Genomic DNA, 227,907 nt, shown 5'->3' with positions numbered 1-227,907 from the left:
ATCCTCACCGAGCCCGCCCTGACCAACATCGGCATCGTGCTGCCCGAACCGGGCTTCCTGGACGGGCTGCGGGAGCTGGCGACCAGGTACGGCGCGCTGCTGATGATCGACGAGACGCACACGGTCTCGGCCGGTCCGGGCGGCATGACCGCCCGCGACGGGCTGCGCCCGGACGTGTTCGTGATCGGCAAGTCGCTCGGCGGCGGCATCCCGTGCGGGGCGTACGGCCTAACCGCAGAGATCGCCGACCGGGTGCACCGGATCACCGCCACGGGCGGCGCGGACATCGTCGACGTCGGCGGCGTGGGCGGCACCCTGGCCGGCAACGCGCTGTCGCTGGCCGCGATGCGGGCCACGCTCGACGAGGTGCTCACCGACGAGGCGTTCGCGCACATGATCCGGCTCGCCGGCGACTACACCGAGGACGTGCGGCGCATCCTGGAGACCGCTGCCGTGCCGTGGTCGGTCACGCAGCTCGGGGCGCGCGCGGAGTACCGGTTCACCAGCCCCGCGCCGCGTACCGGCGGGCAGTCCGCGGCGGCCGCCGACGACCTGCTCGACGAGTACATGCACCTGTACACGCTCAACCGCGGCATTCTCATGACGCCGTTCCACAACATGGCGCTGATGTGCCCCGACACCTCCGACGCCGACGTCGCCCGGCACTCCGAGGTGTTCGAGCAGGCCGTCGCGGAGCTGGTCGGCTGATGGAGCTCGACGCGACCGACAAGGCGCTGATCCGGCGGCTGCAGGTGGACGGGCGGGCGTCGTACACCGACCTGGGGCAGGAGGTCGGGCTGAGCGGTCCGGCCGTACGTCAGCGCATCCAGCGGCTCACCGACGCGGGGGTCATGCAGATCGCCGCGGTCACCGACCCGCTGAAGACCGGCCGGCCGGTGATGGCGCTGCTGGGCATCCGCGTCGACGATGACGCCGCGGCCGTGGCCGCCGCGCTCGGCGAGCTGGACGCCGTGGTCTACCTGGTCGCCACCGCCGGCTCGTTCGATCTGTTCGCCGAGGTCGTCTGCGCCACCATGGCCGACCTGTCCACCCTGATCAACGACCGCATCCGCCCGGTCCCCGGCGTGGCCGCGATCGAGTCCTTCCCGTACTTCGGCATCCACGTCCACCGCTTCACCTGGGGCGTCCCGGACTGACCGCTCGGTCCCGCCCCGCCCTGCCGCCCCGCCGCCGCCGCGGTGATCATGAAGTTGTGGCAGGGACACGCCGTCGAGCCGTGCCATAAGTTCATGATCAACCCGAAAGCGCTCACCCCGGGGAGCGGGCGGGGCGGGTTTTGGTGAGGGTGGCGAAGACGACGATGTTGTTGAGGTAGTTGCGGTCGGTGCGGTCGTAGGGCGGGCCGCAGGTGACCAGGCGCAGGCCCATGTCGTCGGTGGAGCCGTAGACGCGGTGGGCGGGGAAGTCCTCCTTGGGGAAGGATTTGACGACGTCGACGGTGAAGGTGGCGAGTGAGCCGTCCAGGCGCTGGACCTCGATCTTCGTGCCGGGTTTGAGGGAGCCCAGTTGGAAGAACACGGCAGGGCCGCTGGTGCGGGTGTCGACGTGGCCGACGATGACGGCGTTGCCGCGCTCGCCCGGGCTGGGGCCGTAGCGGTACCAGCCGGTGAGGTCGGGGTGTTTGAGCTCGGGCACCTGCAGGCTGCCGTCGAGGTTGGTGCCGACGGTGACCACGACCGCGTCCACCTTGATCGACGGGATCTTCACCCGTACCGGCGCGGACCGGTCCAGCGGCCGAATGCCGCGCGCGTCGGGCCGCCGGTCGGTGTCGACGAGCTGGTAGCGCCCCGAGGCGTCGTCGGCGGGTTGCGGCGGCCCGGCGGGGGTGATCAGGAACGCGGCGGCGATCAGCCCGATTCCGGCCAGCGCCGCGCCGGCCAGCAGCAGGACCGTCCTGCGCCCGGTGCGTCGCGCGCCGCGGTGGCGGCCGCGGCCCGGCAGGAGTTCGGCCGCGGACAGGACCTCGGGTTCGGGAGCGGCCTGGGGTGCCGGGTCAGGCGCAGTGGTGGCCACGGTACCTCCGGCTCCGGACCAGCATCACCAGACCGCCCAGGGCGGACACGGCCAGCAGGCCGGAGCCCGCGCCGAGCAGAGCCCGGCTGGGGCCGTCGGAGGTGGACCCGCCGCCGCCCGCCGGCGCGCCGGTCGGCGAGACGACCAGCGTGCCGGCGCCGGTCTCGCCGTCGCTGCAGGTGACGTTGAGCTGGTACGTGCCCGGCAGGGTCGTCGACGGCACGGTGAGCTCGGCGTTGAACGCACCCGGCCCACCCTCGGTGTACGGGTTGAGCGTGATCTCGGACGGCCCGCCGATCGTGGTGCCGCTGACCGACGCGGAGGACGCGCCCGCGCCGCAGTACGCGGCGAGCGTGAACGCGCCGCCCGGGGCGACCGCGGACGGGTTGACCGTGACGTCGGCCGCGGCGAGCGCCACCGACGGCGAGACCAGCGTCGCGGCGGCGACGCCGATGGCTGCGGACAGGGCCGCACGCCGAAGAGACGTACCCATGGCTGCTTTTCCTTCCCCGAGATCCGAAGATCTTCTGGGTATTACCAAAGCACCCTTTGCCGGACGCAGCTCACGTTTTGCCTGAAGTCATGATTATCGGGATGGCCTCGATCCAGGATGGAGGCTGGGGCGCGTCCGCGCCGACCAGACCGGCGATGATCCGGGTGCGCGACAGGGCCGCCTCCGGCCACGGCGTGTACCCGTCGGTCAGCACGATCACGAAGTGCGGCGGCTCCGGCACGGCCAGCGCCGCGCTGATGCCGACCCGCATGTCGGTGCCCCCGCCGCCGGCCAGCACCACCTCGCCGACCGTGGACACCCGCCGCGCGGCGTGCACGTCGGCGTCGCAGGCCAGCACGGCGACGCGGTTGCCGCGTACGCCTACCGCCCGCAGCACCCCGCCGACCTCGGCCAGCACCGCGGCCAGGTCGTCGTCGGACATCGAGCCGGAGGTATCGATCACGATCGCCACCCGCGGCAGCGGCCGCCGCAGGCTCGGCAGCACGATGCCCGGCAGCGCCGCACCGCGCCGCGACGGCCGCCGATAGGTGTAGTCGACCGCGCCGCCCGCCCAGGCCGCCGCCTCGCGCACCGCCCCGGCCAGGGCCTGCCGCCAGTCGATCGTGGGTTCGAGGACCTGCTCGGCCCAGCGCTGCCAGCCCGCGGGCACCGTGCCGCGGCCCCGCGCGTGGGCCCGCACCGCCTGGGCTGTCTGTCGCCGGATCGCGTCGGCCTCCACCCCGCGCACCGCCGAGGCGCCCGCCTCGGGCAGGTCCCACGGGGACTGGTGGCCGTGCGCGCCCGAGCCGCACTCGACGGGCGGGCAGTCGCAGGCATCACCCGCGTCGCCGACCGCGCCACCGGCCCCCGCGGCGGCGCCGGTGGCGGCTGCGGCGCAGCGGCCGCGGCAGCGGGGGGAGGCGGGTAGTGCGGGCAGGTACTGCTCGAACAGCCGGCCGGTGGGCAGGCCGTACAGCGACGGGTGGATGCGCCCCTCGGGCAGCGGCAGCCCGTCGGCGACCAGGTCGTCGTTGATCTCGCAGTCCTGGGCGAGGTTGACCCGGTAATGGTCGGCGCGCTGGTCGGCGGTCAGCCGGTCGGCTCGGCCGTGGTGGTCGCGCAGCAGGTGCGCCACCTCGTGGATCCACACCCCGGCGAGCTGCTCGACCGGCGTGTCGTCGACGAACGCGGGGGAGACGTAGCAGCGCCAGTGCCGGTCCACGCCCATCGTCGGAACCCGGTCGCTGGGCACCACGGTCAGGCTGTACAGCGCGGTGGCCAGGTAGGGCCGGTCCCCGGCGGCCCGGAACCGGGCAGCCAGCAGCTTCGCCCGGTCGAGTGGCCGCCGTGCCCGCACGGGCGGGTCCCCTGCCGCGGGCACGCCCGGCTCCGGCGGCCGACCGGCATCCGCCGAGGAAGGGTCCTCCGCCGCGGGCACAACCGGTTCCGGCCGTCGGCCCGGGCCCGCCGCGGGCGGGTCCGCCGGAGGGACGGTGGTCATCGTGCGGCCGGGAGCATGCCGGACAGGCTCAGCACCTCGACGAAGGCGTCGATGGCGGGCGGCACCGGCCAGTCGGTGTCGCGCAGCGCGGCCAGGTCCAGCGCGGCCCGCGCGGCGACGTCGGGCACCCCGGCGTCGACCGCCTTGGCCAGCACCACCCAGCCCGCGTCCCAGCGCTGGTGGGTGGTGCGAGCCTGCACCGCCGACACCACCGCGGTGAGGAACGCCAGCTGCCGGTCGCCCCGCTCGGGCAGCGCGAACGCCTTCGGGTCGGCCAGCACCCGCTCCGGATCGGGCAGGTCCAGCTCCTCCAGGTACGTGCTGAACTCCAGGCCCGCGCCGTCGCCCACCGCGCCGACCAGCGCGGTGGTCAGCGCGTCCCGGCCGGTGTCGGTGGCCAGGTGGAACGCCAGCAGCCGCAGCGCCATCTCCCAGCTGCGCGGCGACGGCCACGCCCCGCCGCGGCTGTCGGCGTCGCCGGGCAGGTGGTGCACCAGGCCCGGCCGGGCGGTCAGGAAACCCGCGACCGTGCCCCGGGCGCGGGCCACCGCGCCCGCCATCCGTCCGGAATGGACCACGGGCACCGTGATCGCGGGCCAGGTGCCGGCCAGGCCGCGGGCCACCACCCGCGGGTCGTGCGTCCAGTGCAGGTGCACGAACCGGTTGGCCAGCGGCGGGCTCAGGTGCCAGCCGTCGGCGGCGCTGGCCGGCGGGTTCGCCGCGGCGACGATGCGGATCGACGCGGGCAGCTCCAGGCTGCCGACCCGGCGCTCCAGCACCACCCGCAGCAGCGCCGCCTGCACCGCGGGCGGCGCCGACGACAGCTCGTCGAAGAAAAGCAGGCCCTGCCCGCTGCGGGCGAGCCGCACCGCCCAGTCCGGCGGGGCCATCGGCACCCCGTCGGCCGCCGGATCGTCGCCGACGATGGGCAGGCCGGAGAAGTCCGAGGGTTCGTGCACGCTGGCGATCACCGTCTCCAGCGGCACGCCCAGCCCGGCCGCGAGCTGCTGCAGCGACGCGGACTTGCCGATGCCCGGCTCACCCCACAGCAGCACCGGCAGGTTCGCCGACACCGCCAGCGCCAGCGCCTCCACCCGAGGGTCGGCGACCGGCTCGCTGCGCCATGCCCGCGTCGCCGCGATCAGCTCGTCCGCCGTCCGCAAAGCCTCGCTCACGCGTGCTCCTCGCTTCGCTCGTCACGCGCGGCCACGCCGCCCGTGGTTGTCCGGCTGCGCTCGCTCACGTGCGCTCCTGGATGTACTGCGAGATCAGCTTGAGGTCGCCGTGACCCTCGCCGCTCTCCTGCTCGTAGTACTCGAAGCCCTTGTACTCGACCAGGTCCGTGACCGAGGTGCCGTTGTCGTCCTCGGCCTTCGGGTCCGCACCCGCCTGCAGCAGCGCCAGCACCAGCGCGGGTGTGCCCACCCAGCCCACCGCGACGTGCAGCGGGGTTCGCCGGCGGTGGTCGCGGGCGTCGACGGGCAGGCCCGCGGCCAGCAGCCTGGGCAGCAGCACCTCGTGGTCCAGGCAGCGCAGCAGGTGCAGCAGCGTCGACCCGCGGCCGTCGCGCACATGCGGGTCCAGGCCCGCGTCGAGCAGCGCCAGCAGCGCGTCCGTGTCGCCGTGCAGGATGGTCTGCATCAGCTCGCGCCGCTGCTGCCGCAGCGCCCGGGGCAGCGGAGTCCTACCGTCGGTCCAGCCCTGCTGGGCGGCGAAGCAGCCGGCCACCTTGCCGCCGAGGGCCCGCAGCGCCTGCTCGCGCTGCACCTCCTGCGGCGTGTGGTCGAGCGGGACGAGCCGCCCGCCGGCGTTGTCGATCCGGTGCCACTGCCCCCGGCAGCGCACCCGCACCGGCCCGAACGCCGGGCCGCGCGCCGCCGCGACGCCGCCCGGCGCGTCCGGGAACAGCGCCGCGCGCACCAGCGGGTGCAGGTCCGCGGGCGCGATCAGGCCGCGGTACAGCAGTTCCAGATCCGGGGGTACGCGGTACACCGGCTCGGCCAGCACCGGCAGGTCGCTGCGGCGCTCGTCCTCGCCGAGCATCCGGACCCGCACCGTGTCGCCGTCCGGGGTGAGCAGGAAACGCAGCCGCCAGTCCGCGTTGAGCACCACGCCCTCGGCGGCGTACCGCCGGGCGAGCAGGCGGACCGCGGGGGCGAGCGCGACCAGGTGCATCCGGTGCCCGGTCACCTGCTCGCGGGTCACCTTGTAGTGGCTGTACCGGGAGGCGGGCAGCGTCTCGTCGAGCGCCAGCCCGGCCTCGTGCCAGGCCTCGACGAGCTGGTCGGCGGCGAGCCGGGCGGCGGAGCGCTCGGCCCGTGACGGCGCGCCGTCGCCGGTGGCCGTGGCGAAGTCGGCGAACGGCACCGGCACGCCGTCGGGGGTGAGGAAGGGCAGCCGGGACGCGTCGCCGCCGTACGCCTGCCGCAGCCCCGCGGCCTCGTCGGCCTGCCACAGGTAGCCGGGCAGTTCCGGGCCGGGCGCCTTGCCCAGCGGCGCCGCGGTGAGCCGCAGCCGCTGCGAGCCGTCGACGGTCTTGGGCAGCTCGACCTGCAGCGCCACGGTGTCCTGGCCGACCTTGCCCAGGTCGGGCGCGAGGGTGAAGGTGAGGCCGGTGGCCAGGCTGGTGCGCCCGCCCAGCGCCCGCGGCAGGTGCCAGCGCAGCAGATCGGGCGCGAACCTGGTCAGGTCGGCTTCGATCCGCTCGGCGGCCTCGGCCCCGTGGGCGCGGGCCAGCTCGGCGAGGTCGACGTCGGTGTCGACCCGACCCGCGGCACAGGCTGCCCGCCAGTCGCCGGCGAGCCGCCGGTCCGTGCATTCGGCGATCATGCTGGGTGGCACCGCGTAGCGGCGCACCCGCTGCCAGACGGTCAGTTCGGGGTCGGTCACCGGTACACGCTCGCGATCGCGCTGATGTCGGGGTGGGGCTGCTCGGCCGGGCCCAGGGTCGCCGCGGCCAGCCGCCGCAGCCGGCGCGGCACGCCGTGGTTGATGCCCAGGTAGCGCAGCGGCATGTCGTCGTTCAGGGCGGCCAGCAGCAGCTTCGCGCCGCGCCCGGTGATACCGGTGAAGCGCAGGTCCAGCCGCCGTAGCCGGCTTGCGGGCAGCGCCGCGGCCAGGGCCGCTGCCCCGGCGTCGCCGACCGTGTTGGGCTGCGCGCCCAGCGCCCGCTCCGACGGCGGCCGGGCCAGGTCCAGCGCGGTCCACGCGCCCAGCCGCGCCGCCAGCGCGCCGACCCCGGCCGGGGTGAGGCCGTTGCCGCCCAGGCCCAGCGTCATCGGCAGGCCCTCGACGGCCTCGCCCAGCGCGGCCGCGCCCTCGTCGCCGAGATGGTTCGCGGCCAGGTAGAGCTCGCGTACCCGGCCGTCGCGCACGATCGCCGACAGTGCGGGCACGGCGTCGCGGGCCAGCCCGTTGCCGCCGAGGAACAGCCGCTCCAGCGGGATGGACCGGTGCGCCAGCACCTCGGCCAGGGCCTGCAGCCCGCGCCGGGTGAGGCCGGTGTTGACCAGGTCCAGGGTGCGCAGCGTGGTGTTGGCGGCCAGGGCCGCGCACAGCCGGGCCACGCCGCCGTCGCCGATCGGGTTGCGCTTGAGCCACAGCGCCCGCACCGTCGTGTCGTCGGCGAGCCGGTCGGCGAGCGCGCCCGCGCCGTCCGCGTCGATGCGGTTGCAGCCCAGGTAGACGGTCTGCACGTGGTGGCCGGGCGCGAGCGCGTCGGCGACCGCGCGGGCCCCGTCGCTGCCCAGGCCGTTGGTGCCCAGCAGCAGGTGGGTGGCGTGCGGGAAGCGCACGGCGGCCTGCACCACCCGGGCCGCGACCTGCGGGCCGAGCCCTTGCTTGCACAGGTCCAGGCGGCCGTCGGGTTGCAGCGTGCCGCGTGGGAAGTCCTCCGCCGCGGCGACCCCGGCCGGGTCGGCGAGCCGGGTCAGCAGGGCGTCGAAGTCCGCCGGGTCGGCCAGCCCCGCCTCCGGGCGGCTGATCGCCGGGCAGCGCACCGGGTTCGCGGGGGTCTCGTGCTCGGTCACCATGCCACCTGCCGGTAGTCCTTGAGGAACGCTCCGTGCACCGGGTCGCCGGCCTCGGCGCGCACGATCGGGTCGTACACCCGGGCCGCGCCGTCGATCACGTCCAGCGGCGGCCGGAAGCCGGCCTCGCGCTGGGCCTGCTTGTCCGGGTGCGGCCGCTCGTCGGTCACCCAGCCGGTGTCCACGCTGTTCATCAGGATGCCGGCGCGGTGGTAGTCGTCGGCCAGCGTCCGGGTCAGCATGTTCAGCGACGCCTTGGCCATGTTGGTGTGCGGGTGGCGCTGGGTCTTGTTCTCCCGGGAGAAACTGCCCTCCATCGCCGACACCTGCACCACGTGCCGCACCGGGTGGGGTGCGGCGGCCAGCAGTGGGCGCAGCCGGGAGGTCAGCAGGAAGGGCACGAAGGCGTTGACGACGTGCACCTCCAGCCATTCGCGCGGGCTGACGTCGTGGGCGTGCAGCGTCCAGCTGTTGACCTCGCGCAGGTCCAGCGGCTGGCCGGTCTCGTCGGTGTGCCCGGCCGGGAACAGCGCCTGGGCCAGTTCGGGCAGCACCACGGCGGTGTCCGGCCGGTGGCGGGCCGCCGTCGTGCCGATCCCGGCGGCCGGGCCGGTCAGCGGGAGCAGCTCGGCCGCCCGCACCTCGCGGTGGTACGCCGCGGGCCGGTGCAGGGTCTGCGCGGCGTTGTTGACCAGGATGTCGAGGTGGTCCCAGCGAGCCGTGACCGCGTCGACCAGGCCGAGCACCCCGGCCAGGTCGAGGAAGTCGGCCCCGTGCACGTGCAGCCGGTGCGACCAGTCGGCGGCGTCGGGCAGCGCGGCGAAGCGGCGGGCCGCGTCCCGCGGGAACCGGGTGGTGACCAGCACGTCCGCGCCGTCGCGCAGCAGCTTCAGCGCGATGTGAAACCCGATCTTGACGCGGCCGCCGGTGACCACGGCGCGGCGGCCGGTGAGGTCGCAGCGGGCGTCGCGGCGCGCGCGGTTGTGCTCGGCGCACGCCGGGCACAGCTGGTGGTAGTCGCCGTCGACCTGCCGGAACGGCTCCTTGCACACGTAGCAGCGGCGTGGGCGGTGCAGCAGCGCCCGCGCGGGTTCGGGGTGGGTGCTCCCGCCGCCGTGGGGCAGCGGGCGGTGCGCCGCCGCGGCGTGCGGGATCTCCTCGCGGTAGCGGCTGGCCGTGGCCAGCAGTTCCCGGTCGATCTGCTCACGCTGGGCCGACCGGTCGGCCTTGCGGCGCTTCTTGCCGCCGCGGTGGGCCTCGGCGACCGCCCGCTCGACGGCCAGCGCCGCGGGCCCGTCCAGGTCGCCGCGCCTGGCGGCGGCCAGTACCCGCAGGCAGATGTCGAGATCGGACGGTGTGACCGGCTCGGGCGGCGCCGTCGCATCGGGCGTCGGCGCCGGGCCGGGTGGGGCTGCCGCGGGCACGCGTGCCGCCGGCACGTCCGTGCTGCTGTGCGGCATGCACCCTCCCCAGGTCCGGTAGGGGCGAGACTGGTCGGATTCGAACCGACGTCCTCCAGCTTGCAGTCAAGGCGCGACGACCTCTGCGCTACAGCCTCGCCGCGCGGGACGATACCCGACCCGACCGACACGCGAGCGACCCGGCCGCCGCAGCCCACCGGGGGTAACCGGTTAACAAGGGCGCCTTCCTCGACGTATGGCGATGTGAAGGTGCCCTTCCGTTCCTTTGTGGAGGGTGAGGGAAGGGGGTCTGGGCAAAGAAAAACGCCCGTCTTGGCAACCACGGGGGAAGTCGCCAAGACGGGCGTCACGGTCGAGCATAGCGCTACCGGAAAGCTTTGGCCACTCCGGGCCCGCGTCGGGCGCAGAGAGCGGCGTCACGAGATGTTTTGGCTGATCAGCGTCCTGTGGCAGTGATCGGCGTGCGCGTTGCTCGGAGGATGCTGGGGGCATCCTCAACGGACGGTCGGCGTCGCGTCAGCACCAGACCGCGGCGACCTGGGTGACGACCTGCGCGGACTGGGCGCGTCCGGCGCGGGCCGACGCGGCCCGGTGGGACGGGTCGAGCATGTTGCGGCCGATCGCGGTCCGGGAGTTCCGGTTCGGGCTGATGACGGTCACCCGCGCGCCGGCCGCCGTCAGCTCGGCGACGTGCCGGGCGGTGCTGGTGACCAGGCCGCCGCCGACGGTCACCGGGGCGATGATGACCACCTGCTCGTGCCCGCGGGCCAGGTCGGCGTTGGTCGCCGAGCGCATCCCGCCGTCGATGTAGCGGTGGCCGTTGACCGCCGCGGGCGGCCACACGCCCGGCACCGCGCAGCTCGCGGCGACGGCGTCGATCAGCTCCACGCCGCTGTCGCGGTCGAAGACGGTGAACTCGCCGGTGTGCGCGTCCGACGCGGTGATCTTCAGCGGCTGCTCCGGCCAGTCGACCACGGGCAGCCGGGACGCGATGACCGCCTTGCGCTCCTCGGGCGTCATCGACGCGGCGGCCAGCGCCAGCGCGCCGAGCCGGGCCCGGTACTGCTCCGGGGCGCGGCTGCGCACCATCGCCCACCCGTACGCCAGCAGCGTGCGCATGCCGAGGCGGGCGGCGACCTCGTCCTTCGGGTCCTCCAGCTGGGTCTGGTAGCGCTCCTCCAGGCTGGGCTCGGTGGCCATCAGCGAGGCGACCACCGAGCCGGCCGACGTGCCGACGAGCAGGTCGGCGGTGCTCAGGTCGACGCCGGCCTCGGCGAGTCCGGCCAGGATTCCCAGCTCCCACGCGATACCGGTGACCCCGCCGCCACCGAGCACGAGCGCTCTGCGCTTCACCGCCGCCTCCTTCGTCACCGCTGACGCCCCGCCCAGCAGCCCGGGACCGCCCCGCTCCGCCGCGGCTGCGGCCGGTCGGTGACGCACTCGGCGCTGGACCTTCGACGGTACTCCCGCCGTGTGCGGTCCTGCCCGCAATACCCGCGGACATGGCCGTGCGCACGTCATCGCGCCGCCCGGGCGTGACCCGGGACCCGGCCGCGCGCCGCCGACAGCGGTGTGGCCGAATGGTTCCCGGTCGGTATGCCGCGGACGGGGCGGGGCCGCGACCAGCCGTTTGCCGGACTGTCGGCGCGGTGGTTTAGCGTCCGGTGTCTTCGACAGGAAGGTGGCCGTCCACATGGGATGGTTGGTGGCATCCGGTGGCTATGAAGTCACCCTGCGCGGGAGCGACCTGGTCGCCCGCAACGCCAAGGGCAAGGAGCTGAAGTCGGTGCCGTCGGCGCTGCGCGACGACCCGGTGGTGACCGGGCTCCGGCAGCTCACCGAGTGGCTGGGCCGGCACGAGGGGCAGTGCCGCGCCGACATCGAGCGCTGGATGGTCCGCTCGCTGCCGGTGCCTGTCGCCGTGCTGGCCGACGTCTGGCCCGACGAGACCTGGCGCGCGGCGCTGACCGACCTGGTGGTCGGGGTGCTCGACGACGACGGCGCGTTCGACCCGGACGAGGTGGGCTTCCTGCGCGACGCGTCCGCCGGGCAGATCGGCATCGTGAACCTCGACGGCGACACGGTGCGGCTGCCCGCGCAGCGGGTGGTGATCCCGCACCCGGTGACCCTGCCCGACCTCGACGACCTGCGCGAGTTCGCCGCCGACCTGGGCGTGTCCCAGTCCGTGGACCAGCTGTTCCGGCAGATCTTCAGCCGACCGGCCGACGTGGATCCGTCCGCACGGCGGGTCGGGGAGTACTCCGGGGGCAAGTACGCCGAGCTGCGCCACCTGACCGCCCGCGCGACCAAGCTCGGCTACCCGGTGCGCGGCGGCAACGCGGTCTGCCGCGTGTTCGAGGGCGGCGTCACCGTCGAGGCCCGCTCCTGGGTCGGCTCCGACGACCCGTACTACGAGACCGAGACCGGGGACCTCGTCTTCACCGACCGCAACGGCACCGCGCTCACGCTGGCCGAGGTCGGCCCGGTCGCCTGGTCCGAGGGCACCCGCATGGCGGCGGCCCTGTACGCCGGGCGCGTCGTCGAGAAGGACGAGGACGAGGACGCCGCAGAGGATCAGGTCGCGGACGCCGACGAGGACGACGAGGACGAGGACGAGGACTGACATGAGCGAGCAGAACCTGACGCTGCTGGAGGCGGGGGCGGTGCTGCCCGCCGGAACGCCGGTGGCCAAGGACGACACCGTCGACGCGCTGACCTCGCGCGCCTACCGGCACCCGGTGCTGGGCGAGCGGACCGTGGTGCGGCTGGTGCCGGCGACCATCGGCGCGGCCGAGGACCTGAGCATGGAGTTCCTCGGCTTCGACAAGCCTGTGCCGGTCAACGAGGTGGGCCTGGTCCGGCAGCAGGCGCTGGGCTTCCCCGCCTGGGCGCTGGTCCACGACCCGGCCAACGGCCACCACGCGCTGGCGCTGGTCAAGGAGATCGAGCGGCTGGCCCGGCAGGCCAAGTCGCGCATCGGCCCGGCCAAGGACGGCTTCAACGCCCTCGGCGAGCGCCTGGCCCGCGCCGTGCCGCACTTCCTGCCCACCTACTACGAGGAGGCGGGCCGGGCGTTCCTGGCCGCCGACAGCACCACGTACGCGGCGACCATGTTCGGCAAGGCGCGCGATGCCGAGCGGGCGTACGCGCTGCGCATCGACGAGGAGCGCCAGCACGCGGTGTTCCTGGAGTTCGCGCTGGCCGGTGCGCTGACCGCGAAGGCGCTGTCGCAGCACGCCCGCGAGCTGTCCGCGCGCAGCACGCCCGCCGACGCCTACGACCGCTTCCTGCGCCTGTGCGTGGAGCGGACCCTGGGCGGGCTGCCGCCGTACGCGCAGATGCACACCGACCTGCGCCGCCTGGCCAAGGCTGCCAAGCTCGACCAGGCCGAGGCCGACCGGCAGGTGCTCGCCCAACTGCTGTCCGCGCCGTCGCTGTCGCGCGCGCCGGAGGGCTTCTGGGCCGCGTACGCCGGATCCCTGTCCGAACTCGCCGCCGCCGACCCGGCCCTGCGGGGCCGCCTGCTGAGCATGTTCCCGCAGCACGTCGCCGACGACGTCTGGCTGGAGGTGCTGGAGCGGGCCGGGGCGACCGCCGCGCTGACCGAGCCGCAGGGCACCGTGCCGTTCGCGGCCGAGTCCCCCGACGGCCCCGCGGGCTGGCTGGGCCGCTTCGACGTGCACCGCCAGCGCCGGGGCTGGCGGCAGAACGGCCGCTCGGCCCGCCTGCTGGCACTGCTGGAGCGCATGTCCGGACGGCTGAAGGCCGACGGGCTGCCCGTCGTGCTGTGCCGCCGGCACAGCGGCGTCGACCTCGACCTGCTCGACGCCTGCCTGGCGCTCGGCGTGCCGGTGGCCGACCCCGAGAACGCCCGCTACCAGGTGACGCGATGGCTGTCCGACGAGAACGAGGGCCGCCGCGACCTCGTCGCCGTCGCCGGCGACGGCCGCTTCCTGACCGCGCTCGCCGAGGCGGTCGAGCAGCACCTGCGCCCGAACTACCGGGAGACCGCGGGCGACCCGGAGCGGGTGCGCGCCGTCACGGCCGTGCCGGGCCTGCGCACCGCGGCCCACGCCCTGCTGGACCTGCTGGCCGCGGACACCGCACGGCACGGCCTGCCGACGCTCGCCACGCACCTGGACCGGCTGGCCCTGCTGGGCTGCCCCGACGGCGTCGCCGTCAACCCGGAGGCCGCCGAGCGGGTGCTCGGCCACGACGTCGCCGCGCTGCTGGGCCGTACGCTGCGCGCCGGTGTGCTCGACGAGCTCGGCTGGCCCGCGCTGGAGGAGGCCGTCGCCCGGCTGGGCCTGAGCCCCGCCGACGACGAGGACAACCTCGCCGTCGTCAGCCAGTGGCCGTACCTGGTGCTGCGCCGCGGCGACGTGGTGCTGGTGGTCGGCGAGAACGGCGTGGAGCTGGAGCACCTGCTGCGCATCCCCGCCGACCAGCGCCACTACCTGTGGCGGCTGGTGCTGCGCTACGTCGACCGGCAGCTGCTGGTGTGCTGGGACATCGGCCGGGAACGCTCCGGCTACTGGAGCGGCGCGCCCGACGACGTGTTCACGGTGCCCGACGAGGCCTTCGACATGTCGGACGCGGTCTCGCTGCCGCTGCCCGGCGGAGGCCGCACCGCTGGCGGCCGCCCACTGCACGTCGGCGATCGCAGCGAGCGCCGCATCGGGCGGGTGCTCACCGACGGCGTCTCGCACTGGGTGATCCGCAACAACGGCACCACCCTGGTGTGCCAGGAACTCGACCCGGTCACCGGCGAGCGCGGCCGGGCCAGTCTGCCCGCGTTCCTGGAGGACGGCGCGGCCGACGGCGAGTCGCTGCTGCTGAACGCGTCCCGGCTCGCGCCGCGTGACCCGGCCGCACCCGGCGACAAGGGCCCGCTGGTCGGCTGGCGGGTGCGCCGCCGCGCCGACGGCAGCCTCGCCGGGCAGTCGACCGACGGCACGGTGTACACCCTGCCCGCCGCGGCCGCCAAGGGCGAGTTGTCCGGGGCGGTGCGCCTGCCCGGCTCGGACGTGGTCTGCGGCGTGCTCACCGCACGCCACTGGCGCAACAACACGATGACCCTGGTCGACCCCGAGGGTGTGCTGCTCGGCGAGTACACGGTGCCGCAGGGCCCGTCGGCGTACGCCCGCGGCACCCGGCTGGTGCCCGGGGCCGGTTACTGGCACCTGCTGCGCCCGCGCGACGAGGCCGGTTCGGCGGCGCTGCGCGCGGCCACCGACGAATGGTGCGCCGGGCTGCTGCGCGAGGCCGTCGAGGCCGTCGCCGCCGCGGAGGACGACGCCGCCGCGCAGGAGGCGCTGGTCGCGCTGGTCGCACAGCACCTGCCCGAGGTCACCGATCCGTCGCTGCGGGCCGGGGTCGCCGGGCTCGTAGAGCGGGCCGCCGTGCAGGTCACCCGGCTCGCCGGGCTGCGCGACCGGTGCGAGGGACACGCCGCCGACACGGCCGCCGAGCCGGCCGCGGAGTGGACCGGAGGCGTGCAGGACCACGTGCTCGCCGCCGCCCTGTCCGGTCTCATGCCGTACTGCTACAGCCGCGGTGACAGCGCGGTGCGCCTGCTCACCGGCACCGGTGCGGCGTTCACCGCCGCCGAGGCGCCTGCCGGGAAGCTGGACCTGCAGGCCGACGACGACTGGTTCGACGTGCTCGGCGTGCTGCCCGCGGCGATGTACCGCGCCGCGAGCCCGGTGACCAGCCCGGAGTACCGGGTCGCGCTGCTGGAACTGCTCGACGTGTGCGCCCGCAGCGGGCTGCTCACGCCGGGGTCCCGGCTGCGGCTGCTCACGCTGAAGTCCGACCGGGCCGTCGACGAGGACGCGCTGCCCGGCATGGTGCTGACCTTCGGCGCGCGCCGGCTGCTGGTGCTGTCGGCAGACGCCGACGACCGCGAGGTGAAGGGGCTGGAGTTCGCCCCGGACGGGGTGTTCGGGGCGCTGCCCGGATACGCCATCACCAGCCAGAAGGCGCTGGACACCGGCATCGCCACGCCGGAGGCGATCGCGGAGTTCGCCGGCCTGCTGGCCGGGCACGGGCCGACGGTATGGCAGCAGGAGCGGGTCGCCGCGCTGTCCGACGCCGCCGGGATCAGCCTCGCCGAGGCCACCATGGTGCTGGCGGGCCTGCCGCAGCACCCGTGGCACAAGGCCGAGTCGGAGCCGGTGCGCGAGCAGCTCGGCGGGATCGACGGCGCGGCCGCGGCCGCCGCCGCGAGCCGGATGCGGATGGGCCACGTGACCGCGACCGCGCGCACGCTCGCCCAGCTGCTGCCCGCGGACCTCGCCACGTTGTGGACGGCCGGCCCGGCGGTCGGCGCGTTCGCCGCCGCCTGGACCGAGCGCCACGGCGTACGCCGCCCGGTGCGCGACGACCTGATCGTCGCCATCGACAAGGCCGATGTGGACGGCTCGATGAACGCGTCCGAGCTGATTCACGGCATCGCCAACCCCGACTCCTGCCACTGGCTGCAGGGCTCGGTCCAGGGCATCGACGACGAGGACATGCTGGTCGCGTTCGCCAAGTGTGTGCCGTGGCTGGTCTACCACCTGCCCGCCGACGACCCGATCCGGGCCGCGCTGCCCCGGGCGGTCGAGCTGGCCCAGGCCAGGCTGGCCGACCCGGCGCTGTCCCTGCCGGTCGGCTACATCATGGAGAAGAAGGCCGACGCGATGCTCGCGGCGACCGGCGCCACCCCGGTGACCGGCCCTGACGGCGTCTCGGCCGGTGCGGTGCTGCTGCCGCCGGACAGCGGCTGGCGCGTGGTGCACCTGCGCCCGGCGCTGCTGACCGGCGCCGACGACCCGGTGCTGCACGTGCTGCGGGCCAAGCTGGAAAGCCACGACGAGGGCACCTTCGCCGCGCTGCACGCGCTGGCCGGGGGGCAGCTCGCGCGGCTGGTCGGCTACCCGGTGCCGGCCGGGATCGACGGGTTCGCCCAGGACCCGACCCGTTCCATGCCCGACCTGGTGGCACGGGTCGCGCAGGAGCGTGGCCTGACCGCCGACGCCGCGACGCTGTACCTGCAGCTGCTCGCGCTGCCCGACCCGACCGACCGCAACACCGCGCTGTGGACGGGCTGGAAGCCGGCCCGGCTGAAGGCGGCCCGCGCCGCGCTGGCCGCCACGGACCTCGTGGTCGAGGCCAAGCGGCCGCGGGCCGGGCGCAGCCTGTTCCTGCCCGGCGGCTGGCTCGCGCTCAAGGCCCCGCACCTGCCGCTGGAGCGGTGGAAGCTGCCGCTGCTCATCGGCGGCGAGAACGGCGTGTCCGGCTTGGACATCGTGCTGCCGGTCGCGCCCGCGCCGCAGCTGTTCGCGCTGGCCTGGGACAGGATCACCGCGGGCGACGGACCCCGATTCGACGAGCTGGTAACCGAGAGGCGCCGATGACCACCACCACGACAGCCCGGCAGGTCGACCCTGCCGAGCACGCGTACGACGGCGAGCTGGCATTCCTGGCCGCGTACGACGGCGGGCCGCGCCCGCCCGGCTGGCGGCTCACCCCGCGGGCCGTGGTCACCTTCATCACCGGCAGCGAAGGCCGCGAGCTGGAGCTGGCCAAGGAGGACCGCCGCGAGGGCCTGCCGCACAAGCTGACCGTGCCGGCGAAGTTCGTCGGCGAGCGCGCCCTGGTCGAGCGGTGCGTGGTCACCCTGGCCGGGGAGCGCGGCCTGCTGCTGGTCGGCGAGCCGGGCACGGCCAAGTCGATGCTGTCGGAGCTGCTGTCCGCGGCCGTCTGCGGCACCAGTGAACTGGTCGTGCAGGGCACCGCGGGCACCACCGAGGACCAGCTGCGCTACGGCTGGAACTACGCGCTGCTGCTGGCCCACGGCCCGAGCAGCGAGGCGCTGGTGCCCTCGCCGATCCTGTCGGCGATGCGCACCGGCGCGGTGGCCCGGGTCGAGGAGATCACCCGCTGCCTGCCCGAGGTGCAGGACGCGCTGGTGTCGCTGCTGTCCGACCGCCGCATCGCGGTGCCGGAGCTGGCGGGCACCGACGGCGCGACCGTGCACGCCGCACCCGGCTTCACCCTGATCGCCACCGCCAACCTGCGCGACCGCGGGGTGTCGGAGATGTCGGCGGCGCTCAAGCGCCGCTTCAACTTCGAGACCGTCGGCCCGATCGGCGACCTCGCGGCCGAGACGGCCCTGGTCGGCAAGCAGGCCCGCGCCGCCCTGGAACGGGTGCAGGCCCCGTTCGCGGTCGACGACGCGGTGCTGGAGGCGCTGGTCACCGCGTTCCGTGACCTGCGTGAGGGCCGCTCGGTCGAGGGCTGGGACGTGGAACGGCCCTCTACGGTGATGAGCACCGCCGAGGCCGTCGCCGTGGCGACCTCGCTGGCGCTGGCCCAGGCATACTTCCCCGGCGACCGGGACGTGCTGTCGCTGCTGCCCGGCCACCTGCTCGGTGTGGTGCGCAAGGACGACCCGGCCGACGGCGCGAAGCTGCTCGGTTACTGGGACGGCGCGGTGCGTCGCCGGGCCGAGGACGGCGCGCGGCTGTGGCGGCGGCTCTGGGAGCTGCGCGATGTCCTCGGTGGCTGAGTCCTCGGTGGCGGAGACGGCGGCGCTCGACGGCGACCCGGCGGTCGCCGTCGCCGAGCTGGCCGGGCAGCGCGACCCGTTCCTGATCGGCGTACGGCACCACTCGCCCGCGCTGTCGGTGGTGCTGCCCGAGCTGCTCGACCGGTACGCGCCCGAGGTGCTGCTGCTGGAGCTGCCCCCGGAGCTGGGGGAGTGGCTGCCGTGGCTGGCCGACGAGGCCGCCACCGCGCCGCTGGCCCTGGCCGGGGCGGTCGGCGACGCCGGACTGGCGTTCTACCCGTTCGCGGACTTCTCACCGGAGCTGGTCGCGGTGCGCTGGGCCGCGCGGCACGGCGTGCCCGTGGTGCCGTGCGACCTGCCGCTGGCCGACCGGGTCTGGCACGAGCCGGAGACGTCCGCGCCCGGCCCGGCCGGGCCGCGGCTGTCGCTGGCGGGCGCGCTCAAGGGCGCCGCCACCGGCCGCGCCGACGAGGACATGTGGGACCGCACGGTCGAGGCCCGCGCGCCGGGCGCCGACCCCGAGGCGGTACGCCGGGCGGCGTTGCTGGTCGGCTGGGCGCTGCGCCGCGACGCCGAGACCGGCGACGGGGTGTCCACCCTGGACCTGCGCCGCGAGGCGCACATGCGCGGCTGCCTGGCCGAGCACGCCGGCAAGCGGGTCGCGATGCTGGTCGGCGCGTTCCACGCCCCGGCGCTGCGCGAGGCGGGACCGGCGAACCCGGCCCCGCCGGCCGCGAAGGTGGTCACCTCGCTGGTGCCGTACACCTTCGGGCTGCTCGACGCCCGGTCCGGTTACCCGGCCGGGATCCGCGACCCGCAGTGGCAGCAGTTCGTGCTGGCCGCCGCGGGCGACCCGGCGCAGGTCGAGGCGGCGGCGCTGGGCGCCGTCGTGGCGGTGTGCGCCGGGGTGCGCGCCGCCGGGCACCCGGCCGGTCCGGCCGAGGCGCGCGAGGCGGTGCGGCTGGCCGTCGACCTGGCCCGGCTGCGCGGGCTGCCCGCCCCGGGCCGCGGCGAACTCGTCGAGGCGCTGCAGAGCGTGCTCGCGCACGGCGAGGTGCTCGGCCGCGGCCGGGTCGTCGCCACCGCGATGGAGCACGTGCTGGTGGGGGACCGTCGCGGGCGGCTCGCCCCCGGCACCCCGCGCTCCGGTCTCGGCCCCGCGGTCCGCGAACTGCTGGCGTCGCTGCGGCTGCCCGGGCCGGGTGACGCCGTCAAGGACACCCGGCTCGACCCGCTGCGCTCCGACCTGGACCGCCGCCGCGAGGTCACCCTGCAGCGGCTGGCCGCCTGCGGGGTCGGGTACGCCGAACCGGTCGCCGGCGACGGCGGCGCGGGCGGCGTCGACGCGATCACCAGCCGCTGGCGGCTGCAGTGGACCCCGCACACCGAGGCCGGCATCGAGGTCGCCGGGCTGCGCGGAGTCACCCTGGAACAGGCCACCGAGGGCGCGCTGGCCGAGCGCCGCCGCCGCGAGACCGCCGCGGGCGGCCCGTCGGCGGCAGAGGTCGTCGAGGGCCTGCACGCCGCGGCGGCGTGCGGGCTGCCCGAACTGGCCGCGCGGCGGCTCGCCGAGGTCGCCACGCTGGTGCCCGCGCAGGGTTCGCTCGCCGAGGCGATGACGGCACTGGCCCTGCTCGACCGGCTGCGCCACGGCCACGTGCCCGGCCTGCCCGAACCGGACCAGTCCGCCGTCGCCGAGGCCGCCGACGCGGTGGAGACCGCCGCCGTACGGCAGGTCGACGGGCTCGCCGGCTCCGAGGACGTCGCCGACGCGCGGGCGCTGGCCGCGCTCGCCCAGCGCACCGAGGCGTCCGGGTCGGCGCTGCGGCTGACGGACGCGCTGGCCAGGCTGGCCGCCCGGGGCACACCTCTGATGGCCGCCGCCGCGGGTGCGGTACGCGTGCTGCTCGGGCACGTCCCGGCGGAGGACTTCGGGGTGCGCGTGGCGTCCTGGGTGGACACCGCGGGCACGGACGAGGCCCGGCGCGCCCTGCAGGGACACGTCAGCGGCCTGCTGGCCGTCGCCGAACCGCTGCTGCAGGCCGCCGAGGGCGTGCTGACCGGGCTGCTCGACCGTGTCGAGAACCTGCTGGACGAGGCGTTCCTGGCCCGGCTGCCCGCGCTGCGCGGCGGCTTCCACACGGCCAGCCCTGCCGGGCGTGACCGCCTGCTGGCCGTCGTCGACGAACGGCTCGGCGGCCGTGTCGCCGACCTCGGTGACGTCGACGACCCGGACGCGCTGCTGGTCCGGCTGCTCGCCGACCGCGCCGGCCGGGCGGCCCTGGAACGGCTGGGACTGCTCGCGGGCGACGGGCCGGAACTCGACGCCACCGGTGGGATCGCCGCCGCCGGTGGATCCGACGCCACCGCGAACCCGGATGCGACCGGCAACCCGGATGCGACCGGCAACCCGGATGCGACCGGCAACCCGGATGCCACCGGCAACCCGGAGGTCATCGGCGGCCCGCATGCTCCGGATGGCGGGGTGACGGCACGGGCCGGCCGCGAATCCACCCGGCGGCCGCCGTCGGGCGAGCTGACACCCGCCGACCGCTGGCGGCTCATCCTGGGCCGCGACCGTGCCGGCATGGGCGGCAAGGCCAGGCGGTACGCCACCGCGCTCGACGAGCTCTACGGCATGGGCCGGGGTGAGGGCGCACGGGAGGACCGCGGCGCGGGAGCCGGACGCGAGCCGTCCTTCCCCGGGGTGCGGGAGTGGTCGGAGGAGCTGTCCGCGCTGTTCGGGCCGGGCGTGCGCGAGGAGGTGCTAGCCGCCGCCGTGGAGTCCGGCCGCCTCGACGCCGCGCTGGAGCTCGACCCCGACGCGGTGCGCCCCTCCATGGACCTGCTGCGCGACGTGCTGTCGCTGGCCGGCGGCCTGCCCGAGGCGACCGTGGCCCGGCTGCGCCCGCTGGTGGCCCGCATCATCGCGGAGCTGACCAAGGAGCTGGCCAGCACGCTGCGCCCGGCGCTCAACGGCCTCACCACCCCCCGGCCCACGTCCCGCCCCGGCGGGCGGCTGGACCTGGCCCGCACGCTGCGGGCGAACCTGGCCGCCAGCCGCCGCGGCGAGGACGGCCGGGTCGTCGTGGTGCCCGAGCGCCCCGTGTTCCGCACCCGCGCCCGCCGCGGCGTCGACTGGCGGCTGGTGCTGGTCGTCGACGTGTCCGGCTCCATGGAGGAGTCGGTGATCTGGTCCGCGCTGACCGCGTCGGTGCTGGCCGGGGTGCCCGCGCTGACGACGCACTTCGTCGCGTTCTCCACCGAGGTGGTGGACCTGACCGACCGCGTCGGCGACCCGCTGAGCCTGCTGCTGGAGGTGAAGGTCGGCGGCGGCACGCACATCGCCGCCGGGCTGCGCCACGCCCGGTCGCTGGTCACCGTGCCCACCCGGACGCTGGTGGTGCTGGTGAGCGACTTCGAGGAGGGGTACTCCATGGGCGGCCTGCTGGCCGAGGTGCGCGCGCTGGTGGAGTCCGGCGCGACCGTGCTGGGCTGCGCCAGCCTCGACGACGCGGGCCGGCCGAGGTACTCGGTCGCCGCGGCGGGGCAGCTGGTCGCCGCCGGTATGCCGATCGCGGCACTGAGCCCGCTCGAGCTGGCCCGCTGGGTCGGGGAGCAGGTGCGCCGGTGAACCCGCGACCCGCTCCGGCCCTGCCCGCCCGTGACCGTACCGAGGAGACCCGATGAGCGACCTGCCTGCCGTCACCGCCCCGGCGCTGGCGGAGACGCTCGACGCGCTGCCGGGACGGCTGCGCAAGAAGGTCGACGAGGCGGTGACCCGGGCCGCCGCCTGGCCGGTGTCCACCGCGGACGGCCACGTCACGATCACCGTCGACGACAGCACCACGGTCACCCTGGTGCTGACCGGCGGCGTGGTGCGCACCGGCGCCGACGCCCGCTGCAGCTGCCTGCTCGCGCCCAACTGCCTGCACCGGGTCGCGGTGCTGGCACTGGCCCCGGTCCACGACGGCCTGGACGACGAGCCCGAGCTTGACGCGCAGGCGGCCGAGACCGGCCCGCCCGGCGCGGACCCCGTGTCGGCAATGGACGGCCGGGAATCGCCCGCCGCGCCCGCCGACCCGGACCTGGCGTCGGCAGCGGATGGTCGGGCCGCGCCCGGTGCATCCATCACGGCCGTGGGCGGCGAACCGCAGCCCCTGTCCACCCGGCAGCGCGCGGCGGCGGACGGCTTGTGGCGGGCGGGGGCGGCGGTGCTGGCCGCGGGGACGTCGGGCAGCGGGCTGGTGCTGCGTACCGCGCTGCTGCGGGCGGTGCACGAGGCCCGCGCCAACGGGCTGCACCGCGCGGCCGCGGCGGGCACGCGAGTCGCCGCAGGGCTGCAGGCGATGCGCGAGGCCCAGCCCCAGTTCCGCCTCGCGGAGCTGACCGACGACCTGCGTGACCTGCTGAGCGTGGCACACCGGCTGCGCGACCCGGCCCTGCCGGACGAACAGGCGGCCGAGCTGCTGGGCGTGGCCCGGCGCGGCTACGACCCGCAGGCCGGGCTGCGCCTTTACGGGCTGTGCACGGTCCCCGTCGTCGCCGAGTCCGGGTACGCCGGGACGGCGACCTACGTCGTGGACCGCGACGGCCGGCTGTGGACCGTCACCGACGTCGCCCCCGGCGGCGCGGACCGGGCCGCCCGCTCCGGCGACACCGTGGTGGCCCTGGGCGAGGCCGGGCTGACCCATCGCGAGCTCACCCGCGCCGGAATGATCGTCTCCGGCGGCACCGCCAGCAGCTCGGGCCGGTTGGGTGCGGGCCGCGCGGTGCGGGCGGTGCGCGCCGTGGGCGCGGGCTGGTCCGAGCAGCCGCTGCGCGGCCTGTGGGAGCAGCCCCTGGACGAGCAGGTGAGCCGCGCCTTCGCCGCGCTCGGCGAGCCGGCCGGGGACCGCACCGCCGGGGCCGACCTGCTGTTCCTGACGGTGGTGGTGCGCGGCAAGGCGGCCGGGGACGCGGTGCTGGCCGAGACCGCCGGCGGGGCGGCCGTGCTGCTCACCGTCGCCGACGACCATCCCGAGCTGGCATACCGGGACAACCTGCGGCTGCTCGGCACGGCGGCGGGCCTCGAACTGCTGGTGGTGGGCCGACCCGAGCCGGGCCGGCGGGCCAGCGTCGCGGCCCTGTCGATCGGGCTCGCGCCCGGCACCGGGGACGGGCTGCGCCTGCCGCCGAGCTGGTCCGGCCACGCCGACCTGGGTTTCGACCGGCTGCACCGCAGCCAGTTGCGGTCCGGGGACGGCGCGGCGTCCACGGCGCGCCCGCCGGCGACCGGTGACCCGGCGCTGCAACTGCTGCGCCGCCACGTGGAGCGGATGGTCGCCGGCGGCCGTGCCGTGCACGCGCTCGCCGACACGCAGGAACGCAGCCTGCGCCGGGCCCGGCTGGACCTCGGGGCCTACCTGCTGGCCTCGGTGACGGCCGCCGCCCGGCACCGGTCCCGCAACGTCTTCGGCCGGGTGACCTCCGACGACGGCGAGGGATTCGCCCGCGCCTGGCTGGCCGCCGCCGTGTACGAGGCAGCCGCGACGCAGACCCTCATCGAGGCCTCGTGGCGGCCGTGAGAGCAGGCCGCCGCCGGGCGGTTCACTGCGGCAGCTGCTCGCGCAGCCGCTCGAGGGTGCGCTTCAGCAGCCGGGACACGTGCATCTGGGACAGCCCGACCTCCTCGGCGATCTCCGACTGACTCATCCGGGCGTACACGCGCAACGCGAGAATGCGGCGATCCCGCGGCGGGATCGCCGCCAGCACCGGTCGCAGGCACATGCGATCCTCGACCGCGGTGTAGCGCCGGTCGACCTCGCCGATGCTGTCGATGAGGTCGACTCCGGCGCTGCCCGCCGGCGACGTGTTCAGCGAGAGCACGCGGTACGCGTGCCAGGCCTCCATCGCGGTCAGCACGTCCGCCAGCGCGACGTGCAGGTGTTCGGCGATCTCGGCGGCGGTGGGCAGGTGACCGCGCTGCTGGCTGAGTTCGTGGGCGGCGGTGGCCACCTGCGGGCCGAGTTCCTTGACCGCGCGCGGCACCCGCATACCCCAGGCGGCGTCACGGAAGTGCCGCTTGAGAGCGCCGAGAATGAACGGCACCGCGTATCCGGTGAAAGGCACCTGCTGGCCGGGGTCGTATCCGTCGACTGCCTTGATCAGTGCAAGCGCGGCGACCTGGGCCAGATCTTCGATGAGTTCCCCGCGTCCGGCGAAGCGACGGGCGAGCCGCCCTGCCATCGGCAGGTGCTCCTCGATGACGCGGGAGCGGATCCGGGCCCGGTCGGGATGGTCGGGTGGCAGCCCGTCGCGCAGGCTCAGTAGTTGCTCCGCGGAGAGCGGGGTGCGCTCGGCGAGGATGGTCATATCGATCAGCGCCCTAGACGGCTGGAGGCAGCGGTGTGCCGGCTGAGCCGGCAGCCTCTGCTGAGGAGCCGGTGTTGCCTGGTCACGACCGCGGGGTCTGGGCGGCGTGTACGACTATGTCGGCACTGGTCAGGAGTGTCGACCGGATCGGGCGTTCCCGATGCTTCCGCTCAGCCTACGCTGCCGTCCGAGCGGCGCAAGGGGATCGGCGCGCGCTCGGGGGCAGCCGGCGCCGGCTGTGTGAGCCACAGCGCGTCTGACCCGTCCACCACCGCGCGGGCCAGCTCGGACAGCCGCTGGTTCCTGCGCCGGGCGCTGTCGCGGAGCAGCTCGAAGGCCTCGTCCATGTCGACGCGGCGACGTTCGGCGATGACGCCCTTCGCCTGCTCGATGATGATGCGGCTGTTCAGCGCGGTCTGCAGCTGTTCGGCCAGCGTCTCGTGGTGGCGGATGGCGCGCGCCTGCAGCAGCCCGATCGTGGCCACGTCGGCGAGCGCCTGTCCCAGCTGGATGGTGCGTTCGTCGAGCGCGCCCGGCTGGCCGCCGAAGAGGTTCAGCGCGCCGATGAGGTCCGTGCGCAGCCGCATCGGCAGAGCGTGGACCGAGGCGAATCCGCTCTCGCGGGCCTGGGCGACGAAGCGCGGCCAGCGATCGGCGGCCGTGGACAGGTCCGCGACCTCGACCGGCCGGCCGGAGTGGAAGCACTCCGGACAGGGCCCCTCATCCGTCTGCAACTGGAGCAGTTCCAGCAGCCGGGTCTGCTCGGTGGAGGCGGCCGCGACCCGCAGGGCGCCGCGCTGGTCGGTCAGCAGCACACCGGCCGCCGCCACGCCGAGAACCTGTGCGCAGCGCACCGTGACCTGATGGAGGAAGTCCATCAGGTCGAAGTCGTCGACCAGCGTGTCGGCCAGCTCGACGAAGGCCTCGGCCAGCTCCCGCTCACTCATGCGCGCTCCCCCTGCAACGATAATCCGCTACGCGCGCGTACCGGTCCTGGGCGGTCATGCCGTCTCCTCGTCACTGTCATGGCTTTCCCGCGCGAGGTCGGGCTCGAACCGCAGCCGGCGCTCGACCACGTCGCGGGCCACGTCGCCGAGCCTGCGGTCGTGGGCGTAGGCGTAGGCGCGCAGGCGGGCGAAAGCCGCCTCGGCGCTGGTCCCGAGCTGTGCCACGATCATTCCGGTGGCCTGGTGCACCTGCACCTGGTGCGCGGTCGGGTCGTCGCGCTGCCAGGCCAGTTCGGCGGTGTCCGGTTGCAGCCCGGCTGCGTCGTCGATCACCATCAGCGCGGTGGCTTCGGCGAACGCCAGTGCGTCGGCGAGTTCGTACGAGCTCATGGCGCCGGGCCGGGCGCGGTACAGGTCGAGCACGCCGAGCCGGATCGCGCCGATCTGCAGGGGCAGGGCGAACACGGCCCGCGCCCCGCTGTCCAGGGCGGCCGGGGTGAACACCGGCCAGCGGGTCAGGCTCTCCAGCGAGCGCAGGTCCAGCGCCATCACCGGGCCGCCCCTGGCGAACGCGTCGACACACGGACCCTGCCCGTAGGTAAGCTGCCACTCCTCAAGATCGGCGGCCACCCGGTCCGAGGTGTGCACGACGTCCCGGGCCGTGGAACTGGTCATGATCGTCACGCCGGCTCCGTCCACGTTGACGCCTGCCACCGTCGCGGCGCAGACGTGCGCCAGCGTCGCCGGAGCACCCTGTGAATGCTTGCCGATCTGCGCCCAGACCCGCATGACCCGTTCATTGATCATGTCGCACCACGCGGGGCGGGTGTCCTGTTCGCGGCCCGCCCAACCGACGGCCGACGCACGACGGCGCAGGTGGAGATCTTCGTGCTCACGAGACCTCCCAGAGTCGACGTTCGTGGACGTCGCCGAGGTCCGGAGCCAACGTATACCACCGATCCTACGCCGATGCGCAGCCGATGAACGGACCGCCGAGGGCAGTGCGGTCAGCCGGCTGCGCGCTCCTGCGAGCGGATGATCTCGGCCTGGGCCGCCGCCCTGCCCGCCCACCTGCCCGCCTGTTCGTCGACTGACTTGCCCGGTTCGAGATCCCGGTACACCGCGAAGAAGTGCTCGATCTCGAGCCGGAAGAAGTGCTCGAGGTCCGCGACGTCGGTCAGGTGGGTCAGCCGCGGGTCGGCCGCGGGCACGCACACGACCTTCGGGTCGGGTCCCTTCTCGTCCCGCAGGCGGAACATCCCGATGGCCCGGCACCGGATCAGGCAGCCGGGAAAGGTCGGCTCCCGCACGAGCACGAGGGCGTCGAGGGGGTCGGTGTCCTCACCCAGGGTCTGTTCGATGAATCCGTAGTCGGCCGGATACTGCGTTGCGGTGAACAGGGTGCGGTCGAACCGGATGCGACCGGTGCGCAGGTCCATCACGTACTTGTTGCGCGTGCCCTTCGGAATCTCGATGGTGACGTCGAATTCCAGGCCGGCACCGCGCGGGTCCTCGCTCACACCGGACCGGCGTCGGCAGTGGCAGCGGCAGTGGCAGCGGCCTGCCCGGCGGTACTGCCGCCCTCGTTCTCCCACGTCGCGCGGCGGCCGTTGCCGTCGACCGCGTTCGCAGGCGCTGCCGTCGCGGCCGGCAGCGCCGCGAGGACGGCGGCGGCGTGCCTGCTGTCGCCAGGATCGGCCGCGGCGGCCATCGCCTGGTGGGCCGCGGCGGGGGTGGTGGCGGGCGGCACGACGAGCAGGTCGATCTGGTCGTCCTTATCGGTGATCGCGATCGCCAGGGCGCTGTCCTGTGAGGCGAACCAGCCCATGCGGACGGTGCGCTCGCCGACCGCCAGCCGGCGGACGCCGCCGTCCCAGGTGGCGCTGCTGAGCATCACGTGCCGGATCGGGCCGTAGCGCTCGGCCAGTGCGACGACGAGGCCGGGGACCTCCGCGGCGGCGTCCCAGGAGCGCGGCCACCAGCCGCCGTCGAGGACGGTCTGATCGGCCCTGGTCGGAGCCAATTCCAGCCTGGCCGCGTCGGGAGGCGGTGAACCGGCCGTGTCGGTGTCCGGAGCGGCGATGGTGTGCGAAGTGTCGACAAGCATGACCGACCGTCCTTGGTCCGGGCCGGCCGCTTCGATCATGCGGCTCAGGTCCCGGTCGGAGTGGGGGTGCGGGCTGGCTGCCACCGAGGTCCTGAGCGACACGCCCAGTCTACGCCGGACCGGCTCAGCCGAGGCGCAGCAGCTCCTCGAGGTTCACCGCGGGCGCACCGGTCAACCGCTCCACGGCGCCGGTGGTGGCGGCCAGCTCCCCTGCGGCGATGGCGAGGTACGTGCTGACCCACGCCTCGACCTGCCAGTCCGGTGCTCCGTAACCGGCCCGGGAGGCGTACGCCTCCGCGACGGTCTCCTCGTGGTAGCTCGTCTGCCGTCCGGTCACGAACGTGATGATCTCGGCGACCTGCTCCAGGGTCAGCGCCTGCGGCCCGCTCAGCTCGTACGTCTGCCCGTCATGGCGGCCCGGTTCGCGCAGCACCAGCGCGGCCACGCTCGCGACGTCGCCGATGGACACCCCGGCCACGCGGCCGCCGCCCGCGGGTCCGCGCAGCACCCCGTCCCGCCCGGCGAACAGCGGCAACATCTCCAGGTAGAGGTTGTTGCGCAGGAACGTCCAGGCCAGTGGCGTGCCGCGCAGGTGCTGCTCGGTGGCCCAGTGGTCGCGGGCGAGCGTGAACGTCGCCTCCGGTCCCGCCCCGAAGAACGAGGTGTACACCAGCCGGCACACCCCGGCGGCGACCGCGGCGTCGATGAATGTGCGGTGGTCGTCGACGCGTTCGGCGGACTCCGCAGCCGACACCATGAACACCGTCTCGATCCCGGTCAGCGCGTCGCGCACCGCCGCGCCGTCGCCGTACGCGGCCCGGCGCACGTCCGCGCCGGGCAGGTCGGGGGCGCGCGCGGGATCGCGCACCAGGAGGCGCAGTGGCTGCCCGGCCTCGGCGAGGCGGCGGGCCACCTGCCCGCCGAGCCGTCCGGTGGCGCCGGTGACGGCGGTCGTCGCATCGGACACGGGACGCTCCTGCCTGATCGGGTGTTTTCTCATGGTATGCGGCCGGAAGCGGGCTGGCGGCGCGGCGGCCGGGCCAGCAGGATGTGACCGTGACCTGGTCCACCGCAACCGACGTCCATGCCCTGCTCGCCGCCGGCGGCGACTTCCTGCGCTCGCGTCCGGTCGAGCACACGGTGCTGCTGACCGAGGCCGCCTACCTGCAGGCCCGGCCCAGCAGCGCGCCGGATCAGGCCTATGGCTGGTGGCGCGACGCGCACGGCGAGGTCGCAGGCGCCTTCCTGCGCGCGCCGGGGCACCCGCCGATCCTGTCGGCGATGCCCCGCGCGGCGGTCGCAGCCCTACCCGAGGTGCTCGGCGAGGCGGAGGCGGTAGGCGTCGACGGCGCGCTGCTGGAGCAGGTGAGCGCGGCCTGGCGGGCGGCTCGCGGCGTGACGCCCGTCGAGCGGTCGCGTATCACGCTGTACCGGCTGGAACGGTTCACCCCACCGGCCCTGCCGGCGGGTCGAGCCCGGGTGGCCGGGTCCGCGGACCGGGAACTGCTCCTGTCGTGGTTCCACGACCTGATGGCCGCGTTTCCGGACGACCCCAGTGAGGCCGCCTACGTGATCGACGACCCGCTCGGCTTCGGCGGCATCACCCTGTGGGAGGTCGCGGGTCGGCCGGTGGCGATGGCGGGCCGCAGCAGGCTGGTCGCCGGGATGGTCCGCCTGGGCGCGGTGCACGCGCCGGGCGGCGACGAGGCCCACGCCGCCGCGGCGTTCACCGCGGCCTGCGCCGCAGCGTCGGAGATCGCCGACCACGTGCTGGTCTTCGCCGGGGCCGACGCCGAAGCGGCCGCAACCGGATACCGGGAGCTGGGTTTCCGCCCGGTCCTGGACCGGGTGATGCTGGGCGTCCCGTCGGCCTGATCGGCCATCCGTTTCGTCCGGGTTCAGGACTAGAATGGCGGCGAGGGGACACGATGACACGACAGCGGCCGGACGGCACCCACGACCACCCGTACAGCGCGCTCAACCTCCGTTTGGCGCTGGCCGGGTTCGGGCTGGTGTTCGCGGGCGTGCTGGCGGTCATCTCGTTCGCCTTCGGACTGACCTGGCTGGGCTGGTTCAGCGTGCTGCTGATGGCGGTCACGGTCGTCGACCTGATCGTGATCGTCCGGCGGCGGCGGCAGCGCCGCCGCGCGGACCACGGCGCCTCGCACTCGCTTTTCGAGTGAGCCCACCGTGCGAACCGGACCGCCGTGAAGAGTTCTGCTGCGCAGGTCAGGCGGCATATCATCAAGACATGATCAACGGTATGCATGCTCTGATCTACAGCACGAACGCCGATGCCGACCGCGCCTTCTTCCGCGACGTGCTCGGCTTCCCGCACGTGGACACCGGCGAAGGCTGGCTGATCTTCAAGGCGCCGCCCGCGGAGATCGCTTTCCACCCGGCCGAGCAGCACACCCGCTGCGAGCTGTACCTGACCGTGGACGACGTGGAATCCACGGTGGCGCAGTGGGGCGAGCGCGGCCTGGAGATCATCGTCGCACCGGCCAAGCGCGACTGGGGCACCGAAGCCGTGGTGCGCCTGCCCGGCGGCGCGACCCTGGGCGTCTACCAGCCGACCCACGCCACCGCCTTCAGCGCCGCCTGATCCGCCGCGTGCGTCCGGTCCAGGGCTGCGGTCAGTCCGGAGCCCACGAGGGGTCGCGGCCGAAGGCGGCCAGCAGGCGGTCCTGAGCGTCGGCCCCGTCGGGCAGGTCGACCCGGGGGCCGACGATCCCGGCCCCGCGGTAGGCGTTCTCCTCGGTGTCGAACCAGTCCGCCACCACCTTCACCGCCTGCGGGTCCAGGGCCGGGTCGACGCCGAGCGCCACGGCCAGGTCCCAGGCGTGAATGAGATGGTCGGCGGTGAGCTGGTAGGCGTATTCGCTGGCCGCGGTGTCGCCGAAGGACAGATGCACGATCCGGTCCATCGCCCCGGGGGCTGTCACCGCCGCCTCGGCCTCGCGGGCCGCGTCGGCCGCCGCCGTGGCGGGATCGGCTCCGAGCAGATCGCCGGCGAACCGGTCCCCGACGTCGTCCACGGTGGCTCCCGCGAAGATCGGCACCGTCCAGCGGTCCTCGCCCACCAGATGGTTGACCAGCGTACGGACGTCCCACTCCCGGCACGGCGTGGGAGAGGTCCACTGCTGCGGCCGCACCTGCGCGACGCGGTCGGTGAACTCGGCCAGACTGGCCCGGTAGCCGTTGAGCAGGTCCATGGCATCCACCCCGCCAAGCAGTATATGCAGGCGGCAGGCGCTGAGATCCGGCTTCGGCGACCCGGGCGGCCGGGTGGGACGTACCGTCGGGAGGAGGGGAGGTCCACCATGTTCGTTCAGGTCATTCGCGGGCGCGTGTCCGATCCTGAGGCGGTGCGCGGGGCTTTCGAGAGCTGGGCACGCGAGCTCTCCCCGGGCGCGGACGGTTGGCTGGGCAGTACCGGCGGGGTCACCGCCGACGGCCGGCTGGTGGTGCTCGCGCGATTCGCCTCGGCCGAGGCCGCCCGCGCCAACAGCAGACGTCCCGAACAGGACCGGTGGTGGCAGCAGACGGTGTCGCTGATCGACGACCCGAGTTTCGCCGACAGCGCCGACGTGCGCGGCTACCTCGCCACGGGTTCCGACAAAGCCGGGTTCGTGCAGGTGATCACGGGGGAGACCACCGATCCGGACCGGATGATGGAAAGTGTCGTGCGGCTGTCGGCCAGCCTGCACCCGTTCCGCCCCGAGCTGATCGGCGGCACGGTGGCCCTGCACGACGGCGGCGCGTTCACCGAGGCCGTGTACTTCACCTCGCTGGAGCAGGCGCGGGCAGGCGAGCAGCGCCAGTTGCCGCCGGAGCTGCAGGGCGCCATCGACCGGGCCGAGGAGCTGACCTCCATGCTGTCCTACCACGACCTGACCGAGCCCTGGCTGCTGTCGCCGCCGCGCTGAGGGTCGCGCCCGCGCAGCCGGGCGCTTAGCATGGGCCGGTGATTTTCGAGCAGGGTCAGCGCATCGTGTTCATCGGCGACAGCATCACCGACTGCGGCCGGCGCGACAGCGCCGCACCGTACGGCAACGGTTACATGAGCCTGGTGCAGGCCTTCGTCACCGCCGGCCGTCCCGAACTCGGCCTGAGCTGGGTCAACCGCGGCGTCAGCGGTGACACGGTGCGCGACCTCGCCGCCCGGTGGCAGGAGGACGTGGTCGAGCAGCGGCCCGACTGGCTGAGCGTGAAGATCGGCATCAACGACGTCTGGCGCTTCTTCGAGAACCGGCACGGCGAAGCGGTGCCGATCGACGAGTACGAGACCACCCTGCGCGGGCTGCTGGCCATCGCGATCGAGCAGACCGGCTGCCGCTTGATTTTGGCCGACCCGTACCTGATCGAGTCCGACCGCGACGACCCGCAGTACGCGATGACCGCCGACTACGCCGCCGTGGTCGCCCGGCTGGCCAAGGACTTCGGCGGGCTGCACGTGCCCGTGCAGGCGGCGTTCGACCGGGCGCTGGCCTCGACCACGCCCGCCGACTGGGCCGACGACCGCATCCACCCGAACCTGGCCGGGCACGCCGTCATCGCGCGCGCCTTCCTGGACGTCATCGGCTGACGGCCGCCACCGCATCCCGTCCGGCGGCCTCCGGCGTGCCCCCGGGGCCGTCGGCCGCGGGCAGGGTGACCGTCACGACCAGGCCGCCGCCCTCGCCCGGCACGGCCCGCACGTCCCCGCCGTGCGCGCGGGCCACCGCCCGCACGATGGACAGGCCCAGCCCCGCGCCGGGCGCGGCGATCCGGTCGCCGCCGTAGCGGTGGAACGGCTCGAACAGGCCAGGCACCTCGTAGCGGGGGATGACCGGCCCGGTGTTGGCGACCCGCAGCTCGACCGTGCCGTCCGCCCGGGACGCGGTCGACACCAGCAGCCGCCCGCCCGCGGGCACGTTGTGCCGGACCCCGTTGTCGACCAGGTTCTGCACCAGCCGTTCCAGCAGCGCCGGGTTCCCGGTGGTCGGAGCCTCGCCGGCCTGTGCCGTAACGCTCACCGTGCCGGGGTCGGTGGTGTCGGTGACGTGCTCGACGATGTCGGCCAGGTCGACGTACGCCCGGTCGGTGACCTCGCGCTCGGAGCGGGCGAGCAGCAGCAGGCCGTCGAGCAGCCGCTCCTGCCGGGTGTTCATCTCCAGCAGGTGCCGGCCCAGGTGCGCCAGCTGCGGCGTGACCTCCCCGCGGTACAGCGCCACCTCCAGCAGTGAGCGGTTCACCGTCAGCGGGGTGCGCAGCTCGTGGGAGGCGTTGGCGATGAACCTTCGCTGCCCGTCGAACGCCTGGTCGAGCCGGGCCAGCATCACGTCGAACGTGTCGGCGAGCTGCTTGACCTCGTCGGGCGGCCCGGCCAGCGCGATGCGCTCGTGCAGCCCGCGGTCGGCGGCGGGGGACTCGGCGATGCGCCGCGCGGTCTCGGTGACCCGGTGCAGCGGCTGCAGCATCCGCCCGGCCAGCAGCCAGCCCAGCGCGATCGTCAGCGCCCCGACCGCGGCCAGCGCGATCGCGCCCCGGGTGAGCAGCGCGTCGAGCGCGTCGTCCCAGGTGTCCTCGGCTACCTGATACGAGGTCGTCAGCACGCCGCCGTCGGCGGGCGCGGCGGTGGGCGGGATCGGCTGCGGGCCGGGGTCGCCGACGCCGGCCTGCGGGCCGGAGACGGTGTGGCCGACCTGGCCCCCGGGCCGCTGCGCGACCATGGCGTAGGTGGCCGCCAGCAGCAGCACCCCGGCCAGCAGGAACAGGCCGCCGTAGACGAGGGTGAGGCGGGCGCGGATGGTCAGGCGCGTCACGGGATGCGGTACCCCACTCCCGGCTCGGTCTGCACCACGGGCGGGTCGCCGAGCTTGCGGCGCAGCTTGAGGATCGTCATCCGGATCGCATGGGTGAACGGATCGGTGTGCTCGTCCCACGCCTTCTCCAGCAGCCGCTCGGCCGAGACCGCGGCACCGTCCGCGCGCAGCAGCTCGGCGAGCACCGCGAACTCCTTGCGCGACAGCGGCACGTACCGGCCGTCGCGGAAGACCTCCCGGCGGTGCGGGTCGAGCCGGATGCCGGCCCGCTGCAGCACCGGCGGGGCGGCCGGGCGGGCGCGGCGGCCCAGCGCGGCCACCCGCGCCGACAGCTCCGCGAACGCGAACGGCTTGGGCAGGTAGTCGTCGGCGCCCAGGACCAGCCCGGCGACCCGGTCGTCGAGTTCGGCGGCGGCGGTGAGCATCAGCACCCGGGCGTCGGCGGCCCCGGCGGCCAGGCTGCGGCAGACGTCGTCGCCGTGCACCACGGGCAGGTCGCGGTCGAGCACCACCACGTCGTACTCGTTGACGCCGATGCGTTCGAGTGCCGCGCCGCCGTCGTGCACCACGTCCACCGCGTGCGCGTCGCCCCGCAGCCACCGCGCCACCGCGTCGGCGACCAGGGGTTCGTCCTCCACCACCAGGATCCGCATCCGCCCAGGGTGGCACGCGGGCCTGTTTCCTCGCCGTCATCACCGGCGGTGACGGCAGGGAGATGCGTCACCCGCTCTACTGCTGACCGCGGCCGAAACGGTGTGGCCGCGGACAGGAGAGCACCATGCGTATCAGGATCGTGCCGATCGTCGCACTGGCGGCGGCGCTGGCGGGCTGCGCCGGACCGGCCGCCGACCCGCAGGTGGCCACGGCCGCCGGGACTGGGGCCCCGCCCGGCGCGAGCGCTCCGGCGCAGCCGCTGAGCGAGAAGGAGCAGGGACTGAAGTTCAGCCAGTGCATCCGCGACAACGGCGTGCCGAACTTCCCCGATCCGGAGTTCCACGACGGCGGCGGGGTGAGCCTCGGCGCGCCGGAGGGCATCAGCAAGGAGAAGCTCGACGCGGCGATGCAGGCCTGCCGCCAGTACGCCCCCGGGGGCGGCGGCAAGCAGAAGCTCGACCCGGCCCGGCTGGAGCAGCTGCGCAAACTGGCCCAGTGCATGCGCGCCGAGGGCGTGGAGAACTTCCCCGACCCCACCGACGAGGGCATCCAGGCCGACGGCAACGCCCCCGGCATGAGCCTCGACGACCCCAAGTTCCAGGCCGCCATGAAGACCTGCGACAAATACGCCCCCGCCCCACCCGGCGAGGGCCCCTCCACCCACCGCGAAGGCTGACCGCCCGCCCGCCCGCCCCGCCCCGCCCGCCCCGCCCGCCCCACCTGGCGCAACTCTTAAAGAGTCGCGGCATCGACACCGCCCTGAGGCCGCGACGCTTTAAGAGTTGTGGCACGGGCGCAGGTGGTGGGGGGTGGGTAGGGTGCGGGCATAGGGGCGTATGGGGTGGGGGCGCTGTCGGCGCTCGTGCAGGTCGCGGCGGGTGCTGTGGCGGGATCGCTGCTGGGTGCGGGCGGGGCGGTGGTCGCGGCGGGGGTGGTCGCGATCGTGGCGGTGCCGTACGGGTGGGCGGTCGGGCGGGTGCGGGCGTATCCGCCCAGCCTGCGCGGGGCCGCGCTGTTCGCGGTCGACCACAGCTGGAGCCTGGTCAACACGATCGCCGGGGCGGGCTTCCTGGCCGTCAACCTGGCCCGCGGGCATCACCTGGACCCGCCACGCTGCTGCGGGCGCGGCCGGATCGACATTCACGAGCAGGCCATGCGGGGGTACGCCACCACGCTGGGCAACGTCATCGCCGGGGGAACGGCGGCCAACGAGCGCCACGAGGACCTGCACGTGCGGCAGGCACGCCTGCTGGGGCCGCTCTACCTGCCGCTGGTCGGGCTGAACTACGCCCTGTTCAGCGTGCTGCCGGTGTGGTGGCTCTACCACGACCACGACGGCTATCCGATCACCGGACCGGGCCGCTACTTCACCCGAGGCGTCTACCTGCACGTCTGGCACGAGGCCTGGGCGTACCGCCGGGACGTGCGGGACCGCTACGGCGATGCCCGGGTGCCGCGGCCCGGCCGCCGCCTGCCCCGCCGCCGTGACCGCGATCACTATACGACTGACAAAACTTGAAATCTGTCATCTGTCAGTCGTAACGTCGATGGCATGGCTACCGACACCGTCAAACCTCGCACCCTCGGCACCTCCGGCCCGCGTGTCTCCGCGCTGGGGCTCGGCCTGATGGGCATGTCCGACCTGTACGGCCCCGCCGACGAGGCGGAGAGCATCGCCACCATCCACGCCGCCCTGGACGCCGGGATCACCCTGCTGGACACCGGTGACTTCTACGGCATGGGCCACAACGAGCTGCTGCTGCGCGACGCCCTCAAGGGCCGTAACCGGGAAAACGCCGTCATCAGCGTCAAGTTCGGCGCGCTGCGCGACGCCGCGGGCGGCTGGAACGGCGTCGACACCCGGCCGGTCGCGATCAAGAACTTCCTCGCGTACACCCTCAAGCGCCTCGGCACCGACCACGTCGACGTCTACCGCCCGGCCCGGCTCGACCCGAACGTGCCCATCGAGGAGACCGTCGGCGCGCTCGCCGACCTGGTCAAGGCGGGCTACGTCCGGCACATCGGGCTCTCCGAGGTCGGCGCGTCGACGCTGCGCCGGGCCGCCGCCGTGCACCCGATCGCCGACCTGCAGATCGAGTACTCGCTGATCTCCCGTGGCATCGAGCAGGACATCCTGCCCGCCGCCCGCGAGCTCGGCATCGGCATCACCGCGTACGGCGTGCTGTCCCGCGGCCTGCTGTCGGGCCACTGGTCCCGCGAGCGCGCCACCGTGCCCGGCGACTTCCGCGGCCACCTGCCCCGCTTCGCCGGTGACAACCTGGACCGCAACCTGGCCCTGGTCGACGCGCTGCGCGAGGTCGGACAGGACAAGGGCGCCAGCGTCGCGCAGATCGCCGTGGCCTGGGCCCTGGCCCAGGGCGACGACATCATTCCGCTGGTCGGGGCACGCACCCGGGCCCGGCTGAAGGAGTCGCTGGGCGCGCTGCCGGTGGTGCTGACCGAGATCGACCTGGCCCGGATCACCTCGGCCGTGCCGGCCGGAGCGGTGTCCGGAGACCGCTATGACCCGCATTCGATGTCGGCGCTCGACAGCGAGCGGTAAGGTCTGCCTCGTTATGGCAGATGCTCCGCTAACACCCGATCGGATCCTCGAAGCGGCGGAGGAGGCCCTCCGCCGCTTCGGACCGGCGAAGGCCAACGTCGTCGATGTCGCGCGCGCGCTCAACGTCAGCCACGGCACCGTGTACCGGCACTTCCCCAGCAAGGCCGCGCTGCGCAACGCGGTCGCCGAGCGCTGGCTGGCGCGGCTGTCCGAGCCGCTGGCCGAGATCGCCGCCGAGCGCGGCCCGGCCCAGCCGCGGCTGCGCCGATGGCTGGACGCCCTGTGCGACTCCAAGCAGAGCCGCGCGCGCGACGAGCCGGAGCTGTTCACCACGTACTACCACCTGGCGCTGGAGGCCGACGAGGTGGTCCGGGCGCACATCAACGCGCTGGCCTCCCAGCTCGGCGAGATCATCGCCGACGGGGTGGGACGCGGCGACTTCACGGTCGCCGACCCGTTCCGGATGGGCCGGGCCGTGTTCGACGCGACCAGCCGCTTCCACAACCCGGCCCACCTCGCCGAGTGGAACGACCCCGACATGAAGACGGAGTACGAGGGCGTGTGGCAGTTGATCCTGCACGGCCTCGGCGTGCCGCGGCCGTGAGTCAGCCCTTCGCCGGGCCGCGCAGCTCCCACACCCGGGTGTGCTTGACCGTCACGCTCTCCAGCGCGAACGGCACCGGCACGTCGTAGGCGGCCACCTCGGCGAACAGCGGTTTGGGCAGGAACGCCCGGTCGGGGTCGCCGACCAGCACCCGCGTGCCGTTCTTGACCGCCCGGCGCAGGAAACCGATCATGCGGTCGGCCATCGCCTGGCTGTAGAACACGTCCCCGGCCAGCACGATCTCCGCGTCGCCCGCGTCGCCGCCCAGGATGTCGGCCTGGTCCACCGACACGTCCACCCCGTTGGCGGCGGCGTTGAGGCCGATCGCGGCGCACGACAGCGGGTCGATGTCCACCGCGCGCACCGACGCCGCCCCGGTCAGCGCCGCGGTGACCGCGACCAGGCCGGAGCCCGCCGCCAGGTCCAGCACCCGCTTGCCCGCCGTCGTCTCCGGGTGGTCGAACACGTACCGGGCCAGCGCCTGCCCGCCGGCCCAGGCGAAGGCCCAGAACGGCGGCGGCTGCTCGCTGCGGTACTCGCCCTCGGTCAGCTCCCACAGGCCGATCGGCTCGTCGGCCTGGTGCAGCTTGATCTCCGGCAGGAAGGGCACCGGGGCGAGCGCGGCGTACGAGCGGACGAAGTCAACAGCGGAGTCGGTCACCCCCGAAGTGTGCCGCCTGCCCGCCCACGCCACGCACGGCAGGTCGGGTGAGCCTGCCCACGGTGCTCACCAGGTGGTGATCCCCGCCTGCTCCTCGATGATGATCGGGATCTGGGTGCCGTAGCGCTCGGGCAGCTCGGCGCGGGCGCGTTCCAGGTCGGCCTTCGCCACGCCGACGGTGATCCCAGAGCCGTCGTGGGCGGCCCCGGTCATGTTGATCGTGATGCCCTGCTTGCGCCAGTGTGCCGCGTCGTCGATCACCCGGTCCGCCAGGGCGCGCAGGGTGGCCTGGTCGAACGCGGCGTCACGCAGGTAGATGCACTCGTCGCCGGCCTGCTGCGTGACGAACTCGTCGAACTCGGCCGAGGGGACCCGGTACACGATGGCGTAGCCCTTCTCCGGCACGACCTCGGTGCCGGCGAACTGCTTGCCGAACCGGCCTTCGCCGGCCTGCATGATGCGGCCCAGCGCCTCGTCGAGGGTGACGCTGGTCGGCCACATGGTCGCCCCGGCGGTCTCGATGGCGCTGGGGGTGGGCCGGGGCAGGCCGCAACCCGGCGTGCCGGGTCCGTCCAGGGTCGGCGGGGAGCCGACGCCTACCTGCTGCCCGGCACAGGCGGACAGGGTGGCGGCGAGCAGCAGGGCCGCCGCCGTGGCGGTGATTCGAGTGCTGGTCATGAATGTCTAGACGCCGCGGCCGGTCCACCGGTTGCGCCGGGGCGGGTTGCCCCGTTAGCAGGGTATGACCCGAGTGGTGATCTTCGCAGCGGCCGTGCTGGTGACGGCCGTGGCGCTGCTGTCGGCGACCGAGCCGGACAGCCGCCCGTGGCCCGGCAGGCCGGATCCGGCAGCCGTGGGCGTGGCCGACCCCGCTGCGACGGACGGGTCGGGGGAGACCGCCGTGTCACCCGCCGCGCAGACCGCCGCGCCTGCGCCGTCGGCGGACAACCCGTTCGCGCTGCCGGGCGCGGCGGCCAAGGCCGGGCAGCCGATCGCCATCCGCACGGCCGACCTGCCCGCCAGCGAGGCCTCGGGGCTGGCGGCCAGCCGCCGCCATCCCGGGGTCTTCTACTGGCTGCGCGACGGCGGCGGGGCCACCACGCAGCGGCCGCGTGCCGCGCTGTGGACGATCCGGCTGGGCGAGGACGCCCAGTCCCATCCGGTGCGCCGCGGCGAGAACTTTCCGTTCGCGCAGGTCTTCGAAGCGCCGAACACCGACTGGGAGGACGTCGTCATCGACGACGACGACAACCTGTGGATCGGCGACATCGGGGCCAACGACTGCGTGAGCAGGCAGTACCTCTACCGCACGCTGGAGCCCGAGCCGGACACCGACGACCCGTTCATGGTGACCGCGAGGTATCCGCTGGCCTTCCCCGACCCGGCCCCGGGCTGCAAGACGCGCAACGCCGAGGCGATGCTCTGGCTCGACGGCGAGCTCTACGTGTTCGCCAAGACCACCAACTCCCCGGTGTACCGGGCGGTGCTGCCCCCCGAGCGCAACATGCCGGTGACCCTGCTGCCGGTGGCGAAGTTCGATCACGCCGTGAACAAGATCTCGGTCAGCACGCTGTCCGACGACCGGACCCGGCTGACCCTGGCCGGCCACGCCCGGTACTGGGTGTTCGCCGCCGACCCGGCGCTGACCGGAGACGCGTTCCTGCGCAAGGCGATGAGCGGCAGGCCGGTGCACACGGCCACCTTCGAATCGGCGGCGGGCAACGCCTCGGTGGAGGGTGGCAGCTACGTGCCCGGCACCCACGACCTGCTCTTCGTCGCCGAGAACAAGGAGATCTTCCTGGTCCCCGACGCCCCCACTCCCGCCGACGCCCGCTGACCCGACGCCCGCCGTACCATGATCAGCCGACTTGCCTGGCACCTGTGCGTATCGTGCGATCGCATTCGCCCATGTGCCAGGCAAGTTCAACGATCATGAAGGTGGTGGCGGCGGTCAGCAGCCGCCGCAGTTGTAGAACAGGATGTCCCAGTGGTTGCCCTCGTCGGTGTAGAGGTTGCCGGCGCCGGAGCGGTACTGGTAGCCCCAGCCGGAGATGTAGCCGACGTAGGTGAAGTGGCCGGTGATGTAGTTGCCGATACACGAGTACTTGCTGATGTCGAGCTTGTAGCCGTTCCAGTGGCTGTACGTGCCGGAGGAGTGGCCGGTCTCGGTGCCCGCGGTGATGTTGATGGCGCAGCCGCTGGCGCTCTTGAGCGTCTTGATGCCGCTGATGGTGACCTGGCGGACGTCGGTGAACGAGGTGCAGCTCGCGTTGTTGCGGTTGCTGCAGTTGCCGCTCGACGACCAGGTGATCCCGGACGCGCTGAGTTGTGAGGCCGCCTGCGCGTGGGTGAGGAAGGTCGCGGCGTGCGCGGGGCTGGCGAAGGCCAGCACGGACGCGATCACACCGGCCACGATGACGGTGACGGCCCGGGGTACGAAGCGGGACATGGGGGCTCCTGAGGGGTGTTGGAGTTATTTGCCGTCCGCTGCGCAGCGATGGGAAGATTTTTACCACACATAGAAGTGTGACGCTAGACGGCAAAGTGTCACGCACCCGGTCACGGTCTCGTGTGGACGGGCGCCGCGGCGATCCTCCGATCAGGCCACTCACCTAGCAGCCTAGGATGGCGTAGCGATGGTGCCGCGCACCACGAGGCGCGAACGCGCCGGGGCACGGCAGTGGTGTGAGGAGAGCGGTCAGGCGGCGGCGGTCGGCGGCCACAGGCCGCGGACCTGCGCGTACGCGTACGCGGCGAGGGTGAACGCGTCGCCCAGCCGGCCGTCGCGGATCATCTGCGTGAACTCGTCGGCGGTGACCGCGCGGAACTCGTCGATGCCTTCCTCGGCCGCGCCGGCCGGGTGCTCCTCGGGCACGCGCGCCAGCCGGGCCAGGTAGATCTCGTCCCCGCCGACCTCGGCGCCGGTGTCGACGTCGAGCGCGCCGAGGAAGATCACCTCGTCGGCGGGCACGCCGACCTCCTCCTCGATCTCGCGGGCGGCCGTGGCCGCGCCGTCGGCGCCGGGCTCGGCGAAGCCGCGGGGGGTCTCCCAGTGCCAGCGCCGGGTGGCGTGGCGGAAGTGCCGGACCAGCAGGATGCGGCCGTCGGGCAGCACCGGCAGGATCGCCGCGCCGACGCCGTCGTGCGGATGGCAGCGACACCGCCACGGAGGAGACCGCCTGAGCGGGGCGGGCGCGGATCAGCCGGTCCGCGCCCGCATCGCCCGGTCCAGGCCGCGCATCCGGGCCGTGACCAGGTCGACCACGACGCGGCTGGCGGGGGAGAGCTCGCCCTCGCGGTGCACCACGGCGAACGTCTCGTACATCGCCGGGCGCAGCGGGGCCCAGCCGAGCCCGGCGGGCAGCCGGTCGGCCAGGCCGTGCAGCACGCCGCGCCAGGTGACGGTGTCGGCCAGGCCGCGGGCCGCGATCTCCAGGGCCGTCTCGGTGTCCTCGACCTCGATCCGGGGGCGCAGCGGGTGGCCGGTGCGCTGCACGGCCTGGGCGAGCTGGCGGCGGGTGGTGTCGGTCTCCCGCCAGCTCGCGTCGGGCAGCACGAGCTGGGCCGCGGCCAGGTCGGCGGGGGTGATCCGGGCGTGCAGCCGGGCCGGGTCGGCGCTGACGTACACCAGTTCGTCGCGCAGCACCGGGGTGACGACCATGTTCTCGTCCTCGACCGGCAGTGCGATCACCGCCGCTTCGAGGCGGCCCTTGCGCAGGTGCTCCAGGACCTCGGCGGAGTTCTGCCCGACCAGCTCGACCCGCACGCCGGGGTGGCGCTGCAGCACGTCGGCGACGAGGTCGGCGGCGAGGTAGAAGCGGGCGGTGCGGAACACCCCGAAGCGCACCGTGCCGGTGAGCAGCTCGCGCACCGAGGCGACGGCCCGGCCGGCCTCGGCGACGGCGGCCAGCGCGGCGGAGGCGTGCGGCTGCAGGGCGCGGGCCGCCTCGGTGGGCACCAGGCCGCGGCCGACCCGCCGGAACAGGGTCGTGTCGAGCTGCTGCTCCAGCAGCCGGACCTGCTCGGAGATCGACGGTTGGGCGTAGCCGAGCGCGCCGGCGGCGGCGGTGAAGGAGCCGTGTTCCAGGGTGGCGAGGAAGCAGCGGAGCTGGTGCAGCGAGAGCACGTGGTGGCCTTCGACCGATCTATAGGAGATTCCTGTGGACAGCGCTGGAAACCAAGGCTACCTCGATGGCTTGCGGCGGCCTAACGTTCTGTTCCGTGACCGCCACCTTCTCCGCGCCCTCCGCCGTGAGCACGCCGATCGCCCGCTCCGCCCGGCGCGGCACCGTGCTGGTGCTCGTCTCCGCGACGGGGTTCGGCATGTCGGCGGTGTTCGCCAAGCAGGCGTACGCGGCCGGGTTCAACGTGCCGACCATGCTGTCCGGCCGGTTCGTGCTCGCCGCCGTGCTGCTGTGGGCCGTGGTGGCCTGGCGGCGCGCGCCGCTGCCCCGCGGGCGGGCCCTGGCCGTCTGCGTCGGGCTGGGCGCGCTCGGCTACGCGCTGCAGGCCGGGTTCTACTTCGGGGCACTGGCCCAGATCGACGCCTCGCTGACCGCGCTGCTGCTGTACGCCTACCCGGCGCTGGTCACCGTGCTCGCGATCGCGCTGCGCCGGGAGCGGCCGGACCGCCGCCGGCTGGCCGCGCTGGGCTGCTCGGCCGTGGGCATGCTGCTGATGCTCGGGGCGGGCGGCGTCGGCGGTGCGGCCGCCACCGGGGGAGTGCTGCTGGCGCTGGGCGCCGCGGTCGCGTACGCCCTCTACCTGACCGTCTCCGCGGGCCTGCCCGCCGGACTGGACATCTTCGCGGTGACCGCGGTGGTCTGCACCTCCGCCGCGGCCAGCCTGGCCGCCGCGGGCCTGGCCACGGGCACCCTGCACGCGCCCCACCAGGCGTCGGGCTGGGTGTGGATCGCCCTACTCGCCGTGGTCTCCACCGTCGTCCCCATCGCCGGCATGTTCGTCGGCGTACGCGACGTCGGCGCCTCCGCCGCCGCGATCCTGTCCTGCGCCGAGCCCGCCGTGACGGTGGCCACCACCGCCCTGGTCTACGGCGAGCGCCTCAGTCCCATGCAGGCTCTCGGCGGCCTGGCCGTCGTGTCCTCGGTCGCCGTCCTGCAACTCCGCCGCCGCGCCACCCGCCCGCACCCCGCGCTCCAGACACCCGAGCCCGCCACGGTCGCGGCCACCGCCCCGGCCGACGCCCCTGCCGAGGCCGTGGCCGCGCCCGGCCACCCCGCCGACCTGGCCGACGCCCCGGCCGAGGTCGTAGCCGCGCCCGGCCGCGGTGTGCGCCGCCGTCTCGCCCGCCTTTCCCGCCGCGCCCGCTCGGCCCCCGCCGCCGGCACCCGCCCGCCCACCGACCCGGCACCCAACCGCCGCGACCAGCGCGCCCCCCACCACCCCGCCCAGAGGTAAGGAAGGGCACCTTCACCTCGCCATACGTGGTGGAAGGGCACCTTCTTAACGCGTCGGGGGCCGTGACCAGCGATGTCGCCGCCTGCCGGCGCGTGGCGGCTGAGGCGGCCCGGGGGACGGCGTGGCGGTCGCGGGCAGCGGTATCGTGCGGCGTTCCCTCATCTGAGCGCAGGAGCCAGACCTTGAGACGCCTCGCACCGCTCGCCGTCGTCGCCGTGTTGCTCGCGGGCGGCTGCGGCCCGGCCGACCCGGCCACACCGTCGGGCGCGCCGTCACCGCCGGCGGCCTCCGCCGCGCCGCCCGCACCGGCCTCCCCGTCGCCCGCCCCCGTGCTCACTGCCGCGAAGCTGCTGGACACGGTGCTGATCGGCGACGACCTGCTGGCGTCGATGCTGAGCGGCGGCACGGCGGAGGTCGACCGCACCTACGACGGCGACCACTCGCCGGGGTACCCGGCCGGGGTCGTCACCGCGTGCGGTAAGCGTTCTGCCTCGTCCACCGGGGACGCCAAGCAGGTCAAGGGTCACGCGCGAGCCTGGACAGCGAACGGCTGGGTGGTGGTCCAGGAGGCGTTCGTGCTGCCCAGGCAGCACGGAAAGGACGTCGTGGCCAAGGTGGCGAGCCTGTTGAAGGGCTGCAAGAGCTACTCGGACGGCGACACCTACCGCAAGACGGCGCGTAACACCGTCGCCGTGCAGTCGGGCCTGTACCGCGGCGCGGCGGCCTGCTTCGCCGTCGCCGGGGTCGTGGAGTGCCACGCGTACCTGGGCCGCGGCCGGGTGGTGACCATGCTGTCCGCGCTGGGGGCGGATCAGGAGATGGCCGAGTTCCTGCTGACACAGGTGAAGACGGCGGCCGAGGCTCAGCTCGCCAAGGTGCCCGCCTGACCGGCACGCCCGCGGCGTGACCCGCCACTCGCCGCATCCGCGGGGTGGTGCGTCGCGCACCGTGCGCCGCCGCGCCCGGACAGCCGACGGCCCCGATCACCTGGTGGTGACCGGGGCCGCGGTGTCAAGAAGGCGCCCCTCTACAACGCATGGCGATGTGCAGAGCTGTCGCTCGTCTCGCTGACGCGAGCCGACGATGCCTTCGTTTCCTAGACCAGGAAGTTGGCGAAGGCCCAGGGCTCGGAGTCGTCGCCGGTCTTCGGGCGGAAGTTGGCGAACGGCTCGTAGTAGGAGCTGCGCGGGGTCCAGTCGGTGTGGACCGACGGGACCGGGCCCAGGTACGGGTTGGCGACGTCGAGGACGGCCTCGGGGTCGAGGTCGTCGGGGACGCACAGGCCCCGGTTCGGGTTGTTGACCATCCAGTGGACGGCGCCCAGGACCGACGCCGCGACCTGCAGCGTGGTGGCATTCTGGTGCGGGACCAGGGCCCGGGACTCGTCGATGCCGAGCTGCGAGCCGACCCACCAGCCGTTGAGCTCGTGGCCGAGCAGGAGCACGCCGAGCTCGTCGATGCCGCTGACGATCTCGTCGTTCATGATGCGCTGGTCGGTCTGCAGCGTGTACCCGGTCATCTGGCACTCGTGCAGGCTGTTCAGCGCGGCGTCGGACGGCTGGTACGCGTAGTGCACGGTGGGGCGGTAGACCGCCTTGCCGTCCTCCCACACGGTCAGGTGGTCGCTGATGGTGAACGCCTCGCCGTGGCGCACGACCATGCCGATGATGGGGCCGCCGAGCGGCACCCAGGAGCGGACCTTGGTGGTGATGCCGGTCTGGGCGAGGCAGATCTGGTTCTGCGGACCCGACTCGTGGGTGTACGCGTTGTCGGGCAGCGTGGGCTCGTGGGTGCCCCAGCCCATCTCGGCGGGCGCGATGCCCTCCTCGTAGAAGCCCTCCACGGACCAGGTGTTGACGAACTCGCCGACCTGCTTGGGCTTGTCGCTGACCTGGGTGTCGCGCTCGGAGATGTGGATGACCTTGGTGCCGGTGAGCATGCCCAGGGCCGCGAAGTCGCGGTTGGCCAGGGCCTCTTCGAGCTTGGCCTTGCGGGCCGGGTCGAGCGGCTTGGGCAGGCGCTCGGGCTCCTTGAGCATCGCGGTGGCGATGTCCATCAGAGCGATCTTGGCCCAGTGGCTGACCAGGCCGGGGTTCGCGCCGTGCTCGACGATCGCGGTGGGGCCGTCTTTCTTCCAGCCCTTGGCCCGCTCGCGCAGCTTCATGTGCCGGGCGTACAGCGTGCGCGACTGCGGGGTCGCGTTGAGCTGGTCGGCGTAGGGGTCCCACTCCTCGACCGAGGTGTCGACGTAGAGGGTGCCGTGGCGCTGGCACCAGTCGATGATCACGCCGGTGTCGATGTTCCACGCCAGGTTGATCAGCACATCGCCCTCGCCGACGTACTCGGCGAGCTTGGTCTCGATGTTCTCCGGGGTGATGCGCTCACGCACGTAGGTCGCGCCGGCGGCGGTGATCTCCGCGGCGGTGTGGGCGAGGTCCTCGAAGTCCATCACGGTCAGACGCGTGAAGTCCATGTCGACGTGGCGCAGCAGCAGGGGCTGCAGGCACTGCGACACCGAGCCGCTGCCGAGCAGGAGGATGCGGCCGGCGAAGGCCAGCTTGGGGATCGTGGTCACGCGTTGTCTCCGATACAAAACGTTGCTAAAGGTGCAAAACCGTTGAATCCAACGGAAGAATACGTGGTCGTATAGGCGCCGGTGCCGAGGATGTCGACGTAGTCGCCCGGTCTCAGGTCCAGGGGCAGCCGGTAGGGCGCCTTCTCGTAGAGGATGTCCACGCTGTCGCAGGTCGGCCCGGCCAGCACGACCGGACCGGTCGGCTCCCCGTCGCGCGCGGTGACCAGGCGGTACTGGATCGCCTCGCCCTCGGTCTCGGCCAGCCCGCCGAAGCGCCCGATGTCCAGGTAGACCCATCGGTGGTCATCGTCGTAGGACTTCTGGGACACCAGCACGACCTGTGCCCGCAGCACTCCCGAGTCGGCCGCGATGAAGCGGCCCGGCTCGATCGCCAGCGACGGCCGCCACGGGCCGAAATGTCGCTCGACCGCGGTGTTGATCGCATCGGCGTACGCCTGGATCGGCGCGACCGGCTCCTGGTAGCCAGTGGCGAAGCCGCCACCGCAGTTGAGCAGCGTCAGCTGGACGCCGCGCTCGCCCAGCTCGCGGAACACCCGCGCGGCCTGGGCGATGCTCGGATCCCACCGGGACGGGTCCAGCTGCTGCGACCCGACGTGGAACGACACCCCGATCGGTTTCAGCCCGAGGGTGCGGGCGGAGTCCAGCAGCTCCACCGCCATGTCCGGGGAGCACCCGAACTTGCGGCTCAGCGGCCACTGGGCGCCGGCGCTTCCGGCCAGCAGGCGGCAGAAGACGGCGGAACCGGGGGCGTGCTCGGCCAGCTTGTGCAGCTCGGCCTCGCTGTCGAAGACGAACATGCGTACGCCGCGATCGTAGGCGTAGCGGATGTCCGCGGCCTTCTTGATCGTGTTGCCGTACGACAGCCTGCTCGGATCGGCGCCTTCGGAGAGGCAGAGGTCGATCTCGGCGGGGCTCGCCACGTCGAAGGAAGATCCCAGCCGGGCCAGAAGCCTGATCAGTATCGGCTGGGGGTTCGCCTTGACCGCGTAGAAGACCTGGGTCTCGCGGAAGGCGTCGGTCAGGCGGCGGTACTGCAACGCCGCGACCTTGGGATCAATGACCAGGTAGGGAGTCTCGCGCTGGTCTGAGTCGAGGAAGTCCTGGATCTCGCGGTTTCCTGCCGCGATCATGGTGACCAGGGTCTTGCCGTTGGTCATCGCCATCGTCTCGCTAATCCTCCAGTGAAAATGGTGAATGCGGCCCGTTTGATTGCCGACGGTGGAGTCTAGGGCCAAATGGTGAACGGACCGCCTTCGGGATGCCGCGACGCAGTGTGTCGATACTCATACTCCGTGTGGGTGACGCTCGGCCCCTGACGTGATCAGAGCCCCACCCGCGCGGCCGAGCAGCGCGGGTGGGGCTCAGACGATCGACAGGCGTCAGGAAACCGTGATCTTGACGTCGTCCACGCCGGCCTCGACGAGGCTCGCCGTGGAGGCGTCGGCGGCGGTGATCAGGATCCGCACCGACTGGCCCGCGTACGCCGAGATGTTCCAGGTGCCCAGCGCCCACGAGCCGTTGCGGTTACTGGCCGCGCCCGCCTGGGTGAACAGCACGGCAGTGCCGGTGTTGTGCACGATGGACACGCGGAAGTAGTCGGCGCTGGACGAGTTCGTGCCGTGCGCCAGGTACCAGTTCAGGCTCAGGTTGATCGTTCCGCTGGCCGGCAGGGTCACCGCCGGCGAGCGCACGCTGGTCACGCCGCCGTCGAGGTCGTAGTCGCCCGCGGCCGTGCCCGCCAGCCGCCCGGTGACCAGGTCGTTGGACCCGGAGACGGTGGTGCCGAGCTGCTTGGCACCGCTGGAGTTGGTGTCGCCCGGGTCGCCGCGCTCCCACGCGCCGGTCGTGGCGGTGTCGGTCGCGCTCGGGTTGGTCGTCCAGCCGGTCGCCGTCTCGAAGGTGTCCGTCCACACCGTGGTCGCCGGGGTGCCGGTGGCCAGCGTCCACAGCGCGTACGCGGCGGCGTCGCCGGCCCGGTTCAGCACCGTGTCGTTGATGTTGGCCGGGTACGTGTCGCAGGACGAGTGGTAGCAGGGGTCGTAGTCCCCGGTGGTGCCGCCCCACTTGGCGACCTGCGCCGAGGTCTTGTTCGCGCTCGCGCCGGCGGCCACGCCCGAGGTCTGGATGCCGACCGCGTTGAACGACGCGTCGTCGGAGCGGCCCGCGCCCTCGACGTTCTCCTCCGGGTTCAGGCCCGGGAAGTTCGTGTCGTAGTACGCCTTCAGGACCTGCCCGACGCCGGAGGTGATCCGGTTGATGAAGTAGCCGCCGTTGGTGGAGCCGACCATGTCGAAGTTGAAGTAGCCCTTGATCTTGGTGCGCTCGGCGGCGGGCAGGCTGTTGGCGTAGAACTCCGAGCCGTTGAGGCCCTGCTCCTCGTCGGTCCACCAGCCGAACCGCACGTGGTTGAGCATCGACGGGTTGGTCGCGGCGAGGGTGAGCGCGATCTCCAGCAGCGTCGACGAGCCCGACGCGTTGTCGTTGATACCGGGACCGGCGGCGACGCCGTCGAGGTGCGCGCCGAACATGTAGACCGTGTTGGCGTCGCCGCCAGGCCAGTCCGCGATCACGTTCGGGCCCGCGCCGCTGGTGCAGCCGGAGGTGCAGTTCTGCTTGACCACGGAGAAGCCCGCCGCGACCAGCTTGTTGTAGACGTAGTTCACCGACGCCGTGTAGCCCGCGGTGTTGGAGCGCCGGTTGCCGCCGTTGCTGGTGGCAATGGTCTGGAACTGCTGCAGGTGCGCCTTCACGTTCGTCAGCGAGATGTCCGGCGCGGCCAGGGCCAGGGACGCTGCCCGCGCGGCGACGGGCGCCGGGGCGGCGGTGGCGGCCGCCGGAGCGGCCAGCGCGGTGCCCGCCAGGGCTAGGGCGAGCAGGGCGCGTGTTGCTGCGTAGGGTCGCAAGGCCTGACTCCTCAGGGGATCACGGGGTGTGCCGGGGGTTACCGGCAGGCGCAGACTAGCCATCGAAATGATTAATGCGAATAGATGCACGTAGCGGTTGACCGTACCGTGACCTGTGTTCCGCGCCTGCCCTAGTGAGCGTTCAGGGGCGCTGGACCGCGCATGATCGTCATGCGGCACGCAGGCAAGGTCGACGGGGCGACGTGGCGCCTGTTCAGCACGGTGGGCAGTACGCCGGACCACCTCGGGTCGTCCGCGCGCGGCATGGTCGCGGTGGAGCAGCACATCACGTACCAACGCGAAGTCTTCGCCGGCGACACGGTCACCGAACACTCTGAGCTGCGGGAAGTCCGCGCCCAGGTGGTCCGCTCGCTAGCTCGGGGCGGGCGGGACGGCGGTGGTCAGGCGGTCCAGCGGGCGCGGGCGTCGGTGACGACGTCGGTGACGAGTCGCATGGAGGCCAGGCCGTCGGCGGCGGTGAACGACACGTCGTCGCCGGCGCGCGAGCGCTCCACCCGCGCACACAGCTCGGCCCACTGCGGCAGCACCTCGGCGGTGTGCCGCGCGCCGCCCGTCTTCGTGGTCACCTCACCCGTCGCCAGCGTGAAGTGCAGCCGCCCCGGCCCGGTCACCGCCCACAGCACCGGGTCCGGCGGGATCGCCATGTCCGGCGGCAACGCCGCGAACTGCGGGGTCGCCCGCTTGGCGAAGTCCGCCCAGTACCCGGACAGGTTGTCCAGCAGCCACCGGCGCAGCACACCCTCGTCGAGCGCGACCTCGGGCCGCTCGCCCAGGATGGGCAGGCCGTGGCGGGCCAGCTCCAGCCAGGTCACCGGGTTGAGCTGCCCGCCGGCCTTCGCGGGCTGGAAGTCTCCGGCCAGGATCTGCGGTGCGGTGTCGCCGTCGGCCGGGGGCGCGGCGAGCTGTGCGCGGGTCAGGTAGATGCCGTCGTAGACCGGGCCGTCCTCCGGCAGCGACAGGTGCGCCTTCGCCAGCCTGCCCAGTTCCCCGGTGGTCGGGGCACGGTCCATGACCGCGACGAAGTCGATGTCGCTGCGGCCCGGCCAGTAGTCGCCCAGCGGCACCGAACCGGTCACGAACAGCCCCGTCACCAGCCCCCGCACCCGCTCGTCGAGCGCCCGCACATGCGCGGCCGTCACCCAAAGCTCCTCGAACACCCGCCGATTATGCCCGCGCCCGCGGCCCGGTCGCCGCCCCGGCGGCCGCTGCCGCGTGCAGTTTCGGGGAGCCGCGTGCAGTTTCGGGGAAAGTGGCGCACTGGCCCCGGGCATTCGTGCAGTTTCCCCGAAACCGCACGCGGCTCGCGCCCGCCCGGTGAACCCGGCGGCGGGGGGAGCGCGGGTGGGGGTGACGGGAGGGCGTCAGCCGCCTACGCTGTCGCGAATGGCAGACGACGAGCGTCGATCGGTGCGCCGGTTCTCCCGGCTGCTCAGCCCGGCCGGGCTGGTGCTGGCGGGCCTGCTGTTCCTGGCCCCGTTCCTGACCGTGTCCTGCGAGGCGCCCGGCGGCTACGGCCGCGCCGCGCCGGGCGGCACGACCACCTACACCGGCTGGGACCTGGCCGTCGGCGGCACCCCCGACGTCACCGCGGACAAGCTGCTGCCGCCCGAGCAGCGGCGCAGCGACGTGCTCGCCCCGCAGCCGCTGGCGGGCGCGGTGCTGGTGGTGCTCGTCGTCGGCGTGCTCGTCGCGATCGGGGTCGGCCGGGCCCGCACCCGCCGCGGCGTGGTGGCCGCGCTCGCCGCGATCGCGGCACTGTTCCTGCTGGTCAACCAGGCCACCGTACGGGTGCTGGTGGAGGAGCGGCTGCGCGAGCAGCTCACCGGACCGCTGCCGGCGGGCAAGGAGGTCGGCGACTTCGTGCAGGACCAGGGCGGGTTCGGGTTCGCGCTGCTGGCGCTGGTGCTGGTGGCGCTGGGCAACCTGGCCGGGTGGATACGGCTGGTCCGCGGACCGGATGCGACGACGGCCGCGGCGGGCGGCGAGGCCGTGACGACACCCGAGCAGGGCGGGCCTGCCGCGACGGCGACGCTCCCGGAGGGCTAACGCTCGTTCAGCCGGTAGGGCAGGATGTGGGGATGGCCGCCACCCACGAGGTCTTCAACCAGGCGCCGCCGCTGGCCGGGCACGACGTCGCCGCCGACCCGGCGCTGCTGGAGGCGGTGGCCCGCGAGGGCGCGGCCTGGCACCTCGACGACCTGCACCGGCTCGGCCGGCTCGCGGGCACCGAGCAGGCCCAGGCCTGGGGGGACCAGGCGAACCGGCACACCCCGGTGCTGCGCACCCACGACCGCTACGGCAACCGCGTCGACGAGGTCGACTTCCACCCGTCCTGGCACGAGCTGATGCGGGTCGCCGTCACCGAAGGGCTCGCCGGTGCCCCGTGGGCCGACCCGCGGCCCGGCGCGCACGTGGCCCGCGCCGCGGGGCTGCTGGTGTGGAGCACCGTCGAGCAGGGCCACACGTGCCCGATCTCGATGACGTACGCCGCGGTGCCCGCGCTGCGCGCCCAGCCCGACCTGGCCGCGCGCTTCGAGCCGCTGCTCACCGGCCGGGTGTACGACCCCGGCCTGCGCGCCCCGCAGACCAAGGGGGGCCTGCTCGCGGGCATGGGCATGACCGAGAAGCAGGGCGGCTCGGACGTACGGACCAACACCACCACGGCCACTCCGGCCGGGGACGGAGCCTGGCTGCTGCGCGGGCACAAGTGGTTCACCAGCGCGCCCATGAACGACCTGTTCCTCGTGCTGGCCCAGGCGCCCGGTGGGCTGTCCTGCTTCCTGGTGCCCCGGGTGCTGCCCGACGGGACCCGCAACACGTTCCGCATCCAGCGGCTCAAGGACAAGCTCGGCAACCGCAGCAACGCCAGCAGCGAACCCGAGTTCGACGACACCGTCGCCTGGCTCGTCGGCGAGCAGGGCCGGGGCGTGGCCGTCATCATCGAGATGGTGTCGCTGACCCGGCTCGATTCCAGCCTCGGCTCGGCCGCCGGCATGCGGGCCGCGCTGACGCAGGCCGTGCACCACGCCCGGCACCGGCACGCGTTCGGCGGCCCGCTGCTGGACAAGCCGCTGATGCGCAACGTCCTCGCCGACCTGGCGATCGAGTCCGAGGCCGCGACGACACTGGTCATGCGGGTCGCGGGCGCCGTCGACCGGGCGGCCCGCGACGATCGCGGCGAGCAGGAGTTCGCGCGGCTGGGCACCGCGCTGGCCAAGTACTGGGTGTGCAAGCGGCAGCCGGCGATGGTCGCCGAGGCGCTGGAATGCCTTGGCGGCAACGGCTACACCGAGGACTCCGGCCTGCCGCGGCTGTATCGCGAGGCGCCGCTCAACGGCATCTGGGAGGGCTCCGGCAACGTCAACGCCCTCGACGTGCAACGCGCGCTGACCCGCGAACCGCAGAGCCTCGCCGCGTACGAGCGGGAGGTCGTGGCCGGCCTGGGCGGCGACGCCCGGCTCGACCAGGCCTGGCAGGAGCTGCGCAAGGAACTGGCCGACCCGGCCGACGCCGAGCTGCGGGCCCGGCGCATCGTCGAGCGGATGGCGCTGGTGCTGCAGGGTTCGCTGCTGGTCCGGCACGCCCCGGCCGCCGTCGCGGACGCGTTCTGCGCCTCCCGGCTGGCCGGCGACCGGGGTCTGGCCTTCGGCACCCTGCCGGCCGGCCTCGACCTGGCCGCGATCCTGGACCGGGTGCCCCCGGCCTGACCGAGGCGCTGAGCCGTTCGGCCGCCGGCCGCGCCGCCCCGTCGCGGCAGACCTCCGGCGCTCCGCTCAGGCCCGCCCGATGCCGGTCCTCAGGACGAGGCGCCGACCGCGGCGACGCTGAACATGCCGAACGCGCCGAACATGGAGACGGCCATGACGCACCACACCAGGAAGAAGGCGACGAACAGGCCGGTCAGGACCCAGCCGACGATGACCCCGGCGTTGGCCAGCTCGATGCCGCGCTCGCCGGAGGCCGCGATCTGCTCCTTGGCCTTGATGCCGAAGTAGATGCCCAGCGGGGGCAGGACGAAGATGCCCAGCGCCAGCGACAGGATCGCGTAGGTGTTGTACGGCGGCTGCGGCGGGTAGTGGCCGTACGGGTACGGCGGCTGCTGCGGTGGCGGCGGGTTCTGCGGCTGCTGCGCGTCGGTCATGACTGCCCTCCTCGGATGTCTGCCGTGCACGCTAGGCCACGCACGCCACCGGCCGTCGTGGCAGCACGACGGCCGGTGGGCGTTAAGAAGGTGCCCTTCCTCTACGCATAGCGATAAGAAGGTGCCCTTCCTTCTTATAGGGCTTGCCAGTCCTGGTGGTAGCCCTGGTAGAGCCAGGTGCGGGTGGGGCCGTTGCGGCGGGCGATCCAGGCGACGCCGTTGCGGCCGCCGGTGACCAGGACGTCGGCGTTGTTCGCGGGGGACGGGACGGCGTTGTACTCGGTGTCGACGCCGACGCGGGTCTGGTTGTTGGGGGCGCTGATCGGCGCGGAGTTGATGTGCACCCAGCCGAGCTGCGGGTTGGGCTCCATGCGCGGGATCGTCTGCTCGTTCCACATGACCCGCGACGAGTCGGCGGTGAACGCCGGCACGGTGGCGAAGCCGCTGAGCAGCGAGCCGCCCCCGCCGAAACCGGTGAACCAGATCTCGGTCCAGTCGGTGGTGTCCAGCAGGGACAGGCACTCGTCGTACACCGCGAAGCACTCGCCGTTCGGGTAGGCGATGTACCTGCCGTCGGGCGACCAGGCCACGGCCAGCGAGTTCTTGGTCGGGTGCCAGGCGGGCGCAGCGGCGGCGGCCACGGCGGGACGCTGGGCCTTCTTCGGCAGGCGGTCGGCCTCGGCCTGCGCGGCCGGGCTGAGCCGGGAGTCCACCTTCGTCGTCGTCACCGTGGCCGCGCCCTTGGCCAGGGCCGGGGACGAGCCGAGCTCGGCGATGTAGATCGTCGGGGAGTAGGGCAGCGTGCCGTACGCGTACGCCAGCCGGTTCCCGTCGGGCGACCAGGCGCCGGCTCCGATGCTGCCGCTGGAGGTGATCTGCAGCGTGGTGGCGAAGCTGTGGCTGGACGCCGTGTAGTGCCCCAGGAACAGGTTGCCGTTCTTGATGACGGCGAGGTCGTCGGTGTTCGGACGCCAGCGCGGCCACTCGTAGCCGCCGCCGGTGGTCACCTGCCAGACGGTGCCGCCGGCCTCGGCCACGAACAGGTTCCCGCCCCGGATGAAGGCGACCTTGCCCGGGACACCCGGGTCGACGGCGGCGGCCGGCGAGACCGGGACTGCAACGGTGGCGGCGACCAGGCACAGCCCGACCGCGAACTTGCGCATTCTCCGCATAGCTTCCCCTTACTATCGGAACGGCATGTGGCGTCGATCCTAGAAACAAAGTCGCGTTCGGACTGTCCCTGATACGATCCGTGTTCTATTCCGGACAGAACATCGACATCACGACCTGCGCCGAGGCGTTGTGGCATGATCACCTGATGGGCCGCCCACCGCAGATCTTCGCCGCATCCGGACTGCTGCGCCCGCCGCCGGGTGTCGCGCCGCGCAAGCGCAGCCTGCTGATGGAGCACGTGGTATCGCTGACCGGGGTGCGCCGGGCCCGGATCTGCTACGTGCCGACCGCCGTGGGCGACGACCCCGCCGCGATCGCCGCCTTCGGCCAGGCATTCGACGACACCGACCACACGGTCACCCACCTGCGGCTGTTTCCGCAGCCCAACCATGCCGACGTGCGGGCGCACCTGCTGGCGCAGGACCTGATCTGGGTCGGCGGCGGCAGCGTGGTCAACCTGCTGGCGGTGTGGCGGGCGCACCGGCTCGACGCGGTCATGCGCGAGGCGTGGGAGGCGGGCGTGGTGCTCGGCGGCGGCAGCGCGGGCAGCATCTGCTGGCACGTGGGCGGCAGCACCGACTCGTTCTCCGACGACCTGGACCCGGTCACCGACGCGCTGGCCTTCCTGCCGTACAGCAACGGCGTGCACCACGACTTTCCCGACCAGCCCCGCCGCGAACGGTTCCACGGGTACGTCGGCAGCGGCCTGCTGCCCGCCGGCTACGCCACCGACGACGGCACCGGTCTGCACTACGTCGGCACCGAGCTGGTCGAAGCGGTCACCAGCGCCGAGGGCGCGGACGCGTACCGCGTCGAGGCCGACGCCGCCGGTGCGGTCACCGAAAGCCCGCTCGGAGCGCGACTGCTGGCCTGACCCGTTCACCGGGAGCGGCCGTCAAGCGGCCGCACGGTGTCGCGTGCCCGCCGGGTGTTGAAAGGAATTTCAGGCTGCCGCTGGAGCAGGGGCGGCGGGTCAGGCGCATGCCATAGATGTGTACGGCTCTTTACACGCCTGAAATCTGTTGCTAGCTTTCAGAAACTTTCAATCGCCTTGCGCAAGAACGGTGTCCGCATCCACACAGGATGAACCGGCCTCCGTCGATGCCGCACGGCCCCGTGTGAGGAGCTGTCGTGAGCGCACAACGTCGTGCTCGCGCCCGGTGGGGAGCAATGGCGCTCGCCCTGACCGGTCTCGTCGCGAGCCTGGTACCGCTGCTGACGCAGCCCGCGTCGGCCGCCAACACCGTCACCGTGTTCTACCGCCCGAACACCGCCTGGACCACCGTCAACATCCACTACGCGCCCACCGGCGGCTCGTGGACCACGGTGCCGGGCGTGGCCATGGACGCCGCCTGCACCGGGTGGCGCAAGAAGACCATCGACCTGGGTACGGCGACCGGGTTGCAGGTGGTGTTCAACAACGGCTCCGGCACCTGGGACAACAACGGCGGGGCCAACTACAGCCTGGGCACCGGCAACGTGACCGTATCCGGCGGGGTCAAGGGCGCCGGCGACCCGTGCGCCACCGCCTCACCGTCGCCGACGCCGTCACCGGGCGCGGGCAACACCGCGACCGTGTTCTACCAGCCGAACGCGGCCTGGACCACGGTGAACATCCACTACGCGCCGACCGGCGGGTCCTGGACGACAGCGCCCGGTGTGGCGATGGACGCCGCCTGCACCGGGTGGCGCAAGAAGACCATCAGCCTGGGTACGGCGACCGGGTTGCAGGTGGTGTTCAACAACGGCTCCGGCACCTGGGACAACAACGGCGGGGCCAACTACAGCCTGGGCACCGGCAACGTGACCGTGTCCGGCGGGGTCAAGGGCGCCGGCGACCCGTGCGCCACCGCCTCACCCTCGCCGTCGGCGTCGAGCTCGCCCCCGGCCTCGCCGTCGCCGACGCCGTCCACCTCGCCGAGCACGCCGCCGCCGACCACGACCGGCACCATGCTCGGCGGCGACCCGCGCAAGGACGCCATCTACTTCGTGATGACCGCCCGGTTCTACGACGGCGACGCCGCCAACAACCGCGGCGGCAGCCAGCACACCAAGTCCGGCAACGCCGCCAACAACGACCCGATGTTCCGCGGCGACTTCTCCGGCCTGATCCAGAAGCTGGATTACATCAAGGGCCTGGGCTTCTCCGCCGTCTGGATCACGCCGGTGGTGCTCAACCGCTCCGACTACGACTACCACGGCTACCACGGGTACGACTTCTTCCGCATCGACGCCCGCCTGGAGTCGCCCGGCGCGAGCTACCAGGCGCTCATCGACACCGCCCACGCCAAGGGCCTGAAGATCTACCAGGACGTGGTGTACAACCACAGCTCCCGCTGGGGCGCCAAGGGCCTGTTCACGCCGACCGTGTACGGCGTGCGCGACAGCCAGTGGAGCTGGTACTACGACGTGCCCAACCCGTCGTTCACCTACGACGGCCTGTCCGTCGAGCCGGGCTCGGGCAAGAGCCACTACACCGGCGACCTGTGGTCGACGCCCGAACCGGCGGGCAACACCTGCCGCAACTGGGGTGTGTTCAGCGGCTTCTACAGCGCCGAGGGCTACAAGGTGTACAACTGCCAGTGGCCCAGCCCCACCTCCGGCATGTTCCCGAGCAACCTGTTCCACCAGTGCTGGATCGGCAACTGGGAGGGCGAGGACGCGCGCAGCTGCTGGCTGCACGAGGACCTGGCCGACTTCAACACCGAGAACCCGGCGGTGCAGCAGTACCTGATCGACGCGTACAACCGGTTCATCGACATGGGCGTCGACGGGTTCCGCATCGACACCGCGGTGCACATCCCGCGCGTCACCTGGAACCGCCGCTTCCTGCCCGCCCTGGAGCAGAAGCTGATCAGCAAGTACGGTGCCGCCAAGGCCAAGGACTTCTACGTCTTCGGCGAGGTCGCCGCGTTCGTCAACGACAAGTGGAACCGCGGCTCGGTCAACCACTCCGCCCAGTTCTTCACCTGGAAGGAGCGGGCCACCTACAGCGCGAACGACGTGACCGCGGCGATCGAGCAGTTCAACTACGAGAACAACCTCGGCCCCGGCAACCAACCCACCAGCACCAACGCGTTCCTGCAGGGCAACGTCTACCACGCGCCCGACCGCACGCAGTTCTCCGGCATGAACATCATCGACATGCGCATGCACATGAACTTCGGGGACGCGCCCAACGCCTTCAACAACGGCAAGGACAGCGACGACAGCGTCAACGACGCCACCTACAACGTGGTGTACGTCGACTCGCACGACTACGGCCCGAACAAGTCCAGCACCCGCTACGCCGGGGGAACCGACGCCTGGGCTGAGAACATGTCGCTGATGTGGACGTTCCGTGGCGTGCCCACGCTGTACTACGGCTCGGAGATCGAATTCCAGGCCGGCAAGCAGATCGACTGCGGGCCCACCTGCCCGCTGGCCGGCACCGGCCGGGCCTACTACGGCGCCAACGTCGAGGGCAGCGTCACCGCCCCCGACTTCGGCGTGGTCTCCAGCGCCTCCGGGGCCGTCGCGACGACCCTGAACAAGCCGCTGGTCAAGCACCTGCAGCGGCTCAACCAGATCCGCCGGGCTGTGCCCGCGCTGCAGATGGGCCAGTACTCGACCGAGGGCGTGACCGGCCAGATGGCCTACAAACGCCGCTACACCAGGGGATCGGTGGACAGCTTCGCGCTGGTCACCGTCTCCGGCAGCGCCACCTTCACCGGCATCCCCAACGGCGTCTACACCGACGCCGTCACCGGCACGTCGATCACCGTCAGCAACGGCACCCTGTCCGCCACCGCCTCCGGCAAGGGCAACCTGCGGGTGTACGTGCTCGCGCTGCCCAACAACCCCGCCCCCGGCAAGATCGGCGCCGACACCACCTGGCTCCACCCGTAGTTCGAGCGAAGGAAGGGCACCTTCACATCGGTTTTCGATGTAGAAGGTGCCCTTCCCAACGGTTCGCGGGCCCGGGCGGCGCGGCCGCGCAAACTGTACGGTCGGATTGCCGACCGCCGCAGCGGTGCCCTGACCAGCCCGAACCCTGAAAGGCAAGCGTCAGACGCGGACGACTGCCGTGAAGGCACTAGCTCACGGTGGCGTGTACGTCGCACAATGCGGATCATGCGTTGGTTCGGTCCCCGGTGTCCCGTCAGTCCCGAGGAGGACGCCTGGGTGGCGTCGTCCCTGACGTGGCTCGTGGGCGAGTTCGGCCGCGGGCCGCTGGAACTGCCGCCGGTGCGCCCGGCGGACCTGGTGCCCGCCGGATACTCCGGCGGCGTGCAGGAGGCACGCACCCTGCTCGACGCGATCTGCCTGCGGATGGGCGTCGACCCGGTACGGGTGGAGCTGGAGCTGCACTCGCGCGAGGTGCCGGACGGGCACCTGCGGCTGCGCGACGGTCACCCCGTGATCGCGGTCGCGTTCGGCCACGCCGCCGACCCGGTGCCGCTGGTCGCCACGATCGCGCACGAGCTGGGCCACGTGCTGCTCGTCGGCGACGGGCGGATCAAACCCGACCAGCCCGACGCCGAACGGCTCGCCGACCTGGTCAGCGTCTACTTCGGGCTGGGCGTGTTCGGCTCCCGGGTGGCGGCGCGGTGCGCGCGCCGCCGGCCCGGGATGGCCCTGCCGCTGTACGCGTACGCGCTGGCGAACTATGCCTGGCAGCGCGGCGAGAGCACCCCCGACTGGGCCGGCGACCTGCGCTTCGGCTCGCGCGTGCAGCTGCGGCGCGGGCTGCGGCACCTGGCCTACCGGGCAGCGGACCCGGCCTCGGCCCACTCGCTGTAGGCGGTGCCGTCCCGCAGCCGGGCCAGCGCCGCCCCGGCGTAGCCGACCAGCGGTGTCGGCAGCTTGCGCAGCGAGAACCAGTGCAGGTCGGCGCACTTGTCCGGCTCGGCGTTGACCGGGCTGCCGGACCACTGCCGGACCTGGAAGAACAGGTTCAGCCGCGGTGTGGACCCGGGCAGGTGCAACAGGTGCACCAGCTCGGCGTGCGCGGGGTCGAGGGCGAGGCCGAGCTCCTCCGCCGACTCGCGCACCAGCGCGTCCAGCGGGGACTCGCCCGCCTCGACGTGCCCGGCCGGCAGGTGCCAGCACCCGTCGGACCAACCCGTGTTGAGGCGCAGACCCAGCAGCACGTCGTCGCCGCGCCGGAGGATCAGGTGTACCGCGACGATCGCCTGTGCCCTGTGCTTCACCTGCGCATTCTCGAACGCCTGTACGATCGCCGTCAAGCGGCGCGCCGCATCGGGTCCGCCCGCACGAGCGAGCGGATCTTTTGTCCGGTGCGGACGGCGCGTTTAGGATGCCGCCATGACCACCCCTGTCACCACCTCGGCCGACTCCAGCGTCAAGCCGCTGCGGCTGCTGTTCACGCTCGCGCTGCTCGGCTACGTCGCGCTGTACCTGGGCTTCCAGTTCCTGCACTGGATCATCCCGTCGGAGAACTCCACCCTGATCTCCCGGTCGCAGTCGTCGGGTTTCCTGGACCTGTTCGTGATGGCGTTCCCGCTGTTGGCCGTCCTGATCGCCACGCACCTGTCGCCGCAGCTGACCGGTTCGAAGATCTTCGCGCTGGTGGCGCTGGTCGAGTACGCCGTGGCGGTCCTGTTCGGAGGGATCACCTTCCTGATCGGCCTGGGCGGCCTGGGCTGGGTCGACACCTTCCCGGAGACGATCGACGCGCTCGGCCACGTGGTGCTGACCATCGCCCGCCTCGGCCTGGTCGCCCTGGCCGGATACGCCGTGCTGCGCGTGTTCCTGGCCCTGGGTGGCCGGGTCACGCTGCCCTCGGCGCTCAACCCGCCCGCCTGATCGAAGGAGTGCCCATGGGCAGCCGGGTCCTGCTGCTGGCCACCAAGGACACCATCGCGTACCGGCGGCGTGCCGGTCGGGAGTCCGTCGCGTCGGGCGCGCAGCTGCTGGCCGCGGCGGGACCGGTCGGCGCGGAGGTCACCGTCGTGGACGTGACCTCCGAGCCGGGCTGGGACATCTCGCCGACGACGATGCTGGCGCTGGGCCGCCGGGTGCGGCAGGCGGCGGGGGAGTACGACGGCGTGGTGCTCACCCACGGCGTCGACACCGTCGAGGAGACCGCGTACCTGGTGGACCTGATGGCCGGCCCGGCCGCCGAGCGGGCCGCGATCGTGCTGACCGGCGCGTTCCGGGCGCTGGACGACGCGGACACCGACGGCCCGGCGAACCTGGCCGCGGCGCTCGCCGCCGCGGCCGACCCGGCGGCACGCGGCCTGGGCGCGCTCGTCTGCGCCGCCGGCGAGCTGCACGCCGCGCGCTGGGCCACCCTGGTGGACGCGTCCGGGCCGGGGTTCAGCTCGGCTCCGTCCGGTCCGCTCGCCCGGATCGTCGACGGCCGGGTCGAGCGGCTGGCCGCGCCTCCGCCGCGCCCACCGTACGGCGGCGGTGAACCCGAGTGGGACGTCGTGCTGTTCAAGACCCACCCCGGCATGGACCCCGAACTGCTCGCCGGGCTGCCCGACCGTGGCGTGCAGGGCGTCGTGCTGGAGGGCACGGGGCAGGGCAACGTCCCGGCGAGCCTGTTCGCCGCGATCAGCGACCTGATCGACGACGACGTCCCGGTGGTGATCGCCTCCCGCAGCCACCACCCGGCCGGATCTGGTGACCTGCCGCGCGACATCGGCATGGCCGAGCGCCTCGGCGCGATCCCGGCCCGCGGCCTGCGGGCGGACAAGGCCCGCATCGCCCTGATGGCCGCCCTCGGCGACGGCTACGGCGTGGACGCCGTACGAGCCTGGTTCGCCCGCCTCTGACCGGCGCCCCCGTCAAGAGCAAGGATGGGCGCCTTCACGTCGCATGGCGATGTGAAGGCGCCCTTCGTGTCGTCCGGCCCGGGATCGCTGCTGCTCACGGCCGTCGCTCGACCGGGTAGGCCGTTCACCCGCGGGGTGGTGGGTCCACCTGTCCGGACTACCGTGTCGCACACCCGGTCCGTCCAGGTGTAAGACAGTTGACTGTCAATGGCACGGATTTGCCCTAGTGTGCGGCTTGAATACCGTTGCCGCGCCGTGGGCGCGAGATCTGGGGAGCGCCATGGACGTCAGGACCGTCGGCGGGACGACGCGTCTGCAGCCGGACTTCACCAGGGTCAACGAGCTGGCGGTGCGGACAGAACGGCTGCCGCGGCGGGAACGCGACGGCGTGCTGCCGTTCCCCGGCGCGATGTGGCTGTGGGTGGGGCCGGCGACGCTGCTCCGCCTGGTGGTGTGGGCGGCCGGGGCGCTGCTGCTGGTGAGTGTCGTCGCGGCGGCCGCGGTGCTGCCCGGCGTGCCGGGACCGGTGCTGTTCGCCATGGCCGCGACGGCTCTGGCGGCGCTGCTGGTCCGGTTCGCACGCGGCCTGCGCCGGCGCAGCCAGGCGAGCCGGCAGGCGGCGGTGGCCCGGGAGTACTGGTCCTGGCGGCGGCCGCCGGCCCGCTTCGAGCACGAACCCGCCCCCGTCGACCTGCCGTCGTGGCTGGCCGACCCGATGCACCGGCGGCTGCTGCGGCTGGTGCGCCCGCGGCGGACGGCCCCGCACGCCGACCGGGTGCGCTGGGCCCACCGCTGGGCGTACAGCCGTGAGCTGCGTATGGTCGTGCCCCGGCTGACCGGGGTGACCGCGCTCGCCGCGGTGCTCACCGTGGCCGCGTGGCGGGCCGGCTGGCTGAGCGCGCAGGCCCCGGCGGCGGTGCCCGCGGACGCGGAGCTGGGCGGCCGGGTGCCCAACCCGGACGTGCTGCCCGCGCTGGACGTCGCGGTTGCCGCGGTCGCCGACTACGCCTGGCACCTGGTGGACATGGTGCCGCTGCTCGGGCTGGCCGACGTGCTCGGCTGGGCGCGCCCGGCGGCGCTGGCGTCCGGCGGGCTGCAGGACGGCCTGGCCGTGGTGTACCGGCTCGCCGTGCTGCTGATCCTGGCGGTGGCCGTGGCCGCCCTGCTGGGCCGACGGGTCGAGGTCGACGCCAAGCCGCCGCTGCTGGCCGGGCAGGTCGAGCGGGCGCTGGTGGAGGAGCTGGTGAAGGCGCGGCGGCTGCTGGAGGGCGGTTCCGGGCGCCACGATCAGCGGCTGCTCGACGCCGCCTGCCGCCGGCTGCGCGCCGACGCGGTGACCCTGCCCGCGCCGTACGAGCAGTGGACCGCCGAGGCGCTGTGCCACGCGCTGGCCCTGGAACAGTCCTGGATGAACGACTGGCGGGTGCCGGAGCAGCGCTCGGTGCTGTCCTGACACACCGCGCCGCCCCACCCGGGCGGGTGGGGCGGCGATCCGGAGGGCCTCAGTTGAGGATGTCCGACGACGGCGGGTTGAAGTCACGCACCGGCTTGTCCTTCAGCGCGAACTTCAGCGAGTTGGTCACCGCGTCCAGCGGCATGTTGTAGTTGCCGTCACCGGCCACGTTCTTGACGTAGTCGGGGTCGGCGATGAAGCTGGCCGCGGCCAGTTCGGGCGTGAACCCGACGAACCAGGCGGCCCGGGTGTCGTCGGTGGTGCCCGTCTTGCCCGCGATCGGGCGTTCCATCATGCCGTACACCCGCGAACCGGTGGACCAGTCGCCGCAGCTGCCACGGGCGGCCTTGTACCCGGTGACGCAGCGCGCGGCGTCGGTGGCGGCGCGGGCGACGTCCTGGCTGAACACCCGGCTGCACTGCGGGGCGGCGGCCTCGACCTGCTTGCCGTCCACGGTCGCGGTCAGCTCCTGCCCGTCGGGCTTCTTGATGGACAGCACCGGGCTGGGCTTGCAGTACATGCCCTCGGCGGCGACGGTCGCGTACGCGTTGGCCATCTCCAGCGGAGTGGTGTCGGCGACGCCGAGCGTGAAAGCGCCCCACTTGTCGGCGTGCTTGGGCGAGGCGTGCAGCCGGTCCACGTCGGTGTGCCAGACCAGGCCCATCTTCTCGGCCATGCGGACCGCCTTGTCCGAGCCCACGGCCTGCTCCAGCTGCACGAAGTAGGTGTTCACCGACTTGCCGAAGCCGGAGTACATGTTCTGCTTGCCGGTCATGCTGGCGCTGGCGTTGGACGGGCACCAGCGGTTGCCGCAGGCGGCCGGCCCGCCCGGCTCCACCACGTAGATCGAGGTGTAGCGCTGCGGGGAGTAGAACGACTTGGACATCTTCATGCCCGAGTCCAGCGCGGCGACCATGGTGAACATCTTGAACGTCGATCCGGCCTGGTAACCCGGGATGTCACCGCCGCCCAGCAGCGGCGCGACCGTGTTCGGGTAGCTGCCCTTGACGTTGAAGGACCGCTTGATCGGGTCGGAGTTCGGGCCGTTCTTGCTCTGGTCCATGGAGTAGATCCGGTTGACGGCCATGCTGAGCACGCGACCGGTGCCGGGCTGGACCACCACGTTGCCGTACGCCAGGCGCATGTCGGTCTTGGACCGGCTCAGCAGGTCCTTCATCCCGTACGCCTGCAGCTTCGGGTCGAGGCTGGTCACCACCTTGTATCCGCCGGTGCGCAGGTTGTCCAGGCGGGCCACCGGGTTGGGCCCGAACGCCGGCTGCTGCATCCACCAGTTCTTGAAGAAGTCGCAGAAGAAGCCCCAGTCGCGGGTGCTCGCGGGCACCGAGCCGCAGTCGCGCGGCGGGCTGCTGAGCTTCAGCTTGATCGGCTCGGCGGCGGCCTTGTTGGCCTGGTCGGTGGTGATGAAGTTGAGCTCGGCCATCCGGCGGATCACGTAGTTGCGCCGGTCGAGTGCCGGGGTGGTCTGGTTCGCCGGGTCGAACGACGAGGGCGCCTTGACCAGGCCCGCCAGGGTGGCGGCCTCGACCAGGGTCAGGTCCTTGGGCTCCTTGGAGAAGAAGATCTGGGAGGCGGCATAGATCCCGTACGCGCGATGGCCGAAGTAGGCCATGTTGAGGTAGCCCTCCATGATCTGATCCTTGGTCCACTGGCCTTCCAGCTTGATCGCAAGGCGGATCTCGGTGAGCTTGCGCTGCGGGGTCTGCTCGGTGGCCGCGACGGCCTCCTGTGCGGTGGTGGCGCTGTCACGCAGCGCCATCCGGACGTACTGCATGGTCAGCGTCGAGGCGCCCTGGGAGACCTCGCCCTGCTGCCGGTTGGCCACGAAGGCGCGGGCGATGGACTGGAAGTCGACGCCCATGTGGGAGTAGAACCGGGCGTCCTCGGCGGCGATCACCGCGTTGACGATGTTCGGGTTCAGCGACGCCAGCGGCACGAACTTGCGGTGCTCGTCGTAGAACATCGTCATCAGGGTCTTGCCGTCGCTGGCGTAGACGTACGTGGTCTGCCCGACCTGATGCTCCTTGAGCTGGGTCGGCAGGCTGTCGAGGATGGCCGCGCCCTTCATGGCTCCGATGCCCGCCGGTACGGCCAGCGGTAGCGAGGCGAGGGCCAGGACGACCCCGCCCAGGACGCCGGCGCGGAGCATTCCGCTGTACCGGCTGAAAGCGCTGATTAACCGCTGCACCATAGCCCCGAATATAGGCAGGTCAGCATACCGAGGTGAGGAAGATTCACTAATGCTTATACGCGGCGGTCCCGTGTGGAGAAAGCTCAGCCCCGGAAGCAGTCCGCGGGGCGTCCCACCACGTCCACCGGCTGGTGGGCGTAGACCAGGCCGGCGTGCGGATCATCGGGCCGGCCCACCGAGGCCGTCGTGATCACCAGCGTGTCCAGCCGCGGTCCGGCGAACGTACAGCTGGTCACCAGCGGGGTCGGCAGCGTGACCACCCGGTCCAGCCGCCCGTCCGGGGTGTAGCGGCGCACCGCGCCCCCCGCCCACAGCGCCACCCACACCCCGCCCTCGGCATCCACGCACATGCCGTCGGGATGGCCCTGCTCGATCTCGGCGAACGTGCGCCGCGCCGTCGGCTGCCCGGTGTCGGAGTCGTAGTCGTAGGCGTCGACCCGGCCGGTCGGGGTGTCGATGTGGTACATCGTCGCGCCGTCGGGCGACCAGCCCAGCCCGTTGCTGATGGTCAGCCCGGTGAACACGGTGGCCAGCGCGTCGGCGCCCGGGTCGAGCCGGTAGAGGGCGCCCGCGCCCGGCCGCTCGTCGTAGGCCATCGTGCCCAGCCACAGCCGTCCGGCCGGGTCGGCCTTCGCGTCGTTGGAGCGCAGCCCGTCGGTGTCGCCGGGGTACCCGGGCAGCCGCTGCTCGCCGCCGCCTGGCAGCATTCGCACCGGCCCGCCGGGCAGGCAGGCGACGAAGCCGCCGCCGCACACCGGCACCGCCGCGCCGACGTGTGCCGAGATGCTCAGCTCGCCCTGCTCGCCGCCGTGGTCGGAGCGCCACAGTACGCGGCGGCCCAGGATGTCCACCCACCAGACGCGACCCTCGCGATGGCCGTAGACCGGCCCCTCACCCAGCTCGCAGCGCCGGGAGTCGAAGACCTCCACGTCCGACATCGGGTCACCCCTCCGGTCGCACGAGACCCGCCGACCTGGCGGCGGCCCGCACGCTCCACGATAGGGCGTGCCGGGGCCGCGCAGGCCCGGCTCGGCCATAACGGGTCGGGTTCACCAGCGCCACATGGAGACGTTCTTGAAGCGCACCCGCCACGGCGCGACGCCCTCGTGGCCCACGGTCGACACTCCCAGGATCACCCGGCCCTCGAGGAACAGGTCGTTCACCACCGGCACCTGGGTGATCTCCTGGCCGCCGAGGAACAGCCGGAACTCCGAGCCTGTCGCCAAGATCGCGATCCGGGTGCTGCGGCCCAGCGCCAGCGGCTTCAGCGGCGCCGTCAGCGCGGTGTCGAGCAGGGAGCGTCCGTTGCCGGGATCGTCGACGTCGTGGCGCATGAAGCGCACCTTGTCCTGGCACACCCGCATCTCGTAGCCCAGCTGGTTGCGATACCGGAACCAGACCGCCGCGCAGGCCCCTTCGTCGACCAGCGTCACATCCGCCTCGAACCGGAAGTCGTCCAGTGTGTCGTCCGGCCCGCTGCACTGGTAGCTCCAGTCCTTCAGGGTCGTCACCTCGAAGGACTTGTTCACGTACTGGCAGGTGGCGCCGTTGGGGTCGTCGTTGCGTTCCGGCCAGTTACCCGGCTTGGCCATCTTGTCGACCCGGTAGGGCCGCAACGAGGGTGACGGACTCGGCGAAGGCGAGGCAGACGGGGACGGCGAGGGCGATGCCGACGCGCTCGGCGATGCCGACGGCGACGCGGCCGCGGAGGCGGAGGCGCTCGGCGAGGCGGACGGTGCGCTGCCTGCCGCGAACCCGGCCGGCAGCGCACCGGTCAGCAGCGCCACCGTCAAGCCGCCCAGCAGCAGCGTGGTCACGCCGAGCCCGGCAGCGGCCGGCTTGGCCCACCTCGAGTCGCGCAGCCGCGGTTCGGCGGCACCCGGCTGAAGGCTGGTCGGGTCCGCGTCGACCACGGCGAACTTGCTGCCCGCCTCGGCCGCCGCGGCTGCCTGCCGGGGCAGCTCGCCGGAGCTCAGCGCCCGGTCCGGTCCCCGGGTGAGCAGCCGGTCCAGCAGGTCGCGGGCCGTCGGGCGGTCGGCGGGGTCCTTGGACAGGGCCGCCTCGACCAGCTCGCGCAGCGGCCCGGTCAGGCCGTCGAGGTCGGGTTCGGCGGTCATGATGCGCACCGCGACCGCGGGCATCGAGTCGGCGGTGAAGGTGACCCGGCCGGTGCCCGCGAACGCGACCACGGCACCCCAGGCGAACACGTCCGCCGCCGGGGTCAGCGCCTTGCGCGCCTTCGTGTCCAGCCGCTCCGGGGCCATGTACGCGACCGTGCCGATGAGCTGGTCGGTGCGGGTGTTGCCGGGCTGCCCCTCGACCGCGCGGGCGATGCCGAAGTCGATGACCTTCGGGGTGCCCGGCGCCAGCAGCACGTTGCTGGGCTTGAGGTCGCGGTGGATGACGCCCGCGCCGTGGATCGCGGTCAGCGCGGTGGCCACGCCGATGGCCAGGCCGTGCAGGTTGGCCGGGGTCAGCGGGCCCCGCTGCTGGACGACGCTGGACAGGCTGGGGCCGTCGACGTACTCGACCACCAGGTAGGGGGAGTCGTGGTCGGGGTCGGCGTCGAGCACCTCGGCGGTGCAGAACGGCGGCACCTGCTTGGCCCGCTCCACCTCGCTGCGGAAACGCTGCCGGAACTCCGGCTCGCCGGCCAGATCGGCCCGGATCACCTTGACCGCGACCAGGCTGTCCTGGGGATCGCGGGCCAGGTAGACGCTGCCCATGCCGCCCTCGCCGAGGCGGCCCAGCAGCGTGTAACCGCCCAGCTCACGTGGGTCCGTGGGCCGCAGCGGCCGCGATGCGTCGGCGCCGACCATGATGGACTCGATCTCCCGTTCTCGATGCCCGTCGAGGCCGCGGCTCAATGCGCCGCGGCCTTACGGACTGTCCCCGCTGAGTCACGCGACATCCTGCCATTCGCAGGCCGTCGCCGTAACCCTGCCGCGTCACCAGACGCGCGACGGGGGCCGGGAGGTTGCTCAACTCGTGATGCGGTGCAGGATCAGATCGTGGACATGGTGCGACTTCTCATCACCGCGGAACTCCATCTCGTACACGTGCGTGCCCACGTTGATGGCGATGGCCCCGGTCGAGAAGAACTGCCCGGCCCAGGACTTGTTGCTCACCACGCTCACGCTGGTGATCTTCGTATAGGGAATGCTGGTGATCGCGGTCTTCTTGCCCACAAAGGACTTGTCCTGAATGATCACGCGGCGATCGGTCAGCCCGATGAAACCCGTGCCTGCCCCGATGGCGTCGTACACGGCGATCACCTGCTCGCCGGGCAGCAGCCCGCTCTGGATCTGCTGGAGCTGTTCCTTGCGGTCGTACACGATGCTCGCTGTCATGCCCCGACGCTAACCGCGCACCGCAACCTCAATCCTGTCCGCACCAGTCGGCCAGGACCTCCGCGGTGTGCTCGCCCGGCAGCGCCGGGGGCATGTCCAGTCCGGCCGGGGTGTCCGAGAAGCGCGGCGCGGGCGCCGGCTGGGTCACGCCGTCGTGCACGACGTAGGTGCTGCGGGCGGCGAGCTGCGGATCGGTAGGAGCCTGCCCCATCGACAGCACCGGGGCCACGCACCCGTCGGAGTCGGCGAACAGCTGCGCCCAGTGTGCCTGCGGCTGCGCCGCGAACCGTGCCGTCAGCAGCTTGCGCAGCTCGGGCCAGGCCGTCCGGTCGTACTGCGGGGTGTCGGCGGGCAGGTCCAGCCGGGCCAGCAGCTCGGCGAAGAACTGCGGCTCCAGCGCGGCCACCGCGACGTGGCGGCCGTCGGCGGTGGCGTACACGTCGTAGAACGGCGTGCCGCCGTCGAACAGGTTCACGCCGCGCTCGTCGAGCCAGGTGCCGCCCGCGTACATGCCCCACTGCATCGCCATCAGGTGCGCCGCCCCGTCCACGATGGCCGCGTCGACGACCTGGCCCGGCCCGCCGCCGCGCACCCGCCACAGCGCGGCGAGCAGGCCCGACACCAGGTACATCGCCCCGCCCGCGAAGTCGCCGAGCAGGTTGAGCGGGATCTGCGGCGGGCCGCCCGTCCGGCCGATCGCGTGCAGCGCGCCCGTGACCGCGAGATAGGTGAGGTCGTGCCCGGCGGTCTGCGCCCGCGGCCCGTCCTGGCCCCAGCCGGTGATCCGGCCGTACACCAGCTGCGGGCGGCGGTGCAGGCACACGTCGGGTCCGAAGCCCAGCCGCTCGGCCACGCCCGGCCGGAAGCCCTCGACGAGCACGTCGGCCCGGTCGACCAGGCGCAGCAGCAGGGCCACGCCGTCGGGGTCCTTCAGGTCGACGGCGATCGCGCGCTTACCGCGGTGCAGCAGGTCGAACCGCGGGTCCACGGCCGTGACGCCGCCGCCCGGACGGTCCACCCGCACCACGTCCGCGCCCAGGTCGGCCAGGTACATGCCGCAGAACGGACCGGGGCCGATCCCCCCGACCTCGAGCACCTTCAAGCCGTCCAGCGGACCCATGGCGGTGATGGTACGCAGCTTATTCGCGGCTGAAGGTCCACACCCCGTTGGTGTCGATCACGACCACGACCGTGCCGCGGGGCAGCATCGTCTCGCCGGTGAAGTCGCCCTCCTGGCTGATCAGCGTGGCGCTGTCCGAGCCGATGGCCTGCACGGTGAACTTGCCGGAGCCGCGGTGGTCGAACGCGACCTTGACCGACTCCGCCGCGGTGCGCGGGATCAGCAGCACGTCCGCGCCCACCCCGGACGCGGTGCCGCTGAACGTCTGCGCGGACGCCAGCGGGCGCACCACCATCCGCCAGCCGCCCTCGGCCTGGATGCTCACCGCGTCCGGCCGGATCTCACCCAGATCCAGCGGCCGTACCCCTTCGTAGCTCTCCGCGGCGCTCACCAGTGTCTGGATCTCCCGGCCGTCGGTCTTCACGGTGCGCACCACGAACGGGCCCGTGCCGGAGTAGGTCAGCGCGACGGTGTGGAACGTGCTGCCCAGCTCCACCGGCACCACCTGCGGCCCGGTGCCCTCGAAGACCTGGTCCTGCGGCTGCGCCTGGGTGGTTTCCCGGCTCGGGGCCGGGATGGGACGGTCCTGCGCCTGCCGGGTGGGCTCGGTGGCGGGCTGCTCGCCGACCTCGGTCGCGCCCGGCTCCGCGACGGCGCCGGGTGAGCCGCCGAGCCGGGTGGCGAGGAAGCCGCCCACGCCCAGCACGGTGCACAGCAGCAACCCGGCCGCACCGGCCAGCCCCCATACCCACCAGGGCTTGCGCCGCGCCGGGGCAGCGTGCGCGGGCACGTGTCCCGCCGCGTGCGCCGGCACGTGCGCGGCTTCGGGCGGCGGCGCGACCCCGGCCGGCTCCGCCGCGAACGCCATGGTCGGCGCGCCTGCGGCGGGCATGCCCGCGAGCGGCACGCCTGCGATGGGCACGCCGGTCACGGGCATGGCCGGTGTCGCCTCGTGAGCCGGATCCGCTGCCGGCCAGGCGATGCCGGAGGTCAGTGGCGTGGCGGCGACCGGCCCGTACACCGGCCCGACCGGCACGAGCACGACCGGCTCGATTCCGGGCGTATGGGCAGCATCGTGGGGTTCGGATCCCGATGTCACGGCCATGGTCACCGGCTCGGGTCCGGCCGTGAAGGCCGCGCCCACCGGCTCGGCGGTGAACGCCATGCCCGCCGGTTCGAGTTCGGGAGCCGCGGCGGGCTCGACCGGCTCGGGTTCGCCCGCCGCGGTCGAGGCTGCTGCGGGTTCCGGGTCCGGCGACGGTGCGGGCTCGGCCGCCGCCGCGGCGGGCGCCGGTTCCGCGGGTGGGCCGTCCACCGCCGCGCCCTCCTGGGCGGCAGCATCCGCCCAGGCTGGTACGGCAGACGCGGCGGGCTCGGCGTCCCAGGCCGGTGCGGCGTGCGCATCGGTCCAGGCCGGGGGCGGCTCGTCGGACAGGGCCGGTTCGGGCGCGGGCTCGGCGATCCAGCCGGGCTCGGCCGACAGGGCGGGATCGACCGGCCAGGCCGGCTGCGGCCGCTCGTGGGACCACACCGTGTTCGTGGCCGCGTCCATCGCCAGGGCCGTCTCCGCGGCCAGGACCGGTGCGGGCGGCGGCGGGCCGGTCTGCGCCGGCTGCCCGAGCAGGGTGGCGGCCGCAGTCACGGGTGCGGCGTCCGCCGGTGGCACCAGGTCTGCGGCCGGTGCCGACTCGGCCGTCTCCATCGCCGTGACCAGGGCAGACTCCGGCTGCGGGGACGGGTCCAGGTCGGTTGCGGCGGGCACGGCGACGGCGTCGTCCGTCGCGCGGTCCGGCACCGGGTCGGTCGGCGGCTCACCGGCGACAGGGTCGGCGCGATGGCCGATGAGCTCGTCGAGGCTGGTGAAAGGCCCGTCGTCAGGCAGTTCGAACATCAGCGTGGGGTCGTCGGCGCCGTCGGCGACCCAGAACTGCCAGTCGTCGGGCGCGGCCGGCCAGGCGGGGTCGGGCCGCCAGCCCGCAGGAGGGGTCCAGTCCTCCGGCGGCGTCGGCCATCCCGGTGGTGAGTGGTACTTCCAGCCCATCGCCCTACCCCCGTCGTGCTTGCCGCAGCACACTGAGGTGCGCTGCCGTCACCGGGGGTGACCTGATAATACGTGCCGGGCAGGGTCCGCGTGCGTGATCCACTGACGACGCTGTGCCCGCCCGGAGGTTGTAGTGTGCCGTTCACCTCTGGTGTCATACCGGGGTATCGATCGTTCGGTGGAAGAGGCAGCGGTGGCGCGTACGAGGGAACCGGGCCGGGCACACCGGGAGCGGCTGCTGCACATCCTTGCCCGCGGCCCGGAGCGGCCGTCGCAGCTCGGCTTCCGGGCCTGGCTGGGCGTGATCCGCCGCACCGTGGTCGAGCTGCTCAACGACGAACTGGCCGACCGCGCGGCGGCGCTGACCTACTACAGCGTGACGTCGATCCTGCCGGGCATGCTGGTGCTGGTCGCCGGAGTGGGCCTGTTCGGCCGCGCGACCAGCGACGCGGTCGCGGAGAACCTGAGCGAGCTGACGCCGGCGCCGGCCCGGCACGCCGTGCTGGAGATCATCGACAACCTGCGCTACGACCAGCGGGCGGCAGGGGTGGCCCTGGCGGTCGGTCTCGGCATCGCGTTCTGGTCGGCCACCAGTTACATCGGCGGGTTCATGCGCGCCGCGAACGTGATCTACGACGTGCCGGAGGGCCGGCCGATGTGGAAGACGATCCCGGTGCAGCTGTTCGTCACCGCGGTCACCGGCGTGTCGCTGGCCGCGAGCGCGCTGGCGGTGGTGCTCAGCGGCCGGGTCGCCACCAGCGTGGGGCGCGCGTTCGGCGTCGAGGACACCACCGTCAAGGTGCTCGACGTGGTGAAGTGGCCGGTCCTGGTGGTGGTGATAAACCTGCTGCTGGCGCTGCTCTACTGGGCCGCGCCGAACGCCCGGCTCGGCGGCTTCCGGTGGATCACCCCGGGGACCATGGTGGCGATGGGCACCTGGATCACCGTGTCGGGTGGCTTCGCGTACTACATCGCGACCTTCGACTCGTACAACCGGACCTACGGCGCGCTCGGCGGGATCATCGCGTTCCTGGTCTGGCTCTGGCTGACCAACGTCGCGGTGCTGCTCGGGGCGAAGTTCGACGCCGAACTGGGCCGGGCGAGGGCCATCGCGGCGGGCATGCCGCCCGACGCCGAGCCGTACCTTCCCCTGCGCGACGTGCCCAAGCAGGAGCCCCGCAACGGGCTGCCCGCGCTGGAGGCGGGACCCGAAGCGCTGCCCGCAGAGCCGGAGACGTCCGAGGAGCCCGCAGCGCCCGTGGCCGAGCCGTCGGCGGAGGAGGAGGCACGGCCCGACGAGGGCCGGTCCTGATCAGGCCAGCGCGCGCTCGACGGCGCCGACCAGCTCGGGCGACTCCGGGGTGACCTGCGGGCGCAGCCGGGCGACGACCGCCCCGGACCGGTCGACCACGAACTTCTCGAAGTTCCACTTGACGTCGCCGGACTCGCCGTCGGTGTCGGCGGTCTGCGTGAGCAGGTCGTACAGCGGGTGCCGGGCGGGACCGTTGACGTCGACCTTCTCGGTCAGCGGGAAGGTGACGCCGTAGTTCACGTCGCAGAACTCGGCGATCTCCTCGGCGCTGCCCGGCTCCTGCCCGGCGAACTGGTTGCACGGCACGCCGAGCACGACCAGCCCCTGGCCGGCGTACTCCTCGGCGAGCTTCTGCAGGCCGGTGTACTGCGGGGTCAGCCCGCACCGGGAGGCGACGTTGACGACGAGCACGGCTTTGCCGCGGTACTGGGCGAGGTCGGCGTCGCCGCCCTGCAGGGTCTTGATCGTTACGTCGTAAAGGCTCATGGGGGCCAACCATAGCGCCGGTGCCCGGAGCCCGGACGGTCTGTCACGATGTCGGTCATGACGAGCATCGAGCCCGATCCCGGTGTGACCCCGGTGGCCCGCGCCGCCCGCGCCGCGGGATGCGCCTTCGTGTCCTTGGCCGTCTGGATGGGTTTGGCCTACGCGCTCATCCAGCTGCAGGGCTGCACGGCCGAGGGCATGAAGTGCCTCGGCGACGCGATCGGGATCATGTTCCTGTGCCTGCTCGGCGCGGCGCTGTCGATGTGGGGACTGCTGCGGCTGGCCCGGGTGCGCCCGGCGTGGCTGGTCGCGATCACCGGTCCGCTGGTCTTCCTGCTGCTGGCGTTCGGCCTGCTGGGACGCTATTTCCTCGGTACTCCCACGCTGTGGGTCGTCGCCATCATGGCCTCCTACTCGCTCGCCGCCGTGCTGGCCGATCCGCGGGTGTCGGCGCGGGTGCGCTGGCTCACGGTCGGCGTGTTGGTCGCGCTGCTGGTGGCGGGGCTGGCCCGGTTCTGATCGCGGACCCCCGCGGACCTGAGTGACCGTTCAGGTTACTTCGCAGTAGGCTGCTGTCATGCGTGATGCGGTGATCATCGGAGCGGTCCGTACCCCCGTCGGCCGGCGCAACGGCGGCCTGGCCGGCGTGCACCCCGTCGACCTGGCCGGGCAGATCCTGCAGGACCTCGGCGACCGCACCGGGTTCGACCCGGCCGACGTCGAGGACGTCATCCTCGGCTGCGTCTCGCAGACCGGCGAGCAGTCCTGGAACATCGGCCGCAACGCGGTGCTCGCCGCGGGCTGGCCGGAGACCGTGCCCGGCACCACCCTGGACCGCCAGTGCGGCTCCAGCCAGCAGGCCGTGCACTTCGCCGCGGCGACCGTGCTGTCCGGGCAGGCCGACTTCGTGGTGGCCGCGGGCGTGGAGTCGATGAGCCGGGTGCCGATGGGCTCGTCGGTCGGCGAGCTGGGCTTCCCGTACGGGCCCGAGGTGCGCACGCGTTACGCCGGGGTCGAGGGCTTCGCCGGGGACGCCCCGGTGCCGTTCAACCAGGGCGTCGGCGCGGAGATGATCGCCGCGCGGTGGGGCTTCAGCCGCGCCCGGCTCGACGAGTACGCGCTGGCCAGCCACGCCAAGGCCGCGGCCGCCAGCGACGGCGGGCTGTTCGCCGCGGAGATCGCCCCGGTCGGCGACGTGTACGCCGACGAGGGCATCCGGCGCGAGACGTCGCTGGCGAAGCTGGGCCAGCTGGCGACCCCGTTCAAGGCCGACGGCGTGGTCACCGCGGGCACCGCGTCGCAGATCTCCGACGGTGCCGCCGCCATCGCGGTCACCACCTCGGTCTGGGCCGCCGAGCACGGCTTCGCCCCGATCGCCCGCATCCACACCGCCGTGGTCGCCGCCGACGACCCGGTGATCATGCTCACCGCGCCGATCCCGGCCACCGCGAAGGCGCTCAAGCGGGCCGGGCTGTCCATCGCCGACATCGGCGCGTACGAGGTCAACGAGGCGTTCGCACCGGTGCCGCTGGCCTGGCTGGCCGAGACCGGGGCCGACCCGGACCGGCTCAACCCGCGCGGCGGCGCGATCGCGCTCGGGCACCCGCTGGGCGCGAGCGGCGCGCGGCTGATGACCACGCTGGTGCACCACATGCGCGACAACGGCATCCGCTACGGGCTGCAGACGATGTGCGAGGGCGGCGGCATGGCCAACGCCACCGTCATCGAGCTGCTGTGACCGCCAGACCGGCAGCGCGCAGCTTCTCGCGCAGCTCGGCGGCCTCGGCCCGGCCCAGGTCCTCGTAGACGTCCAGGGCCCGCCGCCACCACAACGCGGCGGCCGCCGGGTCGCCCAGGGCCTGGTGGCTGTCACCGAGGTGGGTGTGCGTCGCCGCCTCGCCGACGAGGTCGCCGAAGTCGCGGTACAGCGCCACGGCCTGCTCGTAGCGCGCCAGCGCCGCGATGTGCTCGCCCAGGTGGGCGTGGGCGTAGCCGAGACTGTCCAGGGTGTGCGCCTGCCCCTGCCGGTCGCCCAGCTCGGTGAACAGCTCCAGCGCCTGGCCGCAGTGCTCCAGCGCGGCCCGGTGCTCGCCGGACAGCGTGCGGTACCAGCCGATGCCGTTGAGCGCCCGCGCCTGCCCCGGCACGTAACCGGCGGTGGTGTACAGGACCAGTGCCTGTTCGGTGTGGTGCAGCGCCTGCTCGATGCGGCCCTGCATCTCCAGCGCGACGCCGAGGTTGTGGTGGGTGTGGCCCTGCCCGGCGTGGTCGTCCACCGCCCGGTACAGCTCCAGCGCCGCGTGGAAACTCGCCAACGCCTCCTCGTGCCGGCCCAGCCGCACCTGGGTACGGGCCACATGCCGGTGCAGGTGGGCCTGGGCTGACCGGTCGCCGAGCCGGTCCGTCGCGCCGAGCGCGGCCGCCAGCACGGTGAGCAGGTCGGACCAGTGGCCGCGCCGGTCCAGGTAGGTCGTCAGCTGCCAGGACAGCTGCCAGGCCCGCCGGTCCCAGCCGGCCGCCGCGGCCCGGTTCAGCGCGGCCACCAGGCAGGCGTGCTCGGCGGTGAACCAGGCCAGCGCGCCCGGACCGTCGGCTGGTTCCTCGACCAGCGTGCCGTCGGCGGGCGGGTCGACCTCCAGCGGCTTGCGCACGCTCTCCAGCCGCCGGTCGGCCCACTGGGCCGTGTGCAGGTAGTGGTCGAACAGCCTGCCCAGCGCGGCGGTCCGGTCGGCCTCGGGTTCGCCGGTCTCGGCCAGCTCAGCGGCGTACAGCTGCAGCAGGTCGTGGCACTGGTAGCGCCCCGGGGCGTGCTCGGCGACCAGGTGCGCCCGCACCAGCTCATCGAGTGCGGCCTGCGCCTGCGCGAGCGGCGTCCCGGCCAGGCTCGCCGCGGCCGGCACCGCCAGATCCGGGCCCGGGTGCAGGCCGAGAAGGCGGAACATGCGCGCGGCGGGGGCGCTCAGCGCGCGGTACGACCAGGAGAACACGGCCCGCACGTCGGTCGCGGCGTCCCAGCCGGTGAACGCGTCCAGGCCCGCGCCCTCGGCCTGCAGCCGGTCGGCCAGCTCGGCCAGCGGCACCTCGGCCGAGATCGCGGCGCGGGCGGCGACGATCGCCAGGGCCAGCGGCAGGCCGCCGCACATCCGCAGGATCCGTGCGACGGCCTCCGGCTCGGCGGTGGCACGGTCGGCTCCGATCCGGCGGCTGAGCAGCTCGGCCGCTTCGGTGTCGGCCAGCAGGTCCAGTGTCAGCGGGCGGGCGCCCTCGGTGGCGACCAGCGCGGGCAGCTGGTTGCGGCTGGTGATCAGCACCAGGCAGGTCGGCGAGCCGGGCAGCAGCGGGCGTACATGCTCGGCGTCGCGCACGTTGTCGAGCACCACCAGCACCCGCTTGCCCGCCAGCAGGCTGCGGTACAGACCGAGGCTGCCGTCCAGGGTGGCCGGTATCCGGTCCGGCGGCACCGCGAACGCGTCGAGCAGGCTGCGCACCGCCTCGGCCGGGCCCATCGCGGTGCCGTCCGGGTCGAAGCCGCGCAGATTGAGGTAGAGCTGGCCGTCGGGGAAACGCTCGGCTATCCGGTGTGCCCAGTGCACGGCCAGGGTCGTCTTGCCGACCCCGGCGGTGCCCGAGATCGCCGAGATCACCACGGTGGTCAGCCCGGTCGTCCGGTCCCCGGGCAGCAGCCCTGCCAGCCGGTCCAGCTCGGCCGCCCGGCCACTGAAGACGGGCGTGTCCGCGGGCAGCTGCGCGGGCACGGTGCCCGCGGGGCCGGTCGCGGCAGGCTCGGTGAGGGTGTCCAGGTCGGACACGGCGACGCGGTCCAGCCGGTCGTCGTCGCGCAGCACCGCGGCGTGCACCCGGCGCAGCGCCGCCCCGGCGTCGATGCCCAGCTCGTCGGCGAGACGGGCGCGGGCCGCCCGGTACACCTCCAGCGTGTCGGCCCGCCGCCCGGACCGGTACAGGGCCAGCATCAGCAGCGCCGCCAGGCTCTCCCGGTAGGGGTGGGCGGCGGCCAGCGCGGCCAGCTCCGGTCCCGCCTCGGCGTGGCCGCCCAGGTCCAGGCGCAGGCCGAGACTCTCCTCGCGCGCCCGCAGGTGCTCCTCGGACAGCCGCTGCACCTCGTCGGCCAGCAGGGCGTCCGGCGGCAGGTCGGCGTAGGGCTCGGCGCGCCACAGCCGCAGCGCCTGCTCGAACAGGTCCGCGGCCGCGGAGTCGTCACCGGCGCGTCGCGCGGCGCGGGCCTGGCCGAGCAGGTCGGCGAAGGCGAGGCTGTCCAGCTCGTCGGCCGTGGCGGCGATCAGGTAGCCGCCCGGACCGTGCGAGACCCGGGCCGGGTCGCCGAGGGCGGTGCGCAGGCGGTGCACGTACACCTGCAGGGTCTTGCGGGCGGTGGCGGGCGGGCTGCCGTCCCACAGCGTGTCGGCCAGCCGGTCCGCGGAGACCGGGTGATTGGCCCGGCTGAGCAGCGCGGCGAGCAGGCGGCGCGGCATCGCGGCCGGAAGTTCCACCGGCTGCCCGTCACGGTGCACCGCCAGCGGTCCCAGCACCCCGAATGTGATCACGCTTGCTCCCCTGTCCCGCCCAGGGTGTCCGACACCGTGACGACGGTCAAGTCAGCGTGCAACCGCCGCGCAACCGGCCGCACGGAGGATGGCGACGCACACAGTGGGGCATGGCGATCCGGCCTGTCGGTCTGTCAACGGGGGCGGGCCGCCGGGCCGCCCTTCACCATGCCGCAAAGCCGCTGGCGCGAGCCGGGTCCGGCGCGCTACAACACCGGGTATGACTGTGACGCCGTTCGATCCGCGGCTGGGCCTGCGCGAGCAGCTGGCGTGCTGGCACGAGGTGGCCGCGGCTGCGAGCGCCCACGACGACCCGAGACACGCGTCACTGCCCCCGGCGGCGCGCGCCGCGGCGCTGCTCGCACCCCGCCCCGACGGCCGGGTGCGGCGCTGGCTGGGCTGTGCCGACGGCGCGGTGGTGGGGCTGGCCGAGTTGTTCCTGTCCGATCGGGAGAACCTCGGCTGGGGTTTCGCCGAGGTCACGGTGCACCCGCGGCACCGCCGGTCGGGCCACGGCACCGCACTGCTGGCCGCGATGCGCGCGGCGGCGTCCGACGCGGGCCGGGACACGCTGGTGCTGAGCGCGATGCGGGGCACGCCGGGGCCGGCCTGGGCGGCGGCGCTGGGCGCGCGCAGAGCACAGGAGCTGTGGGAGTCCGAGGCGGACCTGGGCGCGCTCGACCCGGCGGCGCTCGGGGACCGGCCCGCGCCGGGTTACCGGCTGGTGAGCTGGTCCGACGAGGCGCCCGAGGAGCTGCTGGCGTCGTACGCCGCGGCCGTGGACGCGATGGCCGACTCACCCGACGGCGGGCTCGGCTACGAATCCGCGCCGAACACGCCGGAGCTGGTACGGGCCAGGGAACGCTGCGCGCGCGAAGCCGGGTTGCAGCGCCGGGTCGTGGCCGCGGTGCACGAGGCCAGCGGGGCGGTGGCCGGGCTGACGGTGCTGGAGATCCCGTTGCTCGCGCCGGAGCTGGCGCATCAGGACGACACCGTGGTGGTCCCGGCGCACCGGGGGCGGGGGATCGGGCTGTGGGTGAAGGCGGAGATGGTGCGCCGGCTGGCCGCCGACGGCGGGGTGGTGCGCCGCCTGCACACCACCACCGACCCGTCGAACAGTCACATGCTGGCGATCAACGACCGGCTGGGGTTCCGCCTGGTCGGCGTGCGGGAGCAGTGGAAACTGCCGGTCTGATCACTGCACGCAGAACTCGTTGCCCTCGGGGTCGGCCGGCACCACGTGGTGGGTGCCCGGCTCCTGCACCTCCGCAGGACGGTGGCGCCGAGGGCTTCCTTGCGCTCGCCCTCGCCGTCGCGGCGGTCCGGGCCGGCGTGCAGGTCCAGGTGCACACGGGCACGACACCCGCCCTCGGTACAGCATCGCCGTCGACGACCTCGACGAATCCACAGCCTCGCTGCATTGAAGGTGACCTGAATGTGACGGCCCATCAGTTCCCACTCCGACATCGAGTTGAGCAACCTGCCGCGCATGCCAGCGGTCGCCCGCTACCGCTATCGGGGCGACACGATCCCCAGCCCCTGGAACAAGATCCGAACCACCAATGCCGCACGCGACACCATGGAGAGCCGCTGCGAGAGGGGCAAGTTGATCTTGGTGGCGGGGGGACAGCGAAGGCTGACTATTGATGTTACGGTCTCGCCAAGATGGTTCAGGGCCCGCGATTCCTGCCGGACCCTGAACCAAGACTGCAGCCCCGTCTTCCACAACTGGCTGCAGTCACCGACGCGTCACCCTCGAAGGAGAACTTGTGCGGCAGACCACCAGAGTACTCGCGGTGAGCTTGATGCTTATCGCCGGGTCGGTTGCAGTCCCCAGCATCAGTCAGGCGGCTCCGAGCGCACCTCTATGCCTCGTGAGCTCGTTTGATTCGTCCACCAGCCTGTCACGCGCCGATGAAATCAACCTTGAGACGAGCGGCTGGCGCCAGCGCGGAGCGACGCAAGCCGAGGTCGACCGCCGACTTGCCAAGCAGGGGATCGTCAGGATCGGCGCATCGCCGGATGTCGAACCCCTCAGCATCAAGGGCGACCTCAATCTACCGGCGCCGACGTTGTACCACGATACGAGTTGCGGACAGAACCGCTGGTACGTGATCGGGAACTTCAACTGGCGGAACCGTGCATGGGAGTCGGAGGCGAACTGCTACCCCTACCGCTGTGTTCTCGGTGCGGATGACGTCGCAGGAATTGCCTTGTCTCGCCCGGTGGCTTCCTACGGTGGTTGGTCGTTCGTTCACTATGACACGAAGGGCGCCTCTTACCTCGCGTCGTACGCGGAGGACGCGAACACGTCTGGCGTCGTCTACGCCGAACCCGACTATGTTCAATGGATGGGCACCAGCAATGGTGGCTGGAAATACGACTGGGCAAGTGGCCAGATCGTTTACAGTATCGCCGATCCGGGCTGTGGTCCGCTGCGAGCGTTGACCGTCGTGTCCCACAACTGGAGTACGACTTCCATCAATGGTGTCGGCGTCGGACCATGGTCGATCTCGGTTAGCTGGTCACCGAGCGCCTACGGCTGGAAGGCCGTGAGTTCCGGATCCAACACCCTGACTCCCTGCTAGGAGCCTGACATGGCGGCGAAGTTCGTGACTGTGCCAATGCGACACAAGAAGCAGACAGCCGTGATAGTCGCGCTGGCAATCATCGCGGGCTTCGCCGCCTGGTTCGTGTTCGTCGAATATCGGCGGTGGACGCCACCTCAGCTCAATATGACCGCACACGCTTACATCACCGATGGGCACATGCTCTCCGAGGACGCTCTGGTGCGCCGCTTTCGGGAAATGGCGGCATCGGACAACTTCGGAGCGAATGTCGGTGGGCAGGTCGCCGTCACCGAAGTCGAGTGGTCCACCTCAGAAGGATCATCCATCCACGATGGTTGTGAGCTCAATGCGGTGATCTTCGCGCCAGCCGGATGGCAATGGCTGAGTTGGGCGGGTGACGAAACCGTCGGCAACGGCATCAGCGACAGCTATTATCACTTCTTCGACGACGACAAACCCGCCTGGCGCAACCCCGCGTCGTTGTTCACTCGTACCCGCAGCGCCGGGAGACTCGTCGTCATGGCTCAGATACCCGATGATGCCCAGGCTGGAACCTACCAGGAACAAACGTATCTGACGCTCTTCTGCGAAGGTCTGAATCCACCCGGAGTGCTGGTCCCAGGGCCGAATTTGACGCTGACAATCCGGTGAGGCATGGCCCATTGCCGCCCTGGTGACGGGTTTTCCGCCAGTCATCTCCGCTGCCAGGTGCGGATCAAGCGTCGCCCTGGGTCCATAGCTTCGTCGAGATCGGCGGGCCGACGTCCATTCTGCTGGCCCAGGCCGCATGGCGAACAGCGCAGCATGTCCACCACTGGAGCGTACGACGTCAGGGCGAAGGCGGTCGTGTCGTGTCGGTGTAGTCCATTGGCAGAGAGCTGCTCGGCATCCTGTGGATGCACGGTGACCCTTAGTCGAGGCAGAATTCGTTGCCTTCGGGGTCGGTCAGGACGATCCATCCGAGGCTCATCGGCGGCTCGGGCTCGAAGCGGCGCACCCGGGTCGCTCCCAGCGCCACGAGCCGTTCGCACTCGGCTTCGAGGGCTGCCATCCGTTCGTCACCCTGCAACCCGGGAGCCACGCGTACGTCGAGATGCACACGATTCTTAGCGATCTTGTCTTCTGGAACCTGCTGGAAGAAGATCCGCGGGCCGTTCCCGTCCGGGTCCTCGATGGCCGACCTCGAGTTGCGCTGCTCCTGCGGCACGCCGGCCCGCTCGAGGAAGTCGTCCCACGCGGCCAGGGGGTCGGCGCCCTCGGGCAGCTCGACTCCAGGTGGCCCGGGATGGACGTAGCCGAGCGCATCGCGCCAGAACGAGGACAGCGCGCCCGGGTCATGGGCGTCAAAGGTGACTTGGATGTGACGGCTCATCAGTTCCCACTCCACTCGTATCCACTCATGCCTGAGAATCGTCCACGTCCGTCAGGCCACGTGACCGGATCGTTCCGTACCCGACTGGTTCTTGGTTCGTCACGTTTCCCTCGGACACCCGCTGGAACAGCAGGCGGCGGCCGAGCCCGACATCGGTGACCAACTGCACCGGGTCGTCCGGGTGGCGCACCGCGACCAGGTCGCGGAAGGCCTTGCGGCCGTCGACCTCCAGGTGGAGGTCCTCGGTGAGCGCGCCTGTCCGATCAGCTGGTCAATCAGGGCGGAGTTGTCCTCGACCTGGTATCCCAAGGCCTGTGCCAGAACGCGGTCTGCGCGTGCGGGTCGGCGCAGTCGATGAACGACCTTCCACTCCAGTGCCACGAGGTTCCCCTCTCGTCCGGTCTGCACTCCAGCCATGTAACCACATATAGTGGTTACATGGAAGCGGGCATGGTGCTGCGACCGCCGTCGGGCGGGATGTTCCGGTTCGATCCCGGCACGCTCTGGCTGGACCTGCTGGTCTCCGGCGGCCCCGGTGAGCTGGCGGTGTTCGAGACGCTGCACACGCCGGCCGACCTGGCCGACTGGACCGCGCTGAGCCGGCTCCGGCTCGACCCCGCGCAGGTGCACGTCACCGATGTCGAGCTGCTGGCCGGGAAAGGGCTGCGCGACGGGCTGTGGGAGCTGGCCCGGTCGCTGACACGCGCCCGCCCGGTGCGGCCCGAGCTGGCCGCCCTGGTCGACGCTGCGGCCGCACCGCCGCCGCTGGCTCCCCGGGTGCGCGTCACGGGGTCGGGCTTCCGTCGGGAGTGGACGCTGCCCGCCACCGGCACGCAACTGCTGTCGACGGTCGCGCGCGACGTGGTCGACGTGCTGACCGGCCCGTACGCCGACCGGGTGCGCGAGTGCGGCGGGGACCGGTGCGGGCTGGTGTTCCTGGACACCTCGCGGCCGGGCAGCCGCCGCTGGTGCTCGATGGAACGCTGCGGCAACCGCAGCAAGGTGCGCGCCCTGCGGGAGCGGCGCGCACCTTGAGGCTCGTCAGGTCAGCTCTTGTCGCCGCCGCCCTTGTTCTGCTTCCAGGACCAGGGGCCGGGGAGATCCACCCGGTGCGCCCGGGTGCGGGAGTTCCACGACCAGCGGCCGATGCGGAGACTCCATGAGGACAGGCCGCCCTGGGTGAAGTTCAGGCGCAGGGGGCCGAGTTTCCAGGTCTTGCGGAACAGCAGGCTCATGGACCCCATGTAACCGCACGCGCACCACTCAAAACGTGTCCGCGCGTGCCAGAAGCGCGGCGCGGCCGAGTGGGTCCACTTCGGTCGCCGCGACCGTGCACGCATGAGCCCCGGTGATCGCCCCGTAACGTGCGCAGACGTCCGGTGGCAGGCCCTGCGACCGACCGTACAGGAAGCCGGCGGCGAACGCGTCGCCCGCGCCGTTGGAGTCCACCACCGGCCGCGGCGGCGCCACCGCGGCGAACCGGCGCACCGTGTCGTCGTCGCTGGTCAGCAGGTAGCCGCCGCGCGCGCCGTCGGTGGCGACCGCGATCTGCGCCCGGCCCAGCGCCAGCACCCGGCGCAGCGCGGCCGCCGGGTCGCCCAGCGCGGCGGCCGAGACGAAGACCACATCTGCGGCCGCGGCGAACTGCTCGTGGTACGGGTTCTCGCCGTCCCAGTTGTGCAGATCCGTGGAGACGGTCACGTCCAGCTGCGCCAGCTGCGCCAGGGCGAAGGCGCCCGGATGGGTGATGCACACGTGCACGTGCCGGCAACCCGCGGCCAGCTCCGCCAGCAGCGGCTCGGGGAACCGGTCGTGCTCGCCGCCGCGGCTGATGTCGTACAGCGACAGCCGCCGCCCCTCCGGGCCGACCAGGTTGACCGCCCGCTTGGTGCCGGTGCTGCTCGTCAGCTCCGTGAACCCGAGGCCCGCGTCGGCGTGCAGGGCCCGCACCAGCGCGCCCTCCGGGTCGTCGCCGAGGATGTCGACGTGGTGCGTACGCAGGCCGAGCGCCGCCAGCCCGAGCGCGAGGAAGTCCCCGGTCTGCCCGGCCCGCGTCGTGATCGCCGGAACCAGGTAGCTGTCCGCATAGGGCAGTGGCAGCTGCGGGACCTCGACGATGGTGTCCACGCCGGCGCCGCCGAGCACCAGGACGTCGAGGGCAGGGTGATGAGGAACACGCATGGTGTGTCGCCTTCCGTCGATGGGTAGTCGACGTTTCAGCCCGTACGGTCCGCAGTCGGATCATGCGGTGTCCGCCGAGGTCGCGACATGTCGTTGTCGATGATCACGGACGGGGCAGGTGACGTCAAGGCGTCACCCGCTCGACAGGCGAGGTTGGCGAACGCTGATTACGCTGCTGAAGCTGTGCCCCCGGGCAACTGCCGGGGATTCGAAGGGGAGGGACACATGTACGTGAGGACACGACGTCTCGGGGTGGCGGCGGTCGGACTGATCGCGGCAGCGGCGCTCGTCGCGGGTTGCCAGGCGACTCCGAAGACCGAGGCGGGCGCGACGCCGTCCGCTGCGGCCTCGTCGCAGGCGCCGACGCAGGCCTCGGCCGCCGACGCGCTGTCGGCGGCGACGACCAAGCTGAAGACCACCACCGCGAAGATCACCATGACCATGGGCGGCACGGCCTCGATGAAGGCCACCGGCAGCCTGGACGGCCCGAACAAGAAGGCCGCCATGAACATGGTCATCGGGGCCATGGGGCAGAACCTGACCATGGACACCGTGCAGATCGGTGATGAGGTCTGGCTGAAGTACGCCGGTGTCCCGGGCCTGCCGAAGGACTGGATGCACGTCGACATCACCAAGCTCGGCCCGAACAGCACCGTGCGCAAGTCGCTGGAGGACCCGTCCTTCAGCGAGAACCTGCTGCGCAGCGCTGCCCAGGTCAGCTGGGACGGCACCAACAAGGTCAAGGGCACCCTCGACATGACCAAGTCGCCGACGATGAACCCGGCCGCGGCGGCCGCGCTGGGCGACAAGGCCACCGCGGTGCCGTTCACGGCCGCCTTCGACGACCAGGGCCGCCTGGTCAACATGACCGTCGCCGTGGGCGAGGCCGTGCCGCAGGCCGGCATCACCGACATGGTCGTGGCCTACTCGGGCTTCGGCGAGCCGGTGACGGTCGAGAAGCCGGCCGGCAAGGTCATCGAGGCTCCGGTCGAGCTGCTGGCCAACCTCTGACGCACGCTCCGGCCGGGTCGCGGATCTTCTCCGCGGCCCGGCCGCCACGCCGCCTCTGCCAGGGCCGACTGCCCGGCAAAGGCGGCGTTTCGCGTTCAGGGGCGCGGGTAGGGATGAGAACGTGATCTCGTACCCCGCCGCCGGAGAAGGTGACACTGTGACGCCGACCAGCACCGGTCGCCGCTGATGGACGCCGAGCAGCTGATGCGATCGGCGATCGTGGTGACCGTGGCGGTCCTCGCCGCGGTCGTCGTCGGCTGGCTGTCCCGGCTCGTGGTGCGGCTGGTCGCCCGCCGCCGCTACCGGCGGTTCCTGGAGCAGCTCAGCCAGGCGTGCCGGTGGGCGTGGCGGGCCGTGCTGCTGGTGGTGGCGCTGATGGTGGCGCTGCCGTTCACCCAGCTGACCGGTGCGGCCCGCGAGGTCGTGCACCACGCCCTGATCATCGCGCTCATCGGGGCGTCGGCGTGGCTCGCGGTGCGGGTGCTGTTCGTGCTGGAGGACGCCGCGTTCCGGCGGCTGCCGGTGGACGTCGCCGACAACCGGCGCTACCGGCGGGCGCGTACCCGGATCGGCATGGTGCGCCGGCTCACCGCGGTCACCGTCACCCTGCTGGCCATCGCCTCGATCCTGATGACCTTCGCGCCGCTGCGCACCCTGGGCGCGTCCCTGCTGGCCTCGGCCGGCCTGGCCGGTGTGGTCGCCGCGCTGGCAGCCCACGCCACCCTCGCGCACATCTTCGCCGGGCTGCAGCTGGCCTTCACCGACGAGCTGCGCCTCGACGACGTGGTCGTGGTCGAGGGGGAGTGGGGCCGCGTCGAGGAGCTGCGGCTGACCTACGTCGTGGTGCGCCTGTGGGACGAGCGGCGGCTGGTCCTGCCCACCACGTACTTCACCACCACGCCGTTCCAGCACTGGACCCGCAACGACTCCCGGGTGCTCGGCGCGTCGGTCCTCTACCTGGACCACCGCATGCCGGTCGACGCGCTGCGCACCGAGGCGCAGCGCGTCGTCGAGGCGTCGCCGCTGTGGGACCGCCGGGACTGGGTGCTTCAGGTCGTCGACACCACCGAGACCGCGATGGTGGTCCGCGTGCTGGCCTCGGCCGACGACGCGGCGAAGGCCTACGACCTGCGCTGCGAGATCCGCGAGAAGCTCATCGCGTACGTGCGCGAGCATCACCCCGAAGGCCTGCCCCAGACCCGGGTCGTGTTCTCGCCGCCCGAGCCCTGATCAGTAGCGCACGCTGATGCGCCGCGCCACCCCGTCGACCCGCACGTCCCCGCCGATCGGCAGGACCAGCTGCGGGTCGGTGTGGCCGATGTCCAGGTCGAACACGAGCACTGCGTCCGGCGCGTACGCCGCCACGGCCCGGCGGACCGCGTCGCGCTGCTCGGCCCGGTACGCGGCCTTCTGCCCGGCCGTGTTGCGCCGGTCGAAGTGCCACGCCTTGGGCCGCCCGGCCAGCACTGCGCCGAAGCGGCCCAGCATGCCGCGCTCGCCCATGTTGCGCAGCGTCCGGAAGACCTCGTCGGCGCTCGGCATCTCCTCGGAGGTCTCCAGGACCAGCACGTGCCCGTCGAAGCGCTCCGGTGGCGCGACGAAGCCCGCCTGCAGCAGCCAGGACAGGATCTCCAGGCAGCCGCCCCACAGCGGCCCTTCCACGACCCGCTGCGGCCCCTCCCACGCCCAGCCGTCCGCAGGCCGCATCCGCGGCGGCACGTCGCGCAGGGAGGCGTCCGCCCAGTCGTTCGGCTCGTCGGTGTAGTCGGCCGAGGCGGTCAGCTCGTGCCAGCCCGGCGTGAACAGGGCCGCGCGCAGGCTGCTCGCCGACAGCGGGTGCATCGCGCCGCCGCGGGCCAGGCAGGCCATCACCGTCGCGCCGTGAAAGCCGACCACGCCGAGGCCGAACAGGTGATTGAGCAGGTTGGTGTTGTCGGAGAAGCCGAAAAAGGGCTTGGGGTTGGCCCGGATCACCTCGTCGTCGAGGTGGCGCAGCACGGTGATCTGGTCGTCGCCGCCGATGCTGGCCATGACCGCGGCGATGGACGGGTCGGCGAAGGCCGCGTTGATGTCGCGGGCCCGCTCCCGCGGGGTGGCGGCCACCGCGCGGGTGGTCGGGAACTCCACCGGGACCAGCCCGAACTCGTCGCGCAGCCGGGACAGGCCCAGCTCGTACACGTCAGGGAAGACCGCGGGCAGCCCCGCGCTCGGAGACAGGACCGCGATGCGGTCACCGGGGCGGGGCTTGGGCGGGTAGGTCAGGTCGGCCATGGGCGGAAACTAGCCGATCCGCCCGATCGCGGCACCCGATATCAGTCGAGCAGGCCCTGTTCCTCGGCGCGGGTGATGGCGTCGGCCAGCACGTCGAGGTCGACGACCGCCTCGCGGATGGTGGCGGCCACCTCCGCCAGCGGCTCGATGTCGCCGGCGCGCACCGAGAACAGGTCCGCCTCGGAGTCGAACTCGATCTGGTCGAGCACCTCCGGCGCGCGTTCGGCCAGCAGCACCTGCACCACGCCCTCCCAGGCGTAGCCGTTGCCGAGCCAGCCCTGCTCGTCGAAGATGTCCACATAGTCGTCGAAGTCGTCGAAGGTCAGGCTGAACTCACCGGAGTCGTGCTCGACCAGCTTGCCGGGGTCGAAGTCGGGGTCACGTGCCATGACCGCGAGCATAGGCGGTGGCATATGTCATTGCGGTTTCGTCTAAAGGGTGACTTCACCTCCCCCGAACCGGTGAAATCGTGCGGTCAACCTGCTGTTCGCGGCGCGTCCACCCGGCGGCGCACCCGCGCCGGGGGAGTCCGCCGCCGTCCGCGTGCCGCTCGTGGGGGCGTGGTGATCGCTGTTTCCGGTCAGGAAATGCGGGCAGGCCACACTTTCCGACCGGAAACCGCGATCAAGCCCGCCCAGATGTGGCAGGTGTGAGCTGGGAGAAGCGCTCTGCGTGGCGAATCAGCGGTTCGACCATCTGTGCGACCGCGCGAGAACATGGCAGGCTTTCTCAACGTGACGATGGTCAGGCAGTGGCAGCGGGTCTCGGCGTACGGGTTGGCGCGCGAGGGTGACACCGTGCTGCTCGTGCAGATCGGCCGCAGCGCCCACGGGGACCTCGGCAAGTGGATGCCGCCCGGCGGCACCATCGAGCACGGCGAGCACCCGGCCGAGACGGTGGTGCGCGAGTTCGCCGAGACCACGGGCCTGGAGGTGCGCGTCGACGCGCTGCTGGAGGTCGGCTCCGACCACCGTCAGCTGAACGGTGGCATCGACTTCCACGGCGTGTTCATGCTCTACGGCGTGACGGTGCTCGGCGGCGACCTGCGCCCGCAGCCCGACGGCATCATGGTCGAACCCAGCTGGCACTCGTCGGCCGAACTGGACCAGATCCCGATGCTCGACGCGGTGCGCGACGTGCTGCGCACCGCCGTCAAGAAGTAGCGCCGCCCTCGATCGTCTCGCGGCGGACCTGGCGCAGCGTCTCGGTGATGCGCGGCCCGCGGCGGGCGAAGCCCAGCTCCGTGGTGGCTTCGGCGACGACCTCGTCCTCGGTGCGGTTGAGGCCGTCGCTCTCGATCCAGCGGACCAGGTCCACCAGCGTCTGCCGCGGCACCTCGGTGATCTGCGTGGCCGGCGGCAGCTCGGGTTTGGGCAGGCTGCGCGGGGTCGCCGAGGGCAGCCGCAGGGTCACGCCCTCGGCGACGGTGTCCATCGGCAGCCCCGCCGACTCCGACACCGCGAGGTCGTACACGGCCCGTGCCTTGGCGATCTCGACCTCGCGCTGGCGCATCCAGTCGGTGGACCAGATCCGGTGGAAGCGCCAGCCCAGCCGTTCCAGGTGCTGCTGGCGCAGCCGGTCGCGGTCGCGCACCGTCGGCGAGGCGTGATAGGACGCCCCGTCGGCCTCGATCGCCAGCACCAGCCGCTCCGGGTCGTCGGGGTGGGTGGCCGCGAAGTCGATGCGGTGCCCGCCCACGCCGTGCTGCACCACCAGCGGGATGCCCGCCGCGGTGAGCTTGGCCAGCACGTCGGCCTCGAACGGGTTCAGCGCCGGGGAGGTCGTCGTAGCCAGGGTCTCGCGGCGGCCGCCGGAGGAGGCGTACGCGAGGAAGTCGCGCAGCATGACCGCGCCCTCGGCGCGCAGCCGCTGCGGATCCATGTCCAGGTGGGTGAACGAGCTGACCACGGTCATCCGGCGGCGGGCCCGGGTGATGGCCACGTTGAGCCGCCGGTGCCCGCCCTTGGTGTTCAACGGCCCGAAGCGGTAGAGCATCCGCCCGTCCAGGCCCTTCGGGTAGCCGATGGTCAGGATCACCGCGTCGCGCTCGTCGCCTTGCACCCGCTCGATGTTCTTGACGAAGAACGGCTCGTGCCCGTGCTCGGAGAAGTACGGCTCCAGCTCCGGGCGGGTGGCCAGGGCGCGGCGCAGCGCGGCGTCGACGCGCTCGGCGTGGGTGATGCCCATGGTGATGACGCCCAGCGACTCGGCGGGCCGCCCTGCTGCGTGCGCGAGGATCAGCTCCACCACCCGGCGCACCTCGGCGCTGCCGCTCTCGGCGGAGGCGTCCGGGTCGGCCTCGCCGGTGACCAGCACGTGGCTGATGCAGTCCCCGGCGTCCGCGCCCGGGAACGTGGTCAGCGCGTTGCCGTTCGGGGCGTACACGTGCCGGTCCGAGAACGCGATGAGCCGCTCGTCGCGGCTGCGGTAGTGCCAGGCCAGGTGCCGCACCTGCGGCAGTGGCAGGGTGTGCGCGAACGCCTGCAGCAGCGACTCGACGTCGTCGCCGAGCGCGGTGCCGTCGTCGGGGGTGTCGCTGTCGCCGTCGGCGCGCTGGAAGAAGTTCGTCGGCGGCAGCTGGTGCTCGTCGCCGGCCACCACGACCTGGCGGCCGCGCATGATCGCGGGCACCCCGTCGACCGGCTCGACCTGGCTGGCCTCGTCGAAGATGACCACGTCGAACAGCACCCGGGCCGGCAGCACCTGGCTGACCAGCAGCGGGCTCATCGCCCAGCACGGCTTGAGCGCGGTGAGCGCGTCCGGGGCCTGCTCGAACAGCCGCCGCACCGGCAGGTGCCGGGCCTTCTTGGCGGCCTCCCGGCGGACCAGTTGCTGCTGCTCGGGGAACTCGTCGAGCACCGCCATCAGGTTTCGGGCGGCCAGGTGCCGCACCCGCTGCGCGGCCGCGGTGATGTGCGCGGCGTCGGCGGTGTGGAACTCGGTCACCGCCGCGTGCAGGGCAGCCCCGTGGAACGCCGACAGGTGCTCGTCGGTGAAGCGCACGTGCTCCAGCACCGAACTGAGCCATGCGTGGTCGAACGCGGCCCCGGCACGGGCCGTGTCACCGCCGACGCCGCGGGCCGCCAGCTCGTCCAGCAGCCGCCGGGCGCGCCAGTCCACCAGGCCTGCGGCCAGCTCGTTGCGCCGGGCGGTGCGCAGCAGGTCGGCCTGGTCGCCGGCGAGCCGGTCCAGCTCCGGCTGCAGCAGGGTCAGGTCGTCGTTGTCGATCGGCACGTAGCCGCGCAGCGACTCCAGCGCGCCGGTGAACTCGGCGAACACCGCCAGCGAGGCGGCGGCCGACGGGCTGGTGCGCGGCGGCTGCCCGTCGCGGCTCACCACGCGCCAGCGGGCCAGCTCGTCGGCCGCGGCGACGGCGGCCTCGTGCAGCTCGGCGGTGCTGGGGCGGCCGGGCGCGATCCAGTGCGCCCGGATCTGCTTGAGCATCTTGCGCCGCTGCCAGAAGCCCATGCTGCCGCGCTCCGGGCCGGTCGCCGACGCGGTGATCCAGGCGGCGAGGTCGGCGGTGTAAGCCTCCGGCCGCAGCCGCCGCAGCGTGGTGTCCACCTCGGACAGCAGGGCGGCCATCTTCTGCGCCGAACTCAACGTGCCCGGCACGGACAGGCCCAGCTGCGCGGCCAGCGCGGTGAGCTGCTGACGGGCCGGAGCCAGCGTCGTCGCGGCCTGCCCGGCCAGCGTGTACGCCAGCTGCGCGGTGGTCCGGTCAGGCACGGTCGAGCGGACCCACGGTCCCGGGCCGGGCTCGGGGTCGAACGCGCCGAGCTGCGCCAGCTCCGTCACCGAGGCGCGCAGCCGCGCCGCGGTCGGGGCGTCGAGGCGGACCAGGTCGTCGCCGGACCAGCGCTGCGGAGTCATGTCCGCGGGGCTGACGCCCAGCAGCCGCGACTGCAGCTCGAACATGGACAGGCCCCACGGGTCGTGCCGGTGGTGCAGCGCCGCGTGGTGGCGCGACAGCGCGGCGCGCGTGTCGACCAGGCTGCGGTCGGTGTCCTCGGTGGTCGGCCGGGTCTCGTGCCGGGCCCGCTGCAGCCGCGAGTCCAGCGCGCGGGCCAGCTCGCGGCGGCTGCTCTGGTCGCCGTGCAGGTTCTGCACCAGGTCGTCGAGACCGACCTGGTTCAGCCGGTCGAGCACCGCGTCGATGGCGGCGCGCTTCTCCGCGACGAACAGGGCCGTGCGGCCCCGGGCCGCCAACGCCATGATCATGTTGGCGATGGTCTGGCTCTTGCCCGTCCCCGGCGGCCCCTTGACCACCAGGTGGTGCCCGGCGACCGCGGCGTTGACCGCGTAGCTCTGCGACGAGTCGGCGTCCAGCACCAGGAACTCGTCGCCCGGCAGCAGCCGGTCCGGCGCGTCGGGTTCGACCGGGGCGGTGGCGTACAGCTCGCTCAGCGCCCGCGGGTCGCCCGCCAGCGCGGCGATCACCTCGCTGCTCTCCAGCAGCTCGCTGTGCTCGGTGATGTCGGCGACCATGGGCAGCTTCTCGTACAGGAACGTGCCCACCAGCAGCTCCGGGCTGACCGTGAAGCCGCGCACGTCCTGCGCCGCCTTGGCCAGCTGCTCGAACAGCGGCAGCGGATCGTAGGGGCCCTCCGGCAGCGCGTCGAGCAGCGTCTCCGGGTCGAGGTCGAGGCGGTGCTCCTTGAACAGCTTGAACAGCAGCACCGGGTTGACCGTCGGCTCCGGATCGAGCGTCAGCGCGAAGTCGGTCTCGGCCGCCGACGTGGTCCGCACCGTCAGCCGGTGCAGCAGCACCGGCGAGCGCGGCGTGCGATCCGACTCCCACCAGCTCGCGATCCCGCTGGCCAGGTAGCCGACGTCGACGCCGCGCTCCTCGGCGAGCGTGCGCATCCGGGTCCGGATGGTCCGCGCCCGGCGCATCGCATCGGCATGCGCGACGTCGTCCGGAAACAGCTGACGCAGCGTCACGGTGCGCCCGGCCGTCAGCGCCGTCACCGCCACCGGTTGCGCGGTGTCCAACCGCAGCGTGCCGGCCCGCAGATCGCGGTAGTACGCCAGCTGGTTGCGCCCGGAGTCGTCCACCAGCGCATCCGCCCACCGCCTGGTGGCGAGCGCGACATGGGACGGCTGCGGTTGCTGCGGGACGCTCTCCGACACGGTCACGGCCCAACGATGGCAGACTCGCGCACCCCCGCCAAGCACCCTTGGGAAAGGAGGGGCACCTTCATATCGCTATTCGTAGAGGAAGGGCACCTTCCTAACGCTCGGTGAGCTGGAACGGCGTGTCAGTGGTTGGACAGTCGACGAGCGGATTCCGCCGACGGGACGTGGCCCGTGATGACGTGCATCAGGTCGTCGAGGCCTGCGGCGAACTCGGCATCCCAGTCGGGGGGCTGTGCCAGTACCCCCGAAAGCTCTTGATGTGCGGGCGCCGCGCCACCGGCGGCCGTGGCCCGTGCGTGCCGGCGTGGATCGGCCGGCGCGAAGCGGCCGGTGATCTCGCCGATCGCGTAGCCGAGCACGTAGGTCGAGACCAGCCGCTCCAGCCGGGGCACCTGCGCCGCGGGCACGCCCGCGTCCAGCAGCGCCCGGTAGAGCGCGTCCACCAGGCGCACCGCGTCCGGTGTGACGGCGGGGCGCGACAGCAGCAGGGGATAGGCGGCGGGGTGCCGGTGGGCGAGTGCGCGGCCCGCGTGGGCGATGGCGCGCAACCGCTCGTGCCACGGCCCGGCCGTGCGCGCGGCGGGCAGCAGTTCGGCCAGCAGCAGGTCGACCAGGCCGTCGAGCAGCGCGTCCTTGTTGCCGACGTGGGGATACAGCGCCATCGGCGTCACGCCGACCCTTGCCGCGACCGCGCGCATGGACAGCGCGTCCAGGCCGCGTTCGTCGGCCAGCGCCAGCGCGGCGGTCAGGATCTCCCGCCGCCGGGCCTCGACACCCTGTTCCGCCATGCTCTACAGTGTAGATCTATACAGCGTAGATCACAAAGGAGGCGCGGGGTGCTGCACGCGTCGGGGGTGCGCAAGGCGTACGGCCCGGTCACCGCCCTCGACGGCTTCGACCTCACCCTCGCGCCCGGCGAGATCTGCGGCCTGATCGGCCACAACGGCGCGGGCAAGAGCACCTTCGTGGAGATCGTCACGGGGCTGACCCGCCCGGACGAGGGCACGGTGACCGTGGGCGGCCTGCCGCCGGCCCGCGCCCGCCACCTGATCGGCGTCGCCCCGCAGGAGATCGCGCTGTACCTGTCCGTGACCGTCGAACGCAACCTGCGCCTGTTCGGGGCGCTCGCCGGGCTGCGCGGCCGCGCCCTGCGGCAGGCGGTCGACGACACCACGCAGGCGCTCGGCCTCACCGACGTGCTGCGCCGGCCCGTCGGGCTGCTCTCCGGCGGACAGCGCCGGCGCGCCCAGGCCGCGACCGCGATGCTGCACCGCCCCGCGCTGCTGCTGCTCGACGAGCCCACCACCGGCGCCGACCCCGGCACCCGCGCCGCACTGCTCCAACTCGTACGCGCCCACGCCGCCGACGGCGCGGCCGTGCTGTACACGACCCACTACCTGCCCGAGCTGGCCGACCTCGGGGCCACGCTCGCGGTCTGCCGGGCCGGGCGGGTCATCAGCCGCGGCAGCCAGGGCGAGCTGCTCGCCGGGCACGAGACCCTCGACGACCTCTACCACGCCCTGGCGGCCGACCATGCGTAGCCTCGCCCTCGTCCGGATCAACCTGGCCCTGCTGGCGGCCGAGCCCGGCGCGGTGATCAGCCGCATCGGCATGCCGCTCGTGATGATCACCGTGCTGCGCCCGCTCTACCGCGCCGCCATCGGCGACCAGGGCACCACCCACGCGGTCACCGGCATGCTGGTGCTGTTCTCGCTGCTGGGGCTGTCCATCGTCGGCGGCTCGCTGCTCACCGAGCGCTCCTGGCACACCCTGGACCGGCTGCGGGCCACGCCCGCGTCGGCGTGGCAGATCCTGGCCGGAAAGGCGGTCGCGCTCGGCGGGGTGCTGCTGGCGCAGCAGGCGGTGGTGCTCGGGTACGGCGTCGTCGCGCTCGGCCTGCGGGTGGCCCGCCCGGACCTGCTCGCGCTGGCGGGGCTGGCCTGGGCGGTCACGCTGCTGCTGCTCGGCGCCGCCGCGGCGGTGACGGTACGCAGCCACAGCGAGCTCGGCGCGGTCAACGACCTCGGCGCGCTGCTGCTGTCCACGCTCGGCGGCGCGATGGTGCCACTGTCGCTGCTGCCCGGCTGGGCGCGGACGATCGCGCCCGCGTCGCCGGGATACTGGGCGCTGCGGGCGCTGTCCGGCGCGACGGCCGGTGACACGGGCGCCGTGCTGCGCGGCGTCGGTGTGCTGCTGCTCGTCGCGCTCGCCGCAGGCCTGTACGCCGCCTGGCGCATGAACCGCGGCTGGGGCCGCAGCCGCCTGCTCTGAACCCGGCCCCACGCGGCGGCCGGCGTCTATGCAGGGCGCGGCTCGTGACACCCCTGGATCACAGGTAGCAGCCGGTGGAGGGTTCGGGCGTGAGCTGGACCAGGTCGCGGTCGCCGCGCTGGATGGCGAACAGCTCCGCCAGCGTGGCGCCGGACGAGCTGAGGCCCACCGTGCTGCCCAGCCAGGCGCTCGCCTGCGCGAAGGGCAGCGGACCCACCTCGATCTGGGCCAGGCAGCGGCCGGGGCGGACCACGGCGGGGTGCAGCTTGTTGAGCGGTTCGTTGGTGGTCAGGCCCACGAGCACGTCCCGCCCCTGGGCGAGCAGGCCGTCGGTCAGATTGAGCAGGCGTGACAGCGCCTGGCCGCTGGACGCCTTCGCCGCTGACGAGATCAGCTCGTCGCAGTCCTCGACCAGCAGCAGCCGCCAGCGGCGCTCCTCCTGCTCGTCGTCGCCGATGGCCACCTCCATCAGGTAGCTGGAGTCGTGGAACAGGTGCTCCGGGTCGAGCACGCAGTCGACCTGGCACCACGACGACCATGCGCGCGCGAGCGCGCGCAGCGCGGTGGTCTTGCCGGTGCCGGGCACGCCGTGCAGCAGCAGCAGGCGGCCGCTGATCGAGTCCGGGGTGAGCGTCATCAGGCGCTCCAGCGAGCCGGCGACGTCGGCGGAGTAGTTGTCCCGGATCGCGTCCCACGACGGTGTGGTGATCGGCCGGGTGCTGCGCTGCGCGCCGCGCTTGGCCGAGTGGTGCCAGAAGCCCATCGGCACCGTGTCGGCGCGCTCGACGTGGTCCTCCCGCGCGTTGCGCGTGGCGGCGTCGAGGATGCGCAGCGCCAGCTCCTCGGTGGTCGCGGTGACGGTGACCTCGGCGACGCCGCCGCGCCAGCGCGCGGCGCGCAGCGTCCAGCCGTCGCCTGCGGCGAGGTGGCTGCGCAGGCCGTCGTCCGTGGCCACGCGCAGCACTCGCCCCTCCTGTGGCAGCAGGTCGGCGTCCTTGCGGACGCGGGGCAGGCGGGCGGTGTGGGCGTACGGCTGCTCGCCCGTGCTGAACGGGGCGAGGATCATCGCGTCGACGACGTCCCGAGGAGTGTCGGAGTCATCAAGGGTGAGGTTGGTCGACAGCTGTGGCAGAGTGCCCATACGTCGATGATCTCGCAATTGGACCTGCGCACATAGCAGTTTTCCAGCCCTGCCGCCGGGGCTGAGCGTGCGCCGCGCTCAGATTCCGAGTTTCGCCCACGGCCCCCAGATCGCGAAGGTCATCCCGTGGATCGCCAGCACGTTCACGAACAGCGTGTGGCCGTCCGGGCTGAACGCGCAGCCGGCGAACTCGTCGGCCTCGCGGGACACTCCGGCGCGGTTGGTCAGGCGGTTGAGCGCGATGTCCAGCACCTGCCCGTGCCGGGTGAGCCCGCGTACGTAGTTGTTGTTCGCGCCGTCCTCGCACAGGATGAGCGTGCCGTTGGGGCTGGTGGTGATGTTGTCCGGGAAGTCCAGTCCGTCGACCGCCGGCGCCTGGTACACCAGCCGCAGCACCTCCTCCGCGCAGTGGTACGCCCAGATCTGCCCGTGGCCGTTGCCGTAGCCGCTGTCGAAGGGCCCCTCGTCCTTCTCCGGCCGGCCGCCGCCCTGCGTGGAGGTGAAGAACACGACGCCCTGCCGGAACGTCGAGCCCTCCAGGCGCGAGAACAGCGCAGCCCCGCCGTCGCGGCCCTGGTCGCCCACGTGGCGCAGCGCCTTGTGCTCGCTGGTCGGCGCGGGCACGCCCGCGGTGTACGCGAAGCGCGGCGCCGGGTCGTCGATGTCGACCCAGGTCACCGGGAAGACCGCGCCGGGCTCCTGGGCGGCCGCGAGGTCCAGGCGCGGGCGGCCCTTCACCGCGAGCGCCTGCAGCCTGCCGCCGTCGGCGATGCCCCGCCCGTCCGCGCGTTGCGGGTCCGGCGCACGCGGCGGCAGGTAGCGGTAGAAGCAGCTGGCGAAGGCGAAGTTGTCCTCGGTGAGGTAGAGCGCGCCGCCGCCGGGGTCGTACGCCACCGACTCGTGCGCGAAGCGGCCCGCCGAAGTGATCGGCTCCGGGTCCACCGCGCCCTGGGCGGGCACCTCGAAGATGAAGCCGTGCCGCTCCTTGAGCAGGTAGTTGCCCAGGCCCGCCACGTCCGGGCCGTGCACGGTCTCCTCGCAGCTGATCCACGTGCCCCACGGCATCCGCCCGCCGCAGCAGTTGGTGTGCGTGCCGCTCAGGCTCGTGTGCGAGCGCACCACCTCGCCGTACCGGGTGACCTCGATAGTCGTGGCGCCGCCGCAGGCCGCCGGGTCGTAGGTGACGTTGCCGGGCCCGAACGCCTGTCCGGTGATCTTGACTTCGTGGTTGCGTACCAGGATGGTGTTGCCGCCGGGGGCCTGGAACGCGCCCATGCCGTCGTGGCTGCCCGGCAGCCTGCTGCCGTCGTCGAGCACGACGGGCCACTCGGTGTCGTGAAAGGAGCGGTAGGCGAAGCCGTCCGGCACCCACAGGCGCGGCACCCCGTCCCGCAGGTCGGCCACGGGTGCGAGCTTGATCCGGGTGGGCGGCTGCGGGGCGCTCTGGCGGGCCAGGAACCCGCTGAAGGGACCGGCGGCGAACAGCCCGCCCGCCACGGCCGCGCCGCCGAGCAGCGAACGCCGTTTGATCACCATCATCGGGCTCACTTCCGTGCGTCGAGGGAGCTACGGAGGTGCAACGAGCGAACCGCCCGCATGATCACGCATCGACGGTGGGCGGCGGTCCTTACGTGGCCTGGGCGGTGCGCTGCTGGTGGGCGGCCATCCGGTCGAGCACCGTCGCCGCCTTGGCCGACAGCACCTCGGCCGGGTCGAAGCCCAGGCTGCGGATCGCGACGAAGGACGCCAGCGCGACGTCGGCCAGCTCGTCGGCGACGTCGCGGGGGGAGTGCGTGACACCCTTGCGCGGGTTCTGCCCCTGCACGCCGATCCAGGCGCTGGCGGCCTCGCCCGCCTCCTCGGTCACCTTGAGGATGCGCATGGTCTGCTGCTGCGGTCCGCTGCCGTGGTGCGCGTCCAGCCACCCCACCGCCGCGTCCACCGCCCGCCGGGTCGTCTCGTCCACCGGCGCACCCTACCCGCCCGACCGTGTCGTACCCCGTGGTTAGCGTGCGGGGCATGTCGTTGGATGTGAGTGTCGGGGCGGGGTCGCTGGCCGAGGCGGCGGCGCAGTTGCTGCGGCTGCTGCCGGTGCGGGCGCACCAGCCCGGGCTGGCCGGGGTGCTGCTGAGGGCTGACGCCGAAGGTCTGGAGCTGGCCGCGTCTGACGGTGAGGCGTGGGCCCAGGTGCGGGTGCCCGCCACCGCGCACACCGACGGTGAGGCGGTGGTGTCGCGGCGCGCGCTGGCCGACACGGTGGCCACGCTGGACGCCCCGCAGCTGCGCCTGTGCACCGAGGGCGCGCGCCTGGCGGTGCGCACCGACCGGGCCCGCTTCGCGCTGCCCCGGCTCGACCTCGACACGTTCCCGCGGCCGCCGCACGTGCCCGCGGCGCTGGGCACCCTCAGCGGCGCGGACTGGCGGGCCGCCGCCGCGGTCGCCGGCGCCGCCTCCCGCGAGGACGCGCTGCCGCTGTTCACCGCGGTGCGCATGCGCTCGGCCGGCGCGGTGGTCTCCATGCTGGCCACGGACCGCTTCCGGCTGGCCGCGGCGCGTCCGGCCTGGCAGCCGGAGCCGGGCGCGGAGCTGGACGTGCTGATCCCGGCCGCGCTGGTGACCGAGCTGGGCCGGCAGGCGGGCAGATCAGCCGAGGTGACCCTGCATGCGCAGGAGGGCCGGTTCGCGCTGTCCTGGCCCGGCTGGACCGTCGGCACCGCCTCCCTCGCGGTGGCCTTCCCCGACCGGCAGCTGGATCAGCTGCTGGCCGCGCAGCCGGAGGCGACGGTGCGGGTGGACGCCGACGAGCTGGCCGCCGCCGTCGCCCGCGCGGCGCACTACGCCGGGCCGCGCGGCGCGGTCACCCTGGAACTCGGCGACGGCGAGCTGTGCGTGCGCAGCAGCGACCCGCTGGCGGGGGAGTCGTCCGAAACGCTCAAGGCCGACCTGCTGGGCGACCGGCTGACCCGGCAGTACCAGGCCCGCTACCTGCTCGACGCGCTGCGCCCGTTCGCGGGCCGGCAGGCGCGCCTGGAGATCCAGTCGGCGCTGCGGCCCACCGCGTTCACCGCGGTGTCGCCCGAACCGGGCGTCGACCTGCGCTACCTCGTCGTGCCCCTGCGCCCGTCGGACGCCGCCGACCGCGCCTGACCCAGCTCCTCCCACCACCACCCCGCCCGAGCCCACGCATCACCGCCCCGTCCGGCCCGCAGTTTCGGGGAAACCGCGGGCAATGAGGTGCTGTCACGTGCACTTTCACCGAAACTGGCAGCGCCGGGACAGGTCACAGCGGCGTCGCGGTGCCCGCGGCGCGCTGTTCGGTGGCGAGGGTGACGAGCTCGGGATACCAGGGGCCGTCGGTGAGGAGCAGGCGGCGGGCCTCGTCGAAGGAGTGGGCGCGTACCTCCAGCACGGTCTCGCCGTCGTCGGGGTTGTCCGGCGCGCCCTCGATGCTCACCTCGGCGAAGCACCACAGCCAGGCCATCTCGGGATGCGGCTGATGCGGGCGGTACGGCGCGGCCCGGTCGGACACCGCATGGTGCGCGCCGATCACGTGCAGCGGGCCGCGCAGCACCGCCCCGGCCTCCTCGCGCAGCTCGCGGGCGGCGCACTCGGTGACGGTCTCGTCGGGCTCGCGGGTGCCGCCGGGCAGGAACCACACGTCCCGCCCGTCGCGGCAGAGCACGATCCGGTCGCCGTCGAAGCCGACGACGTGCACGTTGGTGACGAGGTGGTCCGCGGGCGCGGTGGTCGAGAACCGGCAGTCGACGCCGGCCCACTCCCAGCGCTGCGGGGCGAACAGCAACGGAAAACGGTCATGAGGGGACGCCACGGCCCGGATCGTAGCGCACCCAGCCATCTCGGCGACCCGGCCGGACTGGCCGGCGGCCGGTCAGGACAGCGGCCCTTGCGGCGGTCAAGACAGCGGCCCCCTGGCAGCCGTTCGGACAGCGGCCCCGGCGGCCCGTCAGGACAGCGGATTGGCGGCGGGCACGGTGAGCAGGTCGAGGAAGGCATGCTGGGTGTTGCCGGTGTCGCGCAGCAGTTCACGGGCCTTGGCGACGGGGATGAAGCGGCAGGTGACGACCAGTCCGGTGTCCCAGACGCCGGGGTCGCCGATGACGGTGTGCGGCCACTGGTCGCGCTCGTCGTCGGCGCGCAGGTGGAAGTAGACGTTCAGGTAGGGCCGGCGGGTGTCGGCGAAGCGGCCGCTCTGCACACCCACGACGCTGAGCACGGCCAGCGGGCCGGTCACCCCGGTCTCCTCGAAGGTCTCCCGGATCATGGCGTCGTTGAGCAGCTCGCCGCGTTCGACGCCGCCGCCGGGCAGGTGCGTGCCGGGGGTGCTCGGATACTCGAAGACCAGCAGTTCCAGCGCGTCGTTCGCACCGCGGGTGACGTAGCCGGTGACGCGCACCCGGGTGGGCCGGTGCGCGCCGACGCCGCTGACCGCGACGAACAGCCCGACCTGCACCAGCGTGACGAGCACCGCGCCGACCGCCCACCACAGGGGGAAGTCGCCGAACACCGACGCGAGGACCAGGCCCAGCCCGAGGCCGCCCGCGATCGGCGCGGTCACCTGCCACCACAGCGGCGTGGCGGCCAGCCGGCGGCGGTCGCGCCAGATCCACCACCAGGCCAGCGCGGACCCGGCCAGGGCCAGCACCGCGCCGACGGTGTCGAGCAGGCCGGGGCCGTGCGCGTCGCTGAACGAGAACATGCGGGGGCCGTCGTCGGGCAGGGCCAGCAGCAGACCGCCCAGCAGGGTGCAGATCGCCCAGGCGGCGATGACGTGAGCACGGCGCACCTTGGGCTGCTCCTCCACTGACGACGGTGGTTGCACCATATCGGCCCGCCTCACCGTTGTGGGGGAGCGTCGTGGCGTCCGGCCAGCAGGTCCTGGAACCAGATCTTCGCCTTGATCACGGGACGCCGCAGCTGCACCTCCCGCCAGGTCGACCTGGTCAGCTTCGCGGCGGCCTTCGGGGTGGGCCTGGTGTAGCGCCAGCGGGCCCAGGGGGAGTGCGGGCGGGCCAGCCGGATCGCGCCGACGATCAGCAGCACCGGGATGAACAGGCCGATCAGCCCGGTCCAGATCTTGCCCTTGACCAGGGTGAGCAGCACCAGCCCGAGGTGGGTGGAGGCGATCGCGGCGGCGATGGCCCAGCCGATGCCGCCCGCCGCGGCGGCGGCCAGGATCAGCGTGTCGATCCCGGCCGGGCGTATGCCGAGCACCAGCAGCCCGGTCACGGCGACCGCGACGAACACCGCGTCGATCGAGGTGCGGCCCTTCTCCGACCAGTACACGTCCTCCAGGTGCAGGATCAGCGCGAACTCGTCCAGCACCAGGGCCGAGCCGATGCCGAACAGCGCGGCGAGGACCGACCGCCAGAACACGTAGTCGTCCGGCACGATCAGCGCCGCCACCCCGGCCACCAGCATGAACACCACGCCGAAGACGACGTGGTGGATGTGTAGCCCACCGCCGGGGGTGACGTTGCCGGGCCACCACTTCACCTGCGCCCGGATCATGCGCACCGAGAACCGGATGAAGGCGAACCCGAAGATCACCCCGGCGAAGAAGCAGAACAGCGGCAGCCGGCCGGTCTCCACGACCGTGCGGTGGAACCAGTCGGACACCGTCCCACCCCCGCCCCTATACCTGAGCTTTCATCGTATTTGCTGCGTTAAGTCTAGTGAGTGCCATATGTTCGTGTTGACGGCCTGGATCTTTCGTCGACGCGAGACGAGGTGGCACGTGGCTCCAGCTGCTGCGGACGCGGCGACCCGCGCGAAACGCGACTGGCGGGAATCGGTGCCCCGCGTCCTCGCCATCCTGATCGCCTGCATCGCGCTGATCAGCGCGCTGGCCGCGATCGGCGGCGCGATCGGGCACAGCACCCAGCCGGTGCGCCGCGTCCTGGACGACGTGCTGATCCCGGTCCCGGCGAACCTCGCGTACGCGGCGTTCATGGCGGTTCTCGCCGCGGCGACCGCACGGCGCAAGCGGATCGCCTGGTGGACCATGATCGTCTACCTGGTCATCGACGTCGGGTCGAGCGTGCTCGCGCTCGGCGTCATCACGCTGGTGCCCGAGGGCGAGCTGGTCGACGACGCCGGAGTGCCGTTGTTCAGCGGCTGGGGCCGGGTGGCCACCAGCATCGCCGTGCTCGTCGGCGTCGCGGCGCTGGTCATCCTGTTCCTGGCCCGCAAGCAGTTCTACGCCCGGATCCGCAAGGGCGCGGTGTGGAAGGCCCTGGCCGTCTTCGCGGGCGTCGCCGCGGTCGGCATCGGCCTGGGTTACAGCCTGGTCGCCGCGTTCCCCGGCACGCTCGGCGCGGACGCCGGAGAGCAGCTCGCGTACGCGGCGGAGAAGGTGCTCGGCGGCGCGTTCGAGTTCGACGTGACCCGCGACGGGGCGGCGCCCGGCTGGGTCAACTTCGTGCTCGGGCTGTTCGGCGCGATCGCGGTGTTCGCGGCACTGTTCACGCTGCTGCGCTCGCAGCAGGTCAACTCGGTGCTGGCGCCCGCCGACGAGGTGAAGGTGCGCGGCCTGCTGGACCACTACGGCGAGCGCGACTCGCTGGGCTACTTCGCCACCCGCCGGGACAAGCTGGCGACCTTCTCGCCGAGCGGCAAGGCGGCCGTCACCTACCGCCCGGTCAACGGGGTCAGCCTGGCCAGTGGCGATCCGATCGGCGACCCGGAGGCCTGGGGCCAGGCCATCGAGGCGTGGCTGGTGGAGGCGCGCAGCTACGCCTGGACCCCGGCGGCCATGGGCGCGAGCGAGGAGGGCGCGACCGCGTACCACAAGGCCGGGTTGAAGGTCCTGGAGCTGGGCGACGAGGCGATCCTGCTGACCGACCGGTACTCCCTGGAAGGCCGGGAGATGCGCCAGGTGCGCCAGGCCGTCAACCGGGTCGAGCGGGCCGGTTACACCTCGACGGTGCGCCGGCACGCCGAGATCCCGCCCGACGAGATGAAGGAGATCGCCGAGCTGGCCACCCGGTGGCGCGACACCGACAGCGAACGCGGCTTCTCCATGGCGCTGGGCCGCATCGGCGACCCCAACGACGGGCAGTGCGTGCTGGTCGAGGCCCGCGACCGCGACGGCGTCGTGCGCTCGATGCTGTCGTTCTCCCCGTGGGGCCGCCGCGGTCTGTCGCTGGACCTGATGCGCCGCGACCACGAGGCCGAGAACGGCGTCATGGAGTTCATGGTCACCGCGCTCATGAACGCCGCGCCCAAGCTGGGCGTGGAGCGGGTCTCGCTGAACTTCGCGGTGTTCCGGGCCGTGTTCGAGGAGGGCGGCCGCATCGGCGCGGGGCCGGTCCTGCGGCTGTGGCGGCGGGTGCTGATGTTCTTCTCCAAGTGGTGGCAGCTGGAGCAGCTGTACCGGTCGAACATCAAGTACCAGCCCGAGTGGGTGCCGCGCTACCTGTGCTTCGGTGAGCGGCGCGACCTGGCCAAGGTCGGCCTGGCCTCGGCGATCGCCGAGGGCTTCCTGACCGTGCCGGGCACCCCGGTCGCCGCGCTGGACGCGACCGCCGCGCCCGTGCTGGAGGGCCTGCCCGCGCCCGTGGAACCGGCCGCGCTGGCCGCCGCAGCGGCCGACGAGAGCGTCAACGAGCAGATGGCGGTACGCCTGGCCAAGCTCGAACGGCTGCGCGCCGACGGTGTCGACCCGTACCCGGTGGGCTTCCATCCGACCGCGACCTGCGGGCAGATCCGCGAGCGGCACCGCGCGACGCCCGCCGACACGCGCACCGGGGACCAGGTGAAGGTCGCCGGCCGGGTGATGCTGCAGCGCGACCACGGCCACCTCGCGTTCGCGACCATCCGGGACTGGAGCGGCGACCTGCAGCTCATGCTCGACCGCGACGTAGCGGCGTGGACCGAGACCGTCGACATCGGCGACCACGTCGGCGTCACCGGCGAGGTCGTCACCACCAGGCGCGGCGAGCTGTCGGTGCACGTGGACACCTGGGAGATCACCGGCAAGTGCCTGCGCCCGCTGCCGGACAAGCACAGCGGCCTGAGCGACCCGGAGGCCAAGGTCCGCCAGCGCTACCTCGATCTGATCACCAGCAGCACGGCCCGCGACCTGCTGCGGGCGCGCAGCGCGGCGGTGCACAGCCTGCGCCAGTCGTTCAGCGACCGCGGCTTCATCGAGGTGGAGACACCGATCCTGCAGCGTATCCACGGCGGCGCCAACGCCCGCCCGTTCACCACCCACATCAACGCCTACGACCTGCGCCTCTACCTGCGCATCGCGCCCGAGCTGTATCTGAAGCGGCTGGCCGTCGGGGGCGTGGAGAAGGTGTTCGAGCTGGGCCGCACCTTCCGCAACGAGGGCGTGGACTACAAGCACAATCCCGAGTTCTCCATGCTGGAGGCGTATCAGGCCTATGCCGACTACGACTCGATGCTGACGCTGACCCGCGAGGTCGTGCAGTCCGCGGCACGGGCCGCCAACGGCGAATGCGTGATCATGCATGACGGCCAGCCGCACGACGTGTCGGGGGACTGGACGGTGCGCACCGTCGACGAGGCGATCTCGTCCGCGCTCGGCGAGGAGATCACCGCCGACACCGACGTGGAGAAGCTGCGCAAACTCTGCGACGACGCGAAGATCCCGTACGACCCGAAGTGGGGCCGCGGCGCGGTGGTGCTGGAGATGTACGAGCGCCTGGTCGAGGAGAAGACCGTCCTGCCGACGTTCTACAAGGACTTCCCGACCGACGTGTCCCCGCTGACTAGGCAGAGCCGCGTGGACGCGCGGCTGGCCGAGCGCTGGGACCTGGTCGCCTTCGGCACCGAGCTGGGCACCGCGTACTCCGAGCTGACCGACCCGATCGAGCAGCGCCGCCGGCTCACCGAGCAGTCGCTGCTGGCGGCGGGCGGCGACCCGGAGGCGATGGAGCTGGACGAGGACTTCCTGCAGGCGCTCGAGTACGCCATGCCGCCCACCGGCGGTCTCGGCATCGGCGTCGACCGGCTGGTCATGCTGCTCACCGGACGGTCCATCCGGGAGACGCTGCCGTTCCCGCTGGTCCGCGGAGCACGCTGAAGACCATACGACCTAATTGGGCATTTTGGTATGGTGCTGGTACACAGGCCGCAGGAGGAACCATGCGGGCCGGACCGGCACCCGGGAACCGAAGACGCGCGATCGTCACCGCGCTGGTGCTGGTCGTCGTCATCCTCGTCGGCGGATTCCTGCTCGGACACCTCGCCGGCAGCCGCTCCCGGACCGGCCTGGGCGACCGGTCGGACGAGCCGAAGACATCCCGTGACCGGGTCGGGTCCAAAGCCCGGCTGGCGCTGCCGCCGCTGCCGCCCCGGCCCCAGCCGATCACCGGGCCCGACCGCCCGCCGCTGCCCGTCGAGCACGGCGGCCCGTTCGGCAGCCGGCTGACCACCGGCACCCCCGAGATCGCGCTGACCTTCGACGACGGCCCGGACGAGATCTGGACGCCGCAGGTGCTGGCGCTGCTGCGCGACTACGGCGTCAAGGCCACCTTCTGCATGATCGGCGCCAAGGCCGCGAAACATCCCCAGCTCGTACGCGATGTCGTGGCGGACGGGCACACGCTGTGCAACCACAGCTGGAGCCACGACGTCTGGCTCGGCATGCGCGACGAGCAGACCGTGCTCGAAGACCTGCGCCGCACCAACGAGGCGCTGACCAGGGCGGCCCCGTCGGCGCGCATCTCCTACTACCGCCAGCCCGGCGGGAACTGGACGCCGCTCGTGGTGGCCGCCGCGCGGCGGCTGGGCATGACCGCGCTGCACTGGCGGGTCGACCCGCACGACTGGCAGCTCGGGCCGTCGCACCGCATCGCGGCCGACGTGACCTCGCAGGCCGTCCCGGGTGCGATCGTGCTGCTGCACGACGGCGGCGGCGACCGCGGCCGCACCCTGTCCGCGCTGCGCACCATCCTGGCGAACCTGATCACGCGGTTCCACCTGGCCCCGCTGCCGCCGGGCATGGAAGAGCCCCGGCCGTCCGGAACCGATTGGTTCGGACAGCCGGGGCGGTGACTTACCGACGCGGTGGCGTGCGGTTTATCGGGTCAGTGCGTCCACGACCTGCTGGGCACGGGTCTCGTGCTTGGCGTAGTGGTACGGGAAGGCCGACACCTGGACCTCCTGGATGGCCAGCGTCAGCGGCATGTCCTGCCAGCCCTGGACGTTGTCGAGGGCCTTGTAGAACTGCGTCGCCGCGTACTTGGGCTGCATCAGGTCGCGCACGGTGCCCCAACCGGAGGTCGGGCGCTGCTGGAACAGGCCGACCGAGTCGTGGTCGGAGCCCTCACCCTGGTTGGTGTAGTTGTACGACTCCGCGTACACGGTGCTGGCCAGGTTGTAGAGCTGGCTCTCCTGCATCGCGCAGGCGACGGCCGCCACGTAGGCGCGCTTGGGCAGCCCCAGCTTCTGGCCGGCCTGCACGATCGCCTGGGCGTTGCGCATCTGGGTCATGTCCAGCCCGGCGACGGGGCGCAGGACGGGCTGGGGGGCGGCCTTCGGCTTCGCGGCGGCCTTGGGCTTCGCGGCCTTGGGCGCCACCTTCGGGGCGGCCTTCGGGGCGGCCTTGGGCGCTGCCTTGGGGGCTGCGGCCTTCGGCTGGGCCTGCGGCACGGCCTTCGGGGCCGCCGCCGCGACGGGCGGGACCGCGCTGATCGCGGCGCGGTCCAGCGAGCGCGTCGCGGCCTGCGCCGCCTCGGCCCGGCTCGCGCTCTGCAGGGTGACCTGGTTGTCGGGTGCGCCGGCGCTGGCCGCCACTCCGCCGACCGTGGCGGCGCCCAGGGCGCCGACGAGGCCGGTCACTGCCATCAGCTTGCGCGAGTCGGCCGACTTGAGCCGGCTGATCGCCTCCGCGAGGGACTTGAGGGGACTGGACAGGGGATTCTGGCGAGCGGCCGCTCGGTGACGGCCGACTTCGCGCTGCTCGTGTGCTCCGTTGCCACGCATTCGCCGATCCTAGGAAGGCGATCGACCGCTGCCCACCTGCGATCAGTGGTCGGGGCCACTGCTGAGCGCTAAGGAGCCGCATTCCGCAGCCCTAGTCCATGCTTTCGGAGATTGTTGATGTAGTACTTTCGGCTGATGGCAATACGGACATTTCACGCGGGCTTGATGCCATACCAATCGGCCTGAAACGGGCCGAAACCGGATAACCCGAGTGCCGGACTCAGGCAGGAGCGCTATGGACTGGAACCTGCTGGCCTGCGCCCGGCGCCACCTCACCTACGCCCCGGACGAGCCCGAACTGCGCGAACACCTGCGGGTGGACACCGTCGAAGGAGCGGCCTGGCGCTGCCTGCGCTGCGGGGACTACGTGCCCGGCCCGCCGCGCGCCGCAGGCCCCGCCGACGAGGCTCCCGTGCCGCTGCGCGGCCAGCTACTGCGCGACGCCGTGGTGCTGCGAGCGCTGGCGGTCGAGCGCGCGGTCCGCGGCGCGCTGCTGCTGCTGGGGGCGTACGCCGTCTGGCGCTTCCGCGGCGAGCAGCCCGCCGTGCGGGCCGAGTTCGACCAGGACCTGCCCCTGCTCCAGCCGCTGGCCGACCGGCTGCACTGGAACCTCGCCGACTCGCCGCTGGTGCACCTGGCGCGCACCGCCCTGGCCACCCGGCCGCAGACGCTGCTCTGGATCACCGCCGCGCTGGCCTGCTACGGCCTGCTCCAGCTCGCCGAGGCCACCGGTCTGTGGCTGCTGCGCCGCTGGGGCGAGTATCTGGCCGCGGTCGCCACCGCGGCGTTCATCCCGCTGGAGGTGTACGAACTGATCGAGCGGGTCACCTGGGTCCGGGTCACCGCACTGCTGATCAACATCGGCGCGGTGGTCTACCTCGTCTACCGCAAGCGGCTGTTCGGCGTGCGCGGCGGCAAGGCCGCATACGACGCCGAGCGTCACCACGAGAGCCTGCTCCAGATCGCCCGCGCCGCCACCGGCGCCTGACCACCACCCCACCCCGGGCCCACCCCACCCCGGGCCGCAACTCTTGAAGAGTTGCGGTGTCAGCGGGTCAGGGAGGCCGCGACTGGTTAAGAGTTGCGGCGGGTGCGGCGGGTGCGGCGGGTGCGGCGGGTGCGGCGGGTGCCGCCGGGCGGGGGACGGAGTGCGCCCGCTCGGCGAGGCCGAGCGGGCGCGGGTAGAGAAGGCCGCGGGAGCGCGGCTCGGTGTCACTGACCGAAGAGCTTGCCCATCATCTGCTGGAGCTGCTGCGGGTCAGGCATCTGGCCCTGCGGCGTCGCCTGGTTGACGATCTCCGGCAGCACCTTGGCGAGGTCGTCGGCGGCCTGGCGCGGCGTGGTGCCGGCCTCCTCGGCCACGTGCTCGAGCGTGCCGCCGCCCAGCGCCTGCTGCAGCTGTGCGCCGGTGACGTCCTCGTTCTTACCCGTGCCGACCCAGGACTGCACCTGGGGGCCTAGGCCCGACTTGCTCAGCTGATCCACCAGACCGCTGAGGTTCGCCTGACCGCCACCGCCACCGCCGCCACCGCTCATCTGGCTGAACAGTCCCTTGAGCAGGCTCTGGATCTGCGGGTCGCTCATCAGCTTCATGATCTGGTTGAGGTCGACTGCCATTTCCCGTTACCCCCGTACTCGGTGCTGGACACTCTTCCTCGACCCTAGAAGGTCGGCCGAACGGCTGAGGCAAAAGCGGTGAAATGCCCTCAGGCATGGGTCGTCTTCGTCCAGAATGTGCCGCATGACGGAATACACCGATCAAGAGCGCCAGACCCTGCGCACCGCGGCCTTCGGCGCCGTGTTCCTCGTGTCCCATGCGGACCCCGGCTTCTTCGCGAGCTTCAAGGAGAGCATCGCCGGCGCCAAGGTGCTCGCCGGCGCGTCGCCCGAGCTGCAGAGCGTGTTCAAGTCCGGCGGCCTGCCCGAGATCCCGAAGGGCTCGCCGGCCGAATTGGAATCCGGCGTCATCACCGCACTCCAGCAGTCCGCGGGCATCCTGCAGGCCAAGTCACCACAGGACCTGACCGAGTTCCGCAACGTGATCACCGCCGCCTGCGACCAGGTCGCCAACGCCTCCGGCGGCGTCAAGGACACCGAGACCGCCGCCATCGCCAAGGTCAAGTCCGCCGTCGGCGCCTGACCCTCCTCGACCGTCCTCAACATCCTTGATCGTTCGACTTGCCTGGCGCGTGTGTGTACGAGGTCAAGATACGCACAGGTGCCAGGCAGGTCCGTCAATCGTGGGGTGGGTCGCGGCCTAGGGCAGGAGGTGGGCGGCGGCGCGGAGTTGGGTGGCGTGGCGGTGCAGGTCGGCGGCGATCTCGGCCACCGTGTTGTCGCGCAGGCGGGCCAGGGGGATGGAGACGCTGATCGCGTCGACGGCGGGGGAGCGCAGCGGCACAGCCACCGCCAGGCACATGATGCCCTCGGTGTTCTCCTCGCGGTCCTCGGCGTGCCCGGCCTCGCGGATCCGGGCCAGTTCGGCGTGCAGGGCGTCCGGCGTGGTCAGGGTGTACGGGGTGAGCGCGGCCAGGGGCCAGTCGAGCAGCCGGTCGACCTCGGCGTCGTCGCGCGCGGCCAGCAGCGCCTTGCCCAGCGCGGTGGCGTGGGCGGGCAGGCGGCGGCCGATCGCGCTGAACAGTCGCAGCGGATGTGCGGACTCGCGTTTCGATATGTAAACGACGTTCGGCCCGTCGAGCCGGCCCAGATGCACGGTCTCGCCGAACCGGGCCGACAGCGCGTCCAGAGTGGCGTTGAGCAGCCCGATCTCGTCGTCATTGTCCAGATAGGCCGCCCCGACCTGCAGCGCGCGTACGCCGAGGCCGAAGCGCGTGCCGGTCGTGTCGCTCTCGACCCAGCCGCGCTTGCTCATCGTCCGCAGCAGGCCGTGCAGGCTGCTCTTGGGGATGTCCAGCTCCCGGGACAGCTCGACGAGCCCGCGCGGGCCCCCGGCGGCGAGCGCCTCGAGCAGTTCGAGGGTGCGGTCGGCGGACTTCACCGGCGGGCGGTCGGCCCCCTGCTGGTTCATTGCCAATCCCTTCGTCCGCCATTAGGGTCACATACGTGACCGCCGTTTATCAACATGAACGCTCATCCGACATCGACCGGCTGCTCGCCGGAGACCGGCTGCTGCCGGTCGTCATCCTCCCCGACGCGTCCGCGGCCGAGCCGCTGGCCGCCGCCCTCACCGCGGGCGGCCTCCACTCCATAGAGGTCACCCTGCGTACACCCGCCGCGCTCGACGCGATCAAGCGGCTCGCGGCCTCCTCCGACCTGGTGGTCGGCGCGGGCACCGTGCTGAGCCCGGAGCAGGCCGAGCGAGCCGTCGAAGCCGGCGCCCGCTACGTGGTCTGCCCCGGCTTCAGCGCCGCGGTGGTACGCCGCTGCCAGGAACTCGGCGTGCCCGTCTTCCCCGGCGTGGCCACCCCCACCGAGATCCAGATGGCACTGGAAGCGGGCCTGGAGACGGTGAAGTTCTTCCCGGCCGAGCAGCTCGGCGGGGCCCCGATGGTCAAGGCGCTGTCGGCCCCGTTCCCGGGGGTGCGCTTCGTGCCGACCGGCGGGGTCACCACCGCCAACCTGGCCGCATACCTGGCCCTGCCGTCCGTGCTCGCGGTCGGCGGCACCTGGATGGTCGCCCCGGACCTGCTGGCCGCCGGGGACTACGCCGAGATCACCCGGCGCACCGCCGCGGCCGTCGCAGCCACGCGCCCGGCGGGGACCGACCCGAACGGAGAGTCCGATGCCCGTTGAGGTCCGTCCCGCCGAGGACTGCCGCTACGACCTGGTCTCGCTCGGCGAGGTGATGCTGCGGCTGGACCCGGGCGAGGGCCGGGTGCGCACAGCCCGCTCGTTCCGCGCCTGGGAGGGCGGCGGGGAGTACAACGTCGCGCGCGGGCTGCGCCGGTGCTTCGGCATGCGCACCGCGCTGGTCAGCGCGTTCGCCGACAACGAGGTGGGCCGCCTGCTGGAGGACATGATCCTCACCGGTGGCGTGGACACCTCGCTGGTGAAGTGGCTGCCGTACGACGGCATCGGCCGCACGGTGCGCAACGGGCTCAACTTCACCGAGCGCGGCTTCGGCGTACGCGGCGCGGTCGGCGTCTCCGACCGCGGCCACACCGCCGCCGGGCAGCTTCGCCCGGAGGACGTCGACTGGGAGCACCTGTTCGGCACGCTGGGCGTGCGCTGGTTCCACACCGGAGGCATCTACGCGGCCCTGTCGGACACCACGCCCGACGTGATCGAGGCGGCGATGGCGGCCGCCCGCCGGCACGGCACGGTCATCTCGTACGACCTCAACTACCGCCCCAGCCTGTGGAAGGCGATCGGCGGCAAGGCGCGGGCGCAGGAGGTCAACCGGCGGTTGGCCCGCTACGTCGACGTGATGATCGGCAACGAGGAGGACTTCACCGCCAGCCTCGGCTTCGAGGTGCCCGGCACCGCCGAGGACCTGTCCGAGTTGGAGGCCGAGAACTTCGAGAAGATGATCGGCCAGGTCGTGCAGGAGTACGACAACTTCAAGGTCGTCGCCACGACGCTGCGTACCGTGCGCAGCGCGACGGTCAACGACTGGGGCGCGGTGGCCTGGAGCCGCGACGGCTTCGCGCACGCCACGCACCGCCCCGCGCTGGAGATCATGGACCGCGTCGGCGGTGGCGACAGCTTCGCCAGCGGGCTGATCTACGGCCTGCTCACCACCGGCGACCTGGGCCGCGCGGTCGAGTACGGCGCGGCGCACGGCGCACTGGCGATGACCACCCCCGGTGACACCTCGATGGCGACCCGCGCCGAGGTGGAGGCCTTGATGGCCGGCACCGGCGCCCGCGTCCAGCGCTGACGCGGTCGAGTGTTGGGAAGGGCACCTTCTACATCGAAAAGCGATAAGAAGGTGCCCTTCCTTCGTGCCTCAGCGGGTGGGGAGGGGGTGGTAGAGGTCGCGGGCGTGGTCGGCGACGGCCGCGCCGACGATGGTCGCCTCCAGGGGCAGCATGTCCAGGCACAGCCGGATGGCGTCGGTCATCTTGACCAGCGGCACCCGCATGGACAGCGTGCAGTGCGGCACCCAGGCCCCGGGCTGGTAGAACGAGCCGGTCTCGATACCCGCCGCGGTCAGCCGCCCGTGCACGGCCGCGTGGTGGGCCAGCAGCTCAGCGGTCGGCACCGGCCCGAGCCAGAGCACCCGGCCCAGGAACTGCCCGATGTGGTCGAACGTCAACTTGATCGGCGGCGCGATCGCCAGCCCCTGCAACGCCGCCTCCACCGCGGGCCCGTCGAGCACGTCCGCGCTGGTGATGGACAGGTGCGGTCGATGCTTGCGGTGGGTGAGGTCGCGCAGGGTGGGCACGCCCTCGGCCTCCAGGGCGTTCCAGAGGGTACGCAGGCGCGCGGTGGCGACGGGGTCGAGATAGAGCTCCAGGGCGGCGGCCATGGTGGGAGACAGTACCGCCATGATCGTCGTCGGACGACCGAGTATTGGCGGCACAAAAGGTACATTTCGCCGTACCATCGGACACCGTGAACCTGGACCCGTTCTACGCCGCGGTCGCCGCGATCAACTTCACCCTGCTGGGCCTGTGGCTGGTGGTGGTGACCGACCGCAAGGAGCTCAGCCGCCACGACGCCGCCTCGCGCCGCATGGCGTACCTGGTCTCCCTGCAGTTCGCCATCCCCGGCACGCTGTCCCTGCTGGCCCAGGTCGCCCCGACCGTGGTCCTGCTCTGGCGCACCGCCTTCACCCTGGCCGGCATCGCCGGCGGCATCGGCGCGATCATGCTCGCCCGCCAGATCCAGCGCCAAACCGGCGCCCACGGCATCGCCAACCTGCTCCGCTACGTGGCCGTCCCCGCCTACGCCCTCGTCACCCTGATCGCCATACTCCCGCCCAGCGCCGTAAAAGCACTGGGCATCGGCCTGACCCCACTCCAACTCGAGGCCGTCCTCCTGTCCATCCTGGTCTTCCTCGGCGTCCAGGAAGCCTGGGCCGTAGCCATGTCCCCCCGCCCCACCGACGCCCCCCAACCCGCCGACGCCAACCGCTGATCACGACGATCTTGCGCGGACTGCGGGTGCGACACGCTTATAACGGGCGTATCGGCAACAGTTCGCGCAAGATCGTCGCGATCTTCAGGACGGGTGGGCGGCGATGAGGGCGGCGACCATGCGGGGGAGGGCCTCGCCGATGGGGTCCCGGATCACCTCGTCGGCGACGACGTCGTAGGGGGTCGGCTGGGCGTTGACGATGGTGGTCTTCGCGCCCTCCGTCATGGCGATGGCGCACAGCGAGGCAGCGGGCTGGACCTGGAGGGAGGTGCCCACGGCCCAGAAGATCCGGCAGGCCTTGGCGATCGCGCCGGCCTGGTTCAGGGTGTCGCCGTCCAGGTTCTCGCCGAACATGATCGTGCCGGCTTTGAGGATGCCTCCGCAGGACAGGCAGGCCGGATCCGGGTCGCCGGCCTCGACGCGGTCCAGTGCGTCGCGCATGGTCCCCTTTTCACCGCAGCCCATGCAGCGCACCGTGAACATGGTGCCGTGCAACTCCAGCACCTTGCGCGGGGTCGAGCCCGCCTTCTGGTGCAGGCCGTCGATGTTCTGCGTGATGATCCGCACCGGGAAGCCGGCCCGCTCCAGCTCGACCAGCGCGAGGTGACCCGGGTTGGGCTGGGCGGTCCACGCCGCGTTGTCGGCGCGCGCCCGCCACGAAGCGCGGCGCACGGCCGGGTCGGCCATGTAGTACTCGTAGGTGAACATCTTCTCCGCGGCCGGATCCAGGGTCCACACACCCTGCGGTCCACGGAAGTCGGGGATGCCGGAGTCGGTGGAGATACCCGCGCCGGTCAGTACGGCGATTATCGGTTTGTCGCTCACCGTCTGATGGTTTCAGAACGGGCAAGCCGAAATCCACGACGGAGCGCGTCGATCAGGTCAGCCCGCATCGTGTGCCGCAGCGGGGGTAGATCGCCCGCTGCGCGCTGGACGTCACCGTGCTGCCGCAGCCTGCGCACGTTTCTTCCTCACAGAGTCCCTGATAGACGCCGAGACCGCCGCCGTAGTGGTCACGATCCGGCCATGCCACCACACGTTCTACGGCGTCGTCGTCGTCCGGTCGGTCAAGACTTCGACAATGATCAGGTCGTTGAGGAAAGCGGGGTCGGCGTTGTTGGCGGCCTGCACCGGCAGCGCCTGCCGCATGACGTCGAGAAACTCGGCCATCGGCAGCGCGACGAGGGCCGCCGCGAGCTCAGCCCGATAGGCCTCGCCGGACCGGTGTTCCTGCTCACGAACCTCGTTCAAGGCACTGTCCCATCAACAGGCGGTCGGTCGTCGTTCCATCGTCGCAGTGCTCGCCAGCCGGTTATCAACTTGCAGCCGGTGCGATGCTCGCGGCGTGGACCGCAGCGTCACACTCCGGGTTCAGCCGCGACGGGCTGGCCCGCCTCGTCCTGTCCGATCTCGCGGCGAGCCTGGCCGGCAACGTCGCCGCGCTGGTCAGCACCCGCAACGACCCGGATTGCGCGAACGGCGGGCGCGCCAGCGAGGCGAACGCCCTCTGGGAGTGCGCGCAGCGGGCGCTCGCTGCGGCGGTGGTGTTCGAACGTGAACGCGGTTGCTGGGAAGACCTCGCCCACTACCTCGGGACCACGGCCGATGAGGCGGAGCACCGGTTCGTTCCGGTCCTGGCCGAGTGGGAGGACGTGCTGGAGCGCAGCGCGGCGGACAGGCCGGTGCGCGGGATTCCGCAAGCCGTCCAGAAACCGGAGTATGTCGGCTCCTGCCTCGACAGATGGGCGTTCCACCGCATCACGCTCACCAAGGACCAGCACGAGGTGACAGGGAGCCTGCTCGGCAGACCTGGTTCCGGCGAAGGCGGCTAGTCCGCATACCGGATGAGACTCAGGAAGGCCGAGGCCGGGTATCGTGACCGGACCGGAGAACAGAGACCGCTGCTTGTTCGGCGGAGGACGCACCCATGAATGCCGGTGGCTGGAGCTGTAGCCAATCACGTCGTCGATGTGTTGACGAGGTTCTGTAGTTGGCCACCCGGCTGTCGAGAACCTGACCGGGAATCGTATGGACTGCATCAGTGGTGCGAGCCTGTTGCAACCACGAGGGCCATTGCTTTTTATGTCGCAATGTACTTAGGTGGGTGCGTTGGTAATGGTGGGTATCTCTGGAGAGCGAAATGCCAACTAGCGCAGATCAGATCGTCGTGAACTCGTTGTTCAAGCAGTTTCACGACTCCGAGTATCCTGGAGAAAACGTCGACGAAGTTTTCGAGCGATATGCGGTGACGCAGGTACTGAAGCCCAACGAAGTGTCGGCCGACGAGTTGAATGAAGGCATTGTCGATGGCGATAAGGATGGCGGCGTCGACAGCTTCTTCGTGTTCCTTGACGGGACTTTGATAAGCCCTGACGACCCGCGCCTTAATCCAGGCGATCCGTCCCTGACGGCAATTCGCCAGAATCCCCATCTCGAAATCTTCCTCGTTCAGTCAAAAAATACGGAAAGCTGGGAGGAGGCAGCGTGGGAGCATCTATTGTCGTCTTTGCCCAACCTACTCGATGTGACCATCGATGATTTGTTCTTGCAAACGCTATACAGGCCGTCGGTAATCGAAAGAACCGGAATAGTGCGAAAAGCGATCAAGTCGCTGGGGCCCAAATTTCCGCAGGTGACCTTTAATGTCGCCTACGTAACTCGCGCACTCGAATCGAACATAACCCCGACGATAGTTGCACGCGGCGACCAGGTTGTGAAGGCCGTCGAATCCAGGTTGACCTTCGGGGCAAAAGTTAATGCTCTACACGTTGGCGCTCGCGAGCTCTATCGACTTGCCGCAATTGACCCGAGCAAACCCGGCGTACTTAAGTTTCGATCACTAGTCCGCGAGAACGACTCCTATCTCGGGGTAGTCGCGATCAAGGATTATCTAACGTTCATTCGCAGTGATGACGGAAATTTGCGGGAGGAACTTTTCGAAGCCAATGTCCGCGACTTCGAAGGCGACAACTCCGTGAACGATGCCATATTAAAGACGCTGGCCGGCGCGGACGACATCGAGTTCTGGTGGCTCAACAACGGCGTTACGGTCATTTGCGATCGAGCCGACAGCCCCCAGAACACAGTTACGGTTTCGGGGCCACTCATTGTAAACGGGTTGCAAACTTCGCATGTACTAGACCGAGCGGAGAAGGAAGGCAAGCTGGCGTCCCCGCGCCTCGACAATGGAATAGTCGTACGGGTTGTGGTGTCGACCGACGAAGACATCAGGGATCGAATAATCGCTGGCACAAATCGGCAGACACAAGTGCCTGGCCCCGCCTTGTTCGCAACGCAGCCACTTCAGAGCGAGATCGAACGATTTCTCGCAGTGCATGAATGGTATTACGAGCGCCGAAAGAATAGATATAAGAACCAGAGAATGCCTGCCAAGCGCCGAATCAGTATGCGGCTACTCGCGCAAGCTCTGATTACGCTCAATCTCGGACAGCCGGACGTAGCTCGCGCTCGTCCATTTACCTTGCTGGCTGATGAGCAAGGGTATAGCAAGGTGTTCCCGGATGATCTTGATATTTCTGCATATCTCGTGGCTGTTCATGTCGTCAAGGGAGTAGATGAATTCTTGGCCTCGGAGGAGGCTAAGAACATCTTCGATGGCTATACGAATGCGCGCTTCTATGTGGCCGCTGGATATTCGATGATATCGCTCAAACTTAAGAAGATCGAGGATCTTCGGTTCGGGCTCAATTTCCGACGCCTAAAGTACCCTCTATCGCAAGTCGGATTGATCAACGCTATTCAAATCTTGGCAGATACAGCAGCAAGTTATCAAAAATCAAACCCCAAAGTTGCCGTGGACGGCATGTTTAAGAGTTCCGACTTTCGATCGAAGTACTTTGCGGCGATCGCGGACCACAACCTGACCTGAGTGAGGCCCGGTTTTCGCCTGGTGGAGGTGGTGACGAGGGGTGTGACGACCGCGGGCAGACTGTCGGCCGGATGCCGTTCCGGGTCGGCGCAGTGGGCGAGCCGTTACCTGCCCCAGGTGCGCCAGGCGTCGGCCCTGCACACCGCGCGCCGACCGTCCGCCTTCTCCGCGAGACGCCGGGCGGAGTACGCCGACTGCTCGGCCGTCCACGGCCTACGCGCCTCGAACAACTGGTCCACCGCCCGGACCAGTGCGTCGGGGCCGTCCCCGAGCTGTCGCGGCATGTCCGCGCTGAGCAGGAGGTGGTACCACGTCGCGCGGAAGCCTCAGACCAGGAATCTGGCCACGCCACGAAGCATGTGCATCCGCCGCAGCAGGTCAAGGTCCGTATCTCGCACCCTGCGTGCTGCGGCAGGGAAGCTGGTCACGGCCACGACAGTAGCGATCGGGCAGCCCGCGTGCCGCGGACTTTTCGCCGGCCGGTGGACCGTGCTCCGGCGGCGTTTGCCAGAGTGCGGGTCAGTCGGTGCTTCAGCCGGGGCCGTCTCCCGCGGGCGGCGGTGGTAGCCGGGGCCGCCCGGCTCGTTCATCTCGCCGCGGTAGACGCCGTGCAGGATCTCCGACTCGTATCCCGCGTACTCGGGCATGCCCATCTCCCGGGCCACGGCCAGCTCGGCCTGCACGTCGTACGGCACCCGGACGAACTGGATCGAGAACGGCGCCTCGGCCTCGGAGCCGTACACCCCCTCCAGGATCACGTACACGGGGGTGGGGTCGTCCATGGAGTTGCCGACGCTGCCGGTGTTGAACAGGGTGCGCCGGTCGCGATCCACCTCGTAGTACGCGTCGTGGGTGTCGCCGTACCCGACGACGGTGGGTTCGGGCCCGTCGCCGGTCGCCGGGGTGTTGGCGAACATCGACAGGAACTCCGCCTCGTCGTGGTCGAACCGCACGCGGTGGTGCACCGTGCCCGACGAGGCGTGGTACAGCCGCACCCGCCGCCCGCTCAGCAGGAAATCGTGGCTGAACGGCAGCGCCCGCAGCCATGCGCCCTGCCCCGGTGACAGCTGCTCCAGCCACCACGCGAATGCCTTCGTGGGGGTGTCGAAGGTCCGGTCGGGGTCGGGCAGGAAGTCGTCCCAGTTGCCGAGGATGTTGACCTCGCACCGTTCCCGGCAAACCTCGATGACCTCGCGTCCGCGCGGTCCCTTGCCGACGTAGTCGCCGAGGTTGAATATGCGCGTGATGCCGCGGGCTTCGATGTCGTCGAGCACCGCTTCCAGCGCGGTCAGGTTGCCGTGCACGTCGGAGATCAGGGCGATGCGGTCGAGAGGCGGGCGCATCGCATGATCCTATTTCGGGCCCGGGCAGAACGCTGTCCCGCGCGGGGCAGCTCGGCCACCGCTCAGCGGGCGGTCAGCGGCTTGACCCAGCGGGACCACTGCGGCTGCGGCCGGTATCCGGCGGCGGTCCACGCGTCGGCGGCGAGGTCGTTGTCGTCGAGCACCATCGCGTCGGCCCGGCGCCCGCCCAGCGCCGTGAAGCGCTGTTCGGCGGCGTCCAGCAGGGCGCGCCCGATGCCCTGACGGCGGCGGTCCGGGTGCACGGCGTACCGGTAGAGGTGGCAGCGCCATCCGTCCCAGCCGGCGATCAGCGAGCCGACGATCTCGTCGCCGTCCACGGCCAGCAGCAGCGCTGCTGGGTCGCGGGCCAGCAGCGCGGCCACCGCCGCGGCGGCGTCGTCGCGGTCGGTGTTCTCGGCGGCGGTCTTCCAGAAGGCGAGCAGCGGCTCGATGTCGGCGGTGTCGGCGGTGCGCAGGAGGAGGGCCATGGCTCCGGATTCTCTCAGCCGGTGCAGCCGGGTCAGGCGGTCGCCACCGCGAACAGCACCGCCGCGAACGCGGACAGCAGCGCCGCCACGACGAGCATCGCGGACCAGATGCTGCTCAGCGCCGTCGGCGCCGGGTGCCTGGCCAGGAACGGCTGGTGGACCGCGGTACGCTCCTCGGCCGGCAGGACGTGGTCGAGCCAGCCTTCGGATTCGGCGTGGTAGTACCGCGCCCACTGCCGCGCGAGGTTGACTCCCGCCGCACCCAGCGAACTCACCAGCGCCGCCAGCAGCGACAGGAACGCCGGACTGGCGGCCAGGGCGAACGTGGAGAACCAGAGCAGCAGGACGCTCCCGAGGGCGAACGCGGCGATGCCGTTGGCGGTGCGCTGGTACTGCTGCACCCGGCCGACGGCGACGTGCGCCAGGCGCAGGTGGGTGTCAGGGGTCGAGATCACGGCACTTTCTAGCACGGGCCGGCAATACCAGGTGGTCCCTGCGGCGACCGGTGTGTGGTGCGAAGACGGGGGACGGGATGGAGCGGAGGCGGACCGCGTTGCGGGTACGCGTGCACGCGGTGACCGGGCGGTCGGGTTCAGCGCCGGGTGTACGCCGTCAGGAACGCCAGCTCGTCCGCGCACAGGTCCAGGGTCCGCGACACGGAGCGGTTGCCGTGCCCGACGTCGCCCTCGCGGCGCAGCAGCACCGGGCGGGCGCCCGTGGTGGCGTGCTGCAGCGCGGCGGCGAGCTTGCGAGCGTGCAGCGGGTCCACCCGGCTGTCGCCGTCGAACACGGTGAACAGCACCGCCGGATACTCGACGCCCTCGTGCACGTGGTGGTACGGCGAGTAGGACAGCAGCCAGCCGAGCTGCTCCGGGTCGGCGGCGGTGCCGTACTCCCCGGCCCAGGTCGAGCCGAGGCCGAACAGCTCGTAGCGGACCATGTCCAGCAGCGGGGCTGAGCAGACCACGGCGGCGTAAGCCTGCGGCCGCTGGGTCAGCGCCGCGCCGACCAGCAGGCCGCCGTTGGAGCCGCCCATGACCGCGAGCTGCTCCGGGGTGGTCGTGCCGGACGCGACCAGCCAGTCGGCGGCGGCGTGGAAGTCGTCGAAGACGTTCTGTTTGCGGGCGAGCATGCCGTCGCGGTGCCACTGCTCGCCCTCCTCGCCGCCGCCGCGCAGGTTGGCCACCGCCCACACCCCGCCGGCCTCCGCCCAGGCGATGGCCATCGGCGAGTACCAGGGGGTCAGCGAGATGTTGAAGCCGCCGTACCCGTACAGCAGCGTGGGCCGCGGACCGGCGGCGGGACCGGCGGGCGCGACCACGAACATGCGCACGTCGGTGCCGTCGGCCGAGGTGTAGGTGACCTGCTCGGTCACCACGTCGCCGACCACGACCGCGCCGGGCGGCCGGGCCCACAGGCCGACCGTGTTGTCCCGGGCGTCGAAGCGGTGCACGGTGCCGGGCGTGGTGTGGTCGCCGTAGCTGAACCAGGCCTCGTGGCCGCCGTCGCGGCGCGAGGTCAGCGGGCCGAGGCTGCCCACGCCGGGCAGCGCCACCTTGGCGATCTCCTCGCCGGTGGCCAGGCCGTGCACGGTCAGCTCGCTCAGCGCGTGCCGGGTGGTGGCGACCAGCAGCACGGGTGTGTCCAGCTCGGGGCCGTCGAGGATGGCGTAGTCGTCGAGCACCGCCCCGGCGTCCTCGGCGATCAGCTCGCGCCAGTTCGGGTACGCCGGATCGGCGGGGTCGGCCACGCACAGCCGCCACCGGGGCGCGTCGCGGTTGGTCTGCAGGTAGACCAGCCCGCCGTGGAAGTGCGGGTAGGTCATCGCGTCGATGCCCTGCTGCACGGCCCGCAGCGCGGGCGCGTCCGGCGGGCTCGCCGACAGGTCGGCCAGCCACAGGTCGTTGCGCGGGTCGGTGCCCTGGGTCTCGCTGATGGTCAGCCAGCGCCCGTCCCGAGACACCCGCGGCATGAAGTAGCGGCCGCGGGGCGAGCCGTCGCCGAGGATCAGCGGGTCGGTGTCCGGGTCGGTGCCGAGCCGGTGCAGGTACACCCGGCGGTGCAGTTTCGGGTCGTCGCCTTCGACCGCGCCGGGCGGCAGGAAGCGCGAGTAGTAGAACGCCTCGCCGCCGGGCAGCCACGCGATCGCGGTGTGCCGCATCCGGTCGATCGGCCCGTCCACGACCGCGCCGGTGGCCACCTCCATGACCCGCAGCAGCGGCTCCTCGGTGCCGCCCACCGACATCGCGTACGCCAGCAGCGTGCCCTCCGGCGACGGGTAGTACCAGTCCAGCGTCGTCGCGCCGGTCGGGTCGACGGCGTTCGGGTCGAGCAGCACCCGCTCGCTCCCGTCCGGTTCGATCACCAGCAGCACCGCGTGGTCCTGCGCGGCGGCGCGCCGCTGGAAGAAGCCGTGCTCGCCGTACCAGACGGGGGCGGTCACCGCGCCGACGGCGAGCAGCTGGGCCAGCCGGTCTCGCAGCGCCTGGCGCTCGGACCAGCCTGCCCGGTGCTCGGCCAGCAGCTCGTCCTGCGCCTGCGACCAGGCCACGGTGTCGAGGTCGGCGGGGTCCTCCAGCCAGCGGTACGGGTCGGCGATCCGGCGCCCGTGGATCTGCTCCACGAGGTTCAGCCGGTCGGCGGGCGGGTAGGCGAAGGGGGCGCGGTCCGTGGACATGCCGTAAAGGATGCACTACACGGGGTGTTGCCGCACGTGCGAGCAGCGGCATCTGCCGCTGGCCGATAGACCGGACAAGTCGGGCATCGGGGACACCGGCCGGGTCGGCGGGCGAATGTCCGCCGCAGCGACAGCAACGAGCTTAGGGTGACGGCTATGCGTGGTTTGATCGTCGAGGCGGGACGCCCGAACTCGGCCCAGTACGTCGACGACCTGCCCGAACCGGACGAGTCCGAGGGGCAGGTGCTGGTGGCCGCGCTCGCGGTGGGCGTGTGCGGCACCGACCGCGAGATCGTCGCGGGGGAATACGGCACCGCCCCCGGCCCCGGCGACCGGCTGGTCATCGGGCACGAGTCGCTGGGCCGGGTCATCTCCGACGACTCCGGCCGCTGGCAGCCCGGTGATCTGGTGGCGGGCATCGTGCGCCGGCCCGACCCGGTGCCCTGCGTCAACTGCCTGGTCGGCGAGTGGGACATGTGCCGCAACGGCCAGTACGTCGAGTGCGGCATCAAGGAGCGGCACGGCTTCGCCCGGGAGCGCTGGCGCGTGGAGCCCGACTTCGCGGTCGGCCTGGACGCCTCGCTGCTGGAAGTGGGCATGCTGCTCGAACCGACCAGCGTCGTGGCCAAGGCCTGGGAGCACATCGAACGCATCGGTCTGCGCGCCCGCTACGATCCGCAGACCGTACTGGTCACCGGTGCCGGCCCGATCGGCCTTCTGGCCGCCCTGCTGGGCCGACAGCGCGACCTCGACGTGCACGTGCTCGACCGGGCCACCGAAGGCCCCAAGCTCGACCTCGTCGCCGGGCTCGGCGCGACCTACCACTCCGGCCAGGTCTGCGACCTCGGCTTCGAACCCGACCTGGTCCTGGAGTGCACCGGCGCGCCGCCGGTCATCGCCCAGGTCATCGACCAGGTCGGCCCGAACGGCACGGTCTGCCTGACCGGCGTCTCCAGCGGCGGCCGCAAGCTCGCCCTGGACCTCGGCGGCCTCAACCGCGACATGGTCCTGGAGAACAACGTCGTCTTCGGCTCGGTCAACGCCAATCTGCGCCACTGGCAGGAGGCCGCCCACGCCCTCCAGTCCGCCGATCAGGCCTGGCTGGCCGCCCTCATCACCCGCCGCGTCCCCGCCGCCGACTACGCGGTGGCGCTGGAGAACCAACCCGACGACATCAAAGTCGTCCTCGACTTCTGACGGCCCGCCGCAGCGCCCTGACCAGCCCCGCCCGCGCCCCGAAGCGGAGGAAGGGCGCCTTCACATCGCTAGGCGATGTAGAAGGCGCCCTTCCTTGCTCCTTGCTGTTGCCGGTCAGGCGGTTCGGGCGGTCGTGGTGAGGATGACCTCGGCGAGCAGGGCCGGGTCGTCGCTCATCGGGACGTGGCCGCAGCCGGGCAGGGTCACGTGGCGGGCCTGTGGCAGCCGCTGCCGGGCGATGCCGGCCTGGCGCGGCAGCAGGATGCGGTCGCGGTCGCCCCAGGCCACGGTCACCGGCACGGACGGCTCGCCCCGGAACTCGTACCCGCGCGCGGCGATCCGGGCCACCGGCCCGAATCCGGGGCCGGTCCGCAGCGCGAGGGCGTCGGCGACCGCACGCTCGGCGTCGAGGCGGCCCGGATGGCGCATCAGCATCGCGAACGCCAGGGCCCGGGTGCGGGAGGGCCGCATGTTGGCGCGCACCATCGGCTGCGGCAGCAGCGTGCCCCAGCGCAGCGCGGTCAGCACGGTCAGCGCGTAGCGCATCTGCCAGCGCTTCCAGAAGCCGGCCGGGGCGATCGCGGTCGCGGAGGCGACCAGCCCGGCCGCCGCCAGTTCCAGCGCGATCGCGCCGCCGAGGCTGTTGCCCGCCACGTGCGGCCGGTGCAGGCCCTGCTCGTCGAACCACGACGCGACCGCGGCGACGGTCTGCGCCATGTCGCCGGGCATGCCATCGGGCGGCACCGGCGAACGCCCGAACCCGGGCAGGTCGATCGCGATCACGTCGTGGCACTCGGCCAGCCGGTCCAGCACCGGCTCCCAGGCCCGCCAGTGATGGCCGATGCCGTGGATCAGCACCAGCGGCTCGCCCGAGCCGCGCCGCTCGTACGCCACCTCGATCGTCACGCCGACCCCCGCCTGCCGCGGCCGGCGTGCTGAGCTCGCGACGCGGCGTGCCCGCTCATCGGATCTCCCCGCGGACGGACTCGGCGCTGTGCGCGCCGAACGACCGGCCCAGCGCGGCCACCTCCCGCTCCAGCTGCGGCACCAGCGACCGCGAGCTCCGCCGCACCAGCCGGTCGCTGAACGCGCTGTTCACCACGGTGCGCAGCAGCTGTACGCCACCGATGGCGCGCGGCACGTAGACCCGCCTGCGCCGCTGCTCGACGCCGCGCACGAACGCGCTCGCGCACTGCCCGACGGAGCTGGTCGAGCCGACCGGCCAGGGCAGGCTGCCGAACGCGGCCCGGAACGACGGCAGGTCGTCCTTGGCGTCGCGGACCAGGTCGGTGTCGATCCAGCCCGGATGGGCGGTGCCGACGGCGACGCCGTGGTGGGCCAGCTCCAGCCGCAGCGCGTTGCCGAAGTGCTCGACCCCGGCCTTGGCCGCGCAGTACGCCGACATGCCCGGCAGCGCGGTGAACGCCGCGGTCGACGACACCAGCAGGTAGTAGCCGCGGGCGGCGATGACCGGCGCGGCCGTGGCGGCGGCCGTGCGCATCACGCCGATCAGGTTCACCTCGACGGTGCGGGCCAGCGCCTCGATGTCGCCGGTCGCGACGGTGCCGAGGCCGGCGACGCCGGCGTTGGCGATCACGCAGTCGATGCGCCCGAACGCCTGCAGCGTCCCGGCGACGGCCTGCTCCAGCGCGGCCGAGTCGGTGACGTCGGCCTCGAACCAGGCCACCTCGCCGACGGTGCTCAGCTCCTGCGCCAGCGCGCGCAGCCGGTCCGGCTCCAGGCCGACCAGCGACAGCCGGGCCCCGCGGGCCACGGCCAGGCGGGCGGTGTGCTCGCCGATGCCCCGGGCCGCCCCGGTGATCAGCACGACCTGGTCGCGCAGCGGATGCTTCATCGTGCCTCCTGGGCGGCGGGGGAGCGGGCCGGCACGGGCCGGTAGGCGGCGGCGTCGAAGCGGCGCGTACGCAGCCAGTACGACCAGGTGTAGCCAGGCCACAGGGTGGAGTTGCGGCCGTTGGCGTCGAGATACCAGCTGCGGCAGCCGCCGCTGGTCCAGACCGTGCCGTCCATGGCGCGGTCCAGCTCGGCGTTGTAGGCGCGCTGCGCGTCCGGCCGGGGCTCGATGGCGGCGACACCCGCGGTGTCGAGGTGGCGCAGTGCGCCCAGCAGGTACCTGATCTGACACTCGATCATGAAGACGACGGAGTTGTGACCCAGCCCGGTGTTCGGGCCGAGCAGCAGGAACAGGTTCGGGAAACCGGTGACCGAGGTGCCGCGGAAGGCGTACATGCTGCCCGCCCAGTGCTCGGCCAGGGTGCGCCCGTCCGCGCCCCGGATCGCCTGCGCCATCGGCAGGTCGGTGACGTGGAACCCGGTGCCGAACACGAGCGTGTCGGCCGGATGCTCGCGCCCGTCGGCGGTGACCACGCCGTCGGCGGTGACCCGGGTGATCGGCTCGGTGACCACGTCCACATTGGCGCGGTCGAGCGCCGGATAGAAGTCGTTCGACAGCAGCACCCGCTTGCAACCCATCGTGTACGAGGGCGTGAGCCGCTCGCGCAGCGCCGGGTCGGCGACCGACCGGTGCAGGTGGCGGCGGGCCATCCGCTGCCCCAGCCGCATCAGCGCAGGGCGCAGGAACGCGGTGGCCTGGAACTCCCGGCCCCAGTAGACCCCCGCCCGCACCAGCCAGTGGGTGAACGGCGCGGAGCGGAACAGCCGCCGCTCCAGTGCGCCGATGTTCCGGTCGCGGCGCGGCAGCACCCACGCCGGGGTGCGCTGGAACAGGGTCAGCGCGCCGACCTGCGGCGCGATCTGCGGCACGAACTGGATCGCCGACGCCCCGGTGCCGATCACGGCGACCCGCCGCCCGGTGAGGTCGAGGTCATGCCGCCAGCGCGCGGAGTGGAACGTGTCGCCGCGGAACTCCGCGAGGCCGGGCAGGTCCGGGATGGACGGCTCGGTCAGCGGCCCGCCCGCCGCGACCAGGATCTGTGCGGTGTACGCCCCCTGCGAGGTGTCAAGCCGCCACAACTGGGCATCGGCGTCCCAGGCGGCGGCATGCACCTCGTGCCCGAGCCGCAGGTGCGGGCGTACGCCGTGCTCGTCGGCGCAGCGGCGCAGGTAGGCCCAGATCTCGGGCTGCGGCGAGAAGCTGCGGCTCCAGCCGGGGTTGCGGGCGAAGGAGAAGGAGTACATGTGCGAGGGCACGTCGCAGGCGCAGCCGGGATAGGAGTTGTCCCGCCAGGTCCCGCCGACCTCGTCGCCGCGGTCGAAGACCAGGAAGTCCCGGTGGCCCGCGCCGCGCAGCCGGATCGCGGTGCCGATGCCGCCGAACCCGGCGCCGATGACCGCGATGCGGGTGTGGCGATTCGTGTCGCTGCTGCTCACCGGCGACCTCCTATGTGGTACCAGGCGGTACCAGCCCGTCCCCGAGAAATTACCATCGGGTAACCGGGCGGGGAAGGCCCGAAACCGTCACGAGCCACCGGTACAGTCTGCACCCAATCGACCCCTGATGCGCCCGACCAGCGGAGGAGCCTTGGCCGCCCCCAACCGGACGCCCGAGTCGGTCCGCCGTGACCTGACCACGGCGCTCGCCGCCTGCGTGGCCGAGAAGGGCTACGCATCGACCACCATCGCCGACATCGTGGCGCTGGCCAGGGTGTCCAAGCGCACCTTCTACGAGCACTTCGCCGCGAAGGAAGAGTGCCTGATGGCGCTCTACGAGCACGTCTGCGACCGGCTCATGCTGATGATCCGCGCGGCGGCCTCCGGCGACCAGCCCTGGCCGCAGCGCATCAGCGACGGGGCGGCGGCCTATCTCGGCGCGCTGGAGACGATGCCCGCGTTCACCCGGACCATGCTGATCGAGGTGCAGGCGGCCGGGCACCGGGCGTTCATGCTGCGCCAGCTGACCCTGCAGCGATTCGCGGGCACGCTGGTGGACCTCGTCGAGGTGGGCCGGCTCAGCGATCCGGACCTGCGGCCGCTGTCGCAGGCGCAGGCGCTGGCCATCGTCGGGGGCATCAACGAGCTGCTGCTGCACGCCATCGACCCGTACACCGGGTCGGCCGGCGAGGACGTCGAGGGCCGGTTCGCGGCGCTGCACGGCGACGTGGTCCGGTTGATCTCGGCGGTGCTCAACCACCGCGCCTGAAACTTTCATCCGCTGGTCAACGCATAGATGTCCGGTGTTGTGTCGGGCTTGTTTCGTGTGCGACGATGACCGCATTCGCGTTGGGAGCACACGCGATTTCATCGCCGAGGGCACCCGGTGTCACACCGGGACGGCGTTGTCACGGACCGCGTTCCGGTCGTCTGCGTTCACCTCAGTTCCGCCCGCCGGGCCGGGCAACCCGCACCACCTCCGTGGCGCCTGCGCGCGGCCCTCCTGTCGGCCGTGTTTGGGCGTCCACACCGGACCCCTGCCCGGGGATCCGGACACGGCCCAAGGAGAAGGCAATGAGATTCCCGATCAGGCTGTCCGGAAGGCGCAAGATCGTCGCGCTGACCGGTGCGAGCGCCCTCGTGGTCGCCGGCCTTGTCACGCTCCCCGCGGCGATCGCGCACGCCGCGCCCGGTTGTGACATCACGTACACCACCAACGACTGGACCGAGGCCCCCGGCAGCGGCGGCTTCACCGCGTCCATCATCGTCAAGAACACCGGCGACCCGATCACCAGCTGGTCGCTGAAGTTCGCGTTCCCGTCCGGGCAGACGTACACCCAGGGCTGGTCGGCGAACTGGACCGCGTCCGGCGCCAACGTGACCGGCACCAGCCTGTCCCACAACGGCAGCCTCGGCACCGGCGCGTCGACCAACATCGGCTTCAACGGCCGCTGGAGCGGCAGCAACCCGAAGCCGACCTCGTTCACGCTGAACAACACCACCTGCACCACGGGTGGGGTGACCCCGTCGCCGAGCACCAGCGCGAGCGCCAGCCCGAGCCCGAGCCCGAGCACCAGCGCGAGCCCGCAGCCCAAGTCGATCATCATCACCCCGTCGTCGGTGAGCGTCGCCGAGGGTGGCAGCTCGTCGGTCACCGTGAAGCTCAGCGCCGCGCCGACCGCCAACGTGACGGTCGCCCTGGCCCGCAGCGGCGACACCAGCATCACCGCCCCGGCGTCGGTCACGCTGACCCCGTCGAACGCGGTCGCCGGCGTGAGCGTCGCCATCGCCGCCGCCGAGGACAGCGACCAGACCCACGGCACCGCGACCGTGGCGGCGTCCGCCTCGGGCTACACCGGCGCGTCGCTGGCCGTGACCGAGATCGACAACGACGTCACGCAGAGCGGCAAGGCCGACAACCCGTACGCGGGCGCACGCGGCTACGTCAACCCGGAGTGGTCCGCGAAGGCGGCCTCCGTGTCCGGTGGCAACCGGGTCTCCAACCTGTCCACCGCCGTCTGGCTGGACCGCATCGCGGCCATCGCGGGCACGTCGGGCAGCAGCTCGAACGGCTCGATGGGCCTGGCCGCCCACCTCGACGAGGCGCTGCGGCAGTACAACGCGGGCAGCGGCCCGCTGACCGTGCAGTTCGTGATCTACAACCTGCCGGGTCGTGACTGCTCGGCGCTGGCCTCCAACGGCGAGCTGGGCGTGGACGAGCTGCCCCGCTACAAGTCGGAGTACATCGACCCGATCGCGGCGATCATGGGCCAGAGCAAGTACGCGGCGCTGCGCATCGTGGCGATCATCGAGATCGACTCGCTGCCGAACCTGGTGACGAACACGAACATCGCCAAGTGCGCGACGATGAACTCCAACGGCGGCTACGTCAAGGGTGTCGGGTACGCGCTGAACAAGCTGGGCGCGATCCCGAACGTGTACAACTACATCGACTCGGCCCACCACGGCTGGATCGGCTGGGACACCAACTTCGGCCCGACCGCGCTCAAGCTCAAGGAAGCGGCCGTCGCCGAGGGCAGCACCGTCAACAACGTGCACGGCTTCATCACCAACACCGCCAACTACTCGGCGCTGGTCGAGCCGTTCTTCACCATCAACACCTCGGTCGGGGGCACCACGGTGCGCCAGTCGAAGTGGGTGGACTGGAACTACTACGTCGACGAGCAGTCGTTCGCGCAGGCGTTCCGCACGCGGCTGGTGTCGGAGGGCTTCAACTCCAACATCGGCATGCTGATCGACACGTCCCGCAACGGCTGGGGCGGTTCGGCGCGGCCGACCGCGGCGAGCACCTCGACCAGCGTGGACACGTTCGTCAACCAGTCGCGTATCGACCGCCGTATCCACGCCGGCAACTGGTGCAACCAGTCCGGCGCGGGCCTGGGCGAGCGTCCGCGCTCGGCTCCGGCGACCGGCATCGACGCGTACGTGTGGGTGAAGCCCCCGGGCGAGTCCGACGGCTCCTCCTCCCTCATCCCGAACAACGAGGGCAAGGGCTTCGACCGCATGTGCGACCCGACCTACACCGGTAACCAGCTCAACGGCAACAACCTGACCGGCGCCCTGCCCAACGCCCCGATCTCCGGTGCGTGGTTCCCGGCCCAGTTCGCCGAGCTGATGGCCAACGCCTACCCGCCGCTCTCCTAACCGGCTGAGCCCAAAGGAAGGGCACCTTCTTTAACGCGGAGCGTTAAAGAAGGTGCCCTTCTTAACTCTGTGCGCAGGGTGCTGCCGGTCAGCCGCCCTGTCCGGTCAGTGAACCGCTTACCGGTGATCGCCGCGGCCCGGCCGCCCATCGCCGTTGCCGCTGGACCCGTTGTCACCTGATTCGCTGTCGCCGGTGCCGTTGTCACCACCGGAGCCGTTGTCGCTCCCGTTGTCACCGTCACCGTTGCCGTTGTCGCTCCCGTTGTCGTCGCCGCGGCCGCCACCGCCGTCGCCGTGGTCGTCGCCGCCGTCGTGGGAGTTGTCGCCGTCGTGGGACTGCTCGTCAGGCCTGGCCTGCTCGGTGGGCTCGGGCTGGGGCGAGAACGCCGACTCGCGCTGCGGGGCGGGGAAGTCCTTGACCTCCAGCCCCTCCGACCCGGTCGCCAGGGTCGAGGCGACGGCCCGGTACACCTTCGACAGCACCGCCGCGCCGACCGCGTCGGTGGGGGTGTCGGGGTTGGCCGCGATGGCGGCCGCGGCCAGCTGCGGGGTGTACGCCACGAACGACTCGGTCATGTTGCCGGTCGAGCTGCCCGTCTTGCCGGCCACCGCACGCCTGCCGAGCAGGCCCGACACCGCTGTGGCGGTGCCGCCGTCACACCGGCCGAACGCGCCTTCCTGCCCGACCGGGCAGCGGGCCGCGTCGGTGGCCGCTCGTGCGATCTCCGGGCTGATCGCCGGCGCGCACGAGGTGTCGGCCACGGCCAGCTGCTTGCCGGTGCCGTCGGTGACCGCGGTGACGGGCAGCGGCGAGCAGTAGACGCCGTCGGCGGCCAATGTCGCGTACGCGTTCGCGAGGTCCAGCGGTGTGGTCAGCGAGACGCCCAGCACGAACGAGCCCCAGCCGGCCGCGTCGGAGGCCGCGTGCGAGGCGTTGTCCGGGTGCCGGAACCTCACGCCGAGCCGCTGCGCCATCTCGATCGTCTTGTCCGCGCCGACCTGCTGCTCCAGCCAGACGAAGTAGGTGTTCACCGACCGGCCGAAGCCGGTCCACATGTCGCGCTCGCCGTCCATCCACGCGGGGGTGGCGTTGCGCGGGCACCAGTATCCGTCGCAGCTGGCTGGGCCGGCCGCCTCGCGCCAGGTGGTGGTGAGCTTGGTCGGCGCGTCGAACCGGGTGTCCAGCGTCTTACCGGCCTCCAGGGCGGCCAGCATGGTGAACATCTTGAACGTCGAACCGGCCTGGTAGCCGTGGATGCCGTTGCCGCCCGCGACGAGCTGGTTCATGGTGTTGCCCGCGCCGGTCGCGGCGCTGTAGCGCCGGTTCACCGCGAGCGCCAGCACCTTGCCGGTGCCGGGCTCGACGACGGCCATCGGCAGGGCGCGCTTGTTCGCGTACCCGTAGACCTTGGTCACCTGGGCCTGCGCCGCGTTCTGGATCTTCGGGTCGAGCGTGGTGACGATGCGGTAGCCGCCCTGGCGCAGCGCCTGCTCGCGGTCCTCCGCGGTGTCGCCGAACGTGTCCTGGTCGCGCCACCAGCTGCGGAAGTAGTCGCAGAAGAAGCCCCAGCCCTGCCGCGAGGCGGTGCAGTCGTTGGGGTTCGCGCCGCGCTTGACCACCGGCGTGCTCGCCTTGGCGGCCGCGGCCTGCGCGGCGGTGATCGCGCCGGTGCCGGTCATCGCGGTGAGCACGTAGTCGCGGCGGGCCAGGGCGCGCTCGATGCCGCCGTTGAGCGGGCTGTCGGCCTCGGGGGACTGGAGCAGCCCGGCCAGCAGCGACGCCTCGCTGAGGGTCAGCTGGGCCGGGTCCTTGGAGAAGTACGTGTGCGAGGCGGCGAAGATGCCGTACGCGCCGGAGCCGAAGTAGGCGATGTTCAGGTAGCGCTCCAGGATCTGCGCCTTGCTGAGCTCCTTCTCCACCGCCAGGGCGTACCGGGCCTCGCGGATCTTGCGGGTCGGGGTCTGCTCGGTGGCCGAGGCGCGTTCCTCGGTCGACAGCGACGGGTCGCTCTTGAGCACGTTGCGCACGTACTGCATGGTCAGCGTCGACGCGCCCTGGGAAACGCCGCCGCTGGTCCCGTTGGCCACCACGGCGCGCAGCACGCCCTTGAGGTCCACCCCGTGGTGGGTGTAGAAGCGGGCGTCCTCGGCGGCGACCACGGCCTGCGGGACGACCGGGGCCACCTCGGCGAGTGTCACGTCCCGGCGGTTCTCGTCGTAGAAGGTGGTGACGACCGTGGTGCCGTCGTTGGCGTACAGGTAGCTGGCCTGGGCTGTGGTGGGGTGCTTGAGCACCTCGGGCAGCGTCTCGTAGGCGGGTGCGGACTTCTCCACCGCCCAGTTGGCCAGCGCGGCGGCGGGCATCGCACCGGCGGCGACCACGGCTCCCGCGACCACGGCGAGCAGCGTGAGTCGGGTCTTCCGGTTGAGCGGCGGCATCGCAGCACCTTCGGGGGAGAGGGCGGGGGATGCTCAAGACTGCCCGCAGATCTCCGATGTGCCAGGATTTGTGGCGTGCATCTCATCTGAAATGGGCATATGTCGACCGGATAAGCAGTCATCCAGTTCATGAGGCTCGGGTGACCCGGAAAACAGCGCGTCGTTGCCGGAAATATCGTTGCGATGCGTATAGTTGAACCGTCACGTAAACAGCTCCACGCTTCTTCTCTCGGAAGGCACTGACATGACCACGCTGAACACCCGCACCTGGAACGGCCTGACCATCCCCGCAGCCGGCACCTACGCCATCGACGCCGCACACACGCGCGTCGGCTTCGTCATCAGGCACATGGTGGTGAGCAAGGTCCGCGGTTCGTTCAAGGACGTCGCCGGTGAGATCGTCGTGGCCGAGGACCCGCTGGCCTCGTCGGTCAACGCCGTCATCCAGGCCGCCAGCATCGACACCGGCGTCGCCGACCGCGACACCCACCTGCGCACCGGCGACTTCCTCGAGGCCGAGAAGTACCCGGAGCTGAGCTTCCGCAGCACCAGCCTGAAGGCCGTCTCGGGCGAGGACTTCACCCTCGTCGGCGAGCTGACCATCAAGGACGTCACCAAGACGGTCGAGCTCGCGCTCGAGTTCGGCGGCGTGAACAAGAACCCGTGGGGCCAGGAGATCATCGGCTTCACCGCCACCACCGAGATCGACCGCGAGGACTTCAACGTGACCTGGAACCAGCAGCTGGAGACCGGCGGCGTCCTGCTCGGCAAGACCCTCAAGATCGAGATTGAGGGCGAGGCCACCCGCCAGGCCTGAGCCTGACGGGCTCCGCGCGGCCGCGACCGACGGCCCGTCGACGTCCCGCCCCGGTGGTGCTTGGGGGAGCGCCCCGGGACACGTGGGAGACGTCCGGGCCGGTCGCGGCCGCGGCGTGCCGGGCGTGCGCGTGGCCGCGTCGCGCCCGGCCGATCGGGGGACCCGCCGCCTTTCTCTCCTCAAGGCGGCTGGGTCCCCCGACTACGCGTGGCGGGTCCTCGAACCACGCGTGGCGGGTCCTCGAACCACGCGCTGCCGCTTCGCGGACGGCGCGACACGGTCTCCGATCGCGCGCGGCACGTTCTCGGCCCGCCGGCCCGCCGGCCCGCCGGCCCGCCGGCCCGCCGGCCCTGGACGGCTGGACGGCTGGACGGCTGGACGGCTGGACGCGGGCCGATCGTCGCGTCGGGGTGGCCCGACCGCGCCGCCATCGCAGATGCCAGGCGTAGATTCGCGGCATGACCGCATTTCGGATCGGTGAAGCGGCGGAGCTGCTCGGCGTCAGCGCGGACACGGTACGGCGGCTGGTCGACTCGGGCCGGCTGCGGGCGCACCGCGACGAGCACGACCACCGGATGGTGGCCGGGGCGGACCTGGCGGCGTACGCCCGCACCCAGGCCGACGACCCCGACGGCCGCGCCGACCGGTCCTCGGCCCGCAACCGGATGCGCGGCATCGTCACCGCCATCGTCAAGGACACCGTGATGGCTCAGGTCGACATCCAGGCCGGCCCCTACCGGGTGGTGTCGCTGATGAGCCGGGAGGCCGTCGAGGAACTCGGCCTCGACGTGGGCAGCGTCGCCGTAGCCGTGATCAAGTCCACCAACGTCGTGGTCGAACGTGACTGAGTGGTCCAACGTGACCGACCCCCGGACCGCGGCCGGCGGTCCGGCCTCGACGGCAGGCCCGAGCTCGATGGTCGGCGGATGGCCCGCGGGGCGGGCGCTGCTGGCCGCGCACCTGGTCGTGGTGCGGCCTGGGTTCCAACTCGACGTGGCGCTGTCCGTGGCCGCCGGTGAGGTCGTGGCGCTGCTCGGCCCCAACGGCGCGGGCAAGACCACGGCGCTGCGCGCGCTGGCCGGGCTGCTGCCGCTGCACGCCGGGCGGCTGCGGCTGGGCGAGGTGGTCCTCGACGACCCCGCCGCCGGGATCTTCATCCCGCCCGAGCACCGCCGGGTCGGCGTGGTGTTCCAGGACTACCTGCTCTTTCCGCACCTGTCCGCGCTCGACAACGTCGCGTTCGGCCCGCAGGCGCGGGGGGCGTCGCGCCGGGTCGCCCGCGAGACGGCGGCCCGCTGGCTGGAGCGCGTCGAGCTGAGCGCGCTGGCCCGGCAGCGGCCCCGGCAGCTGTCGGGCGGGCAGGCCCAGCGGGTGGCACTGGCCCGCGCCATGGCGGTCGGCCCCGACCTGCTGCTGCTCGACGAACCGCTGGCCGCGCTGGACGCGCGGACCCGGATGGAGACCCGGGCTCGGCTGCACCACGACCTGCGCGCGCACGAAGGCGCGACGCTGCTGGTCACCCACGATCCGCTGGACGCACTGGTGCTCGCCGACCGGCTCGTCATCGTCGAGGACGGCCGCATCGTGCAGGAGGGCGACGCCGCCGAGGTCACCGCCCGGCCGCGTACCGAGTACGTCGCCCGGCTGGTCGGGCTCAACCTGTACCGCGGCCGGGCCGACGGCCACGCGGTCACCCTGGCCGGCGGGTTCACCATGGTCGCCGACGACGAGGTGCACGGCGACGCGTTCCTGGCCTTCCCGCCGTCCGCGGTCGCGCTGCACCCGCGGCAGCCCGCGGGCAGCCCCCGTAACACCTGGGCGGCCACCGTCGTCGGTGTGCTGCCGCACGGCGACCACCTGCGGGTGGAGCTGGGCGGCCCGATCCGCGCCGCCGCCGAGATCACCCCGGCCTCCGCCGCCCACCTCGGCCTGCTCCCCGGCAGCGAGGTATGGGCCGCCGTGAAGGCCACCGAAACCCGCGCCTACCCGTACTGACCCGCCGACCGCCGACCCGCTGACCGCCGACCCGCTGACCGCCGACCCGCTGACCGCCGACCGCCGACCCGCGCGGGCCCCGCGGCTCTCGGCCGGGTCCGGCCGATGGCGGAAGATCGCTGTTTGCGGTCATAAAGTAAGGCCGGACCTCACTTTCTGACCGCAAACAGCGATCTTCGCCGCTGCGCTTCCGCGACCATCGTTAAGAAGGGCGCCTTCCACTACGTATAGCGATGTGAAGGTGCCCTTCCTTCGGCTCAGAGGCGGGCGAGGTAGGCGGGGGACGCGTGGCGGGTGATGGAGTCGATCACCCCGGCGTCGCGGACGTCCCGCTCGATGAGGGAGAAGGCGTCGTCCTCGGGGACGGTCAGGGCGCGCAGGGGTGTGCGCATGGACACCTTGGCCTCGGACTTCGCCCGGCGCACCGCCTCGATCGCGGCTGTAGCGGCGGCGAGCGGGGCCGGGTCGCCCGCGAGGCCGTCCAGTTCGGCGAGCGTGGGCCAGGCGGCTTGGTGGATCGAGCCGGGCTGCCACCACGACCAGGCTTCCTCGGTCACGAACGGGAGCACCGGGGCGAGCAGGCGCAGCAGCGCCGACAGCGCGGTGCGCAGGGCGAGCCGGGCCGAGTCCGCGGCGGCCGGCCCGTGCTGGCCGTACGCGCGCACCTTCACCAGCTCCAGGTAGTCGTCGCAGAACAGCCAGAAGAAACGCTCGGCGGCGTCCAGGGCCCGGCTGGCGTCGTAGGCGTCCAGTGCGGCGGTCGCCTCGGTGAGCACCGGCTGGAGCGCGGCCAGCAGGGCCCGGTCGAGCGGCTCGGTGATCGTGGCGTCGGGGGCGGGGTCGCCGAGGCCGAGCACGAAGCGCGTCGCGTTGAGGATCTTCATGGCGAGCCGCCGGCCGACCCGCATCTGGCCGGTGTCGAAGGCAGTGTCGGCGCCGGGCCGGGCCGCCGCGGCCCAGTAGCGCACCGCGTCCGAACCGTGCTCGGCGAGCAGGCCCAGCGGGGTCACCACGTTGCCCACCGACTTCGACATCTTCTTGCGGTCCGGGTCGAGGATCCAGCCCGCGATCGACGCGGTGCGCCAGGGCAGCGTGTCGTGTTCGGTGTGGCCGCGCAGCACCGTGGCGAACAGCCAGGTGCGGATGATCTCGTGCGACTGCGGGCGAAGGTCCATCGGGAACACCCGGGCGAACAGGTCGTCGTCGAAGCCCCAGCCGCCCGCGATCTGCGGCGTCAGCGACGAGGTGGCCCAGGTGTCCATCACGTCGGGGTCGGCCGTGAAACCGCCGGGGCGGCCGCGCTGATCCTCGGTGTACCCGGGCGGGGTGTCCGAGCTGGGGTCGATCGGCAGCGCTTGCTCGGCGGGCGTGATCGGCTTGTCGTGCTCGGGCAGACCCTCGGCGTCCAGCGGGTACCACACCGGGATCGGCACGCCGAAGAAGCGCTGGCGGCTGATCAGCCAGTCCCCGGCCAGCCCGTTCACCCAGTGCTCGTACCGGGTGCGCATGTGCGGGGGCTGCCAGGTCAGCTCCTGGCCGCGCTCGCGCAGCCGGTCGCGTAGCGCGTCGTCGCGCCCGCCGTTGCGGATGTACCACTGCCGGGTGGACACGATCTCCAGCGGTTTGTCGCCGCGCTCGTAGAACTTCACCGGGTGCGTGATCGGCTCCGGCGCGCCGAGCAGTTCGCCGCGCTCGCGCAGCAGCGCGGTGATCCGCTCCCGTCCGGTGTGCACGGTCGTCCCGGCCAGCGACGCGTACGCCGCCCGGCCGTCGGAGGACAGCCCGTCGGGGGCGTCGGCCAGGAACCGGCCGTCGAAGCCGAGCACGGGCCGGGTGGGCAGGTCCAGCTCGCGCCACCAGATCACGTCGGTGGTGTCGCCGAAGGTGCACACCATCGCGATGCCGGTGCCCTTGGCCGGGTCGGCCAGCCGGTGCGCGAGCACCGGCACCCGTGCGCCGAACAGCGGCGAGCGCACCGTGGCGCCGAACAGCGGCCGGTAGCGCTCGTCGTCCGGGTGCGCCACCAGAGCCACGCAGGCGGGCAGCAGTTCCGGCCGCGTCGTCGCCACGGTGATCGGCCCGGTTCCGGCCGCGTCGGGGTGGAAGGTCAGCCGGTGGTACGCCCCCGGTCGGTCGCGGTCCTCCAGTTCGGCCTGTGCCACCGCGGTGCGGAAGGTGGTGTCCCACAGCGTCGGGGCCTGCGCCGGATAGGCGTCCCCGCGGTCCAGCGCGCGCAGGAAGGCCCGCTGGGACACGGCCCGTGCCCGGGCGCCGATCGTGGTGTAGAGCAGTGACCAGTCCACGGACAGGCCCACCAGCCGCCACACCTGCTCGAACGCCTCCTCGTCCCGGGCCGTGAGCCGCTCGCACAGCTCGATGAAGTTGCGCCGCGACACCGGCACCTGGTTCCTGCCCGGTTTCTCCGGTGGGTCGAACCCCGGGTCGTACGGCAGCGACGGGTCGCAGCGCACGCCGAAGAACTGCTGCACCCGGCGTTCGGTGGGCAGGCCGTTGTCGTCCCAGCCCATCGGGTAGAACACCGCCTTGCCGCGCATGCGCTGGTAACGCGCGATGACGTCGGTCTGGGTGTACGAGAACACATGTCCCACGTGCAGCTCGCCGCTGGCGGTCGGGGGCGGGGTGTCGATGGCGAACACGCGCTCACGCGGCGCGGCACGGTCGAAGCGGTACACGCGCTCGGATTCCCAGCGCTGTGCCCACTTGTCGGGCAGACCGTCGATGGTCGGCTTGTCCGGAAGGTTCATGACCTCACCTCGGTGGGGAAGAGCGTCCCGAACGCGAGAGAGGTTGGGTGACCACCGCGCGCCCTGGGGCGCGGCGATCGAAGAGACTACGCGCGGCCCGAGTCGGCTACGCGTACGACGAACGATGCGAAGAGCGTGTGGGTCATGGCTCCTCCTCCGGCATCGTTCGGTTGCCGATGATGGTAGCCGGTCGGACACCGCGGGCGCATCCGCTGAGCGCGGGCACGCCACTGAACGGTCTTCATCACTGCAGTGAATCGGATGATTGCGTTCAGTGACCATCGCTTTGGATAGTGGCCAGGTGACGAATCCTGTCTCCTCGCGCCCGGTCATCCCTTATGTCGGGATCGCGCTCGTCGCCGTCTGCGCGGCGTACTTCGGTTTCCAGGCGTTGGGCATCCCCGGCATCGTCGCCGTGGTCCTCATCGGCTCGCTGGCCGTGGTGGTCGGCCACCTGTGGACTGCCCGCGCCGGCCGCCGCCGCGTGCCGCAGCAGGCTGACCCGGACGCCGACCGCCGTACCGCGCTGCGGGTCGCCTGGCTCGGCGCGGCGGCCGCGGTGCTCGCCGCGGTCGTGACCACCGTGGGCCCGCCCGTCGTCGCCGCCGTATGGCCGACGGCGCAGGGCGGCAAGCCGTCCGGCGACACCACCACGCCGCCGTCGATCCCGGTGTCGGCCACACCGTCGACGACGCCGTCGGCCAGTGCGGTGGTGCGGCCGATCCTGGACAAGGCCGCCTGCGACGCGCTCGACATCGACGTCGACACCCTGCACGACGCGGTCCCGCCCGTCGACGTCGGCTACGCGGTCAACGCCCGGGGCCTGTGGCGCGCGGAGTACGAGACCGGCCGACTGCGGCTGTTCGTGACCGGCGGCGGGACCACCACGCACTTCCCCTACGTCGGCGAGATCGTCCGGGACGGCGACTACTGGATCGCCTGGGGCCTGCCGATCGGGCGCAAGGGCGTCACCGCCGACACCAGGATGGGCGTACGCGTGCTGGAGGTGGTCGTGCTGTCCGAAGCCGACGACAAGGCGCTGCGCGCGCAGACCGACGCCCCGGACTTCTGGTCCAAGGGCGGCAGCGTCAACCGGCTGCCCGCCTCGGCCCGGTCCGTCGCCCGGGTGCCGCTGCAGCGTGTGTGCTGATGACCTGCGGCGTTGCCCTAACGGTGGGGACCGCGCTCCCCGCGCGGATGATCCATAGGTCGACCATGTGGTCGTTGTGTCCTGATGGGGCGGTTGTTACGGTCCGTTTTCGCTGATCGCGGCTCGGCGATCGGCCCACCCTGACACGAAGGACACTTCTGTGACCACGACGACGGCGACGACCAGCAAGTCCTGGCTCGTCACCCTGCTGCTCTGCTTCTTCCTCGGCGCCCTGGGCGTGCACCGCTTCTACGTCGGCAAGATCGGCACGGGCATCCTGATGCTGATCACGTTCGGCGGCCTGGGCCTGTGGGTGCTGATCGACTTCATCATGATCATCATCGGCAAGTTCTCCGACAAGCAGGGCCAGGCGCTCGCCAAGTGAGCTGATTCCCCGCCCGCGCGGTGACGCGGGCGAGCGGCGGCCCCTCGTGCCCGACGGCACGGGGGGCCGCCGCTGTATCCTGACTGTCTTGTGACCACCTCTGACCTGGCCGGAGCCCTCGACGGCGAGCGCCACATGACGCGCATCACCACGTTCTATCCCCGCCGCGGGCGGGTGAGCGGGCGGCACGAGGACGCGCTGACCAGGCTGTGGCCCGCCTACGGTGTCGACATCGCCCACCCGACCGAGCCGCCCACGGATCTGCCGCTGGACACCGCGGCGCTGTTCGGCCGCCGGGCCCCGCTGGTGCTGGAGATCGGCTCCGGGATGGGCGACGCCACCGTCGCCATGGCCGCCGCCGACCCGGGCCGCGACTACCTGGCCGTCGAGGTGTTCCCGCCCGGCCTGGGCAACCTGCTGGCCGTCGTCGAGGAGCGCGGGCTGGCCAACGTGCGGGTCGCCCAGGGTGACGCGCTGCACCTGCTGCGGCACATGCTCGCGCCGGACAGCCTGGCCGCGGTCCATGTGTACTTCCCCGACCCGTGGCCCAAGCTGAAGCACCACAAGCGGCGGCTGATCCAGCCGGACAACGTGGCGCTGCTGCGCTCGCGGCTGGCCGTCGGCGGCGTGCTGCACTGCGCCACCGACTGGGCCGACTACGCCGAGCAGATGGCCGAGGTCCTCGACGCCACCGACGGCCTGGCCAACCTGCACGACGGCTTCGCCCCCCGCCCCGAACACCGCCCCGTCACCAAGTTCGAGCGCCGCGGCATAGCCGCCGGCCGCCAGATCTTCGACCTCCTCTACCGCCGCACCTCCTGACCCTTCACCTGCGACAACTCTTAAAGACTTGCGGCCACCGACACGCGCGGTGGCCGCAAGTCTTTAAGAGTTGCGGCCGGGTTGGGGTGGGCGACGGCCGGAGGTTAGTTTCGTCGTTGAGTTGTTACTTGTAGGTTATCGACGGGATCTATGTATCTTCATTAATGTTTGGCCACCAGATCCTCTTCCCCTGGGAGGCCTCGAATGGTGGCTACCGCCACACCTCTGCTGCGCCGTGCGACGGCGTTCGCGGGCGGCGTCGCGCTGACCCTCGGCGCGCTGCTGTCCGTGCCCACCGCCGCGCAGGCGAGCACCGACTACGGCCCGGCGGCCTGGGTGCCCGCGAGCACCAGCAACTACACCAACGCCAGCCGCGAGTCCGACTACAACATCAACTACGTGGTCATCCACACCGTCCAGGGCTCCTACACCAGCGCCATCAACTGGTTCCAGAACCCGGCCGCGCAGGTCAGCGCCCACTATGTGGTGTCCAAGGGCGGGGCGGTGACGCAGATGGTGCGCGAGGCCGACGTGGCCTGGCACGCCGGCAACTGGACCTACAACACGCAGTCCATCGGCATCGAGCACGAGGGCTACGTGGAGCAGGACGGCTGGTACACCGAGGCCATGTACCAGGCCTCGGCGGCCATCGTGCGCAGCGTGACCAGCAAGTACGGCATCCCGCGCGACCGCGCCCACATCATCGGGCACAACGAGGTCCCCGGCGCGACCCACACCGACCCGGGCAACCGCTGGAACTGGTCGTACTTCATGCAGCTGGTCAACGGCACGACGCCGCCGCCGTCGTGGACGTCGACCGTGGACAACACCACCGCGGGCCGGTTCACCGCCTCGGCCAACTGGGGCACCTCGTCGTACTCGGCGCAGCGCTACGGGGCGGACTACCGGTACGCCAACCCGGCGGCCGTCTCGGACGCCGCCTGGTACAAGTTCAACATCCCGGCGACCGCCAGCTACCGGGTCGAGGTCTGGTATCCGGCCGTCGCCGGCTACAACACGACCACGCCGTACGTCATCGCGACGACCGGCGGCAACCAGACGGTGCAGGTCAACCAGCAGAGCGGCGGCGGCGCCTGGGTGAACCTGGGCACCTTCAGCCTCGCCGCCGGTGACTACAACGCCGTCGGGGTCAGCCGCTGGAGCGGCGGAGCCGGCTACGTCATCGCCGACGCGGTGAAGCTCACCCGCGTCTGATCCGCGCCGCGGACCGCAGCTCCGCCCGTGCCGCCGAGGTGGCACGGGCGGAGCCGCAAGCGCGCACGCCCCGTTGCGCGGGTGCGGATCATCGTGCGGCCTGCTAGGCTCCTGCGCATGTACAGCTGAGCGTGATCCCACGCCCGTGCCGGCATTCCGGCGCGGCGAGCGTGCCGCGCCGGCCCACGGGCCCGCGCCGTCTGATCCGTCTTTCCCCACGCCCCTGCCCGTTCCGGCAGGCGTCGGCGTGCCCGCATCCGTAGGAGACATTCATGCGTGAAGATCACAGCTCGGAGACCCCCGCCGCGGACGAGACCGCGGAAGAGGTCGAGCAGCAGCCCATGAACCGCGCCGAGCGCCGGGCCAAGGGCAAGAAGACCCAGCAGCAGGCGTACGGCAAGCAGGCGGTCACGCCCAAGTCGAGCCAGGGCCACGGCCCGCGGCTGTGGGCCAACCGCCGCGCCGGCTGAACGCCGTCACCACGATCCGCCGAACCCGGCCGCACCAGCGGTCCCGGGGTCGGCGGATCTTCTTTGTCGGTGGTCATGCCTACACTCCCGCGGCATGACGATGCAGACCATTGTGGACCGTGTCGCCGGGGCGGGTGGCGGATGTCCGGCCTGGTGACGTACACCGAACTGCTCGACCGGGTCGAGCGCCTGACCGGTGGTGGCGAGTTCGACGAGGCCGCGTCGGCGCTGGTCGCGCTGCGGCGCTCGGGGGGCGCGGCGGGGGTGGACGGCATGCGGCCGCTGCTGGATCTGGCCGCCGGGCTGCCCGCGGCACAGCTGACAGCGCTGCTGCAGGCGCTGCTGCGGCATCGGCGCGACGACCGCGGCTGGCACGTCGACAGCGTGATCGGGGCGCTGTGCCCGCTGCTGCCCGGCGAACTGCCCCCGGACCTGGTCGCCGAGCTGCTGACGTTCGCCGAGGACAGCTCTTACGACATACCGGTGATGACACTGGCCAAGCTGGTCGCGCTGCACCTGCGGCACGCCCCGCTGCCGCCCGCGGTGCTGGCCACCATGGAGCGGCGCAAGCGGGAGAGCCTCTGGCTGCGGGAGCTGGCCGCCACCGCGGCGGCCCGCTCGGTGCGGTGACTCCGGTGGCTCGTCCCGGCGATCCGCCTGGACGGCGAACCGCCGGCGACTGCCCACCCGCGGTGATCAGGGGCGGGCCGCGGGGGACCGCCGCCGATCGGTGCACACCGGGGGCGCCATCACGGTCACGTCGGCGCTGTACGCCAGCGTGACCGTGACGCAGTAGTCCTTGTCCTTGTCGAAGCCGGGCAGGGTGACCGTCTCGGTCCCGGCGGGCAGCGACTGCAGCGCGCGCATCGGCTGCCCGGCGGGCGCGGCCGACAGCACCACCGCCGCGGTCGCGCCATCGGGGTAGGACCAGCTGATGCGCAGGCGGGTGCCCAGGTCGGCGACGGCCAGCCCGGTCACCGGCGGCGGCGCCGACGGGGCCGGTCCGCTCGGGCTCGCGGCGGGCGACGGCGTCGCCTCACCCTTGCCGCGGTCGGCGGCCAGGATGAACGTGCCCACCAGCGCCACGATCGCGACCACGGCCGCGACCACGGCCAGCGCGGCGGCCCCGCCGCCGAGCCGCCGCCGCGGCGGTGCGGGCGGAGCGTCGCGGTGCGGCACGAGCAGCCCTGGCGGCGGTGTCGTGGCGATCGGGTACGCCGGGTCGACGGGCACGTAGGGCCGGCCGGGCGCGAGATACCTCGCGGGGATCGACTCCCCGCGACCGGTGTGTTCCGGGGCGGCCGCTGAGCGGTCGCGGGCGCTCGGGCCGGTCTCCCGCGCGGGCGTGCCGAAGGCGGTCGGGTCGGACTCCTGGTCGGGGTCGCCGTAACCCAGCAGGTCGTCGAGGCCGCTGTCGGCGCTGTCGGCGTGATCCCGGCGACGTGACGGCGCGGCGGCCGGGCCGGACGGACCTGTCGGGCCGGCCGGACCCGTCGGGCCGGAGCGCCGGGCGCGTGCCTGCCGGGCCGGGTCGTCGTAGCGTTCGAAGATCTCGTCGTCCGGCCATTCGTCCGGTCCCGCGCTGCGCGGCACAGCCTGGTGCGGGCCCGGGATCAGGTCTTCGGCGTGCGGGATCAGCACCGGCAGCACGCCCGGCCCCGGATCCTCCGCCCGCCCGGCCTCGTCCTCGGACGGGGCTGTGCCGCAGCGGTGATCGGTCTGCGCTCTCGCCCGCACCGCCGCCTGCAGCAGCCGGTGCACGTCGTCGTCGGCGGGCAGCGCGCCGGCCTGCTCGCGCGCCCTGGCCAGCAGGTCGTGTGCCTGGTCGAAGTCGCCGCAGTCGCGCCACATGCCGGCCAGCCGGATGGTCATGCGCAGGTTCACCGGGTGCCCCGGGCCGTGCCGGGACACGTGCGCCGTCAGCACTTCGGCCAGCTGGCGGCGGCCGTCGGCGCAGCTGCCGCGGGCGTGCTCCACCACCGCCGCGTCGGCGCGGGCGGACAGGGTGCGGTCGGCGTCGGGCCCGTCGGCGACGGACAGGTCGCGGATCAGGTCCCGGTAGAGGTCCGCGGCGCGGTCCAGCGCGCCGGTGCGGTGCATGCAGACGGCCAGCACGCCGAGCGCGTGCAGGGTGCGCCGGTCCAGGTCGCCGTGCAGGGCCTGCGCGGCGGCGTGGGCGTACGCCGCCCAGCTGCGCGCCGCGTGCGGCTCGCCCAGGTGCAGCAGCACACCCGCGTACAGCGCGGCGGTGTCCGCCTCGGCCGCGTCGGCGTGCCGCGGATCCTGGTGGGCGAGCGCGAGCTGGTCGCGCAGCAGTTGCTGGGCAGCCGGGAAGTCGAGCCGGCTCACCAGCTCGCGGGCACGCGCCAGCCGTCCCCCCTCAGGCATGGGACTCATCGTGCCCGCTACCACACGATCTGTGAAGCCCTGAAGGTCAACACCTCTGCCCGGCCGGTCACCCGCGCCCCCGCGGGCCCCCAAGGTCATCCGAGTTGCCGGGCACCTGTGCGTATCTTGATCCCGCATTCGCCCATGTGCCAGGCAAGTCGAGTGATCAAGGTGTGCTCCGCGCCCCGCCGGGGGCGAGCGGGGCGGGCGGGGTGCGGCGGGGGGCGTGTGCGGGCAGGGGCGGTCGGGTGGGGGAGGCGAGCGGGGCTCGTGCGGCGTTAGGGTGTGCCACCCGCGCGTGCGGGAGCGGTGATCGGGGTGCGGGATGGGGCGGGACGTCGCGGGGCTGACGGTGGCGGTTACCGGCGCGGCCCGGGGGATCGGCGCAGCGGTGGCCGCGCGGCTGGCCGGGGCCGGTGCGAACGTCGTGCTCGGCGACCGTGACCTGCCCGCGCTGACGGAGGCCGCCGCGGCGCTGCCCGGCACGCTGGCGGTCGAGCTGGACGTCACCGACCGGGCGAGCATGGACGCGTTCCTGGACCTGGCGGAGGCGGCGTTCGGGCCGGTGGACGTGCTGGTGAACAACGCGGGCCTGATGTGGGTCGGCCCGTTCGCCGAGGAGCCGGAGCAGGCCGCGCGGCGGCAGTTCGACGTCAACGTGCACGGGGTGCGGCACGGGTTCCTGGCCGCCGCGCCGCGCATGCGGGCCCGCGGCCGGGGCCAGATCGTCACCGTCGCCTCGGCGGCGAGCCGGATCAGCCCGCCCGGCGAGGCCACCTACGCGGCGACCAAGCACGCGGTGTACGGCTATGCCGCCGGGGTCCGCCAGGAGCTGCGCGGCACGGGTGTGCAGGTCAGCCTGGTGATGCCGACGGTGGTGGAGACGGCACTGGCCGCCGGGACCAGCCACGGCGGCGTGCCGCGGCTGCGCCCCGAGGCCGTCGCCGCGGCGGTGGAGCGGGTGATCCGGCGACCGAGGTTCGAGGTCTTCGTGCCGGGACGGCTCGGCCCGCTGACCCGGCTGCTGGCGCTGCTGCCGCAGTCCGGCCGGGACCTGGCCTACCGGGCACTGGTGCCGGACCAGGTGGCGCTGGGGGACGGGGCGGCACGGGCCGCGTACCAGCGGGACGCGGGACTGTCCGAAGCGGACGGCCAATAGGGATTCCGGGTCTTGTGACCTAGGCCACACGGACATTACCCTTCGGTAACCGCGTGCCCGCGCGGCGGTTCGTACCCCCTTATCCGCGTTTTCCGTACCCCCCGGAAGGCAGGCTCCCATGCGTCTCGCGCGTCCGTCCCTCGCGCTCGCCGCTGCCCTGGCCGCGGTCATCCTGTCGGCGAACCCGGCAGCAGCCGCAGGTCCCATCCCCAACTCGATGGCCAGCATGGGTGACTCGATCACCCGAGGCTTCAACGCCTGCGGCTGGTACTCCGACTGCACCGCCCGCTCGTTCAGCACCGGCAGCTACGCCTCGGTGAACAGCCACTACCGCCGCATCCTGGCCAAGAACACGGCCATCAACGGTCGCAACTACAACGACGCGAAGAGCGGCGCGAAGGCCGCCGACATGCCCGGCCAGGCCAACACCGTGGCCGGCCGCAACGTCGACTACGTGACCATCCTGATCGGCGCCAACGACGCCTGCACCGGCTCCGAGTCGAGCATGACCTCGGTGGCCTCGTTCCGGGCGTCCATCGACACCGCGCTGAACACCCTCAAGACCCGCCTGCCCGGCGCGCGGGTCGCGCTGATCTCGATCCCGGACGTCAAACGGCTGTGGGAGGTCGGCAAGGGCTCGTCGTCGGCCCGCAACACCTGGTCGTTGTTCGGCATCTGCCAGTCGCTGCTGGCCAACCCGACCTCGACGGCCCAGGCCGACGTGGACCGCCGCGACCGGGTGCGCCAGCGGGTCGTCGACTTCAACGCCCAGCTCGCGCAGGCGTGCGCGGCGTACGGGTCCAACTGCGACTTCGACGACAACGCGGTGTTCAACTACCCGTTCGCGCTGTCGCAGGTGAGCACCTGGGACTACTTCCACCCCAACACGGCCGGGCAGACGGTGCTGGCCCAGATCTCGTACGCCGCCGGCCACAACTGGTGAGCTGTGCGAAGGGCGTCCCGTATGAACGGGGCGCCCTTCTTTGCGTGCCAGAATCGACAACACTCTTTACTGTTAACCGTCTTTAACTTAATGTGGCATCCAAGCTCATGAGCGTCCGACCGTCCCCACAGCTCGCCGTCGGGCGACGTGCTCCTCGAAGCCGTCGCCCGCCGCGCGCTACCTCGAAAGGACCACCGCCTCATGAGAAGGTCCCTGCGGGCCGGGCTCGCCACGCTCGGCGTGGCGCTGCTGGCCGGCGCACTGTCCCTCGTCGCGTCGTCGCCGGCCCACGCCGCGACCGCGACGTTCACCAAGGTCTCCAGCTGGGGCACCGGCTACGAGGGCAAGTTCGTCGTCACCAACAACACCTCGTCGACCATCACCAGCTGGAACGTGCAGTTCGACCTGCCCGCCGGCACCACCATGGGCGTGTTCTGGGACGCCGCGGTGACCACTTCGGGCCAGCACGTGACGGCGAACAACGTGGGCTGGAACGGCACTCTCGCCGCGGGCGCCTCGACCAGCTTCGGCTTCAACGCCGCCGGCTCGGGCAACCCCACCAACTGCACCGTCAACGGCGCGAGCTGCGGCGGCGGCACGCCGCCGAGCTCCTCGCCGCCGCCCGCGGGCGTGCCGGGTAAGCCGGGCAACCCGTCGGTCACCTCGGCCACCAACACCGCCATCTCGCTGAGCTGGGGCGCGTCGACCGGCACGGTCACCGGCTACCGGGTGTACGAGGGCAGCACCGTGCGCGCCACCGTCACCGGCACCTCCGCCACGCACAGCGGCCTGGGCGCCTGCACGTCGCACACCTACACCGTGAAGGCGTACAACAACAGCGGCGAGTCCGTGGCCAGCAACGCCGTCACCGGAACCACGACCGGCTGCCCGGCCTCGACCTTCAAGGGCGCGGCCCCGTACTACTACGTCGGCTGGGGCAACCCGCCCGCGCCCGCCACGGTCATGAGCGCCACCGGCATCAAGTGGTTCACCATGGCGTTCATCCTGTCCGGCGGCGGCTGCTCGCCGGCCTGGGACGGCAGCCGTCCGCTGACCGGCGGGGCCGACCAGTCCACCATCAACGCGATCCGGGCCGCGGGCGGCGAGATCGTGCCGTCGATCGGCGGCTGGAGCGGCAACAAGCTCGGCCCGAACTGCTCGTCGGCGTCCGCGCTGGCCGGGGCCTACCAGCAGGTCATCAACGCGTACAACCTCAAGGCGATCGACGTCGACATCGAGAACACCGACGAGTTCGAGAGCGAGGTCGTGCAGGACCGCATCCTCGGCGCGCTGAAGATCGTCAAGCAGAACAACCCCGGCATCAAGACGATCCTGACGTTCGGCACCTCTACCACCGGCCCGAGCTACTGGGGCACCCGCCTGATCAACCAGGCGGCGGCGACGGGCGCGAACATCGACATCTTCACGATCATGCCGTTCGACTTCGGCGGCGGCGCGAACATGTACCAGAACACGGTCAACGCGACGGTCGGCCTGAAGAACGCGCTGAAGACGGCGTTCGGCTGGAGCGACGCCACGGCGTACGCCCACGTCGGCATCTCCGGCATGAACGGCCTGTCCGACCAGCAGGAGCTGACCAGCACCGCGACCTGGACCCAGATCAAGGACTGGGCCAACGCCAACGCCATCGCGCGCCTGGCGTTCTGGTCGGTCAACCGCGACCGCGGTTGCGCCGGCGGCGGCGTCCAGGCCGCCTGCAGCGGCATCGCCCAGCCCGACTGGGAGTTCACCCGCATCACCGCCGGCTTCACCCGCTAACCCCCCCAAACCCCCGGCCCGCGGCCATCCCCCGATGCGCGGGCCGGGCCCTCGGGGCGCCCTCGCCCCACCCCACCCCTGCCGCAACTCTTAAAGACCTGCGCCTTCGCGAGTATGCCGAGGCAGCAGGTCTTTAAGAGTTGCGGAGCGGGAGGAACGGGGCTTGTGGGAGGAAGGCGGCATTTAGGGTTGGGGGATGGATCGCAGTGGCGAGCTGAGCTCGGTGCGGCGTAACGCCGTGTTCGGGACGGTGGCGCTCGGGCTGCTGCTGGCGGCGCTGGACCAGACCATCGTGGGGACGGCGCTGCCGACCATCGTGGGGGATCTGGGCGGGGCCACCCACCTGTCCTGGGTGGTGACGGCGTACCTGCTGGCCGAGACGATCGCGACCGCGCTGGCCGGTAAGCTGGGCGACCTGTTCGGGCGCAAACTGCTCTTCCAGGTCAGTGTCGCGGTCTTCATCGTGGCCTCGTTCTTCTGCGGGTTCGCCCACAACATGGCCTGGCTGGTGGCCTGGCGCGGTGTGCAGGGGGCGGGTGCGGGCGGCATCCTGGTCACCGCGATGGCCCTGATCGCCGACTACATCCCGCTGCGCGAGCGCGGCAAGTACCAGGGCGCGCTGGGCGGGGTCTTCGGCGTGGTGACGGTGCTCGGCCCGCTGCTGGGCGGCCTGTTCACCGACCACCTGTCCTGGCGGTGGGCGTTCTACATCAACATTCCGCTCGGCCTGCTGGTCATGCTCATCTGCGCGTCGACCATGCCGAAGCTGCCCACCGCCGCCCGCCCGATCATCGACTACCTCGGGATCGGCATGATCGCCGTCGCCTCCACCTGCTTGATCCTGATGACCAGCTGGGGCGGCACCGAGTTCCCGTGGCTGTCCCCGGAGATCATCGGGCTGGGTGTCGGGGGCCTGGTCGCGCTGCTGCTGTTCGTGGTGGTGGAGCTGCGGGCGCGGGAGCCGATGCTGCCGATGCGGTTGTTCCGCAACCCGGTGTTCACCATCTGCGGGCTGCTCAGCTTCATCGTCGGCTTCTCCATGTTCGGGGCGCTGACCTTCCTGCCCACGTTCATGCAGTACGTGCAGGGCGCCTCGGCGACCGCGTCCGGGCTGCGCATGCTGCCGCTGGTGTTCGGCCTGCTGATCACGTCGATCACCAGCGGCACGGTCGTCGGGCGCACCGGCCGCTACAAGTGGTTCCCGGTCGCCGGCGGCCTGATAACGGCATTGGGCATGTGGCTGCTGTCGCAGATGACGGCGCTGACCACGCTGTGGGTCGAGTCGGCGTTCCTGTTCGTGCTCGGCCTCGGGCTGGGCATGAGCATGCAGACGCTCACCATCGTCGTGCAGAACACCGTCAGCTACCACGACCTGGGCGTGGCCACCTCCGGCGTGACATTTTTGCGCACGCTGGGCAGCGCGTTCGGGGTGGCGCTGTTCGGCACCGTGTACACGCACTCGCTGAACGCGCAGCTGGAGCGGTTCGGGCCGCTGCTGGGGGCGCTCGACCCGCGCCGGCTGGAGAGCCCGGCCGGGGTGCACAGCCTGCCCGCCCCGATCAGGCTGCTGGTGGTCGGCGGCTACACGCAGGCGCTGCAGACGGTGTTCCTGGCCGCGGTGCCGGTGGGCCTGCTGGCCGCCGTCATCGCGCTGTTCCTCAAGCAGGTGCCGCTGCGCGACACGGCCCGCGCCGCGGCCCGGGACCTCGGCGAGGGCTTCGGCATGCCCGAATCCCCGGACCGCACCGAGCAGCTGGAACGGGCCGTCGCCACGGTATGGCGGCAGAAGGGCAACGCCGTCGCACCGCACGTGCTGGCCTCCGCCGGGGTCGACGGCGGCGTCGGGTTGGCCTGGTGCCTGTCCCGGGTGGTGCTGTTCGACGAGCACTACGGGCAGGCCCGGGTGGCCGACGTCGCCGAGCACTACCACGTGCCGCCGCAGGTGCTGTGGCCCGCGTTCCGCAGCTGCGTCGAGGACGGCTACCTGGCCACCGTCGACGGCGCGGTCGAGCTGACCCCGCGCGGCACCGCCGAGTACGACCGCATCGCGACCGCCTGGCGGCAGTGGCTGGCCGGTGAGCTGTCGGACTGGCACGACACCTCCGACGAGGAGTTCGAGCAGGCGGTCCGGCAGGCAGGGCGCGAACTCGTGTTCGAGGACGAGGCCGCGCCCGCCCCGGCCGAGCCGGTTCCGGAACTCGCGGCGGCCCCCGGCCGGGCCGGTCCCGGTCGCCACCGGGCGTAGGCGCGGTGCCCCTGCGGGATCGCCGCGTCGCCACTGGGCGTAGGCGGTGTCCCGTGCGAGGGCGCCGTCCTGAGGGCAGCCGGGCGGCTCGGACCGGCACCGCAGCCGGGCGGGCCCGACCCGGCGCGGGTGAATTCGGTGTGGCAGAAGTGTGAACCGCGTCCGACCCTCGGGATGATCATCGCCAGATCGGGTGATCTCGTGTCACGCTGGCGACCATGGACACGACCGGGCTGCTCGTCGGGGGCGTCGCGCTGCTCGCGGCCACCGCCTACGGCCTGGTCCACCGCCGCCGGACGGGTAGGGTTCGCGCCGTGCCCGCCTCCGCCGAACCCGCGTCTCCGGTGCTGGCCGACCTCGGCGTGCCGCCGGGCGAGGTCACCCTGCTCCAGTTCTCGTCGGCGTTCTGCGCCCCGTGCCGCGCCACCCGGGTGGTCTGCGCCGAGGTCGCCCGCAACACGCCCGGTGTGGCCCACGTCGAGGTCGACGCGGAGAGCCGGCTGGACGCCGTGCGCGCCCTCGACATCTGGAAGACCCCCACCGTGCTGATCGTCGACGCGCAGGGGCGCATCGCGGGCCGGGCCCAGGGCGCGCCCACCCGCGCCCAGGTGCTCGCCGCCGTCGCGCCGCTGCTGCCCGCCGCGGCCGAACCGACCGAGGAGAAGGCATGACCGACCCCCGTGGCCCCCGGTTCGCGGCGGCCGTGACCACCGTGGTGATGGTGGCCGTGCTGCTCACCGGCTCCGGCTTGCTGGCCCTGGCGCAGGCGGCGGTGTTCGCGCTGACCGCGGCCCAGCCCCGCCTCGGCCCGTACGGGCTGATCTACCGCACCCTGCTCGCCCCGCGCCTGGGCAAGCCCGCCGAACTGGAGCCGCTGGCCCCGGTGCGCTTCGCGCAGGCGGTCGGGTTCGTCTTCGCCGCCGTGGCGACCCTGGGCTACCTGCTCGGCTCGCCGCTGACCGGGGCGATCGCCGCGTCCTTCGCGCTCGCGGCGGCATTCCTCAACGCCGCCTTCGGGCTGTGCCTGGGCTGCGAGCTGTTCCTGGCGTACCGCCGCCTCACCGGCCGCCCCCTGGCCGCCCGCGTCCCCGTCTCCTGATTCCACCCGTACGCGTCGGACCCGTCTGTTAGAACGGCGTGGTTGATCCGGCACGACGAAGGAGTGGGCAGATGGCTACACGGATCCAGGTGACGATCGACTGCGCGGACCCGGGGCGCTTGGTGGAGTTCTGGGCGCTCGCGCTGCACTACCGGCCGCAGCAGCCGCCGGACGGGCACCCCACCTGGCGCTCGTACTGGCTCACCAAGGGCATCCCGGAGGAGGAGCTGGAGGGCGCCGACGGCCTCGACTCGGTCGAGGACCCGGACGGCGTCGGCCCGCGCTTCTGGTTCCAGCAGGTCCCGGAGCCGAAGGCGGGCAAGAACCGCCTGCACCTGGACCTGTCGGTCAGCGGCGGCCGCAGCGTGCCGCTCGAAGTCCGTCGTGAGCGCGTCGCAGCCGAGGCCGAACGTCTCATCGCCGCCGGCGCGACCCGCCTGCGTGTCCTGCACACCGAGGGCGCCGACCACTACGGCGAGGTCATGCAGGACCCGGAGGGCAACGAGTTCTGCCTCCACTGACCAGAAGGAAGGGCACCTTCTTAACGCTAGGCGTTGTAGAAGGTGCCCTTCTTAACGTGCGACCAGGTTTGAGCCCGTGCATGTAGCGGTCAGGAGCGGCCGGGTTCGTGGCGGCGCAGGGCCAGGCGGGTCAGGAAGATCAGCACCACCATCTGCACGCCGAGCAGGACCATGCACTTGATCCAGTTCTCCGCGGTGTGCGTCCACAGCGGGTCCTGGAAGTTCTTGGGCAGCATCGTGCCGACGTCGACCGTGGCCGCCGCCGCCCCGAAACCCCAGCGGGTCGGGAAGATCCAGGAGATGATCTCCATGATCTGCTGTCCGGCCAGCACGAACAGGCCGCCGGAGAACACCAGCTGCGCCATCACCAGGACCACCATGATCGGGGTGGTCTGCTCCGTGGTGCGGGCCAGCGCGCTGACCAGCAGGCCGAACACCGTGGACACCAGGGAGATCCCGACCATGGCGACGATGATCTCCGCGGTCTGGCTCGGGATGACCAGCGACTTCGTCGGCGGGCCCTCGAACAGGGTCAGGTAGACGAACAGCGCCACCTGAGCGGTGTTGATGATGAAGAAGACCGTCAGCTTCGAGGCCAGGTATGCCGCCGCCGACACCCCGACCGCCCGTTCCCGGGCGTAGATCGGTGCTTCGGCGACGATCTCCCGGACCGAGGCGGCGGTGCCCAGGAAGGCCGCGCCGGTCACCAGCACCACCAGGAGCTGCTGCGCCTGCAGGCTGAACGGGGGAAGCTTGGCCAGGCCGTCCGAACCCGGCACCGTGTACGCGAGCACCGCCAGGATCAGCGGCATGGCCAGCAGGAACGCGCTGAAGCCCCGGTCGGACAGGATCACGTTGATCATTCGCATGCACAGCGTGAAGTACTGCCGGATGGGCGCGCTGGGGTTGCGGGCGAACAGCCCCCACGTCTTGCGGTCGATGTTGGCCCGGCCCGGTTTGGTCGCGGCCACGTTGGGACGTACCCGGGCCAGGGCGTCGTCGACGCTGACCGACGCGGGTTCGGCGTCGTCGACTGCGGCGTCGGGCACCGGCAAGGGCGCGATCGCCTCGGTGAGGTCGGGCTCGTCGGTGCGCTGCGTCGGCACCAGCGGCTGCTGGGTCGTGACCGGGTCGAACACCACGTCGGCCGGCGCGGGCGGCACCGGCAGCACGGCGGGCTCGGCGCGGTTGGTCGGGGTGACCGCGCTGACGTAGCGGGCGTACAGCGGGGAGTTGCGGAAGGCCCGGGTCCACCGCTCCGGCTCTTCGGTGATCTTCGTGAAGACGTCGGCGTAGTCCTCCGCGCCGAAGAAGCCGAGCAGCTGGTCCGGCGGGCCGAAGTAGCCCATCGTGCCGCCCAGGCACATCACCAGCACCCGGTCGCAGATGTCGAGGTGCAGCACGCTGTGGGTGACCACGACGACGGTCTTTCCCTTGTCGGCCAGCTCCCGCAGCTCGCCCATCACCTCCTTGTCCAGCGCCGGGTCCAGGCCCGAGGTGGGCTCGTCCAGGCACAGCAGCGACGGCTCGGTGAGCAGCTCCATCGCCACCGAGGCGCGCTTGCGCTGGCCGCCGGACAGGACGTCGATGCGGGCCTTGGCGCGCGGGGTGAGCCGCATGGTGTCCATGACCTCGTCGACCTTCGCCCAGCGCACCTTGCGCGGCACGTCGTCGGCGAAGCGCAGGGCGGCCGCGAAGCGCAGCGCGGTGCGCACCTTGAGCTGCTTGTGCAGCACGTCGTCCTGGGGCACCATGCCGATGCGGTAGCGCAGCTGGGCGTAGTCGGCGTACAGGTCGCGCCCGCCGTACCAGAGGCGGCCCTGGGTCGCGGGACGCAGCCCGGTCAGCGCCTTGAGCAGCGTGGACTTGCCGCAGCCGCTGGGGCCGATCAGGGCGAGCAGGCTGCCCTCGGGCAGGGCGAAGCTGACGTCGTCGATGAGCACCTTGTTGCCCAGGCGCACCGTCAGGTCGTCGGCGATGATCGAGGCGGGGCCGGTGTCGACGTGGTCGTGCAGCTGTACACCGTCGAAGAGCAGCTCGTGCCGCCCGATCGAGACGATGTCGCCGGCGTGCATGAGGGTGGCCTTCTGCACCTGGCGTCCGTTGAGGAAGGTGCCGTTGCGGCTGCCCAGGTCGACGATGTTGAACGCGTCGCCGAGGCGGCGCATCTCGGCGTGGTGGCGTGAGGCCTGCAGGTCGGCCAGCACGATGTCGTTGTCGGCGTCGCGCCCGAGCCGGGTGCGGATCGAGCCGTCGGCGGCGGTCGTCTGTCCGGAGGCGACCGCTGAGGCGGCGCTCTTGCGGCGTCGAGGCGTGCGGGAAGTGGAGGGGTCAGTTGACACTCGCACATCCTTGCGGCAAGACCAGTGCAGATCAAGCGCCATCCGGTCGGATCCGGCCGCCGTCGGGAACCCGATCGAGCCACGGCGGGCCTGGCGCGTCCGGGTGATATTCCCGCCCCATCGTGAAGATCGTCACGGCGGCGGTGTTCGGCGGCCGCGATTTTCGGAGCTATGGTGGTCGAGGTCGGTGCGTGGACAGTGTCCCCGGGCCTCACTTACAAAAGCCTTCACGGAATACCGTTCGGCTGGAGCCGTGTCGCGCCACTCGCCGCGAGGCGACCGCACGCACCGACCATGACTTGCAGTTGCCCGCCCGCTCCGGTGCCCGATCATCACCGGAGCGGGCGGTGCTCTCTGCCCGCGGCAGCGAGGCTGCCGTCGTTACTTCGGCGAGACTACCAACAAACTCTCGCGAAATCCATCGCCGTCTCTTGATCGTGTCGTGCCGTGGATAACGCCGGATCATGGCGTGCAATGGGCGGTATGGACCAACGCACCGTCATCCTCGTGCTGCTGGTGCTCGGCCTGCTCTGCGTGCCGGTCGGCGCACGCCTGCGGCTGCCCGCGCCCGTGGTGGCCACCCTGTTCGGCGCCGCGCTCGGCCTGCTGCCCGGCCACTCCCTGTCGCTGCACCCCGAAGTCATCCTGCCCGTGCTGCTGCCGCCGCTGCTCTACGCCGCCGTGCAGCGCAGCTCGTGGCGGCGCTTCGCGCGCGGCTGGAAGCCCATCCTGCTGCTTGCCGTCGCCCTGGTCTTCGTGACCACGGCCGTGGTCGCCGCCGTCGCGGCGAGCATCCACCCCGCCCTGCCGCTGGGCGCGGCCGTCGTGCTCGGCGCGATCACCTCCCCGCCCGACCCGGCCGCGGTCTCCGCGATGGCCGGCCGGCTGGGCCTGCCCCGGCGCACGGTGACCCTGCTCGAAGGGGAAGGGCTGTTCAACGACGTCACCGCGCTCACCATCTACCAGGTCGCCGTGGCCGGGGTGCTCACCGGCACGCTGTCGGTGTGGGGCGCGGTCGCGTCGTTCGGCTACACGGCCGCGGTCGGCGCGGGCATCGGCCTGGTCGCCGGGATCGTCTTCGGCTGGCTGTTCGACCGGCTGCCCACCGCCGAGCTGCGGGCCGGGCTGAGCCTGCTCACTCCGTACACCGCCTACCTGGCCGCCGACTCCGCGCACGCCAGCGGGGTGCTGGCGGTGCTCGCGGCCGGGTTCTGGCTGGGGGCCACCCGGGCCGACCCCGACGACGTCGCCGGGCGGCTGTCCGGGCGCAACTTCTGGGACGTGGTCGAGGAGCTGGTCACCGGCTTCACCTTCGGGCTGATCGGGCTGGAGTTCATCGAGGCGCTCGACGACCTCGACGCGGGCGTGTGGCCGTACACCCGCTTCGCGATCGTGATCTGCGTGACCCTGGTGGCGGTGCGCTTCGCATGGATGTTCGGCGTCAGCGGGCTGGTCAAGCAGCTGCGCTCGCGCGACCCGGCGGACGTGCCGGTCGGCTGGGGCGAGACCCTGATCGTGGCGTGGGCGGGCATGCGCGGGGTGGTCACCATCGCCACCGCGCTGGCGCTGCCGCGCGACTTCCCGGCCCGCTCGCAGATCGTGTTCGTGGCGGCGGTCGTCGCCGTGGTCACCCTGCTGCTGCCCGGTGTGACGCTGCCCTGGCTCGTCAAGCGGCTCGGGCTGAGCACCGGCGCGAAGCGCCGTCAGGAGGCCGAACAGGAGGTCATCGCCCTGGCCCAGGACGCCGGGCTGCGCCGGCTGGAGCAGCTGCGGGCCGACGGCACGGTGAGCGCGGAGACCGCACGCCGGCTGGGGGAGTGGCAGCGCGCCATCCTGATCGACGAGGAGGCCGAGGACGACGACTGGGTACGCCAGCGCCGGCGCCTCGGCGAGGTGCGGTCGGAGGTGCTGGCGGCCTCCCGGGCCGCGGTGCTCGAACACCGCGAGCGCGAGCCCGAGGCCGTGGACGACGTGCTGCGCCGCCTGGACCTGCACAGCGCCCTCAACTAAGCCGTCCGGCGACCTCCCGGGTCGCCCGACGGCGTGTCCAGCCGGTCGCCGGGCTGCCTGAGGTGATGCTGTCCTAGCCGCTTGACCTGCGGTTATGCATCCATCTCGACATGGAAGGCGGTCTCGATGAGACCTTGGCGAATGTTCGCCGCACTCGCCGGCCTCGCGCTGGCGACGGCCCTGACCGGCGGCGCCGCGCAGGCCGCTCCGCCGGCCGCGCACGACTGCATCACGCCCGGGGGCGCGAACCTCAACCAGATCTACGGCATCGAAGAGCGCATCGTCAGCCCGCCGATCTGCCTGGAGGTGCTCGCCGGCGAGCGGTGGGTGGTGCTGGCGAACTCGTGGACCACGGCGGCCGGCCCCGACGGAGCCGTCTACCCGGCCGGGTACACCCCCGAACTGCCCGCCCCGATCGACGACTTCGACGCGAAGTTCCGCAGCGCGAAGTACGTGATCGACGGCGGCACCGACCGGGAGCGCGTCGTCACCGCGGGCCCCGAGGTGCTGCAGACTCTCGTGGGCGCGGACGGCCTGCCGTTCTCGACCTTCCCGTCGCCTGCCCTCAAGCCGCTGCGCCCCGGCACGCACACGTTCGCCGTGTACATCGTGCTGTCGGCACAGCACTGCGACGGCCTCGGCGACGTCGTCGCGCTGAACTGCCTGCCCGCGGGGGAGAGCGAGTGGTTCCCGCAGACGCCGTTCGAGGTCGTCAAGGCGTACGGGACACCGGGGCGGCCCTGACCCGTGCCGCCGGGTGGCACCCCCGCGGACGGGGGCGCCACCGGTCATCGAGACGTCACGGACTCGTGCAGGTCAACGTCGGCGGGTTGTTGGTCCCGCTGTGGTTGGCCAGGAATCCGAACGTGGTGCTGCCGCCGGAGCCGAGGCTGCCGTTCCAGGCCACGTTCTTGAACGTGGTGGAGCCGGTGGCGTTCGTGTAGGTGCTGCTCCAGCTCTGGTTCACGGACTGGCCGTTGGCCCAGGTGGCCTTCACCGTCCAGCCGTTGATCGCGGTGCCGCCCGCGGTCACCTTGATCTCCCCCTGGAACCCGTTGCTCCAGCTGGTGCCGATCTGGGTGTAGGTCGCCGAACACGCGCCCGGCGGGACGGACGGCGTCGCGGGTCCGGGCGTCGACGGCGCCGGGCTGCTCGGCCGCGGTGAGGCGGCACTGGGCGACGGCGACGCGCTCCGCGACGGCGAAGCCGACGGCGACGCCGGGTTGGACGGGATCGGCGACGGGGTGGTCGGCGGGTTGTTGATGCCGGTCACCTGGCCGTTGCCGCCGTCGAAGATGACGTCCGAGCAGCCGTAGAAGGTCTCCTGGCTGTCCGAGCGCTTCCAGACGGAGTAGATGACGTGCCGGCCGGACTTGCCCGAGGGCAGGTTGCCGTTCCAGTAGTAGTAGCCGTCCGGGGCCGGGCCCGACATCGGCGGGTGGTCGATGCTCAGGAACGGCTGCTCCTCCATGTCCGCCCAGGTGAGCGCCTGGTTGGGGTTGTAGCCGTCCTTGGTGATGTACAGGTAGAACCAGCCCGGGTGGGCGGCCCAGTTGCTGTAGCGCCAGCTGTGGCTGGCGCCGGTGGTGAGGTGGGTCAGCGGCCAGTCGCTGCGCGGCGCGTCGAAGCCCGCGTACTTGGTGAAGCCGCCGCTGCACAGCGCGCCGTCGGGGATGAAGCCGCGGGTGCGGCCCTGCCCGTCGGAGCGCAGCACGCCGAACCAGTCGTAGAACGGCTGGGTGCCGCCGACGGCGGCGGCGTTCTGGCAGGCGCCGTTGGTCGGCTTGACCTCACCGGTGCTGGACTTGCCGTCCAGGTAGCACAGGTAGGTGCGGCTGCCCGGGGTGAGCAGCGCGCCGTGCGCCGCCGCCGTGCCGGGGTTGATCATCGTAAGGGCGAGGCCGGCGGCGAGCGTGGCGGCCGCCGCCAGAGCGGCGGCCTTCAGCTTGTTCATGTGCTGTCCTTTCCAGCACGGACGCGCGTCGCCGCTCCGATGGAGGATCCCGGCGGTACGCCGTGGCGGCGCACTGCGGGAAGACGGAGTGGACGGGACGAGCCGTGCCGCGGATGCGGGATCACCCCTGCCGCGACCACGGTGGGCCGGGGACAGGGGTCAGGGACGGTCCGTCGCGCGCGGCTCACGCACTGGCCGCGGTGCGCTCCACGTATGCCCTCGCAGCACCACGGCATCGATATTCCACCATGTGATCAACCGCGTCGGCAATGGTTGCGCCGTGCCATCGCGGGTGCGAGCATGTGCCCGTGTCGATGACCGCGGTACGCCGAAACGCCTGGTGGCTGCTGCCCGAGCTGCTGGCGCTGGGGCTGGTGGCCGGGCTGTTCGCCGTGGCGGCACCCGCGGATCTGACGGACACCCTCGCCGACCGCGTCGCGGTGATCCTGTCGCAGTCGTCCCCGGCCGAGCACCACCAGCACGGCCACGACGTCGCCGCCGCGGACACCGTGCTGTGCACCGCCGAGACCATGGGCATGGAACCCGCCGACGCCAGGCGGGTCGAGGACGTGCGGGTGGTGTACGCCTACTTCTTCTGCGCCGCCGGGGAACCGGGCCAGCCGTGGGACTTCGCGGCCCGCATCTCCGGCCCGGTCGTCGTCGAGCTGGCCGACCCGCCGAAGGTGCGCATCGCCGAAGCGGGTCTCGGTTATCCCGACCGGGTCAAGGCGATGCTGCCCGACCAGTACGAAGCCTGGGCGTTCGGCGGCTTCCACGATCCGAGCCTGCCGACCGCGCTGCAGCAGCGATACCTGGACGAGGTCGCCAAAGCCTGAGCCGGGGCCGGGTCGCCGTGGGGTGCGCCCCGGGCCGCGACCACGTCGGACCGCCCGGCGACTAGGCTGATCATCATGCGATTCGGATTGTTCGGCACGGGCTACTGGGCGGAGCAGACCCAGGGCGCGGCACTGGTGGCCCACCCCGAGGCCGAGCTCGTCGGCGTATGGGGCCGTGACCCGGCCAAGGCCGCCGCGCTCGCCTCGCGCCTGGGCGCCCGGCCCTACGCCGACGTCGACGCGCTGATCGCCGACGTGGACGCGATCGCGGTGGCGCTGCCGCCCGACGTGCAGGCGCCGATCGCCGAGCGGGCCGCCCGCGCGGGCCGCCACCTGCTGCTGGACAAGCCGCTGGCGTTGAGCACCGCCGACGCCGACCGGGTCGTCGCCGCCGCCGCGGACACCGGTGTGGCCAGCGTCGTCTTCTTCACGTCCCGCTTCGACCCGGACGTAACGCAGGCACTGGAGCAGGCTTCCGCCGCCGGCGGCTGGAGTTCGGCCCGGGTCACCATGTACGCCTCGATCTTCGCCGAGGGCGGCCCGTACAGCGGCTCGACCTGGCGCAAGGTGCACGGCGGGCTGTGGGACATCGGCCCGCACGCGCTGTCACGGCTGCTGCCCGTGCTGGGCCCGGTGACCGAGGTGACCTCGCTGGCCGGCGCGCACGCCACCAGCCACGTGCTGGCCCGCCACGACAGCGGCGCGGTCAGCGTGCTGATGCTCACGCTGGACGCCCCGCCGACGGCGCTGCTGTTCGAGTACCAGCTGCACGGCGAGGCCGGGGTGCTGGACCTGCCCGGCGGCTCCGGCGACCCGGTGGCCAACTTCGGCCGGGCGATCGACGAGCTGCTCGCGCAGGCCCGGCACCCGGGCGAGGGCGGCCCGGCGCATCCGTGCGACGTGCGCTTCGCCCGCGAGGTGGTGTCGGTGCTGGAAGCGGCGCAACTGTCCCAACAGGAGGGACGTGCGGTCGCCGTGCGGTAACCGGTGCCGCGGGGTTCCCGCGCAGGTGGGAGCTGGATCGTTCAAGTGATCTGGAATCGTGTCCGGGTAACCGTTGACACCACAGCGGATCATGCAGCAACGTGCCGTTCATGACCGAGTACGCCTACCCGCTGCGCGCCGGCGACCTGATGGTCGAGCGGTACCGACTGATCGACAGGATCGGCGTCGGCGGCATGGCGGTCATCTGGCGGGCCCGCGACGAGACGCTCGACCGCCTCGTCGCGCTGAAGGTCCTCGACCCGCGCCTGTCCGGCGACGAGCGGCTGCGCGAGCTGGCCCGGCGCGAGGCGTGGGCGGTGGCCCGCCTCAACCACCCGGACGTGGCCGGGGTGCACGACTTCGTGCGCACCAGCACCCCGGACGGTCAGGAGATCGCGGTCATCGTGCTCCAGCTGGTCGCGGGCGAGCCGCTCGCGGACCGGATCGCGCTGGGCGCGCTGGGCTGGCGGGAGGCGGTGCGCATCGGCGCGCGCATCGCCGCCGTGCTGGAGGTGGCGCACCGCCGGGGCGTGGTGCACCGCGACATCACGCCGGACAACGTGATGGTGCACGGCGAGCAGGTCACCGTGCTCGACTTCGGCATCGCGGCCCGCATCGGCGAGCCCGACGACGACAGCACCGGCGCCAGCTTCGGCACCCCGGCCTACGTCGCCCCCGAACGCCTCGACGGCATGCCCGCCGAGTCCGCCACCGACGTGTACGCGCTGGGCGTGGTGCTGTACGAGATGCTCACCGGCCGTCCGCCGTTCCGGGTGCGCGGCTGGGACGACGTCGCCGCCGACCACGGCCCGGTGGTGCCGCCGGACGTGCCCGACCTGCCCCGGTCCGTGGCGACGCTGGTGACGTCCGCGCTGAGCCGCGAACCCGCCGCGCGTCCGACGGCCGCCGAGGCCACCCGGGTGCTGCGGGCGGCGCTCGCGCGCTCGCCGCGGCGGCTGCTGCCGCTGGCGGCGGTGGCCGCCGGTGTCGCGGTGCTGGGTGTGCTGGCCTGGACGCTGCCCACCCGCGAGTCGCCGGACGACCCGGGCCAGGCGGTGGGCACACCACCGGCGAGCACACCCGGCTTCGGCACGCAGTCCGCGGCGACGGCCCCGTCCGGGGTCGCCACGCCGACCGCCGCGTCGCCGGCCGCCACCGGGACCCGGCCTGCGCCGAGCAGGTCCGTGCCGGGGGCGACCAGCGGCCCCTCGACGGTTCCCGTACTCACCGTCAAGCAGGCGCAGGACGCCGCGCTCAAGACGGTCGACGACGCCGCCCGCGACGGCAAGGTGCGCGTCGACGTCGCGACCGACCTGCGCAACACCGTCAACAACCTGGTCCAGGCCAGGCCGAAGGGCGCGCAGCTGGCCGCGCAGGCGCAGGCGGCCCACGTGAAGATCGACCAGCGGGTCGGCGAGGGCACGCTGGCCTATGAGGTCGGCGAGCAGCTGCACGCGGACATCGCCGCGCTCGCCCGAGCCCTGGAGGCCTGAGGCGGGAAAAGCTACGGGCCGGGCGACCGTATGGTCACCCGGCCCAGTCACCCGGCGGCGTGGACGCGAGGGTCTCCCACCACCGAGGAGGCTCTACAGGCCGTTGTCGCGGATCACGGTGCTGTACCAGCGCGCACTGGCCTTGGGGGTGCGCTGCTGGGAGGCGTAGTCGACGTAGACCAGGCCCCACCGCTCGTCGTAGCCTTCCTGCCACTCGAAGTTGTCCATCAGCGACCACACGTGGTAGCTCTCCAGGTTCACCCCGTCGGTGACGGCCCGGTGCGTGGCGGCGAAGTGGTCGCGCAGGAAGGCGATGCGGCCCGTGTCCTGCACGGTCCCGTCGGGACCCATCACGTCCGGGCACGGCAGCCCGTTCTCGGTGATGGTCAGGGCGATGTCGCCGTAGTCCTTCTTGATGCGGGTCAGGATGTCGTACATGCCCTCGGGGTAGATCTGCTGCCAGAACGCCTCGCTGGTGGGGTGTTTCTGGACCGTCTGACCGGCGCCGTCGACGTAGATCGGGCAGTAGTACTGCACGGCCAGCAGTTCCACCGGCGACGAGATGACCTCGAGGTCGCCGTCCTTGATGTGTTTCTGCATGGGGGAGAACCGGGCCAGGTCGTCCAGCACGTCCTGCGGGTAGGAGCCCTTCAGGACGGGGTCGAGGTACAGGCGGTTCTCGTAGCCGTCGAAGAGCACGGTGGCCTGCTGGGCCTCGGGGCTGTCGTCGGCGGGGTAACAGGGGTGCAGGTTCAGCGCGGGGCCGATCCGGGTCTGCGGGCCCAGATGCGGGCGCATCGCCTGCACCGCGAGGCCGTGGGCCAGCAGCTGGTGGTGGGCCACCACGTAGGCCGCGGCCTCGTCGCGCTTGCCGGGGGCGTGCGACCCGTACAGGTAGCCGTTCTGCACGACGGTCTTCGGCTCGTTGAGGGTGAGCCAGTTGGGCACGTTGTCACCGAGCGCCTCGGCCAGCACTGCGGCGTACTCGGCGAAGCGGTAGGCGGTGTCGCGGTTCTCCCAGCCGCCGATGTCCTGCAGCTCCTGCGGGGTGTCCCAGTGGTAGAGGGTCACCATCGGGGTGACGCCTCGCTCGTGCAGGCCGTCCACCAGCCGGCGGTAGAAGTCCAGGCCCTTGCGGTTGACAGGGCCGCTGCCACCGGGGACGACCCGGGGCCAGGAGATGGAGAAGCGGTACGACCGCAGGCCCAGCTCCTTGATGAGGTCGAGGTCGGTGGACCAGCGGTGGTAGTGGTCGGCGGCGACGTCGCCGTGCTCACCGTTGCGCACGCGCCCCGGAGTCTTGGCGAACGTGTCCCATACCGACGGTCCGCGGCCGTCGATGGCGGCGGCACCCTCGATCTGGTAGGCCGACGTCGCGGCGCCCCAGATGAAGCCCTCGGGGAACTGGAGCCCCATCGAGGTGGGCGACGGATGACCTGGCATGTGGTGCTCCTCAAATACTGGGATAAGGACTGATCATGGATGGGAACGCTCCCATGATCAGGTACAGTTGTCCTCATCCCGGTGACGGGTGGAGATGTGGTGTTAAGACTTTCGCATATGTGGCGCAAGTCTGGTGCTGCTGGGCGCTGAGGCGGAGAATGCCGTTTGGTATGGGAGCGGGGAAGGGCAGTCCCCGCCCCCATCGGGTGCTCACGCCCTGTGTCTGCCTTTCGGCAGGGTCACGAGGCAGCGTGACGCGCGGGAGCCGTTGGCACGCGACGTAGTCGCGAGCTTCACCTCCTCTCCGGCACCCGGAGGGAGGTCGGTCGCCGGTCGTAGGGAGATCGGCGACCGACCGCCTCTGGGAGCGGCCGGCGATGGCGTCCGGGCGGGCCATCGACGGGACGAATTCTTACATTGATGAACATCCGTGGAAGCGTTCCCATGGACGTTTGTTGGAACGATAGCGACATCTGAGCCGGAGGGGAAGACCCTTCATCGCCCCAGAATCTGTAGGCAACCACCAGGAAATCCTTGGCTGCTAGCGGAATCGGCCCCTACCTGCGGAAGCGCTCCCACGGGCCGCGCGTCGATGTGTCGGGCGTGTTTCCACATTGACACGAACCGACGGCCGGAGGCCCCTCGGACGGGTGCCTACGGACCCCGTCCGAGGCGGATCCGGGGCTCAGGCGGCCGCGTGCGGCGGGCGGGTCCGGCGGGCGGTTGAGGGTGCTCAGGTGGCGGGATCGCGCCACAGCGTCCACTGTGGCGGGCCGGAGCGCATGGGCGGCTTCCCGGTCACGGTGAAGCCGTGGCGCCGGTAGAAGCTGAGATTGCGCTCATTGGACGACTCCAGGTAGACCGGCAGCCCGGCGGCGTCGAAGCGGGCCAGCGCATCGGTCAGCAGTGCCGAACCCAGCCCGGCGCCGCGCGCCGCGGTCGTGGTGCCGATGAACTCCAGGTACCAGTGCTCGGCCGGCTGCTGCTCGTGCAGGCGGTCGATCTCGCCCATCCGGCCCAGCAGCCGGGGCAGCCGCGTGCCGGTGGCCCGCAGCAGCGGCAGGGCCGCCCGGACGACCGCGGGGGTGGGCAGCTTCCACTCATGCGGTGGGGCCCACATGGTGACCGCCTGCCGGTCCGGGGTGGTGTAGACGTGGCCGCGCGGGATCGCGTACCGCAGCAATGCTCCGAAGATGCGCTCCAGCCGGCCGTGGCGGCCGTCCGGCGGGACCATCCAGCACCACACCGGGTCGTCGCCGAACGCCTCCGCCAGGGTGGTGGCAAGGCCCGGCAGATCAGCGGGTACAGCTACGCGAACAGAATTCACGTCTGGCATCCTGCCGCACTTCCCGCCCCGGCACGAGCCCCTTCCGGCCGACCTCCACCCCACCGACCGCGAATCCCGCGCGCCCGCACGGTCACCGGCTCGCGCCGATGCGCGTGATCATTTGCAGTTCCGGGGAAACTGCGGCAATCACGGCCGCGATTGCTGCACTTTCCTCGAAACTGCACGCGGCGGGTGGGCGTCAGGGCGGGCGAGCGGAGGCGGGCCGGCTGGGAGGGGGCGGGAGGGCTGTGGGTGGGGCGTGTCGGCGATAGGGTCGGCGGGTGAGCGATCATGGGAACAGGCCGCTGGCGGTGATCAGCGGGGCGGGCACCGGTATCGGCGCGGCCACGGCGCTGGCGCTGGCCGAACGGGGATACGACATCGTCGCGATAGGACGGCGGGCGGACGTGCTCGAACACGCCGCCGAGGGCGTCCGTGCGGCGACCGGGGCCGTGGTGACGACGATCGCCGCCGACCTCAGCGCGCCCGCGGGCGCCGAACGTGTCGCCGCGGCGCTGGCGGGGCGGGCGGTGGACGTGCTGGTGAACAACGCGGGCGGGTACGTGGGCCGGGACGGCGACGGGCTGACCGCGGTGGCCGACCAGTGGCGGGCCACCTTCGAGACCAACGTGCTCACCGCCGTGCTGCTCACCGAGGCGCTGCTGCCGCTGCTGCGCCGTCCGGGCGGCCGGGTGGTGCTGCTGAGCTCGATCGCGGCGCAGCGCGGCGGGGGCGGCCCCTACTCGGCGGCCAAGGCGGCCCTGCACGGCTGGGTCATGGACCTGGCGGCACAGCTCGGCCCGGACGGCGCCACCGCCAACGTCATCTCGCCCGGGTACATCGCCGGGACGGAGTTCTTCGACGGCCGGATGACACCGCAGGGGCACGCCTCACGTGTCGCGCAGACGCTGGTCGGACGGGCAGGCCGCCCGCAGGACATCGCGGACGCGGTGTGCTGGCTGGCGGGGGCGTCCGGCGGCTACGTGACCGGCCAGATCATCAACGTCAACGGCGGCTCGGTGCTCGGCCGCTAGGCACAGACGTGAGGAAGGGCGCCTTCTGCATCGCACAGCGATGAGAAGGCGCCCTTCCTTCGGCTTGGTCAGCCCTTGACGCTGCCGGCGAGCAGGCCGCGGACGAAGTAGCGCTGCAGGGACAGGAACACCGTCAACGGCACGATGATCGAGACAAACGCGGCCGCGGTGAGGCGTTGCCACTCGTTGCCGCGGTTTCCGGCCAGTTCGGCCAGGCGCACCGTGAGTGGGGCGTTCTTCGGGCCGCCCGCGAAGATCAGGGCCACCAGCAGGTCGTTCCAGACCCAGAGGAACTGGAAGATGGCGAAGGACGCCAGCGCCGGCACGATCAGCGGGAGGATGACCGAGCGGAAGATCTTGGCGTGGCTCGCGCCGTCCACCCGGGCCGCCTCGACCAGGTCGCCGGGCAGCTCCGCCATGAAGTTGTGCAGCAGGAAGATGCCCAGCGGCAGGGCGAAGCAGGTGTGCGCGAACCAGACCGTGATGAACTTCGCCGGGCCGTCCAGGTCCCAGGCGGGCAGCAGCTGCACCCCGCCCAGCGAGACGCCGTAGTTGAAGAACGACAGCAGCGGGATCAGCGCCATCTGCAGCGGAACGATCTGCAGCGCGAAGATGCCGATGTAGACCCAGTCGCGGCCCCGGAAGCGGGTCCACGCCAGCGCGTACGCGGCCAGCGCGCAGAAGGCCAGCGGGAACAGCACCGACGGGATCGTGATGACCAGCGAGTTGATGAAGTAGCCGGCCAGCCCGCCCGAGGCGGAGCGCGACCCGAACAGCACCTGCTCGTAGTTCTCCAGGGTGAACTGCGGGTGGGAGAAGAAGTTCCACCAGCCGTTGGACTTGATCTCGTCCTCCGGCCGGATCGACGAGATCAGCACACCGAGCGTGGGCACGGTCCACAGCAGTGCGATGACCAGCGAGACGGCGCTCGCGGTGCGGCTGGTCAGCTTCTTGCGCACCCGCCCGCCCACGGTGGGCGGCACCTCCGCATCGGGTGCAGCGACGATGGTCTCAGTGCCTGTGCTCATCGGGCTCCCTCCAGCCGGCGGCGGCGCATCAGCCGGACCTGGTAAATCACGATGGGGATGACGAACAGGAACAGCAGCACCGCCAGCGCGGCGCCCTTGCCCTTCTCGTCGGCCCGGAACGAGTACGTGTACATCTCGTTGGCCACCACGCTGGTGCCGAACTGGCCGCCGGTCATGGTGCGCACGATGTCGAAGACCTTCAGGGTGCCGATGGAGATGGTGACCAGCACGACGACCAGGGCCGGGCGGATGCTCGGGATGGTTACGCGCCAGAACATCTGCCATGCCGTCACGCCGTCGATGCGGGCGGCCTCGACGATGTCGGCGGGGATCGCCTTGATCGCCGCGGAGAGCACCACCATGGCGAAGCCCGCCTGGATCCAGACCAGCACCACGATCAGGTACAGCGTGTTCCACGGGCCGTCCAGCAGCCACTGCTGCGGCGTGCCCCCGAGCCAGACGATCAGCTGGTTCAGCAGGCCGATCTGGTCGGCGCCCTCCTGGCGGTACTCGTAGACGAACTTCCAGATGATGCCCGCGCCGACGAACGAGATGGCCATCGGCATGAAGACCAGCGACTTGGCGAACGACTCGAACCGGGAGCGGTCCACCATCACGGCGTAGACCAGGCCGACGGCGGTGGAGGCGGTGGGCACCAGCAGCACCCAGAGCAGGGTGCTCAGTAGTACGCCGTACTGCACGGTGTCGCCGCTGAAATCGGGCAGCATGCCGGAGTTCTTGTCGGTGAAGATCCAGCGGAAGTTCTCCAGGCCCACGAACTCGCTGGAGTCGGCGTTCATGAAGGCCAGGACCATCGTGCGGACGGCCGGCACGATCAGGCCCACCACCAGCAGCAGACCGGCCGGCGCGAGCAGCCCCAGCGCGATCCACCGGTCCTTGCGTGCCGGCAGCACGTCCAGCACCAGCAGCAACAGGCCCACCACAGCGGCGAAGGCGATGACGCCGTACAGCAGCATCATCAACTTCGGGGCTTCGGCGGTGAAGTCGAAGTTCACGCGTGTCTCCTCGGGGACCGGACGGGAGGAAGACTACGCCGTGTGGACCCCGGACCGGGACCCACACGGCGTAGAAAGATCAACTAGTGGCTCACTTGGGCCAGGTGCCCTCGATGAAGTCGAGGGTGGCCTTGGTGTCGGTGCCGTTGATCCAGTTGGTCATGCCCTTCCAGAAGGAGTTCGCGCCGACGGCGGCGGGCATCAGGTCCGAGCCGTCGAAGCGGAACACCGCGCCGCTGTCCTGCAGGATGCCGACCGCCACCTTGTCGATCGGGTTGGACACGTTCGCCACGTCCAGGCCCTTGTTGGCGGAGATCCAGTTGTTCAGCTTGGCCCGGCTGTTGGCGAAGTCGGGGCTGGCCAGGTAGGTCTGCACCGCCTGCACGGCCGGGGTGTCGGTGAACGCGCCGACGAACTCGCCGCCGCCCAGCACCGGCTTGCCCTTGGCCGGGTCGATCGCCGGCAGGTAGAAGGCGAACGCGTCGCCGTCCTCGGCCACCTTGGTGCCCTTGGGCCACTGGTTGGCGTAGAAGGACGCCTGGCGGTGCATGCCGCACTTCTTCTGGACGACCGGCAGGCCGCCGTCCTGGAAGGTGGTGGTGGCGATGGACTTCACGCCGCCGAGGCCGCCGTTGACGTACTTCTCGTTCTTCAGGATCGAGCCCACCCGGTCGGTCGCCGAGACGATCCGCGGGTCGTTGAACGGGATCGCGTGCGTGACCCACTGGTCGTACACGTCCGGGCCCTGCTCGCGCAGCAGCACGTCCTCGATCCAGTCGGTGGCCGGCCAGCCGGTCGCGTCCTGCGAGCCGATGCCCGCGCACCACGGCTTGATGCCCGCGGTCACCATCTTCTCGCTGAGCGCGATCATCTCGTCCCAGGTCCCCGGGACGGTCCAGCCCTTCTCCTTGAACAGGGACGGGGAGTACCACACGAACGACTTCACGTTGGCGCCCAGCGGGGCGCCGTACAGGGTGCCGTTGACGGTGCCGTACTTCAGCCAGTCGGGGGAGAAGTTCTGCGTGGCCATGGCCTTGGTCTTCTCGCCGGCGGCCTTGAGCTTGCCGCCCTTGGCGAAGAACTCCAGCAGGCCCGGCTGCGGGATGAAGGCGAGGTCAGGTGCGTCGCCGCCTTCCACGCGGACCTTCAGCTGCGCCTCGAACTCGCCACTGCCCTCGTACTCGATCTTCACGCCGGTGCAGTCGGCGAACTTCTTCCAGGCGTCCTCCAGCAGCCCCGCCTCAGCGTCGCGGATGGGGGAGTAGATGGTGACGGTCTCGCCGGAGATGCCCGTGTAGTCCTTGTAGGCGGCGCACTCGGGGGTGTCGAGCTTGCCCTCGGAGGTGGGGTCGGACTTCCCGCCGCATGCCGCGACGGTGAGAGCCAGAACGACCGCACCGGAGAAGGCGAGCAGACGCCGCTGTCTGTTGGATGCCATGGAGTTTCCTCCTCGTAGAGCTTGTCGGAGCGCAGCCCCCTGGAACCGGACTACCGCAAGGTGACGCAAGCCATGCAAGCGCTTTCGGTCTCGAACTGTCCAGCGCTGACAACAGTAAGGTTGGTAACGATTCGGAAACCACCCCGGAACCTGTAATGACGATCATCCGGGTTCCCCACGGCCTCGTGTTGTGGGCTACACTGGCACTCGGTTTTTGATGTACGTGGTCTGCTCGCGTTGCCCTCCCTGAGAAGTGAGGACCGCCGGTTGCCGCTACTCAGTGGCCAGCCCCCGCACGAGGTGTGCGGCGCGGTTCAGTTTGTGCAAGGAAATGGTGAAAATGGCTCAGGGAACCGTTAAGTGGTTCAACGCCGACAAGGGCTTCGGCTTCATCTCCGTCGACGGTGGTGGCGCTGACGTCTTCGTGCACTTCTCCGCGATCCAGGCCAGCGGCTTCCGCAGCCTCGAGGAGAACCAGCGCGTCGAGTTCGAGATCGTCCAGGGCGCCAAGGGCCCGCAGGCCGACGCGGTCCGCCCGCTCTGATCTTCCCAAGGTGACGCCACCGGGGCCTGGTGCTCCGGCGGCGCTCGTCTGACCCTTACGGGCCGGTGTACACCGGCCCGTTTGTCGTTCCAGGTGGCCTACGGCCGCCGGACGAAGCCCATCGAGCCCCGCATCATGCCCTGTATGCGGGGCTCGATGCTGTCCCGGGACCGGGTTGCGAGACGAGAGGGGCCGCGCTATCTTTCAAAACAAGACGTACGTACGGTTTGTAATGGAGGCCGCCATGTGGAACCCCGAGACCTACCTGCGCTTCGCGGACGAGCGCGGCCGCCCGTTCCAGGACCTGCTCGCCCGGGTACTCGCCGAGCAGCCCCGCCAGGTCGTCGACCTGGGCTGCGGGCCGGGCAACCTCACCGCCACGCTGGCCGCGCGCTGGCCCGGGGCCCAGGTGAGCGGCGTGGACTCGTCGGTCGAGATGATCGACAAGGCGCTGGCCGACCAGGGCGGCCCGGGTCCGGTGGCCTACCGCGTCGGAGACGTGCGCGACTACCTGCCGGGGCCGGAGGTCGATGTGATCGTCACGAACGCGGTGCTGCAGTGGGTGCCCGGCCAGGAGGAGCTGGTCGGCCGGTGGGCGCGGGCACTGCGCCCCGGCTCATGGCTGGCCCTGCAGGTTCCGGGCAATCACGACAATCCGGCACACCGGGCGCTGCGTGAGCTGTGTCTCACATCACGCTGGTCCGCGCTGCTCGGCGAGATCGGCGAGCAGACCCGGTCGGTGCCGGGGCCGCAGGAGTACGCGCGGCTGCTGCGTGCCGGCGGGTGCACGGCCGACACCTGGGAGACCACGTACGTGCACCAACTGCCCGTGACCGGCGGCCCGCATCCCGTGCTGACCTGGCTCACCGGCACCGCGCTGCGTCCGGTGCGCGCGGCGCTCGCCGCGACGCCGGGCGCCTGGGAGGCGTACTGCGCGGACCTGGAGCCGGCGCTGGCCGACGCGTACCCGGCGGACGGGGACGTGGTCGACTTCCCGTTCCGGCGCGTCTTCGCCGTCGGCCGCCGGACCGCCGAGACCCCGTGACCGGGCCCGGAAGGTAAAGTGCCGGCATGGCTAAGGACGATCTTGCGAGCTTCGTGGCCGGACTGCCCAAGGCCGAACTGCACGTGCACCACGTCGGTTCGGCCTCCCCTCGCATCGTGGCCGAGCTGGCCGCCCGGCACGAGGGCCGCAGCCCGGTGCCGGCCGACCCCGCGCTGCTCGCCGAGTACTTCACCTTCACCGACTTCAGGCACTTCATCGAGGTCTACCTCAGCGTCGTCGACCTGATCCGCGACGCCGAGGACGTGCGCACGCTGACCTACGGTGTGGCCCAGGACCTCGCCGCGCAGCAGGTGCGCTACGCCGAGCTGACCGTGACGCCGTACTCCAGCGTCAACCGCGGCATCCCGGCCGAGGCGTTCTGCGAGGCCATCGAGGACGCGCGACGCGAGGCGGAGAAGGAACTGGGCCTGGTGCTGCGGTGGGTGTTCGACATCCCGGGCGAGGCCGGCCTGGCCTCTGCCGAGCAGACCCTGCGCATCGCGCTCGACCAGCGCCCGGACGGCCTGATCAGCTTCGGCCTCGGCGGACCCGAGATCGGCGTGCCCCGGCCGCAGTTCAAGCCGTACTTCGACGCTGCCCGCGCGGCCGGGCTGCACAGCGTCCCGCACGCGGGGGAGACCACCGGCGCGCAGACCGTCTGGGACGCGATCCGCGAACTCGGCGCCGAGCGCATCGGCCACGGCATCTTCGCAGCCCAGGACCCGCAGCTGCTGGCGTACCTCGCCGAGCATGCGATCCCGCTGGAGGTGTGCCCCACCTCGAACCTGCGTACCCGGGCGGTGGCCGACCTGTCCGAGCACCCGCTCGCCGCGATCGTGGCCGCAGGCGTGCCGGTCAGCATCAACTCCGACGACCCGCCGATGTTCGGCACCACGCTCAACAACGAGTACGAGGTCGCCGCCCGCCTGCTCGACCTCGACAACGCCGGCGTGGCCGAGCTGGCCCGCCAGGGCGTACGCCACTCCTTCGCCCCCGACCAGGTCAAATCCACCCTGCTCGCCGAAATCGACACCTACACCGCCACGGCCTGACCGCGCACGGTCCCCGCTTCTGATAGACGCTGGCCTATCTGATCGAGAATTCGAAGATCAAACTCGATCGGATAGGCCGACGTCTAAGAAAATCGGATGCGGGGCGCGGGCGGGTCAGGCCTTGTGGAGGGCTTTGACCTTGCGCCAGGTGGGGGTGTCCAGGGCGCCGGCGCGGTTGGCGAAGGCGTCCGTGGTGATGGTGATCGGGTCGCTGAGGTCCAGGAAGCTGTTGTGGTCGGCGTCGGCGTCCCACGACTTCGTCGCGATCTCGATGTGGTCGCTGCGGTGGCTCTGGTCCTGGCTGGTGATCTTCAGGATCTCGTACGCGCTGCCCTTGGCCCGCAGCACCACACACGGGCGGACCTTCGACCCGGGGCCGTCCTCGTAGGGCACGTCGGCCCACCAGATCTCCCCGGGCTGCGGCCCGCCGGCCGGGGTCGGCGTCTTCTTCGGGGCGGTGGGCCGGCCGGGCGGGCGCTTGCCGGCGGGGCGTCTGCCCGCGGGGCGGGCGGCCGGGCGCGACGTCTTGCGCCACCGCCACCAGATGGCGAGCGCCAGCACGGCGACCGAGAACAGGGTCAGCAACAGCCACATGATCGGCAGTCTAGGTGGGCTCGCCGAGCAGCGTGCAGGCCACGTCGGCGGGCACCGGTCGGGAGAACAGGAAGCCCTGGCCGTACCCGCAGCCCAGCCGGATGAGGAAGTCGCGCTGCTCGGGCGTCTCGATGCCCTCGGCGATGAGGTCCAGGCCGAGGTTGCGTCCCATCAGGACGATGGTGCGCACCAGCTCGCCGCTGCGCCGGTCGGTGTCGATCTGCCAGACGAACGACCGGTCGATCTTCAGGGCGTCGATGGGCAGCCGGTGCAGCGCCTCCAATGAGGAGTATCCGGTGCCGAAGTCGTCGATGTGCAGCTGGCAGCCGAGGTCGTGCAGGGTGTGCAGGATGTCGCGGGCCGGGGCGACGTTCTCCATCACCACGCCCTCGGTGATCTCGACGGCGAGGCTGCCCGCCGGGGGCCGGTGCCGGTCGAGCGCGCCGGTGATGTCGTCGATGACGTTGCCGCTCCAGAACTGCCGGTTGGACACGTTGACCGCGACGGACAGGCCGGGCGTGGCGACGCCGGCGGCGTACCAGGCGGCCAGCTGGCGGCAGCACTCGTCGACGACCCAGCTGCCGATCGGGATGATCAGGCCGGTCTCCTCGGCGACCGGCATGAACGCGGCCGGCGACAGCAGCCCGCGCAGCGGGTGCCGCCAGCGGATCAGCGCCTCGAACCCCTTGGTCCGGCCGGAGCGCAGCGCCACGATCGGCTGGTAGTGCACCTCGAACTCGCCGTTGTCGAGCCCCTGGCGCAGCTCGGTCTCGACCTGCAGCCGGGTCACCGCCTTGGCGTGCATCGCCACGTCGAAGACGGCGTGGCGGCCCTTGTGCGCCGACTTCGCCGAGTACATCGCGATGTCGGCGTCGCGCAGCAGGTCCTCGGCGTTGCTGTAGCGGCGGCTGCTCATGGTGATGCCGATGCTGGCGGTGACCACGACGTCCTGGCCGTGCAGCTGGAACGGTTGCGCGAGCACCCCGTGCAGCCGCTCGGCTACCTGGGCGGGGGTGTGCGGCGCGGTCACGTCGTCGAGCAGCACCAGGAACTCGTCGCCGCCGAAGCGGGCCACGGTGTCCGACTCGCGCAGGGTGGACCTGATCCGCTTGGCGACCTGCTTGAGCAGCCGGTCCCCGGCGGAGTGGCCGAGGCTGTCGTTGACCACCTTGAACCCGTCCAGGTCCAGGAACAGCACCCCGAACGGACGCCCGCTGCGCCGCCGCGACTGGCGGATCGCCTGGCGCAGCCGGTCCAGGAACAGCGACCGGTTGGGCAGGCCGGTCAGCTCGTCGTAGAGGGCCGCGATACGCAGCTGCTCCTTCTGCCGCAGCGACTCCTTGAGCAGCGCCTGCCGGTCCAGTGCCACCGCGAGCAGCGCGGCCCACTGGTTGAACGGCTCGCGCCCGGTCGCGCCGCCGGTGGACACGGAGTCGACCACGGCGAGGAAGCCCCAGTCGCTGGCCCCGCCCTTGACCGGCACCACGAACACGATGAGGTTGGCCACCGGGTCGGCCAGCTCCCGCAGCCGGAGCGGCGGGAACGCGCTGACCGCCACCGACGGCTCCGGCGTCGGCGGTTCGCCCGGCAGGAACATGCCGGTGATCTCCAGGGCGGCGTCGGCCAGCGAGGGCGGCAGGCCGCCGGCCCACAGCCCGACGCAGCCGCCGCGGACCCAGGTGCGGCGCATCCACTCCAGCCTGGCCGGCTCGCGGTGCCCGCGCAGCAGTTCCATGCCGACCTCGTACTGCGCGGTCAGCGTCTCGCGCAGCAGCGAGCTGTCCCGGAACAGGGTCCGGCCGCGCATCTCCATGAGGATGAGCAGCACCCCGTTGGCGGGCTGGCCGTAGTCGCGGATCAGCTGCGCGATCTCGTACAGCGCCTCCGGCCGCCCGCCGGACAGCCGCAGCAGCAGTTCCAGCGCCAGCCGCACCTCCTCGCAGCCGGGCCGCCGCGCGACCGCCTCGGCCTCGACGGCGCGGGCCACGGTCTCGGCGGCGTGCACGACGTCGGCCGCGTCGGCCGAGGACAGCGAGCCGTGCACCGGCGCGACGGTGGTGGCGATGAGGTCGGCCAGGCGGCGGTGCGGCCTGGGCGGCTCGATGTCGGCGTGGAACGCCACGTCGCCGCTGCACCCGCAGGACTCGCGGACGATGAGCGAGGTGGGCACGAGGATGCGCGCCGGCGGTTCGGGGTCGCCGCGGATCATGCCGAGCAGGGTCGTGGCGGCCGTCCGTCCGACCAGTTCCGTCGGCTGGCGCACCGTGGTCAGGCGCGGGATCAGGTACGCGCTGGAGCGCAGGTCGTCGAAGCCGATCACGGCCTGGTCGGCGGGCAGCCGCAGGCCCGCGGCGGCCAGCGTGTGCATGATGCCGGTCGCGTTCTCGTCGGTGCCCGCGATGACCGCGGTCGAGGGCACCCCTGCGGCCAGCATGCGCTCGGCGGCGTGCTCGCCACCGTCGACCTGGTTGGTCGGCGCGGAGAACAGCAGGGTCGGGTCGGCCTCGATCCCGTGCACGGCCAGCGCCTCGCGGTACGCCTCGTACCGCTCGCGGATGTCGCCGGTCTCCAGTCGTCCGGCGAAGGCGATCCGGCGGTGCCCGTGGGCGACGAGGTGGTCCACCGCCTCGGTGACGCCGGTCGTGTTGTCCGGCATCACCACCGGGTAGGGCAGGTCGTGCAGCGCGTGGCTGACCGACACGAGCGGCTTGCCGGTCTGCTCGATCGAGTGCAGGTACCGGTGCGTCACCGCCTGCAGCACCACCACGAAACCGGACACGTGCTGCCACGCGACCGGGTACGACAGCTCAGGAGCCTCGGTGACCTCGATGTGCTCGGTGCCCGCGTCCAGGGTCTGGATCGCGATGATCCCCGCGCCCGCCTCCGCCGCGGCGCGCGCGATCCCCGCCAGGACGCCGCCGTAGTACCAGCCCCCGAGGAACGGGGACAGGACCCCGAGCGTGAGGTCTGGTGACACCTTCAGACGGTACCGCGCAGAGCGGGCATCACCGGGCGAAACGGTCCGTCAGGGCCGCCGCAGCACCCACCGGTACGCCTGCACGAGGCCGGTGTCGAAGCTGGCCGCCGAGCCCCAGAGGAACAGCCGGAACCGCCGGTACAGCGGGTCGCCCCAGCGGCGGACGACCTCCTCGCGGGCCGCGTCGAGCCGCCGCGCCCACTCCGCGCAGGTCAGGTGGTAGTTGTGCCGGTCGTCGTCGACGCTGACCAGCTCGAACGGCGAGCGCGCCACGTGGCGCAGGTAGGAGTGCAGCACCAGCGGCGACGACTTGCCCGGGTAGATGTAACGGCTCATGAACGTGGACACCTGGTGCTTGGCCCGCATCGCCAGCGCGTCCAGGTACACATGTCCGCCCGGTTTGACCAGTTCGGCGTACTTCCGCAGGCTCGCGCCGTAGTTGGGCAGATGCTCGGTGACGCCCATGTTGACGATCGCGTCGTAGCGCCGCGGCGACTCGTAGCGCAGCAGGTGCTGGCGTACCACGGTGGCCGGCAGCTGCTCGCGGGTGAACAGGTCGGACAGGTACCGCTCGGACTCCTCGGCCAGGGTCAGCGTGGTGACGTGCACCCCGCGCCGGGCGGCGAACTCGGCGAACGCGCCCCAGCCGCCGCCGACCTCCAGGATGTGGTCGCCGGGGGAGACCTTCAGGGAGTCGAGCGCCAGCTCCATCTTGCGGGTCATCGCGTCTTCCAGCGGCTCGTCGTCGCGTTCGAACACGCCCTGGGTGTAGCAGCGGTGCCGGGAGTCCATGAAGGTCAGGAAGAACTCGGACTCGTTGTCGTAGTGCGACGAGATCGAGCGCCGGTCGTGCTCGGCGCCGCCCAGCCGCAGCGCCGGGGCGAACCGGGCCAGCCACGCGATCGGGTGCCGGTCGTGGAACATGCCGCGGACCTTGAGCGCGGCCATCAGGTCGCCCTCGATGTCGAGCCAGCCGCGCAGGTAGGCCACGCCGATCTGGAACTGGTCGAGCCCGGCGAGGGCTTTCGCGCCGCGCGGGTCGCTGACCACGATGGTGAAGGCCGGGTCGCCGGAACCCAGGACACGGGGTGGCGCGCCGTCGCCGTTGCGGACCGCGAACGGCACCGCAGCACGGTCGGCGAAGTAGGTCTGATAGCGACGATCGAGGGTCCTTGCCAGGTCAGCGCTCGCCATGGCGCCAATCTAACGCCGTCGAAGCCGGTGTGAAAGAGCATCCGGATGAACCGCGGGCGGCCGGAACCGGTAACCGGCATGATCAGCGCGCCCGATAGCATGGCCGGAGCCGGACAAACCGCAGCAGAGGACTTGAGGAGATCACCGTGAGCGTTTCGATCAGCCCGCCACAGGCCGACCCCGTCGTCGTCCGGGCCGGGACGACGGGCGCGGAGGCGATCGCCGAGGCCGGCCTGCCGGTGCACGGCCCCAAGGCGATCGTGGTCGTCCGCGACCCCGAGGGCCGCCTGCGCGACCTGGACTGGTCGCCGACGGTCGACACCGCGGTCGAGCCGGTCGCCATCGACTCCAAGGACGGCCTCGACGTCCTGCGCCACTCCACCGCGCACGTGCTGGCCCAGGCGGTGCAGGACATCTTCCCCGAGGCCAAGCTCGGCATCGGCCCGCCCATCGACAACGGCTTCTACTACGACTTCTCGGTGCCCAAGCCGTTCCACCCGGACGACCTCGACAAGATCGAGAAGCGGATGCAGGAGATCGTCAAGTCGGGGCAGCGCTTCCGTCGCCGCCGCTTCGAGACGCTCGACGAGGCCAAGGCAGAGCTGAAGGACGAGCCCTTCAAGCTGGAGCTGGTCGACATCAAGGGTGACGCCGGCGACGACGTCATGGAGGTGGGCGGCGGCGAGCTGACCATCTACGACAACCTCGACGCCAAGACGGGCGACCGCTGCTGGGGCGACCTGTGCCGGGGCCCGCACCTGCCGTCGACCCGCCTGATCGGCGCGTTCAAGCTGATGCGCTCCGCGGCGGCGTACTGGCGCGGTTCGGAGAAGAACCCCCAGCTGCAGCGGGTGTACGGCACCGCGTGGCCGACCCGCGACCAGCTCAAGGACTACCTGAAGCTGCTGGAGGAGGCGGCCCGCCGCGACCACCGCAAGCTGGGCACCGACCTCGACCTGTTCAGCTTCCCCGACGAGATCGGCTCGGGCCTGGCGGTCTTCCACCCCAAGGGCGGTGTGATCAAGCGCGAGATGGAGGACTACGTCCGTCTCCGCCACATCGAGGAGGGCTTCCAGTACGTCGGGACGCCGCACATCACCAAGGAAGGCCTCTTCCACACCTCGGGTCACCTGCCGTACTACAAAGAGACCATGTTCCCGCCTATGGACATGGAGGGCAGCGACTACTACCTCAAGGCGATGAACTGCCCGATGCACAACCTGATCTACAGGTCGCGCGGGCGTTCCTACCGCGAGCTGCCGATCCGGCTGTTCGAGTTCGGCTCCGTCTACCGGTTCGAGAAGTCGGGCGTGATCCACGGCCTGACCCGGGTGCGCGGCTTCACCCAGGACGACTCGCACTCCTACGTCACCAAGGAGCAGGCGGCCGCCGAGATCAAGCACCTGCTGGACTTCGTGCTCGGCCTGCTCAAGGACTTCGGCATCACCGACTTCTACCTGGAGCTGTCGACGCGTGACGACAGCAAGCCGGAGAAGTTCGTCGGCTCGGAGGAGGACTGGGTCACGGCCACCGCGGTGCTGGAGCAGTGCGCCCTGGAGACCGGGCTGACCCTGGTGCCGGACCCGGGCGGCGCGGCCTTCTACGGCCCGAAGATCTCCGTGCAGGCCAAGGACGCCATCGGCCGCACCTGGCAGATGTCGACCATCCAGTACGACTTCAACCAGCCCAAGGGCTTCGAGCTGGAGTACCAGGCGGCGGACGGCACGCGGCAGCAGCCCGTCATGATCCACTGTGCCAAGTTCGGGTCGATCGAGCGCTTCATCGGCGTGCTCACCGAGCACTACGCGGGCGCGTTCCCGGCCTGGCTGGCCCCGATCCAGGTGGTCGGCATCCCGATCCGCTCCGACGACGAGGCCGGGCACACCGCCTACCTGTACGAGTTCGTGGCGAAGCTGCGCAAGGCCGGCATCCGCGCCGAGGTCGACAGCTCCGACGAGCGCATGCAGAAGAAGATCCGCACCGCGCAGCAGCAGAAGATCCCGTTCATGGCCATCGTCGGCGACCAGGACCTGGCCGACGGCACGGTGTCCTTCCGCTACCGCGACGGCTCGCAGCGCAACGGCGTGAGCCTCGACGAGGCGGTCGCCCACGTGACCGAGATCGTGCGCTCCCGCGTCAACACCGGCCCGTCCGCGGCAGTGGCGCAGGACGCCGAGGCGGTCGAAGCGGCGTGAGCGAGCGCAGCGAGCGAACCAGGTTGCCGGGTTCTCGCGCTGCCGACGAGCGCAGCGAGGAGGAAGCGTGAGCACCCGTGCCAACGGAGCCGGGTTCGTGCTGGACACGGACCCGGCCCGGCTCGACCTCGACACCGTCGAGCGCTGGCTGGCCCAGGAGAGCTACTGGGCCGGCGGGCGCGAGCGCGCGGTCATCGAGCGCTCACTGGCCGGGTCCACCGTGTACGGGATCTACGCCCCGGACGGCACGCAGGTCGGCCTGCTGCGCGTGGTCACCGACGGGGCCACGTTCGCCTGGCTGTGCGACGTGTTCATCGAGGCGGCCTACCGCGGGCAGGGCCTGGCCCGGTGGGCGGTGGCGGCGGTCCGCGACGACGTGCTCGCGCTCGGCGTGTACCGGATCATCCTGGCGACCGCCGACGCGCACGCCGTCTACGCCGAGGCCGGGTTCACCCCGCTGGCCGAGCCGGACCGCTGGATGCAGCTGACCACCCGCGTCATCGGCCGCCCGGACGTGCCGCACACCGCGCAGGCACGGGCATGAACGCACCCGACCCGGACGGCCTCGAACGGCTGTGGACGCCGTGGCGCATGGCGTACGTCAGCGGCGGCGCGAAGCCGACCGAGTGCCCGTTCTGCGTCGCGCCGGTCTCCGACCCGGACGGGCTGGTCGTCGCCCGGGGTGAGGCCGTCTACGCGGTGCTCAACCGGTTCCCGTACAACCCGGGCCACCTGCTGATCTGCCCGTACCGCCACATCGACGACTACCCGGAGCTCGACGCCGCCGAGACCGCGGAGCTGGCCGAGTTCACCAAGACGGCGATGCGGGTGGTCCGGAAGGTCTCCAACGCGCACGGGTTCAACATCGGCCTCAACCAGGGCCACGCCGCGGGCGCCGGGATCGCCGCCCACCTGCACCAGCACGTCGTGCCGCGCTGGGGCGGCGACAACAACTTCCTTCCCGTCGTCGCCCGCACCAAAGCGCTGCCGCAGCTCCTCACCGACACCCGCGACCTGCTCCGGGAAGCCTGGCCGGCCTAGCTCGTCGTGGCAGCAGTGATCGCTGTTTCCGGTCGGAAGGTGCGGTCCAGCGCCAGGTTCTGACCCGAAACGGCGATCATGGCGCGACAAGCCGCGGTCAAGGGCGGCGCGGCGCGCCGGAGCGGGTACCCGGGTGGTGTCAGACCCCTGCGGAAGGATGGCTGCCATGATTGGCACCCTGCGCACCGTCGTGCTGGACGCACCCGACATCAAGGGCCTGGCCGCCTTCTACACGGAGCTGGCCGGCCTGGACGAGCACTACGCCGACGACGAATGGATCACTCTCAAGGCCGCCGACGGCACCCGCCTCGGCTTTCAGCTCGCCCCCGACCTCGTGCCGCCGCGCTGGCCCGACCCGGCGTACCCGCAGCAGATGCACCTCGACCTGCGCGTGCCGGACCTGGCCGCGGCGGTCGAGCACGCCGTCAAGCTGGGCGCGACCCGCCTGCCCGGCGGCGGCGAGACCTTCACCGTGCTGGCCGACCCGGCCGGCCACCCGTTCTGCCTCTGCCAGGGCGAGGTGGACAGTGCCGCCATCGCCGACGTGGCGATCGACTGCGCGGCCGCCTCGCCGCTCGCCCGCTTCTACAGCGAGCTGCTCGGCCTCCCGGTCACCTGGGAGGGCGAGGGCGGCGCGATGATCTCCGCGGAGGGCCGGCTGACGGTGATCTTCCAGGAGATCGCCGACCACCGGGCCCCGCAGTGGCCCGACCCGGCCCACCCGCAGCAGTTCCACCTGGACGTGGAGGTGGCCGACGTCGAAGAGGCCGAGCCGAAGGTGCTCGCCCTCGGCGGCACCCGCCTGGCCGGCGAAGGCGACAACTGGCGCGTGTACGCCGACCCCGCCGGGCACCCGTTCTGCCTGGTCTGGTGACCCGTGGCGGGTCCGCGCCACGGGATGCGCGGGCCCGCCGCACCGTCACGTTGTGTGACGTGATCGTGCAAAGGGAACCGCGGAGGGGCCTTCGCACGTCACCATCGGCGTAGACGGCCCGTCTGCACCGCCCGGCCCCTCGGCGCGGTGGGACGGGGGACGGGGGTCCCTCATGGTTTCTCGGCGCGACATGGTGCGCCTGCTGGCCGCGGGCGGCGTCGGTGCGGCCGTCGCGGTGGCCGCGCCGAGGGTGCGCGGCTGGTTCGGCCCGGACCGGCTGCCCCTCGACGGCGGCTACGCGCCCGCCGGCAACGAGCTGGGCTGGCACAACGGCGCGGTGCGGGTGCTGTGGCACGTCACCACCGACCGGCCGCTGATCGCGCTGACCTTCGACGACGGCCCCGAGCCCGACTGGACGCCCCGGGTGCTCGACGCCCTCGACGAAGCCGACGCCAAGGCGACGTTCTTCGTCGTCGGCGAGCGGCTGGTGCGCAACGCCGCCCTGGTCAAGGGCCGCTACGCCCGCCACGAGGTCGGCAACCACACCTGGGCGCACAAGGACCTGGCCCAGCGCGACGAGAAGGGTGTACGCGACCAGCTGCGCCGCTGCCACGATGCCGTCGCCGAGCACGTCGGCCGGGCGCCGACGCTGCTCCGGCCGCCGTGGGGCCACCTCGCCGGCACCACGCTGACCGTCGCCGAGGAGTTCGGCTACGACGTGGTCATGTGGTCGCAGCGGATGCGCGAGAGCGTGTTCGTGGACAACCCCGGCGGCATCGTCGCCGACACCGCCGAGCAGGCCCGCAACGGCGCGATCGTGCTGGCCCACGACACCGGCCCCGACGACCGCCTGGTCTGCATCGCGAACCTCAAGGGCATCGTCACCGAGCTACGGGCCCGCGGCTTCGAACTCGTCACCGTCTCCGAGCTGCTCGCCGCCGGCCACCCCGCCACCACCTGACCGCCCCAGTGCCGCTGCGCCCCGCCGTCCACGCCGTCCACGCCGTCCACCCGGCCTTACGTAGGCGTTGGCCTATCTGATCGAGTTCGATCTACGAAAACTCGATCAGATAGGCCAACGCCTATCAAGGGCGGACGTTGGCCGACGCCGGGCCAGGGCGCCCGGTCAGCGGGTGGTGGTGTGTTCCTTGCGGGCGTGGTCGGCGAGGTGGCTGGGCATGGGCTCGTAGCGGGCGAACTCGCGGGTGAAGGTGCCCGCCCCGGCCGTCATCGAGCGCAGGTCCACCAGGTAGCGCAGCAGCTCGATGGCGGGCACCTCGGCCCGCACCTGGGTGCGGTCGGCGCCGCCGGGGTCGGATTCGGAGCCCAGCACCCGGCCGCGCCGTCCGGACAGGTCGCTCATGACCGCCCCGACCGCCGAGTCGGGCACCGTGATGACCACCTCGTCGACCGGCTCCAGCAGGGTGATCTGCGCCTTCTCGGCGGCGTCCTTGAGGGCCATGCTGCCCGCGGTCTGGAACGCCGCGTCGGAGGAGTCGACGCTGTGCGCCTTGCCGTCGACCAGGGTCACCCGGAAGTCGACCACGGGGTAGCCGGCCACGATGCCCTTCTCGGCCTGCGCGCGCACCCCCTTCTCGACGCTGGGGATGTAGTTGTGCGGGATGGCCCCGCCCACGATCTTGTCGACGAACTCGATGCCGGCGCCGCGGGGCAGCGGCTCCAGCTGGATCGCGCAGACCGCGTACTGGCCGTGCCCGCCGGACTGCTTGACGTGGCGGCCCTGCCCGCTGGCGGGGGCTGCGAACGCCTCGCGCAGCGCGACCCGGGCGGGCTCGGTGGACAGCTCGACGCCGCCCGCGCGCAGCCGGTCGAGCACCACGTCGGCGTGCGCCTCGCCCATGCACCACAGCACCAGCTGGTGGGTCTCCGGGTTGCGCTCCAGGCGCAGCGTCGGGTCGCCCGCGACCAGCTTGGCCAGGTTCTTGGCGAGCGCGTCCTCGTCGGAGCGGGTCTTGGGCACCACCGCGACCGGCAGCAGCGGCTCGGGCATCTGCCACGGGGCCATCAGCAGCGGCTTGTCCTTGCCGGACAGGGTGTCGCCGGTCTCGGCCGCGCTCGACTTGGTGACGGCGCAGATGTCGCCGGCCACGCACTTGGCGACCTCGCGCAGGTTCGCCCCGAGCGGGGAGTAGATGTGCAGGACGCGCTCGTCGGCGTCGTGGTCGGGGTGGCCGCGCTCGGCGAGGCCGTGGCCGCTGATGTGCACGGGGGTGTCCGGGCGCAGCGTGCCGGAGAAGACCCGGACCAGGCTGACCCGGCCGACGTACGGGTCGATGGTCGTCTTGACCACCTCGGCGACCAGCGGGCCGTCCGGGTCGCACTCGAGGGCGTCACGCGGGGAGCCGTCGACGCCGGTGACCGCGGGCAGCGGGTGCTCCAGCGGCGTCGGGAAGGCCCGGGTCAGCAGCTCCAGCAGCGCGTCCAGGCCGACGCCGGTCTCGGCGCACACCGGCACCGCCGGGTGGAAGTGGCCGCGGGCGACGGCCTTCTCCAGATCGTCGATGAGCACCTGGGAGTCGATGACCTCGCCGGCGAGGTACCGGTCCATCAGGGTCTCGTCCTCGCTCTCGGCGATGATGCCCTCGATCAGCTCGCCGCGGGACTCCTCGATCGCGGGCAGGTGCTCGGCGTCGGGCTGGCGCACCTGGGGCGGGTAGCCGTTGGAGTAGTCGTACACCTGCTGCGAGATCAGGCCGATCAGGCCCTCCACGGACTGGCCGTCGTCGCCGTGCATCGGCAGGTACAGCGGCTGCACCTCCTCGCCGAAGACCCGCTGGCACAGCGCCAGGGCCTCGTCGAAGTCGGCCCGCGGGTGGTCCAGCCGGGTGATCGCCACGGCGCGCGGCATGCCGACCGCCGCGCACTCGTCCCAGAGGGTGGCGGTGGCGGCGTCCATGCCGTCCCAGGCGCTGACCACGAACAGGGCCGCGTCGGCGGCGCGCAGGCCGGCCCGCAGCTCGCCCACGAAGTCGGCGTAGCCGGGGGTGTCCAGCAGGTTCACCTTCACGCCCTGGTGGGACAGCGGAGCGCAGGCCAGCGCGACGGAGCGCTGCTGCTTGACCGCGGCCGGGTCGTGGTCGGTGACCGTGGTGCCCTCGCCGACCGTGCCCGCCCGGCTGATCGTCTGGGTGGCCGCGAGCAGCGCCTCGACCAGCGTGGTCTTACCGCTGCCGGCGTGCCCGACCACCACCACGTTGCGCACGTCTGACGGCTGCTCGGCGACCTGCGCCGGAGCCTGTGAGACCTTCTCCTTGTCGCCGCGCGCCATCTGTCCGCCTCCTGTAGCCGTGTCGGTTACTGCATTGTTTCCGATCCCACACCCATCGGGCGTACGGACACAACCCCGGCGTCAGCGTGTCGCCGCTGTCGAGCAGGCCGACGCCCACCGCTATCGTTAGCGCCATCATGGCGAAGATCCTCAGCGTGGTGGGCAAGGCCGGCACGGCCCGCCTGCTCGATCCCCTCAGCCGGGCCCTGCTGCGAGCGGGGGTGAGCCCGAACGCGGTGACGGTGGTGGGCACCCTGGGTGTCCTGGTGGGCGCGTTCGGTTTCGCGGCGCGCGGCCACTGGATAGCCGCCGTGGTGATCATCTTAGTGTGCGGCCTCACCGACGTCATGGACGGGTCGATGGCCCGCGCCCGCGGCAGCGCCAACCGGTACGGCGCGCTGCTGGACTCGACGATGGACCGGATCGCCGACGGCGCGATCTTCGCGGCCATCGCCTGGTGGTACGCGGGCACCGGCGACCGGCCGTCGCTGGCCGCCGCGCTGATCTGCCTGGTCACCGGGCAGATCGTCTCCTACGTCAAGGCCCGCGCCGAAGGGCTGGGCATGTCCTGCCACGTCGGCCTGGTCGAGCGCGCCGAGCGCCTGATCATCGTCGGCGTCGGCGCGCTGCTGGCCGGCTTCGGCCTGTCCTGGGGCCTGCCCGCGTCACTGTGGCTGCTCGCGGCCGGATCGGTGTTCACCATCTGGCAGCGCATGTGGCACGTCCGCAAGCACGAGTCGGCCGGGGACGCGGTATGAGCGGGCGGCGGATCACGTCGGCGAGGACTCGCGCCGGTGGCGAGCGCAGCGAGGAGAAGGCGTGAGCGAGCCTCGCGAGCGAACCGGTGGGCACCGTTCTCACGCATGCGACGAGCGCAGCGAGGAGAAGGCGTGAGCGGCAAGGAACGGCTGGTCGAGTTCGGCTATGCGGCCGGGTGGCGGCTGGTCCGCGCCCTGCCCGAAGGCGCGGCGTCGGGGCTGTTCCGCGCCGGGGCCGACCGGGCCGCCGCCAAGCGCGGACCGGGCGTGCAGCGGCTGGCCCGCAACCTGCGCAACGTGCTGGGGCACGAACCGTCCGACGAGCTGGTCCGTGACGCGGTGCGCTCGTACGCCCGCTACTGGCTGGAGGCGTTCCGGCTGCCGTCGAAGTCGAAGGCGCAGCTGCGCGACGGGTTCCGGCTGCACGGCGTCGAAAAGCTGCTCGACGCGCACGCCGCGGGCACCGGCGCGATCGTCGCGCTGCCGCACGCGGGCAACTGGGACGCGGCGGGAGCGGTGGTGACGTCGCACGGGGTGCCGCTGACCACGGTCGCCGAGCGGCTCAAGCCGGAGGGCCTGTACCGCCGGTTCCTGGCGTACCGCGAGAAGCTGGGCATGACCATCGTGCCGACCGTCGGCGGTCAGGGTTCGCCGATCGACGCGCTGGTCAAGGCCCTCGGGCAGGCGCACGTCGTGCCGCTGCTGGCCGACCGGGACCTGTCCGCGCGCGGCGTCGAGGTGGAGTTCTTCGGCGGGCGCACCCGGATGCCGGCCGGTCCGGCGATGCTGGCGCTGCGCACCGGCGCGCCGCTGTTCGTGGTGGACATGTGGTACGAGCCGGACTCCGGCTGCGGGCGGGTGGTCGGGCCGCTGCCGGTGCCCGACGCGTCCGCCGGCCCGCTGGACGTGCGGGTCAAGCTGCTCACCCAGCAGGTCGCCGACGGGCTGGCCCGCGGCATCGCGGCCCACCCGGCCGACTGGCACATGCTGCAGAAGCTGTGGCTGACCGAGCCGCCCGCGGGCGACCCGGCGACCGCCCGCGCCACGTCGGCCGCGGGCGTCCCCGACCCCGAGGAGTGACGTGCGGATCGGAATCGTCTGCCCGTACTCGCTGGACGTGCCGGGCGGGGTGCAGTTCCACGTCCGCGATCTCGCCGAGACGCTGATCGCGATGGGGCACGAGGTCAGCGTGCTCGCGCCCGCCGACGACGACCAGCCCCTGCCGCCGTACGTGGTGGCCGCCGGGCGGGCCGTGCCGGTGCCCTACAACGGCTCAGTGGCGCGGCTCAACTTCGGCCCGATCTCGGCCGCCCGCACCCGCCGCTGGCTGCACCAGGGCGACTTCGACGTGCTGCACGTGCACGAGCCGCTCACGCCGAGCCTGTCGCTGCTGGCGGTGATGTCGGCGCGCGGCCCGGTGGTGGCGACGTTCCACACCGCGATGACCCGGTCGCGGGCGCTCGCGGCGGGGGCTCCGGTGGCCCGGGTGGTGCTGGAGCGCATCACCGGCCGCATCGCGGTCAGCGAGCTGGCCCGCCGGGTGCAGGTCGAGCACCTGGACGGCGGCGCGGTGGAGATCCCCAACGGGGTGTCCGTGGCGCACTTCGCCGACGCGGAGCCGCTGCCGGGCTGGCCGGGGGAGTGCCGCCCCGGGTACGGCGGCACGGTCGGCTTCCTGGGCCGGTTCACCGAGCCCCGCAAGGGCTTCGACATCCTCGTCCGCGCGCTGGCCGAGGTGATGCCGCAGCGTCCCGGCATGCGGCTGCTGCTGGCCGGGCCCGGCGACCTCGACGAGGTGGACCTGCCGCCGGTGGTCGCCGAGCGCACCACCTTCCTGGGCAAGGTGTCGGAGGAGGACAAGGCGCGCATGCTGCGTAGCGTCGACCTGTACATCGCGCCGAACACCGGCGGGGAGTCGTTCGGCATGATCCTCACCGAGGCGATGGCGGCGGGCGCGCCCGTGGTCGCCACCGACCTGGACGCGTTCCGCCGGGTGCTCGACGGTGGCCGGGCCGGGGCGCTGTTCCCCAACGGGGACGCCGCGTCGTTGGGCGAGGCCGTCATCGACCTGCTCGACGACGGTGAGCGCCGCCGTGAGCTGGCCGAACACGCGGAGCGGGTGGTCGCGGCGTACGACTGGCCGGTGGTCGCAGCCCGGGTGCTGGAGGTCTACAACAGCGCCATCGAGGCGCTCGGGGAGACGGTCAGCCAGGGCGAGCCCCCCGCGCAGTGGTGAGGCCGTAACAGCGCACCACTACGATGCCCGGCATGGAGTGGGTGATCGGCGTGGTGGCCTTGGTGGTCGTGATCGCCTCGTACGTCACCTGGACCGCCGGGCGGGTGGACCGACTGCACCTGCGCGCCGCCTCGGCGGGTCGGGCGCTGGATTCGCAGCTCGTGCGCCGGGCCGCGGCCGCCGCGGTGCTGGCCGAGACCGAGCTGGCCGGTGATCCGGCGGGCGACGACCTGTACGCGGCCGCCCGTGCCGCGCTGGACGCCCGCGAGGACGACCGGGAGGCGTCGGAGAACGACCTCACCCGGATGCTGCGCAAGCAGGCCCTCGATCCGCAGGAGCCGAACGGGGCGGCGGTGATCGCGGCCAGCCGCCGGGTGGCGCTGGCCCGCCAGATGCACACCGACCTGGTCCGCGCGGCCCTCGGCGCGCGCGAGCGGCCGCTGGTGCGGCTGCTGCGGCTCAACCGCAAGCACGCCCGCCCGGCGTACTTCGACATCGACGACCCGACCTTGAGCGCGGTCTGACGACCGGGTACATTTGCGGCTTCCACTGAGTTGTCGCAGGTCACACCTGTGACGCGGGTCACAGGCCGGGCCACAGGGTGCTGATTGGCCGTCGGGTGGCCCGCTCCTCCCCGCGTAGAATTCAGGCCAGCGGAGCCTGCCGCCGCCTGATCGAAGGCGGCCTCCTCCGCGGTCCTCGATTCCGTGTGTCAGGAGAAGCGCGTCATCATGTCTGCAACCGAGTCTGTGAACGTACCGGTGACCGGCACCGCCCGCGTCAAGCGCGGCATGGCCGAGATGCTCAAGGGCGGCGTGATCATGGACGTCGTCAACGCGGAGCAGGCGAAGATCGCCGAGGATGCCGGCGCCGTCGCCGTCATGGCGCTGGAGCGCGTGCCCGCCGACATCCGGGCCCAGGGCGGCGTGTCCCGCATGAGCGACCCCGACATGATCGACGGCATCATCAACGCCGTCTCCATCCCGGTCATGGCCAAAGCCCGCATCGGCCACTTCGTCGAGGCCCAGGTGCTGCAGGCGCTCGGCGTCGACTACGTGGACGAGTCCGAGGTGCTGACCCCGGCCGACTACGCCAACCACATCGACAAGTGGCAGTTCACCGTCCCCTTCGTCTGCGGCGCGACCAACCTGGGCGAGGCGCTGCGCCGGATCACCGAGGGTGCGGCCATGATCCGCTCCAAGGGCGAGGCCGGCACCGGTGACGTGTCCAACGCCACCACCCACATGCGCAAGATCCGTGGCGAGATCAAGAAGCTGGCCTCGCTGCCCGCCGACGAGCTGTACGTCGCGGCCAAGGAGCTGCAGGCGCCGTACGAGCTGGTCAAGGAGATCGCCGAGACCGGCAAGCTGCCCGTCGTGCTGTTCACCGCGGGCGGCATCGCCACCCCGGCCGACGCCGCGATGATGATGCAGCTCGGCGCCGAGGGCGTCTTCGTCGGCTCCGGCATCTTCAAGTCCGGCAACCCGGCCCAGCGCGCCGAGGCGATCGTGAAGGCCACCACCTTCTACGACGACCCGGACGTGCTCGCCAAGGTGTCGCGCGGCCTGGGCGAGGCCATGGTCGGCATCAACGTCGACGAGATCCCGCAGCCGCACCGCCTGGCCGAGCGCGGCTGGTGAACCCGTGACCGGCCGCGTCCATCCGCCCGGCCGGTCACGTAAAGCTTTCAAGATCGCCGTTTCGTGTCAGAACCTCGGGCCAGACCTGAGATTCCGACACGAGACGGCGATCTTCATTGCGTCACATCGGCCCGACATCCCACTTCCGGATGTGGGAGAAGATCAGCTGGGTTTCCAGGTGGGCCACCTCGCGACGGGAGGTGAAGCCGTCCAGGAGCAGGCGCTGCAGGTGGGCGGCGTCGCGTACGGCGACGTGGACCAGGAAGTCGTCGGCGCCGGCGATGTGGCTCAGCGCGATCGTCTCGGGCAGGTCCAGCACGAAGCGGATGAACGGCTCCACCACGTCGCGGTTGTGCGGGCGCACCCGTACCGCGATGTACGCCTGCAGTGGGCGGCCCAGCGCGGCCGGATCGGCGTCGGCGTGGAAACCGGCCAGGACCCCGCGGCGCTGGAGTGCGCGTACCCGCTCCAGGCAGGTCGAGGCGGCGACATTGACGCGTGTCGCCAGCTCCTTGTTCGAGATCCGCGCATCGTTCTGCAACTCGCGCAGGATCGCCGCGTCGATCGCATCAAGCACGGTGTTCTCCGCCATACCCCGAAGAGTATTCGGAACCTGTTTACCAGGGCCGAAGAAGGCCCGAAGATCACGCCCATGACCTACGCCGTCGACACCCGCGCCGTGCACGCGGGCCGTGCTGACCTCGCCGAGCTCGGTGTGCACGCGCTCCCGCTGGACTTCTCCACCACGTACCCGATGCACGACCAGGTCGCCGCGGGCGCGGCGCTGGGCGCGTTCGCCGACGGTGCGGCCACCGCCGCCACCCCGGTCTACCAGCGGCTCTACAACCCCACCACGGCCCGGTTCGAGCAGGCGCTCGCCGAGCTGGAGGGCACCGAGGCCGCCGTCTCGTTCGCCTCCGGCATGGCCGCGATCACCGCGGTGCTGCAGGCCGCCTGCCTGATGACCGAGCGGCGGCACGTGGTGGCCGTGCGCCCCCTCTACGGCGGCACCGACCACCTGCTCTCCATCGGCCTGCTGGGCCTGTCCGTGACCTGGGTCGACCAGGACGAGGTCGCGGGCGCGATCCGTCCCGACACCGGCCTGGTCGTCGTCGAGACCCCGGGCAACCCGACCCTGGGCCTGGTCGACATCGCCACCGTGTGCATCCAGGCCGGTGACGTGCCGGTGCTGGTCGACAACACCTTCGCCACCCCGGTGCTGCAGAACCCGGCCCGGCTGGGCGCGTCCTACGTGGTGCACTCCGGCACGAAGTACCTCGGCGGGCACGGCGACGTGCTCGGCGGCGTCGTCGCCTGCGCCGAGCGGCGGGCCGGCGCGCTGCGCCAGGTGCGCATCCTCACCGGGGCGGTGCTGCACCCGCTGGCCGGCTACCTGCTGCACCGCGGCCTGTCCACGCTGCCGCTGCGGGTACGCGCCGCCCAGGCCACCGCCGCGACGCTGGCCGTACGCCTGGCCGTGCACCGCGGCATCAGCAAGGTCCACTACCCGGGCCTGCCCGGCAGCGACCCGCGCGGGCTGGTCGGCCGCCAGATGCGCGGCCCCGGCGCGATGATCGCGTTCGAGACCATCGGCGACGCCGCGGCCGTGGTCGCCGCGCTGCGCCTGATCACCCCGGCCGTCAGCCTCGGCTCGGTCGACACGCTCATCGAGCACCCGGCGCTGCTCACCCACCGGCTCGTCGACGCCCAGGGCAAGCAGACCGGCGGCATCACGCCGAGCCTGCTGCGCATGTCCGTCGGCCTGGAAGACGTCGACGACCTGTGGGCCGACCTGGACCAGGCCCTGACCGCCGCGGCACGCGCCACGGTCTCCGTGGCTGCTCCCGCGGCCGTCCCGGCGGCCGTGGACGCGCAGGCGGCCGTCCTCGCCGCGCCGGTCGTCGCGGTGCCCGAGCCGGAGGCGTTCGCCCTCGACGCGGTGTCCGCCACATCGGCGCAGGCCGTGAACGGGAGCGCGCCCGTCCCGGCATAGACTCGACCTACAGTGGATGATCTTCTTGGGAGGACCTGTGCCAGACCTCGTCATCGGCGTATTGGCGCTGCAGGGTGACGTGCGCGAGCACCTGGCCGCGCTGGCCGAGTGCGACGTGATCGGCCGGCCGGTGCGCCGCCCCGAGGAGGTCGCCGAGATCGACGCCCTGGTCATCCCGGGCGGCGAATCCACCACCATGAGCAAGCTGGCGCTCGCGTTCGAGGTGTACGAGCCCGTGCGCAAGCGACTTGCCGAAGGCATGCCGGCGTACGGCTCGTGCGCCGGCATGATCATGCTCGCCGACGAGGTGCTCGACGGGCGGCCCGACCAGAAGACGTTCGGCGGTATCGGCATGACGGTGCGCCGCAACGCCTTCGGCCGGCAGGTCGACTCGTTCGAGGCCCCGGTGGACATCGCGGGTGTGGAAGGCGAGCCGGTGCACGCGATCTTCATCCGCGCGCCGTGGGTCGAGTCGGTCACCGGTGATGTCGAGGTGCTGGGCCGGGTCACCGCAGGCCCCGCCACCGGTAGGATGGTCGCGGTCCGGCAGGGCAACCTGCTGGCCACCTCGTTCCACCCGGAGCTCACCGGGGATCTGCGGGTGCACCGTCTCTTCGTCGACATGGTGCGTGACCAGGCCTCCTGACCCGGGGGAGTCTTCACCAGCGCGCTGACGGAGGATCTGATGTCCGGCCACTCAAAGTGGGCGACGACCAAGCACAAGAAGGCGGCGATCGACGCCAAGCGGGGCAAGCTGTTCGCCCGCCTCATCAAGAACATCGAGGTGGCGGCGCGTACCGGTGGTGCGGATCCGGCGGGTAACCCGACGCTGTACGACGCGGTCCAGAAGGCCAAGAAGAACTCGGTCCCCAACGACAACATCGACCGGGCCCTCAAGCGGGGCTCCGGGCTTGAAGCCGGCGGCGCCGACTGGCAGACCATCATGTACGAGGGCTACGGCCCCAACGGCGTGGCGATCCTGATCGAGTGTCTGACCGACAACCGCAACCGCGCCGCGACCGAGGTGCGCACCGCACTGACCCGCAACGGCGGCAACCTGGCCGACGCCGGCTCGGTGTCGTACATGTTCTCCCGCAAGGGCCAGGTCATCGTGCCGAAGAACGGCCTGACCGAGGACGACGTGCTCGGCGCGGTGCTCGACGCCGGCGCCGAGGAGTGCAACGACCTCGGCGAGGCGTTCGAGGTCATCAGCGAGGCGGGGGACCTGATCGGGGTCCGCAACGCGCTGCAGGCCGCCGGCATCGAGTACGAGTCGGCCGAGTCGACCTTCGTGCCCAGCGTCCAGGTGGCGCTGGACGAGGACGGCGCCCGCAAGGTGCTCAAGCTGATCGACGTGCTCGACGACTGCGACGACGTCCAGGACGTCTTCGCGAACTTCGACATCTCCGACGAGATCCTCGAGAAGATCGAAGCCTGATCCGTATCGGCGCGCAGGGCCCCGTCCGCTGTCGGACGGGGCCCTGCGCCGTTCCCGCTCCGGGCCGCCCCAAGATCGCTCGACTTGCCTGGCACCTGTGCGTATCTTGCGGCCGGATACGCACATCTGCCTGGCAAGTCGACCGATCTTGGAAGGCGGGCAGGTCTTGTTTCCGCTATTCGGGTGACGGAGGGCGAATTCTGGGCATCATGGTCTCTATGGTCGAAGTCCTCAACCCCGGCGAGCTGGAGCAGGGCCTCGCCGCCCTGCGCGGCTGGACCGGCGACGTGCACGGCATCACCCGTACCGTGAAGCTGCCCAGCTTCCCTGCCGCGCTGGCCGTGGTGGCCCGGGTGGGTGAGGCGGCGGAGAGCATGGACCACCACCCGGACATCGACATCCGATATCGCCATCTCACCTTCACCTGCTGCACCCACGCCGCCGGCGGTCTCACCGACCTGGACCTGCGCCTGGCCCGCCTGATCGACGACATCGTCACCGACGCCACCGCCGACCAGCCCGCCAACCACTGACCGCCCACCACCGCATCTACGCCACCCGCGTCCCGTGCCCGCTCCCGCTCCCGTGCCCCCTCCTGGCCCGCTCCCGGGCCCCTGCCCGTGAGCTGCAGTTTCGGGGAAACTGCACGATGGAGTGCGGCGGTTCGCGCAGTTTCCCCGAAACTGCAGCCGGTCCGCGGCCCCGACGCGCCTCCGGCTTTGCAGCTCGCGGCTTCCCAGCTCACTGGGCTTGCGATGTTAAGAAGGGCACCTTCTTTTACGCGGAGCGTTAAGAAGGTGCCCTTCCTTTGTTCTGGACGCGGGGTTAGTCGGCGAGGCGGTCCGGGGCGACGGTGATGATGGAGAAGAAGGCGCCCTGGGGGTCGGCGAGAACGGCGAAGCGGCCGGGCGGGATGTCGGTGGGCGGGATGGAGACGGTGCCGCCCAGGTCCTGGGCATGGGCTGCGGCGGCGTCGCAGTCGGCGACGTGGAAGTACACCATCCAGTGCGGGGGCAGGTCCTCCGGCCACTCGTCGCCCTCCATCGGCATCATGCCGCCGATGCGGGCGCCGTCGAGCTGGAACTCGGTGTAGATGACCGGCCCGAGCGGCATGTCCTGCGGCTTCCAGCCGAAGACGCTGCCGTAGAAGATCTTCGAACCCTCCGGGTCGCGGGTGGTGAGCTCGTTCCAGGCCAGCGTGCCGGGCCTGCGGAAGATCTCGCCGCCGCCGTGGGTGCCTGGCTGCCAGACCGCGAACATCGCGCCGGCCTGGTCCAGGAAGACCGCCATCTTGCCGTATCCGAGCACGTCGAACGGCTCCAGCAGGACGCTGCCACCGAACTCGACGACCTTGGCGGCGGTGGCCGCCGCGTCGGAGGTCTCGACGTACGTCGTCCACATCGGTGGCTGGCTGTCGCCCTGGATGGGGCCCGCGCCGGCGACCTGCTTGCCGTCGATCAGGTAGGTCGTATAGCCGCCTGCCTCGGGTTCCGGGGTGACCTCGGCGTCCCAGCCGAACAGCTGGGTGTAGAACTCGGTCGCGCTCTTCAGGTCGGTGGTGCTCAGGTCGACCCAGGTGGGAACGCCGGGTGCGTTGGCCATGCCGATACCCCTCCGCATCGTAGGGCGGACCGGTTTGTCCGCTTCATCCGATGGTGGCAGAAGACCGGTGCGGAACCGCGCGAATCGCACATCGTCGACGTGTCGATTGTGTGGGCGGGTTACATGGCTGTTGCTCCCTGATGAGTCATACGTTTCCCGGGCATTCGCAGTGACCCTGGTCACGTAGCACGAAGCATCACAAGGAGCAGCAGATGAGCTCAGATCACCCGGCTTTACGTGCGCGCGGGCTGACCAAGGAGTTCCGCGGTTTCCGCGCCGTCGACGGCGTCGACCTCGCCGTGGCGGCGGGCAGCGTGCACGCGCTGGTCGGGCCCAACGGGGCCGGCAAGACCACACTGTTCAACCTGCTCACCGGCTTTCTGCCGCCGACCGCGGGACGGATCGAGGTGGCGGGCGTGGACGTCACCGGCCTGGCCCCGGAGGGTTTCGCCCGCCGCGGGGTGGCCCGCTCCTTCCAGATCACCAGCCTATTTGGGCAGCTCACAGCGTTGGAGCACGTCGAACTGGCGCTGCAGAGCGGATCTTCGCTGGGCTGGAAGTTCTGGCGGTCGGCGAAGCTGATGCGCCGCTACACCCCGCGGGCCATGGAGCTGCTGGACATGGTCGGGCTGGCCGACCTGGCGGGCACCACGGCCGACGCGCTCGCGTACGGCCGCAAGCGGGCTCTGGAACTCGCGCTGGCCCTGGCCCTGGAGCCGTCGGTGCTGCTGCTGGACGAGCCGACGGCCGGCATGGGCCTGGAGGACGTGGACCGCACGGTCGCCCTGATCGCCGCGATCCGCACCGGACGGACCGTGGTCATGGTGGAGCACAACATGTCCGTGGTCGGCGCGCTGGCCGACCGGGTCACCGTGCTGCAGTCCGGCCGGGTGCTGGTGGAGGGCCCGTACGACGAGGTGCGCGCGGACGACCGCGTGATCACCGCCTACCTGGGTGAGGGAGCCGTCCGTGCTGCGCGTCGATGAACTGTCCGCCTGGTACGGCGAGGCGCAGGTGCTGCGCGGGGTCAGCCTGGAGATCGCCGCGGGCGAGGTGGTGACCCTGTGCGGGCGCAACGGCGCCGGCAAGACCACGCTGCTGCGCTGCGTGATGGGCCTGCACCAGGGCCAGCGGGGCGCCGTCGAGCTGGACGGCCGCTCGCTGGCCGGGCAGCCGGCACACCGGCGCGCGCGGGCGGGCCTGGGCTGGGTGCCCGACGACCGCGGCTGCTACGCCACGCTGACCGTCGCCGAGACGCTGTCCCTGCCGCCCGTGGTCGGGCCGTCGCCCTGGTCACTGGAGCAGGTGTACGAAGCCTTCCCACACCTGCACGCCCGCCGCAGCGCGCCGTCGACCACGCTGTCCGGCGGCGAGCAGCAGATGCTCGCGCTGGCCCGGGTGCTGCGCATGGGCGCGCGGCTGCTGCTGTGCGACGAGCCCACCGAAGGCCTGAGCCCGCTGCTGGTCGCGCAGGTCGGCGACATCCTGCGGCAGGCCAAGCAGCACGGGGTGGCCGTGCTGCTGGTCGAGCAGAACCTGCACTTCGCCACCACCGTGGCCGACCGCCATCACCTGCTGGCGGAGGGCCGCGTCGTGGAGTCGCTGGCGAACTCCGAGGTCGCCGCGCGCGAGAAGGACCTGCTGGCCTACCTCGGCATCTGAAAGGCACCACCCACACCCCAGGGAGATGTCATGCGTACCAAAGCGGTTTTTGTGATGTTGTGTTCCACCGCGCTGCTGGCCTCGGCCTGTGGCGGGGGCGGCCCGCAGTCGAGTGCCGCCGGTGGCGGGCTGTCCGACGGCAAGGTCGTGTTCGGCGTGCTCAACGACCAGTCGGGCGCGTACTCGCAGCTGTCCGGCAAGAACTCGATCAAGGCTGTTGAGCTGGCCATCGCCGACTACAAGGAGAAGTACGGCGACAAGGCGGTGGTCAAGGAGTTCGGCGTGGAGACCGCCGACCACCAGAACAAGCCCGACGTGGCCAACGCCAAGGCCGCCGAGCTGTACGACCGCAAGGCGGTCGACGTGATCCTCGACGTGCCCACCTCGTCGGCGGCGCTGAAGGTCGCCGACGTGGCCAAGGAGAAGAAGAAGCTCTACTTCAACATCTCCGCCGCGACCACCGACCTGACCGGCAAGTCCTGCAACAAGTACACGTTCCACTACGCCTACGACACGTACATGCTGGCCAACGGCACCGGCCGCAACACCACGGAGGAAGGCAAGAAGAACTGGTACATCGTGTACCCGGACTACGCGTTCGGCCAGGACATGGAGAAGAGCTTCTCCGCGGCGGTCGAAGCGGCGGGCGGCAAGATCGTGGGCCGGGACGCGGCGCCGTTCCCGAACACCAGCGGTGACTTCTCGACGTACCTGCTCAAGGCCCCGACGCTGACCCCGAAGCCGGACGTGCTGGGCACCATGCAGGCCGGGGCTGAGCTGGTCGCCCTGGTCAAGCAGTACAACGAGTTCAAGCTGCGGGACAAGGGCGTGGGCCTGGCGGTCGGCCTGATGTTCCTCACCGACATCCACTCGCTGACCCCGGCCGCGCTGGCCGGCACCACCTACACCGACGCCTGGTACTGGAACTACGACCTCACCAACCGCACCTTCGCCGACCGCTTCAAGGCCGCCGCCGGGGTCCGCCCCACCTTCGCCCACGCCGCCAACTACTCCGCGGCCCTGCAGTACCTGGAGGCCGTGCAGGCCACCGGCACCGACGGCGCCGACGCCGTGGTCAAGCAGATGGAGGGCAAGACCGTCAACGACGTCTTCCTGCGCAACGGCAAGATCCGCGCCGAGGACCACCGCGTCGTGCACGACGCCTACCTGGCCCAGGTCAAGACCCCCGCCGAGGTCACCGAGGAGTGGGACTACGTGAAGATCCTGCGCACCATCCCCGCCGCCGACGCCTTCCGCACCCCCAGCCCCGACTGCAAACTCTCCTGACCTCGTGAAAGGAAGGGCGCCTTCACATCGCCATGCGTTGTGGAAGGTGCCCTTCCCAACCCGGAAGGCCCGCGACTGATGGTCAACTTCCTGCAACACACGTTCAACGGCCTGGTCGGCGGTGCATTCCTGGCGCTGCTGGCCCTCGGCCTCGCGGTCATCTTCGGCATGCTCCGCGTCGTCAACTTCGCCCACGGCGCGATCTACATGCTCGGCGCGTTCGGGGCGTACGTCCTGCTCACCGAGGCCGGTCTGTCGTTCTGGTGGGCGCTGATCGTGCTGCCGCTCGCGCTGGCCCTGTTCGGCATGGCCCTCGAACGGCTGCTGGTCGCCCGGCTGGCCCGCCTCGACCCGCTCTACAACTTCCTGCTCACCTTCGGCCTGACGCTGATCCTCCAGGACGCCGTGAAGTCCCGCTACGGCGTGCAGTCCAGCCCGTACGACGCCCCGGCGATCCTGTCCGGCACCCTCGACCTCGGCGCGTTCGACTTCCCGGCGTACCGCGTGTTCGTGCTGGTCATCGCGATCGCCGTGTGCGTCGGGGTGTGGTGGCTGCTCAGCCGGACCCGGGTCGGCATGGTGGTGCGCGCGGCCACCGAGCGCCCCGAGCTGAGCACAGCCCTCGGCATCGACGTGGGCCGGTGGGTGACGCCGGTGTTCGGCTTCGGCATCGGGCTGGCCGGGCTGGCCGGCGTGCTGGCCGCGCCGATCCGGGCGGTGAACCCGCTGATGGGCGCGGACCTGATCATCGTGGTCTTCGCGGTGGTGGTGATCGGCGGCCTGGGCTCGATCTTCGGCTCGGTGGCCGCCGGGTTCGCCATCGGCCTGGTGCAGGCCTGGGTCCAGGCGCTCGGCGAGGACTGGGCGCTGCTGTCGCAGGTCCTGGTCTTCCTGGTGATGGCCGGCGTGCTGCTGTGGCGCCCGGCCGGCCTGTTCGGACGAGAGGAGGCTCCGGCATGAGCGGGGTGGAGCAGACGACGGCCGCCGCCGGGTCTGTCGCGGTCGAGGATCAGGCCGCGGGGGTACGGGCGCAGGCCCGCGCCACGGCCCCGAGCGGTGACACACCCGCCCCGGTCGGCGGGACGATCGTGCCGCGGTGGCTGCGCTGGACGCTGGCCGGGGCGGCCGCGCTGGTCGCGTTGTGGCTGCCCAACGGGCTCTACCCGACGGTCGCCGTGGACATCGCGTGCTGGGCGCTGTTCGCGGTGGCGGTGGACCTGCTGCTCGGATACACCGGCCTGATGTCCTTCGGGCACGCGGCCTTCTGGGGCACCGCGGCCTACGCCACCGGCCTGGCCGCGATCCACTGGGGCCTGCCGTTCCCGCTCGCGGTGCTGCTCGGCGCGCTGGCCGCGGTGGTGCTGGCGGTGCCGGTCGGCTATCTCGCCGTCAAACGGGTAGGCATCTACTTCGCGATGGTCACCCTCGCGTTCGCGCAGATGGTGTACTACATCGCCAACCAGTGGCGCTCGGTCACCCAGGGCGAGAACGGCCTGCAGCGGGTGCCGCGCGAGCTGTTCGGGCTGGACCTGAGCGACGAGTACTACTTCTACTACGCGGCGCTGCCGATCGTGGCGGGCGGGCTGTTCCTGGTCTGGCGCACGGTGCACTCGCCGTTCGGCCGGGTGCTGGTCGCGATCCGGGACAACCCGGCCCGCGCGCGGGCGCTCGGCTACCCGGTGCACCGGTACAAGCTGGCGGCCTTCCTGCTGTCGGCGTTCACCGCCGGGCTCGGCGGCGGCCTGTTCGCGATCGGCCACCGGTTCGTATCGCTGGACGTGCTGCACTGGACGACCTCGGGCAAGGCAGTGATCATCGTGGTGCTCGGCGGCATCGGCACCCTGTGGGGCCCGGTCGTCGGCGCGGCCGGGGTGACCCGCCTGGAGGACTGGCTCTCCTTCGCCGGCTTCGAACAGATCGGCCTGGTCACCGGCGCCATCTTCGTCCTCACCGTCCTCATCTTCCGCCGCGGCCTCTGGGGCACCCTCACCCACTGGCTCCGCCGCCGCTGACCTCCTCGCCCACCTCGTCCATCGACAACTCTTAAAGACTTGCGCCCTCCGAGCAGCTCGGAGGGCGCAAGTCTTTAAGAGATGCGGCATGGGTGTGGGGGTGAGGGTTGTTATTCCGGGGAGTGGGGAGGGTCACTTTCGAGACGGGACGGTTTCGTATTTGTGGGGGCGGGCGTAGCGTCACTTCCGATACGGAACGGAACCGTATCGGAATCCTGGGGGATGGAACACACGTGGACTCTGCTGCCAACACCGGGCACCCGAGGCGCTGGGCGATTCTCGGCGTGCTGGTGATCAGCCTGCTCGTGGTCGTGCTCGACAACACCGTGCTCAACGTGGCGATGCGTACGCTCGCCGACCCCGTCCACGGCCTGGGCGCGACCCAGAGCCAGCTGGAATGGGCGATCAACTCGTACACCCTGGTCTTCGCCGGGCTGCTGTTCAGCTTCGGCGTGCTCGGCGACCGCTGGGGGCGCAAGCGCTTCCTGCTCATCGGTCTGGTGCTGTTCGGCATCGCGTCGGTGCTGTCGGCGTACGCGCAGGACCCCGGCCAGCTCATCGCGGCCCGTGCCTTCATGGGCGTCGGCGGCGCGGCGATCATGCCGGTGACGCTCTCGATCATCTCCAACGTCTTCGACCCGCGGGAGCGCGGCAAGGCGATCGGCATCTGGGCCGGCTCGGTCGGCCTGGCGGTCGCGATCGGCCCGCTGCTCGGCGGCTTCCTGCTGGAGCACTTCTGGTGGGGCTCGGTCTTCATGATCAACGTGCCGATCATCCTGTTCGGCCTGGTCGCGGTTGCGATCCTGGTGCCCGAGTCGCGTGACCCGCAGCCGGGCCGCATCGACCTGGTCGGCGTGGTGCTGTCCGTGGTCGGCCTGGTGGCGCTGGTGTACGGCATCGTCGACGGCGGCGAGCACGGCTTCGGCCGGCCCGAGGTCTGGGCCTCGCTGATCGGCGGGGCTGCGGTGCTGGCGGCGTTCGTCTGGTGGGAGTCGCGCACCACGCACCCCTCGCTGGACGTGAAGCTGTTCCGCGACGCCCGCTTCTCGGCCTCGGTGGCCAGCATCGGCCTGCTGTTCTTCGCCTCGATGGGCTCGTTCTTCTTCGTCGGCTTCTACCTGCAGCTGGTGCGGGACTACTCGCCGATGCAGAGCGGGGCGCTGCTGGTGCCGTTCGCGGTCGGGCAGATGGTGTTCGCGCCGCTGAGCACGAACCTGGTCAAGCGGTTCGGCGTGCGCACCGTGGCGGCGACCGGCATCCTGGTGGCCGGGGTCACCTTCGCGGTGCTGGCCACCCTGCAGGTGGACACCCCGATCTGGATCGTGGTGGTGAACTTCTTCTTCATGGGCGCCGGCATGGCCAACGTGATGCCGCCCGCGACCAACACCATCATGTCGGTGCTGCCGCGGGAGAAGGCCGGCGTCGGCTCGGCCGTGTCCAACACGGTCCGGCAGGTCGCCGTGGCCATGGGCGTGGCCGTGCTCGGCTCGGTCGTGGCCGGGGTGTACCGGGGCGAGATCGAGACCGCTACGGCCGCACTGCCCGAGCCGGTGCGCGACGTCGCCAACGAGTCCATCGCCGGGGCGTACGGCGTGGCCGGCAACCTCGGCCCGGCGGGCGCACCGCTGGTGAACGCGGCCAACGACGCCTTCGTGCACGCCATGCACTGGGCGGCGCTCGGCTCCACGTTGGTGGCGCTGATCGCGGTCGCGGTAGTGCTGCGCTGGATGCCCAAGAAGCTGGCCGGCCCCGGCGCGCCGGGCGGACCCGCGGCCCCGGCCGAGGTCCCGGTGAACCGGTCGGTTCCCGCTGGTGATGAGGGTGACGTGCAGCGCCCGTCCCGGTTGTCCACGGTCGGGTAAGGTTCCGTTCACCATGACTGAGCTCGCTGAACTGCCGGCGACGCCGGGAACTGCGCGGACGCAGGGTCGTCCGCGCAGTTCCCGTGCGCATGAGGCGATCCTGGAGGCGGTCCTCGACCTGCTCGAGGAGGGCATCACCGTCGAGGCGCTCAGCATGGAGGCGATCGCGGCCCGCGCGGGCGTGGGCAAGGCGACCATCTACCGGCGCTGGGCGGGCAAGGACGAGCTGCTGCTGGAGACGCTGATCAAGCTCAAGGGCCCGCCGACGCAGCCGCTGGGCGACTCGGTGCGCGCCGACCTGATCCGCCTGATCAGCGTGGTGGGCCACAAGGACGAGCGCGCGGTCCGGGTGATGCCCTGCCTGATGCCGGAGGTGTCACGCAGCCCGGAGGCGTACCGGATCTGGCAGGAGGCGATCACCGAGCCGCGCCGCGAAGTGATGCGCGACGTGCTGCGCCGCGGGGTGGCCAGCGGTGAGCTGCGGGCCGACCTGGACCTCGAGGTCACCGTGTCGATGCTGATCAGCCCGTTGCTGCTGCACCGCATGACGCGCTGGAACCCCCGCCTCGACGAGGTCGACGACCTGCCCGCGCAGATCGTGGACGTGGTCCTGCGAGGCGTCGCCGCCTGAGGGCCCCGCCCGGTGGCGCCTCAGACGGCGACGCGCTCTCTCCCTCGGTGAGGAAGGGCACCCTCCACAACACATGGCGATGTAAAGGTGCCCTTCCTCACCGCGAGGCGGTTGCGGCGCGGCGGCGTCCCCTCCAGCGGCGTTGCGGCACCCTGATCCGCAACGACGCCGACCCCCGCTCGCCGTGCCGCGCCGCCGTCATGCCGGCGCGTGCGCCGTGAGGAACGCGGCCAGCTTCGTCCGCACGGTGTCCGTCGCGGGCGGCCCGCCGAGGCTCAGCAGGAACACCCCGTGCCAGTCGGTCGGCACGATCAACAGCTCCTTGGCGGTCGTCTTCGGGGTCAACCCGTGCAGCTCGCGGGCGCTGTCGGCGAAGCTGCTCTCGAACTCGCCCGCGGCATAGAACACCGGCATGGTCAGCTTCGGCGCGGCCTGCGAGGCGTCCGCGCCGAACAGCACGGGCGCGGACAGCGCCACCACGGCCACCGGCGCGGGAGTCACCGTCGGCGCGGCGGCGAGCACGGCGGTGCCGCCCATCGACGCGCCGATCAGCACGATGCTCGTCGCGCCGTCCGCGCGCAGGGTGGCCGCGGCCGCCGCGACCTGCTGCGGATTGTCCAGCTCGCCGGAGGTGGAGACGCCGAAGCCGCCGAAGTCGAACGCGAGCACCCGGTAACCCTTGCCGGCCAGCTCGAACGCGTACGGGACCCACTGGCAGACATCGCCGCCGTTCTGGTGGGCCAGCACGACCCCCGTCGTTCCGCTGCCGAGAATCACCCCGCCCAGGTCGGCCCCGTGGTCGCCGAACCTGGTCTGCCGCGTGCCGGCCGGCAGGTCGCAGTTCGCCCCGGCATTGAGTCCGGCCGGGCTGGGGGCGGGCGGGCTCGGGGCGGGCACCGGGTCGCCGCCCGAGCACCCGGCCAGGGCGACGGCAGCGGCGGCGGCGAGCAGTGCCAGTCTTCGCATCGATTCTCCTCAGTGGACGGACGAGGCCTGTCGTCTGTCACTACCGCCGAGGAGCGGACCCGGGTGGGGTCAGCCGGAGAATTGTTCGGCGTTGCCGCCCAGCCGGTGCAGGCGCAGCGCCAGCTGCACCTCCAGCGCGCGGTCGGGGCGCTGCCAGTCCGCGCCGAGCAGTTGCGCGACCCGGTCCAGCCGCTGGGTGACCGTGTTGACGTGCACGTGCAGCTGCTCGGCGGCGCGGGCCAGGCTGCCGCCGGTGCCGAAGTAGCACTCCAGCGTCTTGACCAGCGCGGTGCCGCGGCGGATGTCGTAGTCCACGACGGAGCCGATGGTGTCGTGCAGGAACCGGGTCACGTCCGGGTCGCCGCCCTCGCGGACCGCGCCCAGCAGCAGCCCGACGAAACCCAGCTCGGCCGTCGAGGCCCCGTCGCCGGTGCGGCCCAGCGCGGTCAGGGCCGTGGCGCAGTGGTCGGCCTCCTTGAACGCCGCCGCCAGCCCGGCCGGCTCGGCGGCGGGCCCGGCCGCGCCAGCGGTCACCGGGCGGCCCAGCACCCGGCCCAGTTCCCGGGCCACCGAGCGGGCCAGCGCGCCCGCGTCGGTGCCGGGCACCATCAGCACCACCCGGCCGTCGCGGGTGGCGGCCAGCCCGGCATGGGTACCGGCGAAGGTGTGCGCCCACGACACCGCCCGCTGCCGGGCCGGCCCCGAGGTCGCCGCCGCGTCGTCGACGCAGATCAGCACGTGCGGGCGGGACAGGTCCACCTGCAGCCGCCGGGCGCGGGCGCGCAGCGACTCGGGGTCGCGCACCGGCCGGGCGATGAGGTCGTCGAGCAGCTCGCCGCGTACCCGGCCCTCGGCCTCGGCGACGGTGCGCCGGAACAGCAGCAGCAACGCGGTGACCAGCGCGGCGCGCTCCAGGATCTGCTGGTCGGCGTGGCCGGAGTCGTCCTGCGGCCGCCAGACCAGGGCGCCGAGGTTCTCCGCCCCGGCGACCACGGCGGCGAACCACAGCCCGCCCCGGCGTACGGCCCGGCCGTCGGCCCGCGAGGTCGCCAGCGCCTCGGCCACGATCGCGGGGTCCGGCAGGGCCACCGAACCGTCCGGCCCGAGCGCGCCCCCGACCGCCCCGGAGTGCGCGGGGCCGCCCGGCAGGCCGACCGCGGCCAGGGTGCGGCCGTCGGCGTCGAGCACCATCAGCCGGCCGCCGAGCACCTCGGTGACCGCGGCGGCCACCTCCTCGACGCCGCCGCCGCGCAGCACCAGCGCGGTCATCCGGTCGTGGGCCGCGGCGGCGCGCTCCACCGAGGCGCTGTGCGCGGAGATCTTGGCCGACGCGGTGGACAGTTCACTCAGCGCCGTCTGCGTCTCGCCGAGCAGGCGGGCGGTGTCGATGGCGACCGCGGCGTGCGCGGCCAGGGACACCAGCAGCGACACCTCTTCGCGGGCGAACGGGCGCTCGGAGCGGTTGGCCGCGTACAGCACGCCGATGACGCGCGAGCCCAGCCGCAGCGGCACGCCCAGGATGGCCACCAGGCCCTCCTCGCCGACGCCCGCATCGATCTCGCCGGTGTGGTGGAAGCGGCGGTCCTCGGGGTAGTTCGCGGTGGCGTAGGGGGTGCCGGTCTGTGCGACCAGGCCGCCCAGGCCCGCGCCCAGCGGCAGCCGCAGCCGCTGGAACTTCGCCGAGACCGAGCCGTCGGTGACCCGCATGTACACGTCGCCCGCGGCGTCGTCGCTCATGGTCAGGTAGGCGATGTCGGTGCCGAGCAGGTTGCGGGCCCGGTGCACGATCGCGTGCAGCACCGCGTCGAGGTCGCGCAGGCCGGCCAGGTCACCGGCGGTGTCGTACAGGCCGGACAGCTCCGCCTCGCGGCGGCGGCGGCGCTCCAGCAGCGCCCGCACCCGCAGCGCGGCGAGTTTCGCCTCCTCCAGCTCGGCGATCTCGTCCGGGCTCGCGCCCCGCGAGCGCGCCTGCACCAGCGGCCCCTCGAACTCGACCGGGGCCGCCTCGCGTTCGAGCAGTTCGAGGAACCGGATGGTCGCGGAGGGCATGGCTCGCATTCCTACCTCGCCGATCACTGGGCTGTCCAGCCGCCGTCCATGGCGATGGACGTGCCGGTGATGAACGAGGCGGCGTCGGTGCACAGGTACGCGGCCAGCTCGGCGACCTCCGCCGGCTCGATCAGGCGCTTGATCGCCGCCTTGGCCAGCATGATCCGCTCGATGACCTCGGTCTCGTCGATGCCGTGCGTGCGGGCCTGGTCGGCGATCTGCCCCTCGACCAGGGGCGTGCGCACATAGGCGGGGTTGATGCAGTTGGCGGTTACGCCGTAGGGGGCGGCCTCCACGGCGATGACCTTCGACAGGCCTTCGAGGCCGTGCTTGGCCGACACGTACGCCGACTTGAACGCCGACGCGCGCAGCCCGTGCACCGAGGAGATGTTCACGATCCGGCCCCAGCCCTGCGCGTACATGTGCGGCAGCGCCCGGCGGACCAGCCGGAACGGCGCGACCAGCATGACCTGGTGCAGGTAGGTGAAGCGGTCGGGGTCGAAGTCCTGCAGCGGCGCGACGTGCTGCAGACCCGCGTTGTTGACGACCACGTCGACAGCCGGGTCGAGGTCGTCGAGCGCGTCGGCGTCGGCCAGGTCGGCCACCACCGCGGTGCCGCCGATCTCGTCGGCCACCAGCCGCGCCGACGCCGCGTCCCGGTCGACCACGATCACCTTGGCCCCGGCCTGCGCCATCCGGGCCGCGCAGGCCCGGCCGATGCCGCTGCCGGCGCCGGTCACCAGTGCGGTGCGGCCGGTGAGGTCGAGTCGTACCAGTGGCGGCGTCGCGGTCGTCATGGCTCGTCAAACTACGAGCACGGTGGGAGCGGGCACATGGGTCCGGTCCACACAGTGTGCCGGGAGGGGGTGTGGCGGGACGTGGCTCGGCCGCGCTGACGGTGGTGTCCGCTAGGGTGTCGTACACACGTACGGCGAGGCGGACGGAGCAGCGGGTGCAGGTGCGGCAGCGGCGGGTGCTCGGTGTCGATCCCGGGCTGACCCGGTGCGGGGTGGGTGTGGTGGAAGGCGTTCCGGGCCGGCCCTGCACGATGGTGGACTACACCGTCATCGGCTCCGATCCCGACGCCGACCTGGCCGACCGGCTGCTGCACCTCGACCGCGAGCTGGCCCTGCTGATCGCGAAGCACCAGCCGGAGAGCGTCGCCGTGGAGCGGGTGTTCAGCCAGCACAACGTGCGCACGGTGATGGGCACGGCCCAGGCGGCCGCGGTCGCGGTGCTGGCGGCCGCGCGCGCCGGGCTGCCGGTGCGCACCTACACTCCCAGCGAGGTCAAGGCCGCCGTGACCGGCTCCGGTCAGGCCGACAAGAAGCAGGTCACCACGATGGTCACCCGGTTGCTGCGGCTGGACGCGCCGCCCCGCCCGGCGGACGCCGCCGACGCGCTGGCGCTGGCGATCTGCCACATCTGGCGCGGTGGCACGCGCGACCGGCTGAGCGAGGCCATCCGTACCGCGAAGGGCAGGCAGTGATGATCGCGAGCGTGGCGGGGACCGTCGCCTCCATCGGTGCGGACGCGGCCGTGGTCGAGGTCGGCGGCGTCGGCATGAAGCTGTACTGCGCGCCGGGCACGCTGTCCACGCTGCGGGTGGGCCAGCAGGCCCGGCTGTCGGCGACGCTGATCGTGCGTGAGGACTCGCTGACCTTGTTCGGCTTCGCCGACGACGACGAGAAGCAGCTGTTCGAGCTGCTGCTGACGGCCAGCGGGGTGGGCCCGAAGCTGGCCCAGGCCGCGCTGTCGGTGCACACCCCGGACGTGCTGCGGGCCGCCCTCGCGCACGGGGACACCTCGACGCTGACCCAGGTGCCCGGCATCGGCAAGAAGGGCGCCGAGCGGATGGTCCTGGAGCTGCGCGACAAGATCGGCCCGGTGTCCGCGGTGCCGGCCCAGGGCGGCCGCGCACAGGCGTGGACCGAGCAGGTGCGCCAGGGACTGGTCGGGCTCGGCTGGAGCCAGGCCCAGGCCGACCAGGCGGTCACCGCGGTGGCCGAGACGATCGACGGCCCGACCCCGCCCGTGCCCGTGCTGCTCAAGCAGGCGATCCGGCTGCTGGGTAAGACGCGATGAGCGAGCACCGCGAGCGAATCCGGAAACTTTCCGCTCATCGTGACGACGAGCGCAGCGAGGAGAAGCGATGACCGATTCACTGGTCAGCCCGCTGGCCTCGCCGGAGGAGCAGGACGCCGAGGCGTCGGTGCGCCCGAAGCGGCTGTCGGAGTTTGTCGCCCAGGAGCGGGTGCGCGAGCAGCTGGAGGTGCTGCTGCACAGCGCGCTGCGGCGCGGCTCGCCGCCCGACCACATCCTGTTCTCCGGCTCGCCGGGGCTGGGCAAGACCACCCTGGCGATGATCGTCGCCGCCGAGCTGGGCGGGGCGCTGCGGATGACCTCGGGCCCGGCCATCGAGCGCTCCGGCGACCTGGCCGCGGTGCTGACCAGCCTGCAGCAGGGCGACGTGCTGTTCATCGACGAGATCCACCGCATCGCCAAGCCCGCCGAGGAGCTGCTCTACAGCGCGATGGAGGATTTCCGGGTCGACGTGATGGTCGGCAAGGGCCCCGGCGCGACCGCGATCCCGCTGGACGTGGAGCCGTTCACGCTGGTCGGCGCGACGACGCGGGCCGGTCTGCTGACCGGCCCGATGCGCGACCGCTTCGGTTTCGTCGGGCACCTGGAGTTCTACAGCGCGCCGGAGCTGGCCGCACTGCTGCAGCGCTCGGCGCGCATCCTCGGGGTGGCGGCGACGCAGGAGGGCATCGCGGAGATCGCCGGGCGGTCCCGGGGCACACCGCGTATCGCCAACCGCCTGCTGCGCCGCGTGCGCGACTACGCGGAGCTGCGGTCGGACGGGGTGGTCAACGTGTCCTCGGCCCGCGCCGCGCTGAAGGTGTACGACGTCGACGACATGGGCCTCGACCGCCTCGACAAGGCGGTGCTGAGGTCGCTGGTGGAGCTGTTCGGCGGGGGACCGGTGGGGCTGTCCACGCTGGCGGTGGCGGTGGGGGAGCAGCCGGACACCGTCGAGGAGGTCGTCGAGCCGTTCCTGGTGCGGGCGGGCCTGCTGGCGCGTACGCCCCGGGGCCGGGTGGCGACCGCCGCCGCGTGGCGTCACCTCGGCAAAAAACCACCAAATGGTACTTTTGGTGTCGGTGCCACCACGGCACCCGACTTGTTCACCGTCGACGGCCAGCCGGACACGTAAGCGGACCTCGCGTTCGTGATCTTAACGTGACCTACACCGCAAGTGTGCGATCGCTCGCGTACCGACTAGACTTCGCGCGGTCCGAACGGACGACAGACGCCACCGCAGGCGCGCAGGGTCGCGCTGCGGGGCCTTGTGGAAAGGTCACATCGTGGGTGGTTCATCCGGCAGCGCGTTGCCGACGATCATCATGTTCGCGCTGCTCTTCGGGCTGATGTACTTCATGTTCATCCGCCCCCAGGCGAAGCGCCGCAAGGAAGCCGAGTCGATGCAGAAGTCGCTCGGCGCGGGTGACAAGGTGATCACCATCGGCGGCCTGTACGGGACGGTGGTCTCCACCGACGACGAGAGCATCACCCTCGAGATCTCGCCCGGCGTGACCGCCCGCTACGCGCGCGCGGCCGTGGGCCGGGTGACCGAGCAGGTCACCGCGCCCACCGAGCACGTGGTGGACAACCCCGTCAAGGAAGACAAGTAAGTCGCTGACCCCACGCCACGCCTGACCGCTCCCCTGCGTCAGGTCGTGGCGTATCCCCATCCGTCATTCATCCCAGGGAGACTCGACAGCCGTGGCACCACCTCAGGGACAGATGCGCCCCGGGAGGCAACTTGCCCTTCTCGGCGCCATCTTCGTCATCCTCGCCAGCGCGGTCTGGTTCGGCGGCAAGGGCGGCTGGGAAAATCGCCTCGCCCCCAACCTCGGCCTTGACCTCGTCGGCGGCTCGCGGGTCACCCTCCAGGCGCAGACCGGCGCTGACGGACAGCCGCCGACCGCGCAGGACCTCGAGCAGGCCCGCCGCATCATCGCCGAGCGGGTCGACGCCCGTGGCGTGGCCGAGGCGCAGGTCGTCATCGAGGGCGACCAGAACATCGTGATCTCGGTGGCCAAGAAGGGCAACGACGCGATCAACGACGTCGGCCAGGCCTCCCAGCTGTTCTTCCGCAAGGTGCTCAAGCAGACCGACGGCAGCGGCCTGGCCGCCGCGCCGCAGCCGACTGCCAGCCCGAGCGCGCCCGCGAGCCCGAAGCCGAGCACCGCGGCCAGCCCGAAGGCTGCCGCCGCGTCGCCGAAGCCGTCGACCAGCGCGTCGACCGGCGGCACCGGTGGCGGTGCCGCGATGGCGCCGACCCCGACGCCGAGCCCGGCAGCCAGCAAGAGCGCCGCCGCGTCTCCCGCGGCCAGCCCGAAGGCCGCCGCCCCGAAGCCGTCCGCCGCCCCGGCGAACCCGAAGGTGACCGCGGCGCAGGTGCAGGCCAAGATCGGCAAGGCCGCCTGGGATGCGGCCGGCAAGCTCACCGCGGTGCCGACCGACCCCGCCCAGATCGCGGCGCTGGAGCCGTTCGCCGCGCTCAACGCGTACGAGGTCGCGCTGCTCTCGCCGCAGATGCAGTACAACGTGCCGCAGGTGACCTGCGAGCAGCTGGACGACCGCCCCCCGGGCTCGATCAACAACCCGGACGCCGAAGCCGTCGCGTGTGAGAACGGCATGAAGTACCTGCTCGACAAGTCCGAGGTCAAGGGCACCGACGTCGACAAGGCGTCGCCGCAGATCGAGCAGAACACCAACCGCCGGGTGGTCTCGCTGGACTTCTCCAGCGACGGTCTGGACAAGTGGACCAAGCTGACCAAGGAGTCCTTCAACAACGAGGGCCAGAAGTGCGACACGACCGCGCTCGGCCCGCAGAGCCACTGCCGCGTCGCGGTGGTGCTGGACAACAAGATCATCTCCTCGCCGGAGATCCAGGGTGTGCTCGGTGACGACTCGGTCATCAGCGGCGACTTCGACGCCAAGTCGGCCAACGACCTCGCCAACAACCTGAACTACGGCTCGCTGTCGATGACCTTCGTCCAGCAGGAGGCGCAGTCCATCACCCCGACCCTGGGCGGTGAGCACCTGAAGGCGGGTCTGCTGGCAGCCGGCATCGGCATGCTGCTGGTCGTCATCTACTCGTTCTTCTACTACCGCCTGCTGGGCACGGTCATCGTGCTGTCGCTGATCCTGTCGGCGGCGCTGACCTTCCTGGCGCTGGTGTTCCTGGGCCGGGAGATGGGCTTCACCCTGACGCTGGCCGGCATCGCCGGATTCATCGTCTCGCTCGGTGTCGCCGCGGACTCGTTCGTCATCTACTTCGAACGTCTGAAGGACGAGATCCGCGAGGGCCGCAGCCCGCGCAGCGCGGTTCCCCGCGCCTGGGTGCGCGCCCGCCGGACGATCCTGACCGCCAACGCGATCTCGCTGATGGCCGCGCTGGTGCTCTACCTCGTCTCCTCCGGCGCGGTGGCGGGCTTCGCCTTCGCGCTGGGTCTGGCGACCCTGCTCGACCTGATCGTGGTGTTCCTCTTCCGCCACCCGATCATGGCGATGTTCGCGCGTACCGACGCGTTCCTCTCCCCGCGCGTCAGCGGCCTGGGCCGCGTGCTGCACGAAGCCAAGGAGGCTAAGTGATGAGTGGTCTCGCAACCCGCCTCTACAACGGTGAGGCCGGTCTACAGATCGTCGGCAGGCGCAAGCTGTGGTTCGGCGTCGCCGGCGGCATGCTGCTGATCGCGATCCTGGCCATGTCCCTGATCGGCTTCAAGCCGGGCATCGAGTTCGAGGGCGGCAACGAGTTCACCGTGCCGAGCTCGGCCGGTCAGCTCGCCGACGTCGAGAAGGCGATCGACGACGCGATCGTGTCGGTCAAGCCCGACGCCACCCTGGTAGCCGCGCAGCAGATCGGCGACACCGCGTACACGGTGCGCAGCTCGTCGCTGACCAACGAGGAGACCGAGGCCGTCAAGGCGAAGATCGTCTCGACGCTGAAGATCGACGCTGACCAGGTCAGCGGCAACCGGGTCAGCCAGGCCTGGGGCGCGCAGGTCACCGAGCAGGCGCTGATCGGTCTGGCGCTGTTCGTCCTGGTCGTCACCATCTACCTGGTGATCCGATTCGAGTGGCAGATGGCCGCGGCCGCGGTCGCCTCGCTCGCATTCGACCTGGTCGCCACGGCTGCCGTGTACTCGCTGGTCGGGTTCGAGGTCACCCCGTCGACGGTGATCGGCTTCCTGACCATCCTGGGCTTCGCGCTCTACGACGTCGTCGTGGTGTTCGACAAGGTGCAGGAGAACACCCGCGGCATCACGGGCAGCAGCACCCAGACGTACGCCGAGGCGGCCAACCTGGCGCTGAACCAGACGTTCATGCGGTCCATCAACACCGCGCTGGTGGCGCTGCTGCCGGTCGGCGGCCTGCTGTTCATCGGCGCGGGCCTGCTCGGCGCGGGCACGCTGAAGGACCTCGGTCTGGTGCTGTTCATCGGTATGGGCACCGCGGTCTACTCGTCCCTGTTCTTCGCCACGCCGGTCCTGGTGTGGCTGAAGGAGAAGGACCCGAAGATCGCCAACCACACCGCGCGGGTGCTGGCGCGCCGCGCCGCTGCGCCCAAGGCCGCCCCGGCGGGCGACCTGCCGGCGCAGGCCGTCGCGGGTGCGGGCAGCGCGGCCCCGAAGGCGGGCGCCAAGCCCACCGTCGGCGCCAAGGCCGGCCGTCCCGCGGGGCGTCCCGCAGGCAAGCGTCGCTGACCTGCCGTAACACGTTCCGAGGCCCGGTCTCCCGTTGAGGGGGCCGGGCCTCGGCCGTGTGCCGGGCGACACAACCGGCTGGTGGGACCCGCGGTGAACGTGTGGCGGCAGGGCCGGGCGTACTAGGGTGTGCCCGTGACCAACGATCTGATCCAGGGTGACAGCGGGCCCGCCACCGCGGCGCTCGTCGCCGACATGGTCGTCGACGTGGCGGACTTCCCGAAGACGGGCGTCCTGTTCAAGGACCTGACCCCGCTGTTCGCCGACGGCAAGGCGTTCCGCGGCGTCATCGACGCGATCGTCACGCAGTACGCCGGTTCGTTCGACGTGGTCGTGGGCGTGGAGGCACGCGGCTTCGTGCTGGCCGCCGCGGTCGCGTACGCCGCCGGCACGGGCGTGGTGGCCGTACGCAAGGCCGGCAAGCTGCCCCGGGTGGCCCATGCCGCCACCTACGCCCTGGAGTACGGCACGGCGACCCTGGAGATCAGCGAGGCCGCGTTCACGCCCGGCCAGCGGGTGCTGGTCGTCGACGACGTGCTGGCCACCGGCGGCACCGCCGACGCCACGCTGGACCTGGTCCAGCGCGCGGGTGGCGAGCTGGCCGGCTTCGTGGTGCTGATCGAGCTGGGCTTCCTCGGCGGGCGCGAGCGCCTGGGTGACCGCCCGGTGCACGCCCTCCTGCGCATCTAGCGCCCCACGCACACCACCGTCCGGGGCGCGCACGCAGCGCCCGCGCTGGCGCCGCAGCAGGCGGTCCGGTCACCGCGTCTGCCACCCGCCCGGGTGACGGACGCCACGAGTGCCCTCCCCGGCTGCTGCCGACGGCGCTGCGCACCTGTCGGCAAATCGGCCGACGAGCCCGAACACAGGTAGCATGGGCTATCCGAACCTCACTCGAAGGAGCGGCCGTTGTCTCAGGAAGTCGCCCCCAGCGTGGCCGTGGCGGAGACGTCGCCGGCCGGGAACGGGCCTGACAAGGCCCAGGCGGCGAAGGGCGCGAAGGCGGCCGAGCCCGCCAAGCGCGAGGCAGCAGCCGTGCTGCCCTTCCCGGGCACGAACGAGCAGTCCCCGGCCGAGGCCGACCGGGGTCCGGAGGAGCGCGCCACCGCACCCGAGGTGCGGGCCGCCCCCGGCACCAACCAGCTCGGCATGTTCGCCGGTGTGCCCTCGGGCCGCCGCGTGCGCGCCCGGCTGTCCCGCTTCAACGCGCCCTGGCAGTCCGCCAGCGTCAGCGAGGAGCTGGAGCCGCTCATCGCCGCCCACCGGGCAGCGCACCCCAAGGCCGACATCCGCGTCCTGCAGAAGGCGTACGAGACGGCCCGGCAGTGGCACGAGGGCCAGTTCCGCAAGTCCGGCGACCCGTACATCACGCACCCGCTGGCCGTCGCGAGCATCCTGGCCGACCTCGGCATGGACACCACGACGCTGGTGGCCGCGCTGCTGCACGACACCATCGAGGACACGCCCTACACCCTGGAGGCGGCCCGCGCCGACTTCGGCGACGAGGTCGCGCTGCTCGTGGACGGCGTGACCAAGCTCGACAAGGTCAAGCTGGGCGACTCGGCCAAGGCCGAGACGATCCGCAAGATGGTCGTGTCCACCGCCAAGGACCCGCGGGTGCTGGTCGTGAAGCTCGCCGACCGGCTGCACAACATGCGTACGCTCACCTTCCTGCCGGTGGCCAAGCGGGAGCAGAAGGCGCGCGAGACGCTGGAGATCCTGGCCCCGCTGGCACACCGGCTCGGTATGAACACGGTGAAGTGGGAGCTGGAGGACCTGTCCTTCGCGACGCTGTTCCCCAAGCGCTTCAAGGAGATCCAGCGCCTGGTCAGCGACCACACCCCGCAGCGGGACAACCTGCTCAAGCAGGTCACCGACCGGGTGCAGGCCGACCTGCGCGGCTCGAAGATCAACGCGAAGGTCACCGGCCGGCCCAAGCACCTGTACTCGATCTACCAGAAGATGATCGTGCGCGGCCGCGACTTCAACGAGATCTACGACCTCGTCGGCGTGCGCATCCTGGTGGACACCGTGCGCGACTGCTACGCGGCGCTCGGCGTGATCCACGCGGCCTGGCAACCGGTCCCCGGCCGGTTCAAGGACTACATCGCCATGCCGAAGATGAACTTCTACCAGTCGCTGCACACGACCGTGATCGGGCCCAACGGCAAGCCGGTCGAGATGCAGATCCGCACCCACGCGATGCACGGCACCGCGGAGTACGGCATCGCCGCGCACTGGAAGTACAAGGAGGGCCCGAAGGCCAACTCCACGGTGGTCGGCCCGTCCAGCCACATCGACGGCATGACCTGGCTGCGCCAGCTGCTGGACTGGCAGCGCGAGACGTCCGACCCGGGCGAGTTCCTCGACGCGCTGCGCCACGACCTGTCCAGCCAGGAAGTGTTCGTCTTCACGCCCAAGGGCGAGGTCATCGCGCTGCCCAACGGCTCCACGCCGGTCGACTTCGCGTACGCGGTGCACACCGAGGTGGGCCACCGCTGCATCGGCGCGCGGGTCAACAGCAAGCTGGTGCCGCTGGAGTCGGTGCTGTCCAACGGCGACGTGATCGAGATCTTCACGTCCAAGTCGGAGAGCGCCGGTCCGACCCAGGACTGGCTGGGCTTCGTCAAGTCCTCGCGGGCGCGCACGAAGATCCGGCAGTACTTCAACAAGGAGCGCCGCGACGAGGCCATCGACGCGGGCAAGGACTCCCTGGCCCGGGCCATGCGCCGGCAGGGGCTGCCGCTGCAGCGCCTGCTGACCGCGGGCGGCCTCCTGGCCATCGCCCGTGAGCTGCACCTGAGCGACATCACGTCGCTCTACGCGGCCGTCGGCGAGGGCCAGGTCTCGGCGCAGTCGGTGGTGCAGCGCCTGGTCGCCGGATACGGCGGCGAGGAGGGCGCGGTCGAGGACATCGCCGAGTCCACGATCCCGACCCGGCCCAGCCGCACCCGTGCTCCCGGCCACGACCCCGGTGTCGCGGTCAAGGGCGTGTCCAACGTCTGGATCAAGCTGGCCCGCTGCTGCACGCCGGTGCCCGGCGATCAGGTGTACGGCTTCATGACCCGTTCCGGCGGGATCAGCGTGCACCGTGAGGACTGCGTCAACACCGGCGACCTCAAGGCGCAGCCGGAGCGGCTGGTCGAGGTCACCTGGAAGCCGACCGCGGGCTCGATGTTCCTCGTCGCGATCCAGGTCGAGGCGCTCGACCGGCACAAGCTGTTGGCCGACATCACCCGGGCGCTGTCCGAGGAGCGGGTGAACATCCTGTCCGCCACGGTCACCACGACCCGCGACCGCATCGCCGTCAGCCGCTTCAGCTTCGAGATGGCCGACCCGAAGCACCTGGGCCACCTCCTCAACGCCGTCCGCGGCGTGGAAGGCGTGATGGACGCCTACCGCGTCACCTCCGGCGCCTGACCGGCCCGTCTCTCCGCAACCAACTCCCGCGGCCCGTCGTGCGGGCTCAGGCACGACCGCCTGAGCCCGCTTCGGGTGTCACGATCGCGCGTCGTACCGGGCCCGGGCCTGGAAGACGCGGTCCATGTTCGTCTCCGCCCAGGTCTTGATCGACACCATCACCGGGTTCAGGTCGTGGCCGAGCGGGGTGAGCTCGTAGTCGACCCGGGTGGGCACCGACGCGGTCACCGTGCGGGTGAGCACACCGTCGCGCTCCAGGGTGCGCAGGGTCTGGGTGAGCATCTTCTGGCTCACGCCCGCGATGCGGCGGGCGAGCTCGCTGTGTCGCTGTGGACCGCCGGCGAGCGCCGCGATCACCAGCGCCGCCCATTTGTCGGTGAGCGTGCTCAGCAGCTCCCTGGTCGGGCATCCCGCCAGATACGCGTCATAGTCGCGTCTGGCCTGCTCTCGTCGCTGTCCAGCGGTCGTCGTCGCCATCATTGCCCCCTTGTCGGTACCTTGGGCACTTCCAGGTTCCTACTTACCCACGGTGCCCGACGATACCTACCGTAAGGGAGACAACGAAACGTTCGACGGAGGGTACGACGATGCGCGCGATCAACTATTCACAGTTCGGCGGGCCGGAGGTACTGCACGTGGTGGCCGGCCTGCCGGTGCCGGAACCGGGGCCGGGCCAGGTGCGCGTACGGGTCGCCGCGTCCGTCGTACACCCGGTCGATCTCATGATCCGCGGCGGTCGGTTCCCGGCGCCACTGCCGACCGGGTTGCCGTACGTGCCCGGTTGGGACGTGGCTGGCACGGTCGACGCCGTGGGTCCGTCCGTCGGAGAACTCACCGTGGGTGACGACGTTATCGGCTTCTCGCCGTGGCTGCGCACCACGGTGGGCACCCACGCCGAGTATGTGGTCCTCGATGCCGCCTGGCTGACCGCCGCGCCCGTCGGCGTTCCCGCGACCCAGGCGGCGACCCTGCCGACGAACGGCCTCGCCGCCGCTCAGGCCCTCGACCTGCTCGCGCTCCCGGAAGGGTCGTCCGTGCTCGTCACCGGCGCCGCGGGACAGGTCGGCGGGTTCACCCTGGCGCTGGCCCGGGTCGCCGGCCTGCAGGCCACCGGAATGGCGGGGGCCGGCGACCGCGAGTTCGTCGAGTCACAGGGCGCGGCGTTCGTGCCACGCTCGGACGATCCGATCGCCGCCGCGGCGGGCGGCTTCGACGCGGTCGTCGACCTCGCCGTGCTCGGCTCGTCGCTGATGGCGCTGGTCAGGGACGGCGGCGGTTACGTGGCCGCGTCACCCCCGCTGCGCCCGGAGCCGGCGCGGGGAGTCGCGACGTTCGCGATGGAGGTGCTGCCCGACGGCATCCGCCTGGGCGAACTGGTGAAGCTGGTGGAAAGCGGCGACATCCCGCTGCGGGTCGCCGGGGTCTATCCCTTCGCCGACGCCGCAGCGGCCCACCACCGGCTGGCCCAAGGCGGAGTACGCGGAGGCGTGGTGATCGTTCCCTGATCCGCCGGGCTGGATCGCCGGCCCCACCACGCAGTCTGCGGCGCCTTGAAAACTCGTGCCCTCGTCATGTCGACGAGGGCGCGAGTCTTGAAGAGTTGTGCCAGAGGCAGGTCAGGCGGGCGGGGTGACGGTGAGGGCGGTGATGGTGACGGGGGACTTCGGGGTGCCGTCGGTCGCGGCCTGGCCCGCGGGGTCGACCGCGCCCGCCTTGCCGATCGCCTGGACGACGTCCAGGCCCGCGGTCACCGTGCCGAGCACCGTGTACTCGGCGGCGATCGGGGTCGGGCCCCAGACGATGAAGAACTGGCTGCCGGTGGAGGCGGGCTCCTGGGTCTTGGCCATGGCCAGGGTGCCCACCGGGTAGGGGTCCGCGCTCGCCGTCGGCAGGTTCTCCTCGGCGAACCGGTAGGACGGGCCGCCCGTGCCGGTGCTCGACGGGTCGCCGCACTGCAGCACGCTGATGCCATCGGTGGTGAGGCGGTGGCAGTTCGTGCCGTCGAAGAACTTCCGGCCGGCCAGGTAGGTGACGCTGGCCGCCGCGCACGGCGCCTTGCCTGTCTCGACCTTGACCTTGATCACGCCGTGGTTGGTGGTCATGGTGAGCTGCTGGACGCCGGTCGTCGGCACGGTCGTCGGCGGGGTGCCGACGTTCTTGATGTTCGGGTTCGACGCCTCGTCGGTCGGCAGCCAACGGCACGGGCCGCCCACCGGGGAGCTCGCGGCGGCGGCCGGCTCGTTGCCGGGCGCGGCACCGGGGGTGGCCCCGTCGCGCAGCCGCATCACCAGCACGACGGCGGCGACGACCGCGCAGATCAGCACCAGGACGATGGCGGTGACCGCGCCCGCGATCAGGCAGCCGCTGGTGCCGCGGCGCTGCGCCGCGGGAGCTTGGTGCGAACTGGCGTCGGGCGTCCAAGGGGGTGTGGCCACAGGTCTCCTGTCACAGGTGGAACCGCAGCGTAGCGCTTTGCGGCACCGGGTGCATCGGCCGCGGATCCTGAGCGTCCACAACCGACGGACCCGGACACGCGAAGAGGGGCGGGGCCGTCAGGCCCCGCCCCTCTTCGGCTGCTGCCGTACCGGTGTCAGCTCTCGGCCGGCGTCATGGTCAGCGAGGTGATGGTGACCGGCGTCTTCGGCGCGATCTTGTCGGCCGCGAGACCGTCCTTGGCCACCTTCTCGACGATGTCCAGGCCCTTGGTGATGGTGCCGAGCACCGTGTAGTCCGGGCCGAGCTGGCTCTCGCCGTACACGATGAAGAACTGGCTGCCGGTGCTGTTGGGCGCCTGCGTCTTGGCCATCGCGAGGGTGCCCGTCGGGTACGCCTTGGTCGGGTCGGTGACGTTGGGCAGGTTCTCCTCGGCCATCTTGTACGACGGGCCGCCGTTGCCGGTGCCGCTGGGGTCACCGCACTGCAGCACCTTGATGCCCTCGGTCACCAGGCGGTGGCACTTGGTGTTGTCGAAGAACTTCTTGCCCGCCAGGTAGGTCATGCTGGCCGCGGTGCAGGGCGCCTTGGCAGTGTTGACCTTGGCCTCGATCACACCGTGGTTGGTGGTGATCGTCATGGTCTGGGTGCCCTTTTTGCTGACCTCGGTCGGCGGCGTGCCGACGTCCTTGAGGTTCGGGTTCGCCTTCGGGTCGTCGGGCGTCCAGGTGCACACGTCGCCCTGCGGCAGCGCGCTGGCGGCCGCGGTCGGGGTGTCGTCGCCGCCGCTGACGGCCTTGGTCAGCCATACCGCGCCGCCGATGACGAGCAGCAGGGCCACCGCCGCGCCGATGACGGCGTTGCGCTGCTTGCGCTTGCGGGCCTCTTCCAGCCGCTCGCCCATCTGGCGCTCGAGCCGCGCGCGGGCCGCCGCGCGCTGGCGCTGGATCGTGGAACTCACGGGTCTGTCCTCCTGCTACTACAGATCAACTGGCGGTCGAGGCCGACGGCTTCGGGGTGGTGGCCGCACCGGACGCGGCCGGGCTGGCCGGCGCGGACGGGCTGGCCGGGGTGGACGGCGAAGCCGGGGCGGTGTTGTCGACCACCGTCAGCGTCTTGACGACGACGTCCTGCTTGGGCTTGATGTCTTCGCCCGCCTCGTTCGCGGTGGTGCCGGCCTGCGCGATCTTCTTGATGACGTCGAGGCCTGAGCCGGTCACCTTGCCGACGATCGAGTACGCGGTCTCGGTGGTCGAGTCCTGGTAGAAGATCACGAACTGGCTGCCGTTGAGGTTCGGCGTCATGGCCACGGTGCCGGCCGGGTAGCGGACCGCGGTGGCGGCAGCGGGGCTCGGCGTCGCGGCGGCCGCCGCGCTCGTGGTGGTCGACGGGGCCGCGCTCGGCTCCTCGGCCGTGGCCGGCGGGTTCTCCATCCACCAGGAGTACGCCGCGCCGCCGTTGCCGGTGCCGGACGGGTCGCCGCAGGCCAGCGCGAAGTTGCCCTCGGCGTGGGTCAGCGCGTGGCACTTGGTGTCGTTGTAGAACCCGCTGTCGGCGAGGTACTTCAGGCTGGCCGCGCCGCACGGGGCGGCGGTGCGGTCGAGCTCGGCCACGACGTTGCCGCCGGCGAACGCGACGGTCATCGCGGACGTGCCCGAGGTCGGCATGCCGCTGGTCGCCGGCTTGCCCGCGTCCTTGAGGGACGGGTTGCCCGCCAGGTCCAGCGGACTCCAGGCGCAGGTCTCGGCGACCGTGTCCGTCGGCTTCGCGTCGAAGGCGCCGAGGCTCCACGCCCCGAGCACGCCGACGAGCACGAGCGCGAACAGTCCGCCGAACACCGCCTTGAGCTGGCGCGAGCGGCGCTCCTGATCGGCCCGGCGCACCATCTGCCGGTCGACCTTGGCGCGGGCCAGCTTGCGCTGTCGGGTATTGCTGGAAGCCACCCGAGCTCCTCCTGTCACCATTTTGACCGCAGCGAAGCATGTCCGCTGTGTCACCTTTATCACGTTAGGGGGTTGGTGTCGCATCACGCGCCGCGCCGGCCTGCGCCGGGCGTGGGCCGCGCCACACGTCCGAGCGAGTGTACGGGTAAACGCTGAGAAACACGTACGCCCGTCCTGGTTCTGTGATGGATGATCGCGTTCCGGGCGGTCCGTGCCGTGGGCCGTCGATGCCCGCACACGCACTAGGCTGGGCGCTGAAGTCTGCGGAGAGGGGTTTTGTCGTGCTTGTGGTGGGCTTTCCGGCGCAGGCGTTCGGGACCAACTGTTATGTGGTCGCCGGCGCTCCCGGCGAGCAGTGCGTGGTGATCGACCCGGGCATCGGGGTCATGGACCACCTGGACGCCGTGCTCGCCGAGCACCGGCTGCAGCCGGCCGCCGTCGTGCTGACCCACGGGCACCTGGACCACACCTTCTCCGTCACGCCGGTCTGCGGGGCCAGGGGCATCACCGCCTGGATCCACCCGGCCGACCGCGAGCTGCTGGCCGACCCGGCCAAGGCGCTCTCGGTCGACCTGAGCGCCATGTTCGGCGGGCGGCTGCCCTACGCCGAGCCCGACGACGTCGCCGAGCTGACCGACGGAGCCGTGCTGAGCCTCGCCGGGCTGGAGATCACCGTGGACCATGCGCCGGGCCATACCGGCGGGTCGGTGATGTTCCGGATGCCCGGGCAGGAGGGCGAGCCGCTCTGCTTCACGGGCGACGTGCTCTTCCGCGACAGCATCGGACGCACCGACCTGCCGGGCGGCAGCATGGCGCGCATGACCGAGAGCCTGCGCGACAAGGTGCTGACCCTGGCCGACGAGACCGTGGTGCTCCCCGGCCACGGGCCGTCGACGACCATCGGCCGCGAGCGCGCGCGCAACCCGTTCCTGCGCGACCTGCTGAGCGTCGGCGACGCGCCCCGCCGGGGTTTCTGACTCAGACTTTTCCCTTGGAGTGACGTTTTCATGAGCAAGCCCACGCCGCTGTCCGGCTTCCCGGAGTGGCTGCCCGCGCAGCGCATCATCGAGCAGCGCTTCCTCGACCACATCCGCCGCACCTTCGAGCTGTACGGCTTCGCGTCACTGGAGACGCGCGCCGTCGAGCCGCTCGACCAGCTGCTGCGCAAGGGCGAGACCTCCAAGGAGGTGTACGTGCTGGGCCGGTTGCAGGCCGACAGCAGGGACACCTCCGACGCGAGTCTCGGCCTGCACTTCGACCTGACCGTGCCGTTCGCCCGCTTCGTGCTGGAGAACGCCGGCAAGCTGCACTTCCCGTTCCGCCGGTACCAGATCCAGAAGGCGTGGCGGGGCGAGCGGCCGCAGGTGGGCCGCTACCGCGAGTTCGTGCAGGCCGACATCGACATCGTCGACCGGGACACGCTGCCGGCCCACTACGAGGCGGAGCTGCCGCTGGTGATCGGCGACGCGCTCGCCGGGCTGCCGATCCCCAAGCCGACCGTGCTGGTCAACAACCGCAAGGTGCTGCAGGGCTTCTACCAGGGCCTGGACCTGGTGGACCCGGAGGCGGTGATGCGGGTGGTGGACAAGCTCGACAAGATCGGCCCGGCCGGGGTGACCGCGGAGCTGGCTCCGCTCGGCGTCACCGAGACACAGGCCAAGCTGGTGCTGGCGCTGGCGGAGATCTCGGCCGACAACGCCTCGTTCGTCGACGACGTGCGCAAGCTCGGCGTCGCCGACCCGCTGCTGGACGAGGGCCTGGCCGAGCTGGCCGCCGTCGTGGAGGCGGCCGGGGCGCACTCGCCGGGGCTGTGCCGGGCCGACCTGAAGATCGCGCGCGGGCTGGACTACTACACCGGCACCGTGTACGAGACGACGCTGGCCGGGCTGGAGCGCTACGGCTCGGTCTGCTCCGGCGGCCGCTACGACAACCTGGCCAGCTCGGGCAACGACCGGTTCCCGGGCGTCGGCTTGTCCATCGGCGTGAGCCGCCTGCTGGGCGTGCTGTTCGGCGAGAACGCGCTGTCGGCCAGCCGCTCGGTGCCGACCGCGGTGCTGGTCGCGGTGGGGGCCGAGGAGGACCGCCGGGCGTGCGACCGGATCGCGGCGCAGCTGCGGGCGCGGGGCATCGCGACGGAGGTTTCGCCGAGCGCGGCCAAGTTCGGCAAGCAGATCAAGTTCGCCGACCGGCGGGGTATCCCGTACGTCTGGTTCCCCGGCGCCGAGGGCGCCGCGGACACCGTGAAGGACATCCGTTCGGGCGATCAGGTCGAGGCGTCGGCCGGAAACTGGACACCTCCGGCGGTGGATCTCATCCCGGTGGTCGAGGGGACTTTTAATTAGGAAACTTAAGTAATAGTGTGTGGTCCTCGACTCTGAAACGGGGGCCGTACGCGCATGACCACGACAGACCACCGCACGTCCCCGGCGCTGGGCACCACGACAGCGCCGGGACAGCGGCCCCACCTGCACGATCGTGGTCTGCTCCGGCTGGCCGACGCGGTTCTGCAACCCGGCTTCGTCGGCACCGTCCCACCGGACTGGCTGCGCCGCCGCCTCAACGACGGGCTGGGCGGCGTCGTCCTGTTCGCCCGCAACATCGTCGACCTGGACCAGGTCGCGGCGCTTAACGCGGCGCTGGTCGCGGAGAACCCCGACGTGATCATCGCCGTCGACGAGGAGTCCGGCGACGTCACCCGGCTCGACGTGGAGCACGGCAGCCGCCGTCCCGGCAACCACGCCCTGGGCGCGGTCGACGACCCGGCGCTGACCGAGGCCGTCGCCGCCGACATCGGCGCGCAGCTCGCCGCCGCCGGGATCACCCTCGACTACGCGCCCGCCGCGGACGTGAACAACAACCCGGCCAACCCGGTCATCGGCGTACGCTCCTTCGGCGGCGACCCCGACCTGGTGGCCCGGCACACCGCCGCCTGGATCCGCGGCCTGCAGTCCACCGGCGTGGCCGCCTGCGCCAAGCACTTCCCCGGCCACGGCGACACCGGCGTCGACTCCCACCACGGCCTGCCGATCATCGAGGTCGACGCCGCCCGGCTCGGTCTGGTCGAGCTGCCGCCGTTCACCGCCGCGATCGACGCCGGGGTCCGCTCCATCATGACCGCGCACCTGCTGGTGCCCGCGCTGGACCCGGAGCGCCCGGCGACCATGAGCCGCTCGGTGCTCATCGACCTGCTGCGCGAGCAGCTGGGCTTCAAGGGCCTGGTGGTGACCGACGGCATCGAGATGGCCTCGGTGTCGCAGCGCTACGGGCTGGGTGGGGCGGCCGCGCTGGCCATCGCGGGCGGCGCCGACGCCATCTGCGTGGGCGGCGAGAGCGCCGACGAGGCCGTGGTCGAGCTGCTGCGTACCAGCATCGTCGACGCCGTGGTCAGCGGCGAGCTGCCGGAGAGCCGGCTCGCCGAGGCGGCCTCGCGGGTCGCCGCGTTCGCCGCCGAGAGCGCGGCCGAGCGCGGTACGCGCGCCGCTGCCGCCGCCCGGTGGCACGCCGCCGACCGGCCCGAGATCGGCCTGGCCGCGGCCCGTCGCGCGCTGCGCGTCACCGGCGCGGGCACGCTGCCGCTGGCCGCGCCCGCGCACGTGGTCGAGTTCGGCGTGGCGATGAACCTGGCCATCGAGGCGCGTACGCCGTGGGGCGTGGGTGCGCCCCTGCAGGCGCTGCGCCCCGACACGACCGTGGTGCGCCTCGACGAGCAGGCGACCGTCGCCGACGTGCTGGCCGGGGCGGACGGCCGGATCCCGGTGCTGGTGTGCCGCGACCCGCACCGCCACCCGTGGCTCGCGCACCTGATCGGCGCCGTCGTGGCGGCCCGCCCGGAGTCGGTCGTGGTCGAGATGGGCGTCGCCGCGGGCGCTCCCGTGGGAGCGGTGCACCTGGCCACGTACGGCGCAGCCGCCGTCTGCGGCCAGGCCGCCGCCGAGGCCCTCACCGGCCACTAACCCTCACCGGTACTACCGACACCGCGGCCGCGTCGTGCCGCGCCGTGCCGCGTCGCGTCGTGCCGCGTCGCGTCGTGCCGCGTCGCGTCGTGCCGCGTCGTGCCGCGCCGTGCCGCGTCGTGCCGCGTCGCGCCGCGTCGCGTCGCGTCGCGCCATGTCGCGGTTCACCCTCCGCACGCCCCACCCGCGGTCTGCCGCGACGTTCTTGCGCGAACAGCGGGTGCGACACGGGCGAATCCGGCATATCCCTAACCGTTCGAGCAAGATCGTCGCGATCTTTCCGGTGGGAGGTGGGTGCGACGGACCAAGATCGCTGTTTCGTGTCGAAAGGTGCGGTCGGGCTGCACTTTGTGACACGAAACAGCGATCTTGGTCCGTGGAGCGGAGCGCGCGGCGGGGGCTGGGCCCCCGGGTTCTGGGAGGGGCGGGGTTCGGGAGGGGCGGGTGGGTCAGGCTTGTTGGCCGCGGCGGAAGCGGACGGCGGCGGCGTGGGCGGGGGCGGGGGGAGCGAGCGAGGTCAGGGTCACCGTGATGCGGGCGCCGCCCAGGTCGCCTCGGTCGACGGCGATGCTGCCGCCAGCTTGGCGGGCTAGTTGGCAGACGATGTCGAGGCCCAGGCCGGTGGAGCCGCCGCCGCTGACGCCGCGTTGCAGGGCCGCGTCGGCGTCGGCGATGCCGGGGCCGCCGTCCTCGACCACCAGGGCGTCGGGGGTGACGCTGACGCGGAAACCGGTGCCGTGCGGGGTGTGCCGGAAGATGTTGCCGATCAGGGCGTCGACCGCGCCGATGGCGTCGGAGCGGGGCACCGGCAGCCAGACCGGCTCGTCCGCGCCGACGACCTGCCATGGGCGGCCGTGGTCCTCGGCGAGCACGGCCCAGAAGGCCAGCCGGTCGGCGACCACGTCCACGAGGTCGGTCTCCTCGGCGGCGCGTTCGGCGGCGGTGCGCCGGGCCCCGGCGATGATGGCATCGATCTCGGCGTCGAGGGCTTCGACGGCCTGGCGCATCCGGTCGCTCTCGGGGCCGGGTGGCAGCGCGTCGGTGTCCAGGCGCAGCGCGGTCAGCGGGGTGCGCAGGCGGTGGGAGAGGTCGGCGGCGCGTTCGCGTTCGGCGTCGATGACCGCGTTGAGCCGGTCTGCCATCGCGTTGAAGGCCTCGCCGACCTCGACCAGGTCGGGCGGGCCGGCCGGGTCGACGCGTACGGTCAGGTCGCCGGAGCCGACCGCGCGGGAGGCGCGGGCCAGTTGCCTGGTCGCGCCGACCACGCGCCAGCCGAGCCGGTCGGCCAGCGCCACCGACACGGCCACCAGCAGCGCCGCCAGCGCGCCCATGGACCACCAGGCGGTGGCCACGCCCCGGGACAGGTCCGCCTCGGGCACGAACACCTCGACGACCGCGTTGCGGCCGCCGTCGAGTGCGGCCGGCTGCAGGTAAACGAGGCCGTCCTCGACGGGCGCGGTCATCGAGCCGCCGCGGTCGGCGGCCAGCTTGATGTCGGCCATCTCGGCGCGGCTCGCGCCCAGCGAGACCCCACTGGACAGGTGCACGGCCAGGCGCTGCCGCGGGCCGTCTGCGGTGGCCGCCATGGCCCGGCTCAGCACCGCCGGGTCGCTGGACACGGCCAGCGCGGTGACCACCGCGGCGGCCTGCTGGCGGGCGTCGAGCAGCGCGCGGTCCTCCGCGATCTGCTTGGTGACCAGCGCCAGCGGCACGAGGAAGGCCAGCGCCACCATCGACGTGACGGCGAGCGCGCCACGGGCCAGGGTGGCCCTCACGACGGCGGCACCAGCATCACGCCGACACCGCGGATGGTGCGCAGCATGCGCGGCTGGGCCGCGGTCTCGCCGAGCTTGCGCCGCAGCCAGGACAGGTGCACGTCCAGGGTCTGGTCGGCTCCGACGAAGGGCTGCTGCCACACCTCGGTGAACAGCTCGCGGCGGGTCACCACCCGGCCCACCCGGGCCGCGAGGTATGCCAGCACGTCGTACTCCTTGCGGGTCAGGGTCAGCGGGGTGCCGTCCAGGGTCACCACCCGGGTGCTCTCGTCCATCCGCAGCGGGCCGATCTCGACCACGGTGTCGGAGGACTCGCCGCGCGGCTGGGTCCGGCGCAGCACCGCGGCCACCCGGGCGGTCACGTGCGCGGCGGAGAACGGTTTGGTCATGTAGTCGTCGGCTCCGGAGTTGAGCAGCCGGATGGCGTCGTGCTCGCCGCGGCGGGCGGTCGCGACGATCACCGGCACGTCACTGACGGCACGCATCATGCGCAGGGCGTCGGCTCCGTCCAGATCGGGCAGTCCGAGGTCGAGAATGACCAGGTCGGGTCGCTCGCTGCGTTCGCTGGTCAGCGATTTCAGTCCTTGCAGCGCGGTGCCGACCGTCTGCACGGCATAGCCGGCGACGGTCAGGGCGTTGCCGAGCGCGTCGCGAATGGCGGGGTCGTCCTCCACGACGAGTACGAGGGGCATGGCTGGCACCGTATCGGAAGCTGTTAGATAGCGGGATGGGTTCGGGGTGGCCGTTTACGGCGAGGTCTGCGGCGTACGTCGGCGGCTGGGCCGCGGTGACGGCCGCGTCGGCAGCCGTGGTCTGGGTGGGACTCGGGCCGGTGCTGGCCACGGCGGTGCCCGAGCCGGTGCCGCTGCGACTGGAGGCGCTCGGCCCGCAACTGCCCGCGCCGCTGGTCACGCCGTCGCGCCCGGTGCCCACGGTGACTCTCGCGCCCGTGCCGTCGTCGTCCCCGTCGGCTCCGGCGACACTGGCGTCCCCGGCCCCGCCGCGTTCCTCGCCGTCCCCGGCGGCCAAGCCGGCCCCGCCGTCACCGGCCATGACCGTCGACGGCTGGCAGGTGTTCACCGAGTCCGACGGCTCCCAGTCGTACCTGCGCAGCTTCCCGACCGCGGGCGGCACCGCGGTGATCCGGATGGCCCACGAGAAGGTGTACCTGGTGTCGGCGACTCCGCGCGGCGACTACCAGGTGGCCACCTCGCAGCCCGATCCGGAGCGGGTGGTGGTGCAGTTCCACCGCGCCTCCGGCCAGATCATCGTCGACGCCATCTGGTGGGAGGGCCGGCCGTACTCGGAGGTGTCCACCGTCGGCTGACCGGGCGGGCGGAGCGTTCCGGCCCCCGCGGCGTGCCGCGTGAGAGGCGGCACGCCGGCCGGGGGCACGCAACGCGGACGTCATGCGAATGAGCCTCGGATCCGCGGGGCCGGGGACAAAGCTCGCTAAGCCCTTCTTGGGCAGTGTTTGAGGCGGATTTCAGGTAGGCCGCGCTCGCGGCAGGGCGAACCCGGGCACATGCGAGAATGACCTCTGGCGCCGCACCGCGTTCCGCGGCGTGTTTCCGCAGTCCGAGGAGAGCATCGTGATCCGTACCCACACCGCTGGCAGTCTGCGTGCCGAGCACGCCGGCCAGAGCGTCACCCTCGCCGGCTGGGTGGCCCGGCGACGTGATCACGGCGGAGTGACCTTCATCGATCTGCGCGACGCCTCCGGCATCGTGCAGATCGTGTTCCGCGACGAGGCCCAGGCGCACGCGCTGCGCAACGAGTACTGCGTCAAGGTCACCGGCACCGTGGGCACGCGGCCCGAGGGCAACGAGAACCCCGAGCTGCCGACCGGCGCGATCGAGGTCACCGTCACCGACCTGACCGTGCTGTCGGAGGCCGCGCCGCTGCCGTTCCCGATCGACGAGCACGTCACCGTCGGCGAGGAGGCGCGCCTGCGCCACCGTTACCTGGACCTGCGCCGGGCCAACCAGGCCAAGGCGATCCGGCTGCGCTCGCGGGCCAACGCCATCGCCCGCGAGGTGCTGGGCGCCCGCGACTTCCTCGAGATCGAGACGCCGACGCTGACCCGCTCCACGCCCGAGGGCGCCCGCGACTTCCTGGTCCCGGTCCGCCTGCAGCCCGGCGCGTGGTACGCGCTGCCGCAGTCGCCGCAGCTGTTCAAGCAGCTGCTGATGGTGGCCGGCATGGAGCGCTACTACCAGATCGCGCGCTGCTACCGCGACGAGGACTTCCGCGCCGACCGGCAGCCGGAGTTCACCCAGCTCGACATCGAGATGTCGTTCGTCACCCAGGACGACGTCATCGAGCTCGGCGAGGAGATCGTCGGCTCGCTGTGGCGCGAGCTGGCCGGCCACGAGATCCCGACGCCGATCCCGCGCATCACGTACCACGACGCGATGAACCGCTACGGCTCCGACAAGCCCGACCTGCGTTACCAGGTCGAGCTGACCGAGCTGACCCGCTACTTCGAGGGCACCGAGTTCCGGGTGTTCCAGGCGGAGTACGTCGGCGCGGTGGTCATGCCCGGCGGCGCGTCGCAGACCCGCAAGGAGCTCGACGGCTGGCAGGACTGGGCCAAGGCGCGCGGCGCCCGCGGCCTGGCCTACGTGGTGCTCGACGCGGAGACCGGCGAGGCCCGCGGCCCCGTCGCCAAGAACCTGTCCGAGGCGCACCTGAACGGCCTGGCCGACGCCGTCGGCGCGAAGCCCGGCGACGCGGTGTTCTTCGCCGCCGGCACCCGCCGCCACGCCCAGGACCTGCTCGGCGCGGCCCGCATCGAGATCGCCAAGCGGGCGAACCTGATCGACGAGTCGGCGTGGGCGTTCTGCTGGGTCGTCGACGCGCCGATGTTCGAGCCGGTCGAGGTGGCCGGCGAGGGCGTCGTCGAGGGCGCGTGGACCGCGGTGCACCACCCGTTCACCTCGCCGAACGAGGACTGGATCGACAACTTCGAGACCGCCCCCGACCAGGCGCTGGCGTACGCGTACGACATCGTCTGCAACGGCAACGAGATCGGCGGCGGCTCGATCCGTATCCACCGCGGCGACGTGCAGAAGCGGGTGTTCACCCTGCTCGGCATCACCGACGAGGAGGCCAAGGACAAGTTCGGCTTCCTGCTCGACGCGTTCGCGTACGGCCCGCCGCCGCACGGCGGCATCGCGCTGGGCTGGGACCGGGTCTGCATGCTGCTGGCCGGCGTGGACTCGATCCGCGACGTCATCGCGTTCCCGAAGTCCGGCGGCGGCTTCGACCCGCTGACCGGCGCGCCGACCCCGATCACGGCGCAGCAGCGCCTGGAGGCGGGCGTGGACGCCAAGCCGAAGGCCCCGGGCGAGGACGCCGCCAAGGCCAAGGCCGCCGCGAAATAATGCGGCTCCTGGTTACCGGAGGCTCGGGATACACCGGTGGCCGTGTGGTCGCCCTCGCCCGCGCGGCGGGGCACGACGTGACCGGCACCAGCCACTCCACCTCGGTGGAAGGGCTGGTGCCGCTCGACGTCCGCGACCGGGCGGCCGTCGACCTGCTGCTCGACGAGCTGCGACCGGACGCCGTGGTGCACACCAGCTACGTCCAGTCGGACTGGGCGGTCACCGCGCTGGGCGCGGCCTACGTCGCGGCGGCCGTGGCGCGTACCGGCGCGCGGCTCGTGCACGTGTCCTCGGATGCGATCTTCAAGGGCCGCCCCGCGCCCTACACCGAGGCCGACCTGCCCGAGCCGGTCTACGCGTACGGCGCGGCCAAAGCGGCGGCGGAGACCGTGGTGCTCGCCACGCATCCGGACGCCGCCATCGCGCGCACCTCGCTGATCATCGGCGACGACGACTCGAAGCAGCACCAGCTCGCGCTGGACATGGCTGCCGGACGGGTGGACGGCGTGCTGTTCACCGACCACATCCGGCACCCGGTCGCGGTCGACGACCTCGCCGCGGCCCTGCTGGAGCTCGCCGAGGGCGGCTACCGCGGCATCCTCAACGTGGCCGGTCCCGAACCGATCAGCCGCCACGAGCTGGGCGTACGCATCGCGGCCAAGCACGGCATCCCCGCCGACCGCGTCCCGTCCGGCTCCGCCCTCGAACGCGGCTTCATCTCTCCCGCCGAGGTCCGCCTCGACACCACCCTCGCCCGGTCGGTCCTGCGCACCCGCCTACGCGGAGTCACCGAGATCCTCACCTGACAGTCCCGTGCCACGCCGGGGCGCCGCCGCCGCGGAGCGGTGCTGCAGGTTCGGGGAAACTGCGGCTACTGGGTCGGTGAGGGGTGCAGTTTCCCCGAAACTGCAGGCGCGCCGCGCGGGAGGCATGGGCGCGTGGGGGATACGGGCGGGGGATACGGGCGGGTGGTGGGGCGCGGGTAGGGTGCGCTGATGTCGATTCCCCTCGGTGACATCCTCGGCGCGCAGGTGCAGCCCCCGTTCGGCGTCGTGGCCGGGGCGGCGCTCATCGCGCTGGCGCTGGTCGGCGTGAACACCTCCTGGCGGGTGGTGCGCAACGCCATCACCATCGCGCACGAGGGCGGGCACGCGGCCGCCGCGGTGCTGACCGGGCGGCGGCTGCGGGGGATCCGGCTGCACTCGGACACCTCCGGGCTGACCATCATGAAGGGCAAGCCGACCGGGATCGGCATGGTCGTCACGCTGCTCGCCGGGTACGCGACGCCGTCGCTGCTCGGCATCGGCGGCGCGGCGCTGCTCGACCGCGGGCACATCCGGCTGCTGCTGTGGCTGACGATCCTGCTGCTGGTGCCGATCCTGGTCATGATCCGCAACTTCTACGGGCTGCTGCTGATCCTGGCCACGGGGGCGGCCGTGTTCGCCGTGTCCTGGTATGCCACCGGGCCGTGGCAGGCGCTGTTCGCGTACACGGGGGTGTGGTTCCTGCTGGTCGGCGGGGTGCGGCCGGTGGTGGAGGTGCAGCTGCACCGGCGGCGGGGCAGCGGTATGCGCTCCGACCCCGACCAGCTCGCCGGGATCACGCGGCTGCCCGGCGGCTTCTGGGTGTTCGTCTTCCTGCTCTGGACCGTGGGCTCGGTGCTCGCCGGGTCCTACCTGCTCGACCTGCTGCCGCAGACCGCCCTGCCCTGGTGACCGCCGGCCGCGCGGCCGCTCCGTTTTTTATAGACGTGGGGGGAGGGGGGGGGTGGTGTGGTGGTGGGGGGGCGCCGGGGTGGGGGCGCGG

The 227,907-nt window shown here is 72.1% G+C and carries 203 protein-coding genes and 1 tRNA gene (1 of these 204 cut by a window edge); 114 read left to right on the top strand and 90 right to left on the bottom strand.

Features of this window, described 5'->3' with window-relative positions; genetic code table 11:
• Positions 1-708 carry the 3' portion of a transaminase gene (locus F6W97_RS13300; protein ID WP_155370572.1) on the top strand. 660 nt of this gene lie to the left of the window's left edge, so the window shows 708 of its 1,368 coding nt (coding positions 661-1,368); its start codon lies off the left edge, out of view; the stop codon is at positions 706-708.
• A complete protein-coding gene (locus F6W97_RS13295; RefSeq protein ID WP_155370571.1) occupies positions 708-1,157 on the top strand; it encodes an Lrp/AsnC family transcriptional regulator in 450 nt (149 codons plus the stop codon). The genes F6W97_RS13300 and F6W97_RS13295 overlap by 1 nt, the downstream gene beginning before the upstream one ends.
• A gap of 112 nt (positions 1,158-1,269) precedes the next feature.
• On the opposite strand, the gene F6W97_RS13290 is transcribed toward F6W97_RS13295, so the two are convergent.
• The 9 genes from F6W97_RS13290 to F6W97_RS13250 all read right to left on the bottom strand — a co-directional run bounded on the left by F6W97_RS13290 (position 1,270) and on the right by F6W97_RS13250 (position 10,830).
• Complete coding sequence (locus tag F6W97_RS13290; RefSeq protein WP_230686641.1) at positions 1,270-2,034, bottom strand: class F sortase; 765 nt, start codon at positions 2,032-2,034, stop codon at positions 1,270-1,272.
• Positions 2,015-2,527 carry a hypothetical protein gene (locus tag F6W97_RS13285; protein ID WP_155370570.1) on the bottom strand — a complete coding sequence of 171 codons (513 nt, stop codon included), beginning with the start codon at positions 2,525-2,527 and terminating at the stop codon, positions 2,015-2,017. Before F6W97_RS13285 ends, F6W97_RS13290 begins: the two co-directional genes overlap by 20 nt.
• Before the next feature lie 70 nt (positions 2,528-2,597).
• The gene (locus tag F6W97_RS13280; RefSeq protein ID WP_230686640.1) at positions 2,598-3,908 is read right to left on the bottom strand and encodes a vWA domain-containing protein; all 1,311 of its coding nucleotides are present in this window, start codon (positions 3,906-3,908) and stop codon (positions 2,598-2,600) included.
• Between the two features lie 116 nt (positions 3,909-4,024).
• The gene (locus F6W97_RS13275; protein WP_155370568.1) at positions 4,025-5,203 is read right to left on the bottom strand and encodes an AAA family ATPase; all 1,179 of its coding nucleotides are present in this window, start codon (positions 5,201-5,203) and stop codon (positions 4,025-4,027) included.
• 64 nt (positions 5,204-5,267) lie between these two features.
• Positions 5,268-6,917 (bottom strand): ankyrin repeat domain-containing protein, encoded by a 1,650-nt coding sequence (locus F6W97_RS13270; RefSeq protein ID WP_155370567.1) that lies wholly within the window; start codon positions 6,915-6,917, stop codon positions 5,268-5,270.
• Entirely contained in the window at positions 6,914-8,056 is a 1,143-nt protein-coding gene (locus tag F6W97_RS13265) for a leucine-rich repeat domain-containing protein (protein ID WP_230686639.1), read from the bottom strand. Before F6W97_RS13265 ends, F6W97_RS13270 begins: the two co-directional genes overlap by 4 nt.
• Positions 8,053-9,516 (bottom strand): SDR family NAD(P)-dependent oxidoreductase, encoded by a 1,464-nt coding sequence (locus F6W97_RS13260; protein ID WP_155370565.1) that lies wholly within the window; start codon positions 9,514-9,516, stop codon positions 8,053-8,055. Before F6W97_RS13260 ends, F6W97_RS13265 begins: the two co-directional genes overlap by 4 nt.
• A gap of 25 nt (positions 9,517-9,541) precedes the next feature.
• Positions 9,542-9,614, bottom strand: a tRNA-Cys gene (locus tag F6W97_RS13255).
• A 379-nt stretch (positions 9,615-9,993) separates the two neighbouring features.
• A complete protein-coding gene (locus F6W97_RS13250) occupies positions 9,994-10,830 on the bottom strand; it encodes a patatin-like phospholipase family protein (protein WP_230686638.1) in 837 nt (278 codons plus the stop codon).
• Positions 10,831-11,170: 340 nt separating this feature from the next.
• Here F6W97_RS13250 and F6W97_RS13245 point away from each other — a divergent pair, with 340 nt between their 5' ends.
• From F6W97_RS13245 to F6W97_RS13225, 5 genes are read left to right on the top strand one after another with little or no spacing between them, the layout of a single operon-like run.
• Complete coding sequence (locus F6W97_RS13245) at positions 11,171-12,100, top strand: DUF4132 domain-containing protein (protein ID WP_155370563.1); 930 nt, start codon at positions 11,171-11,173, stop codon at positions 12,098-12,100.
• A gap of 1 nt (position 12,101) precedes the next feature.
• The gene (locus tag F6W97_RS13240) at positions 12,102-16,877 is read left to right on the top strand and encodes a hypothetical protein (protein WP_155370562.1); all 4,776 of its coding nucleotides are present in this window, start codon (positions 12,102-12,104) and stop codon (positions 16,875-16,877) included.
• Positions 16,874-18,031, top strand: coding sequence for an ATP-binding protein (locus F6W97_RS13235; RefSeq protein WP_155370561.1), 1,158 nt, complete (start codon positions 16,874-16,876; stop codon positions 18,029-18,031). Before F6W97_RS13240 ends, F6W97_RS13235 begins: the two co-directional genes overlap by 4 nt.
• Positions 18,015-21,665, top strand: coding sequence for a DUF5682 family protein (locus tag F6W97_RS13230; protein WP_155370560.1), 3,651 nt, complete (start codon positions 18,015-18,017; stop codon positions 21,663-21,665). Before F6W97_RS13235 ends, F6W97_RS13230 begins: the two co-directional genes overlap by 17 nt.
• Positions 21,666-21,717: 52 nt before the next feature.
• Positions 21,718-23,598, top strand: coding sequence for a hypothetical protein (locus F6W97_RS13225; RefSeq protein WP_155370559.1), 1,881 nt, complete (start codon positions 21,718-21,720; stop codon positions 23,596-23,598).
• Between the two features lie 22 nt (positions 23,599-23,620).
• On the opposite strand, the gene F6W97_RS13220 is transcribed toward F6W97_RS13225, so the two are convergent.
• From F6W97_RS13220 to F6W97_RS13195, 6 genes are all read right to left on the bottom strand, one after another.
• Positions 23,621-24,385 carry a SigB/SigF/SigG family RNA polymerase sigma factor gene (locus F6W97_RS13220; protein WP_155370558.1) on the bottom strand — a complete coding sequence of 255 codons (765 nt, stop codon included), beginning with the start codon at positions 24,383-24,385 and terminating at the stop codon, positions 23,621-23,623.
• Between the two features lie 170 nt (positions 24,386-24,555).
• Complete coding sequence (locus tag F6W97_RS13215) at positions 24,556-25,332, bottom strand: GAF and ANTAR domain-containing protein (RefSeq protein ID WP_155370557.1); 777 nt, start codon at positions 25,330-25,332, stop codon at positions 24,556-24,558.
• A gap of 54 nt (positions 25,333-25,386) precedes the next feature.
• Complete coding sequence (locus F6W97_RS13210; protein WP_230686637.1) at positions 25,387-26,139, bottom strand: GAF and ANTAR domain-containing protein; 753 nt, start codon at positions 26,137-26,139, stop codon at positions 25,387-25,389.
• Positions 26,140-26,339: 200 nt separating this feature from the next.
• Positions 26,340-26,825, bottom strand: coding sequence for an inorganic diphosphatase (locus F6W97_RS13205; protein WP_155370607.1), 486 nt, complete (start codon positions 26,823-26,825; stop codon positions 26,340-26,342).
• Positions 26,826-26,848: 23 nt separating this feature from the next.
• Entirely contained in the window at positions 26,849-27,439 is a 591-nt protein-coding gene (locus tag F6W97_RS13200) for a DUF5994 family protein (RefSeq protein WP_155370556.1), read from the bottom strand.
• A 124-nt stretch (positions 27,440-27,563) separates the two neighbouring features.
• The gene (locus tag F6W97_RS13195; protein ID WP_230686636.1) at positions 27,564-28,406 is read right to left on the bottom strand and encodes an SDR family oxidoreductase; all 843 of its coding nucleotides are present in this window, start codon (positions 28,404-28,406) and stop codon (positions 27,564-27,566) included.
• 89 nt (positions 28,407-28,495) lie between these two features.
• On the opposite strand from F6W97_RS13195, the gene F6W97_RS13190 reads away from it, so the two are divergent.
• From F6W97_RS13190 to F6W97_RS13180, 3 genes are all read left to right on the top strand, one after another.
• Complete coding sequence (locus F6W97_RS13190) at positions 28,496-29,314, top strand: GNAT family N-acetyltransferase (RefSeq protein ID WP_155370554.1); 819 nt, start codon at positions 28,496-28,498, stop codon at positions 29,312-29,314.
• A 53-nt stretch (positions 29,315-29,367) separates the two neighbouring features.
• Positions 29,368-29,622: a DUF6343 family protein gene (locus tag F6W97_RS13185; protein ID WP_155370553.1), complete on the top strand. Its 255-nt coding sequence runs from the start codon at positions 29,368-29,370 to the stop codon at positions 29,620-29,622.
• Between the two features lie 68 nt (positions 29,623-29,690).
• A complete protein-coding gene (locus F6W97_RS13180) occupies positions 29,691-30,044 on the top strand; it encodes a VOC family protein (RefSeq protein WP_155370552.1) in 354 nt (117 codons plus the stop codon).
• Positions 30,045-30,075: 31 nt separating this feature from the next.
• Here the strand turns inward: F6W97_RS13180 and F6W97_RS13175 are convergent, their stop codons facing one another.
• Positions 30,076-30,654: a TIGR03086 family metal-binding protein gene (locus tag F6W97_RS13175; RefSeq protein WP_155370551.1), complete on the bottom strand. Its 579-nt coding sequence runs from the start codon at positions 30,652-30,654 to the stop codon at positions 30,076-30,078.
• 135 nt (positions 30,655-30,789) lie between these two features.
• Here F6W97_RS13175 and F6W97_RS13170 point away from each other — a divergent pair, with 135 nt between their 5' ends.
• Positions 30,790-31,368: a hypothetical protein gene (locus F6W97_RS13170; RefSeq protein ID WP_230686635.1), complete on the top strand. Its 579-nt coding sequence runs from the start codon at positions 30,790-30,792 to the stop codon at positions 31,366-31,368.
• Between the two features lie 38 nt (positions 31,369-31,406).
• Positions 31,407-32,027, top strand: a complete 621-nt coding sequence (locus F6W97_RS13165) for an SGNH/GDSL hydrolase family protein (RefSeq protein WP_155370549.1) — start codon at positions 31,407-31,409, stop codon at positions 32,025-32,027.
• Here the strand turns inward: F6W97_RS13165 and F6W97_RS13160 are convergent.
• Positions 32,017-33,246: a sensor histidine kinase gene (locus tag F6W97_RS13160; RefSeq protein ID WP_230686634.1), complete on the bottom strand. Its 1,230-nt coding sequence runs from the start codon at positions 33,244-33,246 to the stop codon at positions 32,017-32,019. The two genes, F6W97_RS13165 and F6W97_RS13160, sit on opposite strands and share 11 nt — an antisense overlap.
• Positions 33,243-33,899 (bottom strand): response regulator transcription factor, encoded by a 657-nt coding sequence (locus tag F6W97_RS13155; protein WP_155370548.1) that lies wholly within the window; start codon positions 33,897-33,899, stop codon positions 33,243-33,245. Before F6W97_RS13155 ends, F6W97_RS13160 begins: the two co-directional genes overlap by 4 nt.
• Positions 33,900-34,024: 125 nt before the next feature.
• Here F6W97_RS13155 and F6W97_RS13150 point away from each other — a divergent pair, with 125 nt between their 5' ends.
• The 4 genes from F6W97_RS13150 to F6W97_RS13135 all read left to right on the top strand — a co-directional run bounded on the left by F6W97_RS13150 (position 34,025) and on the right by F6W97_RS13135 (position 37,067).
• Positions 34,025-34,576, top strand: coding sequence for a hypothetical protein (locus tag F6W97_RS13150; RefSeq protein ID WP_155370547.1), 552 nt, complete (start codon positions 34,025-34,027; stop codon positions 34,574-34,576).
• A gap of 165 nt (positions 34,577-34,741) precedes the next feature.
• A complete protein-coding gene (locus tag F6W97_RS13145; RefSeq protein ID WP_196279117.1) occupies positions 34,742-35,419 on the top strand; it encodes a glycine zipper family protein in 678 nt (225 codons plus the stop codon).
• 33 nt (positions 35,420-35,452) lie between these two features.
• On the top strand, positions 35,453-36,463 hold the full coding sequence (locus F6W97_RS13140; RefSeq protein WP_155370546.1) for an aldo/keto reductase: 1,011 nt from the start codon (positions 35,453-35,455) through the stop codon (positions 36,461-36,463).
• A gap of 13 nt (positions 36,464-36,476) precedes the next feature.
• Positions 36,477-37,067 (top strand): TetR/AcrR family transcriptional regulator, encoded by a 591-nt coding sequence (locus tag F6W97_RS13135; RefSeq protein WP_155370545.1) that lies wholly within the window; start codon positions 36,477-36,479, stop codon positions 37,065-37,067.
• A gap of 1 nt (position 37,068) precedes the next feature.
• Here the strand turns inward: F6W97_RS13135 and F6W97_RS13130 are convergent, their stop codons facing one another.
• Positions 37,069-37,728, bottom strand: coding sequence for a class I SAM-dependent methyltransferase (locus tag F6W97_RS13130; RefSeq protein ID WP_155370544.1), 660 nt, complete (start codon positions 37,726-37,728; stop codon positions 37,069-37,071).
• Positions 37,729-37,794: 66 nt separating this feature from the next.
• Positions 37,795-38,406 carry a hypothetical protein gene (locus tag F6W97_RS13125; RefSeq protein ID WP_155370543.1) on the bottom strand — a complete coding sequence of 204 codons (612 nt, stop codon included), beginning with the start codon at positions 38,404-38,406 and terminating at the stop codon, positions 37,795-37,797.
• Between the two features lie 76 nt (positions 38,407-38,482).
• Here F6W97_RS13125 and F6W97_RS13120 point away from each other — a divergent pair, with 76 nt between their 5' ends.
• Complete coding sequence (locus tag F6W97_RS13120) at positions 38,483-39,565, top strand: hypothetical protein (protein WP_155370542.1); 1,083 nt, start codon at positions 38,483-38,485, stop codon at positions 39,563-39,565.
• Between the two features lie 114 nt (positions 39,566-39,679).
• Here the strand turns inward: F6W97_RS13120 and F6W97_RS13115 are convergent, their stop codons facing one another.
• From F6W97_RS13115 to F6W97_RS13105, 3 genes are all read right to left on the bottom strand, one after another.
• Positions 39,680-40,177, bottom strand: coding sequence for a hypothetical protein (locus F6W97_RS13115; RefSeq protein WP_196279116.1), 498 nt, complete (start codon positions 40,175-40,177; stop codon positions 39,680-39,682).
• 249 nt (positions 40,178-40,426) lie between these two features.
• Complete coding sequence (locus tag F6W97_RS13110) at positions 40,427-40,852, bottom strand: NUDIX hydrolase (protein WP_155370541.1); 426 nt, start codon at positions 40,850-40,852, stop codon at positions 40,427-40,429.
• 75 nt (positions 40,853-40,927) lie between these two features.
• Positions 40,928-41,854 (bottom strand): LysR family transcriptional regulator, encoded by a 927-nt coding sequence (locus tag F6W97_RS13105; protein ID WP_155370540.1) that lies wholly within the window; start codon positions 41,852-41,854, stop codon positions 40,928-40,930.
• A 95-nt stretch (positions 41,855-41,949) separates the two neighbouring features.
• Between F6W97_RS13105 and F6W97_RS13100 the strand changes: the two genes are divergently transcribed.
• Positions 41,950-43,146 (top strand): DMT family transporter, encoded by a 1,197-nt coding sequence (locus tag F6W97_RS13100; RefSeq protein ID WP_196279114.1) that lies wholly within the window; start codon positions 41,950-41,952, stop codon positions 43,144-43,146.
• 182 nt (positions 43,147-43,328) lie between these two features.
• A complete protein-coding gene (locus F6W97_RS13095; protein WP_155370538.1) occupies positions 43,329-44,033 on the top strand; it encodes a hypothetical protein in 705 nt (234 codons plus the stop codon).
• A 209-nt stretch (positions 44,034-44,242) separates the two neighbouring features.
• Here F6W97_RS13095 and F6W97_RS13090 read toward each other — a convergent pair whose 3' ends face one another.
• The 4 genes from F6W97_RS13090 to F6W97_RS13075 all read right to left on the bottom strand — a co-directional run bounded on the left by F6W97_RS13090 (position 44,243) and on the right by F6W97_RS13075 (position 49,805).
• A complete protein-coding gene (locus F6W97_RS13090) occupies positions 44,243-45,721 on the bottom strand; it encodes a saccharopine dehydrogenase NADP-binding domain-containing protein (RefSeq protein ID WP_155370537.1) in 1,479 nt (492 codons plus the stop codon).
• Complete coding sequence (locus tag F6W97_RS13085; RefSeq protein WP_230686633.1) at positions 45,718-46,905, bottom strand: type III PLP-dependent enzyme; 1,188 nt, start codon at positions 46,903-46,905, stop codon at positions 45,718-45,720. Before F6W97_RS13085 ends, F6W97_RS13090 begins: the two co-directional genes overlap by 4 nt.
• A 216-nt stretch (positions 46,906-47,121) precedes the next feature.
• Positions 47,122-48,708 carry a M28 family peptidase gene (locus tag F6W97_RS13080; protein WP_155370536.1) on the bottom strand — a complete coding sequence of 529 codons (1,587 nt, stop codon included), beginning with the start codon at positions 48,706-48,708 and terminating at the stop codon, positions 47,122-47,124.
• Positions 48,709-49,046: 338 nt separating this feature from the next.
• Complete coding sequence (locus F6W97_RS13075; protein WP_196279113.1) at positions 49,047-49,805, bottom strand: nucleotidyltransferase domain-containing protein; 759 nt, start codon at positions 49,803-49,805, stop codon at positions 49,047-49,049.
• A gap of 244 nt (positions 49,806-50,049) precedes the next feature.
• Here F6W97_RS13075 and F6W97_RS13070 point away from each other — a divergent pair, with 244 nt between their 5' ends.
• Positions 50,050-50,712, top strand: a complete 663-nt coding sequence (locus tag F6W97_RS13070) for a hypothetical protein (protein WP_155370534.1) — start codon at positions 50,050-50,052, stop codon at positions 50,710-50,712.
• 32 nt (positions 50,713-50,744) lie between these two features.
• Complete coding sequence (locus tag F6W97_RS13065) at positions 50,745-52,373, top strand: acyl-CoA dehydrogenase family protein (RefSeq protein WP_155370533.1); 1,629 nt, start codon at positions 50,745-50,747, stop codon at positions 52,371-52,373.
• 89 nt (positions 52,374-52,462) lie between these two features.
• On the opposite strand, the gene F6W97_RS13060 is transcribed toward F6W97_RS13065, so the two are convergent.
• The gene (locus tag F6W97_RS13060) at positions 52,463-52,807 is read right to left on the bottom strand and encodes a DUF4190 domain-containing protein (RefSeq protein WP_155370532.1); all 345 of its coding nucleotides are present in this window, start codon (positions 52,805-52,807) and stop codon (positions 52,463-52,465) included.
• Positions 52,808-52,941: 134 nt separating this feature from the next.
• On the bottom strand, positions 52,942-53,979 hold the full coding sequence (locus F6W97_RS13055) for a PD40 domain-containing protein (RefSeq protein WP_155370531.1): 1,038 nt from the start codon (positions 53,977-53,979) through the stop codon (positions 52,942-52,944).
• Positions 53,980-54,125: 146 nt separating this feature from the next.
• On the opposite strand from F6W97_RS13055, the gene F6W97_RS13050 reads away from it, so the two are divergent.
• From F6W97_RS13050 to F6W97_RS13040, 3 genes are all read left to right on the top strand, one after another.
• On the top strand, positions 54,126-54,854 hold the full coding sequence (locus F6W97_RS13050; protein WP_155370602.1) for a Type 1 glutamine amidotransferase-like domain-containing protein: 729 nt from the start codon (positions 54,126-54,128) through the stop codon (positions 54,852-54,854).
• 257 nt (positions 54,855-55,111) lie between these two features.
• Positions 55,112-57,868, top strand: a complete 2,757-nt coding sequence (locus tag F6W97_RS13045; RefSeq protein WP_230686630.1) for a carbohydrate binding domain-containing protein — start codon at positions 55,112-55,114, stop codon at positions 57,866-57,868.
• A 225-nt stretch (positions 57,869-58,093) separates the two neighbouring features.
• Positions 58,094-58,762, top strand: coding sequence for an ImmA/IrrE family metallo-endopeptidase (locus tag F6W97_RS13040; protein ID WP_155370530.1), 669 nt, complete (start codon positions 58,094-58,096; stop codon positions 58,760-58,762).
• Here F6W97_RS13040 and F6W97_RS13035 read toward each other — a convergent pair.
• Entirely contained in the window at positions 58,723-59,172 is a 450-nt protein-coding gene (locus F6W97_RS13035) for an NUDIX hydrolase (RefSeq protein ID WP_155370529.1), read from the bottom strand. The genes F6W97_RS13040 and F6W97_RS13035 overlap by 40 nt on opposite strands.
• A 115-nt stretch (positions 59,173-59,287) precedes the next feature.
• Here F6W97_RS13035 and F6W97_RS13030 point away from each other — a divergent pair, with 115 nt between their 5' ends.
• The 3 genes from F6W97_RS13030 to F6W97_RS13020 all read left to right on the top strand — a co-directional run bounded on the left by F6W97_RS13030 (position 59,288) and on the right by F6W97_RS13020 (position 62,215).
• On the top strand, positions 59,288-59,788 hold the full coding sequence (locus F6W97_RS13030; RefSeq protein ID WP_155370528.1) for a hypothetical protein: 501 nt from the start codon (positions 59,288-59,290) through the stop codon (positions 59,786-59,788).
• 14 nt (positions 59,789-59,802) lie between these two features.
• Positions 59,803-60,762, top strand: coding sequence for an asparaginase (locus F6W97_RS13025; protein ID WP_155370527.1), 960 nt, complete (start codon positions 59,803-59,805; stop codon positions 60,760-60,762).
• A gap of 280 nt (positions 60,763-61,042) precedes the next feature.
• The gene (locus F6W97_RS13020) at positions 61,043-62,215 is read left to right on the top strand and encodes a hypothetical protein (protein WP_155370526.1); all 1,173 of its coding nucleotides are present in this window, start codon (positions 61,043-61,045) and stop codon (positions 62,213-62,215) included.
• A 49-nt stretch (positions 62,216-62,264) separates the two neighbouring features.
• Here the strand turns inward: F6W97_RS13020 and F6W97_RS13015 are convergent, their stop codons facing one another.
• The 6 genes from F6W97_RS13015 to F6W97_RS12990 form a co-directional block, all read right to left on the bottom strand.
• Entirely contained in the window at positions 62,265-64,424 is a 2,160-nt protein-coding gene (locus F6W97_RS13015) for a transglycosylase domain-containing protein (RefSeq protein WP_155370525.1), read from the bottom strand.
• A gap of 83 nt (positions 64,425-64,507) precedes the next feature.
• Entirely contained in the window at positions 64,508-65,362 is an 855-nt protein-coding gene (locus tag F6W97_RS13010; protein ID WP_155370524.1) for an SMP-30/gluconolactonase/LRE family protein, read from the bottom strand.
• A gap of 111 nt (positions 65,363-65,473) precedes the next feature.
• Positions 65,474-67,243: a serine/threonine-protein kinase gene (locus F6W97_RS13005; protein ID WP_155370523.1), complete on the bottom strand. Its 1,770-nt coding sequence runs from the start codon at positions 67,241-67,243 to the stop codon at positions 65,474-65,476.
• Positions 67,244-67,405: 162 nt separating this feature from the next.
• Positions 67,406-67,774: a PH domain-containing protein gene (locus F6W97_RS13000; RefSeq protein ID WP_155370522.1), complete on the bottom strand. Its 369-nt coding sequence runs from the start codon at positions 67,772-67,774 to the stop codon at positions 67,406-67,408.
• A gap of 28 nt (positions 67,775-67,802) precedes the next feature.
• A complete protein-coding gene (locus F6W97_RS12995; protein ID WP_155370521.1) occupies positions 67,803-68,894 on the bottom strand; it encodes a CaiB/BaiF CoA transferase family protein in 1,092 nt (363 codons plus the stop codon).
• 19 nt (positions 68,895-68,913) lie between these two features.
• Complete coding sequence (locus tag F6W97_RS12990) at positions 68,914-70,935, bottom strand: hypothetical protein (RefSeq protein ID WP_155370520.1); 2,022 nt, start codon at positions 70,933-70,935, stop codon at positions 68,914-68,916.
• A gap of 178 nt (positions 70,936-71,113) precedes the next feature.
• Between F6W97_RS12990 and F6W97_RS12985 the strand changes: the two genes are divergently transcribed.
• The gene (locus F6W97_RS12985) at positions 71,114-72,247 is read left to right on the top strand and encodes a YihY/virulence factor BrkB family protein (protein WP_230686629.1); all 1,134 of its coding nucleotides are present in this window, start codon (positions 71,114-71,116) and stop codon (positions 72,245-72,247) included.
• On the opposite strand, the gene F6W97_RS12980 is transcribed toward F6W97_RS12985, so the two are convergent.
• On the bottom strand, positions 72,248-72,733 hold the full coding sequence (locus tag F6W97_RS12980) for a glutathione peroxidase (RefSeq protein WP_155370519.1): 486 nt from the start codon (positions 72,731-72,733) through the stop codon (positions 72,248-72,250). It abuts the gene before it with no gap.
• Positions 72,734-72,790: 57 nt separating this feature from the next.
• On the opposite strand from F6W97_RS12980, the gene F6W97_RS12975 reads away from it, so the two are divergent.
• Both F6W97_RS12975 and F6W97_RS12970 read left to right on the top strand, forming a co-directional pair.
• Entirely contained in the window at positions 72,791-73,252 is a 462-nt protein-coding gene (locus tag F6W97_RS12975) for a hypothetical protein (RefSeq protein WP_155370518.1), read from the top strand.
• 58 nt (positions 73,253-73,310) lie between these two features.
• Entirely contained in the window at positions 73,311-74,471 is a 1,161-nt protein-coding gene (locus tag F6W97_RS12970) for an acetyl-CoA C-acyltransferase (protein WP_155370517.1), read from the top strand.
• Here F6W97_RS12970 and F6W97_RS12965 read toward each other — a convergent pair.
• The gene (locus F6W97_RS12965) at positions 74,455-77,295 is read right to left on the bottom strand and encodes an AfsR/SARP family transcriptional regulator (RefSeq protein ID WP_155370516.1); all 2,841 of its coding nucleotides are present in this window, start codon (positions 77,293-77,295) and stop codon (positions 74,455-74,457) included. The genes F6W97_RS12970 and F6W97_RS12965 overlap by 17 nt on opposite strands.
• A 220-nt stretch (positions 77,296-77,515) precedes the next feature.
• Here F6W97_RS12965 and F6W97_RS12960 point away from each other — a divergent pair, with 220 nt between their 5' ends.
• Positions 77,516-78,490 (top strand): GNAT family N-acetyltransferase, encoded by a 975-nt coding sequence (locus F6W97_RS12960; protein WP_196279112.1) that lies wholly within the window; start codon positions 77,516-77,518, stop codon positions 78,488-78,490.
• Here F6W97_RS12960 and F6W97_RS41520 read toward each other — a convergent pair.
• Positions 78,415-78,744, bottom strand: a complete 330-nt coding sequence (locus F6W97_RS41520; RefSeq protein ID WP_407924573.1) for a VOC family protein — start codon at positions 78,742-78,744, stop codon at positions 78,415-78,417. The genes F6W97_RS12960 and F6W97_RS41520 overlap by 76 nt on opposite strands.
• Before the next feature lie 320 nt (positions 78,745-79,064).
• On the opposite strand from F6W97_RS41520, the gene F6W97_RS12955 reads away from it, so the two are divergent.
• Both F6W97_RS12955 and F6W97_RS12950 read left to right on the top strand, forming a co-directional pair.
• Positions 79,065-79,883 carry a hypothetical protein gene (locus F6W97_RS12955; protein ID WP_155370514.1) on the top strand — a complete coding sequence of 273 codons (819 nt, stop codon included), beginning with the start codon at positions 79,065-79,067 and terminating at the stop codon, positions 79,881-79,883.
• A gap of 9 nt (positions 79,884-79,892) precedes the next feature.
• Positions 79,893-80,516 (top strand): hypothetical protein, encoded by a 624-nt coding sequence (locus F6W97_RS12950; protein ID WP_155370513.1) that lies wholly within the window; start codon positions 79,893-79,895, stop codon positions 80,514-80,516.
• A 259-nt stretch (positions 80,517-80,775) separates the two neighbouring features.
• On the opposite strand, the gene F6W97_RS12945 is transcribed toward F6W97_RS12950, so the two are convergent.
• Entirely contained in the window at positions 80,776-81,237 is a 462-nt protein-coding gene (locus F6W97_RS12945) for a VOC family protein (protein ID WP_155370512.1), read from the bottom strand.
• A gap of 438 nt (positions 81,238-81,675) precedes the next feature.
• Between F6W97_RS12945 and F6W97_RS12940 the strand changes: the two genes are divergently transcribed.
• Positions 81,676-82,272, top strand: a complete 597-nt coding sequence (locus F6W97_RS12940; RefSeq protein WP_155370511.1) for a CGNR zinc finger domain-containing protein — start codon at positions 81,676-81,678, stop codon at positions 82,270-82,272.
• A gap of 11 nt (positions 82,273-82,283) precedes the next feature.
• Here the strand turns inward: F6W97_RS12940 and F6W97_RS12935 are convergent, their stop codons facing one another.
• Together F6W97_RS12935 and F6W97_RS12930 are read right to left on the bottom strand one after the other, a co-directional pair.
• Positions 82,284-82,472, bottom strand: a complete 189-nt coding sequence (locus F6W97_RS12935; protein WP_120319966.1) for a DUF4236 domain-containing protein — start codon at positions 82,470-82,472, stop codon at positions 82,284-82,286.
• 28 nt (positions 82,473-82,500) lie between these two features.
• Positions 82,501-83,418, bottom strand: coding sequence for a PfkB family carbohydrate kinase (locus tag F6W97_RS12930; protein WP_155370510.1), 918 nt, complete (start codon positions 83,416-83,418; stop codon positions 82,501-82,503).
• Between the two features lie 231 nt (positions 83,419-83,649).
• Between F6W97_RS12930 and F6W97_RS12925 the strand changes: the two genes are divergently transcribed.
• Both F6W97_RS12925 and F6W97_RS12920 read left to right on the top strand, forming a co-directional pair.
• A complete protein-coding gene (locus F6W97_RS12925; protein WP_155370509.1) occupies positions 83,650-84,429 on the top strand; it encodes a hypothetical protein in 780 nt (259 codons plus the stop codon).
• A 186-nt stretch (positions 84,430-84,615) separates the two neighbouring features.
• Positions 84,616-85,659, top strand: a complete 1,044-nt coding sequence (locus F6W97_RS12920; RefSeq protein ID WP_155370508.1) for a mechanosensitive ion channel family protein — start codon at positions 84,616-84,618, stop codon at positions 85,657-85,659.
• Here F6W97_RS12920 and F6W97_RS12915 read toward each other — a convergent pair whose 3' ends face one another.
• Complete coding sequence (locus F6W97_RS12915; protein WP_155370507.1) at positions 85,660-86,700, bottom strand: S66 family peptidase; 1,041 nt, start codon at positions 86,698-86,700, stop codon at positions 85,660-85,662. It lies immediately after the preceding gene.
• Positions 86,701-86,741: 41 nt separating this feature from the next.
• A complete protein-coding gene (locus F6W97_RS12910) occupies positions 86,742-87,089 on the bottom strand; it encodes an Imm51 family immunity protein (protein WP_196279111.1) in 348 nt (115 codons plus the stop codon).
• A gap of 351 nt (positions 87,090-87,440) precedes the next feature.
• Here F6W97_RS12910 and F6W97_RS12905 point away from each other — a divergent pair, with 351 nt between their 5' ends.
• Entirely contained in the window at positions 87,441-87,863 is a 423-nt protein-coding gene (locus tag F6W97_RS12905; RefSeq protein WP_230686649.1) for an NUDIX hydrolase, read from the top strand.
• On the opposite strand, the gene F6W97_RS12900 is transcribed toward F6W97_RS12905, so the two are convergent.
• Both F6W97_RS12900 and F6W97_RS12895 read right to left on the bottom strand, forming a co-directional pair.
• Positions 87,853-91,839, bottom strand: a complete 3,987-nt coding sequence (locus tag F6W97_RS12900; RefSeq protein ID WP_155370504.1) for an AAA domain-containing protein — start codon at positions 91,837-91,839, stop codon at positions 87,853-87,855. The two genes, F6W97_RS12905 and F6W97_RS12900, sit on opposite strands and share 11 nt — an antisense overlap.
• 122 nt (positions 91,840-91,961) lie before the next feature.
• Positions 91,962-92,627, bottom strand: a complete 666-nt coding sequence (locus F6W97_RS12895) for a TetR/AcrR family transcriptional regulator (RefSeq protein ID WP_155370503.1) — start codon at positions 92,625-92,627, stop codon at positions 91,962-91,964.
• A 48-nt stretch (positions 92,628-92,675) separates the two neighbouring features.
• Between F6W97_RS12895 and F6W97_RS12890 the strand changes: the two genes are divergently transcribed.
• Positions 92,676-93,380 (top strand): ABC transporter ATP-binding protein, encoded by a 705-nt coding sequence (locus tag F6W97_RS12890; RefSeq protein WP_155370502.1) that lies wholly within the window; start codon positions 92,676-92,678, stop codon positions 93,378-93,380.
• Positions 93,373-94,110 carry an ABC transporter permease gene (locus tag F6W97_RS12885; RefSeq protein WP_155370501.1) on the top strand — a complete coding sequence of 246 codons (738 nt, stop codon included), beginning with the start codon at positions 93,373-93,375 and terminating at the stop codon, positions 94,108-94,110. The genes F6W97_RS12890 and F6W97_RS12885 overlap by 8 nt, the downstream gene beginning before the upstream one ends.
• A gap of 58 nt (positions 94,111-94,168) precedes the next feature.
• Here the strand turns inward: F6W97_RS12885 and F6W97_RS12880 are convergent, their stop codons facing one another.
• The 3 genes from F6W97_RS12880 to F6W97_RS12870 form a co-directional block, all read right to left on the bottom strand.
• Positions 94,169-95,251, bottom strand: coding sequence for a DUF5925 domain-containing protein (locus tag F6W97_RS12880; RefSeq protein ID WP_155370500.1), 1,083 nt, complete (start codon positions 95,249-95,251; stop codon positions 94,169-94,171).
• Positions 95,252-95,329: 78 nt separating this feature from the next.
• A complete protein-coding gene (locus F6W97_RS12875; RefSeq protein WP_230686628.1) occupies positions 95,330-96,790 on the bottom strand; it encodes a PhoX family protein in 1,461 nt (486 codons plus the stop codon).
• A gap of 88 nt (positions 96,791-96,878) precedes the next feature.
• Complete coding sequence (locus F6W97_RS12870) at positions 96,879-97,217, bottom strand: MazG-like family protein (protein WP_155370499.1); 339 nt, start codon at positions 97,215-97,217, stop codon at positions 96,879-96,881.
• A gap of 53 nt (positions 97,218-97,270) precedes the next feature.
• On the opposite strand from F6W97_RS12870, the gene F6W97_RS12865 reads away from it, so the two are divergent.
• The gene (locus tag F6W97_RS12865; RefSeq protein WP_155370498.1) at positions 97,271-98,398 is read left to right on the top strand and encodes a DNA polymerase III subunit beta; all 1,128 of its coding nucleotides are present in this window, start codon (positions 97,271-97,273) and stop codon (positions 98,396-98,398) included.
• A gap of 133 nt (positions 98,399-98,531) precedes the next feature.
• Here F6W97_RS12865 and F6W97_RS12860 read toward each other — a convergent pair whose 3' ends face one another.
• The 3 genes from F6W97_RS12860 to F6W97_RS12850 all read right to left on the bottom strand — a co-directional run bounded on the left by F6W97_RS12860 (position 98,532) and on the right by F6W97_RS12850 (position 100,888).
• Positions 98,532-99,080: an NUDIX hydrolase gene (locus F6W97_RS12860; protein ID WP_230686627.1), complete on the bottom strand. Its 549-nt coding sequence runs from the start codon at positions 99,078-99,080 to the stop codon at positions 98,532-98,534.
• Positions 99,081-99,215: 135 nt separating this feature from the next.
• A complete protein-coding gene (locus tag F6W97_RS12855) occupies positions 99,216-100,094 on the bottom strand; it encodes an NUDIX domain-containing protein (RefSeq protein WP_155370496.1) in 879 nt (292 codons plus the stop codon).
• A gap of 11 nt (positions 100,095-100,105) precedes the next feature.
• A complete protein-coding gene (locus F6W97_RS12850; protein WP_155370495.1) occupies positions 100,106-100,888 on the bottom strand; it encodes a hypothetical protein in 783 nt (260 codons plus the stop codon).
• A 118-nt stretch (positions 100,889-101,006) separates the two neighbouring features.
• Here F6W97_RS12850 and lysX point away from each other — a divergent pair, with 118 nt between their 5' ends.
• Positions 101,007-104,318 carry a bifunctional lysylphosphatidylglycerol synthetase/lysine--tRNA ligase LysX gene (lysX, locus tag F6W97_RS12845; protein ID WP_230686626.1) on the top strand — a complete coding sequence of 1,104 codons (3,312 nt, stop codon included), beginning with the start codon at positions 101,007-101,009 and terminating at the stop codon, positions 104,316-104,318.
• A gap of 62 nt (positions 104,319-104,380) precedes the next feature.
• The gene (locus tag F6W97_RS12840) at positions 104,381-105,292 is read left to right on the top strand and encodes a polysaccharide deacetylase family protein (protein ID WP_155370493.1); all 912 of its coding nucleotides are present in this window, start codon (positions 104,381-104,383) and stop codon (positions 105,290-105,292) included.
• 24 nt (positions 105,293-105,316) lie between these two features.
• Here F6W97_RS12840 and F6W97_RS12835 read toward each other — a convergent pair whose 3' ends face one another.
• Positions 105,317-106,222 carry a hypothetical protein gene (locus tag F6W97_RS12835; RefSeq protein WP_155370492.1) on the bottom strand — a complete coding sequence of 302 codons (906 nt, stop codon included), beginning with the start codon at positions 106,220-106,222 and terminating at the stop codon, positions 105,317-105,319.
• Between the two features lie 235 nt (positions 106,223-106,457).
• Here F6W97_RS12835 and F6W97_RS12830 point away from each other — a divergent pair, with 235 nt between their 5' ends.
• Positions 106,458-107,210: a DUF2127 domain-containing protein gene (locus tag F6W97_RS12830; protein WP_155370491.1), complete on the top strand. Its 753-nt coding sequence runs from the start codon at positions 106,458-106,460 to the stop codon at positions 107,208-107,210.
• 224 nt (positions 107,211-107,434) lie between these two features.
• Here the strand turns inward: F6W97_RS12830 and F6W97_RS12825 are convergent, their stop codons facing one another.
• Positions 107,435-107,839 (bottom strand): YidB family protein, encoded by a 405-nt coding sequence (locus F6W97_RS12825; RefSeq protein WP_230686625.1) that lies wholly within the window; start codon positions 107,837-107,839, stop codon positions 107,435-107,437.
• Positions 107,840-107,963: 124 nt separating this feature from the next.
• Between F6W97_RS12825 and F6W97_RS12820 the strand changes: the two genes are divergently transcribed.
• Complete coding sequence (locus F6W97_RS12820) at positions 107,964-108,362, top strand: hypothetical protein (RefSeq protein WP_155370490.1); 399 nt, start codon at positions 107,964-107,966, stop codon at positions 108,360-108,362.
• Between the two features lie 117 nt (positions 108,363-108,479).
• Here F6W97_RS12820 and F6W97_RS12815 read toward each other — a convergent pair whose 3' ends face one another.
• Positions 108,480-109,250, bottom strand: a complete 771-nt coding sequence (locus tag F6W97_RS12815; RefSeq protein ID WP_155370489.1) for an IclR family transcriptional regulator — start codon at positions 109,248-109,250, stop codon at positions 108,480-108,482.
• 35 nt (positions 109,251-109,285) lie between these two features.
• Between F6W97_RS12815 and F6W97_RS12810 the strand changes: the two genes are divergently transcribed.
• Positions 109,286-109,975 carry a bifunctional 4-hydroxy-2-oxoglutarate aldolase/2-dehydro-3-deoxy-phosphogluconate aldolase gene (locus F6W97_RS12810; RefSeq protein WP_155370488.1) on the top strand — a complete coding sequence of 230 codons (690 nt, stop codon included), beginning with the start codon at positions 109,286-109,288 and terminating at the stop codon, positions 109,973-109,975.
• Positions 109,965-111,062, top strand: a complete 1,098-nt coding sequence (locus F6W97_RS12805) for a sugar kinase (protein ID WP_155370487.1) — start codon at positions 109,965-109,967, stop codon at positions 111,060-111,062. The genes F6W97_RS12810 and F6W97_RS12805 overlap by 11 nt, the downstream gene beginning before the upstream one ends.
• A 69-nt stretch (positions 111,063-111,131) precedes the next feature.
• Here F6W97_RS12805 and F6W97_RS12800 read toward each other — a convergent pair whose 3' ends face one another.
• Complete coding sequence (locus tag F6W97_RS12800; RefSeq protein ID WP_330164968.1) at positions 111,132-111,674, bottom strand: 2'-5' RNA ligase family protein; 543 nt, start codon at positions 111,672-111,674, stop codon at positions 111,132-111,134.
• A gap of 65 nt (positions 111,675-111,739) precedes the next feature.
• On the opposite strand from F6W97_RS12800, the gene F6W97_RS12795 reads away from it, so the two are divergent.
• Entirely contained in the window at positions 111,740-112,264 is a 525-nt protein-coding gene (locus F6W97_RS12795) for a hypothetical protein (RefSeq protein ID WP_155370486.1), read from the top strand.
• A gap of 84 nt (positions 112,265-112,348) precedes the next feature.
• Here F6W97_RS12795 and F6W97_RS12790 read toward each other — a convergent pair whose 3' ends face one another.
• Both F6W97_RS12790 and F6W97_RS12785 read right to left on the bottom strand, forming a co-directional pair.
• A complete protein-coding gene (locus F6W97_RS12790; RefSeq protein WP_155370485.1) occupies positions 112,349-113,089 on the bottom strand; it encodes an SIR2 family NAD-dependent protein deacylase in 741 nt (246 codons plus the stop codon).
• Positions 113,090-113,305: 216 nt separating this feature from the next.
• Positions 113,306-113,515 carry a hypothetical protein gene (locus F6W97_RS12785; protein ID WP_155370484.1) on the bottom strand — a complete coding sequence of 70 codons (210 nt, stop codon included), beginning with the start codon at positions 113,513-113,515 and terminating at the stop codon, positions 113,306-113,308.
• 83 nt (positions 113,516-113,598) lie between these two features.
• On the opposite strand from F6W97_RS12785, the gene F6W97_RS12780 reads away from it, so the two are divergent.
• The gene (locus tag F6W97_RS12780; protein ID WP_155370483.1) at positions 113,599-114,096 is read left to right on the top strand and encodes a hypothetical protein; all 498 of its coding nucleotides are present in this window, start codon (positions 113,599-113,601) and stop codon (positions 114,094-114,096) included.
• 335 nt (positions 114,097-114,431) lie between these two features.
• Positions 114,432-116,153: an AIPR family protein gene (locus F6W97_RS12775; RefSeq protein WP_196279109.1), complete on the top strand. Its 1,722-nt coding sequence runs from the start codon at positions 114,432-114,434 to the stop codon at positions 116,151-116,153.
• Between the two features lie 326 nt (positions 116,154-116,479).
• Here the strand turns inward: F6W97_RS12775 and F6W97_RS12770 are convergent, their stop codons facing one another.
• The 4 genes from F6W97_RS12770 to F6W97_RS12755 all read right to left on the bottom strand — a co-directional run bounded on the left by F6W97_RS12770 (position 116,480) and on the right by F6W97_RS12755 (position 120,661).
• Positions 116,480-117,496, bottom strand: coding sequence for a metallophosphoesterase family protein (locus tag F6W97_RS12770; protein ID WP_230686624.1), 1,017 nt, complete (start codon positions 117,494-117,496; stop codon positions 116,480-116,482).
• Positions 117,497-117,558: 62 nt separating this feature from the next.
• Complete coding sequence (locus F6W97_RS12765) at positions 117,559-118,002, bottom strand: GNAT family N-acetyltransferase (protein WP_269059688.1); 444 nt, start codon at positions 118,000-118,002, stop codon at positions 117,559-117,561.
• Positions 118,003-118,016: 14 nt separating this feature from the next.
• The gene (locus tag F6W97_RS12760) at positions 118,017-118,439 is read right to left on the bottom strand and encodes a hypothetical protein (protein WP_155370480.1); all 423 of its coding nucleotides are present in this window, start codon (positions 118,437-118,439) and stop codon (positions 118,017-118,019) included.
• 137 nt (positions 118,440-118,576) lie between these two features.
• The gene (locus tag F6W97_RS12755) at positions 118,577-120,661 is read right to left on the bottom strand and encodes a prolyl oligopeptidase family serine peptidase (RefSeq protein ID WP_155370479.1); all 2,085 of its coding nucleotides are present in this window, start codon (positions 120,659-120,661) and stop codon (positions 118,577-118,579) included.
• 156 nt (positions 120,662-120,817) lie between these two features.
• On the opposite strand from F6W97_RS12755, the gene F6W97_RS12750 reads away from it, so the two are divergent.
• Complete coding sequence (locus F6W97_RS12750; RefSeq protein WP_155370478.1) at positions 120,818-121,858, top strand: glucose 1-dehydrogenase; 1,041 nt, start codon at positions 120,818-120,820, stop codon at positions 121,856-121,858.
• Positions 121,859-121,972: 114 nt separating this feature from the next.
• On the opposite strand, the gene F6W97_RS12745 is transcribed toward F6W97_RS12750, so the two are convergent.
• The 3 genes from F6W97_RS12745 to F6W97_RS12735 are packed head-to-tail and all read right to left on the bottom strand — an operon-like array spanning position 121,973 to position 125,209.
• A complete protein-coding gene (locus F6W97_RS12745; RefSeq protein ID WP_230686623.1) occupies positions 121,973-122,764 on the bottom strand; it encodes an alpha/beta fold hydrolase in 792 nt (263 codons plus the stop codon).
• Between the two features lie 55 nt (positions 122,765-122,819).
• On the bottom strand, positions 122,820-123,713 hold the full coding sequence (locus F6W97_RS12740; RefSeq protein WP_155370477.1) for an SDR family oxidoreductase: 894 nt from the start codon (positions 123,711-123,713) through the stop codon (positions 122,820-122,822).
• Positions 123,710-125,209, bottom strand: coding sequence for a flavin-containing monooxygenase (locus F6W97_RS12735; RefSeq protein WP_155370476.1), 1,500 nt, complete (start codon positions 125,207-125,209; stop codon positions 123,710-123,712). Before F6W97_RS12735 ends, F6W97_RS12740 begins: the two co-directional genes overlap by 4 nt.
• Before the next feature lie 151 nt (positions 125,210-125,360).
• Here F6W97_RS12735 and F6W97_RS12730 point away from each other — a divergent pair, with 151 nt between their 5' ends.
• On the top strand, positions 125,361-125,978 hold the full coding sequence (locus F6W97_RS12730; protein ID WP_196279108.1) for a TetR/AcrR family transcriptional regulator: 618 nt from the start codon (positions 125,361-125,363) through the stop codon (positions 125,976-125,978).
• Positions 125,979-126,283: 305 nt separating this feature from the next.
• The gene (locus F6W97_RS12725) at positions 126,284-128,374 is read left to right on the top strand and encodes a glycoside hydrolase family 6 protein (protein ID WP_155370474.1); all 2,091 of its coding nucleotides are present in this window, start codon (positions 126,284-126,286) and stop codon (positions 128,372-128,374) included.
• 117 nt (positions 128,375-128,491) lie between these two features.
• Here the strand turns inward: F6W97_RS12725 and F6W97_RS12720 are convergent, their stop codons facing one another.
• Positions 128,492-130,813, bottom strand: a complete 2,322-nt coding sequence (locus F6W97_RS12720; RefSeq protein WP_196279107.1) for a transglycosylase domain-containing protein — start codon at positions 130,811-130,813, stop codon at positions 128,492-128,494.
• A 244-nt stretch (positions 130,814-131,057) separates the two neighbouring features.
• Here F6W97_RS12720 and F6W97_RS12715 point away from each other — a divergent pair, with 244 nt between their 5' ends.
• The 3 genes from F6W97_RS12715 (at position 131,058) to F6W97_RS12705 (ending at position 133,625) form a co-directional block, all read left to right on the top strand.
• The gene (locus tag F6W97_RS12715) at positions 131,058-131,630 is read left to right on the top strand and encodes a YceI family protein (protein ID WP_155370473.1); all 573 of its coding nucleotides are present in this window, start codon (positions 131,058-131,060) and stop codon (positions 131,628-131,630) included.
• Positions 131,631-132,088: 458 nt separating this feature from the next.
• On the top strand, positions 132,089-132,478 hold the full coding sequence (locus F6W97_RS12710; protein WP_155370472.1) for a TOBE domain-containing protein: 390 nt from the start codon (positions 132,089-132,091) through the stop codon (positions 132,476-132,478).
• Between the two features lie 67 nt (positions 132,479-132,545).
• On the top strand, positions 132,546-133,625 hold the full coding sequence (locus F6W97_RS12705; protein WP_155370595.1) for an ABC transporter ATP-binding protein: 1,080 nt from the start codon (positions 132,546-132,548) through the stop codon (positions 133,623-133,625).
• Between the two features lie 257 nt (positions 133,626-133,882).
• On the opposite strand, the gene valS is transcribed toward F6W97_RS12705, so the two are convergent.
• On the bottom strand, positions 133,883-136,390 hold the full coding sequence (gene valS / locus F6W97_RS12700) for a valine--tRNA ligase (protein WP_155370471.1): 2,508 nt from the start codon (positions 136,388-136,390) through the stop codon (positions 133,883-133,885).
• A 301-nt stretch (positions 136,391-136,691) separates the two neighbouring features.
• Between valS and F6W97_RS12695 the strand changes: the two genes are divergently transcribed.
• The 6 genes from F6W97_RS12695 (at position 136,692) to F6W97_RS12670 (ending at position 141,062) form a co-directional block, all read left to right on the top strand.
• Positions 136,692-137,540: a hypothetical protein gene (locus F6W97_RS12695; RefSeq protein ID WP_155370470.1), complete on the top strand. Its 849-nt coding sequence runs from the start codon at positions 136,692-136,694 to the stop codon at positions 137,538-137,540.
• A 160-nt stretch (positions 137,541-137,700) separates the two neighbouring features.
• Complete coding sequence (locus F6W97_RS12690) at positions 137,701-137,925, top strand: TM2 domain-containing protein (protein ID WP_155370469.1); 225 nt, start codon at positions 137,701-137,703, stop codon at positions 137,923-137,925.
• A 135-nt stretch (positions 137,926-138,060) separates the two neighbouring features.
• Positions 138,061-138,747 (top strand): tRNA (guanosine(46)-N7)-methyltransferase TrmB, encoded by a 687-nt coding sequence (gene trmB, locus F6W97_RS12685; RefSeq protein WP_155370594.1) that lies wholly within the window; start codon positions 138,061-138,063, stop codon positions 138,745-138,747.
• 204 nt (positions 138,748-138,951) lie between these two features.
• Positions 138,952-139,962, top strand: coding sequence for a golvesin C-terminal-like domain-containing protein (locus tag F6W97_RS12680; protein WP_155370468.1), 1,011 nt, complete (start codon positions 138,952-138,954; stop codon positions 139,960-139,962).
• Between the two features lie 272 nt (positions 139,963-140,234).
• Positions 140,235-140,432, top strand: coding sequence for a hypothetical protein (locus F6W97_RS12675; protein ID WP_155370467.1), 198 nt, complete (start codon positions 140,235-140,237; stop codon positions 140,430-140,432).
• Positions 140,433-140,573: 141 nt separating this feature from the next.
• Positions 140,574-141,062 (top strand): hypothetical protein, encoded by a 489-nt coding sequence (locus F6W97_RS12670; RefSeq protein WP_155370466.1) that lies wholly within the window; start codon positions 140,574-140,576, stop codon positions 141,060-141,062.
• A 66-nt stretch (positions 141,063-141,128) separates the two neighbouring features.
• Here F6W97_RS12670 and F6W97_RS12665 read toward each other — a convergent pair whose 3' ends face one another.
• Positions 141,129-142,820 (bottom strand): hypothetical protein, encoded by a 1,692-nt coding sequence (locus F6W97_RS12665; protein ID WP_155370465.1) that lies wholly within the window; start codon positions 142,818-142,820, stop codon positions 141,129-141,131.
• A gap of 325 nt (positions 142,821-143,145) precedes the next feature.
• Here F6W97_RS12665 and F6W97_RS12660 point away from each other — a divergent pair, with 325 nt between their 5' ends.
• From F6W97_RS12660 to F6W97_RS12630, 7 genes are all read left to right on the top strand, one after another.
• The gene (locus tag F6W97_RS12660; RefSeq protein WP_155370464.1) at positions 143,146-143,979 is read left to right on the top strand and encodes an SDR family oxidoreductase; all 834 of its coding nucleotides are present in this window, start codon (positions 143,146-143,148) and stop codon (positions 143,977-143,979) included.
• A gap of 118 nt (positions 143,980-144,097) precedes the next feature.
• On the top strand, positions 144,098-144,922 hold the full coding sequence (locus F6W97_RS12655; protein ID WP_155370463.1) for a GDSL-type esterase/lipase family protein: 825 nt from the start codon (positions 144,098-144,100) through the stop codon (positions 144,920-144,922).
• 201 nt (positions 144,923-145,123) lie between these two features.
• Positions 145,124-146,701, top strand: a complete 1,578-nt coding sequence (locus F6W97_RS12650; protein WP_155370462.1) for a cellulose binding domain-containing protein — start codon at positions 145,124-145,126, stop codon at positions 146,699-146,701.
• Between the two features lie 196 nt (positions 146,702-146,897).
• Positions 146,898-148,946 carry an MDR family MFS transporter gene (locus tag F6W97_RS12645; RefSeq protein ID WP_155370461.1) on the top strand — a complete coding sequence of 683 codons (2,049 nt, stop codon included), beginning with the start codon at positions 146,898-146,900 and terminating at the stop codon, positions 148,944-148,946.
• Positions 148,947-149,164: 218 nt separating this feature from the next.
• On the top strand, positions 149,165-149,617 hold the full coding sequence (locus tag F6W97_RS12640; RefSeq protein WP_155370460.1) for a TlpA family protein disulfide reductase: 453 nt from the start codon (positions 149,165-149,167) through the stop codon (positions 149,615-149,617).
• A complete protein-coding gene (locus tag F6W97_RS12635; protein ID WP_155370459.1) occupies positions 149,614-150,045 on the top strand; it encodes a DUF4395 domain-containing protein in 432 nt (143 codons plus the stop codon). The genes F6W97_RS12640 and F6W97_RS12635 overlap by 4 nt, the downstream gene beginning before the upstream one ends.
• 71 nt (positions 150,046-150,116) lie before the next feature.
• Entirely contained in the window at positions 150,117-150,566 is a 450-nt protein-coding gene (locus tag F6W97_RS12630; protein WP_155370458.1) for a VOC family protein, read from the top strand.
• A gap of 89 nt (positions 150,567-150,655) precedes the next feature.
• Here F6W97_RS12630 and F6W97_RS12625 read toward each other — a convergent pair whose 3' ends face one another.
• On the bottom strand, positions 150,656-152,908 hold the full coding sequence (locus F6W97_RS12625; protein WP_196279106.1) for an ATP-binding cassette domain-containing protein: 2,253 nt from the start codon (positions 152,906-152,908) through the stop codon (positions 150,656-150,658).
• Between the two features lie 483 nt (positions 152,909-153,391).
• Here F6W97_RS12625 and F6W97_RS12620 point away from each other — a divergent pair, with 483 nt between their 5' ends.
• On the top strand, positions 153,392-154,918 hold the full coding sequence (locus F6W97_RS12620; protein ID WP_196279105.1) for a cation:proton antiporter: 1,527 nt from the start codon (positions 153,392-153,394) through the stop codon (positions 154,916-154,918).
• Positions 154,919-155,044: 126 nt separating this feature from the next.
• Positions 155,045-155,662, top strand: coding sequence for a hypothetical protein (locus F6W97_RS12615; RefSeq protein WP_155370455.1), 618 nt, complete (start codon positions 155,045-155,047; stop codon positions 155,660-155,662).
• 55 nt (positions 155,663-155,717) lie between these two features.
• Here F6W97_RS12615 and F6W97_RS12610 read toward each other — a convergent pair whose 3' ends face one another.
• Positions 155,718-156,872, bottom strand: a complete 1,155-nt coding sequence (locus F6W97_RS12610) for a lytic polysaccharide monooxygenase auxiliary activity family 9 protein (protein ID WP_155370454.1) — start codon at positions 156,870-156,872, stop codon at positions 155,718-155,720.
• Positions 156,873-157,180: 308 nt separating this feature from the next.
• Between F6W97_RS12610 and F6W97_RS12605 the strand changes: the two genes are divergently transcribed.
• From F6W97_RS12605 to F6W97_RS12595, 3 genes are all read left to right on the top strand, one after another.
• Positions 157,181-157,708 carry a hypothetical protein gene (locus F6W97_RS12605; RefSeq protein WP_155370453.1) on the top strand — a complete coding sequence of 176 codons (528 nt, stop codon included), beginning with the start codon at positions 157,181-157,183 and terminating at the stop codon, positions 157,706-157,708.
• 72 nt (positions 157,709-157,780) lie between these two features.
• Positions 157,781-158,692 carry a Gfo/Idh/MocA family protein gene (locus F6W97_RS12600; RefSeq protein ID WP_230686647.1) on the top strand — a complete coding sequence of 304 codons (912 nt, stop codon included), beginning with the start codon at positions 157,781-157,783 and terminating at the stop codon, positions 158,690-158,692.
• 110 nt (positions 158,693-158,802) lie between these two features.
• Positions 158,803-160,185, top strand: coding sequence for a serine/threonine-protein kinase (locus tag F6W97_RS12595; protein ID WP_155370451.1), 1,383 nt, complete (start codon positions 158,803-158,805; stop codon positions 160,183-160,185).
• A gap of 93 nt (positions 160,186-160,278) precedes the next feature.
• Here the strand turns inward: F6W97_RS12595 and F6W97_RS12590 are convergent, their stop codons facing one another.
• Both F6W97_RS12590 and F6W97_RS12585 read right to left on the bottom strand, forming a co-directional pair.
• Entirely contained in the window at positions 160,279-161,628 is a 1,350-nt protein-coding gene (locus tag F6W97_RS12590) for a GH1 family beta-glucosidase (RefSeq protein ID WP_155370450.1), read from the bottom strand.
• A 733-nt stretch (positions 161,629-162,361) separates the two neighbouring features.
• Positions 162,362-162,955 carry a GNAT family N-acetyltransferase gene (locus F6W97_RS12585; RefSeq protein WP_230686622.1) on the bottom strand — a complete coding sequence of 198 codons (594 nt, stop codon included), beginning with the start codon at positions 162,953-162,955 and terminating at the stop codon, positions 162,362-162,364.
• A 281-nt stretch (positions 162,956-163,236) separates the two neighbouring features.
• Here F6W97_RS12585 and F6W97_RS12580 point away from each other — a divergent pair, with 281 nt between their 5' ends.
• Positions 163,237-163,989, top strand: a complete 753-nt coding sequence (locus F6W97_RS12580) for an SDR family NAD(P)-dependent oxidoreductase (protein WP_230686621.1) — start codon at positions 163,237-163,239, stop codon at positions 163,987-163,989.
• A 68-nt stretch (positions 163,990-164,057) separates the two neighbouring features.
• On the opposite strand, the gene F6W97_RS12575 is transcribed toward F6W97_RS12580, so the two are convergent.
• The 3 genes from F6W97_RS12575 to F6W97_RS12565 all read right to left on the bottom strand — a co-directional run bounded on the left by F6W97_RS12575 (position 164,058) and on the right by F6W97_RS12565 (position 167,471).
• Entirely contained in the window at positions 164,058-165,017 is a 960-nt protein-coding gene (locus F6W97_RS12575) for a carbohydrate ABC transporter permease (protein WP_155370448.1), read from the bottom strand.
• Complete coding sequence (locus tag F6W97_RS12570) at positions 165,014-166,033, bottom strand: carbohydrate ABC transporter permease (protein ID WP_155370447.1); 1,020 nt, start codon at positions 166,031-166,033, stop codon at positions 165,014-165,016. The genes F6W97_RS12575 and F6W97_RS12570 overlap by 4 nt, the downstream gene beginning before the upstream one ends.
• 91 nt (positions 166,034-166,124) lie before the next feature.
• Positions 166,125-167,471 carry an ABC transporter substrate-binding protein gene (locus F6W97_RS12565; RefSeq protein ID WP_155370446.1) on the bottom strand — a complete coding sequence of 449 codons (1,347 nt, stop codon included), beginning with the start codon at positions 167,469-167,471 and terminating at the stop codon, positions 166,125-166,127.
• Positions 167,472-167,811: 340 nt separating this feature from the next.
• Between F6W97_RS12565 and F6W97_RS12560 the strand changes: the two genes are divergently transcribed.
• The 3 genes from F6W97_RS12560 (at position 167,812) to F6W97_RS12550 (ending at position 170,112) form a co-directional block, all read left to right on the top strand.
• Positions 167,812-168,015: a cold-shock protein gene (locus tag F6W97_RS12560; protein ID WP_120320032.1), complete on the top strand. Its 204-nt coding sequence runs from the start codon at positions 167,812-167,814 to the stop codon at positions 168,013-168,015.
• Between the two features lie 244 nt (positions 168,016-168,259).
• On the top strand, positions 168,260-169,060 hold the full coding sequence (locus F6W97_RS12555) for a trans-aconitate 2-methyltransferase (protein WP_155370445.1): 801 nt from the start codon (positions 168,260-168,262) through the stop codon (positions 169,058-169,060).
• Positions 169,061-169,086: 26 nt separating this feature from the next.
• Entirely contained in the window at positions 169,087-170,112 is a 1,026-nt protein-coding gene (locus tag F6W97_RS12550) for an adenosine deaminase (RefSeq protein WP_155370444.1), read from the top strand.
• Between the two features lie 114 nt (positions 170,113-170,226).
• Here the strand turns inward: F6W97_RS12550 and F6W97_RS12545 are convergent, their stop codons facing one another.
• The 3 genes from F6W97_RS12545 to F6W97_RS12535 are packed head-to-tail and all read right to left on the bottom strand — an operon-like array spanning position 170,227 to position 174,877.
• On the bottom strand, positions 170,227-170,706 hold the full coding sequence (locus F6W97_RS12545) for a type II toxin-antitoxin system PemK/MazF family toxin (protein WP_155370443.1): 480 nt from the start codon (positions 170,704-170,706) through the stop codon (positions 170,227-170,229).
• Between the two features lie 10 nt (positions 170,707-170,716).
• A complete protein-coding gene (locus tag F6W97_RS12540; RefSeq protein WP_155370442.1) occupies positions 170,717-173,683 on the bottom strand; it encodes an EAL domain-containing protein in 2,967 nt (988 codons plus the stop codon).
• 48 nt (positions 173,684-173,731) lie between these two features.
• A complete protein-coding gene (locus tag F6W97_RS12535; protein ID WP_155370441.1) occupies positions 173,732-174,877 on the bottom strand; it encodes a class I SAM-dependent methyltransferase in 1,146 nt (381 codons plus the stop codon).
• A 146-nt stretch (positions 174,878-175,023) separates the two neighbouring features.
• Between F6W97_RS12535 and thrS the strand changes: the two genes are divergently transcribed.
• From thrS to F6W97_RS12510, 5 genes are all read left to right on the top strand, one after another.
• Entirely contained in the window at positions 175,024-177,072 is a 2,049-nt protein-coding gene (thrS, locus tag F6W97_RS12530; RefSeq protein ID WP_155370440.1) for a threonine--tRNA ligase, read from the top strand.
• Between the two features lie 67 nt (positions 177,073-177,139).
• Positions 177,140-177,616, top strand: a complete 477-nt coding sequence (locus F6W97_RS12525) for a GNAT family N-acetyltransferase (RefSeq protein ID WP_155370439.1) — start codon at positions 177,140-177,142, stop codon at positions 177,614-177,616.
• Positions 177,613-178,113: an HIT family protein gene (locus tag F6W97_RS12520; protein WP_155370438.1), complete on the top strand. Its 501-nt coding sequence runs from the start codon at positions 177,613-177,615 to the stop codon at positions 178,111-178,113. Before F6W97_RS12525 ends, F6W97_RS12520 begins: the two co-directional genes overlap by 4 nt.
• Before the next feature lie 166 nt (positions 178,114-178,279).
• On the top strand, positions 178,280-178,987 hold the full coding sequence (locus tag F6W97_RS12515; protein ID WP_155370437.1) for a VOC family protein: 708 nt from the start codon (positions 178,280-178,282) through the stop codon (positions 178,985-178,987).
• 172 nt (positions 178,988-179,159) lie between these two features.
• Positions 179,160-179,948, top strand: a complete 789-nt coding sequence (locus F6W97_RS12510) for a polysaccharide deacetylase family protein (protein WP_155370436.1) — start codon at positions 179,160-179,162, stop codon at positions 179,946-179,948.
• 165 nt (positions 179,949-180,113) lie between these two features.
• On the opposite strand, the gene F6W97_RS12505 is transcribed toward F6W97_RS12510, so the two are convergent.
• On the bottom strand, positions 180,114-182,276 hold the full coding sequence (locus F6W97_RS12505; protein WP_155370435.1) for an elongation factor G-like protein EF-G2: 2,163 nt from the start codon (positions 182,274-182,276) through the stop codon (positions 180,114-180,116).
• Between the two features lie 137 nt (positions 182,277-182,413).
• On the opposite strand from F6W97_RS12505, the gene pgsA reads away from it, so the two are divergent.
• From pgsA to pdxS, 5 genes are all read left to right on the top strand, one after another.
• Positions 182,414-183,034: a phosphatidylinositol phosphate synthase gene (gene pgsA / locus F6W97_RS12500; protein ID WP_155370434.1), complete on the top strand. Its 621-nt coding sequence runs from the start codon at positions 182,414-182,416 to the stop codon at positions 183,032-183,034.
• Positions 183,035-183,166: 132 nt separating this feature from the next.
• Positions 183,167-184,114, top strand: a complete 948-nt coding sequence (locus F6W97_RS12495) for a phosphatidylinositol mannoside acyltransferase (protein ID WP_230686620.1) — start codon at positions 183,167-183,169, stop codon at positions 184,112-184,114.
• Position 184,115: 1 nt separating this feature from the next.
• A complete protein-coding gene (locus F6W97_RS12490) occupies positions 184,116-185,270 on the top strand; it encodes a glycosyltransferase family 4 protein (RefSeq protein ID WP_155370432.1) in 1,155 nt (384 codons plus the stop codon).
• A 32-nt stretch (positions 185,271-185,302) separates the two neighbouring features.
• Positions 185,303-185,794 carry a hypothetical protein gene (locus tag F6W97_RS12485; RefSeq protein ID WP_196279104.1) on the top strand — a complete coding sequence of 164 codons (492 nt, stop codon included), beginning with the start codon at positions 185,303-185,305 and terminating at the stop codon, positions 185,792-185,794.
• 207 nt (positions 185,795-186,001) lie between these two features.
• The gene (gene pdxS, locus F6W97_RS12480; RefSeq protein WP_144125515.1) at positions 186,002-186,910 is read left to right on the top strand and encodes a pyridoxal 5'-phosphate synthase lyase subunit PdxS; all 909 of its coding nucleotides are present in this window, start codon (positions 186,002-186,004) and stop codon (positions 186,908-186,910) included.
• A 121-nt stretch (positions 186,911-187,031) separates the two neighbouring features.
• Here pdxS and F6W97_RS12475 read toward each other — a convergent pair whose 3' ends face one another.
• Complete coding sequence (locus F6W97_RS12475) at positions 187,032-187,502, bottom strand: Lrp/AsnC family transcriptional regulator (protein WP_155370430.1); 471 nt, start codon at positions 187,500-187,502, stop codon at positions 187,032-187,034.
• Between the two features lie 60 nt (positions 187,503-187,562).
• Between F6W97_RS12475 and F6W97_RS12470 the strand changes: the two genes are divergently transcribed.
• From F6W97_RS12470 to F6W97_RS12455, 4 genes are all read left to right on the top strand, one after another.
• Entirely contained in the window at positions 187,563-188,903 is a 1,341-nt protein-coding gene (locus tag F6W97_RS12470; protein WP_155370429.1) for a trans-sulfuration enzyme family protein, read from the top strand.
• A 16-nt stretch (positions 188,904-188,919) separates the two neighbouring features.
• On the top strand, positions 188,920-189,549 hold the full coding sequence (gene pdxT / locus F6W97_RS12465; RefSeq protein ID WP_120320051.1) for a pyridoxal 5'-phosphate synthase glutaminase subunit PdxT: 630 nt from the start codon (positions 188,920-188,922) through the stop codon (positions 189,547-189,549).
• A 39-nt stretch (positions 189,550-189,588) separates the two neighbouring features.
• Positions 189,589-190,341: a YebC/PmpR family DNA-binding transcriptional regulator gene (locus tag F6W97_RS12460; RefSeq protein WP_155370428.1), complete on the top strand. Its 753-nt coding sequence runs from the start codon at positions 189,589-189,591 to the stop codon at positions 190,339-190,341.
• A 218-nt stretch (positions 190,342-190,559) separates the two neighbouring features.
• A complete protein-coding gene (locus tag F6W97_RS12455; protein ID WP_155370427.1) occupies positions 190,560-190,874 on the top strand; it encodes a 4a-hydroxytetrahydrobiopterin dehydratase in 315 nt (104 codons plus the stop codon).
• Between the two features lie 292 nt (positions 190,875-191,166).
• On the opposite strand, the gene F6W97_RS12450 is transcribed toward F6W97_RS12455, so the two are convergent.
• Positions 191,167-191,943 carry a VOC family protein gene (locus F6W97_RS12450; RefSeq protein ID WP_155370426.1) on the bottom strand — a complete coding sequence of 259 codons (777 nt, stop codon included), beginning with the start codon at positions 191,941-191,943 and terminating at the stop codon, positions 191,167-191,169.
• A gap of 212 nt (positions 191,944-192,155) precedes the next feature.
• On the opposite strand from F6W97_RS12450, the gene F6W97_RS12445 reads away from it, so the two are divergent.
• From F6W97_RS12445 to F6W97_RS12415, 7 genes are all read left to right on the top strand, one after another.
• Complete coding sequence (locus F6W97_RS12445; RefSeq protein ID WP_155370425.1) at positions 192,156-192,929, top strand: ABC transporter ATP-binding protein; 774 nt, start codon at positions 192,156-192,158, stop codon at positions 192,927-192,929.
• Positions 192,913-193,605, top strand: coding sequence for an ABC transporter ATP-binding protein (locus F6W97_RS12440; RefSeq protein ID WP_155370424.1), 693 nt, complete (start codon positions 192,913-192,915; stop codon positions 193,603-193,605). The genes F6W97_RS12445 and F6W97_RS12440 overlap by 17 nt, the downstream gene beginning before the upstream one ends.
• Positions 193,606-193,635: 30 nt before the next feature.
• Entirely contained in the window at positions 193,636-194,892 is a 1,257-nt protein-coding gene (locus F6W97_RS12435; protein ID WP_155370423.1) for an ABC transporter substrate-binding protein, read from the top strand.
• Between the two features lie 78 nt (positions 194,893-194,970).
• Entirely contained in the window at positions 194,971-195,852 is an 882-nt protein-coding gene (locus tag F6W97_RS12430) for a branched-chain amino acid ABC transporter permease (protein WP_155370422.1), read from the top strand.
• The gene (locus F6W97_RS12425; RefSeq protein WP_155370421.1) at positions 195,849-196,904 is read left to right on the top strand and encodes a branched-chain amino acid ABC transporter permease; all 1,056 of its coding nucleotides are present in this window, start codon (positions 195,849-195,851) and stop codon (positions 196,902-196,904) included. Before F6W97_RS12430 ends, F6W97_RS12425 begins: the two co-directional genes overlap by 4 nt.
• 233 nt (positions 196,905-197,137) lie before the next feature.
• On the top strand, positions 197,138-198,766 hold the full coding sequence (locus F6W97_RS12420; protein WP_155370420.1) for an MFS transporter: 1,629 nt from the start codon (positions 197,138-197,140) through the stop codon (positions 198,764-198,766).
• A gap of 13 nt (positions 198,767-198,779) precedes the next feature.
• Positions 198,780-199,397 carry a TetR/AcrR family transcriptional regulator gene (locus F6W97_RS12415; protein ID WP_155370419.1) on the top strand — a complete coding sequence of 206 codons (618 nt, stop codon included), beginning with the start codon at positions 198,780-198,782 and terminating at the stop codon, positions 199,395-199,397.
• Between the two features lie 198 nt (positions 199,398-199,595).
• On the opposite strand, the gene F6W97_RS12410 is transcribed toward F6W97_RS12415, so the two are convergent.
• The 3 genes from F6W97_RS12410 to F6W97_RS12400 form a co-directional block, all read right to left on the bottom strand.
• Entirely contained in the window at positions 199,596-200,363 is a 768-nt protein-coding gene (locus F6W97_RS12410) for an alpha/beta hydrolase (protein WP_155370418.1), read from the bottom strand.
• 69 nt (positions 200,364-200,432) lie between these two features.
• The gene (locus tag F6W97_RS12405) at positions 200,433-202,412 is read right to left on the bottom strand and encodes a helix-turn-helix domain-containing protein (RefSeq protein ID WP_407924570.1); all 1,980 of its coding nucleotides are present in this window, start codon (positions 202,410-202,412) and stop codon (positions 200,433-200,435) included.
• Between the two features lie 23 nt (positions 202,413-202,435).
• On the bottom strand, positions 202,436-203,209 hold the full coding sequence (locus F6W97_RS12400; RefSeq protein WP_155370416.1) for a 3-hydroxybutyrate dehydrogenase: 774 nt from the start codon (positions 203,207-203,209) through the stop codon (positions 202,436-202,438).
• A gap of 161 nt (positions 203,210-203,370) precedes the next feature.
• Between F6W97_RS12400 and ruvC the strand changes: the two genes are divergently transcribed.
• The 8 genes from ruvC (at position 203,371) to F6W97_RS12360 (ending at position 212,611) form a co-directional block, all read left to right on the top strand.
• Entirely contained in the window at positions 203,371-203,901 is a 531-nt protein-coding gene (ruvC, locus tag F6W97_RS12395; protein WP_155370592.1) for a crossover junction endodeoxyribonuclease RuvC, read from the top strand.
• On the top strand, positions 203,901-204,497 hold the full coding sequence (gene ruvA / locus F6W97_RS12390; RefSeq protein ID WP_155370415.1) for a Holliday junction branch migration protein RuvA: 597 nt from the start codon (positions 203,901-203,903) through the stop codon (positions 204,495-204,497). The genes ruvC and ruvA overlap by 1 nt, the downstream gene beginning before the upstream one ends.
• A 67-nt stretch (positions 204,498-204,564) precedes the next feature.
• Positions 204,565-205,629 carry a Holliday junction branch migration DNA helicase RuvB gene (ruvB, locus tag F6W97_RS12385; RefSeq protein ID WP_155370414.1) on the top strand — a complete coding sequence of 355 codons (1,065 nt, stop codon included), beginning with the start codon at positions 204,565-204,567 and terminating at the stop codon, positions 205,627-205,629.
• A gap of 151 nt (positions 205,630-205,780) precedes the next feature.
• Positions 205,781-206,107, top strand: coding sequence for a preprotein translocase subunit YajC (gene yajC / locus F6W97_RS12380; RefSeq protein ID WP_269059685.1), 327 nt, complete (start codon positions 205,781-205,783; stop codon positions 206,105-206,107).
• Between the two features lie 112 nt (positions 206,108-206,219).
• Positions 206,220-208,076, top strand: coding sequence for a protein translocase subunit SecD (secD, locus tag F6W97_RS12375; protein ID WP_155370591.1), 1,857 nt, complete (start codon positions 206,220-206,222; stop codon positions 208,074-208,076).
• Positions 208,076-209,191, top strand: coding sequence for a protein translocase subunit SecF (secF, locus tag F6W97_RS12370; protein ID WP_155370413.1), 1,116 nt, complete (start codon positions 208,076-208,078; stop codon positions 209,189-209,191). Before secD ends, secF begins: the two co-directional genes overlap by 1 nt.
• 135 nt (positions 209,192-209,326) lie before the next feature.
• The gene (locus F6W97_RS12365; protein ID WP_407924569.1) at positions 209,327-209,881 is read left to right on the top strand and encodes an adenine phosphoribosyltransferase; all 555 of its coding nucleotides are present in this window, start codon (positions 209,327-209,329) and stop codon (positions 209,879-209,881) included.
• Between the two features lie 459 nt (positions 209,882-210,340).
• Positions 210,341-212,611: a RelA/SpoT family protein gene (locus tag F6W97_RS12360; protein WP_230686645.1), complete on the top strand. Its 2,271-nt coding sequence runs from the start codon at positions 210,341-210,343 to the stop codon at positions 212,609-212,611.
• Between the two features lie 78 nt (positions 212,612-212,689).
• Here F6W97_RS12360 and F6W97_RS12355 read toward each other — a convergent pair whose 3' ends face one another.
• Positions 212,690-213,088, bottom strand: coding sequence for a winged helix-turn-helix transcriptional regulator (locus F6W97_RS12355; RefSeq protein ID WP_155370412.1), 399 nt, complete (start codon positions 213,086-213,088; stop codon positions 212,690-212,692).
• A 245-nt stretch (positions 213,089-213,333) separates the two neighbouring features.
• Here F6W97_RS12355 and F6W97_RS12350 point away from each other — a divergent pair, with 245 nt between their 5' ends.
• Positions 213,334-214,116 carry a zinc-binding dehydrogenase gene (locus F6W97_RS12350; RefSeq protein ID WP_407924572.1) on the top strand — a complete coding sequence of 261 codons (783 nt, stop codon included), beginning with the start codon at positions 213,334-213,336 and terminating at the stop codon, positions 214,114-214,116.
• Positions 214,117-214,227: 111 nt separating this feature from the next.
• Here the strand turns inward: F6W97_RS12350 and F6W97_RS12345 are convergent, their stop codons facing one another.
• From F6W97_RS12345 to F6W97_RS12335, 3 genes are all read right to left on the bottom strand, one after another.
• On the bottom strand, positions 214,228-215,046 hold the full coding sequence (locus F6W97_RS12345; RefSeq protein ID WP_155370410.1) for a peptidylprolyl isomerase: 819 nt from the start codon (positions 215,044-215,046) through the stop codon (positions 214,228-214,230).
• Positions 215,047-215,201: 155 nt separating this feature from the next.
• On the bottom strand, positions 215,202-216,005 hold the full coding sequence (locus F6W97_RS12340) for a peptidylprolyl isomerase (protein WP_155370409.1): 804 nt from the start codon (positions 216,003-216,005) through the stop codon (positions 215,202-215,204).
• A 25-nt stretch (positions 216,006-216,030) separates the two neighbouring features.
• Positions 216,031-216,987, bottom strand: coding sequence for a peptidylprolyl isomerase (locus F6W97_RS12335; RefSeq protein WP_155370408.1), 957 nt, complete (start codon positions 216,985-216,987; stop codon positions 216,031-216,033).
• Positions 216,988-217,268: 281 nt separating this feature from the next.
• Here F6W97_RS12335 and F6W97_RS12330 point away from each other — a divergent pair, with 281 nt between their 5' ends.
• From F6W97_RS12330 to F6W97_RS12320, 3 genes are read left to right on the top strand one after another with little or no spacing between them, the layout of a single operon-like run.
• Positions 217,269-217,964 (top strand): MBL fold metallo-hydrolase, encoded by a 696-nt coding sequence (locus tag F6W97_RS12330; protein WP_155370407.1) that lies wholly within the window; start codon positions 217,269-217,271, stop codon positions 217,962-217,964.
• 30 nt (positions 217,965-217,994) lie between these two features.
• Positions 217,995-219,329 carry a histidine--tRNA ligase gene (hisS, locus tag F6W97_RS12325; RefSeq protein WP_155370406.1) on the top strand — a complete coding sequence of 445 codons (1,335 nt, stop codon included), beginning with the start codon at positions 217,995-217,997 and terminating at the stop codon, positions 219,327-219,329.
• A 54-nt stretch (positions 219,330-219,383) separates the two neighbouring features.
• On the top strand, positions 219,384-220,940 hold the full coding sequence (locus F6W97_RS12320) for a glycoside hydrolase family 3 protein (RefSeq protein WP_155370405.1): 1,557 nt from the start codon (positions 219,384-219,386) through the stop codon (positions 220,938-220,940).
• A 449-nt stretch (positions 220,941-221,389) separates the two neighbouring features.
• On the opposite strand, the gene F6W97_RS12315 is transcribed toward F6W97_RS12320, so the two are convergent.
• Complete coding sequence (locus F6W97_RS12315) at positions 221,390-222,715, bottom strand: sensor histidine kinase (RefSeq protein ID WP_155370404.1); 1,326 nt, start codon at positions 222,713-222,715, stop codon at positions 221,390-221,392.
• Positions 222,712-223,407 carry a response regulator transcription factor gene (locus tag F6W97_RS12310; protein WP_155370403.1) on the bottom strand — a complete coding sequence of 232 codons (696 nt, stop codon included), beginning with the start codon at positions 223,405-223,407 and terminating at the stop codon, positions 222,712-222,714. The genes F6W97_RS12315 and F6W97_RS12310 overlap by 4 nt, the downstream gene beginning before the upstream one ends.
• A gap of 35 nt (positions 223,408-223,442) precedes the next feature.
• On the opposite strand from F6W97_RS12310, the gene F6W97_RS12305 reads away from it, so the two are divergent.
• The 4 genes from F6W97_RS12305 to F6W97_RS12290 all read left to right on the top strand — a co-directional run bounded on the left by F6W97_RS12305 (position 223,443) and on the right by F6W97_RS12290 (position 227,816).
• Entirely contained in the window at positions 223,443-224,042 is a 600-nt protein-coding gene (locus F6W97_RS12305) for a hypothetical protein (RefSeq protein WP_155370402.1), read from the top strand.
• Positions 224,043-224,307: 265 nt separating this feature from the next.
• On the top strand, positions 224,308-226,101 hold the full coding sequence (gene aspS / locus F6W97_RS12300; protein ID WP_155370401.1) for an aspartate--tRNA ligase: 1,794 nt from the start codon (positions 224,308-224,310) through the stop codon (positions 226,099-226,101).
• A complete protein-coding gene (locus F6W97_RS12295; RefSeq protein ID WP_155370400.1) occupies positions 226,101-226,907 on the top strand; it encodes a sugar nucleotide-binding protein in 807 nt (268 codons plus the stop codon). Before aspS ends, F6W97_RS12295 begins: the two co-directional genes overlap by 1 nt.
• A gap of 189 nt (positions 226,908-227,096) precedes the next feature.
• Positions 227,097-227,816 carry a M50 family metallopeptidase gene (locus tag F6W97_RS12290; RefSeq protein ID WP_155370399.1) on the top strand — a complete coding sequence of 240 codons (720 nt, stop codon included), beginning with the start codon at positions 227,097-227,099 and terminating at the stop codon, positions 227,814-227,816.
• The last annotated feature ends 91 nt before the right edge of the window (positions 227,817-227,907 follow it).

Source organism: Catellatospora vulcania, from assembly GCF_009720385.1.
Lineage (GTDB): Bacteria > Actinomycetota > Actinomycetes > Mycobacteriales > Micromonosporaceae > Catellatospora > Catellatospora vulcania.
Note: the sequence above shows the minus strand (reverse complement) of the source record. Positions and strands in the feature narration are given on the sequence as shown.

Excerpts from the sequence above, each read along its gene's own strand:
- F6W97_RS13295 (WP_155370571.1), top strand. The coding sequence starts at position 708 with ATGGAGCTCGACGCGACCGACAAGGCGCTGATCCGGCGGCTGCAGGTG.
- F6W97_RS13285 (WP_155370570.1), bottom strand. The coding sequence starts at position 2,527 with ATGGGTACGTCTCTTCGGCGTGCGGCCCTGTCCGCAGCCATCGGCGTC.
- F6W97_RS13260 (WP_155370565.1), bottom strand. The coding sequence starts at position 9,516 with ATGCCGCACAGCAGCACGGACGTGCCGGCGGCACGCGTGCCCGCGGCA.
- F6W97_RS13245 (WP_155370563.1), top strand. The coding sequence starts at position 11,171 with ATGGGATGGTTGGTGGCATCCGGTGGCTATGAAGTCACCCTGCGCGGG.
- F6W97_RS13240 (WP_155370562.1), top strand. The coding sequence starts at position 12,102 with ATGAGCGAGCAGAACCTGACGCTGCTGGAGGCGGGGGCGGTGCTGCCC.
- F6W97_RS13235 (WP_155370561.1), top strand. The coding sequence starts at position 16,874 with ATGACCACCACCACGACAGCCCGGCAGGTCGACCCTGCCGAGCACGCG.
- F6W97_RS13230 (WP_155370560.1), top strand. The coding sequence starts at position 18,015 with ATGTCCTCGGTGGCTGAGTCCTCGGTGGCGGAGACGGCGGCGCTCGAC.
- F6W97_RS13225 (WP_155370559.1), top strand. The coding sequence starts at position 21,718 with ATGAGCGACCTGCCTGCCGTCACCGCCCCGGCGCTGGCGGAGACGCTC.
- F6W97_RS13220 (WP_155370558.1), bottom strand. The coding sequence starts at position 24,385 with ATGACCATCCTCGCCGAGCGCACCCCGCTCTCCGCGGAGCAACTACTG.
- F6W97_RS13215 (WP_155370557.1), bottom strand. The coding sequence starts at position 25,332 with ATGAGTGAGCGGGAGCTGGCCGAGGCCTTCGTCGAGCTGGCCGACACG.
- F6W97_RS13210 (WP_230686637.1), bottom strand. The coding sequence starts at position 26,139 with ATGATCAATGAACGGGTCATGCGGGTCTGGGCGCAGATCGGCAAGCAT.
- F6W97_RS13200 (WP_155370556.1), bottom strand. The coding sequence starts at position 27,439 with ATGCTTGTCGACACTTCGCACACCATCGCCGCTCCGGACACCGACACG.
- F6W97_RS13185 (WP_155370553.1), top strand. The coding sequence starts at position 29,368 with ATGACACGACAGCGGCCGGACGGCACCCACGACCACCCGTACAGCGCG.
- F6W97_RS13180 (WP_155370552.1), top strand. The coding sequence starts at position 29,691 with ATGATCAACGGTATGCATGCTCTGATCTACAGCACGAACGCCGATGCC.
- F6W97_RS13175 (WP_155370551.1), bottom strand. The coding sequence starts at position 30,654 with ATGGACCTGCTCAACGGCTACCGGGCCAGTCTGGCCGAGTTCACCGAC.
- F6W97_RS13155 (WP_155370548.1), bottom strand. The coding sequence starts at position 33,899 with ATGCGGATCCTGGTGGTGGAGGACGAACCCCTGGTCGCCGACGCGGTG.
- F6W97_RS13150 (WP_155370547.1), top strand. The coding sequence starts at position 34,025 with ATGCGTATCAGGATCGTGCCGATCGTCGCACTGGCGGCGGCGCTGGCG.
- F6W97_RS13140 (WP_155370546.1), top strand. The coding sequence starts at position 35,453 with ATGGCTACCGACACCGTCAAACCTCGCACCCTCGGCACCTCCGGCCCG.
- F6W97_RS13135 (WP_155370545.1), top strand. The coding sequence starts at position 36,477 with ATGGCAGATGCTCCGCTAACACCCGATCGGATCCTCGAAGCGGCGGAG.
- F6W97_RS13125 (WP_155370543.1), bottom strand. The coding sequence starts at position 38,406 with ATGACCAGCACTCGAATCACCGCCACGGCGGCGGCCCTGCTGCTCGCC.
- F6W97_RS13115 (WP_196279116.1), bottom strand. The coding sequence starts at position 40,177 with ATGTCCCGCTTCGTACCCCGGGCCGTCACCGTCATCGTGGCCGGTGTG.
- F6W97_RS13085 (WP_230686633.1), bottom strand. The coding sequence starts at position 46,905 with ATGGCGATGACCAACGGCAAGACCCTGGTCACCATGATCGCGGCAGGA.
- F6W97_RS13080 (WP_155370536.1), bottom strand. The coding sequence starts at position 48,708 with ATGGCTAGTCTGCGCCTGCCGGTAACCCCCGGCACACCCCGTGATCCC.
- F6W97_RS13070 (WP_155370534.1), top strand. The coding sequence starts at position 50,050 with ATGGCAGACGACGAGCGTCGATCGGTGCGCCGGTTCTCCCGGCTGCTC.
- F6W97_RS13065 (WP_155370533.1), top strand. The coding sequence starts at position 50,745 with ATGGCCGCCACCCACGAGGTCTTCAACCAGGCGCCGCCGCTGGCCGGG.
- F6W97_RS13060 (WP_155370532.1), bottom strand. The coding sequence starts at position 52,807 with ATGACCGACGCGCAGCAGCCGCAGAACCCGCCGCCACCGCAGCAGCCG.
- F6W97_RS13055 (WP_155370531.1), bottom strand. The coding sequence starts at position 53,979 with ATGCGGAGAATGCGCAAGTTCGCGGTCGGGCTGTGCCTGGTCGCCGCC.
- F6W97_RS13050 (WP_155370602.1), top strand. The coding sequence starts at position 54,126 with ATGGGCCGCCCACCGCAGATCTTCGCCGCATCCGGACTGCTGCGCCCG.
- F6W97_RS13040 (WP_155370530.1), top strand. The coding sequence starts at position 58,094 with ATGCGTTGGTTCGGTCCCCGGTGTCCCGTCAGTCCCGAGGAGGACGCC.
- F6W97_RS13030 (WP_155370528.1), top strand. The coding sequence starts at position 59,288 with ATGACCACCCCTGTCACCACCTCGGCCGACTCCAGCGTCAAGCCGCTG.
- F6W97_RS13025 (WP_155370527.1), top strand. The coding sequence starts at position 59,803 with ATGGGCAGCCGGGTCCTGCTGCTGGCCACCAAGGACACCATCGCGTAC.
- F6W97_RS13020 (WP_155370526.1), top strand. The coding sequence starts at position 61,043 with ATGGACGTCAGGACCGTCGGCGGGACGACGCGTCTGCAGCCGGACTTC.
- F6W97_RS13015 (WP_155370525.1), bottom strand. The coding sequence starts at position 64,424 with ATGGTGCAGCGGTTAATCAGCGCTTTCAGCCGGTACAGCGGAATGCTC.
- F6W97_RS13010 (WP_155370524.1), bottom strand. The coding sequence starts at position 65,362 with ATGTCGGACGTGGAGGTCTTCGACTCCCGGCGCTGCGAGCTGGGTGAG.
- F6W97_RS13005 (WP_155370523.1), bottom strand. The coding sequence starts at position 67,243 with ATGGTCGGCGCCGACGCATCGCGGCCGCTGCGGCCCACGGACCCACGT.
- F6W97_RS13000 (WP_155370522.1), bottom strand. The coding sequence starts at position 67,774 with ATGACAGCGAGCATCGTGTACGACCGCAAGGAACAGCTCCAGCAGATC.
- F6W97_RS12995 (WP_155370521.1), bottom strand. The coding sequence starts at position 68,894 with ATGGGTCCGCTGGACGGCTTGAAGGTGCTCGAGGTCGGGGGGATCGGC.
- F6W97_RS12990 (WP_155370520.1), bottom strand. The coding sequence starts at position 70,935 with ATGGGCTGGAAGTACCACTCACCACCGGGATGGCCGACGCCGCCGGAG.
- F6W97_RS12980 (WP_155370519.1), bottom strand. The coding sequence starts at position 72,733 with ATGAGCCTTTACGACGTAACGATCAAGACCCTGCAGGGCGGCGACGCC.
- F6W97_RS12975 (WP_155370518.1), top strand. The coding sequence starts at position 72,791 with ATGACGAGCATCGAGCCCGATCCCGGTGTGACCCCGGTGGCCCGCGCC.
- F6W97_RS12970 (WP_155370517.1), top strand. The coding sequence starts at position 73,311 with ATGCGTGATGCGGTGATCATCGGAGCGGTCCGTACCCCCGTCGGCCGG.
- F6W97_RS12960 (WP_196279112.1), top strand. The coding sequence starts at position 77,516 with ATGACTGTGACGCCGTTCGATCCGCGGCTGGGCCTGCGCGAGCAGCTG.
- F6W97_RS41520 (WP_407924573.1), bottom strand. The coding sequence starts at position 78,744 with ATGGGCCGTCACATTCAGGTCACCTTCAATGCAGCGAGGCTGTGGATT.
- F6W97_RS12950 (WP_155370513.1), top strand. The coding sequence starts at position 79,893 with ATGGCGGCGAAGTTCGTGACTGTGCCAATGCGACACAAGAAGCAGACA.
- F6W97_RS12945 (WP_155370512.1), bottom strand. The coding sequence starts at position 81,237 with ATGAGCCGTCACATCCAAGTCACCTTTGACGCCCATGACCCGGGCGCG.
- F6W97_RS12940 (WP_155370511.1), top strand. The coding sequence starts at position 81,676 with ATGGAAGCGGGCATGGTGCTGCGACCGCCGTCGGGCGGGATGTTCCGG.
- F6W97_RS12935 (WP_120319966.1), bottom strand. The coding sequence starts at position 82,472 with ATGAGCCTGCTGTTCCGCAAGACCTGGAAACTCGGCCCCCTGCGCCTG.
- F6W97_RS12930 (WP_155370510.1), bottom strand. The coding sequence starts at position 83,418 with ATGCGTGTTCCTCATCACCCTGCCCTCGACGTCCTGGTGCTCGGCGGC.
- F6W97_RS12920 (WP_155370508.1), top strand. The coding sequence starts at position 84,616 with ATGGACGCCGAGCAGCTGATGCGATCGGCGATCGTGGTGACCGTGGCG.
- F6W97_RS12915 (WP_155370507.1), bottom strand. The coding sequence starts at position 86,700 with ATGGCCGACCTGACCTACCCGCCCAAGCCCCGCCCCGGTGACCGCATC.
- F6W97_RS12910 (WP_196279111.1), bottom strand. The coding sequence starts at position 87,089 with ATGGCACGTGACCCCGACTTCGACCCCGGCAAGCTGGTCGAGCACGAC.
- F6W97_RS12905 (WP_230686649.1), top strand. The coding sequence starts at position 87,441 with ATGGTCAGGCAGTGGCAGCGGGTCTCGGCGTACGGGTTGGCGCGCGAG.
- F6W97_RS12895 (WP_155370503.1), bottom strand. The coding sequence starts at position 92,627 with ATGGCGGAACAGGGTGTCGAGGCCCGGCGGCGGGAGATCCTGACCGCC.
- F6W97_RS12885 (WP_155370501.1), top strand. The coding sequence starts at position 93,373 with ATGCGTAGCCTCGCCCTCGTCCGGATCAACCTGGCCCTGCTGGCGGCC.
- F6W97_RS12880 (WP_155370500.1), bottom strand. The coding sequence starts at position 95,251 with ATGGGCACTCTGCCACAGCTGTCGACCAACCTCACCCTTGATGACTCC.
- F6W97_RS12875 (WP_230686628.1), bottom strand. The coding sequence starts at position 96,790 with ATGATGGTGATCAAACGGCGTTCGCTGCTCGGCGGCGCGGCCGTGGCG.
- F6W97_RS12865 (WP_155370498.1), top strand. The coding sequence starts at position 97,271 with ATGTCGTTGGATGTGAGTGTCGGGGCGGGGTCGCTGGCCGAGGCGGCG.
- F6W97_RS12855 (WP_155370496.1), bottom strand. The coding sequence starts at position 100,094 with ATGGTGCAACCACCGTCGTCAGTGGAGGAGCAGCCCAAGGTGCGCCGT.
- F6W97_RS12840 (WP_155370493.1), top strand. The coding sequence starts at position 104,381 with ATGCGGGCCGGACCGGCACCCGGGAACCGAAGACGCGCGATCGTCACC.
- F6W97_RS12835 (WP_155370492.1), bottom strand. The coding sequence starts at position 106,222 with ATGCGTGGCAACGGAGCACACGAGCAGCGCGAAGTCGGCCGTCACCGA.
- F6W97_RS12830 (WP_155370491.1), top strand. The coding sequence starts at position 106,458 with ATGGACTGGAACCTGCTGGCCTGCGCCCGGCGCCACCTCACCTACGCC.
- F6W97_RS12825 (WP_230686625.1), bottom strand. The coding sequence starts at position 107,839 with ATGGCAGTCGACCTCAACCAGATCATGAAGCTGATGAGCGACCCGCAG.
- F6W97_RS12820 (WP_155370490.1), top strand. The coding sequence starts at position 107,964 with ATGACGGAATACACCGATCAAGAGCGCCAGACCCTGCGCACCGCGGCC.
- F6W97_RS12815 (WP_155370489.1), bottom strand. The coding sequence starts at position 109,250 with ATGAACCAGCAGGGGGCCGACCGCCCGCCGGTGAAGTCCGCCGACCGC.
- F6W97_RS12805 (WP_155370487.1), top strand. The coding sequence starts at position 109,965 with ATGCCCGTTGAGGTCCGTCCCGCCGAGGACTGCCGCTACGACCTGGTC.
- F6W97_RS12800 (WP_330164968.1), bottom strand. The coding sequence starts at position 111,674 with ATGGCGGTACTGTCTCCCACCATGGCCGCCGCCCTGGAGCTCTATCTC.
- F6W97_RS12780 (WP_155370483.1), top strand. The coding sequence starts at position 113,599 with ATGCTCGCGGCGTGGACCGCAGCGTCACACTCCGGGTTCAGCCGCGAC.
- F6W97_RS12770 (WP_230686624.1), bottom strand. The coding sequence starts at position 117,496 with ATGCGCCCGCCTCTCGACCGCATCGCCCTGATCTCCGACGTGCACGGC.
- F6W97_RS12755 (WP_155370479.1), bottom strand. The coding sequence starts at position 120,661 with ATGTCCACGGACCGCGCCCCCTTCGCCTACCCGCCCGCCGACCGGCTG.
- F6W97_RS12750 (WP_155370478.1), top strand. The coding sequence starts at position 120,818 with ATGCGTGGTTTGATCGTCGAGGCGGGACGCCCGAACTCGGCCCAGTAC.
- F6W97_RS12740 (WP_155370477.1), bottom strand. The coding sequence starts at position 123,713 with ATGAAGCATCCGCTGCGCGACCAGGTCGTGCTGATCACCGGGGCGGCC.
- F6W97_RS12725 (WP_155370474.1), top strand. The coding sequence starts at position 126,284 with ATGAGATTCCCGATCAGGCTGTCCGGAAGGCGCAAGATCGTCGCGCTG.
- F6W97_RS12720 (WP_196279107.1), bottom strand. The coding sequence starts at position 130,813 with ATGCCGCCGCTCAACCGGAAGACCCGACTCACGCTGCTCGCCGTGGTC.
- F6W97_RS12715 (WP_155370473.1), top strand. The coding sequence starts at position 131,058 with ATGACCACGCTGAACACCCGCACCTGGAACGGCCTGACCATCCCCGCA.
- F6W97_RS12710 (WP_155370472.1), top strand. The coding sequence starts at position 132,089 with ATGACCGCATTTCGGATCGGTGAAGCGGCGGAGCTGCTCGGCGTCAGC.
- F6W97_RS12705 (WP_155370595.1), top strand. The coding sequence starts at position 132,546 with ATGGTCGGCGGATGGCCCGCGGGGCGGGCGCTGCTGGCCGCGCACCTG.
- valS (WP_155370471.1), bottom strand. The coding sequence starts at position 136,390 with ATGAACCTTCCGGACAAGCCGACCATCGACGGTCTGCCCGACAAGTGG.
- trmB (WP_155370594.1), top strand. The coding sequence starts at position 138,061 with ATGACGCGCATCACCACGTTCTATCCCCGCCGCGGGCGGGTGAGCGGG.
- F6W97_RS12680 (WP_155370468.1), top strand. The coding sequence starts at position 138,952 with ATGGTGGCTACCGCCACACCTCTGCTGCGCCGTGCGACGGCGTTCGCG.
- F6W97_RS12675 (WP_155370467.1), top strand. The coding sequence starts at position 140,235 with ATGCGTGAAGATCACAGCTCGGAGACCCCCGCCGCGGACGAGACCGCG.
- F6W97_RS12670 (WP_155370466.1), top strand. The coding sequence starts at position 140,574 with ATGTCCGGCCTGGTGACGTACACCGAACTGCTCGACCGGGTCGAGCGC.
- F6W97_RS12665 (WP_155370465.1), bottom strand. The coding sequence starts at position 142,820 with ATGCCTGAGGGGGGACGGCTGGCGCGTGCCCGCGAGCTGGTGAGCCGG.
- F6W97_RS12660 (WP_155370464.1), top strand. The coding sequence starts at position 143,146 with ATGGGGCGGGACGTCGCGGGGCTGACGGTGGCGGTTACCGGCGCGGCC.
- F6W97_RS12655 (WP_155370463.1), top strand. The coding sequence starts at position 144,098 with ATGCGTCTCGCGCGTCCGTCCCTCGCGCTCGCCGCTGCCCTGGCCGCG.
- F6W97_RS12650 (WP_155370462.1), top strand. The coding sequence starts at position 145,124 with ATGAGAAGGTCCCTGCGGGCCGGGCTCGCCACGCTCGGCGTGGCGCTG.
- F6W97_RS12645 (WP_155370461.1), top strand. The coding sequence starts at position 146,898 with ATGGATCGCAGTGGCGAGCTGAGCTCGGTGCGGCGTAACGCCGTGTTC.
- F6W97_RS12640 (WP_155370460.1), top strand. The coding sequence starts at position 149,165 with ATGGACACGACCGGGCTGCTCGTCGGGGGCGTCGCGCTGCTCGCGGCC.
- F6W97_RS12635 (WP_155370459.1), top strand. The coding sequence starts at position 149,614 with ATGACCGACCCCCGTGGCCCCCGGTTCGCGGCGGCCGTGACCACCGTG.
- F6W97_RS12630 (WP_155370458.1), top strand. The coding sequence starts at position 150,117 with ATGGCTACACGGATCCAGGTGACGATCGACTGCGCGGACCCGGGGCGC.
- F6W97_RS12620 (WP_196279105.1), top strand. The coding sequence starts at position 153,392 with ATGGACCAACGCACCGTCATCCTCGTGCTGCTGGTGCTCGGCCTGCTC.
- F6W97_RS12615 (WP_155370455.1), top strand. The coding sequence starts at position 155,045 with ATGAGACCTTGGCGAATGTTCGCCGCACTCGCCGGCCTCGCGCTGGCG.
- F6W97_RS12610 (WP_155370454.1), bottom strand. The coding sequence starts at position 156,872 with ATGAACAAGCTGAAGGCCGCCGCTCTGGCGGCGGCCGCCACGCTCGCC.
- F6W97_RS12595 (WP_155370451.1), top strand. The coding sequence starts at position 158,803 with ATGACCGAGTACGCCTACCCGCTGCGCGCCGGCGACCTGATGGTCGAG.
- F6W97_RS12590 (WP_155370450.1), bottom strand. The coding sequence starts at position 161,628 with ATGCCAGGTCATCCGTCGCCCACCTCGATGGGGCTCCAGTTCCCCGAG.
- F6W97_RS12575 (WP_155370448.1), bottom strand. The coding sequence starts at position 165,017 with ATGAGCACAGGCACTGAGACCATCGTCGCTGCACCCGATGCGGAGGTG.
- F6W97_RS12565 (WP_155370446.1), bottom strand. The coding sequence starts at position 167,471 with ATGGCATCCAACAGACAGCGGCGTCTGCTCGCCTTCTCCGGTGCGGTC.
- F6W97_RS12560 (WP_120320032.1), top strand. The coding sequence starts at position 167,812 with ATGGCTCAGGGAACCGTTAAGTGGTTCAACGCCGACAAGGGCTTCGGC.
- F6W97_RS12555 (WP_155370445.1), top strand. The coding sequence starts at position 168,260 with ATGTGGAACCCCGAGACCTACCTGCGCTTCGCGGACGAGCGCGGCCGC.
- F6W97_RS12550 (WP_155370444.1), top strand. The coding sequence starts at position 169,087 with ATGGCTAAGGACGATCTTGCGAGCTTCGTGGCCGGACTGCCCAAGGCC.
- F6W97_RS12545 (WP_155370443.1), bottom strand. The coding sequence starts at position 170,706 with ATGTGGCTGTTGCTGACCCTGTTCTCGGTCGCCGTGCTGGCGCTCGCC.
- F6W97_RS12535 (WP_155370441.1), bottom strand. The coding sequence starts at position 174,877 with ATGGCGAGCGCTGACCTGGCAAGGACCCTCGATCGTCGCTATCAGACC.
- F6W97_RS12520 (WP_155370438.1), top strand. The coding sequence starts at position 177,613 with ATGAACGCACCCGACCCGGACGGCCTCGAACGGCTGTGGACGCCGTGG.
- F6W97_RS12515 (WP_155370437.1), top strand. The coding sequence starts at position 178,280 with ATGATTGGCACCCTGCGCACCGTCGTGCTGGACGCACCCGACATCAAG.
- F6W97_RS12510 (WP_155370436.1), top strand. The coding sequence starts at position 179,160 with ATGGTTTCTCGGCGCGACATGGTGCGCCTGCTGGCCGCGGGCGGCGTC.
- F6W97_RS12505 (WP_155370435.1), bottom strand. The coding sequence starts at position 182,276 with ATGGCGCGCGGCGACAAGGAGAAGGTCTCACAGGCTCCGGCGCAGGTC.
- pgsA (WP_155370434.1), top strand. The coding sequence starts at position 182,414 with ATGGCGAAGATCCTCAGCGTGGTGGGCAAGGCCGGCACGGCCCGCCTG.
- F6W97_RS12485 (WP_196279104.1), top strand. The coding sequence starts at position 185,303 with ATGGAGTGGGTGATCGGCGTGGTGGCCTTGGTGGTCGTGATCGCCTCG.
- pdxS (WP_144125515.1), top strand. The coding sequence starts at position 186,002 with ATGTCTGCAACCGAGTCTGTGAACGTACCGGTGACCGGCACCGCCCGC.
- F6W97_RS12475 (WP_155370430.1), bottom strand. The coding sequence starts at position 187,502 with ATGGCGGAGAACACCGTGCTTGATGCGATCGACGCGGCGATCCTGCGC.
- F6W97_RS12470 (WP_155370429.1), top strand. The coding sequence starts at position 187,563 with ATGACCTACGCCGTCGACACCCGCGCCGTGCACGCGGGCCGTGCTGAC.
- pdxT (WP_120320051.1), top strand. The coding sequence starts at position 188,920 with ATGATCTTCTTGGGAGGACCTGTGCCAGACCTCGTCATCGGCGTATTG.
- F6W97_RS12460 (WP_155370428.1), top strand. The coding sequence starts at position 189,589 with ATGTCCGGCCACTCAAAGTGGGCGACGACCAAGCACAAGAAGGCGGCG.
- F6W97_RS12455 (WP_155370427.1), top strand. The coding sequence starts at position 190,560 with ATGGTCGAAGTCCTCAACCCCGGCGAGCTGGAGCAGGGCCTCGCCGCC.
- F6W97_RS12450 (WP_155370426.1), bottom strand. The coding sequence starts at position 191,943 with ATGGCCAACGCACCCGGCGTTCCCACCTGGGTCGACCTGAGCACCACC.
- F6W97_RS12445 (WP_155370425.1), top strand. The coding sequence starts at position 192,156 with ATGAGCTCAGATCACCCGGCTTTACGTGCGCGCGGGCTGACCAAGGAG.
- F6W97_RS12435 (WP_155370423.1), top strand. The coding sequence starts at position 193,636 with ATGCGTACCAAAGCGGTTTTTGTGATGTTGTGTTCCACCGCGCTGCTG.
- F6W97_RS12430 (WP_155370422.1), top strand. The coding sequence starts at position 194,971 with ATGGTCAACTTCCTGCAACACACGTTCAACGGCCTGGTCGGCGGTGCA.
- F6W97_RS12425 (WP_155370421.1), top strand. The coding sequence starts at position 195,849 with ATGAGCGGGGTGGAGCAGACGACGGCCGCCGCCGGGTCTGTCGCGGTC.
- F6W97_RS12415 (WP_155370419.1), top strand. The coding sequence starts at position 198,780 with ATGACTGAGCTCGCTGAACTGCCGGCGACGCCGGGAACTGCGCGGACG.
- F6W97_RS12410 (WP_155370418.1), bottom strand. The coding sequence starts at position 200,363 with ATGCGAAGACTGGCACTGCTCGCCGCCGCCGCTGCCGTCGCCCTGGCC.
- F6W97_RS12405 (WP_407924570.1), bottom strand. The coding sequence starts at position 202,412 with ATGCCCTCCGCGACCATCCGGTTCCTCGAACTGCTCGAACGCGAGGCG.
- F6W97_RS12400 (WP_155370416.1), bottom strand. The coding sequence starts at position 203,209 with ATGACGACCGCGACGCCGCCACTGGTACGACTCGACCTCACCGGCCGC.
- ruvA (WP_155370415.1), top strand. The coding sequence starts at position 203,901 with ATGATCGCGAGCGTGGCGGGGACCGTCGCCTCCATCGGTGCGGACGCG.
- ruvB (WP_155370414.1), top strand. The coding sequence starts at position 204,565 with ATGACCGATTCACTGGTCAGCCCGCTGGCCTCGCCGGAGGAGCAGGAC.
- secD (WP_155370591.1), top strand. The coding sequence starts at position 206,220 with ATGCGCCCCGGGAGGCAACTTGCCCTTCTCGGCGCCATCTTCGTCATC.
- secF (WP_155370413.1), top strand. The coding sequence starts at position 208,076 with ATGAGTGGTCTCGCAACCCGCCTCTACAACGGTGAGGCCGGTCTACAG.
- F6W97_RS12360 (WP_230686645.1), top strand. The coding sequence starts at position 210,341 with ATGTTCGCCGGTGTGCCCTCGGGCCGCCGCGTGCGCGCCCGGCTGTCC.
- F6W97_RS12355 (WP_155370412.1), bottom strand. The coding sequence starts at position 213,088 with ATGGCGACGACGACCGCTGGACAGCGACGAGAGCAGGCCAGACGCGAC.
- F6W97_RS12350 (WP_407924572.1), top strand. The coding sequence starts at position 213,334 with ATGATCCGCGGCGGTCGGTTCCCGGCGCCACTGCCGACCGGGTTGCCG.
- hisS (WP_155370406.1), top strand. The coding sequence starts at position 217,995 with ATGAGCAAGCCCACGCCGCTGTCCGGCTTCCCGGAGTGGCTGCCCGCG.
- F6W97_RS12320 (WP_155370405.1), top strand. The coding sequence starts at position 219,384 with ATGACCACGACAGACCACCGCACGTCCCCGGCGCTGGGCACCACGACA.
- F6W97_RS12310 (WP_155370403.1), bottom strand. The coding sequence starts at position 223,407 with ATGCCCCTCGTACTCGTCGTGGAGGACGACCCCGCCATTCGCGACGCG.
- F6W97_RS12305 (WP_155370402.1), top strand. The coding sequence starts at position 223,443 with ATGGGTTCGGGGTGGCCGTTTACGGCGAGGTCTGCGGCGTACGTCGGC.
- F6W97_RS12295 (WP_155370400.1), top strand. The coding sequence starts at position 226,101 with ATGCGGCTCCTGGTTACCGGAGGCTCGGGATACACCGGTGGCCGTGTG.
- F6W97_RS12290 (WP_155370399.1), top strand. The coding sequence starts at position 227,097 with ATGTCGATTCCCCTCGGTGACATCCTCGGCGCGCAGGTGCAGCCCCCG.